General features: G+C 67.5%; 232 protein-coding genes, 6 tRNA genes and 1 riboswitch (2 of these 239 running past the window's edge). Of the genes, 136 read left to right on the plus strand and 102 right to left on the minus strand.

Annotated elements, in window-relative coordinates; translation table 11 throughout:
• From argS to GEMRO_RS29910, 11 genes are all read left to right on the plus strand, one after another.
• Positions 1-18: the 3' end of an arginine--tRNA ligase gene (gene argS / locus GEMRO_RS0115245; protein ID WP_027134689.1), read on the plus strand. It extends 1731 nt beyond the left edge of the window; 18 of the gene's 1749 nt are visible here — the last part of the coding sequence; the start codon falls outside the window, past its left edge; it ends in the stop codon at positions 16-18.
• Between the two features lie 46 nt (positions 19-64).
• On the plus strand, positions 65-1252 hold the full coding sequence (locus GEMRO_RS0115250) for an SPOR domain-containing protein (protein WP_027134690.1): 1188 nt from the start codon (positions 65-67) through the stop codon (positions 1250-1252).
• Positions 1252-2262: a beta-N-acetylhexosaminidase gene (gene nagZ, locus GEMRO_RS0115255; RefSeq protein ID WP_027134691.1), complete on the plus strand. Its 1011-nt coding sequence runs from the start codon at positions 1252-1254 to the stop codon at positions 2260-2262. Before GEMRO_RS0115250 ends, nagZ begins: the two co-directional genes overlap by 1 nt.
• 10 nt (positions 2263-2272) lie before the next feature.
• Positions 2273-2974 carry a site-2 protease family protein gene (locus GEMRO_RS0115260; protein WP_027134692.1) on the plus strand — a complete coding sequence of 234 codons (702 nt, stop codon included), beginning with the start codon at positions 2273-2275 and terminating at the stop codon, positions 2972-2974.
• Positions 2971-3705 carry a segregation and condensation protein A gene (locus GEMRO_RS0115265; RefSeq protein WP_027134693.1) on the plus strand — a complete coding sequence of 245 codons (735 nt, stop codon included), beginning with the start codon at positions 2971-2973 and terminating at the stop codon, positions 3703-3705. Before GEMRO_RS0115260 ends, GEMRO_RS0115265 begins: the two co-directional genes overlap by 4 nt.
• Complete coding sequence (gene scpB / locus GEMRO_RS29900) at positions 3702-4298, plus strand: SMC-Scp complex subunit ScpB (protein WP_051329107.1); 597 nt, start codon at positions 3702-3704, stop codon at positions 4296-4298. Before GEMRO_RS0115265 ends, scpB begins: the two co-directional genes overlap by 4 nt.
• Positions 4299-4411: 113 nt before the next feature.
• The gene (tatB, locus tag GEMRO_RS29905) at positions 4412-4915 is read left to right on the plus strand and encodes a Sec-independent protein translocase protein TatB (protein ID WP_035485396.1); all 504 of its coding nucleotides are present in this window, start codon (positions 4412-4414) and stop codon (positions 4913-4915) included.
• The gene (gene tatC, locus GEMRO_RS0115280) at positions 4916-5758 is read left to right on the plus strand and encodes a twin-arginine translocase subunit TatC (RefSeq protein ID WP_027134694.1); all 843 of its coding nucleotides are present in this window, start codon (positions 4916-4918) and stop codon (positions 5756-5758) included.
• A gap of 147 nt (positions 5759-5905) precedes the next feature.
• Positions 5906-7177, plus strand: a complete 1272-nt coding sequence (gene serS, locus GEMRO_RS0115285) for a serine--tRNA ligase (protein ID WP_027134695.1) — start codon at positions 5906-5908, stop codon at positions 7175-7177.
• A 22-nt stretch (positions 7178-7199) separates the two neighbouring features.
• Positions 7200-7946: a 5'/3'-nucleotidase SurE gene (surE, locus tag GEMRO_RS0115290; protein WP_051329108.1), complete on the plus strand. Its 747-nt coding sequence runs from the start codon at positions 7200-7202 to the stop codon at positions 7944-7946.
• Positions 7947-8008: 62 nt separating this feature from the next.
• A complete protein-coding gene (locus GEMRO_RS29910; protein ID WP_051329109.1) occupies positions 8009-8950 on the plus strand; it encodes a M23 family metallopeptidase in 942 nt (313 codons plus the stop codon).
• Between the two features lie 39 nt (positions 8951-8989).
• On the opposite strand, the gene GEMRO_RS0115300 is transcribed toward GEMRO_RS29910, so the two are convergent.
• The 3 genes from GEMRO_RS0115300 to GEMRO_RS0115310 are packed head-to-tail and all read right to left on the minus strand — an operon-like array spanning position 8990 to position 11258.
• Entirely contained in the window at positions 8990-9751 is a 762-nt protein-coding gene (locus GEMRO_RS0115300) for an ABC transporter permease (protein WP_027134697.1), read from the minus strand.
• The gene (locus GEMRO_RS0115305) at positions 9748-10683 is read right to left on the minus strand and encodes an ABC transporter ATP-binding protein (protein WP_027134698.1); all 936 of its coding nucleotides are present in this window, start codon (positions 10681-10683) and stop codon (positions 9748-9750) included. Before GEMRO_RS0115305 ends, GEMRO_RS0115300 begins: the two co-directional genes overlap by 4 nt.
• Positions 10680-11258 (minus strand): NADPH-dependent FMN reductase, encoded by a 579-nt coding sequence (locus GEMRO_RS0115310; protein ID WP_027134699.1) that lies wholly within the window; start codon positions 11256-11258, stop codon positions 10680-10682. The genes GEMRO_RS0115305 and GEMRO_RS0115310 overlap by 4 nt, the downstream gene beginning before the upstream one ends.
• 79 nt (positions 11259-11337) lie before the next feature.
• On the opposite strand from GEMRO_RS0115310, the gene soxR reads away from it, so the two are divergent.
• Together soxR and GEMRO_RS0115320 are read left to right on the plus strand one after the other, a co-directional pair.
• Positions 11338-11799, plus strand: coding sequence for a redox-sensitive transcriptional activator SoxR (gene soxR / locus GEMRO_RS0115315; RefSeq protein ID WP_027134700.1), 462 nt, complete (start codon positions 11338-11340; stop codon positions 11797-11799).
• Positions 11800-11930: 131 nt separating this feature from the next.
• Positions 11931-12497 carry an HD domain-containing protein gene (locus GEMRO_RS0115320; RefSeq protein WP_027134701.1) on the plus strand — a complete coding sequence of 189 codons (567 nt, stop codon included), beginning with the start codon at positions 11931-11933 and terminating at the stop codon, positions 12495-12497.
• On the opposite strand, the gene GEMRO_RS0115325 is transcribed toward GEMRO_RS0115320, so the two are convergent.
• Positions 12494-13345, minus strand: a complete 852-nt coding sequence (locus GEMRO_RS0115325; protein ID WP_027134702.1) for an ATP-binding protein — start codon at positions 13343-13345, stop codon at positions 12494-12496. The genes GEMRO_RS0115320 and GEMRO_RS0115325 overlap by 4 nt on opposite strands.
• Positions 13346-13473: 128 nt before the next feature.
• Between GEMRO_RS0115325 and yajC the strand changes: the two genes are divergently transcribed.
• Genes yajC through GEMRO_RS0115350 form a run of 5 tightly spaced genes read left to right on the plus strand, consistent with a single transcriptional unit; the run spans position 13474 to position 18078 of the window.
• Positions 13474-13872 (plus strand): preprotein translocase subunit YajC, encoded by a 399-nt coding sequence (gene yajC, locus GEMRO_RS0115330; RefSeq protein WP_027134703.1) that lies wholly within the window; start codon positions 13474-13476, stop codon positions 13870-13872.
• A gap of 13 nt (positions 13873-13885) precedes the next feature.
• Entirely contained in the window at positions 13886-15520 is a 1635-nt protein-coding gene (secD, locus tag GEMRO_RS0115335) for a protein translocase subunit SecD (RefSeq protein WP_027134704.1), read from the plus strand.
• A gap of 31 nt (positions 15521-15551) precedes the next feature.
• A complete protein-coding gene (secF, locus tag GEMRO_RS29915; protein WP_035485398.1) occupies positions 15552-16499 on the plus strand; it encodes a protein translocase subunit SecF in 948 nt (315 codons plus the stop codon).
• Between the two features lie 10 nt (positions 16500-16509).
• A complete protein-coding gene (locus GEMRO_RS0115345) occupies positions 16510-16890 on the plus strand; it encodes an Mth938-like domain-containing protein (RefSeq protein WP_027134705.1) in 381 nt (126 codons plus the stop codon).
• Positions 16891-16896: 6 nt separating this feature from the next.
• Positions 16897-18078, plus strand: coding sequence for an aminotransferase class V-fold PLP-dependent enzyme (locus GEMRO_RS0115350; RefSeq protein ID WP_035485401.1), 1182 nt, complete (start codon positions 16897-16899; stop codon positions 18076-18078).
• A gap of 21 nt (positions 18079-18099) precedes the next feature.
• On the opposite strand, the gene GEMRO_RS0115355 is transcribed toward GEMRO_RS0115350, so the two are convergent.
• Positions 18100-18705, minus strand: coding sequence for a superoxide dismutase (locus tag GEMRO_RS0115355; RefSeq protein ID WP_027134707.1), 606 nt, complete (start codon positions 18703-18705; stop codon positions 18100-18102).
• 164 nt (positions 18706-18869) lie between these two features.
• On the opposite strand from GEMRO_RS0115355, the gene GEMRO_RS29920 reads away from it, so the two are divergent.
• A complete protein-coding gene (locus GEMRO_RS29920; RefSeq protein WP_051329110.1) occupies positions 18870-19679 on the plus strand; it encodes a phytoene/squalene synthase family protein in 810 nt (269 codons plus the stop codon).
• Here GEMRO_RS29920 and GEMRO_RS0115365 read toward each other — a convergent pair whose 3' ends face one another.
• Complete coding sequence (locus GEMRO_RS0115365) at positions 19680-20138, minus strand: CreA family protein (RefSeq protein ID WP_240476697.1); 459 nt, start codon at positions 20136-20138, stop codon at positions 19680-19682. It lies immediately after the preceding gene.
• An 87-nt stretch (positions 20139-20225) separates the two neighbouring features.
• Between GEMRO_RS0115365 and argE the strand changes: the two genes are divergently transcribed.
• Positions 20226-21413, plus strand: a complete 1188-nt coding sequence (gene argE, locus GEMRO_RS0115370; protein ID WP_027134709.1) for an acetylornithine deacetylase — start codon at positions 20226-20228, stop codon at positions 21411-21413.
• Between the two features lie 69 nt (positions 21414-21482).
• Here the strand turns inward: argE and minE are convergent, their stop codons facing one another.
• From minE to GEMRO_RS0115400, 6 genes are all read right to left on the minus strand, one after another.
• Positions 21483-21773: a cell division topological specificity factor MinE gene (gene minE, locus GEMRO_RS0115375; protein WP_027134710.1), complete on the minus strand. Its 291-nt coding sequence runs from the start codon at positions 21771-21773 to the stop codon at positions 21483-21485.
• Positions 21770-22585 (minus strand): septum site-determining protein MinD, encoded by an 816-nt coding sequence (minD, locus tag GEMRO_RS0115380; RefSeq protein ID WP_027134711.1) that lies wholly within the window; start codon positions 22583-22585, stop codon positions 21770-21772. The genes minE and minD overlap by 4 nt, the downstream gene beginning before the upstream one ends.
• A gap of 57 nt (positions 22586-22642) precedes the next feature.
• Positions 22643-23362, minus strand: a complete 720-nt coding sequence (gene minC / locus GEMRO_RS0115385) for a septum site-determining protein MinC (RefSeq protein WP_027134712.1) — start codon at positions 23360-23362, stop codon at positions 22643-22645.
• Positions 23363-23480: 118 nt separating this feature from the next.
• On the minus strand, positions 23481-24815 hold the full coding sequence (trmFO, locus tag GEMRO_RS0115390; protein WP_205624983.1) for a methylenetetrahydrofolate--tRNA-(uracil(54)-C(5))-methyltransferase (FADH(2)-oxidizing) TrmFO: 1335 nt from the start codon (positions 24813-24815) through the stop codon (positions 23481-23483).
• Positions 24816-25137: 322 nt separating this feature from the next.
• Positions 25138-25554, minus strand: coding sequence for a cupin domain-containing protein (locus GEMRO_RS0115395; RefSeq protein ID WP_205624985.1), 417 nt, complete (start codon positions 25552-25554; stop codon positions 25138-25140).
• Entirely contained in the window at positions 25551-26462 is a 912-nt protein-coding gene (locus GEMRO_RS0115400) for a LysR substrate-binding domain-containing protein (RefSeq protein WP_027134715.1), read from the minus strand. The genes GEMRO_RS0115395 and GEMRO_RS0115400 overlap by 4 nt, the downstream gene beginning before the upstream one ends.
• Before the next feature lie 93 nt (positions 26463-26555).
• Between GEMRO_RS0115400 and GEMRO_RS0115405 the strand changes: the two genes are divergently transcribed.
• Positions 26556-27107, plus strand: coding sequence for a YbhB/YbcL family Raf kinase inhibitor-like protein (locus GEMRO_RS0115405; protein ID WP_027134716.1), 552 nt, complete (start codon positions 26556-26558; stop codon positions 27105-27107).
• Positions 27108-27111: 4 nt separating this feature from the next.
• The gene (locus tag GEMRO_RS0115410) at positions 27112-27861 is read left to right on the plus strand and encodes a class I SAM-dependent methyltransferase (protein WP_027134717.1); all 750 of its coding nucleotides are present in this window, start codon (positions 27112-27114) and stop codon (positions 27859-27861) included.
• 215 nt (positions 27862-28076) lie between these two features.
• Here GEMRO_RS0115410 and GEMRO_RS0115415 read toward each other — a convergent pair whose 3' ends face one another.
• A complete protein-coding gene (locus GEMRO_RS0115415) occupies positions 28077-28337 on the minus strand; it encodes an acylphosphatase (RefSeq protein WP_027134718.1) in 261 nt (86 codons plus the stop codon).
• A 361-nt stretch (positions 28338-28698) separates the two neighbouring features.
• Here GEMRO_RS0115415 and GEMRO_RS35675 point away from each other — a divergent pair, with 361 nt between their 5' ends.
• Positions 28699-29331 carry an RNA recognition motif domain-containing protein gene (locus GEMRO_RS35675; RefSeq protein ID WP_027134719.1) on the plus strand — a complete coding sequence of 211 codons (633 nt, stop codon included), beginning with the start codon at positions 28699-28701 and terminating at the stop codon, positions 29329-29331.
• 557 nt (positions 29332-29888) lie between these two features.
• Here the strand turns inward: GEMRO_RS35675 and GEMRO_RS0115425 are convergent.
• From GEMRO_RS0115425 to GEMRO_RS0115450, 6 genes are all read right to left on the minus strand, one after another.
• On the minus strand, positions 29889-30848 hold the full coding sequence (locus GEMRO_RS0115425) for a dipeptide ABC transporter ATP-binding protein (protein ID WP_027134720.1): 960 nt from the start codon (positions 30846-30848) through the stop codon (positions 29889-29891).
• Positions 30845-31813 (minus strand): ABC transporter ATP-binding protein, encoded by a 969-nt coding sequence (locus GEMRO_RS0115430; protein WP_027134721.1) that lies wholly within the window; start codon positions 31811-31813, stop codon positions 30845-30847. Before GEMRO_RS0115430 ends, GEMRO_RS0115425 begins: the two co-directional genes overlap by 4 nt.
• On the minus strand, positions 31810-32697 hold the full coding sequence (locus tag GEMRO_RS29925; protein ID WP_051329112.1) for an ABC transporter permease subunit: 888 nt from the start codon (positions 32695-32697) through the stop codon (positions 31810-31812). Before GEMRO_RS29925 ends, GEMRO_RS0115430 begins: the two co-directional genes overlap by 4 nt.
• Positions 32687-33697, minus strand: a complete 1011-nt coding sequence (locus GEMRO_RS0115440) for an ABC transporter permease subunit (RefSeq protein WP_027134722.1) — start codon at positions 33695-33697, stop codon at positions 32687-32689. The genes GEMRO_RS29925 and GEMRO_RS0115440 overlap by 11 nt, the downstream gene beginning before the upstream one ends.
• A 58-nt stretch (positions 33698-33755) precedes the next feature.
• On the minus strand, positions 33756-35348 hold the full coding sequence (locus GEMRO_RS0115445; protein WP_027134723.1) for an ABC transporter substrate-binding protein: 1593 nt from the start codon (positions 35346-35348) through the stop codon (positions 33756-33758).
• A gap of 95 nt (positions 35349-35443) precedes the next feature.
• Positions 35444-37522, minus strand: coding sequence for a S9 family peptidase (locus GEMRO_RS0115450; RefSeq protein WP_205624986.1), 2079 nt, complete (start codon positions 37520-37522; stop codon positions 35444-35446).
• Between the two features lie 124 nt (positions 37523-37646).
• Between GEMRO_RS0115450 and GEMRO_RS0115455 the strand changes: the two genes are divergently transcribed.
• Entirely contained in the window at positions 37647-39323 is a 1677-nt protein-coding gene (locus tag GEMRO_RS0115455; protein WP_027134725.1) for a tetratricopeptide repeat protein, read from the plus strand.
• Between the two features lie 13 nt (positions 39324-39336).
• Here GEMRO_RS0115455 and GEMRO_RS0115460 read toward each other — a convergent pair whose 3' ends face one another.
• The 7 genes from GEMRO_RS0115460 to GEMRO_RS0115490 all read right to left on the minus strand — a co-directional run bounded on the left by GEMRO_RS0115460 (position 39337) and on the right by GEMRO_RS0115490 (position 45096).
• Complete coding sequence (locus GEMRO_RS0115460) at positions 39337-40086, minus strand: ABC transporter permease (RefSeq protein WP_027134726.1); 750 nt, start codon at positions 40084-40086, stop codon at positions 39337-39339.
• On the minus strand, positions 40083-40859 hold the full coding sequence (locus GEMRO_RS0115465; protein WP_027134727.1) for an ABC transporter ATP-binding protein: 777 nt from the start codon (positions 40857-40859) through the stop codon (positions 40083-40085). Before GEMRO_RS0115465 ends, GEMRO_RS0115460 begins: the two co-directional genes overlap by 4 nt.
• A 3-nt stretch (positions 40860-40862) precedes the next feature.
• Entirely contained in the window at positions 40863-41891 is a 1029-nt protein-coding gene (locus tag GEMRO_RS0115470) for an ABC transporter substrate-binding protein (protein WP_035485406.1), read from the minus strand.
• Positions 41888-42337 (minus strand): VOC family protein, encoded by a 450-nt coding sequence (locus tag GEMRO_RS0115475; RefSeq protein WP_027134729.1) that lies wholly within the window; start codon positions 42335-42337, stop codon positions 41888-41890. Before GEMRO_RS0115475 ends, GEMRO_RS0115470 begins: the two co-directional genes overlap by 4 nt.
• A 98-nt stretch (positions 42338-42435) precedes the next feature.
• Positions 42436-43305 carry a helix-turn-helix transcriptional regulator gene (locus tag GEMRO_RS0115480; RefSeq protein ID WP_027134730.1) on the minus strand — a complete coding sequence of 290 codons (870 nt, stop codon included), beginning with the start codon at positions 43303-43305 and terminating at the stop codon, positions 42436-42438.
• 417 nt (positions 43306-43722) lie between these two features.
• A complete protein-coding gene (locus GEMRO_RS0115485; RefSeq protein WP_027134731.1) occupies positions 43723-44049 on the minus strand; it encodes an NIPSNAP family protein in 327 nt (108 codons plus the stop codon).
• A gap of 87 nt (positions 44050-44136) precedes the next feature.
• The gene (locus tag GEMRO_RS0115490; protein ID WP_027134732.1) at positions 44137-45096 is read right to left on the minus strand and encodes an alpha/beta hydrolase; all 960 of its coding nucleotides are present in this window, start codon (positions 45094-45096) and stop codon (positions 44137-44139) included.
• 139 nt (positions 45097-45235) lie between these two features.
• Positions 45236-45433: riboswitch (cobalamin riboswitch) on the plus strand.
• Between the two features lie 34 nt (positions 45434-45467).
• Here GEMRO_RS0115490 and GEMRO_RS0115495 point away from each other — a divergent pair.
• From GEMRO_RS0115495 to GEMRO_RS29930, 3 genes are all read left to right on the plus strand, one after another.
• Entirely contained in the window at positions 45468-46091 is a 624-nt protein-coding gene (locus tag GEMRO_RS0115495) for a HupE/UreJ family protein (protein ID WP_035485411.1), read from the plus strand.
• Positions 46092-46460: 369 nt separating this feature from the next.
• Positions 46461-47918 (plus strand): FAD-binding oxidoreductase, encoded by a 1458-nt coding sequence (locus tag GEMRO_RS0115500; RefSeq protein WP_051329113.1) that lies wholly within the window; start codon positions 46461-46463, stop codon positions 47916-47918.
• A gap of 114 nt (positions 47919-48032) precedes the next feature.
• Positions 48033-49550 (plus strand): Ppx/GppA family phosphatase, encoded by a 1518-nt coding sequence (locus GEMRO_RS29930; RefSeq protein ID WP_169728396.1) that lies wholly within the window; start codon positions 48033-48035, stop codon positions 49548-49550.
• A 120-nt stretch (positions 49551-49670) separates the two neighbouring features.
• Here GEMRO_RS29930 and GEMRO_RS0115510 read toward each other — a convergent pair.
• Positions 49671-49746, minus strand: a tRNA-Thr gene (locus tag GEMRO_RS0115510).
• Positions 49747-50120: 374 nt separating this feature from the next.
• On the opposite strand from GEMRO_RS0115510, the gene dcd reads away from it, so the two are divergent.
• From dcd to GEMRO_RS32770, 11 genes are all read left to right on the plus strand, one after another.
• Positions 50121-50687 (plus strand): dCTP deaminase, encoded by a 567-nt coding sequence (gene dcd, locus GEMRO_RS0115515; RefSeq protein WP_027134735.1) that lies wholly within the window; start codon positions 50121-50123, stop codon positions 50685-50687.
• Positions 50687-51952, plus strand: coding sequence for a UDP-N-acetylglucosamine 1-carboxyvinyltransferase (gene murA, locus GEMRO_RS0115520; protein ID WP_027134736.1), 1266 nt, complete (start codon positions 50687-50689; stop codon positions 51950-51952). Before dcd ends, murA begins: the two co-directional genes overlap by 1 nt.
• Positions 51953-51966: 14 nt before the next feature.
• Positions 51967-52419 carry a DUF2948 family protein gene (locus GEMRO_RS29935; protein ID WP_051329115.1) on the plus strand — a complete coding sequence of 151 codons (453 nt, stop codon included), beginning with the start codon at positions 51967-51969 and terminating at the stop codon, positions 52417-52419.
• A 51-nt stretch (positions 52420-52470) separates the two neighbouring features.
• Positions 52471-53760 (plus strand): histidinol dehydrogenase, encoded by a 1290-nt coding sequence (hisD, locus tag GEMRO_RS0115530; RefSeq protein WP_027134737.1) that lies wholly within the window; start codon positions 52471-52473, stop codon positions 53758-53760.
• Complete coding sequence (locus GEMRO_RS0115535) at positions 53757-54242, plus strand: UPF0262 family protein (protein ID WP_027134738.1); 486 nt, start codon at positions 53757-53759, stop codon at positions 54240-54242. Before hisD ends, GEMRO_RS0115535 begins: the two co-directional genes overlap by 4 nt.
• Positions 54242-54703, plus strand: coding sequence for an arsenate-mycothiol transferase ArsC (locus GEMRO_RS0115540; protein ID WP_035485414.1), 462 nt, complete (start codon positions 54242-54244; stop codon positions 54701-54703). Before GEMRO_RS0115535 ends, GEMRO_RS0115540 begins: the two co-directional genes overlap by 1 nt.
• Positions 54704-54884: 181 nt before the next feature.
• Positions 54885-55103, plus strand: a complete 219-nt coding sequence (gene infA, locus GEMRO_RS0115545; RefSeq protein WP_027134740.1) for a translation initiation factor IF-1 — start codon at positions 54885-54887, stop codon at positions 55101-55103.
• Positions 55103-55702, plus strand: coding sequence for a Maf family nucleotide pyrophosphatase (locus GEMRO_RS0115550; protein ID WP_157505800.1), 600 nt, complete (start codon positions 55103-55105; stop codon positions 55700-55702). The genes infA and GEMRO_RS0115550 overlap by 1 nt, the downstream gene beginning before the upstream one ends.
• A complete protein-coding gene (locus GEMRO_RS0115555) occupies positions 55699-57072 on the plus strand; it encodes a ribonuclease E/G (RefSeq protein ID WP_027134742.1) in 1374 nt (457 codons plus the stop codon). Before GEMRO_RS0115550 ends, GEMRO_RS0115555 begins: the two co-directional genes overlap by 4 nt.
• Positions 57069-57275, plus strand: coding sequence for a DNA gyrase inhibitor YacG (locus tag GEMRO_RS0115560; protein ID WP_027134743.1), 207 nt, complete (start codon positions 57069-57071; stop codon positions 57273-57275). The genes GEMRO_RS0115555 and GEMRO_RS0115560 overlap by 4 nt, the downstream gene beginning before the upstream one ends.
• 117 nt (positions 57276-57392) lie before the next feature.
• Positions 57393-58526 (plus strand): sensor histidine kinase, encoded by a 1134-nt coding sequence (locus GEMRO_RS32770; RefSeq protein WP_051329116.1) that lies wholly within the window; start codon positions 57393-57395, stop codon positions 58524-58526.
• Positions 58527-58545: 19 nt separating this feature from the next.
• Here the strand turns inward: GEMRO_RS32770 and GEMRO_RS0115570 are convergent, their stop codons facing one another.
• The 8 genes from GEMRO_RS0115570 to rpsF all read right to left on the minus strand — a co-directional run bounded on the left by GEMRO_RS0115570 (position 58546) and on the right by rpsF (position 63691).
• Entirely contained in the window at positions 58546-59151 is a 606-nt protein-coding gene (locus GEMRO_RS0115570; protein WP_027134744.1) for a hypothetical protein, read from the minus strand.
• Positions 59152-59184: 33 nt separating this feature from the next.
• A complete protein-coding gene (locus GEMRO_RS0115575) occupies positions 59185-59673 on the minus strand; it encodes a hypothetical protein (protein WP_157505603.1) in 489 nt (162 codons plus the stop codon).
• Positions 59674-59730: 57 nt separating this feature from the next.
• Positions 59731-60177 carry an acyl-CoA thioesterase gene (locus GEMRO_RS0115580; protein WP_027134746.1) on the minus strand — a complete coding sequence of 149 codons (447 nt, stop codon included), beginning with the start codon at positions 60175-60177 and terminating at the stop codon, positions 59731-59733.
• Positions 60174-61553 (minus strand): leucyl aminopeptidase family protein, encoded by a 1380-nt coding sequence (locus GEMRO_RS0115585; RefSeq protein ID WP_027134747.1) that lies wholly within the window; start codon positions 61551-61553, stop codon positions 60174-60176. Before GEMRO_RS0115585 ends, GEMRO_RS0115580 begins: the two co-directional genes overlap by 4 nt.
• Before the next feature lie 30 nt (positions 61554-61583).
• On the minus strand, positions 61584-62204 hold the full coding sequence (gene phaR / locus GEMRO_RS0115590; RefSeq protein WP_027134748.1) for a polyhydroxyalkanoate synthesis repressor PhaR: 621 nt from the start codon (positions 62202-62204) through the stop codon (positions 61584-61586).
• Positions 62205-62368: 164 nt separating this feature from the next.
• Positions 62369-62929, minus strand: coding sequence for a 50S ribosomal protein L9 (rplI, locus tag GEMRO_RS0115595; RefSeq protein ID WP_027134749.1), 561 nt, complete (start codon positions 62927-62929; stop codon positions 62369-62371).
• A gap of 13 nt (positions 62930-62942) precedes the next feature.
• Positions 62943-63224 carry a 30S ribosomal protein S18 gene (gene rpsR, locus GEMRO_RS0115600; protein ID WP_157505604.1) on the minus strand — a complete coding sequence of 94 codons (282 nt, stop codon included), beginning with the start codon at positions 63222-63224 and terminating at the stop codon, positions 62943-62945.
• Positions 63221-63691, minus strand: a complete 471-nt coding sequence (rpsF, locus tag GEMRO_RS0115605) for a 30S ribosomal protein S6 (RefSeq protein ID WP_027134751.1) — start codon at positions 63689-63691, stop codon at positions 63221-63223. The genes rpsR and rpsF overlap by 4 nt, the downstream gene beginning before the upstream one ends.
• 311 nt (positions 63692-64002) lie before the next feature.
• Between rpsF and fabD the strand changes: the two genes are divergently transcribed.
• From fabD to mltG, 5 genes are all read left to right on the plus strand, one after another.
• Positions 64003-64950 (plus strand): ACP S-malonyltransferase, encoded by a 948-nt coding sequence (gene fabD, locus GEMRO_RS0115610; RefSeq protein WP_027134752.1) that lies wholly within the window; start codon positions 64003-64005, stop codon positions 64948-64950.
• A gap of 11 nt (positions 64951-64961) precedes the next feature.
• A complete protein-coding gene (fabG, locus tag GEMRO_RS0115615) occupies positions 64962-65696 on the plus strand; it encodes a 3-oxoacyl-[acyl-carrier-protein] reductase (RefSeq protein WP_027134753.1) in 735 nt (244 codons plus the stop codon).
• Positions 65697-65891: 195 nt separating this feature from the next.
• Positions 65892-66125 carry an acyl carrier protein gene (locus GEMRO_RS0115620; RefSeq protein ID WP_027134754.1) on the plus strand — a complete coding sequence of 78 codons (234 nt, stop codon included), beginning with the start codon at positions 65892-65894 and terminating at the stop codon, positions 66123-66125.
• A gap of 48 nt (positions 66126-66173) precedes the next feature.
• On the plus strand, positions 66174-67436 hold the full coding sequence (gene fabF, locus GEMRO_RS0115625) for a beta-ketoacyl-ACP synthase II (RefSeq protein ID WP_027134755.1): 1263 nt from the start codon (positions 66174-66176) through the stop codon (positions 67434-67436).
• 10 nt (positions 67437-67446) lie between these two features.
• A complete protein-coding gene (gene mltG, locus GEMRO_RS0115630) occupies positions 67447-68439 on the plus strand; it encodes an endolytic transglycosylase MltG (RefSeq protein WP_051329629.1) in 993 nt (330 codons plus the stop codon).
• 1 nt (position 68440) lies between these two features.
• Here mltG and GEMRO_RS0115635 read toward each other — a convergent pair whose 3' ends face one another.
• Positions 68441-69172: an SDR family NAD(P)-dependent oxidoreductase gene (locus tag GEMRO_RS0115635; protein ID WP_027134757.1), complete on the minus strand. Its 732-nt coding sequence runs from the start codon at positions 69170-69172 to the stop codon at positions 68441-68443.
• A 73-nt stretch (positions 69173-69245) separates the two neighbouring features.
• Between GEMRO_RS0115635 and gmk the strand changes: the two genes are divergently transcribed.
• Complete coding sequence (gene gmk, locus GEMRO_RS0115640) at positions 69246-69905, plus strand: guanylate kinase (RefSeq protein ID WP_027134758.1); 660 nt, start codon at positions 69246-69248, stop codon at positions 69903-69905.
• On the opposite strand, the gene rsmA is transcribed toward gmk, so the two are convergent.
• From rsmA to lptF, 5 genes are read right to left on the minus strand one after another with little or no spacing between them, the layout of a single operon-like run.
• Positions 69902-70726 (minus strand): 16S rRNA (adenine(1518)-N(6)/adenine(1519)-N(6))-dimethyltransferase RsmA, encoded by an 825-nt coding sequence (rsmA, locus tag GEMRO_RS0115645; RefSeq protein WP_027134759.1) that lies wholly within the window; start codon positions 70724-70726, stop codon positions 69902-69904. The two genes, gmk and rsmA, sit on opposite strands and share 4 nt — an antisense overlap.
• A complete protein-coding gene (locus GEMRO_RS0115650) occupies positions 70723-72102 on the minus strand; it encodes a peptidylprolyl isomerase (protein WP_027134760.1) in 1380 nt (459 codons plus the stop codon). Before GEMRO_RS0115650 ends, rsmA begins: the two co-directional genes overlap by 4 nt.
• Before the next feature lie 36 nt (positions 72103-72138).
• Positions 72139-74331, minus strand: coding sequence for an LPS-assembly protein LptD (locus tag GEMRO_RS29945; protein ID WP_169728397.1), 2193 nt, complete (start codon positions 74329-74331; stop codon positions 72139-72141).
• Positions 74332-74338: 7 nt separating this feature from the next.
• A complete protein-coding gene (gene lptG, locus GEMRO_RS0115660) occupies positions 74339-75493 on the minus strand; it encodes an LPS export ABC transporter permease LptG (protein WP_027134761.1) in 1155 nt (384 codons plus the stop codon).
• Positions 75480-76625, minus strand: coding sequence for an LPS export ABC transporter permease LptF (gene lptF / locus GEMRO_RS29950; RefSeq protein ID WP_051329118.1), 1146 nt, complete (start codon positions 76623-76625; stop codon positions 75480-75482). Before lptF ends, lptG begins: the two co-directional genes overlap by 14 nt.
• Positions 76626-76719: 94 nt before the next feature.
• Between lptF and GEMRO_RS0115670 the strand changes: the two genes are divergently transcribed.
• From GEMRO_RS0115670 to ndk, 3 genes are all read left to right on the plus strand, one after another.
• On the plus strand, positions 76720-78216 hold the full coding sequence (locus GEMRO_RS0115670; protein ID WP_027134762.1) for a leucyl aminopeptidase: 1497 nt from the start codon (positions 76720-76722) through the stop codon (positions 78214-78216).
• 5 nt (positions 78217-78221) lie between these two features.
• Positions 78222-78671 (plus strand): DNA polymerase III subunit chi, encoded by a 450-nt coding sequence (locus tag GEMRO_RS0115675; protein WP_407645433.1) that lies wholly within the window; start codon positions 78222-78224, stop codon positions 78669-78671.
• A 75-nt stretch (positions 78672-78746) separates the two neighbouring features.
• Positions 78747-79169: a nucleoside-diphosphate kinase gene (ndk, locus tag GEMRO_RS0115680; protein ID WP_027134764.1), complete on the plus strand. Its 423-nt coding sequence runs from the start codon at positions 78747-78749 to the stop codon at positions 79167-79169.
• Positions 79170-79191: 22 nt separating this feature from the next.
• Here ndk and GEMRO_RS0115685 read toward each other — a convergent pair whose 3' ends face one another.
• Complete coding sequence (locus tag GEMRO_RS0115685; RefSeq protein WP_027134765.1) at positions 79192-80409, minus strand: MFS transporter; 1218 nt, start codon at positions 80407-80409, stop codon at positions 79192-79194.
• Positions 80410-80563: 154 nt separating this feature from the next.
• Positions 80564-81541 (minus strand): TerC family protein, encoded by a 978-nt coding sequence (locus tag GEMRO_RS0115690; protein ID WP_027134766.1) that lies wholly within the window; start codon positions 81539-81541, stop codon positions 80564-80566.
• A gap of 216 nt (positions 81542-81757) precedes the next feature.
• Here GEMRO_RS0115690 and GEMRO_RS29955 point away from each other — a divergent pair, with 216 nt between their 5' ends.
• The gene (locus GEMRO_RS29955) at positions 81758-82387 is read left to right on the plus strand and encodes a class I SAM-dependent methyltransferase (protein ID WP_051329119.1); all 630 of its coding nucleotides are present in this window, start codon (positions 81758-81760) and stop codon (positions 82385-82387) included.
• Here GEMRO_RS29955 and GEMRO_RS0115700 read toward each other — a convergent pair.
• From GEMRO_RS0115700 to rlmB, 8 genes are all read right to left on the minus strand, one after another.
• Positions 82380-82877, minus strand: a complete 498-nt coding sequence (locus GEMRO_RS0115700; protein ID WP_027134767.1) for a universal stress protein — start codon at positions 82875-82877, stop codon at positions 82380-82382. The genes GEMRO_RS29955 and GEMRO_RS0115700 overlap by 8 nt on opposite strands.
• 5 nt (positions 82878-82882) lie before the next feature.
• Positions 82883-83632, minus strand: coding sequence for a TIGR02186 family protein (locus GEMRO_RS0115705; RefSeq protein ID WP_027134768.1), 750 nt, complete (start codon positions 83630-83632; stop codon positions 82883-82885).
• Positions 83629-83970: an ArsR/SmtB family transcription factor gene (locus tag GEMRO_RS0115710; RefSeq protein WP_027134769.1), complete on the minus strand. Its 342-nt coding sequence runs from the start codon at positions 83968-83970 to the stop codon at positions 83629-83631. Before GEMRO_RS0115710 ends, GEMRO_RS0115705 begins: the two co-directional genes overlap by 4 nt.
• A 100-nt stretch (positions 83971-84070) precedes the next feature.
• Positions 84071-85027 (minus strand): YeeE/YedE thiosulfate transporter family protein, encoded by a 957-nt coding sequence (locus GEMRO_RS0115715; RefSeq protein ID WP_027134770.1) that lies wholly within the window; start codon positions 85025-85027, stop codon positions 84071-84073.
• Between the two features lie 17 nt (positions 85028-85044).
• Complete coding sequence (locus tag GEMRO_RS29960) at positions 85045-85524, minus strand: bactofilin family protein (protein WP_051329120.1); 480 nt, start codon at positions 85522-85524, stop codon at positions 85045-85047.
• Positions 85505-86710, minus strand: a complete 1206-nt coding sequence (locus GEMRO_RS35325; RefSeq protein WP_051329121.1) for a M23 family metallopeptidase — start codon at positions 86708-86710, stop codon at positions 85505-85507. The genes GEMRO_RS29960 and GEMRO_RS35325 overlap by 20 nt, the downstream gene beginning before the upstream one ends.
• A gap of 294 nt (positions 86711-87004) precedes the next feature.
• Positions 87005-87080: transfer RNA gene (locus GEMRO_RS0115735), tRNA-Thr, on the minus strand.
• Between the two features lie 21 nt (positions 87081-87101).
• Entirely contained in the window at positions 87102-87842 is a 741-nt protein-coding gene (gene rlmB / locus GEMRO_RS29970) for a 23S rRNA (guanosine(2251)-2'-O)-methyltransferase RlmB (RefSeq protein ID WP_035485419.1), read from the minus strand.
• A gap of 92 nt (positions 87843-87934) precedes the next feature.
• Here rlmB and GEMRO_RS0115745 point away from each other — a divergent pair.
• The 51 genes from GEMRO_RS0115745 to GEMRO_RS0115995 all read left to right on the plus strand — a co-directional run bounded on the left by GEMRO_RS0115745 (position 87935) and on the right by GEMRO_RS0115995 (position 129185).
• Positions 87935-88020 (plus strand) — tRNA-Tyr (locus GEMRO_RS0115745).
• A gap of 32 nt (positions 88021-88052) precedes the next feature.
• Positions 88053-88126: transfer RNA gene (locus tag GEMRO_RS0115750), tRNA-Gly, on the plus strand.
• 53 nt (positions 88127-88179) lie between these two features.
• Positions 88180-89370 (plus strand): elongation factor Tu, encoded by a 1191-nt coding sequence (gene tuf / locus GEMRO_RS0115755; protein ID WP_027134771.1) that lies wholly within the window; start codon positions 88180-88182, stop codon positions 89368-89370.
• A 203-nt stretch (positions 89371-89573) separates the two neighbouring features.
• Positions 89574-89649, plus strand: a tRNA-Trp gene (locus GEMRO_RS0115760).
• A gap of 82 nt (positions 89650-89731) precedes the next feature.
• On the plus strand, positions 89732-89881 hold the full coding sequence (gene secE / locus GEMRO_RS0115765) for a preprotein translocase subunit SecE (protein WP_407645386.1): 150 nt from the start codon (positions 89732-89734) through the stop codon (positions 89879-89881).
• A complete protein-coding gene (nusG, locus tag GEMRO_RS0115770; protein WP_027134773.1) occupies positions 89881-90411 on the plus strand; it encodes a transcription termination/antitermination protein NusG in 531 nt (176 codons plus the stop codon). Before secE ends, nusG begins: the two co-directional genes overlap by 1 nt.
• Positions 90412-90491: 80 nt before the next feature.
• Entirely contained in the window at positions 90492-90923 is a 432-nt protein-coding gene (gene rplK / locus GEMRO_RS0115775) for a 50S ribosomal protein L11 (protein ID WP_027134774.1), read from the plus strand.
• A gap of 3 nt (positions 90924-90926) precedes the next feature.
• Complete coding sequence (gene rplA, locus GEMRO_RS0115780) at positions 90927-91619, plus strand: 50S ribosomal protein L1 (protein WP_027134775.1); 693 nt, start codon at positions 90927-90929, stop codon at positions 91617-91619.
• Between the two features lie 206 nt (positions 91620-91825).
• Positions 91826-92335 (plus strand): 50S ribosomal protein L10, encoded by a 510-nt coding sequence (gene rplJ, locus GEMRO_RS0115785; protein ID WP_027134776.1) that lies wholly within the window; start codon positions 91826-91828, stop codon positions 92333-92335.
• Positions 92336-92426: 91 nt separating this feature from the next.
• The gene (rplL, locus tag GEMRO_RS0115790; RefSeq protein WP_027134777.1) at positions 92427-92807 is read left to right on the plus strand and encodes a 50S ribosomal protein L7/L12; all 381 of its coding nucleotides are present in this window, start codon (positions 92427-92429) and stop codon (positions 92805-92807) included.
• A gap of 173 nt (positions 92808-92980) precedes the next feature.
• Positions 92981-97072 carry a DNA-directed RNA polymerase subunit beta gene (gene rpoB / locus GEMRO_RS0115795; RefSeq protein ID WP_027134778.1) on the plus strand — a complete coding sequence of 1364 codons (4092 nt, stop codon included), beginning with the start codon at positions 92981-92983 and terminating at the stop codon, positions 97070-97072.
• Between the two features lie 78 nt (positions 97073-97150).
• Positions 97151-101338, plus strand: coding sequence for a DNA-directed RNA polymerase subunit beta' (gene rpoC / locus GEMRO_RS0115800; RefSeq protein WP_027134779.1), 4188 nt, complete (start codon positions 97151-97153; stop codon positions 101336-101338).
• A 238-nt stretch (positions 101339-101576) separates the two neighbouring features.
• The gene (gene rpsL, locus GEMRO_RS0115805) at positions 101577-101948 is read left to right on the plus strand and encodes a 30S ribosomal protein S12 (RefSeq protein WP_027134780.1); all 372 of its coding nucleotides are present in this window, start codon (positions 101577-101579) and stop codon (positions 101946-101948) included.
• Between the two features lie 23 nt (positions 101949-101971).
• Positions 101972-102439, plus strand: coding sequence for a 30S ribosomal protein S7 (gene rpsG / locus GEMRO_RS0115810; RefSeq protein ID WP_027134781.1), 468 nt, complete (start codon positions 101972-101974; stop codon positions 102437-102439).
• A gap of 27 nt (positions 102440-102466) precedes the next feature.
• The gene (fusA, locus tag GEMRO_RS0115815; protein WP_027134782.1) at positions 102467-104542 is read left to right on the plus strand and encodes an elongation factor G; all 2076 of its coding nucleotides are present in this window, start codon (positions 102467-102469) and stop codon (positions 104540-104542) included.
• A gap of 38 nt (positions 104543-104580) precedes the next feature.
• A complete protein-coding gene (gene tuf / locus GEMRO_RS0115820; RefSeq protein ID WP_027134771.1) occupies positions 104581-105771 on the plus strand; it encodes an elongation factor Tu in 1191 nt (396 codons plus the stop codon).
• 30 nt (positions 105772-105801) lie between these two features.
• On the plus strand, positions 105802-106110 hold the full coding sequence (rpsJ, locus tag GEMRO_RS0115825; protein ID WP_027134783.1) for a 30S ribosomal protein S10: 309 nt from the start codon (positions 105802-105804) through the stop codon (positions 106108-106110).
• Positions 106111-106122: 12 nt separating this feature from the next.
• The gene (gene rplC / locus GEMRO_RS0115830; protein WP_027134784.1) at positions 106123-106809 is read left to right on the plus strand and encodes a 50S ribosomal protein L3; all 687 of its coding nucleotides are present in this window, start codon (positions 106123-106125) and stop codon (positions 106807-106809) included.
• Positions 106809-107429 (plus strand): 50S ribosomal protein L4, encoded by a 621-nt coding sequence (rplD, locus tag GEMRO_RS0115835; protein ID WP_027134785.1) that lies wholly within the window; start codon positions 106809-106811, stop codon positions 107427-107429. The genes rplC and rplD overlap by 1 nt, the downstream gene beginning before the upstream one ends.
• A complete protein-coding gene (locus GEMRO_RS0115840; protein ID WP_027134786.1) occupies positions 107426-107719 on the plus strand; it encodes a 50S ribosomal protein L23 in 294 nt (97 codons plus the stop codon). The genes rplD and GEMRO_RS0115840 overlap by 4 nt, the downstream gene beginning before the upstream one ends.
• A 4-nt stretch (positions 107720-107723) precedes the next feature.
• Positions 107724-108566: a 50S ribosomal protein L2 gene (gene rplB, locus GEMRO_RS0115845; protein ID WP_027134787.1), complete on the plus strand. Its 843-nt coding sequence runs from the start codon at positions 107724-107726 to the stop codon at positions 108564-108566.
• A 3-nt stretch (positions 108567-108569) separates the two neighbouring features.
• A complete protein-coding gene (rpsS, locus tag GEMRO_RS0115850; RefSeq protein ID WP_027134788.1) occupies positions 108570-108848 on the plus strand; it encodes a 30S ribosomal protein S19 in 279 nt (92 codons plus the stop codon).
• A gap of 1 nt (position 108849) precedes the next feature.
• Positions 108850-109233: a 50S ribosomal protein L22 gene (gene rplV, locus GEMRO_RS0115855; RefSeq protein ID WP_035485424.1), complete on the plus strand. Its 384-nt coding sequence runs from the start codon at positions 108850-108852 to the stop codon at positions 109231-109233.
• Positions 109233-109913, plus strand: coding sequence for a 30S ribosomal protein S3 (gene rpsC, locus GEMRO_RS0115860; protein ID WP_027134790.1), 681 nt, complete (start codon positions 109233-109235; stop codon positions 109911-109913). The genes rplV and rpsC overlap by 1 nt, the downstream gene beginning before the upstream one ends.
• 9 nt (positions 109914-109922) lie before the next feature.
• Positions 109923-110333 carry a 50S ribosomal protein L16 gene (gene rplP, locus GEMRO_RS0115865; protein WP_027134791.1) on the plus strand — a complete coding sequence of 137 codons (411 nt, stop codon included), beginning with the start codon at positions 109923-109925 and terminating at the stop codon, positions 110331-110333.
• Between the two features lie 5 nt (positions 110334-110338).
• Positions 110339-110545: a 50S ribosomal protein L29 gene (gene rpmC / locus GEMRO_RS0115870; protein ID WP_027134792.1), complete on the plus strand. Its 207-nt coding sequence runs from the start codon at positions 110339-110341 to the stop codon at positions 110543-110545.
• A gap of 11 nt (positions 110546-110556) precedes the next feature.
• Positions 110557-110814, plus strand: a complete 258-nt coding sequence (rpsQ, locus tag GEMRO_RS0115875) for a 30S ribosomal protein S17 (RefSeq protein ID WP_027134793.1) — start codon at positions 110557-110559, stop codon at positions 110812-110814.
• Between the two features lie 11 nt (positions 110815-110825).
• Positions 110826-111194 carry a 50S ribosomal protein L14 gene (gene rplN, locus GEMRO_RS0115880; RefSeq protein WP_027134794.1) on the plus strand — a complete coding sequence of 123 codons (369 nt, stop codon included), beginning with the start codon at positions 110826-110828 and terminating at the stop codon, positions 111192-111194.
• Positions 111194-111511 carry a 50S ribosomal protein L24 gene (gene rplX / locus GEMRO_RS0115885; RefSeq protein WP_027134795.1) on the plus strand — a complete coding sequence of 106 codons (318 nt, stop codon included), beginning with the start codon at positions 111194-111196 and terminating at the stop codon, positions 111509-111511. Before rplN ends, rplX begins: the two co-directional genes overlap by 1 nt.
• A gap of 7 nt (positions 111512-111518) precedes the next feature.
• A complete protein-coding gene (rplE, locus tag GEMRO_RS0115890; RefSeq protein ID WP_027134796.1) occupies positions 111519-112058 on the plus strand; it encodes a 50S ribosomal protein L5 in 540 nt (179 codons plus the stop codon).
• A gap of 19 nt (positions 112059-112077) precedes the next feature.
• Positions 112078-112383 carry a 30S ribosomal protein S14 gene (rpsN, locus tag GEMRO_RS0115895; RefSeq protein WP_027134797.1) on the plus strand — a complete coding sequence of 102 codons (306 nt, stop codon included), beginning with the start codon at positions 112078-112080 and terminating at the stop codon, positions 112381-112383.
• Positions 112384-112395: 12 nt separating this feature from the next.
• Positions 112396-112794 (plus strand): 30S ribosomal protein S8, encoded by a 399-nt coding sequence (rpsH, locus tag GEMRO_RS0115900; protein WP_027134798.1) that lies wholly within the window; start codon positions 112396-112398, stop codon positions 112792-112794.
• Positions 112795-112796: 2 nt separating this feature from the next.
• A complete protein-coding gene (gene rplF / locus GEMRO_RS0115905; protein ID WP_027134799.1) occupies positions 112797-113330 on the plus strand; it encodes a 50S ribosomal protein L6 in 534 nt (177 codons plus the stop codon).
• 2 nt (positions 113331-113332) lie between these two features.
• Positions 113333-113695 carry a 50S ribosomal protein L18 gene (gene rplR / locus GEMRO_RS0115910; protein ID WP_035485428.1) on the plus strand — a complete coding sequence of 121 codons (363 nt, stop codon included), beginning with the start codon at positions 113333-113335 and terminating at the stop codon, positions 113693-113695.
• Positions 113696-113715: 20 nt separating this feature from the next.
• A complete protein-coding gene (rpsE, locus tag GEMRO_RS0115915; RefSeq protein ID WP_027134801.1) occupies positions 113716-114273 on the plus strand; it encodes a 30S ribosomal protein S5 in 558 nt (185 codons plus the stop codon).
• A 5-nt stretch (positions 114274-114278) separates the two neighbouring features.
• The gene (rpmD, locus tag GEMRO_RS0115920; RefSeq protein WP_027134802.1) at positions 114279-114482 is read left to right on the plus strand and encodes a 50S ribosomal protein L30; all 204 of its coding nucleotides are present in this window, start codon (positions 114279-114281) and stop codon (positions 114480-114482) included.
• A gap of 5 nt (positions 114483-114487) precedes the next feature.
• Positions 114488-114970 (plus strand): 50S ribosomal protein L15, encoded by a 483-nt coding sequence (rplO, locus tag GEMRO_RS0115925; protein ID WP_027134803.1) that lies wholly within the window; start codon positions 114488-114490, stop codon positions 114968-114970.
• Positions 114971-114979: 9 nt separating this feature from the next.
• A complete protein-coding gene (gene secY / locus GEMRO_RS0115930; protein ID WP_027134804.1) occupies positions 114980-116332 on the plus strand; it encodes a preprotein translocase subunit SecY in 1353 nt (450 codons plus the stop codon).
• Positions 116332-117054: an adenylate kinase gene (locus GEMRO_RS29975; RefSeq protein ID WP_084507030.1), complete on the plus strand. Its 723-nt coding sequence runs from the start codon at positions 116332-116334 to the stop codon at positions 117052-117054. Before secY ends, GEMRO_RS29975 begins: the two co-directional genes overlap by 1 nt.
• Before the next feature lie 92 nt (positions 117055-117146).
• Complete coding sequence (gene rpsM, locus GEMRO_RS0115940; RefSeq protein WP_027134805.1) at positions 117147-117527, plus strand: 30S ribosomal protein S13; 381 nt, start codon at positions 117147-117149, stop codon at positions 117525-117527.
• 2 nt (positions 117528-117529) lie between these two features.
• Positions 117530-117928, plus strand: a complete 399-nt coding sequence (gene rpsK / locus GEMRO_RS0115945; RefSeq protein WP_027134806.1) for a 30S ribosomal protein S11 — start codon at positions 117530-117532, stop codon at positions 117926-117928.
• Between the two features lie 90 nt (positions 117929-118018).
• Positions 118019-119035, plus strand: a complete 1017-nt coding sequence (locus GEMRO_RS0115950) for a DNA-directed RNA polymerase subunit alpha (protein ID WP_027134807.1) — start codon at positions 118019-118021, stop codon at positions 119033-119035.
• A gap of 75 nt (positions 119036-119110) precedes the next feature.
• Positions 119111-119545, plus strand: a complete 435-nt coding sequence (gene rplQ, locus GEMRO_RS0115955) for a 50S ribosomal protein L17 (protein ID WP_027134808.1) — start codon at positions 119111-119113, stop codon at positions 119543-119545.
• Between the two features lie 111 nt (positions 119546-119656).
• Positions 119657-121072: a Do family serine endopeptidase gene (locus GEMRO_RS0115960; protein WP_027134809.1), complete on the plus strand. Its 1416-nt coding sequence runs from the start codon at positions 119657-119659 to the stop codon at positions 121070-121072.
• Positions 121072-122406 carry a replication-associated recombination protein A gene (locus GEMRO_RS29980; protein ID WP_051329123.1) on the plus strand — a complete coding sequence of 445 codons (1335 nt, stop codon included), beginning with the start codon at positions 121072-121074 and terminating at the stop codon, positions 122404-122406. Before GEMRO_RS0115960 ends, GEMRO_RS29980 begins: the two co-directional genes overlap by 1 nt.
• Positions 122403-123404 (plus strand): RluA family pseudouridine synthase, encoded by a 1002-nt coding sequence (locus tag GEMRO_RS34270; protein WP_051329124.1) that lies wholly within the window; start codon positions 122403-122405, stop codon positions 123402-123404. Before GEMRO_RS29980 ends, GEMRO_RS34270 begins: the two co-directional genes overlap by 4 nt.
• Complete coding sequence (locus tag GEMRO_RS34275) at positions 123401-124057, plus strand: HAD-IA family hydrolase (RefSeq protein WP_035487361.1); 657 nt, start codon at positions 123401-123403, stop codon at positions 124055-124057. Before GEMRO_RS34270 ends, GEMRO_RS34275 begins: the two co-directional genes overlap by 4 nt.
• A complete protein-coding gene (locus GEMRO_RS0115980; RefSeq protein WP_027134810.1) occupies positions 124054-124761 on the plus strand; it encodes an ATP12 family chaperone protein in 708 nt (235 codons plus the stop codon). Before GEMRO_RS34275 ends, GEMRO_RS0115980 begins: the two co-directional genes overlap by 4 nt.
• Positions 124762-124850: 89 nt before the next feature.
• Positions 124851-126383 (plus strand): acyl-CoA carboxylase subunit beta, encoded by a 1533-nt coding sequence (locus tag GEMRO_RS0115985; RefSeq protein ID WP_027134811.1) that lies wholly within the window; start codon positions 124851-124853, stop codon positions 126381-126383.
• 23 nt (positions 126384-126406) lie between these two features.
• On the plus strand, positions 126407-128401 hold the full coding sequence (locus tag GEMRO_RS0115990; RefSeq protein ID WP_027134812.1) for an acetyl-CoA carboxylase biotin carboxylase subunit: 1995 nt from the start codon (positions 126407-126409) through the stop codon (positions 128399-128401).
• Between the two features lie 121 nt (positions 128402-128522).
• Positions 128523-129185: a fumarylacetoacetate hydrolase family protein gene (locus GEMRO_RS0115995; protein ID WP_027134813.1), complete on the plus strand. Its 663-nt coding sequence runs from the start codon at positions 128523-128525 to the stop codon at positions 129183-129185.
• A 173-nt stretch (positions 129186-129358) separates the two neighbouring features.
• On the opposite strand, the gene GEMRO_RS35990 is transcribed toward GEMRO_RS0115995, so the two are convergent.
• Complete coding sequence (locus GEMRO_RS35990) at positions 129359-129601, minus strand: DUF1127 domain-containing protein (protein WP_035485434.1); 243 nt, start codon at positions 129599-129601, stop codon at positions 129359-129361.
• Between the two features lie 266 nt (positions 129602-129867).
• On the opposite strand from GEMRO_RS35990, the gene GEMRO_RS0116005 reads away from it, so the two are divergent.
• The gene (locus tag GEMRO_RS0116005) at positions 129868-130761 is read left to right on the plus strand and encodes an alpha/beta fold hydrolase (RefSeq protein WP_027134814.1); all 894 of its coding nucleotides are present in this window, start codon (positions 129868-129870) and stop codon (positions 130759-130761) included.
• 22 nt (positions 130762-130783) lie between these two features.
• Here the strand turns inward: GEMRO_RS0116005 and GEMRO_RS30000 are convergent, their stop codons facing one another.
• The 3 genes from GEMRO_RS30000 to mobB form a co-directional block, all read right to left on the minus strand.
• Complete coding sequence (locus GEMRO_RS30000) at positions 130784-131668, minus strand: VOC family protein (RefSeq protein ID WP_051329125.1); 885 nt, start codon at positions 131666-131668, stop codon at positions 130784-130786.
• 80 nt (positions 131669-131748) lie between these two features.
• Complete coding sequence (locus GEMRO_RS30005; RefSeq protein WP_035485437.1) at positions 131749-133014, minus strand: molybdopterin molybdotransferase MoeA; 1266 nt, start codon at positions 133012-133014, stop codon at positions 131749-131751.
• Complete coding sequence (gene mobB / locus GEMRO_RS0116020) at positions 133011-133520, minus strand: molybdopterin-guanine dinucleotide biosynthesis protein B (RefSeq protein WP_322100043.1); 510 nt, start codon at positions 133518-133520, stop codon at positions 133011-133013. Before mobB ends, GEMRO_RS30005 begins: the two co-directional genes overlap by 4 nt.
• A gap of 66 nt (positions 133521-133586) precedes the next feature.
• Here mobB and GEMRO_RS30010 point away from each other — a divergent pair, with 66 nt between their 5' ends.
• On the plus strand, positions 133587-133835 hold the full coding sequence (locus tag GEMRO_RS30010; protein WP_035485440.1) for a sulfurtransferase TusA family protein: 249 nt from the start codon (positions 133587-133589) through the stop codon (positions 133833-133835).
• 8 nt (positions 133836-133843) lie between these two features.
• On the opposite strand, the gene GEMRO_RS0116030 is transcribed toward GEMRO_RS30010, so the two are convergent.
• Positions 133844-134806 carry a GlxA family transcriptional regulator gene (locus GEMRO_RS0116030; protein WP_027134817.1) on the minus strand — a complete coding sequence of 321 codons (963 nt, stop codon included), beginning with the start codon at positions 134804-134806 and terminating at the stop codon, positions 133844-133846.
• Positions 134807-134895: 89 nt separating this feature from the next.
• Between GEMRO_RS0116030 and GEMRO_RS30015 the strand changes: the two genes are divergently transcribed.
• The 5 genes from GEMRO_RS30015 to GEMRO_RS0116055 are packed head-to-tail and all read left to right on the plus strand — an operon-like array spanning position 134896 to position 141248.
• Positions 134896-135777 carry a BKACE family enzyme gene (locus tag GEMRO_RS30015; RefSeq protein ID WP_051329126.1) on the plus strand — a complete coding sequence of 294 codons (882 nt, stop codon included), beginning with the start codon at positions 134896-134898 and terminating at the stop codon, positions 135775-135777.
• A gap of 15 nt (positions 135778-135792) precedes the next feature.
• Positions 135793-137277 carry a 3-hydroxyacyl-CoA dehydrogenase NAD-binding domain-containing protein gene (locus GEMRO_RS0116040; RefSeq protein WP_027136404.1) on the plus strand — a complete coding sequence of 495 codons (1485 nt, stop codon included), beginning with the start codon at positions 135793-135795 and terminating at the stop codon, positions 137275-137277.
• Positions 137278-137281: 4 nt separating this feature from the next.
• A complete protein-coding gene (locus GEMRO_RS0116045; RefSeq protein ID WP_027134818.1) occupies positions 137282-138442 on the plus strand; it encodes an acyl-CoA dehydrogenase family protein in 1161 nt (386 codons plus the stop codon).
• Positions 138439-140469 carry an acetate--CoA ligase family protein gene (locus tag GEMRO_RS0116050; protein WP_027134819.1) on the plus strand — a complete coding sequence of 677 codons (2031 nt, stop codon included), beginning with the start codon at positions 138439-138441 and terminating at the stop codon, positions 140467-140469. The genes GEMRO_RS0116045 and GEMRO_RS0116050 overlap by 4 nt, the downstream gene beginning before the upstream one ends.
• Positions 140466-141248 (plus strand): enoyl-CoA hydratase-related protein, encoded by a 783-nt coding sequence (locus tag GEMRO_RS0116055; RefSeq protein WP_027134820.1) that lies wholly within the window; start codon positions 140466-140468, stop codon positions 141246-141248. The genes GEMRO_RS0116050 and GEMRO_RS0116055 overlap by 4 nt, the downstream gene beginning before the upstream one ends.
• A 63-nt stretch (positions 141249-141311) precedes the next feature.
• Here the strand turns inward: GEMRO_RS0116055 and GEMRO_RS30020 are convergent, their stop codons facing one another.
• The 12 genes from GEMRO_RS30020 to GEMRO_RS0116120 form a co-directional block, all read right to left on the minus strand.
• A complete protein-coding gene (locus GEMRO_RS30020) occupies positions 141312-142676 on the minus strand; it encodes a hypothetical protein (RefSeq protein WP_157505605.1) in 1365 nt (454 codons plus the stop codon).
• Positions 142677-143162: 486 nt separating this feature from the next.
• The gene (locus GEMRO_RS0116070) at positions 143163-145301 is read right to left on the minus strand and encodes a hypothetical protein (RefSeq protein WP_035485446.1); all 2139 of its coding nucleotides are present in this window, start codon (positions 145299-145301) and stop codon (positions 143163-143165) included.
• A gap of 554 nt (positions 145302-145855) precedes the next feature.
• Positions 145856-146728 carry a KPN_02809 family neutral zinc metallopeptidase gene (gene ypfJ, locus GEMRO_RS0116075; RefSeq protein WP_027134822.1) on the minus strand — a complete coding sequence of 291 codons (873 nt, stop codon included), beginning with the start codon at positions 146726-146728 and terminating at the stop codon, positions 145856-145858.
• A gap of 30 nt (positions 146729-146758) precedes the next feature.
• Positions 146759-147571 (minus strand): ABC transporter permease, encoded by an 813-nt coding sequence (locus GEMRO_RS0116080; RefSeq protein ID WP_027134823.1) that lies wholly within the window; start codon positions 147569-147571, stop codon positions 146759-146761.
• Positions 147568-148419, minus strand: a complete 852-nt coding sequence (locus GEMRO_RS0116085) for an ABC transporter permease (protein WP_027134824.1) — start codon at positions 148417-148419, stop codon at positions 147568-147570. The genes GEMRO_RS0116080 and GEMRO_RS0116085 overlap by 4 nt, the downstream gene beginning before the upstream one ends.
• 4 nt (positions 148420-148423) lie before the next feature.
• Positions 148424-149557 (minus strand): ABC transporter substrate-binding protein, encoded by a 1134-nt coding sequence (locus GEMRO_RS0116090; protein WP_027134825.1) that lies wholly within the window; start codon positions 149555-149557, stop codon positions 148424-148426.
• Between the two features lie 19 nt (positions 149558-149576).
• Positions 149577-150653 carry an ABC transporter ATP-binding protein gene (locus GEMRO_RS0116095; protein ID WP_205624990.1) on the minus strand — a complete coding sequence of 359 codons (1077 nt, stop codon included), beginning with the start codon at positions 150651-150653 and terminating at the stop codon, positions 149577-149579.
• A 170-nt stretch (positions 150654-150823) separates the two neighbouring features.
• On the minus strand, positions 150824-151252 hold the full coding sequence (locus GEMRO_RS0116100; RefSeq protein ID WP_027134827.1) for a YeeE/YedE family protein: 429 nt from the start codon (positions 151250-151252) through the stop codon (positions 150824-150826).
• Positions 151249-151665, minus strand: coding sequence for a YeeE/YedE family protein (locus GEMRO_RS0116105; protein ID WP_027134828.1), 417 nt, complete (start codon positions 151663-151665; stop codon positions 151249-151251). The genes GEMRO_RS0116100 and GEMRO_RS0116105 overlap by 4 nt, the downstream gene beginning before the upstream one ends.
• On the minus strand, positions 151662-152003 hold the full coding sequence (gene bigR, locus GEMRO_RS0116110) for a sulfite-sensing transcriptional repressor BigR (RefSeq protein WP_027134829.1): 342 nt from the start codon (positions 152001-152003) through the stop codon (positions 151662-151664). Before bigR ends, GEMRO_RS0116105 begins: the two co-directional genes overlap by 4 nt.
• Positions 152004-152007: 4 nt before the next feature.
• On the minus strand, positions 152008-152895 hold the full coding sequence (locus GEMRO_RS0116115; RefSeq protein WP_027134830.1) for an MBL fold metallo-hydrolase: 888 nt from the start codon (positions 152893-152895) through the stop codon (positions 152008-152010).
• A gap of 282 nt (positions 152896-153177) precedes the next feature.
• Positions 153178-153597, minus strand: coding sequence for a hypothetical protein (locus tag GEMRO_RS0116120; RefSeq protein ID WP_027134831.1), 420 nt, complete (start codon positions 153595-153597; stop codon positions 153178-153180).
• An 810-nt stretch (positions 153598-154407) separates the two neighbouring features.
• On the opposite strand from GEMRO_RS0116120, the gene GEMRO_RS34925 reads away from it, so the two are divergent.
• Positions 154408-154590, plus strand: a complete 183-nt coding sequence (locus GEMRO_RS34925; RefSeq protein WP_027134832.1) for a hypothetical protein — start codon at positions 154408-154410, stop codon at positions 154588-154590.
• Positions 154591-154664: 74 nt separating this feature from the next.
• On the opposite strand, the gene urtE is transcribed toward GEMRO_RS34925, so the two are convergent.
• The 5 genes from urtE to urtA all read right to left on the minus strand — a co-directional run bounded on the left by urtE (position 154665) and on the right by urtA (position 160218).
• A complete protein-coding gene (urtE, locus tag GEMRO_RS0116135) occupies positions 154665-155354 on the minus strand; it encodes an urea ABC transporter ATP-binding subunit UrtE (protein ID WP_027134833.1) in 690 nt (229 codons plus the stop codon).
• Positions 155354-156118: an urea ABC transporter ATP-binding protein UrtD gene (urtD, locus tag GEMRO_RS0116140; protein WP_035485447.1), complete on the minus strand. Its 765-nt coding sequence runs from the start codon at positions 156116-156118 to the stop codon at positions 155354-155356. Before urtD ends, urtE begins: the two co-directional genes overlap by 1 nt.
• Positions 156105-157253 (minus strand): urea ABC transporter permease subunit UrtC, encoded by a 1149-nt coding sequence (urtC, locus tag GEMRO_RS0116145; RefSeq protein WP_084507034.1) that lies wholly within the window; start codon positions 157251-157253, stop codon positions 156105-156107. The genes urtD and urtC overlap by 14 nt, the downstream gene beginning before the upstream one ends.
• Positions 157250-158845, minus strand: a complete 1596-nt coding sequence (urtB, locus tag GEMRO_RS0116150) for an urea ABC transporter permease subunit UrtB (RefSeq protein WP_027134836.1) — start codon at positions 158843-158845, stop codon at positions 157250-157252. The genes urtC and urtB overlap by 4 nt, the downstream gene beginning before the upstream one ends.
• A gap of 89 nt (positions 158846-158934) precedes the next feature.
• Positions 158935-160218, minus strand: a complete 1284-nt coding sequence (urtA, locus tag GEMRO_RS0116155) for an urea ABC transporter substrate-binding protein (protein WP_051329129.1) — start codon at positions 160216-160218, stop codon at positions 158935-158937.
• A gap of 178 nt (positions 160219-160396) precedes the next feature.
• Here urtA and GEMRO_RS30025 point away from each other — a divergent pair, with 178 nt between their 5' ends.
• The 12 genes from GEMRO_RS30025 to ccmI all read left to right on the plus strand — a co-directional run bounded on the left by GEMRO_RS30025 (position 160397) and on the right by ccmI (position 170818).
• Positions 160397-161203: an urease accessory protein UreD gene (locus GEMRO_RS30025; protein ID WP_205624992.1), complete on the plus strand. Its 807-nt coding sequence runs from the start codon at positions 160397-160399 to the stop codon at positions 161201-161203.
• A gap of 110 nt (positions 161204-161313) precedes the next feature.
• Positions 161314-161616 (plus strand): urease subunit gamma, encoded by a 303-nt coding sequence (locus GEMRO_RS0116165; protein WP_027134838.1) that lies wholly within the window; start codon positions 161314-161316, stop codon positions 161614-161616.
• 82 nt (positions 161617-161698) lie between these two features.
• A complete protein-coding gene (locus GEMRO_RS0116170) occupies positions 161699-162007 on the plus strand; it encodes an urease subunit beta (protein WP_027134839.1) in 309 nt (102 codons plus the stop codon).
• A gap of 3 nt (positions 162008-162010) precedes the next feature.
• The gene (ureC, locus tag GEMRO_RS0116175) at positions 162011-163723 is read left to right on the plus strand and encodes an urease subunit alpha (protein WP_027134840.1); all 1713 of its coding nucleotides are present in this window, start codon (positions 162011-162013) and stop codon (positions 163721-163723) included.
• Positions 163724-163766: 43 nt separating this feature from the next.
• Entirely contained in the window at positions 163767-164216 is a 450-nt protein-coding gene (locus GEMRO_RS0116180; protein WP_027134841.1) for an urease accessory protein UreE, read from the plus strand.
• On the plus strand, positions 164203-164916 hold the full coding sequence (locus GEMRO_RS0116185; protein WP_240476700.1) for an urease accessory protein UreF: 714 nt from the start codon (positions 164203-164205) through the stop codon (positions 164914-164916). The genes GEMRO_RS0116180 and GEMRO_RS0116185 overlap by 14 nt, the downstream gene beginning before the upstream one ends.
• The gene (ureG, locus tag GEMRO_RS30030) at positions 164913-165599 is read left to right on the plus strand and encodes an urease accessory protein UreG (protein WP_084507037.1); all 687 of its coding nucleotides are present in this window, start codon (positions 164913-164915) and stop codon (positions 165597-165599) included. The genes GEMRO_RS0116185 and ureG overlap by 4 nt, the downstream gene beginning before the upstream one ends.
• A gap of 249 nt (positions 165600-165848) precedes the next feature.
• Positions 165849-166304 carry a cytochrome c maturation protein CcmE gene (gene ccmE / locus GEMRO_RS0116195; protein ID WP_035485449.1) on the plus strand — a complete coding sequence of 152 codons (456 nt, stop codon included), beginning with the start codon at positions 165849-165851 and terminating at the stop codon, positions 166302-166304.
• Positions 166301-168289 (plus strand): heme lyase CcmF/NrfE family subunit, encoded by a 1989-nt coding sequence (locus tag GEMRO_RS0116200; RefSeq protein WP_027134844.1) that lies wholly within the window; start codon positions 166301-166303, stop codon positions 168287-168289. The genes ccmE and GEMRO_RS0116200 overlap by 4 nt, the downstream gene beginning before the upstream one ends.
• Before the next feature lie 137 nt (positions 168290-168426).
• Entirely contained in the window at positions 168427-168888 is a 462-nt protein-coding gene (locus GEMRO_RS0116205) for a DsbE family thiol:disulfide interchange protein (protein WP_084507805.1), read from the plus strand.
• Positions 168885-169406: a cytochrome c-type biogenesis protein gene (locus tag GEMRO_RS30035; protein ID WP_051329131.1), complete on the plus strand. Its 522-nt coding sequence runs from the start codon at positions 168885-168887 to the stop codon at positions 169404-169406. The genes GEMRO_RS0116205 and GEMRO_RS30035 overlap by 4 nt, the downstream gene beginning before the upstream one ends.
• The gene (gene ccmI, locus GEMRO_RS30040; RefSeq protein ID WP_051329132.1) at positions 169403-170818 is read left to right on the plus strand and encodes a c-type cytochrome biogenesis protein CcmI; all 1416 of its coding nucleotides are present in this window, start codon (positions 169403-169405) and stop codon (positions 170816-170818) included. Before GEMRO_RS30035 ends, ccmI begins: the two co-directional genes overlap by 4 nt.
• Positions 170819-172070: 1252 nt before the next feature.
• Here the strand turns inward: ccmI and GEMRO_RS0116220 are convergent.
• The 5 genes from GEMRO_RS0116220 to GEMRO_RS0116240 form a co-directional block, all read right to left on the minus strand.
• On the minus strand, positions 172071-172490 hold the full coding sequence (locus tag GEMRO_RS0116220; protein ID WP_157505606.1) for a hypothetical protein: 420 nt from the start codon (positions 172488-172490) through the stop codon (positions 172071-172073).
• A gap of 169 nt (positions 172491-172659) precedes the next feature.
• On the minus strand, positions 172660-173193 hold the full coding sequence (gene moaB, locus GEMRO_RS0116225) for a molybdenum cofactor biosynthesis protein B (protein WP_027134847.1): 534 nt from the start codon (positions 173191-173193) through the stop codon (positions 172660-172662).
• A 7-nt stretch (positions 173194-173200) separates the two neighbouring features.
• Entirely contained in the window at positions 173201-175012 is a 1812-nt protein-coding gene (locus tag GEMRO_RS0116230) for a lytic transglycosylase domain-containing protein (RefSeq protein WP_169728399.1), read from the minus strand.
• 131 nt (positions 175013-175143) lie between these two features.
• Positions 175144-176106 carry a uracil-DNA glycosylase gene (locus GEMRO_RS30045; RefSeq protein WP_157505608.1) on the minus strand — a complete coding sequence of 321 codons (963 nt, stop codon included), beginning with the start codon at positions 176104-176106 and terminating at the stop codon, positions 175144-175146.
• Positions 176107-176277: 171 nt separating this feature from the next.
• On the minus strand, positions 176278-176481 hold the full coding sequence (locus tag GEMRO_RS0116240) for a hypothetical protein (RefSeq protein ID WP_035485451.1): 204 nt from the start codon (positions 176479-176481) through the stop codon (positions 176278-176280).
• Between the two features lie 261 nt (positions 176482-176742).
• Here GEMRO_RS0116240 and GEMRO_RS0116245 point away from each other — a divergent pair, with 261 nt between their 5' ends.
• From GEMRO_RS0116245 to GEMRO_RS34280, 10 genes are all read left to right on the plus strand, one after another.
• On the plus strand, positions 176743-178488 hold the full coding sequence (locus tag GEMRO_RS0116245; protein ID WP_027134850.1) for a tetratricopeptide repeat protein: 1746 nt from the start codon (positions 176743-176745) through the stop codon (positions 178486-178488).
• Positions 178489-178498: 10 nt separating this feature from the next.
• Complete coding sequence (locus GEMRO_RS0116250; RefSeq protein ID WP_027134851.1) at positions 178499-179395, plus strand: 4-(cytidine 5'-diphospho)-2-C-methyl-D-erythritol kinase; 897 nt, start codon at positions 178499-178501, stop codon at positions 179393-179395.
• 100 nt (positions 179396-179495) lie between these two features.
• Positions 179496-179570 (plus strand) — tRNA-Gln (locus GEMRO_RS0116255).
• 129 nt (positions 179571-179699) lie between these two features.
• Positions 179700-180107 (plus strand): Hsp20/alpha crystallin family protein, encoded by a 408-nt coding sequence (locus tag GEMRO_RS0116260; RefSeq protein ID WP_027134852.1) that lies wholly within the window; start codon positions 179700-179702, stop codon positions 180105-180107.
• Positions 180108-180121: 14 nt separating this feature from the next.
• Entirely contained in the window at positions 180122-182557 is a 2436-nt protein-coding gene (gene lon, locus GEMRO_RS0116265; RefSeq protein ID WP_027134853.1) for an endopeptidase La, read from the plus strand.
• Positions 182558-182736: 179 nt separating this feature from the next.
• On the plus strand, positions 182737-183810 hold the full coding sequence (gmd, locus tag GEMRO_RS0116270; RefSeq protein WP_205624996.1) for a GDP-mannose 4,6-dehydratase: 1074 nt from the start codon (positions 182737-182739) through the stop codon (positions 183808-183810).
• Complete coding sequence (gene fcl / locus GEMRO_RS0116275) at positions 183803-184753, plus strand: GDP-L-fucose synthase (protein ID WP_027134855.1); 951 nt, start codon at positions 183803-183805, stop codon at positions 184751-184753. Before gmd ends, fcl begins: the two co-directional genes overlap by 8 nt.
• A 544-nt stretch (positions 184754-185297) precedes the next feature.
• Positions 185298-186962 (plus strand): hypothetical protein, encoded by a 1665-nt coding sequence (locus tag GEMRO_RS0116285; RefSeq protein ID WP_027134857.1) that lies wholly within the window; start codon positions 185298-185300, stop codon positions 186960-186962.
• 18 nt (positions 186963-186980) lie between these two features.
• Positions 186981-187856 carry a calcium-binding protein gene (locus GEMRO_RS30050; RefSeq protein ID WP_051329134.1) on the plus strand — a complete coding sequence of 292 codons (876 nt, stop codon included), beginning with the start codon at positions 186981-186983 and terminating at the stop codon, positions 187854-187856.
• A gap of 168 nt (positions 187857-188024) precedes the next feature.
• Positions 188025-192023 (plus strand): beta strand repeat-containing protein, encoded by a 3999-nt coding sequence (locus GEMRO_RS34280; RefSeq protein WP_157505609.1) that lies wholly within the window; start codon positions 188025-188027, stop codon positions 192021-192023.
• A gap of 11 nt (positions 192024-192034) precedes the next feature.
• On the opposite strand, the gene GEMRO_RS0116310 is transcribed toward GEMRO_RS34280, so the two are convergent.
• Positions 192035-193285 (minus strand): hypothetical protein, encoded by a 1251-nt coding sequence (locus tag GEMRO_RS0116310; protein WP_157505610.1) that lies wholly within the window; start codon positions 193283-193285, stop codon positions 192035-192037.
• A gap of 122 nt (positions 193286-193407) precedes the next feature.
• On the opposite strand from GEMRO_RS0116310, the gene GEMRO_RS0116315 reads away from it, so the two are divergent.
• Positions 193408-193845, plus strand: a complete 438-nt coding sequence (locus tag GEMRO_RS0116315; protein ID WP_027134860.1) for a hypothetical protein — start codon at positions 193408-193410, stop codon at positions 193843-193845.
• Between the two features lie 18 nt (positions 193846-193863).
• Here the strand turns inward: GEMRO_RS0116315 and GEMRO_RS0116320 are convergent, their stop codons facing one another.
• A complete protein-coding gene (locus tag GEMRO_RS0116320; protein WP_027134861.1) occupies positions 193864-194715 on the minus strand; it encodes a transposase in 852 nt (283 codons plus the stop codon).
• 124 nt (positions 194716-194839) lie between these two features.
• Here GEMRO_RS0116320 and GEMRO_RS0116330 point away from each other — a divergent pair, with 124 nt between their 5' ends.
• A complete protein-coding gene (locus GEMRO_RS0116330) occupies positions 194840-195172 on the plus strand; it encodes a nucleotidyltransferase domain-containing protein (protein ID WP_035485455.1) in 333 nt (110 codons plus the stop codon).
• Positions 195159-195587 carry a HEPN domain-containing protein gene (locus GEMRO_RS30060; RefSeq protein ID WP_051329136.1) on the plus strand — a complete coding sequence of 143 codons (429 nt, stop codon included), beginning with the start codon at positions 195159-195161 and terminating at the stop codon, positions 195585-195587. Before GEMRO_RS0116330 ends, GEMRO_RS30060 begins: the two co-directional genes overlap by 14 nt.
• Before the next feature lie 261 nt (positions 195588-195848).
• Here GEMRO_RS30060 and GEMRO_RS33585 read toward each other — a convergent pair whose 3' ends face one another.
• From GEMRO_RS33585 to GEMRO_RS0116405, 18 genes are all read right to left on the minus strand, one after another.
• On the minus strand, positions 195849-196994 hold the full coding sequence (locus GEMRO_RS33585; protein WP_169728400.1) for a glycosyltransferase family 4 protein: 1146 nt from the start codon (positions 196992-196994) through the stop codon (positions 195849-195851).
• 307 nt (positions 196995-197301) lie between these two features.
• Complete coding sequence (locus GEMRO_RS33590) at positions 197302-198300, minus strand: alginate lyase family protein (protein WP_240476810.1); 999 nt, start codon at positions 198298-198300, stop codon at positions 197302-197304.
• Positions 198301-198428: 128 nt separating this feature from the next.
• Entirely contained in the window at positions 198429-199442 is a 1014-nt protein-coding gene (gene murB / locus GEMRO_RS33595; protein ID WP_084507044.1) for a UDP-N-acetylmuramate dehydrogenase, read from the minus strand.
• On the minus strand, positions 199439-200752 hold the full coding sequence (locus GEMRO_RS30070) for a UDP-N-acetylglucosamine 1-carboxyvinyltransferase (RefSeq protein WP_035487386.1): 1314 nt from the start codon (positions 200750-200752) through the stop codon (positions 199439-199441). Before GEMRO_RS30070 ends, murB begins: the two co-directional genes overlap by 4 nt.
• Before the next feature lie 218 nt (positions 200753-200970).
• Positions 200971-202251, minus strand: a complete 1281-nt coding sequence (locus GEMRO_RS33600) for an oligosaccharide flippase family protein (RefSeq protein ID WP_084507045.1) — start codon at positions 202249-202251, stop codon at positions 200971-200973.
• Positions 202252-202367: 116 nt separating this feature from the next.
• Positions 202368-203621, minus strand: a complete 1254-nt coding sequence (locus tag GEMRO_RS35995) for an O-antigen ligase family protein (protein ID WP_084507047.1) — start codon at positions 203619-203621, stop codon at positions 202368-202370.
• A 5-nt stretch (positions 203622-203626) separates the two neighbouring features.
• Positions 203627-204619, minus strand: a complete 993-nt coding sequence (locus tag GEMRO_RS33610; protein WP_157505611.1) for a glycosyltransferase — start codon at positions 204617-204619, stop codon at positions 203627-203629.
• Between the two features lie 227 nt (positions 204620-204846).
• A complete protein-coding gene (locus GEMRO_RS30075) occupies positions 204847-206313 on the minus strand; it encodes an undecaprenyl-phosphate glucose phosphotransferase (protein ID WP_169728403.1) in 1467 nt (488 codons plus the stop codon).
• Between the two features lie 350 nt (positions 206314-206663).
• Positions 206664-207506 (minus strand): alpha/beta fold hydrolase, encoded by an 843-nt coding sequence (locus tag GEMRO_RS30080; protein WP_051329138.1) that lies wholly within the window; start codon positions 207504-207506, stop codon positions 206664-206666.
• Complete coding sequence (locus tag GEMRO_RS0116365) at positions 207503-208324, minus strand: sugar phosphate isomerase/epimerase family protein (RefSeq protein WP_027134864.1); 822 nt, start codon at positions 208322-208324, stop codon at positions 207503-207505. The genes GEMRO_RS30080 and GEMRO_RS0116365 overlap by 4 nt, the downstream gene beginning before the upstream one ends.
• Positions 208325-208338: 14 nt before the next feature.
• Entirely contained in the window at positions 208339-209415 is a 1077-nt protein-coding gene (locus GEMRO_RS0116370) for a Gfo/Idh/MocA family protein (RefSeq protein ID WP_027134865.1), read from the minus strand.
• A gap of 16 nt (positions 209416-209431) precedes the next feature.
• Positions 209432-210568, minus strand: coding sequence for an ABC transporter ATP-binding protein (locus GEMRO_RS0116375; RefSeq protein WP_027134866.1), 1137 nt, complete (start codon positions 210566-210568; stop codon positions 209432-209434).
• Positions 210569-210626: 58 nt separating this feature from the next.
• Positions 210627-211517 (minus strand): carbohydrate ABC transporter permease, encoded by an 891-nt coding sequence (locus GEMRO_RS0116380; protein ID WP_051329139.1) that lies wholly within the window; start codon positions 211515-211517, stop codon positions 210627-210629.
• Positions 211501-212400 carry a carbohydrate ABC transporter permease gene (locus GEMRO_RS30085; protein WP_035485458.1) on the minus strand — a complete coding sequence of 300 codons (900 nt, stop codon included), beginning with the start codon at positions 212398-212400 and terminating at the stop codon, positions 211501-211503. Before GEMRO_RS30085 ends, GEMRO_RS0116380 begins: the two co-directional genes overlap by 17 nt.
• 71 nt (positions 212401-212471) lie before the next feature.
• The gene (locus GEMRO_RS0116390; RefSeq protein ID WP_157505805.1) at positions 212472-213674 is read right to left on the minus strand and encodes an ABC transporter substrate-binding protein; all 1203 of its coding nucleotides are present in this window, start codon (positions 213672-213674) and stop codon (positions 212472-212474) included.
• Between the two features lie 199 nt (positions 213675-213873).
• Positions 213874-215073 carry an ROK family transcriptional regulator gene (locus tag GEMRO_RS30090; protein WP_051329140.1) on the minus strand — a complete coding sequence of 400 codons (1200 nt, stop codon included), beginning with the start codon at positions 215071-215073 and terminating at the stop codon, positions 213874-213876.
• Positions 215070-216032 (minus strand): ROK family protein, encoded by a 963-nt coding sequence (locus GEMRO_RS0116400; protein ID WP_027134869.1) that lies wholly within the window; start codon positions 216030-216032, stop codon positions 215070-215072. Before GEMRO_RS0116400 ends, GEMRO_RS30090 begins: the two co-directional genes overlap by 4 nt.
• An 8-nt stretch (positions 216033-216040) precedes the next feature.
• On the minus strand, positions 216041-216748 hold the full coding sequence (locus GEMRO_RS0116405; RefSeq protein WP_027134870.1) for a ribulose-phosphate 3-epimerase: 708 nt from the start codon (positions 216746-216748) through the stop codon (positions 216041-216043).
• 187 nt (positions 216749-216935) lie between these two features.
• On the opposite strand from GEMRO_RS0116405, the gene GEMRO_RS0116410 reads away from it, so the two are divergent.
• A complete protein-coding gene (locus GEMRO_RS0116410) occupies positions 216936-218099 on the plus strand; it encodes a dihydrodipicolinate synthase family protein (protein WP_027134871.1) in 1164 nt (387 codons plus the stop codon).
• 26 nt (positions 218100-218125) lie between these two features.
• On the opposite strand, the gene GEMRO_RS0116415 is transcribed toward GEMRO_RS0116410, so the two are convergent.
• Positions 218126-218953, minus strand: a complete 828-nt coding sequence (locus GEMRO_RS0116415; RefSeq protein WP_027134872.1) for a class I SAM-dependent methyltransferase — start codon at positions 218951-218953, stop codon at positions 218126-218128.
• A 186-nt stretch (positions 218954-219139) separates the two neighbouring features.
• Between GEMRO_RS0116415 and GEMRO_RS34285 the strand changes: the two genes are divergently transcribed.
• Positions 219140-219364 (plus strand): hypothetical protein, encoded by a 225-nt coding sequence (locus GEMRO_RS34285; RefSeq protein WP_157505612.1) that lies wholly within the window; start codon positions 219140-219142, stop codon positions 219362-219364.
• Here GEMRO_RS34285 and GEMRO_RS34290 read toward each other — a convergent pair.
• Positions 219354-219707, minus strand: coding sequence for a hypothetical protein (locus tag GEMRO_RS34290; RefSeq protein WP_027134873.1), 354 nt, complete (start codon positions 219705-219707; stop codon positions 219354-219356). The two genes, GEMRO_RS34285 and GEMRO_RS34290, sit on opposite strands and share 11 nt — an antisense overlap.
• Positions 219708-220401: 694 nt before the next feature.
• Positions 220402-220701 (minus strand): hypothetical protein, encoded by a 300-nt coding sequence (locus GEMRO_RS34295; protein WP_157505613.1) that lies wholly within the window; start codon positions 220699-220701, stop codon positions 220402-220404.
• 96 nt (positions 220702-220797) lie between these two features.
• Here GEMRO_RS34295 and GEMRO_RS0116435 point away from each other — a divergent pair, with 96 nt between their 5' ends.
• Entirely contained in the window at positions 220798-221214 is a 417-nt protein-coding gene (locus GEMRO_RS0116435) for a DUF2946 family protein (RefSeq protein ID WP_027134875.1), read from the plus strand.
• Positions 221215-221299: 85 nt separating this feature from the next.
• On the plus strand, positions 221300-222724 hold the full coding sequence (locus GEMRO_RS0116440) for a PepSY-associated TM helix domain-containing protein (RefSeq protein ID WP_027134876.1): 1425 nt from the start codon (positions 221300-221302) through the stop codon (positions 222722-222724).
• Positions 222725-222731: 7 nt separating this feature from the next.
• Here GEMRO_RS0116440 and GEMRO_RS0116445 read toward each other — a convergent pair whose 3' ends face one another.
• On the minus strand, positions 222732-222881 hold the 3' portion of the coding sequence (locus tag GEMRO_RS0116445; RefSeq protein WP_027134877.1) for an ArsR/SmtB family transcription factor. 168 nt of this gene lie beyond the right edge of the window; 150 of the gene's 318 nt are visible here — the last part of the coding sequence; its start codon lies beyond the right edge, outside the window — the gene reads right to left on this strand; the stop codon is at positions 222732-222734.

The raw sequence follows: 222881 nt of genomic DNA on the forward strand, positions 1-222881 counted from the left end.
GTGGACGAGCTGCGCTGAATCGATTTTCCGCTGCCGGTTCTGGTCTTCAGAAAGCATGGGTCCAATGTCCGACAATTCGTTCGATGCCGCGCAGAGAGCCCTGAGGAACCGGGCGGTGGTCGATCTGGAGGAGCCGCTGCCCGACGAGCAGCCGACCCGCTGGTGGCTGCGCGTCGTCGTGCTGCTGGTGTTCTTCGTGTTCGGCGCGATCGTCTGGCTGTCCTGGCAGGACAATGCCGGCGACGGGACCCCGGTGATGGTTCAGGCTCCCGAGGAGCCGATCAAGGAGAAGCCGGTCGACGAGGGCGGGCTGACGCCGCGCAACGCCGGCAGCGAGATCGCCAGCGTGCTGGGGGAGAACCCGGACGACGCCGGGGAGCCGCCGGCGGTGGGCCCGGTGCCGAGCAGCCAGCCGCCGGCCCAGGTCGCCGAGGAGGTCGAGGAGGTCATCCCGCCGGCCGACAGCGCCGCCGGCTTCGGCGAGACCGAGGTCGAGAGCGCTGATGCGGACGGTTTCACCGAGCCCAGCGCCACCGCCATGGATCCCGCTGCCGGCGAGGAAGCCGGCGCGCGTCCGTCCATGGGCGAGATCATGGCGGAGACCATGGACGACGCGGCCCCGGGCCAGGACGGCGTCGTGGTCGACACCCGGCCGACGGTCCGCCCGCCGTCGAGCCCGCAGCCCGACGCGCTGGCGTCCGCAACCCCGGCCGTGCCGCCGTTGAGCGAGACGCCGCCCGCCGCGCCCCAGGCGCCGGCCGCACCGGCGACCGCTCCGTCCGCGCAGGCGCCCATGCCGGTGGTGCCGCCGGCGGTGGAGAGCGGGCCGGTGGTGCTCAAGCGCACCATGCCGGCACAGATCATCGCCGTGGATCCGCCCCAGCCCGCGGCGGCACCGGAGCCGGCGGCGGCGCCGGAACCCGCGGCCGCGCCGGTGACGACGCCGACCCCGCCCACGCCGCCCGCCGCGCCGGTGGCGAGCGAGCCGCCGGCGGCCGAGCCCGCCAACTCGATCCGCATCCAGGTCGCCTCCTTGCGCGACGAGGCCGGCGCGAACACCGCCTGGGAGCGGGTGGCAAGCCGGAACCCCGAGGTCTTCCAGGGCCGCCGCCGGGTCATCACCCAGGCGGAGGTCAAGGGCACCACCTACTATCGTGCGCAGCTGGCGGGCTTCGCGTCCCAGGCGGAAGCCAGGGCGGCCTGCGAGGCGGTCAAGGCCAACGGCAGCGATTGCCTGGTCGTAGGCCGCTGATGCTCGCGGGCGTCCTGGGGATCGATGGGACCGAGCTCACGGACGAGGAGCGGGACTTCCTGCGCGAGACGCCGCCGGCCGGCGTGATCCTGTTCGCCCGCAACATCGCCGACCGGGACCAGTTGCGCCGGCTGACCGATGCGATCCGCACGGCCGCCAGTCCCGCCCGGCCCCTGGTGTTCATCGATCAGGAAGGCGGCCGGGTGATGCGGCTGCGCCCGCCGGTCTGGCGCAGCCTGCCGGCCATGGCCCGGATCGGCGAGCTGTGTCTCGGCAACCCGGGCGCGGCCGACCTGGCGGCCGAGGCGGTCGGCCGGCTGATCGGGGCGGATCTGGCCGAAGCGGGCATCGACGTTGCCTGCGCCCCGGTGCTGGACGTGGCCGCGCCGGGCCTGACCGAGGCCATCGGCAGCCGGGCGTTCTCGGGCGATCCCGAGGTGGTGAGCCGGCTCGGGCGCAAGGTGGCCGATGGCCTGCTCGCCGCCGGGATCCTGCCGGTGATCAAGCATCTGCCGGGCCATGGCCGGGCGCTGGTCGACAGCCACATGGGGCTGCCCGTGGTGGAGGCCGGCCGGGACGACTTGGCCGCCCGGGACTTCCGGCCGTTCCAGGCCCTGGCCGACCTGCCGATCGGCATGACCGCCCACATCCTGTTCCGGGCCATCGACCCCGACCGGCCGGCCACCCTGTCGGCGAGGGTCATCGAGGACGTGATCCGGGGCGAGATCGGCTTTGCCGGGCTGCTGCTCTCCGACGATCTCGGGATGGGGGCGCTGTCCGGCGGCCTTGCCGGCCGGGCCTCCGATTGCCTGGCCGCCGGCTGCGACCTGGCGCTCGCCTGCAGCGGCCGGATCGAGGACGCCCGCGTCCTCGCCCAGACCCTGCCGGAACTGGCCGGCGAGCCGCTGCGCCGCTACGAGCAGGCGCTGGCGTTCAGACCGGCCGCTCCGGCCGCCGTCGATGTCGCCGCCGACGAGCATCATCTACGCGCGACGCATCTCGTCGCCTGAAGGAGCGATCTTGAGCGATCTGGCCGCGCAGGCACATGTCCTGTCGATCTACCTGATCCCGCTGGTGCTGGCGATCACCCTGCATGAAGCCGCCCACGGTCTGGTCGCCGACAAGCTGGGCGATCCCACCGCCCGCCAGCTGGGCCGGGTCAGCCTGAACCCGCTGGTGCATGTCGACCCGGTCGGCACCTTCGTCCTGCCGGGCATCCTGCTGCTCACCGGCAGCCCGTTCCTGTTCGGCTGGGCGAAGCCCGTGCCGGTGCGCTTCGGCTACCTGCGCCACCCAAGGCGCGACATGGCGCTGGTGGCGCTGGCGGGTCCGGGCGTCAACATCGCCATGGCGTTCGCCGCAGCCCTGGTGCTGCACCTGACCCTGGGCCTGGACAGCCGGGTCGGCGAGTGGGTCAGCCAGAACCTGACCGCCTTCGTCAACGTCAACGTGGTCCTGGCGGTGTTCAACATGCTGCCGCTCCTGCCCATGGATGGCGGCCGGGTCCTCAACTCGCTCCTGCCGCCGGCACTTGCCTGGAAGCATGCCAAGACCGAGCGCTACGGCCTGCTGATCCTGCTGGGCATCCTGTTCCTCGGGCCGCTGCTCGGCTCGATCTGGGGTATGCAGATCAACCTGATCGAGCCGATCCTGATGCCGCCGGTCGAGTTCGTGTTCCGCTGGGTCTACATCCTGACCGGCTGGGGCGACCCGTTGTCGTGAGCGAGGCGGCGGACGACCAGGGCTTCACTGTCGAGCTCGGCGGCTTCCAGGGACCGCTCGACCTGCTGCTCGACATGGCGCGCCGGCAGAAGGTCGACCTTCGCGCGCTGAACCTGGTGGCGCTGGTCGACCAGTTCGTCGCCTACCTGCAGGCCGCGCGGCGCCGGGAGCTGACCGTCGCCGCCGACTACCTGGTGATGGCGGCCTGGCTGCTCTGGCTGAAGTCGCGGCTGCTCCTGCCCAAGGAGGAGCCGGACGAGGAGGCGGAGGAGGCGGTCGACGACCTGGAGGCGCGGCTGCGCCGCCTGGACGCCATCAAGGCGTTCGCCCGCGAGCTCGAGACCATGCCGCGCCTGGGCTTCGAGCGGCTGGCCCGGGGCGTGGCGGAGAGCTTCGCGCTGGAGACCCGCTACCTGCCGACCGCCAGCCTGGGCGACCTGGTGGCGGCCCATGCCGGGCTGAAGCGGCGGCACCAGGCGGTGATCCTGCGCTTCCCGCCGCCGCCCACCTGGTCGATCGACCAGGCGATGGCGCGGTTCGAGGCGCTGGTCAGCGGGACGTCTTGGCTGGAACTGGAGAGCCTGCTGCCGCCGGACCTGGCCGACGGGTTCGGGCGGCGCACGGCGCTGGCGTCCGGGCTGGTCGCCGGCCTGGAGCTGGCGCGGCAGGGCCGGATCGAGCTGGTCCAGGACCGGGCGTTCGGCCCGATCCTGGTGAGGGGGGCTGGATGAGCCGGGAACTGGGGCTGAAGATCGTCGAGGCGGTGCTGTTCTCGCGGGCGGAGCCGGTGGACGAGGCGGTGCTGCAGGCGCACCTGCCCGAGGACGTCCATGTCGGCGACCTCCTGCCCGAGCTGATGCTGGCCTATAGCGGCCGGGGCATCCGGCTGGAGCGGATCGGCCGGGGCTGGGCGCTGCGCACCGACCCCGAGATCGCGCCCTATCTCGCCCGGATCGAGGAAAAGCGGCGCAAGCCGTCCAAGGCGGTCATGGAGACGTTGGCGGTGATCGCCTGGAAGCAGCCGGTCACCCGCGCCGAGATCGAGCAGGTCCGCGGCGTCGGCCTGGCGCAGGGGACGCTGGAGCAGCTCCTGGACGCGGGCTGGGTGGCGCCGGCAGGGCGGCGCGAGGTGCCGGGGCGGCCGATGACCTGGGCGACCACTCAAGCATTCCTGGACGCGTTCGGCATCTCCAGCCTGGACGACCTGCCCCGGCCGGACGACCTGGACGCCCCGGACCTGGTGGTGCTGGCGCAGCGCACCGGCGAGGAGCCGCCGGTGGAGGTGCCCGCCGGCGGGTTCCCGAACCATGTCGCCGGCTCGTGAGCGGGCAGGGCGCGTGACGCCGCTGGACCGCTCCCCGCGCTTCGTCTATCGGTGCGTGCATCGAGGGGTGACCGGATTAGCGGTCGCCCGAAGACGGCAGGCGTGACCTCATCGTGTTCGATCTGGCCTGGTCCGAAATGGCCATCATTATGGTGGTGGTTCTGGTGGTGGTCGGTCCCAAGGACCTGCCGCGCCTAGCCCGTACCCTCGGCCAATGGGTCGCCAAGGGCCGCTCGATGGCGCGCGAGTTCCAGCGCCACATCGACGACATGGCCCGCGAGGCGGACCTGCAGGACCTGAAGGACAGCGTCCAGAAGATCAGCCCGGCCGGCGTCCGCGACCATATCACCAAGACGATCGATCCGGACGGCACGCTGGGCAAGTCCCTGGACCACCGGGAGATCGCCAAGTCCCTGGAGCCGGCCCCGGCCAAGCCCGCCGCGGCGCCCGCCCCGGCAGCTGCGGAGACGGCCGCGGCACCCGCCGTTCCGGCCGCCGAGGGACCGGCACCTGCTCCGGTCGCAAGCCAGGCCGCTGCCGCGCCGTCCGCAACGACGGGGCCGTCCCCGGCCGAGTCTGCCCCGAAGCCCACGCCCGCACCCGCCGAGAAAGCCTGAATGGCGCTGATCAAGGATATCGACGACCGAGAGATGCCGCTGCTCGACCATCTGCTCGAGCTGCGCAATCGGCTGATGTGGTCGCTCGGCGCGTTGTTCATCGGTTTCCTGATCTGCTACGCGTTCTCCGAGCAGATCTACCAGTTCCTGGTCGAGCCGCTGCAGATCGCCTACGGCAACCAGACCGGCCGGCGGATGATCTATACCGGCCTCACCGAAGCCTTCTTCACCTACCTGAAGGTGGCGATGTGGGGCGGGATGATGCTGGGCTTCCCGATCATCGCCACCCAGATCTGGATGTTCATCGCGCCCGGGCTCTACAAGCAGGAGAAGCAGGCATTCCTGCCGTTCCTGCTGGCCACGCCGGTCCTGTTCTTCCTGGGCGCGGCGCTCTGCTACTATCTCGTGTTCCCGCTGGCCTTCCATTTCTTCCTGAGCTTCGAGACCAGCGGCGCCGACGGCACCATGCCGATCGAGCTGGAAGCCCGGGTCGGGGAATATCTCGACCTGGTCATGAAAATGGTGTTCGCGTTCGGGCTGTCTTTCCAGCTCCCGGTGGCGCTGACCCTGCTGGGCCGGGTCGGCATCATCGGCTCGGCCGGGCTGATCCGGAACCGGCGCTACGCGATCGTCGGCGTGTTCGTGCTGGCGGCGATCGTGACCCCGCCGGACGTGATCAGCCAGATCAGCCTCGCCGTGCCGATCCTGCTGCTCTACGAGCTGTCGATCATCGCGGTGAAGATGGTCGAGAAGAAGCGGCGCGCCACCGAGGCGGCCGAGGAAGCCGAGGCTGCGGCTGCTGCTCGCGACAGCGACGACGACACGCCCACCACCACGGGCTGACGCGCGGAGCCTGCTCCGCGTGCCCCGGAGGACACCTGCCGGAAACAACCGGCGGTCCTTCGGGGGGCGCCCTGCGCGATCCGGTCTTCCCTGCGCCGCCGCTGATGCATAAGAGACCCACTTAGCATCTGACGGGGGCGGGAAACCTTGTTCGACCTGAAGTGGTTGCGGGACAACGCGGACGCGTTCGACGACAGTCTGCGCAAGCGTGGCGCGGCGCCGGCGGCGTCGGGCCTCCTGGCGCTGGACGCCGAGCGGCGCCGGATCGAGACGGAGCTCCAGGAGTTCCAGTCCAGCCGCAACCGCCTGTCCCGCGAGTTCGGCCAGGCCAAGGCCAAGGGCCAGCCGTTCGACCAGCTGCAGGCCGAGCTTGCGGAGCTGAAGGACAAGGTCCGGGCCGGGGAGGAGCGCCTGGCCGTGGTCCAGGCGGAACTGGACGCCAGCCTCGGCAGCTACCCGAACATCCTGCAGGCGGACGTGCCCGAGGGGCCGGACGAGAGCGCCAATGTCGAGCTGCGCCGGGTGGGCACGCCCAGGACGTTCGACTTCACCCCGGTGCCGCACGACGAGGTCGGCGCCCGGCTGGGCATGGATTTCGCCACGGCGGCGAAGATCTCCGGCGCCCGCTTCGTGCTGCTGCGCGGGCAGATGGCCAGGCTGGAGCGGGCGATCGCCGCGTTCATGCTCGACCTGCAGACCGTCGAGCACAGCTATGCGGAGATGGCTCCGCCCTTGCTCGTGAACGACAAGGCGCTGTTCGGCACCAACCAGCTGCCGAAATTCGCCGAGGACCTGTTCCACACCACCACCGGCTATGCGCTGATCCCGACCGCCGAAGTGCCGCTGACCAACACGGTGGCCGGCGAGATCCTGGACGGGCGCGACCTGCCGCTGCGGATGACCGCGCACACCCCCTGCTTCCGCTCCGAGGCCGGTTCGGCCGGACGCGATACCAAGGGCATGATCCGCCAGCACCAGTTCAACAAGGTCGAACTGGTGTCGGTGACCACGCCGGAGCAGTCGGAGGCCGAGCATCTGCGCATGACCGCCTGCGCCGAGGAGGTGCTCAAGCGTCTGGGGCTGCCCTACCGGGTCATGCTGCTGTGTTCGGGCGATACCGGGTTCGGGGCCACCAAGACCTACGACATCGAGGTCTGGCTGCCGGGGCAGGGGCTTTATCGCGAGATCAGCTCCTGCTCGAACTGCCAGGACTTCCAGGCCCGGCGCATGAACGCGCGCTACCGGCCGGCACCCGGCGAGAAGCCGCGCTTCGTGCATACGCTGAACGGCAGCGGGCTGGCGGTTGGTCGCACGCTCGTCGCCATTCTGGAGAATGGTCAGGAGGCCGACGGTTCGGTAACCCTGCCGGCGGCGCTGCGCCCCTATTTCGGCCAGGACCGCCTCCTGCCCGTCGCCTGAAGGATCTGCTCCCTTGCGTATCATGGTCACCAACGACGACGGCTATGCGGCCGCCGGCATCGGCATCCTCACGAAGATCGCCCAGCAGATTTCCGACGATGTCTGGGTGGTGGCCCCGGAGAGCAACCAGTCCGGGGTCGGCCACGGCCTGACCATCCGCCGGCCGCTGCGCGCCCGCCGGCTCGGCGAGAAGGCATTCGCGGTCGATGGCACCCCCACCGACTGCGTGATGCTGGGCCTGCAGAGGCTGATCGAGGACAAGCCGGTCGACCTGGTGCTGTCCGGGATCAACCATGGCAGCAACCTGGCCGACGACATCACCTATTCGGGCACGGTCGCGGCGGCCATGGAAGCGACTCTGTGCAAGGTGAAGGCGATCGCCTTCTCGGCGCTGAGCGGCCGGGACCGGGAGGTGCGCTGGGAGGTGGCCGAGCATTTTGCGCCCTCGCTGATCAACAAGCTCCTCCAGGCCGGCTGGCCCAAGGAGGTGCTGATCAACGTCAACTTCCCGGACCTGCCGGTCCAGGAGATCGCCGGGATCAAGGTGGCCGGGCAGGGCACCCGCAAGATCGGCGACGCGATCATCGAGCGCATCGATCCGCGCGGCGAGACCTATTACTGGATCGGCGAGACCCATGCCGAGCAGGAGGCGGGCGAGGGCACCGACCTGGAGGCCACCAACAACGGCTTCATCTCGGTGACCCCCGTCCACCTGGACATGACGCATCCCGGCAGCATGGCGGCGCTGCGTTCTGTCGTGGAAAGTTAAATCCTCCTGTCCAGTTCATCCCCAGCTTGTACCGTGTCGTTGGCGTGACGTATCGAAACGCCATGGTACGTCGCGTCGCCCTGCCCCTGCTGGTCATTGCCGCCGGTCTGGCCGGCTGCTCGGAACTGCGCCCGGTCGAGCAGGGCGTGGGGCAGAGCTGGGTGACCGCCAAGCGGGCCGCCTATACCGGGCCGGCCAGGCTGCACAAGGTCGTCCGGGGCGACACCGCCTCGGGCATCGCCGATCGATACGGAGTTTCGCTGCAGTCGTTCGTGGTCGCGAACAACCTGAGCAAGCCCTACATCGTGAAGCTCGGCAGCAACGTGCGCATCCCGCCCAAGCGCGGCGAGAGCGCGCCCAGGGCCGTGCCGGCGCAGGCGCCGCGTCCGGTCGAGCGAGAGGCGCCGGCGCAGCCGTCGCCCATGGCGCCCCAGCCAGCGCCCAGCGACATCCAGGTGGCGACCCTGGCGCCGTTGCCGTCGGTGCGCGAGGCGCCGGTGCCGGCCCCCGCGCCTGAGCCTGCGGCGGCGCCGGTGCAGGCGGTGCCGGATCCGGGCGCCCAGGCCCGGGCCTCGGCCAAGACCCCGCCGCCCTTGTCGGGGGACGGCTTCCTCTGGCCGGCCTCGGGCTCGGTGGTCAGCGGGTTCGGCAAGAAGATCGACGGCAGCGAGAACGACGGCATCAACATCGCCGCGGCCCCGGGCACCCCGGTCCTGGCCGCCGAGAACGGCGTCGTCTCCTATGCCAGCGACGAGATCGTCGGCTGGGGCAAGATGGTGCTGATCCGCCATGCCGACGGCTTCACCACCGGCTATGCCCATCTGGAAACCATCCTGACCGCAGTCGGCGACGACGTGGCCCGCGGCCAGGTGATCGGCCGGGTCGGCCAGACCGGCTATGTCGAGACGCCGCAGCTCCATTTCGAGCTGCGCTCGGGCAAGCGCGCGCTCAACCCGAGCAAGCACCTGATCCGCGACAAGGACCTGGAGGTCGCCAGCCGCTGACGGCGGCACCTCCAGGAAAGCCCCCGTCCGGTTCCTGGCTCAGGTCTTGATCCGGTAGCCGGTCCGGAAGATCACGGCGATCGCTCCCAGGCACAGCAGCATGAACATCAGCGTCATGCCGAGGCTGATCCCGACATCGACATCGGCGATCCCGTAGAAGCTCCAGCGAAAGCCGCTGACCAGATAGACCACCGGGTTGAACAGGGTGATGTTCTGCCAGAGCGGCGGCAGCATGGAGATCGAGTAGAAGCTGCCGCCCAGGAAGGCCAGCGGCGTCACGATCATGACCGGGACGATCTGCAGCTTTTCGAAGCCGTTCGCCCAGATGCCGATGATGAAGCCGAACAGACTGAACGTCACCGCGGTGAGGACCAGGAAGGCCGCCATCCAGACCGGGTGCATGATCGAGTAGTCGACGAACAGCCGGGCGGTGAGCAGGATGATGCTGCCGAGGATGATCGACTTGGTGGCGGCCGCGCCGACATAGCCGATCACGATCTCGACCGCCGAGATCGGCGCCGAGAGGATCTCGTAGATCGTCCCGGTGTAGCGCGGCATGTAGATGCCGAAGGAGGCGTTCGACAGGCTCTCGGTCAGGATCGAGAGCATGACCAGGCCCGGCACGATGAACGCGCCGTAGCTGACCCCCTCGATCTGCTCCATGCGCGAGCCGATCGCCGATCCGAACACGATGAAGTAGAGCGAGGTGGAGATCACCGGCGCGGCGATGCTCTGCAGGAGCGTTCGGCCGGTGCGGGCCATCTCGAACAGGTAGATGGCCCGGATCGCGTACAGGTTCATCGGCGTCCCCCCACCAGGCTGACGAAGATCTCTTCCAGCGAGCTCTGGCTGGTCTGCAGGTCCCGGAAGTCGATGCCGCTGGCTTCCAGCCGGCGCAGGAGCTGCGGGATGCTGCGCTGGTCGTCATGGCTGTCGAAGCGGTAGACGATCTGGCTGCCGTCGTCGGAAAGCTCCAGGTCGTAGCCGTCCAGCCCGCCGGGCAGGGTCTCGACCGGGTGCTGCAGCAGAAGCGTCAGCTGGCGCTGGCCGAGCTTGTTCATCAGGGCCTGCTTGTCCTCGACCAGCACGATCTCGCCCTTGTCGATCACCCCGATCCGGTCGGCCATCTCCTCGGCCTCCTCGATATAGTGGGTGGTCAGGATGATGGTGACGCCGCTGCGGCGCAGTTCGCGGACCATCGCCCACATGTCGCGGCGTAGCTCGACGTCGACGCCGGCGGTGGGCTCGTCCAGGAACAGGATCTGCGGCTCGTGGGAGAGCGCCTTGGCGATCATCACCCGCCGCTTCATGCCGCCGGACAGCGCCAGGATCTTGCTGTCGCGCTTCTCCCACAAGGAGAGGTCGCGCAGCACCTTTTCCAGATGCGCCGGGTTCGGCGGCTTGCCGAACAGGCCGCGGCTGAACTTCATGGTCGCCCAGACGCTCTCGAACGCGTCGGTGGTCAGTTCCTGCGGCACCAGCCCGACCTTGGCCCGGGCGGCGCGGAACTCGGTCCGGATGTCGTGGCCGTCGGCCATGACCGTGCCGGCGGAAGCGTTCACGATCCCGCAGATGATGCTGATCAGCGTGGTCTTGCCGGCACCGTTCGGTCCCAGCAGAGCGAAGATCTCGCCGCGGCGGATCTCCAGGTCGATGTTCTTCAGCGCCTGAAAGCCCGAGGCGTAGGTCTTGGCCACGCCGCGCACCGATATGATCGAATCCGTCGGAATCATCCGACCACCTCTCCATAAGGACGTCGGCGACGCGCCCCGCGCAGGGCCTCGGCCCACCAGCGCAGCTGGGCCAGCATCGCGTTCATCGGCTTTTCTGAAATCTCCGGGTCGCGCAGCCCGCCCGCCGGCTCGAAGCGCTCCCATGCGTTCGCGAAGCTCACGCTGTTGCGGATCGTGACGGCATGAACCTCCGCGAATACCTGACGCAACTGCTCGACCGCGCGCAGCCCGCCGCTGATCCCGCCATAGGACACGAACGCGACCGGCTTCGCCTGCCAGGGCTCGTACACCGAATCGATCAGGAACTTCAGGGGGGCTGGATAGCCATGATTATACTCCGGCGTGATGACCACGAAGCCGTCGGCCTGTCGCAGGCGCTGGCGCAGCGCCACGAGGCCTGGATGCCGGTCGGGCCCGTGCCGGGTGGGCAGGTCGAAGGCCAGCGGGTCGATCGTTTCGCCGGCAAGGCCGGACCGGCGGCGGATCTCCGCCAGCGCCCAGGCCGCGACCTTGTCGCAGAGCCTGCCCTCGCGGGTGCTGCCCAGGATCACGGCCAGCCGGATCTCGTCGTTCATGGGGATTGCTCCTCCAGCTTGTGGACGGGGAGCCAGATCCGTAAAACCTCAACAATGGTTGAGGTCAAGGATGATGGCGATGGGCGGGCGGAGCAGGCCGGGTCTGCGGCGCGAGCTGAGCGTGGGCGAGGTGGCGGAGCGCAGCGGCGTCGCGGTCTCGACGCTGCATTTCTACGAAAGCAGGGGCCTGATCCGCAGCCACCGTAGTGCCGGCAATCAGCGGCGCTATCCGCGCGAGGTGCTGCGGCGCGTGGCGGTGATCAAGGTCGCCCAGCGCACCGGGATCCCGCTCGCCGCGATCGGGGCGGCGCTGGCGACCCTTCCGGAAGGGCGCACGCCCGGGGTGGAGGACTGGCGGGCTTTGTCGGCGGCCTGGCGCGAGGAGCTGGATGCCCGGATCGACCGGCTGGTCCGGCTGCGCGACCAGCTCGACGGCTGCATCGGCTGCGGCTGCCTGTCGCTCGCTTCCTGTCCCTTGCGCAATCCGGGCGACGAGCTGGGCGGGCAGGGGGCAGGCCCGCGCCTGATCGACCCCGATTGAGGCTGCCTGGGCGTGCCGGGACATGAACCCAACCGCACCCTCCGCTACGCCTGCAGACGGCAGATTGCGCCCCCGTTGCGGCCCTGATCGGCGAACATCCCATCAGGAACCCAGCATCAGCGAAGGCCCGCATGATCCCGACCGACCGGTTCGACGACGCCCTGGTCTATGCCAGCCGCCTGCACCGGAACCAGCGCCGCAAGGGCACGGGTATTCCTTATGTCGCTCATCTCCTGGCAGTCGCGGCCCTGGTGATCGAGCATGGCGGCGACGAGGACCAGGCGATCGCGGCCCTTCTGCACGACGCTGCCGAGGACCAGGGGGGTGCGGCGACCCTGGCGGAGATCGAGGCGCGGTTCGGCCCGGCCGTGGCGGGAATCGTCGCGGACTGCACCGATTCCTGGTGCGAGCCCAAGCCGCCATGGCGGGCACGCAAGCAGGCCTATCTGGAGAAGCTGGCGGCCAAGCCGGAAGCGTCGCAGCTGGTCTCGCTCGCGGACAAGACCCACAACGCCCGGGCGATCCTGGCCGATCGCCGGCAGGTCGGGGAAGCGATCTGGGACCGCTTCACCGGCGGGCGCGACGGGACGTTGTGGTACTACCGGTCTCTTGCCCACTGCTTCGGCACAGTGTTGCCGGGCCCGCTCACCGATGAACTCCAGCGCACGGTGGCTGCCCTGGCGTCCGAACCCGGCTAGAGCCCTTCGAGCGACACGCCGGAACGACCGGCCAGGTCCTGGACGAACTGCATGGCGACGCGGCCGGACCGCGAGCCGCGCGTGGTTGCCCACTCGATCGCCTGGCGGCGCAGCTCCTCCGGCTCGATCCTGATGCCCAGGCGCTGCACGTAGCCCTGGACCATGGTCAGGTAGACGTCCTGCGAGCAGGGATGGAAGCCCAGCCACAGGCCGAACCGGTCGGACAGCGACACCTTCTCCTCGACCGCCTCGCTCGGGATCAGGGCAGTCTGTCGCTCGTTCTCGATCATCTGCCGCGACATCAGGTGCCGGCGGTTGGAGGTCGCATAGAACAGGACGTTGTCGGGCCGCCCCTCCAGCCCCCCTTCCAGCACCGCCTTCAGCGACTTGTAGCTGGTCTCGCCCTGGTCGAACGACAGGTCGTCGCAGAAGATCAGCGCCCGGCGGCCGCTGTCGCGCAGGATCGCCAGGAGCCGGGGCAGGGTCTCGATCTCCTCGCGATGGATCTCGACCAGGAGCAGGCAGCCAGGGTCGTCCCGGTTGATCGCCGCGTGCATCGCCTTGACCAGCGAGCTCTTGCCCATGCCGCGCGCACCCCAGAGCAGGGCGTTGTTGGCAGGCATGCCCCTGGCGAAGCGGGTGGTGTTGTCCAGGAGGATGTCGCGTACCCGGTCGATGCCCTGCAGCAGTTCCAGGTCGACCCGCGCCACCCTGGGCACCGGCCGCAGGGTCGAGTTTTCCCAGACGAACGCGTCATGGGCGGACAGGTCGGGCGTGGGCGGGGGAGGCGGGGCCAGCCGCTCCAGCGCGGCGGCGATGCGGGCCAGGACGTTCGGATCGGCTTCCATGATCGCGGATCATTCATGCGTGAGACGTTGGGCGTTCGGCATAGCGGGCGGCCCTGTCGATTGCCAACCGCCGGCGTTGAACCTATGGTCCGCCGCGATTCAAAACCGACCGTAGCTCCGAGGCGTGGATGTTCGTTAAAGAAGCTCTGGCGCAAGCCGCCGGGGCGCCTGCCGCCGGTGGCGCCTTCGACATCGTGTCGCTGCTGCCGCTCGTTCTGATCTTCGTGGTCTTCTACTTCCTGCTGATCCGTCCGCAGCAGAAGAAGATGAAGGACCATCGCGAGATGATCGCGTCGCTCAAGCGGGGCGACAAGGTGATCACCGGGGGCGGGATCATCGGCACCATCGTCAAGAGCGACGAGGGCAAGCCGATCATGACCGTCGAGATCGCGCCGAACGTGCGGGTCGAGGTCGCCCGGTCGACCATCACCGACAAGTATGTCGACACGCCGCCGCCGCCTGCCAACCAGGACAAGGCCGCGCCGGCCAGTGGCGGCATGTTCGGCAAGCTGCTCGGCAAGAAGTGAGACGGACCGGTCGGTGCTGAACCAGTCGCCCTGGAAGGTCACGCTCGTCCTGCTCGTCTGCCTCGCAGGGCTGATCTTCGCGTTCCCCAACCTGTTCAGCCGTGACACGGTGGAGCAGTGGCCGGGCTTCCTGCCCAAGTCCCAGATCAACCTGGGTCTCGACCTCCAAGGCGGCGCCTACCTGCTGCTCGAGGTCGATTCCGAGGCGGTGGTCCAGGAACGGATGGAGGAGCTGACCAACGAGGTGCGCGTCGCCCTGCGCGGCGCCGGCATCGGCTACCAGGGGCTGGGCGTGGTCCGCGACGCGGTCACCTTCCGCCTGACCGATCCCTCGCAGCGTGACGCCGCCATGGAGGCGCTGGCGCCGCTGAACGGGCCTGCCGGCAGCGGCACGAGCGGCTCGATGTTCGCGCCGGGCACGCTCGGCGGCATGGAGCTCGACATCCAGGGCCAGCCCGACGGCCGGATCTCCCTGGCCCTGAGCGAGGCCGGCAGCTCCTCGCGCATCACCGCCGCGATCACCCAGTCGCTGGAGATCGTGCGCCGGCGCATCGACGAGCTCGGCACCCGCGAGGCCTCGGTGCAGCGCCAGGGCGAGAACCGGATCGTCGTGCAGGTCCCGGGCGAGAGCAGCCCGGAATCGATCAAGCGCCTGCTCGGCCAGACCGCCAAGCTGACCTTCCACTTCCTCGACCTCGACACCCCGGTGAGCGAGGCCCGCGCCGGCCGCCTGCCGCCCGGAACCATGCTGCTCGGCAGCGACGAACTCGGCTCGGACGGGCAGCCGATCCAGTACGTGGTCCGCCGCCAGGTGGTGGTGGGCGGCGAGAGCCTGGTCGATGCCCAGCCGACCCTGCAGGACAACCAGGCAGTGGTGAGCTTCCGCTTCGACAGCGCCGGCGGCCGCAAGTTCGGTCAGGCCACCCAGCAGAATGTCGGCCAGCTGCTCGCGATCGTGCTCGACAACAAGGTGATCTCCGCACCGCGGGTGAACGAGCCGATCCTGGGCGGGTCGGGGATCATCAGCGGCAACTTCACCTTCCAGAGCGCCACCGAGCTGGCGGTGCTGCTGCGCGCCGGCGCCCTGCCGGCGCCGCTCGACGTGATCGAGGAACGCTCGGTCGGGCCGGAACTGGGTGCGGATTCGATCCGCTCCGGCGTGCTCGCCTGCATCGTCGCGGGCATCGCCGTGTTCACGTTCATGCTGGTCTATTACGGGCCGGTGTTCGGGCTGATCGCCAACCTGGCCCTGGTGGTGAACCTGATCCTGGTGCTGGCGATCATGAGCTTCCTGGGCGCCACCCTGACCCTGCCCGGCATCGCCGGCATCGTGCTGGTGATCGGCGCCGCCGTGGACAGCAACGTGCTGATCTACGAGCGCATCCACGAGGAGGTGAAGAACGGCCGTTCGCCGATCGCCTCCCTCGACGTGGGCTTCAACGAGGCGATGCGCACGATCGTGGACAGCAACCTGACCTCGCTGATCGCCGGCATCGCCCTGTTCATCTTCGGCACCGGACCGGTGAAGGGCTTCGCGGTGACCCACTCGATCGGCATCGTGACGACCATGTTCACCGCGGTGACCTTCACCCGCATGATCGTCGCCTACTGGTATAAATGGCGCCGGCCCAAGGTCATTCCGCTATGATCGCGCCGACCTCCGCAAAGGGCGCCCGTTGATGGCCTACCGTCTCCGCCTGGTCCCCGAGGGCCTTAACGTCCCGTTCTTCCGCTACCGCTGGCCGTTCTTCATCTGGTCGGCGGTGGTCCTGGTCGCCACCATTTTGCTGGTGGCGATCAACGGGCTGAACTTCGGCATCGACTTCAAGGGCGGCACCGTCATCGAGGTGGAGATGCCGGCGCCGGCCGATCTCGGCCGGATGCGCAGCACCATCGACCAACTCGGGCTCGGCGCCAGCGAGCTGCAGACCGCCGGCAGCAACCGCGACGTCCTGATCCGCCTGGAGGCCTCGGAGGACCAGGACGAGCAGCGCGCCCGGATCGCGCAGGTGAAGGATGCGCTGAACGCCGAGTTCGGCGAGGGCATCGTCTACAAGCGCCAGGAATTCGTCGGGCCGAAGGTCAGCGGCGAATTGCTGATGAACGGCGTCTGGGCGGTGCTGATCTCGGTGGTGGGCGTGCTGGCCTATCTCTGGTTCCGCTTCGAGTGGCAGTACGGCATCGGCGCCCTGGCGGCGCTGATCCACGACGTCTCGGCGGGGATCGGGATCTATGCCATCACCGGCATGGAGTTCAACCTGACCTCGATCGCGGCCCTGTTGATGATCGTCGGCTACTCGCTGAACGACACCGTGGTGATCTACGACCGGATCCGCGAGAACCTCCGGCGCTACAAGGCGATGCCGATCGAGCAGCTCTTGGACCGCTCGGTCAACGAGACCATGGCGCGGACCCTGGCGACCGCGCTCACCACGCTGCTGGCGCTGATCTCGCTGTTCCTGCTGGGCGGCCCCGTCATCCGCGACTTCACGGTGATCATGATCGTGGGCGTGGTGGTTGGCGTCTACTCGACGATCTACATCGCCTCGCCGGTGCTCTACTACCTCAACCTGCGCTCGACGGGATCGGCGCCGTCCAAATCGGTGCCGGTGCACGCCAAGGGCTGAAAGGCCGACCATGGAAGTGACGCCCCTGCTGCCGGAGGGCCGGCAGGTCGTCCAGTCCTACCGGGATGACGGCTTCACCATCGCCGGCGAGCGCCACCAGGGCTCAGTCCTGGTGCTGCCCGACCGGACCATCGCCTGGCCGGTCACCCGCTTCGACGAGGTGACGGAGGAGGCGCTGGAGCCGCTCCTGAGCGCTCCCCAGCCGCCCGAGGTGCTGGTGCTGGGAAGCGGCAGCGGCTTTCGCATGATCGACCCGCGCCTGCGCCAGCGCCTGCGCGCCCGGGGCGTCGTGGTCGAGTGCATGGCAACCCCGGCGGCCTGCCGGACCTTCAACGTGCTGCTGGTGGAGGACCGCAAGGTCGCCGCCGCGCTGATCACGATCGGAAGCTGAGCGACCATGGCGCTGGATCTGGAGCGGGTCCGGGCCGACACCCCCGGGGTGCAGCGCCGGGCGTTCATGCACAATGCCGGATCTGCCCTGATGCCGGCGCCGGTGGTGCGGGACATGAAGAACCACCTGGACCTGGAAGCCGAGATCGGGGGCTATGCGGCGGCGGCAGCGCGTGCGCAGGAGCTGGAGGACGTCTATCTCAAGGTTGCCCGCCTCCTGAACGCCTCCGCCGACGAGATCGCGCTGACCGAGAACGCGACCGTCGCCTGGCAGATGGCGTTCTATGCGCTGCAGTTCGGCCCGGGCGACCGGATCCTGACGGCGCAGGCCGAGTATGCCGCCAACTATGTCGCCTTCCTGCAGGTGGCGCGGCGGACGGGTGCGGTCATCGACGTGGTCCCGAGCGACGGGGAAGGGATGCTGGACGTCGCCGCCCTGGAACGGATGATCGACCACCGGGTCAAGCTGATCGCCGTCACCTGGGTGCCCACCAATGGCGGCTTGACCAATCCGGCCGCCGAGATCGGGCAAGTCGCGCGTGCCCACGGCATCCCCTACCTCCTCGATGCCTGCCAGGCGGTCGGGCAGATGGAGGTCGACGTCCAGGCGCTGGGCTGCGACATGCTGTCGGCCACCGGACGCAAGTTCCTGCGCGGTCCGCGCGGCACCGGGTTCCTTTATGTTCGGCGGGAGCTGATGCGGCGGCTGGAGCCGCCGATGATCGACCACTTTGCGGCGCCCTGGGTAGCCATGGACCGCTACCAGCTGCGCGAGGACGCGCGGCGCTTCGAGACCTGGGAGAACAATTACGCCGCCAGGCTTGGCCTGGGAGCTGCCGTGGACTATGCGCTGGAGATCGGGATGGGCCCGATCCGGGAGCGTTGCCTGCATCTGGCGGGGCGGCTTCGGGCGGGCCTGCACAGCCTGGGGTCAGCCCGGGTTCATGATCTGGGCAGGTCGCCCAGCGCAATCGTCAGCTTTACGATCGATGGTGTGCCGGCGGCCGAGGTGGTGGCCGCCGCGGGCAGGGCGTCGATCACGATCGGCGTCTCCGACCCGGCCAGCACCAGGCTCGATGCCGAAGCGCGCTCGCTGCCGCCGGTCGTGCGAGCCTCGCCGCACTACTACAACAGCGAGGACGAGATCGACCAGCTGCTGGACCTCTGCACGAACCTGCCGGCGGCCTGACCGCCGGCAGGATCAACAGGGTCAGCTGGTGGCCTTGTTCAGTTCGGCCTCGACGGCTTCCCAGTCCACCAGGTGGTTCAGGAAGGCCGACAGGTAGTCCGGGCGACGGTTGCGGTAGTCGAGGTAGTAGGCGTGCTCCCACACGTCCACGCCCAGCAGCGGGGTGGCGCCGTCGACCAGCGGGTTGGAGCCGTTCGCCGTCTTGGACACCTTCAGCTTGTCGCCGGCCAGCGACAGCCACGCCCAGCCGGAGCCGAACTGGGTGACGCCGGCCTGCTTGAACTGCTCGGTGAAGGTCTCATAGCTGCCGAAGTCGTGCTCGATCCGCTTGAGCAGCTCGCCGCCCGGCTTGCCGCCGCCGCCCTTCTTCATGGTCCGCCAGAACAGGTTGTGGTTCCAGTGCTGGCCGGCGTTGTTGAAGATGCCGGCCTTGGCCGGGTCCTTGGATGAGGCGAGCACGATCTCCTCGAGCGACTTGTTCTCGAGGTCGGTGCCGGCGACGAGGTTGTTGAGGTTGGTGACGTAGGTCTGGTGGTGCTTGCCGTGGTGCAGCTGCAGCGTCTCTTCGCCCATGTACGGAGCGAGGGCGTCGTGCGCGTAGGGCAGCTCAGGTAGGGTAAAAGCCATCAGAATTTCCCTCGACGTGGAGGCGTGGCTGAGCACGCCCGTCTAGCCCCCGCTACATAAGGGGCGACGCTCACTGTGGAAAGATGCCGTGGCCCTTGCGGGTTCCAAGTTCTGAGGTCAGTTCCAGGGCGACGGCCGCTCCGGCCGCCGGTCCGGAGACGATCTTGAACCTAGGCCTCGACCCCTCGCTGACCCACGAACTCCATCGCGACGACCCGGACCGCTTCTGGTGCCTGGTGCCGGTTCCACCCGCGGCCCGGCCGCCGGTGGCGGCGCTCCTGGCGTTCAACCAGGAGCTGGGGCGGGTCGCCGAGCAGGTGACCCAGCCCATGGCCGGCTTCATCCGCCTGCAATGGTGGCGGGAGGCGATCGAGGAGGCCCGTGCCGGCCGTGCCAGGCGCCAGCCGGTCGCCCAGGCCCTGCCGCTGATCCAGGCGGCGGGGCTGCCCGACGAGCGGCTGGAAGGCCTGGTCGATGCCCGCGAGCGCGAACTCGACGAGGCTCCAATCACCGATCTGGAGGAGCTGAAGGCCCATGTCCGGGCCACTGCCGGCGCCCTGCAGGCGGGGGTGGCCACCCTTACCGGCGGCGAGGCCGAACGGGCGCGGCGGATCGGAACCGCTTACGGGCTGGTCGGGATCCTGCGGGCGACCGGCCATCTGGCCGCCGGCGGGCGCTGCCTGCTGCCGGCCGACCTGCTGGAGAGCCATGGCGTCAGCCGCAGCGCGGTGCTGGCCGGCGAGACGGGGGAAGGGCTGCGGGCGGTGGCACGGCAGGTGGCCCAGGCGGCGGAAGCGGAAATGCGCGGACTGCGGCCAAGGCGCGGCGAGGCGGCCACCCCGCTCCTGCTGATCACCCGGCACCAGCTGCGCGCCCTTGGGGCCGCCGAATATGATCCGTTCGCCGCGGCCTCCATCGGGCGGCCGCGCCATCTCGCCCTGCGCCTGCTCCTGCTTCAGGGCCTGGGATGGTGATCAGGGCTTGCGGCGCACTTCCTGGTTGAAGGTCGACACGGTGCTGATCGCGATCTTGGCCGACCCGTCGGTGACCTGCTTGGTGTAGACCACGTAGACCAGGGTCTTGTTGGCATCGTCCCAGATCCGCCGGACAGCCAGCGACTTGAAGACGAGGCTCTTGCCCTCGCTGAAGATCTCCTCGCCTTCCTCGTCGGTCTCGATGTCGCCGATCACCAGCGGCCCGGTCTGCCGGCAGGCGATCGAGGCGTTGGACGGGTCCTCGAACCAGTTGCCCTTGGTCACCCGGTCGATCAGGCTGCGCGAGAAATGCGCCACGTGGCAGGTCACGCCCTCCACCTCGGGATCGGGGAAGGCCTCGATGACGACGCCGTTGCCGGTCCAGTCGTTGCTGAAGGAACCGACCTCCTCGGCAAGCGCTGGCGTGCCCAGCAGCGTGAGGGCCAGGGCAGCCGGCATCCAAGATCTCATTTCTGCTCCGACATGACAGGCGGGTGGGACGGTCTCTATATCCGAGAACGAACAGCACGCGGGGAGGGGAGTTCCATGACCGGCAGATGGCCTTCGGCCGAGGAGTGGCTGGCGCGGCTGGTGGGGTTCCCCACGATCGCCGGGGGCTCCAACCTGGATCTGGTCGAGCATGTCCGCGACGCCCTCGACCAGATCGGGATCCCTGCCTCGCTCGGCTACGACCCGACCGGAACCAAGGCCGACCTGCTGTTCACCATCGGCCGGCAGGACGAACCGGGCGTGCTGCTCTCGGCTCATTCCGACGTGGTGCCGGTGGCAGGGCAGGCCTGGACCAGCGACCCGTTCACCCTGGCCTGCCGGGAGGACCGGCTGGTCGGGCGGGGAGCCTGCGACATGAAGGGCTTCATCGCCTGCGTCCTGGCTTCGGTGCCCATGATGCAGTCGGCGGCCCTGCACTGGCCGATCCATGTCGGCATCTCCTATGACGAGGAACTGGGCTGCAAGGGCGCGCCGGCGCTGCTGGAGCGGATCCGCGCCGAACTGCACCACCTGCCGGCCGGCTGCGTGGTCGGGGAGCCCACCGGGATGCGGCTCGTCGACGCCCACAAGGGCAAGGGCGGCTGGCGCTGCACGATCACCGGCCGGTCCGGCCACTCGGCGCTGACCCACCAGGGCGTCAACGCAGTGATCGCCGCCGCGGAACTGATCCAGCACATCCAGGGGATGCACCAGGGCTTCCGGCGCAACGGCCCGTTCGTGGACGGGTTCGAGCCGGACCATACCACCGCCTCGGTCGGCCGGATCGAGGGAGGCGGCCAGCTCAACATCATTCCGGAGGGCTGCGAGTTCGCGTTCGAGTTCCGCACGGTGCCGGGCGAGCGGCCGGAGCAATGGCTCGCCCGGGTCATCGAGCATGCCGAGCGCCAGATGCTGCCGGGCATGCGGGCGATCGCGGCGGAAGCGGACATCACCTTCTCGGAGCTGATCTCCTACCCCGGCCTGGCCCCGGCCCCCGGCAGTCCCTTCCGGCGCATGGTCGAGGACCTGGCCGAGCCGGGCGCCGCCGGGAAGGTCGCCTATGGCACCGATGGCGGCGTGATCGCCAGCGCCGGCATCCCCACGCTGGTCTGCGGCCCGGGCCAGATGAGCGTCGCGCACAAGCCCGACGAATATGTCAGCAAAGGCCAGCTCGACCGCTGCCTGCGCTTCCTGGAGGGACTGGCCAGCGCCAGCACACGCCAGGAGCCGCTCCTGGCGGACTGACGTGCAAGGAGAACGGTGCGGCCGCGGTGGCCCGCCGGCCGTGCCCGGGGGATCCGGAGACCGGCCGGTTCAGGCCGGGCTCAGGCTCGCGGTCTTGGGGGGCTGGCCGCCCTGGGGAAGCTCCACTTCCAGCTCCAGCACGGAAACGCCCTGCTGACGCTGCATGTGGACCTTCACCTGGTCCTTGTCGATCGCGATGTATTTCCGGATCACCTCAAGGATTTCCTGCTTCATCATCGGCAGGAAATCCGGCGCGCCGGTATTGACCCGCTCGTGGGCGAGCAGGATCTTCAGCCTGTCCTTGGCCTCGACAGCCGTATTCTTCGGCGGCCGGCCGAAGATCCGGTCGAGCAGATTCATGCCGACCTCCTGAACAGACGCTCGAAGAAGCTCTTCTTCTCGGGCTGCAGGAAGCGCAGCTCCGCCTCCTCACCCATCAGCCTCGATACCGCATCCTTGTAGGCCTCGGAAGCCTTGGACTTCTCGTCCAGGATCACCGGCATGCCGACATTGCTGGCGGAGAGCACCGACGGGCACTGCGGGATGACGCCCAGCACCGGGATCGCCAGGATCTCGATGATGTCGTCCATCTTCAGCATCTCGCCCTTGACCACGCGCTCCGGGTCGTAGCGGGTGACCAGCAGGTGCTGCTTGACCGGGTCCAGGCCGAGCTCGGCGCGCCGGCTCTTCGAGTTCAGGATGCCCAGGATCCGGTCGCTGTCGCGGACCGAGCTGACTTCCGGGTTGGTGACGATGATCGCCTCGTCGGCGAAGTAGAGCGCCATCATGGCGCCCCGCTCGATGCCGGCCGGGCTGTCGCAGATGATGTAGTCGAACTCGCCCTTGAGCTCGTCCAGGACCTTCTGGACGCCCTCCTGCTTCAGGGCCTCCTTGTCCTTGGTCTGCGAGGTCGGCAGGATGCTGAGATTCTCGACCCGCTTGTCCTTGATGAGGGCCTGGTTGAGGCGCACGCCATCGTTGATGACGTTGATGAAGTCGAACACGACCCGGCGCTCGCAACCCATGATCAGATCGAGATTGCGCAGGCCCACGTCGAAATCGATCACGACGGTCTTCATGCCGCGCATGGCGAGACCGGTCGCGATCGCGGCGGCCGACGTGGTCTTACCGACCCCGCCTTTGCCCGAGGTGACGACGATGACCTTGGACAAGGTGACCCTCCCTGGAGGCACGATCGAAAATGTTGCAGTCGAACGGAAAGTCGAAGGTCAGGGCAGGGGAGCCACGACCAGCTTCTCGCCGTCGCACGCCACCTTGGCGCGCTTTTTCAGAAGACGCTCGTCGAATTCTTCGTTGACCATGTGGATGCCGGCAATCGAAAGCAGCTCCGCATCCAGCTGGTCACAGAAGATCATGGCATTCTCGTCGCCGTCGATTCCGGCGAACGCCCGGCCGCGCAGCGAGCCGTAGACATGGATGTGGCCGCCGGCGATCAGCTCGGCGCCGTGGCCGACCTGCCCCACCACGATGATGTCGCCATCCGGCGCATAGATCTGCTGGCCGCCGCGCACCGGCTCCCGGATCAGGAGCGCCGGGGAAGCGGCCCGGTGGGCCGGGCCGGAGGGGAGCACCGCTTCCGGCGCCGCTTCCTTGGGCTTGGTCGGTTCCGCGTTGCGGCCTTCGGGCAGGATCGCCAGGCCGGCCTGCACCGCCGCCTCGTTCCACTCCGCGGAGCCGTTCTGCAGGCCCACCGGGATGATCCGGTGCTCGCGCAGCTTGGCCACGAAGGCGACGAAGTCGATCGGAGCCAGGCTGGCCACCGGCGAGGCGTCGAGCACGATCGGCGCGTTCCGGAAGAAGTCCGGGCTGTGCGCGATCTTGTCGAGGAACTTGCCGAAGAACTCCGGGTCGTGCGGCTCGACGAGCCGCAACGACAGGAGCGTCTGCAAGCTGCCGCGGATCTGGAACGGCTGGGTGCGCGACGACATCAGGCTATCGGTTCGAATTTCGCGACATGGGACGGGATCGCGGCGGGGGCGAGCCGCCCTACCGCGCATGAGCGGCAACGTACCCGCTTTTCGACGCGGCACAAGCGCTGCGCGTTCCTCACCTAGCGGTTGGGTTCCACGCATCCAAAGCGGCCAAGGCCCGCATCGCCAGGGCGGCCTTGCGGCCGTCCTTGCGGACCTTCTCCCCGAGCGGGGGGAACAGGCCGAAATTGACGTTCATCGGCTGATACGTTTCGGCCACACCCCCGCCGGTCACGTGGGCGAGCAGGGCCCCGTGCGCGGTTTCGGCGGGCAGGGGCGGGGGGCTCACGCCACGCATCTCCGCGCCGGCGTAGAAGCCTGCCAGCCAGCCGATCGAGGCGCTTTCCACATAGCCCTCGCAGCCGGTGATCTGCCCGGCGAAGCGGACATGCGGCGCCGCCTTCAGCCGGAGCTGCGGGTCGAGCAGCTTCGGGCCGTTGATGAAGGTGTTGCGGTGCAGGCCGCCCAGCCGGGCGAACTCGGCCTTCTGCAGGCCCGGGATCATCCGGAACACCCGGACCTGCTCGCCATGGCGCAGCTTGGTCTGGAAGCCGACCATGTTGAACAGCGTGCCCAGCGCGTTGTCCTGGCGAAGCTGGACGACCGCGGCCGGGCGCCGGCCGGTGCGCGGGTCGGTCAGGCCCACCGGCTTCATCGGCCCGAACGACAGGGTCCTGCGGCCCCGCTCGGCCATCACCTCGATCGGCAGGCAGCCCTCGAAATAGGGCGTCGAGGTCTCCCAGTCGCGAAAGTCGACCTTCTCGGCGGCCAGCAGCGCATCGATGAATGCGTCGTACTGCTCCTGGTCCAGCGGGCAGTTGATGTAGTCGGCGCCGGTGCCGCCGGGCCCGGGCTTGTCGTAGCGCGACTGGAACCAGGCGATGTCGAAGTCGATGGAATCCTTGTGCACGATCGGGGCGATCGCGTCGAAGAACGCCAGCTGGTCCTCTCCGGTGTGCCGGCGGATGTCCAGGGCCAGGGCGGTCGAGGTCAGCGGCCCGGTGGCGACGATCACCAGGCCGGCTTCCGGCCCGGGCAGGGCGGTCACCTCCTCGCGGCGGATCTCGATCAGCGGCTCGGCCTCGACCCGCGCGGTCACCGCCGCGGCGAAGGCATCCCGGTCGACCGCCAGCGCGCCGCCGGCCGGCAGCTTGTTGCGGTCGCCCTCGCTCATCACCAGGGAGCCCAGCCGGCGCATCTCCTCGTGCAGGAGGCCGACCGCGTTGCCCATGGGATCGTCGGAGCGGAACGAATTGGAGCAGACCAGCTCGGCCAGCCGGTCGCTCTTGTGCGCGGCGGTCGCCTGGACCGGACGCATCTCATGGAGCACCACCGGCACGCCCTGGCGGGCGAGCTGGAAGGCTGCCTCCGAGCCCGCGAGCCCACCACCGATCACCTGCACTGGCTGCAACGTCTCATCCTCGCAAAGTCGCCGCAGCGTTTAGCGCCTGCGGGCGCCGGGGGCAAACGACGGCGACCGGACCAGGGTCAAGGAGCAACCCCGGACTCCTGGCAGGCATTCGTGCCGGCAGCCGTCTCGCGCGATGAGACCGAACCACTGGTCGCTAGCCGCCGCTGCCCGACCTGCCGGAGGATGGCCTTTGAGCTGGCCGCCAGCCGGATAACCATCGCTCGTACCGGGCGAACCGTGAGCCGGATGTCGGCGACGGGCTGCGCATACTCCAGGTGGGGGCGGGATCCCGGGGCCGGAGCCGCGGTCTCCCCCAGCTCGGTCAGGTAGCGGCCGGCGCGCCCGGCGACGGCGTCCAGCGGTCGGGCACCGGCTCCGCCTCGTCCATGCTGGGCCAGGGCGGCATCGTGACGATCACGATGTCGAGTGGGACGGTCCCGGTGTTGCGGAACTGGAAATGGACGTGCAGCGGAATGGTCACCGCCGTGCCGGCGACCAGCGGGTCGATCTTCTCCTCGCCGTCCATCCTGCGCCAGATCTCGCCGACCCCGTCCAGCACGTACCAGAGCTCCTCGACGGTCTTGTGCCGGACCGCCTTGGTGGTCGTCCCGACCGGGACCCGGCAATGCACCATGCTGCCGCCCCGAAGCTGCGGCAGGAAGCGGATCTCCGATCCGTCCGGGGCCAGCGTGTCCGGCGCCGCCGCGATCATTGAGGTGGCGAGGGGGGATCCGCTCATGCGCCTGCTCCTGTTCCATCACGCCCGCCGAGGATGGCCTTCTCGGCGGCGATCTCCTCTTCCAGCCAGTCGCGGAAGGCCGCGAGCGGCCGGGCCTGGCCTCGCCGCTGCGGCCAGACCAGCCAGTAGGCGGCCGGCAGCGGCACGACCGGCCCGAACGGAATGACGAGGTGGCCCTGGCGGATCTCGTCCGCGACCAGCCAGGGGTCGATCACCATGGCGCCCAGCCGGCCGATCGCGGCCTGGACGACCTGGGCGCGGGTCTCGAACACCGGACCATGGCTGGTGTCGATGCCGGCGACCCCGGCCTGTTCCAGCCATGCCGCCCAGTCCCCGCGCCGCGCCCGGGCATGCAGAAGGCGCAGCCTGCCGAGATCGGCCGGCACGTGCAGCCCGGTCTCGGCGATGAGCTGGGGGCTGGCCACCGGGACGAGGCTGTCGTCGTAGAGCTTCTTCACCTCGACATTGGCCCAGTCGCCCTGGCCGTAGCGGATCGCGCAGTCGAAGGATTCGCGCTCGAAATCGACGTTGCGGGTCGAGGTGGCGACCAGGAGCTCGATGTCGGGATGACGCGCCTGGAAGCGGACGAGGCGCGGGATCAGCCAGGCGCTGGCGAAGGTCGACAGCGTGCTGATCCGCAGCTCGATCCGCCGCCGGCTGAAATCCGCCAGGGCCTGGTCGATCCGGGCAAAGGCCGGCACCACCGCATCCGCCAGGCGCCGGCCATCCTCGGTGAGGACGAGTCCGCGGCCGACCCGGTCGAACAGCGGCACGCCCAGCCGCCCCTCCAGGTCGCGCAGCAGGTGCGACAGGGCCGAGCCGGTCACCCCCAGCTCGGTGGCCGCCTGGGCGACGCTGCCGTGCCGGACGATCGCGGCGAAGGCCTGGACGGCTTTCAGCGAAATCATCGGGGCGATCCGGGAATCATGAAGTCATCTCAGCAGTAAGGCCTCATGATCCCCTGTAGAACTGCTCCAGACAAGCAGTTTCGGAGCAGGCCAATGACCCTGTCACGCTCCCTTTTTGCCGCTGCCCTGCTGGTGGCGGGGGTTCTTCCCGCGCAGGCCTTCGAGCTGCGCGGCGTTGGCATGGCGGGGGAAGGACAGCTGCCGGAAACCGCGGTCTTGGACGGATTCGGTTGCACCGGCCCCAACCACTCGCCGGCCCTGGAATGGACGGCACCCCCGCCCGGCACCCGCAGCCTGGCCCTGACCATGTACGACCTGGATGCCCCCACCGGCTCCGGCTTCTGGCACTGGATCGTCCTGGGCCTGCCCCCGCAGGCACGCGGATTGGCCGAGGATGCCGGCAACCCTGCGGCGCCCTCGCTGCCCGAGGGGGCGGTGATGGCGCGCACCGATTATGGAAACCGGGGCTTTGGCGGGGTCTGCCCTCCAGCAGGCGCCGCGCCCCACCGCTACCTCCTCTCGCTGCACGCCCTGGACGTGGCGGACCTGGGCGCGCCCCTGGATGTATCGGGAGCGGTAGCCGGATTCTTCATCAACGCGCACACGCTCGCGGTCGCCCGCACGACCGTGTCCTTCGGCAGGTGACCTCATGACCAGTCAGTCCTGGAATCCGGAACTCTACCAGCATCATGCCGGCTTCGTCGCGCGGCTCGGGGGGGCGGTCCTCGACCTGCTGGGGCCGGTCGCCGGCCAGGAGGTCCTGGACCTCGGATGCGGGGACGGCGTGCTGACCGAGCGGCTGCAGTCGATGGGCGCCCGGGTGCTGGGGGTGGACGGATCGCCCGCCATGGTGGCGGCGACCCGGGCGCGCGGCATTCCGGCGGAGGTGGCCGACGGCCATGCGCTGCCCTACGCAGACCGGTTCGACGCGGTGTTCAGCAACGCCGCCCTGCACTGGATGACCCGCCCGGACGAGGTGCTCGGCTCCGTCCATCGCGCGCTCCGTCCGGGTGGCCGGTTCGTGGCCGAGATGGGTGGGCATGGCAATGTCGCGGCCGAGGTCGTGGCGCTGCATGTGGCGGCGGCGGAGTTCGGCCTGGAGCCTGGGCAGATCCATCCCTGGTACTTCCCGAGCCCGGCCGAGCAGGCGGGCCGCCTGCAACGCGTAGGCTTCACGGTGCAGCAGATGAAGCTGATCCCGCGGCCGACCCCGCTGCCGACCGGCATGCTCGGCTGGCTGCACACCTTCGCCGGGCCGTATCTCCGGCACCTGTCGCAGGATCAGGCCCTGCCCTTCCTGCGCCGGGTCGAGGCCCTGCTGGCGCCGGCCCTGCGCGACGGGCAGGGGAACTGGAGCGCGGACTATGTCCGGCTGCGCTTCGTGGCGCTCAAGGGGTAGGCCGCCGAGGAAGGCGCAGGAGCCATTCCGGTGGCCAGGCTTCCATGCGATTACTGCCGGAGGAACTCGCAGATCGTCGGCACCGGCTGGCTTGTCGGTCTGCATCCCTTCGGGCACCGGCCTCGTTATTGGACCATCAGGACAGATACCAAGGTCAGCCGGCCGGCGCTGAAGATGTCCCAGACACCGGATCCGGCTGACGTCGATCGACTACCTCAATCGGTTCTATGCCGCTGAAAGCCCGACAGATTCTCCAGACCAGCCGGAGTGATCTCCACCCCTTCGACCCTCGCCAGGGGCGGGCCCTGCCGGCACTGCCCGGCCAGGCGCTCCAGCGCCGCTGCAGGGCCCTGGACGTGAGCCTCGACCGAACCGTCCCGCCGGTTGCGGACCCAGCCGGTCAGCTTCAGGAATTGCGCCGCCTGGACCAGCCAGTCCCGGTAACCAACTCCCTGGACGCGACCGGTGATCCGCAGGCGCGAAGCCGTGACCTCGACAGGCTCTGTTCCTGCGGTGACATGGGGATCGGCGGCATCATCTTGCGGTCTGGACACCGAAAACTCCGTGGCGCATCACGTGGCGTTCGTGTATAGGGACAAGCGGAATGTGTCGCTACGCGAGAAGACGCCCTGTTCGTGACAGTCGGTTCATCTTTGGCTCTCTCATCGTTCTGCAGCGGTAAGGCGGTCGCGCCTCGCTTCTCCAGGCGTGTCGGGGCGGTCGGAGCAGGGCCCGTTGCATCAGACGGGTCACGCGATCTGCCTCAGACGACGCGCGCATCCCTTTCGCTCTTGACCGTACTCCCCACCCGCTTCCGCGGTTTTGCCGGACTCGCCGATGACTCGTAAGCTCTTCGTAGCCAATTTTCCCTATTCGACCACGCCTGAGGAACTCGAACAGCTCTTCGCCCCGCACGGCCCCGTCGTGGCCGTGAAGATCGCCACCGACCGCGAGACGGGTCGGAGCCGTGGTTTCGGCTTCATCGAGATGGAGACCGAAGAGGCTTGCGAGAACGCGATCCGTAAGATGGACGGCTTCCAGATGGCCGGTCGTGCCCTCGCGGTGCGCCAGGCCGAGGATCGTCGTCCCGCCGGTGGCCCCGGTGGTGACCGCGGTCCGCGTGGCGGCGGCTTCGGTGGCCCGCGCGGCGGCGGTGGCGGCTTCGGCGGCGACCGTGGCGGCTTCGGCGGCGACCGCGGCGGCTTCGGCGGCCCGCGTGGCGGCGGCGGTGGCGGCTTCGGCGGCCCCCGTGGCGGCTTCGGTGCCGAGCGTAGCGGTGGCGGCGGCTTCGGCGGCGACCGTGGCGGCTTCGCCGATCGTGCCCCGACCGGCGGTTTCGCTGACCGCGCGCCGGGCGGCTTCGACGACCGCGGCGGATTCGGCGAGCGTCCGTCCCGTGCCCCGGGCGGTGGTGCGCCGCGCGGCCGTGGCCGTGGCGACCGTGGTGGCTTCGACGACAACTGGAACTGACCCCGGACGGGTTCAGTCGACCAGCAGGAAGGGGAGGGCTCGCGCCCTCCCTTTTTTGTTGGTGAGCCGATGCACTGATGTGGTGCGCCGGGACGGACACATGGGCGCTGCTCCGCCTCGGAGATCAGCGCTTCCTGTCGACGAAACGCCGCATGTGGCGGGCGACCGTCCAGAGTTGCCTGCGTTACTCTGTCGAGGACGCCTGCGAGCGTGTGTCCACCGGCGCTCAAGCTGGAAGACGGCCACGCATGTGATAGCCGTGACCGTTGCATAGGAACTTGCCGGCCTGGCCAGATCGAGGACGCGCTCGCACGCAGCAGGGAGCCACCGACGAGGCAGGTCAGGCTTTTCCTTGGCCGCTGCTCTTGCAAGCCATCCAGGGTACTGCCCTGCCCAGCCTGTCGCCTTGGCTCGAAAGCCAACGGCGGCGAACTTGGTCACGTGACAACACTGCGCGCTGCCGGGACGTGAGCAGTACCCAGAGCAGGGCCTTTGCTCGCATCCCTGCTCGACAAAGACGGTCCTGGCGATGCGCCAGGACCCGGTACAAGCCTCGCTCAGTCGCGGCCTTCCTCCACGGCGTGGCAGGCCACCAGCTGGCGGTCGGCCGGGAGCAGCTTCGGAACCTCGATCCGGCAGCGCTCGTTGGCGAGCGGGCAGCGCGGATGGAAGGTGCAGCCGGGTGGCGGTGCCAGAGGCGAGGGCAGTTCGCCGGTAACCTTGAGGCGCTCGCGCTTGCGCCGCGGATCGGCGACCGGCGTCGCGCCCAGGAGGGCGCGGGTATAGGGGTGGCGCGGGCGGGCGAAGATGGCTTCCTTCGGCCCCTTCTCCACGGCCTTGCCCAGATACATCACCATCACGTCCTGGGCGATGTGGCGCACCACCGAGAGGTCGTGGCTGATGAACAGGTAGGCCAGCTGGAACTCGTCCTGCAGGTCCATCAGCAGGTTCAGGACCTGCGCCTGAATCGACAGGTCGAGCGCTGAGACCGGCTCGTCCAGGACCATGATCTCCGGGTTGAGCATGAGCGCCCGGGCGATCGCGATGCGCTGCCGCTGGCCGCCGGAGAACATGTGCGGATAGCGGGCCGCCTGCTCCCGGCGCAGCCCGACCTTCTCCATCATCGCCAGGACCCGCTCGCGCCGCTCGCCGCTGTTCGTGCCGCCGGCGATCACCAGGGGCTCCGCCAGCGCATCCTCGATCTTGCGGCGCGGATTGAGGGAGCCGTAGGGATTCTGGAACACGATCTGCACCTTGCGGCGCAGTTCCGGCGTGACCTTGTCGGCGGGCTGGCCGTCCAGGCGCAGCTCGCCCGAACTCGGTGCCTCGATCAGGGTCACGATCCGGCCGAGCGTGGACTTGCCGCAGCCGGATTCGCCGACCACGGCCAGCGTCCGCCCGCGGTCCAGGGCGAAGCTCACCCCGTCCAGGGCCTTCACGGTGGCCGAGCCCGCAAACAGCCCGCGGCGCACGGTGTAGTGGCGCGTGAGGTCGGCCGCCTCGATCACGCGGCTCATCGCTCGCCACCCAGTGGATAGTGGCACAATGCCTGGCCGAACTGCGGCCCGGCCGGCACCGGCTCGACCTTGACGCAGCGCTCGTCGGCATAAGGGCAGCGCGGGTGGAACAGGCAGCCGGACGGCTTGTCGAACTGGCCGGGCACCACGCCCGGGATGGAGGCGAGGCGCGTGCCCTCCGCCGCGCGCTCCGGCAGCGCCGCCAGGAGGGCCGCGGTGTAGGGGTGGTGCGGGTGGTCGAACAGGCCGAGCACGTCCTGGCGCTCCACCTGCCGGCCGGCATACTGCACCACCACCCGCTGCGCAGTCTCGGCGACCACGCCCATGGCATGGGTGATCAGCACCAGCGCCATGCCGCGCTTTTCCTGGAGGTCGACCAGGAGGTCCAGGATCTGCGCCTGGATGGTCACGTCCAGCGCGGTTGTCGGTTCGTCGGCGATCAGGAGGCGCGGGTCGCAGGCGATCGCCATGGCGATCATCACGCGCTGGCTCATGCCGCCGGAGAGCTGGTGCGGGAACGAGGACAGGCGCTGCGCCGGGGAGGGGATACCCACCAGGGTCAGCAGCTCCACCGCCCGGTCGCGGGCCTGCCGGCGGTTCAGCCCCAGGTGCTGCCGGATGGATTCCTCGATCTGGAAGCCCACGGTGAAGCAGGGGTTCAGGGAGGTCATCGGCTCCTGGAAGATCATCGCCATGTCGGCGCCGGTGAGCGCACGGCGCTCGGCGCCGGACAGGCTGGCGAGGTCGCGGCCGTCGAAGGTGAGCCGGTCGGCGGTGATCCGGGCGGTGGGCGGCAGCAGCCCCATCACCGCCAGCATGGACACCGACTTGCCCGAGCCGCTCTCGCCCACCACGGCGACGATCTCGCCCTTGTCGACCGACAGGTCGACACCTTCCACGGCAGTGAACCAACCCGCGGCGGTCGCGAAGCGGACGGTCAGGTTGCGGATCTCAAGGAGGCTCATGAACGCTTCAGTTTCGGGTCGAGAACGTCGCGCAGGCCGTCGCCCATCAGGTTGATGGCCAGCACGGACACGAGGATGGCGAGGCCGGGAAAGGTGACCACCCACCAGGCGCGCAGGATGAACTCGCGCGCGTCGGCGAGCATGGTGCCCCATTCCGGCGTGGGCGGCTGCGCGCCCATACCGAGGAAGCCCAGGGCCGCCATGTCCAGGATCGCGGTGGAGAAGCCGAGCGTCGCCTGGACGATCAGGGGCGGCGCGCAGTTCGGAAGCACCGTCACGAACATCATGCGCGGCAGGGACGCCCCGGCCACCCGCGATGCGGTGACGTAGTCCTTCTGCAACTCGCTCAAGGCCGAGCCGCGGGTGAGGCGGGCATAGTGCGGCATGTAGACCAGGGCCACCGCGAACATCGCGTTGAACAGGCCAGGTCCCAGGATCGCCACCACCACCAGGGCAAGCAGCAGGGACGGGATTGCCAGCAGCACATCCAGGACGCGCATGATCAGCGTTTCGACGGCGCCGCGGGCGAACGCTGCGGCCAGGCCCAGGACAACGCCCCCGCTGATCGAGATGACGATCACCACAAGGCCCACGAACAGGGACCAGCGGCCGCCATAGATGATCCGGGAGAGCAGGTCGCGGCCGACCGCGTCGGTGCCGAGGATGTGCGCCAGCGAGCCGCCGGCCTGCCAGACGGGCGGCACCAGCACGGCGTCGCGGTCCTGCGCGTCGGGCGTGTAGGGCGCGATCACCGGCGCCAGGGCGGCGATCACCACGAAGGTGACGAACACGATCAGGCCGGCAAGCGCGCCCTTGTTCTGCCGGAAATAGTGCCAGCCCTCGACGAAAGGGTGCGGCGGGCGGGCGGCGATCTCAGCGGCCATGGCGGATCCTCGGGTCGATCAGGCCGTAGGTCAGGTCGACCAGCAGGTTCACGATCATCACCACGCTGGCGATCAGCAGCAGGCCGCCCTGCACCGCCGGATAGTCGCGGCGGAAGATCGAATCGATCAGCCACTTGCCCACGCCCGGCCAGGAAAAGATGGTCTCGGTCAGGATGGCGCCGGCGAGCAGCACACCGGTCTGCAGGCCGATCGTGGTGATCACCGGGATCAGCGCGTTGCGGAAGGCGTGCAGGCCGATGATCCGCCAGGTCGGCAGGCCCTTGGCCCGGGCAGTGCGGACATAATCCTCGCTCAGGACCTCCAGCATGGCCGAGCGCGTCTGCCGAGCGATCACGGCGAGCGGGATGGTGCCGAGCACGATCGCAGGCAGCACCAGGTGCGAGAAGGCCGAGGCGAAGGCGCCGTCCTGGCCGGACAGCAGCGAATCGATCAGCATGAAGCCGGTCACCGGTTCGAAGAAGTACAGCAGGTCAATGCGGCCCGACACCGGCGTCCATTGCAGGATGCCGGAGAACAGGATGATCAGCAGCAGGCCCCACCAGAAGATCGGCATCGAGTAGCCGGTCAGCGTGACTGCCATGACGCCGTGGTCGAGGAAGGTGCCGCGCCGGGTGGCGGCGAGGATGCCGGCGGGCAGGCCGAGCAGCACCGCGAAGATCATCGCGCAGATCGACAGCTCCAGCGTCGCCGGGAACAGCGTCAGGAACTCGTCGAGCACGGGCGCGCGGGTGACGATGGAGTTGCCGAGGTCGCCCTGCAGCACGTCGCCCAGGAAGGCGAAGTACTGCCGCCACCAGGGCTGGTCGAAGCCGAAGCGCTGCATCAGCTCGGCATGCCGCTCGGGGCTGGTGCCGCGCTCGCCGGCCATCAGCTCGACCGGGTCGCCGGGCAGCAGGCGGATGAACAGGAAGGCGACCAGCGCCACGCCCAGAAAGGTCGGGATCAGGACCGCGATGCGGGACAGGAAGAATCGGACCAAGGTTCTCTCGATGAAAAGCGGGGGCGGGCTGGCCCGCCCCCGTCGATGACGCGGAGGATCACTCCTCGATGTCGACCTCGTAGAACTGATGGCCACCGAAGGGGTCGATCTTGAAGCCCTTCACGTTCTGGCGCATCGGCTTGAACACCACCGAGTGGGCGATGGTCGCCCAGGGGTTCTGGTCCTTGAAGATGACCTGCGCCTCCTCGTAGAGCTCGGTGCGCTGCTCCTGGTCGGTGACGCGCTTGGCCTCGGTGACCAGCTTGTCGTAGGGCTCGTAACACCAGCGCGCCCGGTTGGCGCTGCCGACCGCGTCGCAGCCGAGCAGGGTGTGCAGGAAGTTGTCCGGGTCGCCGTTGTCGCCGGTCCAGCCCAGCAGCAGGGTCTGGTGCTCGCCGGCAGACGAGCGCTTCAGGTACTCGCCCCACTCGAAGCTGACGATCTCGGCCTTCACCCCGATCTTGTCCCAGTCGGCCTGGATCATCTCGGCCATGCGCCGGGCGTTCGGGTTGTAGGGACGCTGCACCGGCATCGCCCAGATGTCGGTCGTGAAGCCGCCCTCATGGCCGGCCTCCGCCAGCAGCTGCTTGGCGCCCTCGACGTCGTAAGGAACGTCCTCGACATTGTCGTTGTAGGACCAGATGGTCGGCGGGATCGGGTTCTTCGCCTTGGTGCCGGCGCCCTGATAGACCGCGTCGATGATGGCGTCCTTGTCGATCGCCATGGTGAGCGCGCGGCGCACCTTCGGGTCGGTGAACGGCTCCTTCTCGGTGTTGTAGCCGAGATAGCCGATGTTGAGACCTTCCTGGGACATCAGGTTGATGTCCGGGTCCGACTTCATCGCCTCGAGGTCGGCCGGGTTCGGATAGGTCATCAGGTGGCATTCGCCGGCCTTCAGCTTCTGGTAGCGCACCGAAGCGTCCGGCGTGATGGCGAAGATCAGGTTGTCGATGTTCGCCTTGCCTTCCCAGTAGTCCGGATGGGCCTGGTAGCGGATCACCGCGTCCTTCTGGTAGGCGACGAGCTGGAACGGCCCGGTGCCGACCGGGTCGGTGTCGACCTTCTCCGGCGTGCCCGCCTCCATCATCTGGTCGGCATACTCGGCCGAGAGCACCGACGCGAAGTCCATGGCCAGGTCGGCCAGGAACGGCGCTTCCGGCTGCTTCAGCGTGAACTTCACCGTGAGGTCGTCGACCTTCTCGACCTTGGTGATCAGGTCCGGCAGGCCCATCGAGTCGAAGTACTCGTAGCTGGCCCCGCTCACCTGATGGTACGGGTGGTTCTTGTCGAGCTGCCGCATGAACGTGAACACCACGTCGTCGGCGTTGAAGTCACGCGACGGGGTGAACCCGTCGGTGGTGTGCCACTTCACGTTCGGCCGGAGGTGGAAGGTGTACTCGGTGCCGTCCTCGGAGATGTCCCAGGACTCGGCGAGGCCGGCCTCGATGTTGGTGGTGCCGTAGGTGAACTCGACCAGCCGGTTGAAGATCGTTTCCGACGTGGCATCGAACGTGGTGCCTGCGGTGTAGAATTGGGGATTGAAGCCTTCCGGGCTGCCTTCGGAGCAGAACACGAAGGTCTTCGCCTCGGCCGCGCCGCTCCCCGCAGCCAGTCCGACCGCAGCCGCGGTCGCCATCAGGATTTTTCGCATCTTCTCTTTTCCGCCTGCACGAATGGACGGCGGCGCCCCGCGGATGCCGGACGCCGCTCACCTGGATTTGAGGAAGGCACTCCGGATGTTGCGAGTCAATCGGCTCCTTGGAGCCGGTCCAGAATGAAGGCCGCCACCAGAGCCCGCTCGTCGAGCGCGTCGTAGCGCCCGGACTTGCCGAAATGGCCGGCCCCCATGTTGATCTTGAACAAGAGCGGGGCGTCGTCATTCCGCGTGGCGCGGATCCGGGCCACCCACTTGGCCGGCTCCCAGTAGCCGACCCGCGGGTCGGTCAGCCCGGCGGTGATCAGCATGGGCGGCCAGGCCTGCGGGCGGACATTGTCGTAGGGGCTGTAGGCCAGGATGGTGCGGAAGGCCGCCTCGTCGGTAAGCGGGTTGCCCCATTCCGGCCATTCGATCGGGGTGAGGGGCAGGCTCGGATCGGACATGGTGTTCAGTACGTCCACGAACGGCACGTCGGCCACCGCCGCCGCCCAAAGGTCCGGCCGCATGGTCACCACGGCGCCGACCAGCAGGCCGCCGGCAGAGCCGCCCTGCAGGGCGATCCGGCCGCTGGAGGTCCAGCCGCCCGCGATCAGCGCCTCGGCCGCGGCCACCGTATCGGTGAAGCTGTTGGCCTTGTGCTGGAGCTTGCCGCCGAAATACCAGGGCCGACCCAGATCGTCGCCGCCCCGGACATGGGCGATCGCCACCGCGATGCCGCGCTCCAGGTAGGTCAGGCGCTGCAGCCCGAACGAAGGGGATATGCCCATGCCGTAGGCCCCATAGGCGCTCAGCAGCACCCGGCCGCTGCCATCCTTAGGAAAATCGGCCGGGTAGACGATGCTGACCGGCACTTCCACGCCATCGGCCGCTGGCGCCAGCAGCCGCTCGGTACGCCAGGCCTCCCGCCGGTAGCCGGACGGGATCTTCTGGACCTTGCGGGTTTCCAGCCGCCCGTCGGACAGGTGATAGTCGAACACGCTGGGCGGGGTGACCATCGAGGAGAACGACACCCGCAGCCGGTCGGTCCGGAACATCGGGTTGTCGCCGAGATTAGGATCCCCGACATCTTCGGGAAATTCGATCTGCCGCTCTTTGCCGTTGTTGAAGGCCAGCACCAGCCGGTCCAGCCCGTCCAGCCGCTCGCTGCGGACCAGGAACCCGTCGAAGCAGTCGACCCCCAGCAGGTAGAGCTCGTCGGAGCCGGCCTGGACCTCCTGCCAGCTGGCCGGATGCGGGTCGGACAGCGGCGCCTTGCACAGGCGGAAATTGACATGGGTGTCGTCGGTGCGGATCCACAAGGTGCCGTGCGACTCGTCCACCTCGTACCAGCGGCCTTCCTTGCGCGGGTCGACCAGGCGAAGCTCGCCTTCCAGCGAGGGATCGAGCAGGTGGATCTCGCTGGTGACGTGGGTGGCGGCGGTGATGGTCACCAGCGCCCGGGAGCGGGTCTTGCCGATCGAGACGAAATAGGCGGAATCGGCCTCCTCGTAGACGACCGCATCCGGCCCCTCCGTGCCGATCCGGTGGCGGCGCACCCGGAAGGGCCGCAGCGACGGGTCGAGCTCCACGTAGAGGAAGGACCCGGCATCGGCCGCCCAGACCACGCCGCCCGAGCTGTTGGTGGCAAGGCTGCGGGTAGTGGTGCCGGTGGCGGTGTCGATCAGTTGGATCGCACAGCGTTCCGAGCCGTCCTCGTCGGTGGCATAGGCAACCAGCCGGTGGTCGGGTGCGGGCATCGGGCCGGTGGTGCGGAAGAACTCCAGCCCCTCGGCCAGGGCCGGCTCGTCCAGGATCACGACAGCCTCGGATGCCTCCTCGGCGCGGCGGTACCAGGTCCGGTACTGCGCGCCCTCGCGAAACGCCCAATGGTACCAGAACCCGTCGCGGCGCACCGGGACCGATGCGTCGTCGGGCGCGATCCTGGCCTTCATCTCCGCCTTGATCTGCACGGCAAGCGGCCGGAGGTGGGCGGTGGCCGCTTCCAGGTAGGCGTTCTCCGCCTGGAGATGGGCCAGGATCTCGGGGTCCGTGACCTCGGGAAAGCCCGGATCGCGCATCCAGGCATACGGATCGTCCCAGCGGATGCCGAAGCGCTCGTGGACGAGGTCGACCGTCCGCGCAACAGGCGGTCTGGCGGCGGCGGAGGTCGGGGCGTGCAGCGTGCTCATGGCGGCTGATCTAGCCAAACCGTGGCCGCGCGTCGCGGATGAACTCGCGGGCCGGCTCCGCTATGAATCGGGCCACGCGGGGTGCCACACCCCTTGGTCGAGATTTCCTGACGGGAAGCGGAGCATGAAGCCTTCAGGTCTGGTGGTCTCCCGCGCGCTGCTCTTGGGCGTGCTGCTGGGCACGGCCGCCGCGTGCGCTCCGACCTGGACCCCGGAGAGCGGCACGGCCGCCACCTCCTTCAACGTGCCGCCGGCCGCCCAGCGTGCCTTCGAGCGGGCAAGGCTGTCGGAGAAGTCTGGGGACCGGTACGGCGCCGAGTTGAACTATGACGAGGCGGCCCGGAGCGGCCACCCGATGATCCTGTTGTTCGAGGCGCGCTACTATCTGCGCGGCCCGGACAACCGCAATCCGGCCAAGGCCAAGGCGGCGCTGGAACAGGCGGTCCTGGTGCCCTCCGAATGGCAGGGCGATGCCCAGTTCCTGCTCGGCAAGATGCTGGTGCGCGGCGACGACGGCGTGCCGACCGAACCGGAGCGCGGCGAGGAACTACTCCAGGCGGCAGCCGACGCCGGCGTAGCGCCGGCCGCGGCGGAACTGGCGCGCACGCTGGAACGCCGGGGCAGCAACGATTCCGCCCGGATCGACGCCTTGTGGGCGGCGGCGGCCGAGGCGGGCGACGAGCAGGCGGTGGTACGCACCGCGGAGCGCCAGATCGCGGCCGGCAAGACCCGGGCCGAGATCCCCGACGTGGTCAGCCGGGCGATGGCGTCCCTGAATGCCCGGGCCGAGGCGGGCGACGTCAACGCGATGCGCTCCTTGTCGAAGATCTACGCTCAAGGCACCCTGGCGCCACAGGACAAGGCGCTGTCGATCCTCTGGCTGGAGCGGGCGGTCGAGGCCGGCGACGCGGGGGCGGCGACCGCCCTGGCCCGGGCGATGCGCGGCACCGGGCGGATCGAGGAGCGGGTCGATCTGCTGACCGCGGCCGCCGAGGCCGGGGACGCGGTGGCTGCCGGACGCCTGGCCAAGATCTACCTGGAAGGCGACGGCGTCCCCGCCAACGCCCGCGAGGCGGAACGGTGGGCGGCTCCGGCGATCGAGGGCGGCGACACGGTGACCATGGCCCGGTTCGGGCGCGCCTATGTCGAGGGGCGCGGCCTGGACCAGGACGTGCCGCGCGGCCTGCAGATGCTGGAGGAAGCGCAGGCGCAGGGCGACACGCTCGCCTCGGCCTATCTGGCCCGCATCTACCTGCGGGCCGAGGACGTGCCGCCGGACCCGAAGAAGGCGACGCGCTATGCCGAGGAAGCGGTCGCGGCGGACTATGTCTTCATCAAGACAGCCTATGGACGGGCCCTGCTCGACGGCAAGAACGTCCCGCAGGATCGCGCGCGCGCCATCACGCTGCTGCGGGAGGCCGCCGAGGCCGGCGACGGGCTGGCGAACGCCGAACTTGGAGCGGCCTATCTGGAGGGCAAGGGCGTGCCGAAGGACGTCAATGCCGCCGTCCCGCTGCTCGAGGCGGGGGCTGCTGCGGGCAACGCCAGCGCCATGAATGCGCTGGCGCGGGTGCTGCTCGACGGCGAGTCGCCCTACCATGACGAGGCGGCGGGCATCACGCTGCTGCGTCAGGCGGCCGAGGCCGGCCATTCCAGCGCCATGCTGGCGCTGGGCCGGGCCTACATGGATGGCCAGGGGGTCGCCAAGGACCCGGCCCAGGCGCGGGCCTGGCTCGAAAAGGCCAAGGCGGCCGGACGCGGCGATGCCGATCGGCTGATCGCCCAGCTGCCCGCGAGCTGAGGCCGGACCGCCTTCATCCGGCGCGCCGGCGCATGACCAGGCGCTCGACGAGGGCGACGATGCCGAAGAACGCCAGGCCCAGGAAGGACGAGGTGAACACGGCGGCGTAGAGCCGGTCGGTCTGGTAGTTGAAGGTCGACTGGATGATCAGGGCGCCCAGCCCCTGGTTGGCACCGATCCATTCGCCGACGATCGCGCCGATCACGCAGGTGGTCGACGCGATCTTCAGGGAGGTGAACAGCAGAGGCAGCGAGCGGGGCACCCGCAGCCGCCAGAAGGTCTCGGAAGGGCTGGCGGAGAGGATGCGGAACAGCTCGAACTCGCTGCGGGTCGGCATCTCCAGGCCGCGGATCATGTTCACCAGGGTTGGAAAGAAGCAGACCACCGCGGCGATCACGATCTTGGGCAGCATGCCCAGGCCGAAGATCAGGACGATGATCGGGGCGAGCGCCAGGATCGGGATGGTGTTGAAGAACAGCACCACCGGGAAATAGGCGGCCCGGATCGCCCGGCTGTAGACGAACACCACCGCGAGCAGGATCGCCACCAGGTTGCCGATGGCGAAGCCGGCCAGGCTCTCGATCGCCGTGGGCACGGCGTTGGCCGCCAAGAGGCCGGCATCGGCGCCCAGCTTGACCAGGACCTTGGCCGGGGTCGGCACGATGAAGGGCGGCACGCCCAGGAGCGGGATCAGGAACTGCCAGACCAGCAGGATCGAGGCGGCGCCCAGGAGCGGCAGGGCAAGGGAGGCGGAGCGGTTCATGCGGCGTCGGCCAGGACCGCGCGAAGATGGGCCATGACCTCGACCAGGGCCGGTGCTTCCCGCGGCAGGCGCCCTTCCGGTCCCTTGAGCGGCCGCAGGTCGACGATCTCGCGGATCCGGCCAGGATGGGCGGCCAGCACCATCACGCGCTGTCCCAGGTAGGCCGCTTCCATCACGCTGTGGGTGACGAACAGGATGGTCACCCCGGTGCGTCGCCAGATCGCTGCCAGCTCGTCGTTCAGCCGGTCGCGGGTGATCTCGTCCAGCGCGCCGAAGGGTTCGTCCATCAGCAGGATGCGCGGGTTGCAGATCAGGGCACGGGCGATGGCGACCCGCTGGCGCTGCCCGCCGGACAGCTCGCGGGGCAGGCGCTCCGCCTGCTGCTCCAGGCCGACCAGCGCCAGGAGTTCGTCCACTGTGGCGGCACCCCGAGGATCGCCGGCCGGGCCGATCCGCAGCGGCAGCTCGATGTTCTGCCGCACCGTCCGCCAGGGCAGGAGGGTCGCGTCCTGGAAGACGAACGCCACCTCGCGGCGGCGGCGCGCGGCTTCCGGGCTGCCGCCCAGGACCGAGATCGTGCCGTCCAGCGGCGGCAGGAGATCGGCCACCACCCGCAGCAGCGTGGACTTGCCGCAGCCCGAAGGCCCCAGGATCGCCAGGAACTCGCCGGAGGGAACGGCGAGATCCACCTGGTCCAGCACCCGGACCGGCCCCTCGTCGCCAGGGTAGCCCAGCGCCAGGCCGCCCGCCTCGATGGCGTTGCCGTCTGCCAAGGGTCAGCCGATGTTCGGGCGGGCGTCGGCGGTGGCCTCCAGGATCGCCGTCGAGACCGAATCCTCCATGCTGGGCGGGTTGCCCTGGAACTGGCCGATCGCGTCGTAGATCGAGATCTGCTCCTGGATCGAGGCGGGATCGAACCAGCCCCAGCCGTTCTCCCTGGTCGTGGAATCGAAGCTCAGCGCCATGATCCGCTCCATCGTGGCGTGCTCGGTCTCGCGGTCGAGCTGCGGGTAGGCGTCGACCATGATGTCCACCGCCTCGGCCTGATGGGCGTGGCTCCAGCCCCAGCCCCGGGCGGCTGCCCGAATGAACCGGGCGAGGATGTCGGCATGCTCGGCCAGCGCGTCGTCGGTGGCGAAGTAGACGTTGGCGTAGGACGGCATCCCGGCGTCCTGCATCGTCAGGTCGATGCGGTCCGGGCCGATGATCGACAGGGCCTGGGTGTTGGTGATCCAGCCGGTCACCGCATCGACCTCGCCCGCAACCAGGGGTGTCATGTCGAAGCCGATATTGGTGATCTGCAGCGAGGACGGGTCGATCCCGTGCTTCGCCAGGATCGCGTCCAGGACGAAACGGGCGGTCGGCTGGATGCCGATGCGCTTGCCAACCATGTCCTGCACGGTGCGGATCGGTGCTGCCGGCAGCGAGTAGAAGGCGAACGGCGCCTGGCGGAAGCCGCAGGCGATGATCCGTACCGGCACCCCGGAGGAACGCGCCAGCAGGAGCTGGGCGCTGTCGGAGAACTGGCCCAGCGCGGCCTGGCCGGTGAGCACCGGCGGCACGGTCGCCGAGTTCGGGCCGCCGGGAGAGAACGACACCTCCAGGCCCTCGGCCTCGTAGAAGCCCTTCTGGAGCGCCACGATGTCGCCGACCTGGCCGTTGCTCATCAGCCAGTCATACTGCACCACGACCTGGGCCGTGTCGGCCTTGCCGCTGCGCGGCAGGAACAGGGCGGTGCCGCCCGAGACGGCAGCCAGGGCAAAGCCGGCCGACGTCAGGGCCGCGCGGCGCGATAGCTCGATCATCGTGACTGCTCCACCTTGTCCAGGTCGCCGACGGGACCGCCCTCCAGCCAGGCATAGAGTTCCCACAGATTGTCGTCGGGATCCGCGAAATAGCAGCAGCGGGCGTTCCAGGCATGGTCGGCGGGCGGGCCGACGAACCGGACGCCGGCCTGGCCGAGCTCGGCATGCAGCCGGTCGACCTCGGCCGGGGAGGGCAGTTCGACCGCGACGCAGGCCTTGTGGATGCCGGGCGGCGCCGGCGTGGGCGAAACCCCGGTATGGGCCGCCATGTGGCCGATCTCCCAGAGCGCCAGCGTGATGCCGGCACCCTTGAAGTCGGCAAAGCTCTCGGCGCGGCGACGCAGAACGAAACCCAGCCGGCCGACATAGAAGTCGATCGACCGCTCCACGTCGGCGACCAGCATGCAGATGTCGGTGATCTTGCAGTTCTGCGCGAAGCCGGTCACGGAAGCCTACCTGCGAGGATGAAACGACCGCCGGAGCTTGAGGCCAGATGGCCTGCGCAGGATTGCGGATGCTTGCCCGGCCTATCGAATTCTTGCGGTCACCGCACAGCGCGGAAGCGTCCGGGCGTCATGCCGGTCGCGCGGCGAAAAGCGGAAGAGAAGTGAGCCTGATCGGCAAAGCCGGTGGCCTGGGCGATCTCCGCCAGGCCCAGGCCGCCCTTGCGGATCAGCTCCTTGGCGCGCTCGATGCGGCGCTCGACCACGAAGCGGTGGGGAGGACAGCCGGTCGCCGCCTTGAAGGCGCGGGAGAAATGGAATGGGCTGAGCCCGGCGATGGCAGCCAGCTCGTTCAGGGTGAGCGGATGCTGGTCCATCTGCTCCTCGACATGGGCGAGCACAGCGCGGACCTGGCGTGAGGAGAGGCCGGGAGAGCCGGCTCCGCTGGTCCGGGCGGGACGCTCGGCCATGCGCAGGACGCACAGGACCAGCGACAGGCCGAGCTGCTCGGCCAGCATCGGTTCGGGCGCGACGTCTGGCGCGGTCAGACTGGCAAGCGCCTCGACCACCCGCAGCGTGGTTGCATCCGGCGCTGCCAGGAAGCCATGATCGGCCAGGCTGGATGGGCGCTGCGTCTGTTCCTGGATCGTCCGGTAGAGACCCGGCTCCTGGAAGATCGACACATAGTCGGCATCGTCGCCATCCACCCAGAGCATCGTGCCGGCCGGCTCGAACCCAAGCGTCTGGCAGGGCCTCGCGATGCGGGCGGTCGGCCCAAGGTCGCCGAAGCGGTGGGCGTAGCGGCGATGGGTGGTCCGGTTGAGCGTGATGCGGTGGCGGGAGCTGCGGGCCCGCAGCTCGCCGGCGTCGCTCCGATAGGTTTCGATGGTCAGCTCGGGAAAGGAGCAGGTCCGATAGCCGTGCAGCGCCGGCCGCTGCATGATGAACTTGCTGGTCGTCGCCGTATGCATGACGCCCCTCGTCCCGGGTGTTCCGTCATGAAACGGCAACGGCGCCCGGTGGTAAAGCGGCGGGGAGCGGCGACGCTCAGGCCATTACGGTCGGGCGCTGTCCATCGCCTCGGACATGTTGCGCGGGATGCCCCGGCCGGCCCGGACGGGGATCCGGCCAAGTTGCGACGTCGGGAACGTCCTGAGCGGTCCAGCGGGTCGGCAGCATGTCGACATGGGCGTGGACGAGCAGGTCTCGCTTGGCGAGCGGCAGTTCACGCGGCCGCCCCCGAAGCCATCCCGTCATCCATCGCCACATGACCGCATCCCCAGGCTATCGGCCGCGCGCCGCCATCGGCGCCTGGGCACAGTCCTGAACGGTGAGGTCCCGGCACGTCAACCTGCACGACTGCCGCGCCGGGGCCTGGGAAGGCCCGGTTACTTCACCGAGGAGAACGAAGTCGGCACCAGTATCTGATTGGACACACGTTCGAGGATCGGAGCGTCCTTCTCGCTTTCGGCCCGCTTCGCCAGCCATTCCGGATCGGCCATGAACGCGTTCCACTTCTGCTCCCGCTCGGCGAGCGATTCCCACTCCAGCAGATAGTAGAGGGCCTGGTTGGACTCGCCGACGGCGACCGTCCAAAAGCCGGCCTGACGGATGCCAAAGCGCTTCCAGATCTCCAGGGTGGTGTTCTCGAAGCGCTTGAGCAGGGCCGGCAGCCTGCCGGGCAGGCAATGGTAGACGCGCAACTCGTGGATCATCTCGTGTTCCTCCCGCGGGCCGCCCGGCCCGGCATGATCTTCCGGGCGAAGCCGTGACACGGCGGGCTGCATCAAGGCAAGCCGCCCTCATTCGGTCATGGGCTGCCAGTGCGCGTCGATGAACTTCAGCGCGTCGACGATGCTGGTCGACCAGACCGACCAGGCATGGTCGCCGTCGGTGATCCGCAGCTGCATGTCCTCCAGGCCGTCGGCCCGCCCGGTCTCGAACAAAGCGAGGGCGCCCCGCCAGAGGTCGAACCGGTCGTCGTCGCCGCAGGTCAGGTAGATCGCCGGAAGGCCGGCCTTCGTCTCCAGCTGCCGTTCCAGAAGCGTGAAGACATTCATGCGGTTGAACCGCCTTGGATCGAACGGCACCCCGAACGCGCCACCGAAATGGCTGGCCACCGAGGGAAGGACCCGGCCCGCGGTGACGGTTTCCGGATCGATGCGGTGGAAATAGGCAGTCTTCTGGATGATGTCGATTCCCTCGACCGTTGCGTTGAAATCCTCCGGAGGAATGTTCTGCCAGATCGCTCCCGACAGGCTGGCAGCGGCGACGTATTGTTCCGGATGCTCCAGCGCCAGGCGGAGCGCGCCATAGCCGCCCATCGACAGGCCGGCGATCGCCCGGCCGCCACGGTCGCTGCGCACCGGGTACGCGGCTTCGACGGCCAGCCGCAGGTCGTGGGCGATCGCGGTGGCGAAGTCGCCAGGGCCAGCGACATCGGCCGAATCGACATACCAGCTGTTGCCGCCCCCCGGCATCACCACCAGCGCCGGCTCGATGCTGCCGGTACTGGTGAGCTGGTCCAGGGTGGCCTGGATGTCGCCGAGATCCGCCCAGGAACGCTCGCTGCCGTCATGGCCGTGCAGCAGATAGAGGACCGGCCATCCCTCCTCTGGAGGCTGGCCGTCCGGCGTGTAGATGATGGCTGGGATCTGTTCCCCCAGCGCCGTGCTCGCGAAGGACCGGGGTGCGAGCTCTCCGGCCTGAGCCAGGTCGGCCAGCAGGCAGAGCGTGGCCGCCGCCGTCGCCGATCGCATCACCGTCCCAGCCATTCCCCGAACCGCCCTTCCTGCTCCGGGCAGCCAGCGCCGCCTGCCGCTGCCGGACATGCATCTGCACGATCCCCTCCGCATTTCTACGCGGGCCATGGATCGAGGTTGTAGTACTTCTTGGGCAAGTTAAGATCGAGCCGTCGACGGTTCCCGTTCAGGGACGCAAAAGGGAAAGCGGTGCGGGTCCGACCCAAAGCCGCTGCTGCCCCCGCAACTGTCAGCGGTGAGTCCGTTCCCACCATGCCACTGGAAGCATGTCTTCCGGGAAGGCCGGGCCGGATCGTCCTCCGCGAGCCAGGAGACCTGCCATCGACGATCGTTACGCCATGCCCTCGGGTGGAGGGCGGAAGGAATCCGCAATGTCACGATTGGCTCTCCGGCTTGCCGCAGCAGGTACGCTTTTCCTCCTGGCCGCGCGCTCGGCGCAGGCTCACCACGCGATGGACGGCGAACTGCCGGCCAGCCTCGGCCAGGGCCTTCTGTCGGGTCTCGCCCACCCCGTGATCGGCCTGGACCACCTTGCCTTCATCGTCGCGGCGGGTCTGATCGCCGGAGCCGCCGGGGTCGGCCTAGCCATGCCCCTGGTGTTCGTCGTTGCATCCATGCTGGGCGTGTTCCTGCACCTGCTGGCGCTCGACCTGCCTGCGGCTGAACTCGTCATCGCCGCGAGCGTGCTCGCCGCTGGCGTCCTGCTGGCGTGGGGGCGGGCAACCGGTGGGCGCGGCCTCTGGCTCGCCCTGTTCGTGATCGCCGGCTTGTTCCACGGCTATGCCTATGGCGAGTCGATCGTCGGCGCCGAGGCCACCCCGCTCCTGTCCTATCTTGCCGGGCTGTTCGTGGTGCAGGCCGCCATTGGCCTGGGCGCGGCCGCCCTTGCATCCAACCGCTCCTGGACCACCGTCAGCCTGGCTCCGCGGCTGGCCGGCGCCGTCGTGATGGGGATCGGCGTGAGCGCGCTCGCGGGTCAGCTCATCCCAGGCTGACGGAACGCCATTGCCCGAGCCGGTCGGGGAGTGGGCATCCTCCGGCCGGCTGCCATGCCGTGGTCCTCTTCGCCTTGATGGCAAGTGGGCTGAGCTTGAGCCAACGGCCCCCCGGCCCGGCCAGTCCCATTCAGATCAAGGTCATGACCCTCAGGGCGGGTGACAACGTGCAGGCTGGCGTCCTGGTCTGGGTCGATCGAGCCCAGCTCGCCCCTTTCGCCCGGCTTGGCGATCAGCCATCCGTGGCACCGCATGCCCGATATGGATCCTGAACTTGAGACGTACGGCTTGGGGAGAGCGGGGTACGCATGGCATAATGCGCGGTCGATATGCCGAACGACGCACGGAACCATCCGAGGAGTGCGTTCCATGGATCACGCAGCGAGCGACCTGACCGTCCGGAGCCTGGCCGGGGAGGGCGTGCCTCTGGGGGCCGCCCTCCTTGATGAACTGCAAAGCCGGCTCCATGGCAGTCTGTCACTCCCGGGAACTCCCGGCTTCGACGAGGCGCGGCAGGTCTGGAACGCGATGATCGACCGCCGGCCCGCGCTGATCGTCCGCTGCGCCGATGCGGCCGACGTCGCCGCCGCCGTCGCCTTCGCCGGACGCCACCAGCTCCTGCTCTCGGTGCGGGGTGGTGGGCACAACATCGCCGGCAGTGCGGTCTGCGACGGTGGGATGATGATCGACCTGAGCCTGATGCGTACGGTCGAGGTCGATGCCGCGAACCGCGTGGCGCGGGTCCAGCCGGGCGCGACGCTGGCCGAGTTCGACCGGGAGGCGCAGGCGTCCGGCCTCGCGACGCCGCTCGGGATCAACTCGACCACCGGGGTTGCCGGCCTGACACTGGGCGGCGGCTTCGGCTGGCTCACCCGGACGCTCGGGATGACCGTCGACAACCTGATCGGCGCCGATCTCGTCACCGCGGCGGGCGAGACCGTCCGCGCCAGCGCACGGGAGAACCCGGATCTGTTCTGGGCGATCCGCGGCGGGAGCGGCAATTTCGGGATCGTGACCTCGTTCGAGTTCCAGCTGCATCCGGTCGGGCCGGAGGTGTTCGCCGGCCTGATCGTCCATCCGTTCGAGCACGCCCGCGCGTTGCTGCGCCGCTACCGCCTGTTCGCACAACAGAGCCCGGACGAACTGGCCTGCTGGGTGGTGCTGCGCAAGGCGCCGCCGCTGCCGTTCCTTTCCCCGGAAATCCACGGCAAGGAGGTCGTGGTGTTCGCGCTGTGCCACTCGGGCGACGCGGCGGCAGCCGCCCAGGCCACCGAGCCTCTGCTGGCGTTTGGCGAGCCGGCCGGCAGCCATGTCGGCCAGATGCCCTATGTGGCCTGGCAGGCGGCTTTCGACCCGCTGCTGACGGCAGGAATGCGCAACTACTGGAAGTCGCACAACTTTGCCGATCTGTCGGACGAGGTCATCGACCTGCTGGTGGACCATGCCGGGCAGCTGCCGACGGCGCATTGCGAGATCATCGTCGCCCAGCTGGGCGGCGCAGCGTCGAGGGTGGCGGCGACGGAGATGGCCTATCCCCACCGGGACGTCCGCTACGTCCTGAACGTCCACACCCGCTGGGAGGATCCCGCCGACGACCAGGCCTGCGTCGGCTGGGCGCGCCGGTTCTTCGACGCCACTGCCCCCCACGCCACCGGCGGTGTCTACGTCAACTTCATTACCGAGGACGAGGAGCGGGTCGCAGCCGCCTATGGCGGCAACTATGAACGCCTGATGGCAGCCAAGCGTCGCTACGACCCGGGCAACCTGTTCCGCATGAACCAGAACATCCCGCCAGGGCGGGATGCGGTGGGGCAGGCTGCCGAATAGCGCCACGTGGGATCTCCGCATGGCCTGGCCGGCGTGCTACCTGGGGCGACAGCAACAGGGAGCATCCGGCCGGCCGGCAACGTGGCCGACGCCACGGGTTAGCGGGGAGACATCGTGCAACGTCCTCTGGATCTCCACCCCGAGCGGGCGCTGCGGCGCGACAGCGACCTCTATGCGATCGTCGACATCGGTTCGAACTCGGTGCGGCTGGTGGTCTACGACGAGCTGGGACGCGCGCCCTTGCCGCGCTTCAACGAGAAGTCCCTGTGCCGGCTGGGCTCCGGCCTGGATGCGACCGGGGAGCTGGCGCCGGAGGGCTTCCGGCGCACGGTCGAGGCCACTCGACGGTTCCGCGCCATTGCCGATGCCATGGGCGTGGTCCGGATCGACGTCCTCGCGACCGAGGCGGTGCGACGGGCCTCCAACGGCCCGGCCCTGGTCGACGCGATCAAGGAAGAGGCGCAGTTCGAGGTCCGGATCCTGAGCGGGGCCGAGGAAGCCCATTACGCGGCGCTCGGCGTGATCTCCGGGTTCTACCGGCCGACCGGCCTGGTCGGCGACATGGGCGGCGGCAGCCTGGAGGTCGCCGAGGTCCTGGATGACCGGGTCGGCGAGCGCATGGTGAGCCTGCCGCTGGGCGCGCTGCCGGTGCAGGAGATGCTGGCCGAGGTCGGCACCGGCGCCAAGGACCGCATCGACGCCTTGCTGAAGGAGAAGCTGGTGCCGGCGATGGTCGACCCGGTGCTTTATGCGGTGGGCGGCGGCTGGCGCGCCCTGGCCCGTGTCCACATGATGTCCGTCGAGGCGCCGATCCACGTGGCGCACGGCTATGCCGTCGATGCCGACGAGTTGCGCAAGTTCGCCAAGAAACTGTGGCGGCTGGCGCCTGCCAAGATCGCGGAACTGCCGGGAGTGCCGGCCCGGCGGGTGCCGACCATCGCGGCGGCGGCGCTGGTGATGGACCGCCTGCTCAAGCGCCTGGCGCCCGAGCGGGTGGTGTTCTCCGCCTTGGGCGTCCGGGAAGGCTGGCTGTTCGAGCAGCTGGACAAGAAGCAGCGCTATCTCGACCCTCTGCTGGAAGGAGCACAGGCCTTCGGCCTGCCGCAGGCAAGGGTGCCGGAGTTCGGTCCGGCACTCGCCCGCTGGACCACGACCCTCTTTCCCGGCGAGACGCCTGCCGACAAGCGCCTGCGGGTTGCCGCCTGCGCGCTGTCGGACATCGGCTGGCGCGACCATTCCGACTTTAGGGCAGTCGACAGCTTTCACCGGGTCGTGCAGTTCCCCTTCATCGGCCTGGACCATGCCGAGCGAGTATTTCTCGCCGCCGCGGTCCATGCCCGCTACGCCGGCAGCATGGACGATCCGCGCCTAGCGCCGGCGATCGGCCTGCTGTCCGCCAATGCTCGGCGCCGTGCGCTGATCCTGGGAAGGACGATGCTTCTGGCGCATCGCCTTTCCGGCTGCGTGCCCGAGATCCTGGAGCAGGCGAGGCTGCATATCGATGCGGACCAGCTGCGCCTGGAGGTCGGCGCCCACGCGCGCGGGCCAGACAGCGAGGTGGTGGGCGACCGCCTGAAGCTGCTGGCGCAGGCGATCGGAATCCGCCGCTTCGAGGTGGTCGAGGGCGAGTGATCCGAGGAGGCGGGGAAGCTGCCGCACGGCCGTTCCGCCGCCTTTGGACAAGCAGGATCGTCCGGCCGTCAACGCGATGCCGTCCAACCGGACCAGAAGAGTCGGGGGAGGAGAGGAGAATGGTGCTGTCGACTGGAATCGAACCAGCGACCTCGTCCTTACCAAGGACGCGCTCTACCGACTGAGCTACGACAGCGTACCGGCGTGCGTTTCGGGGTGGCCCCCTTGCTGCGCCGGCCGCTTGATGCCACGGGTGTCGCCGCGTTTCAAGAGGGGCAAGCGCAATGGGTGAACAGAAGGATCGCGGAGAGGCCGCTCGTGCGGAGCGGGCCAGGAAGGTCGCGGCGGTGATGCGGGAGAACCTGAAGAAGCGGAAGGCCCAGGAACGTGCCCGCCAGGGTGGAGATGCCGCATCGTCCGCAGAGGTCCCGCCGCCCGCGGACACCGGGTCGCCGAGCGAGCCGGTTGACCGGATTCGCACCTAAGGTAGAAGCGCCGGCTATGTCCGATCGCGACGACAGAGCCGGCACCCGCCGGTTGCCCACGCCCTATTTCCTGGACGATGCCGACATGTCGATCATGCCCGACCATTGGATCCGGCAGCAATGCCAGGAACACGGCATGATCGAGCCGTTCGTGGAACGGCAGACCCGAGAGGAGGGCAAGGAGAAGCTGATCTCCTACGGCCTGTCCTCCTACGGCTACGACGCCAGGCTGGCGCGCGAGTTCCGGATCTTCACCAATGTCGACAATGCCCTGGTCGATCCGAAGGACTTCTCCGCGCAGAGCTTCGTCGAGCGGGACGGACCCAGCTGCGTGGTGCCGCCGAACAGCTTCGCGCTGGCGCGCACCGTCGAGTATTTCCGGATCCCCCGCGACGTGCTGGTGATCTGCCTGGGCAAGAGCACCTATGCCCGCTGCGGGATCATCGTGAACGTCACGCCGCTCGAGCCGGAATGGGAGGGGCATGTCACGCTGGAGATCTCCAACACCACGCCCCTGCCGGCACGGGTCTATGCCGACGAGGGCATCTGCCAGTTCCTGTTCCTAAAGGGGACCAGCGCGCCGGAGATCAGCTACCGGGACCGGGCCGGCAAATATATGGGGCAGCGGGGCGTGACCCTGCCGAAGATGTGATGGACCGGATCATTATCGAGGGCGGGATACCGCTCCAGGGGCGCATCCAGGTCAGCGGCGCCAAGAACGCGGCGCTGCCGCTGATGGCGGCGACGCTCCTGACCGACCAGCCGGTCGAACTCTCCAACGTGCCGGACGTGGCCGACGTCAACACCATGCAGCGGCTCCTGCAGCGCCTGGGCACGGCGTCGACCATGCAGGCCGGGGCGCCGGGCACGCTGCGGCTGCAGACCTCGTCGCTGATGTCGACCACCGCGCCCTACGACCTGGTCCGCAAGATGCGCGCCTCGGTCCTGGTGCTGGGCCCGATGCTGGCGCGGCAGGGCGAGGCGATCGTCTCCCTGCCGGGCGGCTGCGCCATCGGTACCCGGCCGATCGACCTGCACCTGATGGGCCTGGAGCGCATGGGGGCGGTGATCGAGCTGGAGCAGGGCTATGTGAAGGCGACGGCCCCCAAGGGCCTGAAGGGCGCCGAGATCAAGCTGCCGCAGCCTTCGGTGGGCGCCACCGAGAACATCCTGATGGCCGCCTGCCTGGCCGATGGCGATACGACCATCCTCGACGCCGCCCAGGAGCCGGAGATCGTCGACCTCGCGGCCCTGCTGAACGCCATGGGCGCCGAGATCGACGGCGCCGGGACGGCCATCCTCCGGATCCGCGGCAGGACCAGCCTGAGTGGGGCGTCGCACCGGATCATCGCCGACCGGATCGAGGCCGGCACCTATGCGATGGCGGCCGGGATCACCTCGGGCCAACTGGTGCTGCAGGATGTGCGTGCCCTGCATCTGGGCGTGGCGGCCGAGCGGCTGGAGGAAGCCGGCCTCCTGCTGGAGGACACGGCGGACGGGCTGTCGGTGCGGACCGCGAATGGCGGGCTGAAGGGTGTCGACGTGATGACCCGGCCGTTCCCGGGCTTCGCCACCGACCTGCAGGCGCAGTTCATGGCGCTGATGTGCCTGGCCAGCGGCGCCTCGATGATCACCGAGACGATCTTCGAGAACCGCTTCATGCACGTGCCGGAGCTGGCGCGGATGGGCGCACGGATCACCGTGCATGGCGGCTCCGCCCTGGTGCGCGGCCAGGCCCGGCTGACCGGCGCCCCGGTCATGGCGACCGATTTGCGGGCGTCGGTGTCGCTGGTTCTGGCCGGTCTGGCGGCGCAGGGGCCTACAACTGTCAATCGCGTGTACCATCTGGATAGAGGATACGAGCGGCTGGAAGAGAAGCTGCGTGGCGTGGGCGCCCGGATCGAACGGTCCGGCTGACGAAGGAGACGACCTTGGCGGAGAAACGCGTGCGCCTGCAGGCTACGGATGTCGAGGACCTGGCGGTGATCGCGGCTTTCCTCCAGGACGCCCGTACCTGCGTCGCGGAGATGGCCTATGATCCGGAGGCCAAGCGCTTCATGGCCGCGTTCATCCGCTACCGGCGCGAATGCTATCATGATGCCACCCGCTGCGAGGACCTGACGGAATGCTCGTCGGCCCTGGTGATCGACGATGTCACCAAGGTGCGGTACCGGGGGATCGATCAGACGGCGCGGCTGGCGGAACTGAACCTCCTGACGATCGCGACCGAGCCGACGCCGGGGACCGACCTCTTTATCGACCTGGTGTTCGCCGGGCAGGGGACGATCCGGCTGCAGACTCCGGCGACCCGCGCCAAGCTCGACGATTTCACCGATCCGGTTCCGTGCCAGATCAGTCCGTGCGATCATTTCACCTCGGCATAGCCGCCAATCCCGTTCTCCGGCGGGGCGTCGCGGCTGATACGGAGAACGGGTTTGCGGTTCCTCGACGCGCGCGCAGCATCATTCGACCAGGAATTCGCGGCCCTGGCGGCCGGGCGTCGCGATGACGAAACCGATGTCGGCGCCGCTGTCCGGGCGATCATCCAGCAGGTCTGCCGTGACGGCGAGGCGGCGCTCGTCGAGCTGACCGCGCGTTTCGACCGGTTCGACCCGGCCAAAACCGGCCTCAGGATCGGCGCCGACGAGATCGAGGCGGCCTGGGCTGCCTGTCCCGCGGAGCAACTGCGGGCCCTGGAACTGGCGGCGGAGCGGATCGAGGCGTTTCATCGCCGGCAGATGCCCGAGCCGCTCGCCTGGACCGACCAGGCCGGGATCCGGCTCGGGCAGCGCTGGAGCCCGATCGATGCGGTCGGCCTGTATGTCCCTGGCGGCACCGCCGCCTATCCGTCCTCAGTGCTGATGAACGCGATCCCGGCGCGGGTGGCGGGATGCCGTCGCCTGGTGGTGGCGGCGCCGACGCCGGCCGGGCGGAGCAATCCCCTGGTGCTGGCCGCCTGCCGGCTGGCCGGGGTCGACGAGGTCTACCGGATCGGCGGCGCCCAGGCGATCGCGGCCCTGGCCTACGGCACCGCCTCGATCCGGCCGGTCGACAAGATCACCGGGCCCGGCAACGCCTATGTGGCAGAAGCGAAGCGGCAGGTGTTCGGCGTGGTCGGCATCGACATGATCGCCGGGCCGAGCGAGGTCGTCGTGGTGGCCGACCGGACGGCACGGGCCGACCTGGTCGCAGCCGACCTGATCGCCCAGGCGGAGCATGACGTCCTCGCCCAGAGCATCCTGATCACCGATGATCCGCAGCTGGCCGGGGATGTCCCGCACGAGGTGGAGCGGCAGCTGGCCCGGGCGCCGCGGCAGGCCATCGCGCGGGAAAGCCTGGACCGGCTGGGGGTCGTGATCCTGGTGGAGACGCTGGACATGGCGCCGCCGCTGGTGGACCGCCTGGCGCCCGAGCATCTGGAGCTGATGGTCCAGGATCCCGAGGCGCTGGCCGCGACCATCCGCCATGCCGGTGCGATCTTCCTGGGCAGCTGGACCCCGGAAGTGGTGGGCGATTATGTCGGCGGCCCGAACCACGTGCTGCCGACCTCGCGCAGCGCCCGGTTCTCCTCGGGCCTCTCGGTCTATGACTTCATGAAGCGCACGACCCTGCTGGGATGCGATGAAGCCGGCTTCCGGCAGGTTGCGACGGCAGCCAGGGTCCTGGCCGAGGCCGAGGGGCTGGATGGGCACGCCCAGGCGATCCGGCTCCGGGGGACGAGGTGAACAGGCGGTCCGACGGCCCTGACCGGATCGTCGCGATCGAACTCGACCAGGGCAGCGTCGTGCGCTGGACGCCCGAGGTGCAGCATGAGCGGAGCGTCGCGATCTTCGACCTGCTCGAGGACAATCGCTTCCGTCTGAAGGATGGCTTCGACGGGCCGTACAAGGTCGCGCTGTCGCTGCGGGACAATAATCTCGTGCTGGACGTGTCCCATGCGGAGAACGCCGAGCAGCGCGAGCTGATCCTGGCGGTGCGGCCGCTGCGCCGGGTCATCAAGGACTATTTCATCATCTGCGACAGCTACTTCCAGGCCATCCGGGGGGCCCCGCCCTCCAAGATCGAATCGATCGACATGGCCAGGCGTGGCTTGCACAACGAGGGAGCCGAGCTGCTTCGGGAAGCGCTGGTGGAGAAGGTCGACGTCGATGCGCAGACGGCGCGGCGGCTGTTCACGCTGGTCTGCGTGCTTTCGCTGCGGCGCTGATGGGCGGACCTGCGCAGGCGGCCGAACTGCCGGGCAGTGTTCTGTTCGCCTGCACCCACAACGCGCTGCGCTCGCCGATGGCCGAAGGCATACTCAAGTACCTAATGGGCCGCCGGATCTACATCGACAGCTGCGGGGTGCGGCCGGACGATCTGGACCCGTTCGCCGTCGCCGTGATGGACGAGATCGGCATCGACATCACCAGGCACAGGCCGAAGAGCTTCGCCGATCTGGAGGACGGCTTCTTCGACCTGGTCATTTCCCTGTCGCCCGAGGCCCAGCACAGCGCCGTGGAGCTCACCCGGACCTCGAACGTCGACATCGAGTTCTGGCACATGCCCGATCCCTCGATCATCGAGGCCAACCGGGAGACCAAGCTCGACGCCTATCGCGACCTGCGCGACGAGCTGATGCGGCGGATCCGCAGGCGGTTTCCGGGCGAAGGCGCGCCGCAGCTATGATGGAACATCCGGTCGGAGGGGATGCGGAACGTCCTGCTCGATGCTTGACCCGTGGAAAAGCAGCGCGCAGAAGCCTTGGCACCATGGCGGTTCGGCAAGAATGCGCCATATATCGGCTTGGACGATGACCTACTGGGTCGTGCCGCGAACCAATGGGTCGCGGACAACCAACGGAGTTTCGATGGCGAAGGAAGATCTGATCGAGTTCGGCGGCGTGATCGCCGAAGTGCTGCCCAACGCGATGTTCCGGGTCAAGCTCGAGAACGATCACGAAGTGCTGGCGCATACCTCGGGTCGGATGCGCAAGAACCGCATCCGCGTGCTCACCGGTGACAAGGTGACCGTGGAGATGACCCCTTACGATCTCAGCCGCGGACGCATCACCTACCGCTTCAAGTGATCGCTTCTCCTGCGGTGGAGAATCCGCTGGTCCTGGCGTCGGCCTCGCCGCGTCGCCTGGACCTCTTGCGGCGCTGCGGCATCGAGCCCGCCCGTGTGATCGAGACCGACGTGGACGAGACCGTCCAGGCGCGGGAACTGCCGCGGGCCTATGCCCGACGGGTCGCTCGGGCCAAAGCGGAGGCGGGTGCGGCGCATCCCGATGCCTCGGCGGCCTATGTCCTGGCCGCGGACACGGTTGTGTCCTGCGGACGACGCATTCTGCCCAAGGCCCTGGACGAACCGACGGCTGCCGATTGCCTGGACCTGCTCTCGGGCCGGCGCCATCGCGTGCTGACGGCTGTCGTGATCGCGACTCCCGATCGCCGCTTCGCCGAGCGGCTGGTCGAGACCTCCGTGCGCTTCAAGCGCCTGGCGGAGCATGAGCGGGCCACCTATCTCGCCTCGGGTGAGTGGCATGGCAAGGCCGGCGGCTACGCGATCCAGGGAGCCGCCGAGGCATTCATCCCGGCGATCCAGGGAAGCTTTTCCAACGTGGTGGGCCTGCCATTGTGCGAGACGCTGATGCTGCTCGAAGGCCTGGGCTGGAGACAGACGTGACCCATGGGCTGGTGATCGAGGATACCGGCTTCGGCTTGCGCGCGGCGCGGCTGGAGGATGGCGAACTGGTCGAGGTCGTGGACCTGGACCACGATCAGGCGCGGGTGACGGACCGGCTGTTCGCGGCACGGGTCGTCCGGGTCGAACCCAAGATGGGGGCAGCCTTTCTCGACATCGGCTTGGAGCAGAACGCGTTCCTGAACGTGAAGGACGCGCGTCACCTGCCGGGCGCTGACCCGCGGATGCCGATCGAGCGGATCGTGGCCGAGGGCCAGCGGATCGTGGTGATGGGCCTGCGCGAGGCTGTCGACGAGAAGGGGCCGCGGGTCACCTGCGACATCCGCCTGATCGGGCTGCACCTGGTGCTGCGGCCGTCTTCGGAGGCGGCCGAGGTCTCGGGCAATCTGAGCAAGCGCCAGCAGTTCGAGCTCAAGGAGCGGGCCCGGGATCTGTTTCCCAAAGGCGGCGTGCTGCTGCGCCGCGGCGCCCAGGAGCAGCCGGATGCGGTGCTGCTGGCCGAGCAGGAGGAACTGCGCAACCGCTGGCACGGCTATCTCGACCTCGCCAAGAAGAAGGCGGGGCCCCTGGATGCGGACGATACCGTCGAACGGCTCCTGCGCACCCTGCTGGGCCATCCCGTCGATGTCATCACCGTCGACGACGCGGCGCTGGCGGCACGGATCAAGGCCTTCCGCGACAGCCACATGGCGAGCGGCGGACCGCTGGTGGAACTGGTGCGGGGAGATGCCTTCGAGGTCACCGGGGTGGCCGAGCGGATCGACGCGGCGCTGCAGAGCGAGGTCCGGCTGGAGGATGGCGGGCGCCTCTGGATCGAGCGGACCAGGGCGCTGACCGCCATCGACGTCGATGGCGGCGGGCTGCCCTCCCTGCGGGTCAATGTCGCTGCGGCGCGCGAGATCGCCCGCCAGCTGCGGCTGCGCAATATTGGCGGCATCATCGTGGTCGATTTCGTCGACATGGTGACCAAGAACGAACGCTTCCGGGTGATCGAGGTCCTCAAGAAGGCGCTGGGGGCCGATCCGGTGCCCGGCCATGTTCATGATGTCTCGCCCCAGGGCCTGGTCGAGATCGGGCGGCCCCGCCGCGGCATCTCCCTGGCCGAACTGATGCAGCGGGCGTGCCCGACCTGCCAGGGCGAGGGGACCGCCCCTTCGCTTCGGGCCAGGACCGAGCGGCTGGTCAAGGATCTGCGGCGGAGCAGCCCGATGCCGGCGACGGTGACGACCGCCAAGGACCTTGCCCGCTTCCTTTCCAGCGGAGCGGGCGCGGCGGCCCTGGCGTCCACCGGCTTCAACGGCCGGGTCACGGCGGATGGAGAACTTCGCTCGGGAATGTACCGGCTGCCATGACCACCGAACCTGCCACCGGGCCACGTTGTCCGATCTGCGGCAAGCCACGGGTCCAGGAGTTCCGGCCGTTCTGCTCGCGCGGCTGCCGCGACCGCGACTTCCTGGCCTGGGCGGACGGCCGCTATGCCATCCCGGCGGTGGAGGTCGATGACGACCCCGAGAATGCGGAGCAGAACCGCGCGCAGCCGCCGCGCGACGAATGAGCCTGGCTGCGGCATCGACGAGCGCTTCCGGGTCCGCGAGAATATGCCCGTGCCCTTCCTGGCTGCCGGTGGGCCGCGATCCGTGGCTCCCCGCATCCGGACAGCGAGAAGACTTCAATGAGTGATCCTGAATCGACGGCCGACGAGGTTCACCGGCTGGAGGCGCTGCGGGCCTTGCGGATCCTCGACACCGCTCCGGAAGCTGCCTTCGACGATCTCACGCGGGTCGCGTCGCGCATCTGCGGCATGCCGATCGCCCTGGTGACGCTGGTGGACGAACGCCGGCAGTGGTTCAAGTCCGAGATCGGACTCGGCATGTCGGAGACGGGGCTGGACAGGTCGGTATGCGTGCACGCGATCCGCGAGCCCGACATCCTGGTCGTTCCGGACCTAACGGCCGATCCCCGCTTCCGTGACAACCCGCTGGTGACCGGCATGCCGCACCTGCGGTTCTATGCCGGAGTTCCGCTGCGGACCGGGACGGGCCTCACCCTCGGCACGCTGTGCGTTCTCGATACACGACCGAACAGCCTGGACGAGCACCAGCTCGACACGCTGCGGGTCCTGGGCCGTCAGGTCATGAACCTCCTGGATCTGCGCCGGGCCAATGCCGCCCTCGACCAGGCCGTGGCGGAGCGTGACCAGGCCGACAAGGACAACACGGCCCTGCTCCATGAACTGCAGCACCGGTTCAAGAACAGCCTGCAGACCATCGACAGCCTGATCAGCCTGCAGAGCCGGCGGGAGGCCACGCCTGAGGGCAGGAACGCGATCACCCGGATGCGCGACCGCCTGCGGCCGCTCTACCTGATCCAGGACCGGCAGCAGCCGGTGAGGATGGGCTCGGTGGACGTGCGCGCCTACCTCCACGACATCGTACGCTGCGTGGGAGACCTCCATCGCAGCAGGGGGGTGCAGGCGGACGTCGTCGAGCACCTGGTCGATCTTGAAGTGCCCAGGGAGAAGGCCCTTCCGCTCGGGCTGGTGGTGAGCGAGTTTGTCGACAACAGCTTCCGCCATGCCATTCCTTCTGGCGGAAAGAAGGTGGCAATCGAGCTTGAGCGCCACGATGCCGGCAAGGTGCGCCTGACGCTTGCTGATGATGGACCAGGGTTCGCTAGCGCCCCGCAACTGCCCAACACCGGACTTGGCCTGCAGTTGATCACTGCGCTGAGCGGGCAGATTGGTGCAGCACCGGTCTGGGACAATGAGAACGGCGCGAAGCTGATCTTGGAGTTTGCCGTGGTCTGATCGCTGACCCCCGGCAGGCTCAGTTCAGCCTGGCCGGATCAAACCCGTTCGCCAGGGCCTGGAGTTGCCGGAAGCGCCGGTCGTTCATGCTCCAGGCGCGCAGAGCGTAGCGGTCGGTACCGGTGTCGACCAGGCGCACCTGCATGTCCAGGCCGAGGCCGCTGGTATCCCAGTGGCAGACCAAGTCCGACTGACTGGAGCCGAGTTCCGGCTCGCCGCAGCCGCTGAGCGGCAGGTCGCCCAGCGAGCTGATCATCGCCCCAGTATCCTCCAGGCTCTGCGCGAGCCCATCGTTCTGCACGGGCAGGTCGGGATCGTCGGCAAGGCCGCTGAAGAAGCTGCCGAGACCGCTGAGATCGACCGTCACCTGCTGCCGAAGCCAGGCTGGGACATCGTCGATCTGCTCATCCTTGCCGAGCTTGCGGATCGTCAGGCCGGTGAACGCGCTGAACAGCGACCCTTCCGGCGAGATCGTCGCCGAAGGGGGCGTGAACGCATCGCCCGGCTTCTCGGTGCATGTCAGCCCGAGTTCCGGCGGAAGCGGGATCGCCGGGCAGATCGCTGCCTGGGCTGGCAGGGGCGCCAGGGCGACGGCGAGGAGGACCAAGGCCAGGGAACGTTTCATCGGCTCTGCTCTCCCATGGCGTGGAACGTCCGTTCAGTCCGGGATCAGCGAGCCCAGCATCTGGCGCAGGTGGGTCCGGCCGTGCTGCGAGACCCGGAAGCGACCGCGCGCGACCAGGAAGACCCGCTTGGCCACCAGTGACTGGCGAACGCACTGCGACGGGTTGCCGAGCTTGATGCCCTGTTCCAGCAAACGCTTGTTGGCCTCGGCGGTTGCAAAGGTATCGTCGGCCGACGTGGCCTGGGCGAAGTAGCCGGCGGCCAGCATGGTGTCGACCTCGGTGGCGGTGCTGGGCAGGCGCTGGATGAACGAGCCGAACTCGCCGAGCGGCTCCGCGTCCTGATGGTCCCGGTCGCGCGGGACCGGATCGGCTGCTGCCATGGCAACGGCCGGACCGTCCGCCAGGCGCTCCAGCAGGGCTTCGATCCGCTCGGCATACTCGCGCACGAAGGCCTCGCTGCCGGCGACCTCGAATTCGCGCTGGACGAGATTGACCCTGAGCTTCGTTTGGATCGTGTCCACCCCGTACTCCGCAGCATGGAACGGCCCGGTTCGCATGGATCGCGAGCCGCGTAAAGTTCAGATGGAGCGGGGGGCCAGGCGCCGCATGGCTTCGCGCAACCTCTCCGGGATCGCGGTAGGGCGCTGGTCGGAGCGGCCGACGAACACATGGACAAAGAAGCCGTCCGCGCTCGCCTGCTGCTCGCCCTTGCGGAAGATCGCGCATTCCCAGCGCACGGAGCTGTTGCCGAGATGTCCGACCCGCACCCCCACCTCCAGTGCATCGGGAAACCCGACGCCCTCGTGGTAGCGGCAGCCGCTCTCGACCACGAAGTCCATGACCGGGCCATGCATCGGGTCGAGGCCGCCTTCCTCCATCATCAGCGTGTTCACCGCCAGATCGAACCACTCGTAGTAGAGAGCATTGTTGGCGTGGCCGTACATGTCGTTGTCGGTCCAGCGGGTCTGCACCGGGAAGAACCGCCGATAGTCGCCGCGGCCGGGCCGCTCCGCTCGCTTGCTCATGCCGGATAACGCTGCTCGAGCGCGGTATAGAGGGCCCGCAGCCCGGTGGCCTCGCCGCCCTTGGGACGGCCCGGCCGGCTTTCCGGGTTCCACGCGAACAGGTCCAGATGGGCGTAAGGCCGGGTGTTGGTCACGAAGGCCTGCAGGAACAGCGCCGCGGTGATGGCCCCGCCGAACGGGCTCTGCCCAGCATTGTTCAGGTCGGCGACTCCGCTCTCGATCATGCGCTTGTAGGGGGCGTGCAGCGGCAGGCGCCACATCGGCTCGCCGGCATCCAGGCCACCCTGGAGCAGCGCGCTCGACAGGTGCTCGTCGTCGGTGAACATGGCAGGCAGGTCCGGGCCGACCGCGACGCGGGCGGCACCGGTGAGCGTCGCCGCGTCCAGCAGGAAGTCCGGGGTCTCCTCGTCGGCCAGCGCCAGCGCATCGGCCAGGATCAGCCGGCCCTCGGCGTCGGTGTTGCCGATCTCGACGGTCAGGCCCTTACGGGAGCGCAGCACGTCGCCCGGCCGAAACGCGCTCCCGGCGATGCTGTTCTCCACCGCCGGCACGATCAGGCGCAGCCGCACCGGCATGCCTGCGTCCATGATGGCGTCGGCCAGCGCCGTAAGGATCGCGGCGCCGCCCATGTCCTTCTTCATGAGCAGCATGTTGGAGGACGGCTTGATGTCGAGCCCGCCGGTGTCGAAGCAGACGCCCTTGCCGACCAGCGTCACCTTGGGATGCGCAGGATCTCCCCAGGTGATGTCGGCCAAGCCCGGGGCACGCTCGGCGGCGCGGCCGACGGCATGGACCATGGGAAATCCCTGGTTCAGCAGGTCGTCGCCATGGATCATCCGGACCGCGGCGCCATGCCTGGCACCGGTCGCGGCGACGACGTCCAGCAGGTCGCCTGGACCGAGGTCGTTGGCCGGCAGGTTCACGAGGTCGCGCGCCTGCCAGACCGCGGCCGCCAGCCTGGTCCCGCGTGCCGCCGCGGCCGCATCATCGATCACCAGCCGTGGCAGCCGGGTATCGGCCTTCTTGTAGCGGTCGAACCGGTAGGCCGCGAGCGCCCAGCCGAGCGCTGCCCGATCGATGGGCAAAAGGGCGTGCGGATCGTCCAGGCGCCAGTCGGAGGCAGGCAGGGCGGCCGCGGCCTGGGCTGCGTCCAGAGCATCCCCCGGCTCGGAGACGATCAGGACCGCCGCATCGAGTTCGCCCTGCTCGCCCGGGACGAGCAGGACGGCGCCGGGCTTCGGCTTGAAGCCGATGGCATCGGCCCAGGCCGCGAGGCCGGGGCTCAGTTCATGCTGCCGGGCAGGCCACGTGCTGGCGGTGACGACGACAAGGCGCCGGGCGACCGTCCCGGCCGGGGCGAAGCAGGCGAGGTTCATCGGAAACCCTTGCAAGGGGAGACGGTGCGGTCAGCCGCGCTTCTTGCCGATCTCTTCGATCTGGCGCTGCATGGCAGCCAGCTGGCTCTTCAGCTCGCTGACGTCGTCCCGCGGCGGGCTGCCCGCAGCATGCTCGACGGACTGGTCGCGGCTGGCGGCGGCTGCCGCCGCGGCGGCGAACGGGTTGAACATGCGGGCGGCGTTCTCGAACAGCGCCATGTTCTGCTTGGTCATGTCGTCGAAGCGCTCGGCCGGAAAGAACGGGCCGAACGCGCCCTGCAGATAGGACCGCATCTGGTCCTGCTGGCGGGTGAAGCTCTCCATGCTCATCTCGAGATAGCGGGGGAGCACCTGCTGCAGGCTGTCGTCGTAATAGCTGATGAGCTGGCGGAGAAAGCCGATCGGCAGAAGGTTGCGGCCCTTGCCGTCCTCTTCCAGGATGATCTGGGTCAGCACGGAGCGGGTGATGTCCTCGCCGCTCTTGGCGTCATAGACCAGGAAGTTCTCGCCTTCGCGCACCATGCGGCTGAGCTCGTCCAGCGTCACATAGCTCGAGGTCGCAGTGTTGTAGAGCCGCCTGTTGGCGTACTTCTTGACGATCGCGACCTTGTCGCTGCGCTTTTCCGTCTCTTCAGCCGAACGTGTGCTCATCTGGCGCTCCCCGAACGGGCTTCGCCCGCCATGACGAAAAACGAAAAGGGGCCCCGGAGGGGCCCCTGATCTTGTGTGTTTGCCGGCCCAACCGGGCCAGTTGTGCACACGCACACATGCTTTGCAACGACGTTGCGCAGTGCAGCGAACGCTGGCCCGAAGGCTCAGCGGATCGCCATGATCTGCGCTTCGAGATCGTCGTCGTCCTCGGCCTCGGCGGCTTCCGCCTCCTCGTCCTCGGCAGCCGGAGCGGCCTTGCCGGCCTGGATCTCGGCTTCCTCGACCGTGCGGGCGACGTTGACCGTCACCGTGACCTCGACCTCGGGATGCAGGGCCACGATGACCTCATGCAGGCCGGACGTCTTGATCGGCTGCTCCAGACGGATCTGGTGGTAGTCGATCGAGACGCCGTCCTCGGTCAGCGCCGCGGCGATGTCGCGGGCCGAGACCGAACCGAACAGGTTGCCGGCCTCGCCGGCCTGGCGGATCTGCATGACCGAGCGGCCCTCGACCGTCTCGGCCAGCTTCTGCGCCTCGGCCTTGAGCTCGAGGTTGCGGGCCTCGAGCTGGACGCGACGCTTCTCGAAGTCGGCCAGGGCCGCCTTGCTCGCGTTCAGCGCCTTGCCCTGCGGGATCAGGTAATTGCGGCCGTAGCCGCTACGGACCTTCACCACCTCGCCCATCTGGCCGAGCTTGTGGACGCGCTCCAGGAGAATGACTTCCATGGTGTCGCTCCTCTCAGCCGGCCACGTAGGGCAGCAGAGCCAGCTCACGGGCGCGCTTGATCGCCTGGGCCAGCGCACGCTGCTCCTTGGCGGTCACGGCCGTGATGCGGCGCGGGACGATCTTGCCGCGCTCGCTGATGAAGCGCTGCAAGAGCTTGATGTCCTTGTAGTTGATCGCCGGCGCATCGGCATGGGCGAACGGGCTCGCCTTCTTGCGCCGGAAGAACGGCCTGCGGATGGTGATCGCAGGCGGCTCGGCAGGACGGCGGCGTTCGCCGGCATCATTGTCCATCATGCCACTTCCTCCTCACGGCGTTCACGGCGCGGCTCGTCGCGGTCGCCGCCCCGGGGGCCGCGGTCGTCGCGGTCGCCGCGCGGGCCACGATCGTCGCGCTCGCGCCGGTAGCCGTCGTCACGACGGCCGCGATCCTCGCGGCTGCTCTTGGCGATCATGACCTGGGACGGATTGGGATCCAGCTCCTCGACGCGGACCGTCAGGTAGCGCAGGACGTCCTCGTGGATGCGCTCCTGGCGCTCCAGCTCGTCCACCGTCGCTGCCGGCGATTCCATGTTGAAGTGCAGGTAGTGGCCCTTCCGGTTCTTCTTGATCCGGTAGGTGAGATTGCGCAGTCCCCAGTATTCGACCTTGCTGACCGTGCCACCGTTGTCGGTGATGATCTGCGAGATGCTCTCGGAGAGCGTCTGCGCCTGCTGGGCCGAAAGATCGGGACGCGCAATCAAGGTGTGCTCGTAAAAGGGCATGACGCTCCTTTTGGCCTTCCTCGATATGGACAACGCAGAACCTCCGGCGCCGACCATCGGCGGGAGTTGTGATCTGCGCAGCACGCGACCCTCGGGTCCGGGACACCCGGACCACGAAGCGGGCGGACCATAGCAGCGAAGTCCGGGCATGCAAGCGCAACCATGCTCCGGACCGGATGCGGCCCCCGAAAGGACCTGCCGGAGCGGTCGGAGCATCATCGGATCGGCCATGCCGGGGGATCTGGCGCTTGACATCATCCCCAGGCTCGCATCCTCCACAGCCCCTACGGGCAAGCCATGAGGAATGAAGAATGTCGGTGGTCGCGGTGTTTCCGGGGCAGGGGTCGCAGGCGGTCGGAATGGGCGCCGGGCTGGCGCAGGCATCGGCAGCGGCGCGCGCCGTGTTCGCCGAGGTCGACGAGGCGCTGGGGGAGAGCCTCTCCAAGCTGATCTTTGAAGGGCCTGCGGAGACGCTGACGCTCACCGCCAACGCGCAGCCGGCGCTGATGGCGACGTCGCTCGCGGCGGTGCGCGCGCTGGAAGAGCGATTGGGCGGCAGGCTTGCCGACAGGATAGCGTTCGCGGCCGGGCACTCCCTGGGCGAGTACTCGGCGCTGGCCGCGACCGGGTCGATCGGCATCATGGATGCGGCGCGTATCCTGCGGCTGCGCGGGCAGGCGATGCAGGACGCGGTGCCGGCCGGCGAGGGCGCGATGGCGGCCGTGCTGGGGTTGGATCCGGACGCGGCGGCGGCGGTGGCCGTCGAGGCCGCGGCCGAGGGCGGCGTGTGCGAGCTCGCCAACGACAATGCCGAGGGCCAGGCCGTCCTGTCGGGGAGCAAGGACGCGGTCGAGCGCGCCATGGCGATCGCCAAGGCCAAGGGTGCCAAGCGGGTCCTGCTCCTGCAGGTGAGCGCCCCGTTCCACTGCGCGTTGATGGCCCCCGCCGCCGAGCATCTCGGCAAGGCGTTCATCGACACGCGGTTCCTGGCGCCGGCCGTGCCGCTGATCGCGAACGTCACCGCACAGCCGGTCTCCGATCCGGACCTGCTACCGGATCTGCTGGTCCGCCAGGCCACCAGCCGGGTGCGCTGGCGCGAAAGCATGGCGACCATGGCGCGCGAGGGAGCGACCACGGTCCTGGAACTCGGTGCCGGCAAGGTGCTGACCGGCCTGGCCAAGCGCGGGGTGCCGGGTGCCACCCTACTGAACGTGGCCGAACCGGCCGATCTCGATGCGGCGGCGGCCGCGCTGTCCTGAGGAGTATGCAGATGTTCGATCTTTCGGGCCGGCGCGCCCTGGTGACCGGCGCCACGGGCGGCATCGGCGAGGCGATCGCCCGGGCGCTGCACGCCCAGGGGGCGTCGCTGGTGGTCACCGGCCGCCGCGGCGAGGTGCTGGACAAGCTGGCCGCCGATCTGGGCGAGCGGGTGACCTGCGTGGTCGCCGACCTGGGCGAGGCTGGCGCCACCGACGCGCTGATGAAGGCGGCCGAGGCGGACGGCGCGGTCGACATCCTGGTCAACAATGCCGGCATCACCCGCGACACGCTGGCGATGCGCATGAAGGACGATGACTGGTCGTCGGTCCTGGAGACCAATCTTTCGGCGGTGTTCCGGCTGTCGCGCGCCGGGATCAAGGGCATGATGAAGCGGCGCCATGGGCGGATCATCAACATCGGCTCGATCGTCGGCACCACCGGCAATCCCGGCCAGGCCAATTATGCGGCGGCGAAGGCCGGCCTGGTCGGCATGACCAAGGCGCTGGCCGCGGAACTGGGCAGCCGCGGGATCACGGTGAACTGCGTGGCGCCTGGCTTCATCGACACGGCCATGACCCAGAAGCTGGACGAGAAGCAGAAGGAGGCGCTGCTCGGCAACATTCCCTCCGGCCGCCTGGGCGTCGGCGCCGATATCGCGGCGGCCGTGGTGTATCTCGCCAGCGACGAGGCGGCCTATGTGACGGGGCAGACGCTGCACGTGAACGGCGGGATGGCGATGATCTGAGCAACTGTGCTCTTGCCACCACCAAAGTCCGGTACGATCTCGCACCAGAGCGGGATCGTCGACCGGCCGAACGCTGGTCAACGATCAAGCCTTCGTGTAGGAAGCCCGCCACGCCCGGGGGTAGGTCGGTAGTGTCGCATGCAGCGTGCGCCGGTTTCGGGTGTTCCATCAGTCCAGGGTCGAGGACAGTTTCCGATGAGCGATATCGCTGAGCGCGTTAAGAAGATCGTCGTCGAGCATCTCGGTGTCGACGAAGCGAAGGTGCAGGAGAATGCGAGCTTCGTGGACGATCTGGGCGCCGACAGCCTCGATACCGTCGAGCTGGTGATGGCCTTCGAGGAGGAGTTCGGGGTCGAGATCCCGGATGACGCCGCGGAGAAGATCCTCACCGTCAAGGACGCCATTGATTTCATCAAGGCCAACAGCTGAGCCTGTGCAGGCCCAAGCTTCTATCTCGGTAACGTTGGAACGGTCGTCATGAGGCGAGTTGTCGTAACCGGCTTGGGGATGGTCACCCCGCTGGGTACGGGTGTCGAGACCACCTGGAACAGACTCGTCGCCGGGGAATCCGGGCTTCGTCGGATCGATCGCTTCGACGTATCCGATCTTCCGGCGAAGGTCGCGGGCCTGGTTCCGCCGGACGGCGAGCCGGGCGGCTTCCGGGCGACCGACTTCATCGAGGCCAAGGAACTTCGGCGGAACGATCACTTCATCGTCCTGGGGATGGCTGCTGCTGCCGAGGCGATCCTCGACAGCGGGTTTCCGCGCGAGACCGACGAGCAGAAGAACCGGGCCGGCGTCCTGATCGGCTCGGGCATCGGGGGGCTGAACGCCATCGCCGAGAGCGCCCTGATCCTGGAGAAGCAGGGTCCGCGGCGCATCAGCCCGTTCTTCATCCCGAGCGCCCTGATCAACCTTGCCGGCGGCCAGGTCTCGATCAAGTTCGGGCTGCGCGGGCCCAACCATTCGGTGGTCACCGCCTGCTCGACCGGCGCCCATGCCATCGGTGATGCGTCCCGGTTCATCCGGGCCGGCGATGCCGACGTCATGGTGGCCGGTGGAACCGAGGCGGCGGTCAGCCGGCTGGGGATCGCCGGGTTCGCGGCGGCGCGCGCCCTCTCGACTGCCTACAACGACTCGCCGGAGAAGGCCTCGCGTCCATGGGACAAGGGGCGCGACGGGTTCGTGATGGCCGAAGGGGCGGGCGTGGTCGTGCTCGAGGAATACGAGCATGCGAAGGCGCGCGGCGCCAAGATCTATGCCGAGATCAAGGGCTATGGCCTGTCCGGTGACGCCTACCATGTGACGGCGCCGATGCCGGATGGTGACGGCGGCTTCCGGTCGATGTCGGCGGCCCTGCGCAATGCCGGCCTCACGCCGGACGACATCGACTACGTGAACGCGCACGGCACCAGCACCCCACTGGGCGACGAGATCGAGCTCGGCGCGGTCAAGCGCCTGTTCGGCGACGCGGCCGGTAGGATCTCGATGTCGTCGACCAAGTCGGCGGTCGGTCACCTGCTGGGTGCGGCGGGGTCGGTCGAGGCGATCTTCTCGATCCTGGCGCTTCGCCACGGCATCGCCCCGCCGACGCTCAACCTGGAGAACCCGGAGGAAGCCGCCCAGGGCGTCGACCTGGTGCCGCTGAAGGCCCGGGAGAGGCGCATCCGCAACGCGCTTTCCAACAGCTTCGGGTTTGGCGGCACCAACGCCTCGCTGATCATCGGCACGCCGGACTGACGTGGCGATCTTGAGCCGAGGACGTGTCGTCCTGCTGAGCTTGGGACTGGCCCTGGCCACTATCCTGGTGGTCGGGGCCTTTCTCGTTCATCGGCACCTCGAGACCTGGCTGGTCACGCCCGGTCCCCTGGCCCAGGATACCGAGCTGGTGATCCCTCGCGGCGCGGGACTGGCCGGTATCGCGGGCCGCCTGCAGGACGCGGGCGTGATCGACGATGCCCTGCGCCTTCGCGTGGCGACCCGCTTGTCGGGGCAGGACCGTGTCCTGCAGGCCGGCGAGTACCGGTTCCCGGCGCAGGTGACCCCGGCGGCGGCGCTGGCGATGATCGAGGCGGGCGACCGGATCCTCCACCGGATCACCGTGCCCGAGGGCCACACCATCCGCGAGGTGTGGGCGCTGCTCGAGCAGGACAACCGGCTGGACGGCGACATGCCGCCGATGCCGCCGGAGGGCGGCGTCCTGCCGGAAACCTATTTCTTCGAGCGGGGCGAGCAGCGCGCGGCGGTGGCGAAGCGGATGGAAGCCGCCATGCGGCAGGCACTGGAGGAGATCTGGGCCGAGCGCCAGGAGGACCTGCCCTTCGACACGCTGGAAGAGGCGGTGACGCTGGCATCGATCGTGGAGAAGGAGACCGCGGTCGCGTCGGAGTATACGACGGTGGCCGGGGTCTATGTGAACCGGCTGCGCCTGGGCATGCCGCTGCAGGCCGACCCGACGGTGATCTATGCGCTCACCAAGGGCCAGTCGGAACTCGGGCGGGCGCTGACCCGCAAGGACCTGCAGGTCGACGACGACTACAACACCTACCAGCGCAAGGGTCTGCCGCCCGGGCCGATCGCACTGCCCGGCCGGGGTGCGCTGGAGGCGGCGGTCCGCCCGGCGGAAACGGACTACATTTACTTTGTGGCCGACGGCAGCGGCGGCCATGCGTTCGCCCGCACCCTGACGGAGCACAACGCCAACGTGCGCAACTGGCGGCGAGTGCAGCGGGCGGCGGACTAGCTCACTCCTTGGGCGTCTGCCGCATCAGGATCGCATTGCGCAGCGCCGCCGGCAGGCTGCCGGTCAGCCGTGCCAGCAAGTAGGTCGGCAGCGGGAACGCGATCCGCGCCCGCCTCGCCTCCAGCCCGGCATCGATGATCCGGGCGGCCCGCTCCGCATCCATCAGGAACGGCATCTTGAATCGGTTCACCCGGGTGAGCGGCGTGTCCACGAAGCCTGGGCAGACGACGCTCAGGGCAACTCCATCCAAAGCCAGCCGGGGCCGCAGGCCCTCGCCGTAGCGGCGCACCGCCACCTTGCTGGCCGCATAGGCTGGCCCGGTGGGCGAGGCCATGAACGAGGCCAGCGACGACACCAGCACCACATGGCCTTTCCGGCGGGCCCGCATGCGCGGCAGCAGCGGCTCGACCGTCGCGATCTTGCCGACGGCGTTCACCGCCATGATGTCGGAGGCCCGCACGCCCGGATTGCCGGCGATGCCGGCATTCGCCACCACCATGTCCACGGCCAGCCAGTCGTCCCGCTCCTCGACCCAGCGGCGGACCGCCTCCGTGTCGCGGATGTCCAGCTGGATGAGGTCGACCTCGGCACCCTTGGCGCGCGCCTGCCCGGCGACCTGGGAAAGCCGATCCTGGTCACGCCCCTGCAGGGAGAGAAGCGTGCCGGGACGTGCCCATCTCGACACGAGGGCGCTACCGATGCCGCTGGAGGCGCCGGTGATCAGGCGATGCATGGTCGCTTTTCCTTGGATGAGCCCGGACCTGCCGGTAGACCTCGCGGCGCTGAACTACCGAAGAGCAAGCTTCATGACCACGACTGCCGCACCCGTGATCCGTCGTCGCGGCGTCATGCTGGTCGTTTCCTCCCCATCGGGTGCCGGCAAGACCACCCTGACTCGCACCTTGCTGGAGCGCGACCCCGACGTCTCCCTGTCGATCTCGGTGACGACCCGCCCGGCCCGTCCCGGCGAGATCGACGGGGTGCACTATCATTTCGTGAGCAAGGAGCAGTTCCAGAAGATGGCGGAGCAGGGTGAACTGCTCGAGCACGCTCATGTCTACGGCTACAGCTACGGGACGCCCCGTCCGGCCGTGGAGGCCGCGCTGGCATCCGGCAAGGACGTCCTGTTCGACATCGACTGGCAGGGCGCCCAGCAGCTGCGGCTGGCCGCCGAGCAGGACCTGGTCGGCATCTTCATCCTACCACCGACCATGGAGGAGCTGGAGCGGCGGCTGCGCTCGCGGGCGCAGGACCCCGAGGAGGTGGTGCGGCACCGCCTGGCGCAGGTCACCAACGACGTCACCCACTGGGCCGAATACGACTACGTGCTGGTGAACCACGACCTGGAGACCAGCATGCGGGCGCTGACCGGGATCCTGATCGCCGAGCGGCTCAAGCGCCGGCGCAACCTGGGCCTGGCCGAGTTCGTGGAGCGCTTCCGCCACCACCCGGACGACCTGGCCTAGGCGCCGTCCAGAGCGTTCGAGATCCGGGCGAAGTCGGCAAGGCCGAGGGTCTCGGCCCGCCGGGTCGGGTCGATGCCGATGCCGTCCAGCAGCGCCACCGGATCCGGTGTGATCGGCTTCAGGCTCTGGCGCAGCATCTTGCGCCGCTGGCCGAACGCTGCCGCCAGGACCGTGGACAGGCGCCGCTCGCTGCACGGGTGCTCCGGCGCGCTGCGCGGCGTCAGGCGGACCACGGCCGATTCCACTTCAGGCGGCGGACTGAACGCGCCCTTCGGCAGCTTGAACAGATACTCGACCCGGCAACTCCACTGGGTCATCGCCGCCAGCCGGCCCCAGCCGTCGCTTCCGGGCGGGGCTGCCAGCCGTTCCGCGACCTCCTTCTGGAACATCAGGACCAGCCGGTCGAACCGGTGGCGCTGCGCCAGGAGGTGGAAGAGCAGCGGCGTGGAAATGTTGTAGGGCAGGTTGGCGATCACGCTGATCGGGCCGTCGGTCTCCAGGGACGCGGCATCGAAGCCGAGCGCATCGCCCGGCACCACCGTCAGCCGGCCCTCCGCCGCCTCCACCAGCGGCGCCAGCGCCTCGATCCAGCGCGGGTCGCGCTCCACCGCGTACAGATGCGCGGCACCGGCCTGCAGGATCGCCCCGGTCAGCCCGCCGGGACCCGGCCCGATCTCCAGGACCGTTCGGCCGTCCAGCCCGCCGGCTGACGCGACGATCCGGTCCAGGATCGACGGATCCAGGAGGAAATGCTGCCCCAGGCGCTTGTCGGCCCGGTGGCCGGACCGCCGGAGGATCTCGGCCGGACCGGGAAGCTTCATACCCGCAGGTCGATATAGGCTTCCCGGCGCAGGTCACGCAGGTAGCGTTCGGCCAGACGGTCGAGCTGCTGCGCCTCCAGGCGGCTCTGGACCGCGTCCCGCTCCATCGAGGGCAAAGGCGGCGGCGGTGGGGTTGGCTGGGTCTGGCGCGGCGGCTCCGCGGCACGGGCAGGCCGGCCGCCGACCCGCTGGCACACCATGATCAGCTGGATGCCGGCAGGACCCGTCAGGGGCGGGCTCAGCCGGTTGTCGGGCAGGTTGGTGACCAGCTGGCGCAGCACTTCGGGCAGGTCCGCGACGTCCAGCCAGCCGAGATCCCCGCCGAAATCGCCGCCCGACCTGGCCGCCTCGCGCTGCAGCGCGTCGCAGGAGCCGAAGCGACCGCGATAGTCCTCGGCCTGGGCCAGCAGCTCCTGCCTCTCGGCCTCGGAGGTGCCCTCCGGGACCGGGATGACGAACTGGGCAAGGCGTACCTGCTTGGGCGGCACGGCCGGCTGGGCGGGGGCGGGAGGCGGGGGCGGCGGCGGCGCTTCGACCTCGGCGTTCTCGCCGGCGGCGCGGCGGGCGCGCAGCATGAACAGCTGCCAGCCGGCATTGGTGCGCACCGGCCCGGCCATCTGGCCGACATCCGTGGTCGCCAGCACGGTACGGGTCTCCTCGGGCAGGGACGAAGGCTGGACCCAGCCCAGATCCCCGCCGAGCTGGGCGCTGGACGATCCGGAGAATTCCCGCGCCAGGGCAGGGAAGGATGCGCCCCGGCGGATCGCCTGGGCCAGTTCCTCGGCGTCCTGGCTCACCTGGTCGTCCTGCTCAGGGGTCGATACCGGCAGGGTGATCTCGGCCAGGAGCCATTGCGGCTCGGTGCGGGCGCGCTCGGCCTCGCGGATCGCGAGGTCGACCTGGTCCGGGCCCACCCGGATGCGGGGGCGGAGCTGGCGGTTGACCACCTTGGCCCACATGATCTGGATCTCGACCTGGCGCTTGAGCGCCAGGAGGTCGGATCCCTGCTGGCGCAGGAACTCGTCGAGCTGATCCATGCTCATGCTGTTGCGCTCGGCAATGTTGCCCAGCGTCTGCTGCACCTCCTCCACCGAAGCAGTCAGGCCCAGCCGCTGCGCCTCCATACGCTGCAGGATCTCGTCGATATAGAGGCGAAGCACCTGCGGCGTGAGCCGGGCGCGGTTGTCCTGAGTGTTGGGGAGGCCGGACGACGCCAGAGCCAGGGAGACCCGGTCCTCCAGGTCGCCCGTGGAAATCACCTGGTCCTCGACCACCGCCACGATCCGGCCGGCGGCGGCCGCATGTTCCGGCGCCGCGACCACCGAGAACGCGAGGGTGAGGGAGAGGAGGGCAGCGCGGGTGTAGTTTGCGATCATGCCGTTTCGGTCACCGCCGGTTGCTCGGTTGCGGCATCAACTGCTGCCGGAACCACTCAGGCTGGTCCGGCCACCAATCTCGCCGAGATTCTTCAGCGTCACGCGGAAAAGCAGCGTCGTCGCTGGCCCGGCGTCGCGGTCCTCCGTGTAGTCCCGTTCGAGCCCGGCGACCAGTACGAGGCAGGGATGGTTGTAGACCATGCCGAACGCGTACGTCACCGGCTCGTCGGCGACCAGGTCCTGGCGGACACCGGCGGTGATCGACAGGCTGTCGGTGACTCCGGCGCGGACCGTGGCGGTCAGTTCCTTGCGCTCCTGGACGTCGTCCAGGTCCGGGTCGTCGGCGAGGCTCAGATAGCCCAGCCCGAAGCCGAAGCGCTGCCAGCCGAACGAGGCGAGCAGGTCGTTCTTGGTGATCTCCTCCAGCTCATCGTCGATCCGGAAGCGGTAGGACAGGTCCAGCCATTGCGCCGGGTGCATCTCGATCCGGCCGACATAGTCGGAGAAATTGCTGTCCAGGCCGCTGCCCGGCTGGAAGGTGTCGTCGTCCTTCAGCCGCCAGGACTGGCCGACCATGCCGGAGATCCGGAACGTGTCCGGCGAGAACGAGCCGAACCGGACCCCGTAGGCGCCGCGGGGACCGCCCTCGACCCGGTCCAGCCCCGGGAAGCGGTTGGCCTGGAAGATGTTGGTGTCGTCGAAGTCGAGCGACTGGCTGTCCTCGTTGGGGATATCGTCGGGATTGCCGCCATAGGGCGACAGATGCCCCACCAGCACCGGCTCGATCAGGTGCTGCCAGCCGCCCTCGGTCATCTTGACCAGGGGCAGGCTCCACTCGGCCGACGCCAGCGGGTAGAGGCGGCCGGTGGCGTTGCTGCCGCCGTCGGGCCCGAACGTCTCGGGATCGCCGTCGGTCTGGTAGCCGTCGGCCCGCATCGACAGGGAGAAGCGCAGCACGTCGCCGTAGCGGCCGACCATCGGCCGGCTCCAGCCGACCGTGCTGGACAGGCGCCGCGTGTCCAGGCCGTCGCTGCGGGTCAGCGCCAGCATCGAGGCATCGACGTTGTAGAAGCCGCCGAACGAGCTGTTGGTCGGCGTGCGCCAGCGGACCGAGCCGCGCGGCAGGACGAACGGGGTTTCGCCGGGGTCGTCGGATTGCCGCAGGCCCTGGAAGTAGAAGGCGTCGAGGACGCCGTAATTGGTGCCCCAGGCCCGGTCGACCCAGGGGCGGTTCACCAGCAGGTTCTCGTCGTCGATATCGTAGCGGCGCAGATAGGTATCGTCGGAAGAAAGGAAGGCGTCGAAGCCGCCGCCATAGCCCTGGTCGAACACATAGCGGCCAGTTCCCTTGAAATGCCCGCGGAAGTCCTTCTCCGTCTTGGTGCCGTTGCTGCCGGCATAGCGATCCGCGTAGGTGGCGCTGCCCTGGAGCTCGGTCGGGCCGAACCGGTCGGCGCGCCGGTACTCGCCGAACAGGGCCACGCCCTGCTCGGCAGTGAACAGCGGCGCCAGGGTGACGTCCTCGTTGGGCGAGAGCACGTAGTAGTACGGGACCTGGATGAATGCGCCCAGCGCCGTGCGCGAACCGAACTTCGGGCGCAGGAAGCCGGACTTTCGCTTCACCGACGGATCGGGGTGACTGAACTTCGGCATGTACATGACCGGGATGCCGAACAGGTCGAAGGTCGCATCCTCGTAGACCACCTCCTTGGCGGTCTGATCATGGGTCACCTTGCGGCTCTTGATCTGCCAGAGCGGCGAGCTTTCCGGGTCCTCGCACAAGGGGCAGGGGCTGTAGACGGCGCGGTCGAGGACGGTCTGGTTGCCGCTCGAGCGCAGGGCGCGGCGCGCCGCCAGGCGGCTGTCGTCGGCGAGCAGCACGCCGACATCCTCGATGAAACCGGCGCGCAGGCTGTCGGAGAGCTCGACCTTGTCGCCGAACAGGGTCTCGCCGTCCTCGCCGACGATGACGACGTTGCCCTCCGCGATGACGATGTTGGTGTCGCGGTTCCAGGTGATCTTCTGGGCCAGCAGGGTGCGGCCCTCGCGGGTCAGCTCGACGTCCCCCTCGGCGATGATGAGGTTCTCCCGCTGCTGGTAGTCCAGCCGGTCGGCGGTCAGCAGGACCTCGGGCTCCGGCTCCCCTTCCTGGGCCAGGGCGGGCATGGCGAGCGGGCAGAGAATGGTCGCGGCGAGCACCATTCGCCGAAGACAACGGGCAAGACTCATTCGACGCTCAACCGTCCTCGGTGTGGAACAGGAGGGCAAGTCCCAGGAGGATCGCCACGACCGCCGGTGTCCAAGCGGCCAATTCCGCTGGTAGCCGACCGGACAGCCCCACCGCCAGCACGACATTGGCGAACACGAAGAAAACGAAGCCGGACGCGATGCCCATCCCGACGAACACCAGCGTGCCGCCGCGCCGGCCGAAGCGCAGCGAGAACACCGTGCCGATCAGCAGCATCGCCGCGAACATCAGCGGCGTGGCCAGGAGGTTCTGGTAGTGGACGACATGGCCACGGGTCGGCAGGCCGATCGAGCGCAGCGTGGCGATGTAGTCCGGCAGGGCCCAGAACGAGATGGTCTCGGGCAGAGCCAGGCCGCGATGGATTCGCTCAGGTGACAGGTTTGTCGGGATCCGCAGGACCTCATCCCGCCTCATCTGGCCCGACGGCTCGGCGGTGGCGGCATCCCTCAGGAGCCAGTAGCCCTTGGTCAGCTCGGCGCCCGGGGCGTCGATGCGGCCGGCATAGCCCCCGTTGGCGTCCAGCAGAAAGATCGTCACCTCGGAAAGGCCCATGGCCTGCTCGTCGGCGACCCCGCGCGCATGCACCACGATCGGAAGGTCGTTCCAGTTCTGGCGCAGCCACAGGCCGCCGCTGGCGACGTCCATCCGGTCGAGATCCCCGTCCTCCAGCATGTCGACCCGGGCCTCGTAGCGTGCGTACAGCGCGGCATTGACCGGGTTCAGCACGGTGACGGCGACGGTGCCCAGCACCAGGGCGATGCCCCAGACCGGCAGCAGGAGCTGCCAGATCGAGATGCCCGCCGCGCGCGCCGCCACCAGCTCGTTCGAGCGCGACAGCCGCCGGAAGGTCAGCATCGCCGCGAACAGCATGGTGAAGGGCAGAAGCTGCAGGGCCGTGGACGGCGCGTGCAGGAGCGCGAGCTCCACGACATCGCCCAGACCGCCGCTCTCCCGGGTGCCGGAGCGCCGCAGCTGCTCGATCGCATCGAACATCACGACCAGGAGAACCAGGCCGAGCGTGACCGCCAGGACCGACTGGATCAGGGCGCGGGCCTGGTAGCGCGCAAAGGTCCAGGAGAAGCCCCAGCGACGGCGGTCCCGCTGGCCCGCCCTGGGGCTGCCCGCAAACTCAAGCTCCCGCACGTGCCACTCCCTGAGGTCCGCCAGGCAGGCTAGGCCTGCGACTGCGGCGCCGGCCGATCTGGCCGGTCAGCACCAGGATGGCAAGGACGGCGGGCACGATCTGCGCCAGATAGAAGAGCGGCAGAAAGGTGAGCGAGTTGATCGTGAAGCTGGTGGCCGCGAGCTGGACGAGTTGCTGGACGGTGGCGAGGGCGACCGCCAGGGCGATGCGCTTGCCGTGGCCACGCCGGTCCAGGTCCGCCGGCAGAAGGACGGCCAGCGCGATCAGCACGAGGACGATCGGCGCCAGGGGCGTGGTGAGCCGGTCATGGGCCGCCGAGATCAGGCGGGTGCGGTTCTTCTGGTCGTCGACATCATCGGCTGGCCAGAGCAGCTCGCTGAGGTAGCGCTCCTTGGGCTTGCGCCAGCGATAGGAGTCCTCGTCGTCGCTGAGCGTGGTCAGGTCGACGGTGTAGGCGTCGAAATGCAAGGCCGATACCCGCCCGTCCGGCGCGCGCTCCTGGCGGGTGCCCCGCTCCAGCACGAGGCGCGGCTCGTCGCCGACCGTGACCAGCACCCCCCGCTCGGCCGTGATGGTCGAGGCGGCATCCGGGTTGCGCGCGTCATCGACCAGCAGGCCGCTCAGCGATCCGTCGGGCTGGCGCTGCTCCACGTAGACGGTGACCCCTGGGGCCGGTGCATTGAACACGCCTTCCTGGAGCAGCACGAAGGTGTAGCTGTTGCGGATCTCGTGCTCGAGATCCTTGAACGCCCGCGCTCCCGCCGGCATCAGCACCATCGAGATCAGGTAGCAGACCAGGGTCACGATTGCGGCCAGGTAGAGCGCCGGCTTGGCCAGATCCAGATCGGAGCGGCCGGAAGCCTTCAGCGCGATCAGCTCGCTGTCGTTCCACAGCCGGGCATAGGTGAAGATCGTCGCCACCAGCAGGGCCAGCGGCAGGACCACCAGCAGCAGCGACGGGAACAGCAGCGCCGTCAGCCACAGGAAGGTGGTGGCAGGCAGGCCCTTGTTGACGATCAGGTCGAACAGCCGCAACGATTGCGACAGCCATACCGCTCCTGCCACGGCGATGACGGCCACCATGGTTGGCACGGCGAGTTGGGAGAGCAGGTAGCGCACATAGACAGGCATGGCGGCATCTTAGACGCCCACCTCGTCGCCGGTCGATGGTGCTCCCACATGAGCATGGGCTGGTGCTCTCTGTTTGATGCGAGGACTTCGATCGATGGACGTGACCCTGGAGCGATCCGAGCTACCTGCCGCCGGACGGGTGGTGGTGCCGGTGGGCGTGAGCGGCGCGCTCGGGAAAATGGCCCAGGCGCTGGACACCCATTCCGGCGGCCTGATCCGCCGGGTGATCGACGATGCCGGACGGCGCTGGAAGCATGGCGCCATCCTGGAACTGCCTTTTCCGGCGGGCACCGGCCTCGACCGAGTCTGGCTGCTGGGGATGGGCAAGGACGATCTGGACCGGCTGGAGATCGAGCAGCTGGGCGGCAGCCTGTGGGCGGCGCTGGCCCGGCTGGAGGGCGGAAGCGTTACGCTGGCGTCGCCGGAGGGCATCGAGCTGCCGGTGCCGGCCGACCAGGCGCAACTCGCGCTGGTGACCGGGTTGCGGCTGCGGTCCTGGCGCTTCGACAAGTACAAGAAGACCGACGAGGACGACCAGGCGGCTGGACCAAGCCGTCTCGCCGTCGCGGTCCTGGACGAGGTTTCGGCCCGCAAGGACCTGGCCGAGGCCGAGGCCGTGCTTGCCGGGGTGAACCACACGCGGGCGCTGGTCACCGAACCCGCCAATGTCCTTTATCCGGAAAGCTTTGCCGACGAGGCGCTCAAGCTCCGCTCGCTGGGTCTCGAGGTCGAGGTGCTGGACGAGAACGCCATGCGCGAACTCGGCATGGGCGCCATCCTGGGGGTGGCCCAGGGCAGCCGGCGGGCGCCGCGCCTGGTGGTGCTGCGCTGGAACGGCGGTGGCGGAGAGGACAGTCCGATCGCCTTTGTCGGCAAGGGCGTGTGCTTTGATACCGGCGGCATCTCGATCAAGCCGGCCGGCGGCATGGAGGACATGAAGTTCGACATGGGCGGTGCCGGCGCCGTGTTCGGGGCCATGGAGGCGCTGGCCCGGCGCAAGGCAAAGGTCGACGTGGTCGGCGTGCTGGGCCTGGTGGAGAACATGCCGGACGGCAACGCGCAGCGGCCGGGCGACGTGGTGCGGGCAATGTCCGGCACCACGATCGAGGTGATCAACACCGACGCCGAGGGCCGGCTCGTGCTGGCCGACGCGATCTGGTACACGCAGGACCGCTTCAAGCCCAAGCTGATCGTCGACCTCGCGACCCTGACCGGGGCCGTGATCGTGGCGCTCGGCCATGAGCATGCCGGGCTGTTCAGCAACGACGAGGAACTGGCGGCCAGGCTGACCCGGGCTGGCGAGCAGGTGGGCGAGACGCTGTGGCGGCTGCCGCTCGGCAAGGCCTACGCCAAGCACATCAAGTCGGAGATCGCCGACATCAAGAACACCGGCCGGGCCCGGCAGGCGGGCAGCACGGCAGGGGCGGTATTCATCGAGCAGTTCGTGGCCGGGGTGCCGTGGGCGCATCTGGACGTGGCCGGTACGGTCTGGAGCAGCCGCGACCTGCCGCTGTCGGGCAAGGGCGCCACGGGTTTCGGCGTGCGCCTGCTCGACGCGCTGGCCCGCTCCTATGAGGACGAAGCGCACTGAGCGAGATCGGCTTCTACCATCTGACCCGCTCCAGCCTGGAGGACGCGCTGCCGCGTCTCCTGGGCAAGGTGGTCCAGTCCCGGATGCGCGTCGTGCTGCGCGCCGCCTCGCGCGAGCGGGTCGACGCGCTGGACCGGCATCTGTGGGTCTACGAAGCAGATTCCTGGCTGCCGCACGGCACCCGCGCCGACGGCAACCCGGCGATGCAGCCGATCTGGCTGACCGAGCAGGTCGAGAACCCCAACGAGGCGACGCTGCTCGTGTTGGTCGACCGCGCTTGCGACGACGACCTGGCGAGCTTTGCCCGGGTGCTCGACCTGTTCGACGGCGGCGATCCCGAGGCGGTGGAAGCGGCGCGGGAGCGCTGGCGCGCCCGGCGCGCGGCCGGGCACAAGCTGGTCTACTGGCGGCAGGACGAGCGGGGAGGCTGGGAGAAGGCCCGCGAGGAGGGTTGAGCCGGAGTGGCCAGGGAGCGGCCGTGCTGCTAAAGGCGCGGCCCGAACCCATCTCCGTATCGGATGAGATTTCCCATGGCTCTCGAGCGCACCTTCTCCATCATCAAGCCCGACGCCACCCGCCGCAACCTGACCGGCGCCATCAACGCCGTCATCGAGAAGGGCGGCCTGCGCATCGTCGCCCAGAAGCGCATCCAGCTCTCCAAGGCGCAGGCCGAGGCGTTCTATGGCGTCCACAAGGAGCGCCCCTTCTTCAACTCGCTGGTCGAGTTCATGACCAGCGGCCCGGTCGTGGTGCAGGTCCTGGAAGGCGAGAATGCGGTCGCCCGCTACCGCGAGGTGATGGGCGCCACCAACCCGGCCAATGCCGAGGAAGGCACCATCCGCAAGCTGTTCGCCGAATCGATCGAGGCGAATTCGGCCCATGGCTCCGACAGCCAGGAGAATGCCGCGATCGAGATCGCGTTCTTCTTCGCCGGCATTGAGATCGTCGGCTGATTTTCCAGAAGGGCGTCGCCGCTCAGGCGGCGCCCGACCTGCTGGCGGATCCCACCATGCGGGCCGCCCCGATGGACAGGATGGTCGCCAGCGCTGCCACGAGCAGCACCGTCTGGGGCTGGCCGCGATCGAGCAGGAAGCCGACAAAGGTCGGCGCGAAGGTCGCCCCCAGATCCAGGCCAGAATAAGCGAAGCCGAACACCCGGCCGGCCGAGCCCGGCGGGGCCGCGGCCCGCACCATCAGGTCGCGCGACGGCATGGTCGCGCCGGCAAGACCGCCGGCCAGGGCGATCAGCGCCAGCAGGCCGGGCTCGTTCAGCGGCAGGACCGCTACCCCCAGGATGCACAGCGCGCTGGCACCCAGGCCGCCGGCCAGAAGCCAGCCATGCTGCCCGGAGCGGTCGGCCAGCATTCCGCCGACGCCCGTGCCGATGGCGCTGCCGACGATGAAGGCGGTCACCGTGGTGGTGCCCACCAGGAGCGGCGTCCCATGGAGCTGCACCAAGATCGACGGGAGAAAGCTCTGCAGCGTGATCTGCGAGACCGACTGCAGGGCGAAGAACAGGAAGCAGCCGAGGATCGCCACGCCGAACAGGGTGCGCAGCAGGCCGGGCGCGCCGGTCTCCCGCGTCTCGTGCGCCATGTCGCGGGTGGTGGGGATGGTGATGTCGGGACGGGACCACACCAGGGCCACGGTGATGAGCAGACCCGGAAGCGTGGCGGCGATCACCGCGGCCCGCCAGCCGAACGTGGCGGCGATCGCGGTGACGAACACCGGTGCCGCGGCCCAGCCGAGCGCCCCGCCGATCGTGTGAACGGAAAAGGCCCGTCCCATCCGGTGCGGACTGATCCGCCGGCCCAAAATGGCATAGTCGGCGGGATGGAACACGCTGTTGCCGATGCCGGCAAGCGCCGCCAGCGGCAGCATGAGCGCCCAGTCCTGCACGAAGCCGACCAGACCGGTGGCGATGGCCAGCAGCACCAGCCCCGCGATCAGGATCCGGTGCGCGCCGAACCGGTCGACCAGGAAGCCGGCCGGGGCCTGGCTGAGCCCGGAGGCGGCGAAGAACACCGAGCTCAGCAGGCCAAGCTCGGCCCAGGACACGCCGAGGTCGTCCTTGAGGATCGGGAACAGCGGCGGGAGGATCAGGTGGTAGAAGTGCGAACCGAAATGCGCGACGCCGATCAGCCCGATCACTTTCAGATCGGACGGCGTTTTCGCGACCATCGCCGAAGCCATTGCCGTCATCACCGCTGGGACCCGGCTGGACCGCCCGCTTCCGGCCGCTCGGGTTCGTTCGTGTAAAACAGACGCGGACGAGGGGCGGCCCACGCGGCCACCCCTCGCTCGAACGTCTTCCTTTAGATGGTCGGCGACGGTGCCGGAAGTGCGGTCAGACCGCGCCCTCCCGGCGGGTGCGCAGGAACGAGTAGACCACGCCGCTCACCAGGATCGCGAAGGTGATGCCCAGCGAGATCGCCGGATCCATCTTGCCCCAGATCTGGGTATAAAAGATCTTGCCGCCGATGAAGATGAGCACCAGGGCCAGGGCGTACTTGAGATAATGAAAGCGATGGATCATCGCGGCCAAGGCAAAATAAAGAGAGCGAAGGCCCAGAACAGCAAAGATGTTGCTGGTGTAGACGATGAAGGGGTCCTTGGTGATCGCGAAGATGGCTGGCACCGAATCCACCGCGAATACCAGATCGACGAACTCGACCAGCACCAGCGCCATGAACAGCGGCGTGGCGTAGCGGACCATCTTGCCGGTCACCGGGTGGGGAGCGTGGATGAAGAAGTGGTTGCCGTCGACACGGTCGGTGACGCGGAACAGCCGCCGGGTGATCTTCAGCACGGGGTTGCTGGCGATGTCCGGCTCGCTGTCGACGGTCATCAGGAGCTTCACGCCGGTGAACAGCAGGAAAGCGCCGAACAGATACATCACCCAGTCGAACTCGTGGACCAGCGCGGCGCCCAGGAAGATCATCGTGCCGCGCATGACGATCACGCCGATGATGCCCCAGAACAGTACCCGGTGCTGGTAGATCCGCGGGACGTGGAAATAGGTGAAGATCAGGGAGATGACGAAGACGTTGTCGAGGGAGAGGCTCCACTCGATCAGGTAGCCCGTGTAGAACTCCGCCGCAGCATTGCCGCCCATCTGCCAGAGAACATAGAGGCCGAACAGGCCGGCCAGACCCATATAGCCCAGGGAGAGCAGCATCGACTCGCGCACGCCGATCTCGCGCTGCTTGCGGTGCAGAACGCCCAGGTCGAGCACGAGGATGGTGAGGACAATGCCCAGGAAGAGCAGCCACATCCAGGCAGGCTTGCCCATGACCGGAGCGAAAAGAAAAGAGGCGATATCCATGATGGTGTCCGTCTCAAGCGGCAGACTGCATGCCAATCTGCCAACGAGGCAGTCCGACATCGCAGCCGATTGACGGCTACCAGAGGGGCCCGGACCCAATGTCGCGTGACTTGGGGCACAGGTCGGCGATCTTCAAGGCCTGGGCTGCAACGAATGCTGGACGGTGCGGCGGGCTTTGTGCGTGGCTGCGGTCTATCGGGACGGGGAGGCGACGGCTTGGCGTCCAGCCTGCATTTCTGGAACCGGTCGATCCTGCCGCCGGTGATGGACCGGGTGATGGCGCGCGGGATGTTCGCCCGGCTGCGCAGCGAGGCGACCGCTCCCGCCCATGGCAAGGTGCTGGAGGTCGGGATCGGCTCCGGCCTCAACCTGGGCTACTATCCACGGTCGCTGGAGAGCGTGGTGGGGGTCGACCCGTCGATGCCGCTGCTGCAGCGTGCCCATCGTCGGGCGGCCTGGATGGCGTTCCCCGTCCACCTGCGCCAGGGAACCGCCGAGAGGCTGCCCATCACCGACCAGTCGATCGACGTGGCGGTCTCGACCTGGACCTTGTGCTCGGTGGAGGATCCGGCCCAGGCGCTCGCGGAGATTCGCCGGGTCCTGAAGCCCGGCGGGCTGTTCTGCTTTTGCGAGCATGCGCTCTGCCCGGACCACCGGACCGCCGCCTGGCAGCGCAGGCTGACCCCGATCTGGCGGCGGGTAGCCGGCGGCTGCCACCTGGACCGGCCGCATGACCGGCTGATCGAAGGCGCCGGCTTCCGGATCGAGCGGATCCGCCATGGCCGCCTCCTGCCGGGGCCGGCGCTGCTGGGCTGGCACCAGCTGGGGCTGGCGACGGTCAGGTGACCGCGTCGATCTCCTCGGGCGTGAGCTCGCCCGGCACCAGGGTCAGCGGAATCCGGACGTTCTTGCCCAGGTTCGACATCAGGTGGGTGACGAGCGGGCCGGGTGAGCTGCCCCTGGCGGTGCCCAATACCAGCAGCGAGATGCCGCTCTCCTCCTGCAGGAGCTGGACCAGCTCCTCGCGGCGGTCGCCCTCGCGCAGGTGCAGCGTCGGCATCTTCCCCGTCATGCGATAGGCCTCGTCGGCCAGGCGGTGCAGGAGCGCCTCGGCATCGCGGCGCTCGTTGTCCTCGATCACCTGGCCCACCCCCAGCCAGTTGCCGAGGTCGGCAGGCTCGATGACCGCGAGCAGGGCGACACGGCCGCCGGAATGCTGGGCACGCCGGCAGGCGAAGCGCAGCGCGTTCTTCATCTCCTCGCTCTCGTCGGCGACCACGAGGAAGACACGCTCCTGGATGGGCGCCGGAGCGGGTGCGGGAGCTTCTTCGGCCATCTCGGTCAACTCCTTCGGAACGCGATGTTGGCCAGCCATCCGGCAGTGATGGCCAGCAGGAGGGCGCCAAGGCCGTACAGGGCGCCCTGCCGCAGCGCGAAGTCGGTCAGGTCGGCCTCCAGGCCGACCTTGGAAACGGTCAGGATGCTGGCCTGGGCTTCCACCACCTGATTGGCGACCACCCGCAGGACCTGGACCTGGTAGGGTCCGGACGGGACGTTGGCGGGAAAGGAGACGGTGGTGCGGAACAGCCGGTCGCCCAGCATCGAGATCTGCCCGACGGCGCGGGGGTAGAGGCCCAGGCGCTGCTGCAGCCCGATCAGCGCCTCGCGGAATTTTGCGATCTGCTTCTGGTCGAACTTGGCGACCGGCTGCAGGCGCAAGGCCTCCACGCCCAGCTCATGCCGCGAGCGCAATGCCGGAGTGGTGATCGGCCCGAGCGGCCGGGTGGAGGCCACGGCATAGAAGCTCGGCACGCCGGTGAAGGTCATCTCGTCGCCGGGCAGCCAGACGCCCGTGGTGCGCTCGCGGGCCCGCACGGTGCGGAGGGTGCGGGGCCCGGTCACCACCACCACCACGTCGCCGCCAGTCTCCTCCAGCGCGCCGAACAGGAGCACGTCGCTGCCGGTGAAGGCGGTGGTGATCGCGATCAGGTGATGAGACAGGTCGGCCACAAGGCCGGCCGCGCGGCTGGCGAAGGCGCCGCCGGCCAGCAGCCCGAGCGCCAGGACCAGAGCCCACCACCGTTTCCTCACGTGACCACTCCATCCTCGCCGGCCAGATGCGCAGCGGCCTGCGGCCTGCCGCCGAACAGCCGGTCCAGGGTGGCGATCATCTCCCGGGCTTCGCCGGAGGCCAGGGAGTACCAGACGGTCTGGGCATCCCGGCGCGTCCGGACCAGGTCCTCGCGGCGCAGCCTAGCCAGATGCTGCGAGATCGCCGACTGGCTGAGGCCGGTCTGCCTGGCCAGTTCGCCCACCGACTGCTCGGCGCCGGCGATCCGGCAAAGGATGGCGAGCCGGTGCTCGTTGGCCATCACCCTGAGCAGCCGCGTCGCGCGCTCCGCCCGCTCGGCCACCAGCACCGTCTGCATCGCCTGCCCCTCACGTCGTCCAGCTTGGTCGGGACCTGTTGTGTTTTCCGGCTGGAGCGGGTCCCGTCTGGAAATACTGCGCCGCCGGTGGGGTATCGGTCTATCGGCTGAACAAGCCGCGTCCCTCCAGGACGCGCAGTGTCTGCCGACAGCCGGCCGCCATGGCGAGAGTGCCGACAATCGCGACCGGTAGCAACGCAGCGAATCCGCTCACCGCCATTCCGAAGCTGCAGATGCCGATGAGGCCACCGCCTGCGCCCATCAGGAGGGCGCCCAGGACATGCCGCTTCAGGTCGGCGCCGTCGACGAAGCCCTCGAAGCGGTGGCTGCGTCGGACCAGGCCCATCAGGGCGGCGCCGCCGATCGTGCCGGCGGCAAACAGCGCGCCGGCCCAGCCGCTTTCGCCTGCGGCCAAGGCGGCCAGCAGGTCGGCGTTCGGCAGCACGAAGGAGGGCATGACCGGCCAGGGCCGGGTCTGGACCAGGACGTGCCAGAGCGGCACCAGCGCACCCAGGGCAGCACCGGTCACGATGTCGGTCCTGGCCCGGATGCGCTGCTTGGCTGGGACCAGGATCCAGGCAGCGGCAGCGGCGGCGATCAGCAGGCCGGCCGGCGCCAGCAGGTCCGGCGGCAGCGCCACCGTGCTCGACCAGCTCCGCAGCCAGGCCGCTGGCCCGGCCAGGATACCGGCGGTGGTGACGAGGGTGGCCAGGCTGGTCACCACCAGGGTCAGGCCGGCCTTCAGGCTGCCCTGGCCGGCGCGGACCAGGTTGCGGGTGATGCAGCCGCCGGAAAGGGTCATGCCGGCGCCGAAGGCGAGCGGCCCCAGGACCGCTGCCAGCCAGGGCAGGGTCACCGTTCCGTCGCCGAACACCGGCAGGCCCGCCAGCGCCAGGAACGAGGTGCCGGCCATCGCCGTGGCCGTGGCCGCCACCAGGCCGCGCAGGCGGCGGGTGCTCTGGAACAGGAAATAGTCCGAGAGCGCCCCCATCGTGCAGAAATGGCGGTGGGCAGCGATGGCCCCGAACGCCAGGCCTAGGGCCAGGACGGCCAGCATCACAGGAAGGTCGTTGCTCAGTTCTGGTGCTCGTGGGATGCGAACGGGTCGGTCACCGCCTCGGATCCGGCCAGCCGGCGGATGGCGCCTTCCAGATAGGCGCCCTCGTCGATCTGCAGGACATCGTGGTGGATGTCGGCGAACACCCGGCAGCCGCGGATCAGGTGGACGCGTCGCGCATGCACCGAGCCGCGCACCAGCCCGTGCAGGATGACCTCGTCGGCCTCGATCCGGCCGTTGATCTCGCCGTCCCGGCCGAGCGTCACCATGCGTGCCTCGACGCCGCCCTGGATCCGCCCGTCGATAAGCAGGTGGCCGTCGGCGGTGACGTCGCCGGTGATCATCAGGTCCGGGCCGAGAATGGTCGGCGCGCCCCGGCGGTCGCCGGTCAGGGCGGGCAGGCCGGAACGCGAGGCGGTCGGGACCAGGGCAGTGCCGGTTGCCGCGGCCTCCCGGGCCTGAGCCTCCTTTGCCTTCTTATTCCTGCGAAAGAACATGGGCCAAGCGCACGCGCGCCTCCAGAAAGTCGGCTGGATCGACGGCCTTTCCGTCGACCCGGATCTCGTAATGCAGGTGCCGGCCGGTGCTGCGGCCGGTGGTGCCGATTTGGCCCACCTCCGTGCCCTGCGCCACCTGCTGGCCGACCTTTACATCGATCGAGGCCAGATGGGCATAGCGTGTCGTGAGGCCGAAACCATGGTCGATCTCAACCAGGTTGCCATACGCGCCGCGGCGGCCGGCGCTCACCACGATGCCGGGCGCGGTGGCGAAAGCCTGACCGGAACTGCCCGGGGTGAAGTCCAGACCCGTATGCATGGCCCGGCGGCCGGTGAACGGATCGCGGCGGATGCCGAAGCCGCTGCGGGTCTCTGCGTCCGGCGCCGGGATGCCGAGCGGCAGGGCGACCAGGAGCCGGCGCATGGTGTCGACCGCGCGGAAGCTGGCGTCCAGTTCATGCGGGAGCGGCACCAGCGTGCTGCGGCCGGCATGCTCGTCGCCCGGCGCGAGCGGCACGAACGGGCCGCCTTCGCCTTCCATCTCGGCGCTCGCCAGCTTGACCAGAGGATCGACCCGGACCCCGGAGGTCTTCAGCACGCCCTTCAGCGCGCCGTAGTGATGGGCGGCCCAGGCCTGGAAGCTCTCCTTGGTGGCCTCCAGCTCCTTGCTCAGGTCGTCCAGCTTCGCTTCCAGGGAAGCGGCCTTGGCGGAGAGCGCCGTGGATTCCATCTCCGCGCTCGCCCGGTCGGCCAGGGCCCGGTCGAGCGCCGCGGTGAGCTTGGTCACCTTGGCGGGACCGGCGAGAACCGCGGCGGCGACCGGGGCTTGGGCTGCCTGGTCGGCCACCAGACGGTCCATCACCACCATGGCCTCGAGCCGGCGGCGGTCGGCACCGGCCAGCTGCCCGCGCACGGTGGTGAGCTCGGCGGTGGCGCTGCCGTGGAGGTCCATCAGGCGCTGGATGGTCGTGCGCTGGGCGAGGCTGGTCTGGTTCAGCTCGGCGAACGCCACCTCGAGTTGCCGGGTGCGCTGCTGGTCGTGGCGGAGGTCGCGGTTCTCGTCGGCCAGGCGGTCGATGATGGCGTCCCGGGCCGCCAGTTCCGACCGGAGCTGGATGCCCCACCAGCTCGCCCCGGTCAGGGCCAGGGTCGCGCCCACCAGCAGGCCGACCGACAGCGGCCGCAACCTGCCGCTACTTCTCGAAGGCCTGCCGTCGGCCGCGTGCGTATCCTCTGGACGCATCGCGCCGCTCCATCACATCGGCCACTCGCCGAGGCGCCATGACATGCGCCCCGCCCGCCGGGGCCAGACCAAAGTCGCCCGCAGACGAGACGAACGCCGCGAACATGGGTGAGAAAAAAATCGACTTCAACCCTGGAGGTTCCGCCGCCAGCAGCGGCGGCGCCCAAGGAGTCCAGCGGGCCTGCCGGCCCCCGGTCCAGGCCACTCGGCGGGTGATCCGGTGCGCGGGGGAGGGGATGGTGCCGGCGACAGGATTCGAACCCGTGACCTCCCGCTTACAAGGCGGATGCTCTACCAACTGAGCTACGCCGGCCCGCGCGACTTTCTAGCAGCCCTAGCCGCCCTGGGTAAGCGTCCACAACGCGATTCCGGCGGCGACCGAGACGTTCAGGCTCTCGATCCGCGCATCGATCGGCAACGCCGCCAGCCGGTCGCAGCGTTCGCGCACCAGGCGGCGCATGCCTTCGCCCTCGCTGCCGAGCACCAGGACCCACGGCTCCGGGGGCGGGTCCGAAGCCAGGCTGGTCTTGGCCTCGCCGTCCAGGCCGACCACGGTGAAGCCGCGCTCCTTCAGGTCGACCAGGCAGCGGGCGAGGTTCACGACCTCGGCGACCGGCACGATGTCCAGCCCGCCGGCGGCGGCCCGGGCACAGACGCCGTCCAGCGGCGCCGCGTGCCGCTCCGGCAGCACGACCATGTCGACCCCGAACGCCGCGGCGGAGCGCAGGATCGCTCCCAGATTGCGCGGGTCGGTGACCTGATCGACCGCCACGATCCGGCGTGCCTGGGGATGCCGGTCCAGGAAGCCCGCGGGATCGACCGGCTCCAGCATCTCGACCTCGGCGACCAGACCCTGATGGACGGCGCCGCGCCCGAGCAGGAGCTCGAAGCACCTATCGTCGGTCCGGCGCATCTCCAGGCCGGCATGCGCCGGGGGCAGGGTGAGGGTCCTGGCGGTCCCGTCGCTGACATGCAGGCGGCGCACGCGCCGGTTCGGGTTGGCCAGGGCGGCAAGAACGGCGTGCCGGCCAAACAGCAGAATGGTCGGGCTTTTCGCCGTAGGACGTCTTTTCAACGGATTCTCGTGATTTTCTTGGTGCAGTCGATTGACAAGGCGTCGCCTGGAAGTCTACCACCCGGCCGCTCTCGCTGAACGGCAGGGCTACCGGAGGGGTGGCCGAGTGGTCAATGGCAGCAGACTGTAAATCTGCCGGCGTAAGCCTACGTTGGTTCAAATCCAACCCCCTCCACCACCCTGCCTGGCAGAGAGAAGCGCCTTCGTGCCGCGGGCGTAGCTCAATGGTAGAGCCCCAGCCTTCCAAGCTGGTTGTGCGGGTTCGATCCCCGTCGCCCGCTCCACGCAGGAGCCTGTCGACACCGAACCCCAAAAAAAGCTCCGGACTGTTCCCGCCATGGCCAAAGAGACGTTCAAGCGGACGAAGCCGCACGCGAACATTGGTACGGTTGGTCACGTGGATCACGGCAAGACCACGCTGACGGCTGCGATCACGAAGATCCTGGCGGAGGCTGGCGGTGCGTCGTTCACGGCGTACGACCAGATCGACAAGGCGCCGGAGGAGAAGGCGCGCGGGATCACGATCAACACGGCGCATGTGGAGTACGAGACGGAGAAGCGGCACTACGCGCACGTCGACTGCCCTGGGCATGCCGACTACGTGAAGAACATGATCACCGGTGCGGCGCAGATGGACGGCGCGATCCTGGTGGTGTCGGCGGCGGACGGCCCGATGCCGCAGACGCGCGAGCACATCCTGTTGGCGCGCCAGGTGGGCGTTCCGGCGCTGGTGGTGTTCCTGAACAAGGTCGACATGGTCGACGACCCGGAGCTGCTCGAGCTGGTGGAGCTCGAGGTGCGTGAGCTTTTGTCGAAGTACAACTTCCCGGGCGACGACATCCCGATCATCAAGGGTTCGGCGCTGGCGGCGCTGGAAGGCAAGGACGACGCGATCGGCCGCGAGCAGATCCTGGCGCTGATGAAGGCGGTGGACGAGTACATTCCGCAGCCGGAGCGGGCGGTGGACAAGCCGTTCCTGATGCCGATCGAGGACGTGTTCTCGATCTCGGGCCGCGGCACGGTGGTGACCGGGCGCGTGGAGCGCGGGGTGGTGAAGGTCGGCGAGGAAGTCGAGATCGTGGGCATCAAGCCGACGACCAAGACGACCTGCACCGGCGTGGAGATGTTCCGCAAGCTGCTGGACCGTGGCGAGGCTGGCGACAATGTCGGCGTGCTGCTGCGCGGCACCAAGCGGGACGACGTGGAGCGCGGCCAGGTGCTGTGCAAGCCGGGCTCGATCACGCCGCACACCAAGTTCACCGCCGAGACCTATGTGCTGACCAAGGAAGAGGGCGGCCGGCACACGCCGTTCTTCGGCAACTACCGCCCGCAGTTCTACTTCCGGACCACGGACGTGACCGGGTCGGTGGAACTGCCGGCGGGCACCGAGATGGTGATGCCGGGCGACAACGTGACGATGGTGGTGACGCTGATCGCGCCCATCGCCATGGAGCAGGGCCTGCGCTTCGCGATCCGCGAGGGCGGCCGCACCGTCGGCGCCGGCGTCGTCGCCGAAGTCATTCAGTAAGCTCTCGGCAAAGGGCTCCGGGGCCGCGCGCGGCCCCGGCAGCGACGGAAAATCGACGAAGTCGTGATGATGTGCGTTCCGCCGCTTGCGGTGCGTGCGGGTTGCCGCTAGAAGCCACCCCCACGCAGGCTGGGAACGGCGGGCGTACCCTTCGCTGCGATCCTGCCGCCTTCGCGTGGCCGGGATGCGGCGAGAGGTGATGCAGGAGCGTAGCTCAATTGGTAGAGCACCGGTCTCCAAAACCGGGGGTTGGGGGTTCGAGCCCCTCCGCTCCTGCCAGCACCTTTGAGAATCGAACGGGATCCGACGACGGATGGTGAGAGTATCGCCCGCGCAATTCCTGCGGGAAGTGCGCCAGGAGATGTCCAGGGTCACCTGGCCGTCGCGCAAGGAGACCCTCTATACGACCGCGAGCGTGCTTGCGATGTCGGCTGCCGCCGCGATCTTCTTCTTCCTCGTCGATCAGATCATCTCGTACGCGATCCGTCTGATCCTCGGCCTGGGGGTCTGATGTCGAAGAAATGGTACATCATCCACGTCTACTCGGGCTTCGAGAAGAAGGTCCGTGAGGCGATCCTGGAGCAGGGTGGCCAGAAGGGGCTGAGCGAGGCCTTTGAAGAGATCCTCGTCCCGATGGAAGAGGTGATCGAGGTCAAGCGCGGCAAGAAGGTCCCGTCGGAGCGCAAGTTCTTCCCGGGCTACGTGCTCGTGAAGATGGACCTCAACGACGAGACCTGGTCGCTGGTGCGCAACATCCCGAAGGTGACCGGCTTCCTGGGCGGCGGCGGCAAGCCGCAGGCGATCCCGGAAGCCGAGGCCCTGCGGATCCACCAGCAGATCCAGGAAGGCACCGAGCACCCCAAGTCCACGGTGTCGTTCGAGATCGGCGAGCAGATTCGCGTGGCGGACGGACCGTTCGCCTCGTTCAACGGAACGGTCGAGGAGGTCGACGAGACGAAGCAGCGTCTCAAGGTCTCCGTTTCGATCTTCGGCCGGGCTACCCCGGTCGATCTGGAGTTCGGGCAGGTCGAGAAGGTCTGACCTGCGTCGGACGTGCGGGAGCCCGGGGCTGGTGAGCCTGGGCGTCGGTACCGCTAAGCTTCTGAGACAGGAGTGAAAGGTTGGCGAAGAAAATCACCGGGTACATCAAGCTGCAGGTACCCGCAGGCAAAGCGAACCCGAGCCCGCCGATCGGCCCGGCTCTGGGTCAGCGCGGCCTGAACATCATGGACTTCTGCAAGAAGTTCAATGCAGAGACGCAGAATGTCGAGGTCGGCACCCCGCTCCCGGTGATCATCACCGCGTACGGCGATCGCACCTTCACGTTCATCATCAAGACTCCCCCTGTGTCCTTCTTCCTGAAGCGGGCGGCGAACATCACCTCGGCGAGCAAGACGCCGGGCCGTGGTTCGACGGCCGGTTCGGTGACCGTGGCCCAGTGCCGCGAGATCGCCGAGAAGAAGATGAAGGACCTCAACGCCCACGACCTCGACGCCGCGACCAAGATGATCGTCGGCTCCGCGCGGTCCATGGGCCTAGCGGTGGCGGAGTAAGACATGGCGAAGGGCAAGCGCCTCAAGAAGGCTGCCGGCAGCGTCGACGCCACCAAGCTGTACGGCCTCAACGAGGCGGTCGACCTGGTGAAGAGCAACGCGACGGCGAAGTTCGACGAGACCGTCGAGATCTCGATGAACCTCGGCGTTGATCCGCGCCATGCCGACCAGATGGTCCGCGGCACGGTCAACCTGCCGCACGGCACCGGCAAGACGCTGCGCGTCGCGGTGTTCGCCAAGGGCGACAAGGCCGAGGAGGCCACGGCCGCCGGCGCCGACATCGTCGGTGCCGACGACCTCGCCGAGGCGATCCAGGGCGGCCAGATCGACTTCGACCGCTGCATCGCGACCCCGGACATGATGGGCATCGTCGGCCGGCTGGGCCGGGTGCTCGGTCCCCGTGGCCTGATGCCGAACCCCAAGCTCGGCACGGTCACGCCCAACGTGACCCAGGCGGTCAAGGACGCCAAGGGCGGCCAGGTGCAGTTCCGGGTCGAGAAGGCCGGCATCATCCACGCGGGCGTGGGCAAGGCCAGCTTTGCCGTCGAGCAGCTGGTCGACAATGTCCGGGCGATCGTGGATGCGGTCAGCAAGGCGCGGCCGAGCGGAGCGAAGGGGACCTACCTCAAGCGCGCGCATCTGAGCTCCACGCAGGGGCCGGGCGTGAAGCTCGAGGTCGGCGGAATCCTCGAATAACGGTCCTGCCGGGCCGACATGGCCTCTTGCAATCTGGCGACGGCGGCTTATGTTGCCGCGTCTTGCAAGACGCACTGTCTGGCTCGTCAGCGCCGTCGTCGGAATGACGGTGCCGTTTGGCGTGCGATTGCGTCACGCCTTTGAGACAACGGGCCCGGTCTTGATGACCTGAGGGGTCGTCCAGACCAAGTGCATCGGAGGCTCTGGTGCTTCGAGCTGAGAAAGCGCAGGTCATTTCAGACCTGAACGCTGTATTCAATGAGACCGGTGTGGTCGTGGTCACGCAGTATCGTGGCCTGACCGTGCCGGAAGTCACCCAGCTGCGGTCGCAGATGCGGCAGCAGGGTGCGTCCTTCAAGGTGACCAAGAACCGGCTGACGGTCCGCGCCCTTGCGGAAACCGGCTTCTCGGGCCTGGTCCCGCTCTTCAAGGGTCCCACCGCGATCGCGTATTCGCGTGATCCGGTGACGGCTGCCAAGGTGGCGGTCGAGTACGCCAAGAAGAACGAGAAGCTTCAGATCGTAGGCGGCGGCCTGTCCGGATCGATTCTTTCGGCCGATCAGGTCAAGGCGCTGGCCGAGCTGCCGTCCCTGGACGACCTCCGGGCGAAGCTCATCGCGATCATCAATACCCCGGCGTCCCGTCTCGTCGGTGTGTTGCAGGCGCCGGGCGGCCAGCTCGCCCGTCTGCTTCGGGCAAAGAGCGATCAGGGCTGACCGCTCGAAGCGATCCAAGGTCCTGGCGGACCTGCAATGAACATTGTGGCCTCGGATGGCCACGCGTGAGTGTAGTGGAGTGGATGTCGTTATGGCGAACCTGCATCAGATCGTCGAAGACCTGTCGAGCCTGACCGTTATCGAGGCTGCCGAGCTGGCGAAGCTCCTCGAGGAGAAGTGGGGCGTCTCGGCCGCTGCGCCGGTCGCCGCCGTCGCCGCGGGTGGCGGTGCTGCCGCTGCCGCTGCCCCGGCCGAGGAGCAGACCGAGTTCGACGTGATCCTGGCCAGCGCTGGCGCCCAGAAGATCAACGTGATCAAAGAGGTCCGTGCGATCACCAATCTGGGCCTCAAGGAGGCCAAGGACCTGGTCGAGGCTGCCCCGAAGGCGGTCAAGGAAGCCGTCTCCAAGGAAGACGCTGCCAAGATCAAGGCTCAGCTCGAGGCCGCCGGCGCCACCGTGGAGATCAAGTAATCTCCAGTCGCGACGCGACTTCTTTTTCGGCTCCGGAGCCGTCGGTGTGCGCACCGGCGGCTTTCGGCGCTGCCGGCATCGCCACGCGAGTGGCAATTTCCGGTTGAGTTCCTATATGCTGGGAGGCCGCCCGCCCCCCGGCCTGTTCCAGCTTCGATCAGCGAAGGCCCGTCATGCCCCAGACGTTCACTGCTCGCAGACGGATCCGCAAGAGCTTCGGTCGCATTCCTGAAATCGCCGTGATGCCGAACCTCATCGAGGTTCAGCGTCAGTCCTACGAGGCGTTTCTTCAGCGCGACGTTCGCCAGGCGGACCGGGTCCTGCACGGACTCGAGGAAGTGTTCCGGTCGGTGTTCCCGATCAAGGACTTCGCCGATCGTGCGGCATTGGACTTCGTCAAGTACGAGCTGGAAGAGCCGAAGTACGACGTCGACGAATGCCATCAGCGCGGCATCACCTATGCCGCGCCGCTGCGTGTCACCCTGCGCCTGATCGTGTGGGACGTGGACGAGGAGACCGGCTCCCGTTCCGTCCGCGACATCAAGGAGCAGGACGTCTACATGGGCGACATGCCGCTCATGACCGAAAACGGCACCTTCGTCGTCAACGGCACCGAGCGCGTGATCGTCTCGCAGATGCACCGCAGCCCGGGCGTCTTCTTCGATCATGACCGCGGCAAGACCCACAGCTCGGGCAAGTACCTCTACTCGGCGCGGGTGATCCCGTACCGCGGCTCCTGGCTAGACTTCGAGTTCGACAGCAAGGACCTCCTGCACGTCCGCATCGACCGGCGCCGCAAGCTGCCGGTGACGGCGCTGCTGCTGGCGCTGGGCCTGGACCAGGAGCAGATCCTTTCGCATTTCTACAACGAGCTGCCCTACTACCGGTCGGGCAAGGGCTGGCGGACCGCGTTCAACGGTCAGCGGATGACCGGCCAGAAGCTGACCACCGACCTGGTGGACGCCAGCACCGGCGAGACCGTCGCGGAAGCTGGCACCAAGCTGACCCCGCGCCTGATCCGCAAGCTGGGCGAGCAGGGCCTGACCGAGGTGTTCGTCTCGGCCGAGGACCTGGTCGGCAAGTTCGTCGCCCGCGACGTGATCGACGAGAGCAACGGCCTGGTCTTCGTGGAGGCCGGCGAGGAACTGACGGCGCTCGCCATCGAGAAGCTGCTTTCGGGCGGCATCGAGGAGCTGCCGATCCTCGACATCGACCACATGACGGTTGGCCCGTACCTGCGCAACACGCTGGCGCTGGACCGCTCGCAGAACCGCGACGACGCGCTGCTCGAGATCTACCGGGTCCTGCGCCCGGGCGAGCCGCCGACGCTGGAGACCGCCGAAGCGCTGTTCAACGGCCTGTTCTTCGACAACGAGCGCTATGATCTTTCCGCGGTTGGCCGCGTGAAGATGAACATGCGTCTCGGCATGGAGACCGAGGACACGCTGCGCGTGCTCCGCCAGGAAGACATCCTGGCCGTGGTCAAGATGCTGATTGAGATCAAGGACGGTCGCGGCGAGATCGACGACATCGACCATCTGGGCAACCGCCGGGTGCGCTCGGTCGGCGAGCTGATGGAGAACCAGTTCCGCATCGGTCTGCTCCGCATGGAGCGCGCAGTGCGTGAGCGGATGTCGTCGGTCGAGATCGACGCGGCGATGCCGCACGACCTGATCAACGCGAAGCCGGTGGCGGCCGCGGTGCGCGAGTTCTTCGGCTCGTCGCAGCTCTCGCAGTTCATGGACCAGACCAACCCGCTGTCGGAGATCACCCACAAGCGGCGTCTCTCGGCGCTTGGGCCGGGCGGTCTTACCCGCGAGCGGGCCGGGTTCGAGGTGCGCGACGTGCATCCGACCCATTACGGCCGGATCTGCCCGATCGAGACGCCGGAAGGTCCGAACATCGGCCTGATCAACAGCCTGGCCACCTATGCCCGGATCAACAAGTACGGCTTCATCGAGAGCCCGTACCGCCGGGTCGAGGACGGCCGCATCGTCGGCGACGTGCTCTATCTCTCCGCCATGGAGGAGGGGCGCTATACGATCGCGCAGGCGAACTCCAAGCTGAACGACGAGGGCCGGCTGGACGGCGAGTTCATCGCCTGCCGGCAGAACGGCGAGTTCGTGCTGGCGAAGCCCGAGAACGTCGAGATGATCGATGTCTCGCCCAAGCAGCTCGTTTCGGTGGCCGCGGCGCTGATCCCGTTCCTGGAGAACGACGACGCCAACCGCGCGCTGATGGGCTCGAACATGCAGCGCCAGGCGGTGCCGCTGGTCCGCGCCGCGGCTCCCTATGTCGGCACCGGCATGGAAGAGATCGCGGCCCGTGATTCGGGTGCTGCGATCGTCGCCAAGCGCGGCGGCGTGGTCGACCAGGTCGACGGCTCGCGCATCGTCATCCGGGTGACCGACGAGAACGCCCGCGGCGAGGGCGTGGTCGACATCTACCGGCTGAAGAAGTTCCAGCGCTCCAACCAGAACACCTGCATCAACCAGCGTCCGCTGGTGAAGGTGGGCGACACGGTGCGCGCGAACGACATCGTGGCCGACGGTCCGTCGACCCAGCTGGGCGAGCTGGCGCTGGGCTTCAACGCGCTGGTCGCGTTCATGCCCTGGAACGGCTACAACTTCGAAGACTCGATCCTGATCTCCGAGCGGATCGTGCGCGACGACATCTTCACCTCGATCCATATCGAGGAATTCGAGGTGATGGCGCGCGACACCAAGCTCGGGCCGGAAGCGATCACCCGCGACATCCCGAACGTCAGCGAGGAGGCCCTGCGCAACCTCGACGAGGCGGGCATCGTCTATATCGGCGCCGAGGTGAAGGCCGCGGACATCCTGGTGGGCAAGGTCACGCCGAAGGGCGAGACCCCGATGACCCCCGAAGAGAAGCTGCTGCGCGCGATCTTCGGCGAGAAGGCCCATGACGTCCGCGACACCTCCCTGAAGGTGCCGCCGGGTGTGCAGGGTACCGTGGTCGAGGTCCGGGTGTTCAACCGCCGGGGCGTGGAGAAGGACGAGCGCGCGATCGCGATCGAGCGCTCCGAGATCGAGCGTCTGGCCAAGGACCGCGACGACGAGCGCGCGATCCTGGAGCGCAACGTCTACAGCCGGCTGCGCGAGCTGCTGGAAGGGCAGGTCGCCACGGCGGCGCCCAAGGGTGCGCCCACCGGTCGTCCGATCGATGCCGCCGCCCTCGACCGGCCCAAGCGGCAGTGGTGGGACTTCGGCGTCGACGATGCCGCGCACATGGCCGAGATCCAGGCGCTCAAGCGCCAGCTCGACGACGGCGTGAAGACGCTGGTCGACCGGTTCGAGAGCAAGGTCGAGAAGCTGCAGCGCGGCGACGAGATGCCTCCGGGCGTGCTCAAGATGGTCAAGGTGTTCGTTGCGGTGAAGCGCAAGCTGCAGCCGGGCGACAAGATGGCCGGCCGCCACGGCAACAAGGGCGTCATCTCCAAGATCGCTCCGGTCGAGGACATGCCGCACCTGGAGGACGGCACGCCGGTCGACCTGGTGCTGAACCCGCTGGGCGTGCCGTCGCGCATGAATGTCGGGCAGATCCTGGAGACCCATCTGGGCTGGGCCTGCGCGAACCTCGGCAAGCAGATCGGCCAGATGGTCGACCGCTACAACGAGGAGCAGGGCCGCGAGCGGCTGGTGGAGCGGCTGAGCAAGGTCTACGGCAAGGCGACCCGGGAAGAGCTCGAGCAGTATTCCGACCAGGAGCTGCAGGAGCTGGGCGAGAACCTGCGCGAGGGTGTGCCGATCGCCACGCCGGTGTTCGACGGGGCGCACGAGGCCGACATCGTGCAGATGCTGGAGGACGCCGGGTGTCATTCCTCGGGCCAGTCGCAGCTCTATGACGGTCGGACGGGCGAGCCGTTCGATCGCCAAGTGACGGTGGGCTACATCTACATGCTGAAGCTCGGCCACCTGGTGGACGACAAGATCCACGCGCGTTCGGTCGGCCCGTACTCGCTGGTCACCCAGCAGCCGCTGGGCGGGAAGGCCCAGTTCGGCGGTCAGCGCTTCGGCGAGATGGAGTGCTGGGCCCTGCAGGCCTACGGCGCCTCCTACACCCTGCAGGAGATGCTGACGGTCAAGTCGGACGACGTCTCCGGTCGTACGAAAATCTACGAGGCCATCGTGCGGGGCGAGGACACGTTTGAAGCCGGTATCCCGGAGAGCTTCAACGTGCTCGTCAAGGAACTGCAGGCGCTGGCGCTGAACGTCCAGCTGCAGTCCACCAACGACGATTGAGCTTCGGTTCCGGGCGGATGACATGGCTCATCCGTCCCGGTTTTCTTTCCTGATGCGGATGAGCGAGAGACGGTCCAGATGAACGATCTCATGTACCTCTTTGGTCAGCCGGCGGCCGGCCAGAAGTTCGACGAGATTCGGATCTCCATCGCCAGCCCCGACCAGATTCGGGAATGGTCCTACGGCGAAGTGCGCAAGCCGGAAACCATCAACTACCGGACCTTCAAGCCGGAGCGGGATGGTCTTTTCTGCGCCAAGATCTTCGGCCCGATCAAGGACTACGAGTGCTTGTGCGGCAAGTACAAGCGCATGAAGTACAAGGGCATCGTCTGCGAGAAGTGCGGCGTCGAGGTCATCCAGTCGAAGGTCCGCCGCGAGCGGATGGGCCATATCGAGCTGGCGGCCCCGGTCGCGCACATCTGGTTCCTGAAGTCGGTGCCCTCCCGGATCGGCATCCTGCTCGACATGACCCTGCGCGAGCTGGAGCGCGTGCTGTATTTCGAGCAGTTCGTGGTGGTGGAGCCGGGCCTGACCCCGCTGAAGCTGCATGAGCTGCTGACCGAGGACCAGGTCCTGCGCCATCGCGACGAGTTCGGCGAGGACAGCTTCACGGTCGGCATCGGCGCCGAGGCCGTGCGCGACATGCTCAAGCGCATCGACCTGCCCGAGGAGCGCGACAAGCTGCGCGCCGATCTGGCGGAGACCAGCTCCGAGGCCAAGCGCAAGAAGCTGGTCAAGCGCCTGAAGATGGTCGAGGTCTTCCTGGAATCGGGCAACAAGCCCGAGTGGATGGTGATGGAGGTGGTCCCGGTGATCCCGCCGGAACTGCGTCCGCTCGTGCCGCTCGACGGCGGCCGGTTCGCGACCTCTGACCTGAACGACCTCTACCGCCGCGTCATCAACCGCAACAACCGCCTCAAGCGCCTGATCGAGCTGCGCGCGCCCGACATCATCGTGCGCAACGAGAAGCGCATGCTGCAGGAGGCGGTCGACGCCCTGTTCGACAACGGTCGCCGCGGCCGCGTCATCACCGGCGCCAACAAGCGTCCGCTGAAGTCGTTGTCCGACATGCTCAAGGGCAAGCAGGGCCGCTTCCGCCAGAACCTGCTGGGCAAGCGCGTCGACTATTCCGGCCGCTCGGTGATCGTGGTGGGCCCGGAGCTCAAGCTCCACCAGTGCGGCCTGCCGAAGAAGATGGCGCTCGAGCTGTTCAAGCCGTTCGTCTACGCCAAGCTCGAGCTGTTCGGCATGGCGCAGACGATCAAGGCCGCCAAGAGGATGGTCGAGAAGGAGCGGCCCGAGGTCTGGGACATCCTGGAGCAGGTGATCCGCGAGCACCCGGTGATGCTGAACCGGGCGCCGACGCTGCACCGCCTGGGCATCCAGGCGTTCGAGCCGGTGCTGATCGAGGGCAAGGCCATCCAGCTGCACCCGCTGGTCTGCACCGCCTTCAACGCGGACTTCGACGGCGACCAGATGGCGGTGCACGTGCCGCTGTCGCTGGAAGCCCAGCTGGAAGCCCGCGTGCTCATGATGTCGACCAACAACATCCTGAGCCCGGCCAACGGCAAGCCGATCATCGTGCCGACCCAGGACATCGTTCTGGGCCTGTACTACCTCTCGCTGGAGATCCCGAACGAGAAGGGCGAAGGCATGGCCTTCTCCAACCTCGCCGAGATCCAGCACGCCCTGTCGGCTCGCGCCGTCAGCATGCACGCCAAGATCAAGGCGCGCATCGAGGTTGCGCAGCCCGATGGGACGATCGAATCGAAGGTGGTCGACACCACGCCCGGCCGCATGCTGCTCTACGATGTCCTGCCGCAGAACCCCAAGGTCAGCTTCGAGCGTCTGTTCAACCGGACCCTGACCAAGAAGGAGGTCAGCCAGGTCATCGACGAGGTCTATCGTCATTGCGGACAGAAGGAGACCGTGATCTTCGCCGACCGGATGATGGGGCTGGGCTTCACCAACGCCGCCCGCGCCGGCATCTCGTTCGGCAAGGACGACATGGTCATCCCGGACAGCAAGCACCGGCTGATCACCCAGACCCAGGAGCTGGTGAAGCAGTACGAGCAGCAGTATGCCGACGGCCTGATCACCAAGGGTGAGAAGTACAACAAGGTCGTCGACGCCTGGCAGCAGTGCTCGGACAAGGTGTCCGACGAGATGATGAAGGCGATCCGGGCGGTCCACTCCATCCCGGACGAGAACGGCAAGTACAAGCAGCCGAACTCGATCTTCATGATGGCGGATTCGGGTGCTCGTGGCTCGGCGGCGCAGATCAAGCAGCTTGCCGGCATGCGCGGCCTGATGGCCAAGCCGTCGGGCGAAATCATCGAGAACCCGATCATCTCGAACTTCAAGGAAGGCCTCTCGGTGCTGGAGTACTTCAACTCCACGCACGGCGCCCGCAAGGGCCTGGCCGACACCGCCTTGAAGACGGCGAACTCGGGTTACCTGACCCGGCGCCTAGTCGACGTGGCGCAGGACTGCATCATCGTCGAGGAGGATTGCGGCACCGAGCGGTTCATCACCCTCAGCGCCTCGATCAATGCCGGCCAGGTCGCCGACGACCTGGGCGAGCGCATCCTTGGCCGTACCGCGGCCGAGGACGTGATCGACCCCAAGACCGGCGAGAAGTTGATCGCGCGCAACACGTTGTTCGAGGAGCCGGAAGTCCGGATCGTCGACGCCAGCGGCGTGTCGGCGGTGCGGGTGCGCTCGGTGCTTACCTGCGACAGCTTCGGCGGCGTCTGCGGCAAGTGCTACGGCCGCGACCTGGCCCGGGGCACGACGGTCAACATCGGCGAGGCGGTGGGCGTCATCGCGGCGCAGTCGATCGGCGAGCCCGGCACCCAGCTGACCATGCGCACCTTCCACATCGGTGGTGCGGCGCAGGGCCAAGCGGAGCAGAGCGCCATCGAATCGGCGGTGGCAGGCTCGGTGAAGATCACCAACCCGCGCTTGGTGCGCGACACCAAGGGCCGCCAGGTCGTGCTGGGCCGCAACTCCGAGCTGGTCATCTATGACGAGGTCGGCCGCGAGCGGGTCCGCCATCGCCTGGCCAACGGCACCCGCCTGCTGGTGGAGCCCGACGCCAAGGTCGAGAAGGAGCAGCGCTTGGCCGAGTGGGATCCGCACACCGTCCCGGTGGTGTCGGAAGCCGCCGGCAAGGTGACGTTCTACGACATGATCGAGGGCATCACCTACCGCGACGTCATCGACGAGACGACCGGCAAGTCGAGCAAGGAGATCGTCGACTACCGGCAGTCCGCCCGCTCCGCCAACCTGCGTCCGTCGATCATCCTGGAGGATGAGGCCGGCAAGCCGATCACGCTGCCGTCGGGCAACGAAGCGCGCTACATCATGCCGCTCGGCGGCATCCTGTCGGTCGAGCTCGGCGACATGGTGCACCCGGGCGACGTGCTGGCACGTCTGCCGAAGGAAGCGTCCAAGACCCGCGACATCACCGGCGGTCTGCCGCGGGTGGCGGAGCTGTTCGAGGCGCGGCGTCCCAAGGACCCGGCGATCATCGCCGAGCTGGAAGGGCGCGTGGAGTTCGGCAAGGACTACAAGAACAAGCGGCGCCTGCGCCTCGTCCCGGTCGATCCCGACCAGGAAGCGGTGGAGTACCTGATCCCGAAGGGGCGTCAGGTCAGCGTGCAGGAAGGCGACATCACCAAGCCGGGCGACCCGATCGTCGACGGCAACCCGGTGCCGCACGACATCCTGCGGGTCCTGGGCGTGGAGGCGCTGGCCCAGTTCCTGGTCGCGGAGATCCAGGACGTCTACAAACTGCAGGGCGTGAAGATCAACGACAAGCATGTCGAGGTGATCGTCCGGCAGATGCTGCAGAAGGTCGAGATCGCCGATCCGGGCGACACGACCTTCCTGGTGGGCGAACAGGTCGACAAGATCGAGTTCGACCAGGTCAACGCGCGGATGCTGGCCGAGGACAAGCGCCCGGCCGTCTACCGTGCGGTGCTTCAGGGCATCACCAAGGCCAGCCTGCAGACGCAGTCCTTCGTGTCCGCGGCCTCCTTCCAGGAGACCACCCGCGTGCTCACCGAGGCTGCGTTCGCCGGCAAGACCGACGGGCTGAACGGCCTGAAGGAAAATGTCATCGTCGGCCGGCTGATCCCGGCCGGTACCGGTGGCGTCCTGCCGCGCCTGCGCAAGGAGCTGTCCTCGGACAGCCGCTTCGCGCCGCCGCGTGAACTGGACAGCGAACGCGGTTTCGCCATGGGCGAGATCGGCGCCGCATGAGTGGCCTGCGCCCGCCGGGAGCCTCCTGGCGGGCGCAGGGACTTGACGGCAGGGCAGCTGGCGGATAGAAGCCGCGCACCTTTTCATTCTCGAGCCTGGTGGTGGCCATGACTGGCCAGACGCAGGGTCGGTTGTTCGGGTGCATTCCTGCTGGTTCCCTGAGGCGGCTCGGCATATGTCGGGCGGCCGAACTTGCTTCGTGGAACGCGCACTTCGGACAGGGCGAGACAAAGACGAGATGCCGACGATCAACCAGTTGGTCCGCACGGGCCGGACGAGCAAGCCGAAGCGCAACAAGGTGCCTGCCCTCGAGGGCTGCCCCCAGAAGCGCGGCGTCTGCACCCGTGTCTACACGACCACGCCGAAGAAGCCGAACTCCGCTCTTCGTAAGGTCTGCCGCGTGCGCCTCACCAACGGCTTCGAGGTGACGAGCTACATCCCGGGTGAGGGGCACAACCTCCAGGAACATTCGGTCGTGCTGATCCGCGGCGGCCGCGTGAAGGACTTGCCTGGCGTGCGCTACCACACGCTCCGCGGCGTCCTCGACGCCCAGGGCGTCAAGAACCGCAAGCAGGGCCGTTCGAAGTACGGCGTCAAGCGTCCCAAGTGATCGGCCGAAAGGGTTTCTGAGAAATGCGTCGTCGTGCTGCAGAGCGCCGTGAGGTCCTCCCCGATCCGAAGTTCGGGGATGTGATCCTGGCCAAGTTCATCAACTCCGTGATGCTGGACGGCAAGAAGTCCGTCGCCGAGGCGTCGGTCTATGCCGCGCTGGACAAGCTCCAGGCTCGCGGTGGTGGTGACCCGATCGAGATGTTCCACGAGGCGCTCGCCAACGTGGCCCCGGCTCTCGAGGTGCGCTCGCGGCGCGTCGGCGGCGCCACCTACCAGGTGCCGGTCGAGGTCCGCGACGTCCGCCGGCAGGCGCTGGCGATCCGCTGGATCATCGGCACCGCCCAGAAGCGTTCCGAGAAGACGATGACCGATCGTCTCGCGGCGGAGCTGCTCGACGCCGCCCAGAACCGCGGGGCGGCCGTGAAGAAGCGCGAGGACACGCTCCGCATGGCGGAAGCCAATCGCGCCTTCTCGCACTACCGCTGGTAATCGGCCCGGAACGGTTCGGATAGGATCATGGCTCGCACCATTCCGCTCGATCGATATCGTAATATCGGCATCATGGCTCACATCGATGCCGGTAAGACGACGACCACCGAGCGCGTGCTCTTCTACACTGGAAAGTCCTACAAGATCGGCGAAGTGCACGAAGGCACGGCGACGATGGACTGGATGGAGCAGGAGCAAGAGCGCGGCATCACCATCACCTCGGCGGCGACCACCTGCTATTGGCGGGATCATCGCATCAACATCATCGACACGCCCGGCCACGTCGACTTCACCATCGAGGTGGAGCGCAGCCTGCGCGTGCTCGACGGTGCGGTCGCGGTGTTCGACTCGGTCGCCGGTGTCGAGCCGCAGTCCGAGACCGTCTGGCGGCAGGCCGACAAGTACCGCGTGCCGCGGATCTGCTTCGTCAACAAGATGGACCGGATCGGCGCCGACTTCTATCGCTGCGTCAACGAGATCCGGGAGCGTCTCGGCGCCAAGCCGGTCGTCCTGAACCTGCCGATCGGGTCCGAGTCCGAGTATATCGGCAACGTCGACCTGGTCCGCATGAAGGCGGTCGTGTGGCGCGACGAGACCATGGGCGCCGAGTACGCGCTGGAAGAGATCCCGGCCTCCATGAAGGAGAAGGCCGCGGAGTATCGCCAGATGCTGGTCGAGGCGGCGGTCGAGAACGACGACGCGGCGCTCGAGGCCTATTTCAGTGGCGAGGAGCCGGACGAGGCGACCCTGCTGCGCTGCCTGCGCAAGGGCGCCACGGGCTTCCAGTTCGTCCCGGTGCTGTGCGGTTCGGCCTTCAAGAACAAGGGCGTGCAGACGCTCCTGGACGCGGTGGTCGACTTCCTGCCGTCGCCGCTCGACGTGCCGGAGATCGTCGGCATCGATCCGAAGACCGAGACCGAGAGCAGCCGCCGGATCGACGACGAGGCGCCGTTCGCGGCCCTGGCGTTCAAGATCATGACCGACCCGTTCGTCGGCACGCTGACCTTCGTGCGCATCTACTCCGGTCGGCTGGAAAGCGGATCCTACCTCCAGAACACGGTGAAGAATGCGCGCGAGCGCATCGGCCGCATCCTGCTGATGCACGCCAACAGCCGTGAGGAGCTCAAGGAGGCCCGCACCGGCGACATCGTGGCGCTGGTCGGCCTGAAGGGCACCACGACGGGCGACACCCTGTCGGATCCGGACAAGGCGATCATCCTGGAGCGGATGGAGTTCCCGGAGCCGGTGATCGAGGTCGCCGTCGAGCCGAAGTCGAAGGCCGACCAGGAGAAGATGGGCCTGGCGCTGAACAAGCTGGCGCAGGAGGATCCGTCCTTCCGCGTGTCGACCGACCAGGAATCCGGCCAGACCCTGATCAAGGGCATGGGCGAGCTCCACCTGGAGATCCTGGTCGACCGCATGCGCCGCGAGTTCAAGGTCGAGGCCAACGTGGGCGCCCCGCAGGTGGCCTATCGCGAGACCCTGACCAAGCCCGCCAACGTGGACTACACCCACAAGAAGCAGACCGGTGGTACCGGTCAGTTCGCGCGGGTGAAGCTGGTGATCACGCCGAACGAGAAGGGCAAGGGCTTCGAGTTCGAGAGCAAGATCGTCGGCGGCGCGGTGCCGAAGGAATATCTCCCGGGCGTCCAGAAGGGCCTCGAGAGCTGCATGAGCAACGGCGTGATCGCCGGCTTCCCGATGACCGACGTCAAGGTGGAGCTGGTCGACGGCGCCTACCACGAGGTCGACTCGTCGGCGCTGGCCTTCGAGATCGCGTCCCGGGCGGCCTTCAAGGAAGGCGCCGCCAAGGCCGGTCCGCAGCTGCTCGAGCCGATCATGCGCGTCGAGGCGGTGACGCCCGACGAGTATATGGGTGACATCATCGGCGACCTGAACAGCCGCCGTGGTCAGATCACCGGCATGGAGCCGCGCGGCAACGCGCAGGTCATCAAGGCGATGGTGCCTTTGGCCTCCATGTTCGGTTACGTGAACTCGCTGCGCTCCCTCTCGCAGGGCCGGGCGCAGTTCACGATGCACTTCGACCATTACGCGCAGGTGCCGCAGATGGTCGCTGACGAAATCCGCGCCAAGTACGCCTGAGACGTCTCAGGTTAGAGGACTGACGAGGGGCACAGACGATGGCCAAAGAGACGTTCAAGCGGACGAAGCCGCACGCGAACATTGGTACGGTTGGTCACGTGGATCACGGCAAGACCACGCTGACGGCTGCGATCACGAAGATCCTGGCGGAGGCTGGCGGTGCGTCGTTCACGGCGTACGACCAGATCGACAAGGCGCCGGAGGAGAAGGCGCGCGGGATCACGATCAACACGGCGCATGTGGAGTACGAGACGGAGAAGCGGCACTACGCGCACGTCGACTGCCCTGGGCATGCCGACTACGTGAAGAACATGATCACCGGTGCGGCGCAGATGGACGGCGCGATCCTGGTGGTGTCGGCGGCGGACGGCCCGATGCCGCAGACGCGCGAGCACATCCTGTTGGCGCGCCAGGTGGGCGTTCCGGCGCTGGTGGTGTTCCTGAACAAGGTCGACATGGTCGACGACCCGGAGCTGCTCGAGCTGGTGGAGCTCGAGGTGCGTGAGCTTTTGTCGAAGTACAACTTCCCGGGCGACGACATCCCGATCATCAAGGGTTCGGCGCTGGCGGCGCTGGAAGGCAAGGACGACGCGATCGGCCGCGAGCAGATCCTGGCGCTGATGAAGGCGGTGGACGAGTACATTCCGCAGCCGGAGCGGGCGGTGGACAAGCCGTTCCTGATGCCGATCGAGGACGTGTTCTCGATCTCGGGCCGCGGCACGGTGGTGACCGGGCGCGTGGAGCGCGGGGTGGTGAAGGTCGGCGAGGAAGTCGAGATCGTGGGCATCAAGCCGACGACCAAGACGACCTGCACCGGCGTGGAGATGTTCCGCAAGCTGCTGGACCGTGGCGAGGCTGGCGACAATGTCGGCGTGCTGCTGCGCGGCACCAAGCGGGACGACGTGGAGCGCGGCCAGGTGCTGTGCAAGCCGGGCTCGATCACGCCGCACACCAAGTTCACCGCCGAGACCTATGTGCTGACCAAGGAAGAGGGCGGCCGGCACACGCCGTTCTTCGGCAACTACCGCCCGCAGTTCTACTTCCGGACCACGGACGTGACCGGGTCGGTGGAACTGCCGGCGGGCACCGAGATGGTGATGCCGGGCGACAACGTGACGATGGTGGTGACGCTGATCGCGCCCATCGCCATGGAGCAGGGCCTGCGCTTCGCGATCCGCGAGGGCGGCCGCACCGTCGGCGCCGGCGTCGTCGCCGAAGTCATTCAGTAATCCTGACGAATACGCGGGGATCGTCCGACCATGGACGCGCAGAATATCAGAATTCGGCTCAAGGCTTTCGATCACCGCGTGCTCGATCAGTCGGTGAGGGAAATCGTCGGCACGGCGAAGCGGACCGGGGCGCGCGTGCGCGGCCCGATCCCTCTGCCCAATCGTATCGAGAAGTTCACGGTGCTCCGCTCGCCGCACGTCGATAAGAAGAGCCGTGAGCAGTTCGAAATCCGGACGCACAAGCGCCTTCTCGACATCGTCGACCCCACTCCGCAGACCGTGGACGCGCTGATGAAGCTCGACCTGGCGTCGGGTGTGGACGTCGAGATCAAGCTCTGAGGGCCTGAAGAAATGCGTACGGGGCTGTTGGCCCAGAAAATGGGTATGACGCGGTTGTTCGGCATCGACGGAAGTCACGTGCCGGTCACCGTTCTCAAGGTCGAGGACTGCGAGGTTGTCGCGGTCCGCACCGGCGACAAGGACGGCTACACCGCCGTCCAGCTCGGTGTAGGTCCGAAAAGTGCCAAGAATGTGACCAAGCCGATGCGCGGCCACTTCGCCAAGGCGAAGGTCGAGCCGAAGGCCTATGTCGCGGAGTTCCGGGTCGCCGACGATGCGGTGCTGGACGTGGGTGCGCGCCTGACGGTGGAGCACTTCGTCGAGGGCCAGTTCGTCGACGTCACCGGCATCTCGATCGGCCGCGGTTTCGCGGGCGTCATGAAGCGCCACAATTTCGGCGGCCTGCGGGCGTCGCACGGCGTGTCGGTTTCGCACCGCTCGCACGGCTCGACCGGTAACCGCCAGGATCCGGGCCGCACGTTCCCGGGCAAGAAGATGGCCGGCCACATGGGCGCCAAGCAGCGCACCGTGCTGAACCTGGAAGTGTTCGGCGTGGACGAGGAGCGCGGCCTGTTACTGGTCAAGGGCGCCGTCCCGGGTTCCGAAGGGTCCTGGGTCCGGGTTCGCGATGCGGTGAAGAAGGCCTTGCCGAAGGATGCGCCGTATCCGGCCGGTGTTCTCGCTGCGGGAGCCGAGTGATGCAGATCGCCGTCAAGACGCTGGATGCCGAGGATGCCGGCACCATCGACCTGATCGATTCGGTGTTCGGCCTGGAGCCGCGCGCCGACATCCTGCAGCGCGTGGTGCTCTGGCAGCTGGCCAAGCGCCGTGCGGGCACCCACAAGGTGAAGAGCCGCGGCGAAGTCGCCGGCTCCACCGCCAAGATCTACAAGCAGAAGGGCACCGGCCGCGCCCGCCACGGCAACAAGCGCGCGCCGATCTTCCGCACCGGTGGCCGGGCCCACGGCCCGACGCCGCGCGACCACGCGATCGACCTTCCCAAGAAGGTCCGCGCGCTGGGTCTGCGGATGGCTCTTTCGGACAAGGCCAAGAACGGCAAGCTCGTCGTCGTCGACAAGCTGGAGCTGGACCAGCCGCGCACCAAGGAGCTGATCGCTCGCCTGGGCAAGCTCGGCCTGGACAAGGTGCTGTTCGTCGGCCCCGCCGAGCTGCAGCTCAACTTCGCGCTGGCCTCGCGCAACCTGACCCACGTGGACGTGCTCCCGTCGGTCGGCGCGAACGTCTATGACATCCTGCGCAGCGACCAGCTGGTGATCAGCAAGGCCGCGGCTCAGGAACTTCAGGAGCGCCTGGCATGAACCAGGAGCGGATGTACGATATCATCCTCGCCCCGGTGGTGACCGAGAAGTCGACCCGGATCTCCGAGCTGAACCAGGTCACCTTCAAGGTGCGCGGCGATGCCGCGAAGCCCGAGATCAAGCAGGCCGTCGAGGCGCTGTTCAACGTCAAGGTCACCGCGGTCAACACCATGGTGACCAAGGGCAAGACCAAGCGCTTCAAGGGCAAGGCCTATCAGCGTTCGGACGTCAAGAAGGCGATCGTGACGCTCGAGGCGGGCCAGACCATCGACGTGACGACGGGGATCTGAGGCGATGGCGCTGAAGAACTACAACCCGACCACGCCTTCGCAGCGCGAGCTGGTGCTGGTCGACAAGTCGGAGCTCTGGAAGGGCAGCCCGGTCAAGACGCTGACCGAGGGTCTCTCCAAGTCCGGCGGCCGCAACCATTACGGCCGGATCACCACCCGCCACGTGGGTGGTGGCCACAAGCGCTCCTACCGGCTGATCGACTTCAAGCGTCGCAAGTGGGACGTGGTCGGCACGATCGAGCGGATGGAGTACGATCCGAACCGGACCGCGTTCATCGCGCTGGTGCGCTATGACGACGGCGAGCAGGCCTACATCCTGGCGCCGCAGCGGCTCAAGGTCGGCGACAAGGTGGTCGCGGGCGAGCGGGTCGACGTGAAGCCGGGCAATGCCGCCCCGCTGAAGGCGATCCCGGTCGGCACCATCGTGCACAACCTGGAGCTGAAGGCTGGCAAGGGCGGCCAGGTCGCCCGTTCGGCGGGCGCGTTCGCCCAGCTGATCGGCCGCGACGGCGACTACTGCCAGATCCGCCTGAACTCCGGCGAGATCCGCCGCATCCGGCAGGATTGCATGGCCACCATCGGTGCCGTGTCCAATCCCGACCACCAGAACGAGAATCTGGGCAAGGCCGGCCGCAAGCGCTGGAAGGGCGTCCGCCCGACCGTGCGTGGTGTCGCGATGAACCCGGTCGATCATCCGCTCGGCGGTGGTGAGGGCCGCACCTCGGGTGGCCGTCATCCGGTCAGCCCGTGGGGCCAGCCCACCAAGGGTTACCGGACCCGCCGCAACAAGCGTACCACCAACATGATCGTGCGGTCGCGGCACGTTGCCAAGAAGCGTGGAGGTTAAGGCGTGGCCCGTTCAGTCTGGAAGGGTCCGTTCGTCGACGGCTATCTGTTCAAGAAAGCCGATGCCGCACGGCGTTCGGGCCGCAACGAGATCATCAAGATCTGGTCGCGTCGCTCGACCATCATGCCCGAGTTCATCGGCCTGACCTTCGCCGTCCACAACGGCAAGAAGCATCTGCCGGTCTACGTGACGGACAACATGGTCGGTCACAAGTTCGGCGAGTTCGCGCCGACCCGGACCTTCACGGGTCACGGTGCCGACAAGAAGGCGAAGAGGGGCTGAGATGAGCAAGCCCAAGTCAGAGCGTAAGGTGACCGCCAACGAGGCGTTCGCCGAAGACACGCTGGTTCGCTCCAGCCCGCAGAAGCTGGGCCTGGTGGCCGAGCTGATCCGCGGCATGTCGGCCGGTCGGGCGGTCACCGCCCTGGAGTTCTCGCGCAAGCGGGTCGCCCTCGAGGTGCAGAAAACCTTGAAGTCGGCTATTGCGAATGCCGAGAACAATCACAACCTGGACGTTGACCGGTTGGTGGTCGCCGAGGCTTACGTGGGCAAGCGCTTCGTGATGAAGCGCCTGCATCCGCGTGCGCGCGGCCGTGCCGCCCGGGTGGAAAAGTTCTACAGCCGCCTGCGCATCGTCGTCCGTGAGCAGAGCGAGGGAAGGGCCTGATGGGTCACAAGGTAAATCCCGTCGGGCTGCGGGTCGGCATCAATCGTACCTGGGATTCGCGCTGGTTCGCGGAAAACAACTACGCGAAGATGCTGAAGGAAGATCTCCAGATCCGCGAGTTCCTGGAGAAGCGCCTCTCGAACGCCGGCGTCTCGCGCGTGGTGATCGAGCGCCCGGCCAAGAAGGCCCGGGTGATGATCTACACCGCCCGTCCGGGCGTGGTGATCGGCAAGAAGGGCGAGGCGATCGAGGTGCTGCGGCGGGAAGTCGCCCAGCGCTGCTCGGCCGACGTGCACCTCAACATCGTCGAGGTCCGCAAGCCGGAGCTGGACGCCAAGCTGATCGCCGAGAGCATCGCGCAGCAGCTGGTGCGCCGCGTCACCTTCCGCCGCGCGATGAAGCGTGCGGTGCAGGCGGCGATGCGCCTGGGCGCGCTGGGCATCCGGGTGCATTGCTCGGGCCGCCTGGGCGGCGCCGAGATCGCCCGGTCGGAATGGTATCGCGAGGGCCGGGTGCCGCTGCACACGCTGCGCGCCAGCATCGATTTCGCCAAGGCCACCGCGCATACGCCGTACGGTACGAACGGGATCAAGGTGTGGGTGTTCCGTGGCGAGATCATGGAGCACGACCCCTCCGCGTACGATCGGCGCATGACCGAAGCCGCGCCGGCACGGGGTTGATATTGAACAATGTTGCAGCCTAAGAGAACCAAGTACCGCAAGGCGTTCAAGGGCCGTATCCACGGCCTGGCCAAGGGCGGAGCGGAGCTCAACTTCGGCGCGTTCGGCCTGAAGGCGGTCGAGCCGGCGCGGATCACCGCCCGGCAGATCGAATCGGCCCGCCGCGCCATCACCCGTCACCTCAAGCGTGCCGGCCGCGTGTGGATCCGGATCTTCCCGGATGTGCCGGTCACCTCCAAGCCTGCCGAAGTCCGCATGGGCTCGGGCAAGGGGTCGGTGGATCGCTGGGTGGCCCGGGTGAAGCCTGGCCGGATCATGTTCGAGATCGACGGTGTCGCCCCTGAGCTGGCCGAAGCCGCGATCGCCCTGGGTGCTGCGAAGCTGCCGATCAAGGCCCGCTTCGTGCAGCGGGAGCTCTGAGAGCGATGAACGCTTCGGAAATTCGTAATGAAGGCCGCAAGGCTCTGATCGACCGGCTGCTGGGCCTGAAGAAGGAGCAGTTCAACCTGCGCTTTCAGAAGGCGACCGGGCAGCTGGAAGGGACGGCCCGGATTCGCGAGGTCCGCAAGGACATTGCGCGGGTCAAGACGGTTCTGCGCGAGCAGGCCGTCTCGGCTAAGACCGGCGCCTGAGGAGATAAGCGATGCCGCGTCGCGTACTGCATGGGCAGGTGGTCAGTGACGTCGCCGACAAGACCGTCGTGGTCAAGGTCGAGCGGCAGGTGATGCACCCGCTCTATAAAAAGTACATCAAGAGCACCAAGAAATACATGGCTCACGACGAGTCGAACCGATTCAAGATCGGCGATACTGTCATGATCCGTGAGTGCCGGCCCCTTTCGGCGCGCAAGCGTTGGGAAGTGCTGGTCGAGGACGCAGCGGCTCCGGCTGCAGAGGCGTGAGGATCTAAATCATGATCATGCCCGAGACCGATCTCGATGTTGCCGACAACTCGGGAGCGCGTCGGGTCCAGTGCATTCGTGTACTGGGTGGCTCGCATCGTAGGTGGGGTTCTGTTGGCGACGTCATCGTCGTCGCCATCAAGGACGCCATACCGCGCGGCAAGGTAAAGAAGGGCGACGTGGCCATGGCCGTTGTCGTCCGGACGGCAAAGGAAGTGTCGCGGCCCGACGGGTCGGCGATCCGTTTCGACCGCAACGCGGCCGTCCTCATCAACAAGCAGGGTGAGCCGATCGGCACCCGCATCTTCGGGCCTGTGACCCGCGAGCTGCGTGCCCGTAAGTTCATGAAGATCATCTCCCTCGCGCCCGAGGTGTTGTGATGGCAGCCAAGGTCAAGAAGGGCGACAAGGTCGTCGTTCTCACTGGTCGCGACAAGGGCCGCCAGGGCGAGATCCTGAAGGTGGACCCGAAGGAAGGCCGCGTGGTCGTCCAGGGCGTGGCGGTGGTGAAACGCCACACCAAGTCGACCGGCATGCGCGAGAGCGGCATTGTCGAGAAGGAAGCTTCGATCGACGCGAGCAATGTCGCGCTGGTCGATCCGTCCGACGGCAAGGCCACCCGCGTCGGGTTCAAGTTCCTCGAAGACGGCCGCAAGGTCCGCTTTTCCAAGCGGACCGGCGAGCTGCTCGACCGGTGAGGCGGTGATGGCACGTCTGAAGACACAGTACGAGAACACCGTCCGGGCCGCTCTCGTCGAACAGTTCGGCTACAAGAACCCGATGCAGGTTCCGAAGCTGGACAAGATCGTCATCAACATGGCGGTCGGCAAGGCTACGCAGGACACCAAGAAGCTCACCAACGCGGTGGCGCAGCTGACCAAGATCGCCGGCCAGAAGCCGGTGATGACCAAGGCGCGCAAGTCGGTGGCGAACTTCAAGCTGCGCGAGGGCATGAACATCGGCTGCAAGGTGACCTTGCGGCGCGAGCGCATGTACGAATTCCTCGATCGCCTGATCAACATCGCGATGCCGCGGATCCGCGACTTCCGTGGTGTGTCGCCGAAGAGCTTCGACGGCCGGGGCAACTATGCCATGGGCCTGAAGGAGCAGATCATCTTCCCGGAGATCTCGTTCGACGAAGTCGACGAGAACCGCGGCATGGATATCATCTTCTGCACCACCGCGAAGACGAACGAGGAGGCCAAGGCGCTCCTCGCGGCATTCAGCATGCCCTTCACGAAGTGATCTGAACAAGGATATCGTCGTGGCGAAGAAGAGTTCAGTTGAGAAGAACAACCAGCGTCGCGAGCTGGTGGCGAAGCAGGCCGCCAAGCGCGCTGAGTTGAAGGCGATCATCAAGCAGAAGGACATCGACGACGGCGACCGGTTCGAAGCCGTGCTGAAGCTGGCCGAACTGCCGCGGAACGGATCCAAGGTCCGTGTTCGCAACCGTTGCGAGATGACCGGCAGGCCGCGTGCCTTTTACCGGAAGCTCGGTCTTTCTCGTATCGCATTGCGGGACTTGGCATCCACGGGGCAGATCCCCGGGATGGTCAAGTCGAGCTGGTAAGGGGTCCGCGGAATGGCGATGTCCGATCCGCTCGGTGACTTGTTGACGCGCATCCGCAACGGCCAGCTGGCCGCCAAGGGTGCCGTCCTCGCGCCGAAGTCGACGATGCACGTGCGCGTGCTCGAGGTCCTGAAGCGCGAAGGCTATATTCGCGGCTTCGGTGAGGTAGAGCAGGCGCCTGGAAAGCGCTCGATCAGCGTCGAGCTGAAGTACCACAACGGCGAGCCGGTCATCCGCGAGCTGAAGCGGGTGAGCAAGCCCGGTCGCCGCGTCTATGCCGGCGTGCGCGATCTGCCGACCATTTATAATGGCCTGGGCATCGCGATCGTCTCGACGCCCCGGGGTGTGATGTCCGACGCGGAAGCTCGGGCGGCGCATGTCGGCGGCGAGATCTTGTGCCTGGTGTTCTGACCATGTCCCGTATCGGCAAGCACCCGGTCTCCGTACCGGCTGGCACCACCGTGACGGTGGAAGGCCAGACCATCAAGGCCAAGGGCAAGCTCGGCGAGCTGTCGGCGGTCCTGCACGACGCGGTTTCCGCGACCTACGAGAACGGCGCGATCACCGTGCTCCCGCGCGAGATGGACCGCCAGGGCCGCTCGCTATGGGGCACCTCCCGCTCGGTCGTCGCGAACCTGGTCAAGGGCGTGTCGGAAGGGTTCACGGAGAAGCTGGAGATCAGCGGCGTGGGTTACCGCGCGGCGCTGGACGGCTCGATCCTGAACCTGCAGCTCGGCTACAGCCACGACATCAAGTACGCGGTGCCGAAGGAGATCAAGGTCGTGGTCGACACCCCGACCTCGATCCAGATCAGCGGCGCCGACAAGCAGAAGGTCGGGCAGCTCGCTTCCGAGATCCGCGCGTTCCGCCTGCCGGAGCCCTACAAGGGCAAGGGCGTGAAGTACGCCGGCGAGACGATCCGTCGCAAAGAAGGCAAGAAGAAGTAACCATGGTGAAGGTGGACGAGCGCTTCGAGCGTCGCCGGCGTCGGGTTCGCTTCGCGATCCGGCAGCGGGCTTCCGGCCGTGCCCGGCTGTCGGTGTTCCGGTCGAGCTGCCACATCTACGCCCAGGTCATCGACGACCTGAGGGGCGTGACGGTGGCGGCAGCCTCGACGATCGAGCCGACGTTGCGCGGCGAGCTGAAGACCGGTGCGGACAGCGAGGCGGCCAAGCGGGTCGGCTTGCTGCTCGCCGAGCGCGCCAAGGCGGCCGGTATCGATACGGTAGTGTTCGATCGTGGTGGTTATCAGTACCACGGTCGTGTGAAGGCTCTGGCCGACGGCGCCCGCGAGGGCGGCCTGTCGTTCTGATCCATCGCGGGAGGACGGAAATGGCGCGTCAGCGCGGTGATGATCGCAACGACAGGGATCGCGGCGAGTCCGAGTTCATGGACCGGCTCGTCAGCATCAATCGTGTGGCGAAGGTGGTGAAGGGTGGCCGTCGTTTCGGCTTCTCGGCGCTGGTGGTCGTGGGCGACGGCAAGGGCCGGGTCGGCTATGGCAGCGGCAAGGCACGCGAAGTGCCGGAAGCGGTGCGCAAGGCGACCGAGGCTGCGAAGAAGGGGCTGATCCGGGTGCCGTTGCGCCAGGGTCGTACGCTGCATCATGACACGATCGGCCACTTCGGTGCCGGCCGGGTCCTGCTGCGCTCGGCTCCTCCTGGTACCGGCGTGATCGCCGGCGGCCCGATGCGCATGGTGTTCGAGGCTCTGGGCATTGGCGACGTGGTCGCCAAGTCGCTCGGCACCTCAAACCCGCACAACATGGTCAAGGCCACGTTTGCGGCGCTGACCACGGTGGCGAGCCCGCGGGCGGTCGCGGCCAAGCGCGGCAAGAAGGTCTCCGACCTGATCGGCCGCCGCGAGGCGATCGAGCCGAAGGCGGAGTGACGACCATGGGCACGATCAAGGTCACCCAGGTGAAGAGCCCGATCGGGCGACGCAAGGACCAGCGCGAGACGCTGGTCGGCCTGGGTCTGAACAAGTTGCACCGTACCCGCGTCCTGGCCGATAACCCGGCCACGCGCGGTCGGGTCGAGAAGGTCAAGCACCTGGTGGTGTTCGAGACTCTCGACGGTGCCGAGACGGCCAAGGGCTGAGAGTCATGAAGCTGAACGAACTCCGGGACAATCCCGGGGCGCGCGGGCCGCGCAAGCGGCTCGGGCGTGGTATGGGGTCGGGCCTCGGCAAGACCTCGGGTAAGGGTCACAAGGGTGCGAAGGCTCGCGCCGGCGGTGGCAAGCCTGCCTATTTCGAGGGTGGCCAGATGCCGCTGTATCGGCGTCTGCCGAAGCGCGGCTTCAACAACATCTTCCGCGCCGACTATGTCGTGGTGAACCTGGATTCGCTGCAGAAGGCGGTGGACGCCGGCCGCATTGACACGGCGCAGCCGGTCGACGCCGCGGCGCTGGTCGCTGCCGGCCTGGTCGGCAACCCGCGCGACGGCATCCGCCTGCTCGGTCGCGGCAGCCTGCAGGCTGCCCTGACGATCGAGGTTGTCGGCGCCTCCGCCTCGGCCGTCGAGGCGGTCGAGAAGGCGGGCGGCAAGGTGAACGTGATCGGCGGCCCCGTCGCCGCGTCCGAGTAAGGAAGAACCATGGCCTCGGTCGCCGAGCAGCTTGCGGCGAACGTCAATTTCGGTGCTTTCGCCAAGGCGACCGAGCTCAAAAAGCGCCTGTGGTTCACCCTGGGTGCGCTGATCGTGTACCGGCTCGGCACCTACGTGCCGCTGCCGGGCATCGATCACGCCGCCATGGCGCAGATCTTCCAGAGCCAGGCCGGCGGCATCGTCGGCATGTTCAACGTGTTCGCGGGCGGCGCGCTCGAGCGCATGTCGATCTTCGCGCTCGGCATCCTGCCCTACATCTCCGCCTCGATCATCCTGCAGCTGATGACCGCGGTGTCGCCGACCATGGAGGCCCTCAAGAAGGAGGGCGAGAGCGGTCGCAAGAAGATCAACCAGTACACCCGCTACCTGACGGTGGTGCTCTGCTCGTTCCAGGCCTACGGGCTTGCGATCGGCCTGGAAGGCACCTCCAGCGGGTTCGGCAGCGCGGTCATCGACCCCGGCTGGTTCTTCCGCCTCTCCACGGTGATCACCATCGTGGGCGGCACGATGTTCCTGATGTGGCTGGGCGAGCAGATCACCGCGCGCGGGATCGGCAATGGCATCTCGCTGATCATCTTCGTCGGCATCGTGGCCTCGCTGCCGGCAGCCCTCGCCAGCACGCTCGAGCTCGGGCGGACCGGGGCGATCTCGGCTGGGTTCATCATCCTGCTGATCGTGCTGATGCTGGCGGTGATCACGGCGATCGTGTTCATGGAGCGCGCCCAGCGCCGGGTGCTGGTCCAGTACCCCAAGCGCCAGCAGGGTAACCGGGTGTTCGGCGGCGAGAGCTCGCATCTTCCGCTCAAGGTCAACACCTCGGGCGTGATCCCGGCGATCTTCGCGAGCTCGCTCCTGTTGCTCCCGGCGACGTTCAGCAGCTTCATCGACGCGAACACCAGCCATCCGTGGCTGATCGAGCTGAACGCGATGATGGGACGCGGCCATCCGGTCCACATCTTCCTGTATGTCGCGCTGATCGTGTTCTTCGCGTTCTTCTACACGTCGATCGTCTTCAACCCGAAGGAGACGGCGGAGAACCTGCGCAAGCAGGGCGGGTTCATCCCGGGCGTGCGCCCGGGCGAGCGGACCGCGGCCTACCTCGAATACGTGCTCACGCGGCTGACCGTGGTGGGTGCGGCGTACCTGGCGGCGGTCTGCGTGCTGCCCGAGATCCTGATCTCGCAATACGCCGTGCCGTTCTATTTTGGCGGGACCAGCCTGCTGATCGTGGTGTCGGTGACGATGGACACGGTCGGACAGATCCAGTCGCACCTGATCGCCCATCAGTATGAAGGGCTGATCAAGAAGGCACGGTTGCGCGGTCCGGTCGGGAGACGTTGATGCGGGTTATTCTTCTCGGTCCCCCCGGTGCCGGCAAGGGAACTCAGGCGGCGTGGATCCGGGACCGGTTCAGCATCCCGCAGCTCTCCACGGGCGACATGCTGCGCGCGGCGGTCGCCAACGGGACCGAGGTCGGCCGGCAGGCCAAGGCGATCATGGAGGCGGGCAAGCTCGTCTCCGACGACGTGATCAACGCCATCGTCGCGGAGCGGATCGACCAGCCCGACTGCGCCGGCGGCTTCATCCTGGACGGCTTCCCGCGGACCACCGACCAGGCCGAGGCGCTCGACCGCATGCTGGCGGAGCGCGATCTCCGCATTGATGCGGTGATCGAGTTCCAGGTGGACCAGGCCGCCCTGGTCGAACGGATTTCTGGCCGGTATGCCTGCGCGAATTGCGGGGCCGGCTATCACGACACGTTCAAGAAGCCCAAGGTGCCGGGCGTCTGCGACGTGTGCGGCAGCACGGAGTTCGTGCGCCGCAAGGACGACAATGCCGAGACGGTGGCGGCTCGGCTCGAGGCGTATGACGCGCAGACCGCGCCGCTCCTGCCGTACTACCGGCAGCGCGGCAATCTGCACACGGTCGACGGCATGGCGCCGATCGGTGAGGTGACGGCCGCGATTGCGGCGGTCCTGGAGCCGCTGGCGACGGAAACCGCGTCCGGACCCGCAGGCGGGTCTGCTGAAAAAGCAGGCTCGTCCGGAGCCGGTAACGCTTGACAGTCTTGTAACGGTTCTTATGATCCGCGCACTTTTGTCGCTACCGACCGGTGGCGATGCGATCGCGCGTTGCGTTTGAAGGGGAGCGATCGGTGGCTCGTATCGCAGGTGTGAACCTGCCCAGTGGCAAACAGGCCTGGGTTGCGCTGACTTATATCTTTGGGATCGGGCCGCACAGCTCCCGGTTGATTCTCGACGAAGTGCAGATCGACCATAGCCGGCGGATCAACGATCTGAGCGACGCGGAGCTCGTGAAGATCCGTGAGGCGATCGATCGCCAGTTCAAGGTCGAGGGTGATCTTCGTCGCGATGTCGCGATGAACATCAAGCGGCTGATGGACCTGGGCTGCTATCGCGGCCTGCGCCATCGCCGTGGCCTGCCGGTGCACGGCCAGCGGACGCACACCAACGCCCGCACCCGCAAGGGCCCGGCCCGGGCCATCGCCGGCAAGAAGAAAGCGACGAAGAAGTAATCATGGCTACTGGCAAGGACGCCGGCTCGCGCATCAAGCGCCGCGAGCGGAAGAACATCACGTCGGGCGTGGCGCATGTGAGCGCGACGTTCAACAACACGATGATCACCATCACCGATGCGCAGGGCAACGCGATTGCCTGGTCGTCGGCTGGTGCGCAGGGCTTCAAGGGCTCGCGCAAGTCCACCCCGTTCGCGGCGCAGGTCGCGGCGGAGCTGGCGGCGCGCAAGGCCATGGAGCACGGCATGAAGACCGTCGAGGTCCAGGTGCGTGGTCCGGGCTCCGGCCGCGAGTCGGCGCTGCGTGCGCTGCAGGCGGCTGGTCTGGTGGTCAGCACGATCCGCGACGTCACGCCGATCCCGCACAATGGCTGCCGCCCGCGCAAGCGTCGGCGCGTCTGACCTCATCTCTATCCGCTGGGACGGGTCTCGGTGTGCTTCGGCACCCGGGACCCGTTCTTTCGATCGATCGTCGTTCCTGAGAGGCATCCCGTGATCCAACGGAACTGGCATGAGCTGATCAAGCCCCAGAAGCTCGACATTCAGGTCGGCCGGCGCCCGGATCGTGAAGCCACGGTGGTCGTGGAGCCGCTCGAGCGCGGTTTCGGCATCACCATCGGCAACGCGCTGCGTCGTGTCCTCCTGTCGTCGCTCCAGGGCGCCGCGATCACCTCGGTCCAGATCGACGGTGTGCTGCACGAGTTCGCCGCCATTCCCGGCGTCCGCGAGGACGTCACCGACATCGTCCTGAACCTGAAGACCATCGGGATCCGCGGCCATGGCGAGACGCCGAAGCGCTGCTACCTGAAGGTCGAGGGTCCGGCGGTGGTCACCGCCGGCATGATCGAGACGCCCCATGACGTCGAGATCATGGACCCGGACCATGTGATCTGCCACGTCGACCAGGGCGGCAAGTTCTCGGTCGAGCTCACCGTGCAGACCGGCAAGGGCTACGTGGCGGCGCATCTGAACAAGGCCGAGGACGCGCCGATCGGCCTGATCGCCATCGACGCGATCTACAGCCCGGTGCGCAAGGTCGCCTACAAGGTCGACAACAGCCGTGTCGGCCAGCAGACCGACTACGACCGTCTGACCCTGCAGCTGGAGACCGACGGCTCGGTCAGCCCGGAGGATGCGCTGGCGCTGGCCGCGCGGATCCTCCAGGATCAGCTGCAGCTGTTCATCAACTTCGAGGAGCCGCAGGCCCACGGGGCGGGCGAGGTCAAGCGCGACCTGCCGTTCAACCCGAACCTGCTGCGCAAGGTCGACGAGCTGGAGCTTTCGGTCCGCTCGGCGAACTGCCTGAAGAACGACAACATCGTGTATATCGGCGATCTGGTCCAGAAGACCGAGGCCGAGATGCTGCGTACGCCGAACTTCGGTCGCAAGTCCCTGAACGAGATCAAGGAAGTGCTGGCCCAGATGGGTCTGCACCTGGGCATGGAAGTGCCCGGCTGGCCGCCGGAAAACATCGAAGAACTGGCCCGCAAGGTCGAGGAACCGTTCTGAGGTTCTTTCGGACCTCGGTGCTGAATGTAGCTTAGGCGCGGCCCCTTGGCCGCTGGTTGAAGTCGGAAGGTCATCATGCGTCATCGTGTACGCGGTCGGGCGTTCAGCCGCGACAGCTCCCACCGGCAGGCGATGTTCGCCAACCTGGTGAGCGCCCTGGTCAAGCACGAGCAGATCGTGACGACCCTGCCGAAGGCCAAGGAGCTGCGGCCGATCGTCGAGAAGATGGTCACGCTCGCCCGCAAGGGCGATCTGGCCGCCCGTCGTCTGCTGATCGCGCGCACGCGCAGCGAGGCGGCGGCGAAGAAGCTCGTCGAGGTGCTGGGCCCGCGCTACAGCAACCGTCCGGGCGGCTATGTCCGGATCCTCAAGGCTGGCTTTCGCTACGGCGACAACGCGCCGGTGGCGGTGATCGAGTTCGTCGACCGCGACATCGACGCCAAGGGCAAGGACAGCGGTCCGGTCCAGGTGCGCGAGGACGAGAACGAGGCGGTCGCCGCGGCGGCCTGATCCGGCGGAGCCTTTTGGCTTCTCGATCGCCGGTCGAACGACCATATCGAAGAGGGCCGGGCGGCGACGTCCGGCCCTTCGTCGTTTCCAGCCCACCAACGGAGCTCGCGGATGCGCAGCCTCGTCGCCTTGCCGTCGGTGATCGGCCTCGTCCTGCTGCTCCTCTGGGCGCCGCTTCAGGCACAGGAACGCCAGGTTCCGGCCTCCCAGGCGCAGGTCCGGCTGAGCTTCGCGCCGGTGGTCCGGGCGGTGGTGCCGGCAGTGGTCAACATCCAGACTTCGCGCGACGTGGCAGGCGCCAACCGGCCGTTCCTGAACGATCCGCTGCTGGAGTTCTTTTTCGGCCAGAACCGCGGGCGCGCTCCGGCCGAACGGCGGGTCGAGAACTCCCTGGGCTCCGGCGTGATCCTGCGCGGCGACGGGGTGGTGGTGACCAACAACCACGTGATCGAGGGCGCCGACCAGATCACAGTCATCCTGTCCGACCGGCGGTCGTTCCAGGCGGAACTCCTGTCGCGCGACGAGCGTGCCGACTTGGCCTTCCTCAAGATCGATCCGGGCAACGAGACCCTGCCGACCCTGCAACTCGCCAGCTCGGATGCGCTGGAAGTGGGTGATCTGGTCCTGGCGGTCGGCAATCCGTTCGGGATTGGCCAGACGGTCACGTCCGGAATCGTGTCGGCCACCAACCGGTCTGCGGAAGGGCTGGAGCGCGACGTGTCGTTCATCCAGACCGATGCGGCGATCAATCCGGGCAACTCCGGAGGGGCGCTGGTCGACCTGGACGGCCAGCTGGTCGGCATCAACACCGCGATCTTCTCGCGCTCGGGCGGGTCGATCGGGATCGGGTTCGCCATTCCGGCCGACCTGGTGCGGGTGCGGCTGCAGGGCGCGGTGTCCGGCAACCAGGAAATCTCGCGCCCCTGGCTCGGCGCCGACCTGCAGAGCGTCGATGTCGGGATCGCCGAGAGCCTGGGCATGCAAAGCCCGCGCGGCGTGCTGGTCGGCCGGATCTGGCCGGACAGTGCTGCCGCCGAGGCGCGCCTCCTGACCGGCGACGTGATCCTGTCGGTGGATGGCGCGCCGGTGGATGACCCGGCGAGCTTCGGCTACCGGATGGCGCTGCGCCCCCTGGGCACGCCCGCCAGCCTCGTGGTGCTGCGTCGCGAGGAGCAGATCCATCTGGACGTGCCCCGCGCGGCGGCACCGGAGCGCCCCGCACCGGATCTCACCACCTTCGGGCCGGAGGATGCCTTGGGCGGCGCCACGGTCGCCAACATGTCCCCCGGCTTCAACGAGCGGCACGGGCTGGACCCGTTCGACACGGGCGTGGTGGTGGTCGAGGTCCGGCGCCGCTCCAGGGCCGCCTACATGAACCTGGAGGTGGGCGACGTGATCGTGGGGATCGATGGCAGGGAGGTGCGCAGCGTGGACGAACTCGAGGAGGCCCTGCCCAGGCGCGGCCGCCCGTTCGGGCTGGCGGTCAAGAGCGGTGGGCGCCTCTACCAGTTCCGGGTGACCGGCTGATGGACCTGTTCGGTGAGACGCCTCCGGCCACGGGTAAGCGCCGGCGGCGCGAGGAGGCCGACCGGCCGCTGGCCGATCGCCTGCGGCCGGCGCGGGTCGAGGAGATGGTCGGGCAGGAGCATCTGTTCGCCGCGGAGGCGCCGCTCGCCCGGATGCTGGCGAAGGGGCGGCTGCAGTCGATGATCCTGTGGGGGCCACCCGGCTGCGGCAAGACCACGCTCGCCCGGATCCTGGCCGATGCGACGGGCGAGCCGCTGCTGGAGCTTTCCGCGGTGATGTCGGGCGTAGCCGACCTGCGCAAGAGCTTCGAGGATGCCCGCAAGCTGCGCGGCTCCGGACGCCATCCGCTGCTCTTCATCGACGAGATCCACCGCTACAACCGCGCCCAGCAGGACGGCCTGCTCCACGAGGTCGAGGACGGCACCGTCACCCTGGTGGGCGCCACCACCGAGAACCCCTCCTTTGCCCTGGTTCCCGCCCTCCTGTCGCGCTGCCAGGTCCTGGTGCTGCATCGCCTGGACGCACCGGCCCTGAATGGCCTGATCAGCCGGGCCGAGGCGGCGCTGGGACGCCGCCTGCCGCTCAGCGCGCCGGCCCGGGCGCGCCTGGCCGAGATGGCGGATGGCGATGGCCGCTACCTCCTCAACCTGGTCGAAGCCCTGGCGGACCTGCCGCCCGAGCCTGATCTCGATCCCGAAGCGCTCGGCCGCACGCTGCAGCGGCGGATGCCGCTCTACGACCGGGCCCAGGAGAGCCACTACAACCTGATCAGCGCCCTGCACAAATCGGTGCGCGGCTCGGATCCGGATGCGGCGCTCTACTGGTTCTGCCGGATGCTCGAGGGAGGGGAGGACCCGCGCTTCCTGGCGCGCCGGATCGTGAGGATGGCGGTCGAGGATATCGGGCTGGCTGATCCTCGTGCGGTCGAGCAGGCGCTGGCGGCCGCCACCACCTTTGAGCGCCTGGGCAGCCCGGAAGGCGAACTGGCCCTGGCGCAGGCGGTCGTGTATCTGGCGGCGGCGCCGAAGTCGAACGCGGTCTACCTGGCCTATAAGGCGGCCCGCGCGGCAGCCAAGGAAACCGGCTCGCTGATGCCGCCCGCCACCATTCTCAATGCGCCCACCCGGCTCATGAAGGAACTGGGTTACGGGCGGGACTACGACTACGATCACGACGCCCCGGACCGCTTCTCCGGGCAGAACTATTTTCCCGACGGCATGTCGCGACCGTCGTTCTACCGGCCGACGGCCGAAGGGATCGAAGCGCGGATTGCCGAGCGCCTGGACCGGCTGGACCGGTTGCGCCTGGAACGTGAGAAGGATCGCCAGCCATGAGCGGCGTCGAGCAGAGGACCATCGCCCGGGCCGAGGCGGACTGGCGTTTCGATCGCTGGTGCAAGGTCCATTTCCCGGACCTGGGCTTCGGGCAGATGCAGAAGCTCCTGCGCACCGGCCAGTTCCGCCTGGACGGCAAGCGGATCGACGCTGCCGCCCGGCTGACGCCCGGGCAGGTGGTGCGCGTTCCTCCGCTTCCGCTGGCACCCGACGTGCCGCTCCTGCCGGTCAAGCCGGAGCAGCGCGTCTCCGAGCGCGACACCGCGATGCTGCGCAGTCTGGTGATCCACGAGGACGACGCGCTGATCGCCATCGCCAAGCCGGCAGGCTTGGCGGTGCAGGGCGGCACCGGCACCACCCGCCACGTCGACGGCCTGATGCAGGCGTTTGCCGACCGCCACGGCGACAAGCCGAAGCTGGTCCACCGTCTCGACCGCGACACGTCTGGGGTGCTGGTGCTGGCCAAAACCGCCGCTGCGGCCCGGTCGCTCACCTTCGCCTTCCAGCAGCACAAGGTGCGCAAGCTCTACTGGGCGGTGGTGATCGGCCGGCCCAAGCGCGACGAGGGCGTCATCGACCTGGCGCTCGAGAAGAGCGGCGGGGCAGGGCACGAGAAGATGACCGCCAGCGAAAGCGAGGAAGCCCGCTACGCGCGCACCGGCTTCCGGGTGGTCGATGCCAACGCCAAGGTCGCGGCCTGGCTGGGCCTCCTGCCACTCACCGGGCGCACCCACCAGCTGCGCGCGCACTGCGCGCTCTCGGGCTTCCCGATCCTGGGCGACGGCAAGTATGGCGGCAAGGCTGCCCATCCGACCGGGGCGCCGTCCGGGCTGGCGCTGCATGCGCGGGAGCTGGACCTGCCCCATCCCGACGGCGGCCGCCTGCGGCTGACCGCCGAGCCGGACAAGCCGATCCGCGCGGCGTTCGACTGGATGGGCCTGGGCCGGGAGCTGCCGCGCTTCGCCCGCCTCGACGACTGGCCGGAGGACCGCCGGTGAAGCTGGTCCTGTTCGACTGCGACGGGACGCTCGTCGACAGCGGCGCGCTGATCGTGGCGGCGGCCGAGGACGCGTTCACGGAGTTCGGCGAAGTACCACCCGACGAGATCACCCTGCGGGCCGCGATCGGGTTGTCGGTTGCGGAATGCATGGAGTTCTGGCGCCCGGCCATGTCGGACGCGGGCCGCGCCGAGATCGCCCGGGCGTTCGGCCAGCACTACTGGAAGTACCGCGCCAGCGGCGTGCATGCCGAGCCGCTGTTCCCAGGCATCCTCGATCTGCTCGACCGCCTGGCGGAAGAGCCGTCGACCCTCCTGGGAATCGTCACCGGGAACAGCCGGCGCGGCCTGGATTCGATCCTGGCCCATCACGAGCTGGCCGACCGCTTCGTGACCTTCCAGACCGCCTGCCGCCACCCATCCAAGCCGCATCCGGCCATGGTGCTGCAGGCGCTGGAGGAGACCGGGGTCCAGGCGTCCGACACCGTGGTGATCGGCGATACCGCCTTCGACGTGCTGATGGCCAAGGCGGCCGGCGCATTGCCGGTCGGCGTCGCCTGGGGCAACCACCCGGTGGCGCGGCTGGTGGAGGCCGGAGCCGCGCATGTGGTCCACGGCGCGGACGAGCTCCACCCGATCCTGGGACTTGCATGAAGCGCTTCTACAAGAACGTCACGACCGCAGCCGTCGACGGGAACTGGCAGGTCCTGCTCGACGGCAAGCCGATCCGGACCCCGATGCGGCGGGTCCTGCACGTGCCGACCCTGGCGCTCGCCCAGGCGATCGCGATCGAGTGGGACCTGCAGGGGGAGGAACTGCAGGTGCCAGCCATGCGGCTGACCAGGCTCGCCACCACCGTGGTCGACCTCCTGCCGGAACGCCAGGAGCCGGCGGTTCTCCAGGTGATGGACTATGTCGGCACCGACATGCTCTGCTACCGCGCCAGCAGCCCATCCGACCTGGTGCGGCGGCAGGACGAGGTCTGGCAGCCCTGGCTCGACTGGCTGGAGCGGGCGTTCGACGTCCGGCTGCCGGTGTTCCAGACCATGCTGCCCCAGGAGGTGGCGCCGCAGGCGCAGGAGCGGCTGGACCGGGTCGTGCGCGGCCTCGACCCCTGGCGGCTGGTGGCCCTGCATGCCGCGGTGACCGCCACGGGCTCCCTGGTCCTGGGCCTAGCGATGGTGGAAGCGGTGCTGCCGGCGGACGAGGCGTTCCTGGTGGCGGAACTGGATAGCCTCTACCAGGTCGAGCAGTGGGGCGAGGACCCGGAGGTCACCCGGCGCCATGTAGCCCTGCGCGCGGACCTCGAAGCCATTGGACAGTTCGTGACGGCTCTGGCACCGCCTGTGGGCATGTGAGCTACAAGACGCCTCGCCGCCGCCGATCGATCTGGGTAGTACCGACCCAGGCAGGCCGGAACGGGCGAGGCCGCTGGCAGGGGATGACGGTGCAGACGATCATCGAGCAGCTCGAGAGCAAGCGCGAGGCCGCGCGGCAGGGCGGTGGCGAGAAGCGGGTACGCAACCAGCACAAGCGCGGCAAGCTGACCGCGCGCGAGCGCATCGAGCTCCTGCTCGACCAGGGGTCGTTCGAAGAGACCGACATGTTCGTCGAGCACCGTTGCGTCGATTTCGGCATGGACGAGATGCGCATCCCGGGCGACGGGGTGGTGACCGGGCAGGGCACCATCAACGGCCGCCTGGTGTTCGTGTTCAGCCAGGATTTCACCGTGTTCGGCGGCGCCCTCTCCGAGGCGCATGCCGAGAAGATCTGCAAGATCATGGACCGTGCCGTGAAGGTCGGCGCCCCGGTGATCGGCATCAACGACAGCGGTGGTGCTCGGATCCAGGAAGGCGTGGCGTCGCTCGCCGGCTATGCCGACGTGTTCCAGAAGAACGTGCTGGCGTCCGGGGTCGTGCCGCAGATCTCGGTGATCATGGGCCCGTGCGCGGGTGGGGCGGTCTATTCCCCGGCGATGACCGACTTCATCTTCATGGTCCGCGACAGCTCCTACATGTTCGTGACCGGGCCGGACGTGGTGAAGACCGTTACCAACGAGGTGGTGACCGCCGAGGAGCTGGGCGGGGCCGGGACCCATACCGGGAAGTCGGGCGTGGCCGACCTGGCGTTCGACCATGACATCCAGGCGCTGCACGAGCTGCGCCGCTTCTTCGACTTCCTGCCGCTCAACAACCGCGAGAAGCCGCCCGAGCGGCCCTGCGACGATCCGATCGACCGGGACGATCCCTCGCTCGACACGCTGATCCCCGCCAATTCGAACCAGCCCTACGACATGATGGAGCTGATCGAGAAGATCGTCGACGAGGCGGACTTCTTCGAGCTGCAGAAGGACTACGCGAAGAACATCATCACCGGCTTCGCCCGGATCGAGGGGCGCACCGTCGGGATCGTCGCCAACCAGCCGATGGTGCTGGCCGGCTGCCTGGACATCGCGGCCTCCGTCAAGGCGGCTCGGTTCGTGCGCTTCTGCGACTGCTTCAATATCCCGCTGGTCACGCTGGTCGACGTGCCGGGCTTCCTGCCCGGCGTCGGACAGGAATATGGCGGGATCATCAAGCATGGCGCGAAGCTCCTGTTCGCGTTCGCCGAGGCCACGGTGCCCAAGGTCACCCTGATCACCCGCAAGGCCTATGGCGGGGCCTACGACGTGATGAGCTCCAAGCATCTGCGCGGCGACGTGAATTTCGCCTGGCCCACTGCCGAGATCGCGGTGATGGGCCCCAAGGGGGCAGTGGAGATCATCTTCCGCCAGGACGCCGGCAACGGCGAGGCGATCGAGGCGCGGACCGAGGAGTACCGGGAGCGCTTTGCCAACCCGTTCGTGGCGGCCAAGCGCGGCTTTGTCGACGACATCATCATGCCGCACGGGACGCGGCGGCGGATCGCCAAGTCGCTGCGTTGGCTGGACGGCAAGCAGCTCTCCAACCCGTGGAAGAAGCACGCCAACATTCCGCTCTGATCCTGCCGCGGGAAACAACCACGATGTTCAAGAAGATCCTGATCGCCAACCGCGGCGAGATCGCCTGCCGGGTGATCCGCACCTGCCGAAAGCTGGGGATCGCCACGGTCGCCGTGTATTCGGAAGCGGATGCCCAGGCGCTGCACGTCCGGATGGCCGACGAGGCGGTGCCGATCGGGCCGGCGGCCGCCCGCGACAGCTATCTGGTGATCGACAAGATCATCGCGGCCTGCCGGCAGACCGGCGCCGAGGCCGTCCATCCGGGCTACGGGTTTCTTTCGGAGAACGCCGCCTTCGCCACCGCGCTGGATGCCGCGGGGATCGTGTTCATCGGCCCGCCGATGAACGCCGTGCAGGCGATGGGCGACAAGATCGAGAGCAAGATCCTGGCGAGGAAGGCCGGCGTCTCGGTGGTGCCGGGCCATGTCGAGCCGGTTTCCGACCCGGAGGAGGCGCTGCGGATCGCCCGGAGCATCGGCTATCCGGTCATGGTCAAGGCGGCGGCGGGCGGCGGCGGCAAGGGCATGCGCATCGCCCATGACGACCCGTCGCTGACCGAGGGGCTGGAGCGGGCCCGCTCAGAGGCGCGCTCCTCGTTCGGCGACGACCGGGTCTTCCTGGAAAAATACATCGAGCAGCCCCGGCACATCGAGATCCAGGTGCTGGGCGATCGGCATGGCCATGTCATCCATCTGGGCGAGCGAGAATGCTCGATCCAGCGCCGCCACCAGAAGGTGATCGAGGAGGCGCCGTCGCCCTTCCTGGACGAGGCCACCCGGCAGGCGATGGGCGCCCAGGCGGTGGCCCTGGCCGAGGCGGTTGGCTACCACTCCGCCGGCACCGTCGAGTTCATCGTCGACGCCCAGCGCAACTTCTATTTTCTGGAAATGAACACCCGCCTGCAGGTCGAGCATCCGGTGACCGAACTCGTCACCGGGCAGGACCTGGTGGAGTGGATGATCCGGATCGCGGACGGCGAGCGGCTCACGCTGCGCCAGGAGGACGTGACGCTCTCCGGCTGGGCGATCGAGGCCCGTGTCTATGCGGAAGACCCGTCCCGCGGTTTCCTGCCCTCGACCGGCCGCCTGCGGCGCTACCAGGCGCCGGAGGGCAAGGGCATCCGCGTCGACACCGGCGTCGCCGAGGGCCTGGACGTCTCGATGTTCTACGATCCGATGATCGCCAAGCTCTGCGCCTATGCGCCCGACCGCACCATGGCGGCAGAGCGGCTGGCCGACGCCCTGGACGCCTATGTCATCCGCGGCCTGAGCCACAACATCGCCTTCCTGACCTCGCTGATCACCCATCCGCGCTTCCTGGAAGGGCGGCTCACCACCAACTTCATCGCCGAGGAGTATGGCGAGCGGTTCGAGGGCTGCGCGCTCGCTGCCGAGGCGAAGGAGGAACTCGCGGCGGTCGCCCTGGCGATGCGGGTGGTCGAGGCGGAGCGCGCCATGGCCGGCAGCGGCAAGATGCATGGCTGGATACCGCCGCACGTGGCGTCCTGGCTGGTGACGCTGGACGACGAGCCGTTCGACCTGACGATCGAGCCCGGCGCCGGCTCCAGCCCGGTGATCATGGTCGGCACCCGCCCGGTGCCGCTGCAGCTGGACTGGAAGCCGGGCCGCCTGCTGGCCCGGGTCGAGATCGGCGGTCGCGTTCGGCTGGTCCAGGTCGACCGGCGGGCGGAAGGCTACCTGCTGACCCACCGGGGCGCCCAGGTGACCGCGGTGATCCGCACCCGCAAGGCCGCGGAATACGCGGCGCGGATGCCCAAGAAGATCCCGCCGGACCTTTCCAGGTTTCTGGTGTCGCCCATGCCGGGCCTGATCGTGTCGGTGGCGGTGGAACTGGGGCAGGAGGTCAAGGCCGGCCAGGAACTGTGCGTGCTCGAAGCCATGAAGATGGAGAACGTGCTGCGCGCGGAGCGCGACGGGATCATCGAGACGCTCGATGCGAAGCCGGGCGACGCCGTGGCGGCCGACCAGGTGCTGATGACCTTCGGCAGCACCGGCTGAGGCCGCCTGCCGCCGGCTTGGTGCCAGCGGCAGGCGGCGCTAAGGATTGCATACATCCATCCGCCCCCGAGCCCGCCGCGAAGCGGCCCGGCCCGGGGCGGATGACCAGCGGGATCGTTCCATGAACAGCCTTCCTTTCGCCACGGGCGGCGCGCTCCAGGTGCGCCGGGTCTTCTGCGTCGGCCGCAACTATGCCGAGCACGCCAAGGAGATGGGCCACGACGAGCGCGAGCCGCCCTTCTTCTTCGCCAAGTCGGCAGAAGCCCTGGTCCTGGGCCCGGAGGTGCCCTACCCGCCGATGACCGGCGACCTGCACCACGAGGTCGAACTGGTCGTCGCGATCGGGCGTGACGGGGCCGGGATCTCGGTGGACGCGGCGCGCTCCCACATTGCCGGCTACGCGGTCGGGATCGACCTGACCCGCCGCGACCTGCAGGCGGTCGCCAAGAAGCAGGCACGGCCCTGGGCCATGGCCAAGTCCTGGATCGGCGCCGCGCCGATCGGGACGCTGCATGCCCCGGCGGAAGTCGGCCACCCCCGCGCCGGCCGGATCGTGCTGAAGGTCAATGGCGAGATCCGCCAGTCCGGAGATCTGGCCGAGATGATCTGGAGCGTGGACGAGATCGTGGCCGAATTGTCGCGCTACGACCGGCTGCTGGCGGGCGACCTGATCATGACCGGCACGCCGGCCGGGGTGGGGCCGCTGGCGATCGGCGACAAGGTCGAGGTGTCCATAGACGGGATCGGCGGTGCCGGCTTCGTGATTGGCCCCGTGGCTGGCTGACCTGCCCGACGCTCCAGGTCAGAATCGAGAAGGCCGAAGGGGCGACCCCTTCGGCCTTCGATCGTTCAGGGGGTCCGGGGCCTCCGCGGGAACTTCCACGCGAACAGGACCGTCCCATGCCTCCAGGGAGGCGGTCGGAAACTCGGCGGAGACCGGATGGTCTCCGCGTCCGGTCAACGGCCGGCAGCCGCCTTCGTCGCCACGCTTTCCAATTCGGAGCGCATGACCCCGATGTCGTGGAGCTCGCGGTCGGTGAGACGCGACAGCTCGTTCATGGTCTGACGATAGAGCCACCAGCGCTTGACGGTCTCCAGCAGACCCTCGCTCGCAGGCGCCTTGGAGGCGTTGCGCAGCTGCCAGGAGGCCACCGCAGTGGTCGCAAGCACGCTGTAAGGGTTGATGAATTCGATCGACATGGCGGTACACTACTTCATTGGTGCATCCGCGATCGCCGGCTCCCGGTGTCTGCATGATGCACTGCACAAGAGCGGATATGGGCAAGAAGCGGGCATTCAGGAACCACCGTTTGTGCAATGCAGCTTGGATGGTGCTGCATGCTGGGTGGAGATCCCGTCATGATCGCGCGACGTCGGCCCCAAGTGCCGGAGGGACTCGCCGCCCGGGCGCATCGCGACCATCTCCCCTGACAGCGTCCTAGGCGCACAGCGACGGGAGATCAGCGATGCTCGAGGGCTTCGAGAAATGGCGCGTCGCCGGCGGCGGCGCCGAGATCTTCGTGCGGATCGGCGGATCGGGTCCGCCGCTCCTCCTGCTGCACGGCTACCCCCAGACTCATGTGATGTGGCACCAGGTGGCACCCCATCTGGCCGAGCGCTTCACCGTGGTCTGTCCCGACCTGCGCGGCTACGGCGCCTCCAGCACCCCCATGGGCAGTTGGGACCATTCAACCTATTCCAAGCGGGCGATGGCGGCCGACATGGTGGCCGTGATGGCAGGCTTGGGATTCGATCGCTTCGCCGCGGCGGGGCACGACCGGGGCGGCAGAGTCCTGCACCGGATGTGCCTGGACCATCCCGCCGCCGTCACGGCGGCCACCGTCCTGGACATCGTGCCGACTCGCACCGTGTTCGAGGCGACCGATCAGGCTCTGGCAACAGGCTACTACCACTGGTTCTTCCTGATCCAGAAGGCGCCGCTGCCGGAGCGGATGATCGGGATCGACCCGGAATTCTGGGTGCGGAGCAAGCTGGAGCGCTGGTCGGGCAGCGGCCTCAAGGCGTTCGCTCCCGAGGCGGTCGCCGCCTATGTCGATGCGTTCCGTGAGCCGGGCGTCGTCCACGCGACCTGCGAGGACTACCGGGCCGGGGCGACGATCGACCTGGAGCACGACCGGGCCGACGAGAACGCCAGGATCGCCTGCCCGCTCCTGGTGCTCTGGGGCGAGCACGGACTGATGCACCGCCTGTTCGACGTGCCGGCGACCTGGACGCCCAAGGCGGCGGGGCCGGTGGAAAGCCAGGTGCTGCCATGCGGGCATTTCCTGCCCGAGGAGCAGCCAGGGCCGACCATCCATGCTCTGGATGAGTTCTTCGGGAAGCACGTCCCGGCAGGATGATGGCCATCCGGGCGATGCCGCCTCAGATGGTCCGCTCGCGCCCTGGCACCGTCTCCGCCACGAACTCGATGATGCATCCACCGGCCTCGGCCGGCCCGACCCAGATCGTGTCGTTGGGCGTGCGCTGATGGGGGACCTGGTTACGCACCAGGATGCTCTCGACCAGTCGCAGCTCGGCGACCCGGATGCCCAGGGCGGCGGGGAACGGTGCCTCGGCCACCCCGGCGCCCGGATAGCGCCGGACGACGCCGACGAGATCGGTGACGGTGAGGCGGCCGCCGCCGCCCAAGCGAAACGTGGAGCCCGCAGCCGGTCCCAGCAGCCGCGCGAAGCGCTCCCGGCTGCGGCCGACGTCCTGGACCGCCAGCACCACGAACGCCAGCGCCGTGGCGCCGTTGACATGGACCGGCCGGCTGGGATGCCAGACCACGTCGCGGGAGCGGTGCTCGATCAGGACCAGGTCGGCCTCGGGCCAAGCCCGGCCGTCAAGATGGGCCATGCGGAAGGCGGCAGGCTGGCTGCCCGAGCCGGCCGGCCACTCGCGCACCAGCGAGACCGGCGCCTCGATTCCGGGGACGTTCGGGCCGAGATCGGCGCGCAGGTCCGAAAGGTCGGGCGTGCCGAACGCCACCAGATGGATGCCCTCCCGCCGTTTCGCGCGGCGCGCCACGTCCTGGCCATACTCCGTGCCGCCGGTGGCAGCCATCAGCTCGAGATAGCCGTGGTCCAGCGTGATGCAGCGTCCGGCGGTGCCCCAGGCGACGATCCGGCCGCCCGGTTCGAGCTGGCCTTCGTGCGACAGTTGGGCCGACAGTCCGAACCCCATGCGCTCGAACGCCTGGGCGGTGCGATCCAGCCGGCGCACCAGGAGCGTGACGTGATCCAGCGCGAGCTCAGGACGGGGCATGGCCGAACGATCCCGGGATTGAGCCATACGCTGCAGTTGAGAAGCGATTCCACTCGCCGTCAACCTCTACCAAAGGTTGTTCAGCTCAATCCCAGTTCCTGCCAGGAGAGAAACGTCAGCGCGTCGCCCTGCGCGACCTGAGCACGATCGGCATCGAGTTCCGCGATTCCGTCAGCTTCCAGCAGGGTGCTGAGCATGCCTGAGCCCTGGCGGGTGACCGGCTGCAGCATCTCCGTTCCCTGGTCCCGAACGACCCGGCAGCGCAGCAACTCGGTGCGGCCCTGCTTCTTTTCCATGGCGAAGGCGGCAGGAAGGGACCGGCCGGGCGGCACATGCCAGGCAGCACCGGCCAAGGCGAGCAGGAGAGGGCGCACGAAGCGCAGGAAGCATGAGGCTGCCGCGACCGGGTTGCCAGGCAGGGCGACGCAGGCGGCATCGCCCACCGAACCCAGGGCCAAAGGACGGCCGGGCCGCATCGCGACCCGCCAGAAGTCGAGGCTGCCCCGCTCAGCCAGCAGCGAGGCGACATGATCCTCGTCGCCCCGCGAGGCACCGCCGCTGCCAAGGATAAGGTCGCATCCATCGCTCTTGTCGAGCGTCGCCCCGATCCGCCCGCGGTCGTCGCCGACGATGCCATGGTCGTGCACGTCGACCGGAAGCTGTGCCAGCAGGGCATGGAGCAGGGGGCGGTTCGTGTCGTAGACGCCCGCCTTGCGCCATGCGGCTCCGGGAGGCAACAGTTCGTCGCCGGTGGAGAACAGGGCCACGCGCGGGCGGCGATGGACGGTGATTTCTCCCAGGCCCAGCGCAGCCGCCACCGCGATCTCCCAGGGGCCGAGCCGGGCACCGCGTGCCAGCAGGTGCCGGCCGGTGGAAACATCCTCGCCGTGGATCCGCCGGTTCGCCCCCGCCTTGAGGCCTTCCGGGATGGAGACCTGTCCGCCGCTAAAGGAGCAGGCCTCGACCGCGGCCACGGTGTCGGTGCCGGCGGGCAGCGGCGCCCCGGTCAGGATCCGGACGGCATGGCCGGGCTTCACCTCGTCGGAAAAGGCATGGCCGGCGGCGCTGCGCCCGCTTAGCAGTTCGAGCGTCCCGCCGCCTTCCAGCCTGGCGCTCCAGGCGAAGGCGACCCCGTCGACCGCGGCGTTGTCGAAGGCCGGCACGTCCCGCGGGGCTGCGATGTCCTGGGCGAGGATGCGGCCCTGGGCCTGCTGCAGCGCCACCCGCTCGGTGCCCTGCACCGGCACCGCCCGCCGCTCGAAGCAGCGCAGGGCCTCGGCGTAGCCGATCGGAGAGGGGCCGCCGTCGGCGGTGCAACCGCCCTCGCAGGAATTGGCGCCGCTCATGCGACGCCTCGCAGCTCCAGTTCCCGCAGGACGATCGCCGCCGCGGTCTCGACATCGTCCAGGCCGAACACCGGGACTGGGCAACCGGGGATCGGCTCGTCGGAGGCGACCGCCACGATGCTTTGGTCCTCCAGTGCCAGGAGGGGTGTGCCACGCTCCTGGCGATGGACCTCGATCTTGGGATGCTGGTGCCGCTTGAAACCCTCCACGATCACGAGATCGACGGGCGCCAGCTTCGCCAGCAGCTCGTCCAGTTCCGGCTCCGGCTCGTCGCGCAACTCATGCACCAGCATCCAGCGTCGCGAGGTCGCCAGCATCACCTCGGTGGCGCCGGCCTCGCGGTGCCGGAAGCTGTCCTTGCCAGGCCGGTCGACGTCGCACTCGTGATGGGCATGCTTGATGGTCGATACCCGCAGGCCGGCGCCGATCAGCCGCTCGACCAGGTGGACCACCAGGGTGGTCTTGCCGTTGTTCTTCCAGCCGACGATCCCGAAGACACGCATCATCCGCCTCTGGCCCTTCTCCGGCTCCCGGCGTAGCACCGCTTCGCGGGAACGGCGAGGATCACGACGATGAGCGAGGCGGAGCGGCAGGCGGCGACCAGGCAGCTTGACGCGCGCCATCTGGCCTGCCCCCTGCCGGTGCTGCGCGCCCGCAAGCTCCTGCAGGGCATGGCGGCCGGTGCCCGGCTGGAAGTGCTGGCGACCGATCCGGCCGCACGGCGCGACTTCCCGGACTTCGCCGAGACCAGCGGCCATCTCCTGCTCGAAGCGAGCGAGCCGGAGCCTGGCCTGTTCCGCTTTCTCCTGGAGCGCTGCTGAAGCGCCGGTCAACGCCGACGCAAGGCGCTCGGCGGCGTGCCGAACTGGCGATGAAAGCTGCGGCTGAAATGCTCCAGGCTGGCAAAGCCGCAGTCCAGCGCCACGTCGCGGATCGAGCGGCTGGTGGCGGCGAGCTGGTCCCGGGCCTTCAGCAGCCGTAGCTGCAGGATGAACCGGTGGGGGCTGGTGCCGGTCTCGCGCCGGAACAGCGTGGTGAGCGCGCGCGGCGAGATGCCGGTGCGGCGGGCCAGGACCGCCAGCGACCAGCTCTCGGAAGGATCCAGCTCGATCGCCGCCAGCACCTCGCCCAGGCGGGCATGGCGCACGCCCAGCCGATTGGCCAGGGTCGGCCGTTGCGGCAGGTCGCCGGCGCGCCAGGTGGCCGCGACCAGCTGCTCGGTGATCGAGCGCACCAGGGTTTCGCCATGCCGGCGGCCGATCAGGTGCAGCATCATGTCGAACGGTGAGGTTCCGCCGGCACTGGTGAAGCGGTTGCGGTCGATCTCGTAGAGCCTCGGGCTGAGCTCGACCTTGGGGAAGGTCGCCGCGAAGGCCGGCGCCGCCTCCCAGTGCAGGGTGATCCGGTGGTGGTCGAGCAGGCCGGCCGCGGCCAGGGGCCAGGCGCCGGTGTCCAGGGCACCCATCGCGATCCCGAACCGCGCCAGCCGGCGGAGCAGCGCCACCGCCGGTCCGGCCGCATGACGCTCCGGCTCGAAGCTCGCCACCACCAGCAGGGAACGCATCTGCGACGAGGCCGAAAGCGGCTCGTCCGCCACCACCATCAGCCCGTTGCTCGCCCGGACCGGCAGGCCGTCCAGGCTGAAGATCCGCCAGCGATACAGCTCGCGGCCAGCCACCCGGTTCGCCACCCGCAAGGGCTCCAGCGCCGAGGTGAACGCCATCATCGAGAACCGGTCGAGCAGGAGGAAACCCACCGTATCCGGCGCCGTGACAAAGGTCGGGTCCAGCATGCCGGAAAGTTCAGGCAGATTGCCCGATTCGTCAAACCCATCCTTGATCCGCGTGGCAACGTCCGAGCGCGATCCACAGGAGGCGTGGCATGAACAGGGACGTGATCGTCAGTTGTGCGGTGACCGGTGCCGGGGACACGGTCGGCCGGCATCCGGCCATCCCCGTCACGCCGGAGGAGATCGCCCGGGCCTGCATCGAGGCGGCCGAGGCCGGCGCCGCGATCGCCCATGTCCATGTGCGCGATCCGCAGACCGGCAAGGCGGCCAGGGCCCCGCATCTCTACCGCGAGGTCGTCGAGCGGGTGCGGGCGTCCGGGACAGATGTCGTGCTGAACCTGACCGCCGGCATGGGTGGGGACTATGTGCCGGAGGCGGCGGAGCCCTGGCGGGGCGGCCCCGGCACCGACATGGCCTCGGTCGAGGACCGGCTCAGCCACGTGGTCGAACTTCGCCCGGAGATCTGCACCCTCGACTGCGGCTCGATGAACTATGCCGGCGCCGCCTATGTCAGCACCCCTGACCAGCTCCGCCAGATGGCGAAAATCATCAAGGAGGTGGGGGTACGCCCGGAGCTCGAGGTGTTCGAGCTGGGCCATGTCTGGATGGCCAACACCCTGATCGAGGAAGGCCTGGTCGACACGCCGGCAATGTTCCAGCTCTGCATGGGCATTCCCTTCGGGGCTCCCGCCGATATCCGCGCCATGACCGCGATGCGCGACCTCCTGCATCCGGGCTCCAGCTTTGCCGCATTCGGGATCGGCCGGATGCAGATGCCGATGGTGGCGCAGGCGATGCTCCTGGGCGGCAATGTCCGGGTCGGCCTGGAGGACAATCTCTGGCTGGACAAGGGCGTGCCTGCCTCCAACGGCAGCCTGGTCGCCCGGGCCTGCGAGGTCGTGCGGCTTCTGGGCGGACGGACGCTCACGCCTGGGGAGGCCCGCGACAAGCTGGGCCTGGCCCGGCAGCGCTGAGGCGGGAGACCAGACATGACCATCCGGACAGTCGGCCTTGTCGGTACCGGGGTGATCGGTGCGGGCTGGGCGGCGCGCTGCCTGTTCCGCGGCCTGGACGTGGTCGCCACCGACCCGTCGCCAGGCGCCGAGGACCTGCTGCGCGCCAGCGTCGACCTTGCCTGGCCGTCCATGGCCAAGCTGACCCAGGCGCCCTTGCCGTCGCCCGGCCGGCTGACCTTCGTGTCCAGCCTGGAGGAGGTCGCGGGCACCGCCGACCTGGTCCAGGAATCTGCCCCGGAGCGGCTGGAGCTGAAGAGAAGCCTGTTCCAGGCGATGGACCGGGTGGCCGGCCCCGAGGTGATCCTGGCCTCGTCCTCGTCGGGCCTCCTGCCGAGCGAGATCCAGGCAGGCCTGACCCGGCCTGGCCGGATGGTGATCGGCCACCCGTTCAACCCGGTCTATCTCCTGCCGCTCTGCGAGGTGCTGGGCGGGCAGGAGACCGACCCGGAAACGGTCGAGCGCGCGATGGCGTTCTACACCTCGATCGGCATGCACGCCCTGAAGGTGCGCAAGGAGGTCGAGGGCTATATCTCCGACCGGCTGCAGGAAGCGCTTTGGCGCGAGGCCCTGCACATGGTCAACGACGGCATCGCCAGCACCGACGAGATCGACGCCGCGATCGCCTACGGGCCGGGGCTGCGCTGGTCGTTCTGGGGGACCTGCCTGATCTTCCACCTGGCCGGCGGCGAAGGCGGCATGCGGGCGATGCTGGAGATGTTCGGGCCGGCCCTGGAATGGCCGTGGACCCGGCTCAAGGCTCCGGAACTCACCGGCGAGCTCATCGAGCGGATGGTCGAAGGCTGCGAGGCGCAGGCGGCCGGCCGCAGCATCCGCGAGCTGGCGCGCACCCGCGACGCCGCCCTGGTGGACGTGATCCGCGCCCTGCGCCCGCACGAGCTGGGCGCCGGCGCCACCCTGGCGGCCGACGAAGCGCGGCTCTATGGCCGGATCGACTACCCGCGCTGGAAACCGGACACCCCGGTCGACGCGCCGCTGCAGCTCTATCGGGGCGGCGTCAACCCCTCCTGGGTCGACTATAACGGCCACATGTCGGAAGGCTCCTATCTCTGGGCCTTCGGCGACGCGTCCGATGCCCTGTTCCGCTATGTCGGGATCGACGAGGCGTACCGGGCAGCCGGCCACAGCTTCTACACGGTCGAGAGCCACATCAATTACCTGCGGGAGGTCGGTTCCGGCGACCGGCTGCGCTACACGACCCAGCTCCTCGACCTCGACGAGAAGCGCCTGCACCTCTTCCACGAGATGTTCCACGACGGCACCGGCGAACTGGTCGCGACCACCGAGCAGATGCTGATGCATGTCGACAGCAGGGCGCAGCGCTCGGCGCCGATCCAGCCGGAGGTCCTGGCGGCGCTGACGGCGATCTTCGCCGTGCACAAGGACAGGCCGCGCCCGGATGGGGCAGGGCGGACAATCGGGATCCGGCGGAAGGGCTGAGGCAATGGATTTCGGCTTATCAGGCGAGCAGGACATGCTCGTCGCGACGACGCGCGCCTTCGTCGAGAGGGAACTCTACCCTTACGAGACAGAGGTCGAGCGGACCCGGCAGGTGCGTCCGGAGCTGGTGCGCCAGGTGATCGAGCGGGCGCTGGAGGCCGGGCTCTATGCCGCGAACCTGCCGGAGGAACTGGGCGGTGGCGGGCTGGACACGGTGTCGATGTGCCTGGTCGACCGCGAGCTTGGGCGCGCATCCTATGCGCTGCACTACCTGGTCGCGCGGCCGTCCGGCATCCTGCAGGCCTGCGTGGGTGAGCAGCGGCAGCGCTACCTGTTTCCGGCGATCCGGGGCGAGAAGATCGACTGCCTGGCGATGACCGAGCCGGAGGCGGGGTCGGACGTGCGCTCGATGCGGTGCACGGCCCGTCAGGACGGCGGCGACTGGGTGATCGACGGCGAGAAGCATTTCATCAGCCACGCCGACCTTGCCGACTTCGTGATCCTGTTCGCCGCCTCGGGCGAAGAGGAGACCGCGCGCGGCCGCAAGAAGCGCATCACTGCCTTCCTGATCGACAAGGGAACGCCGGGTTTCGAGGTCCTGCCGGGCTATGTCTCGGTCAGCCATCGCGGCTACCACAATTGCCGGCTCCGCTTCGAGAACTGCCGGGTCCCGGCCACCCAGATCCTGGGCGAGCCCCATCGCGGCTTCGAGGTGGCGAACGAGTGGCTGGGCGCCACCCGCCTGCAGGTCGCGGCGACCTGCCTCGGCCGCTCGCACCGGGCGCTGGAGCTGGCGACCGAATGGGCCGCCCAGCGCCGGCAGTTCGGTCAGCAGATCGGCAAGTTCCAGGGCGTGAGCTTCAAGCTCGCCGACATGAAGACCATGCTCCAGCAGGCCGAACTGCTCACCCTGTGGGCGGCCTGGCGGTTCGACCAGGGCGCCATGCGCGACGAGGACGCAGCGATGGCCAAGCTCGCCGCCAGCGAGGCGCTGGCGCGGATCGCCGACGAGGCCCTGCAGATCTTCGGCGGCATGGGCCTGATGGAGGACCTGCCGCTGGAGCGGATCTGGCGGGACGCGCGGGTCGAACGGATCTGGGAGGGAACGTCGGAGATCCAGCGGCACATCATCAGCCGCGCCATGCTCCGGCCGCTCGGCGCATGAGCCCGCTGAACCGCCTGCTGGCGCCCCGCTCGGTCGCGGTGATCGCCGGCCGCTATGCCGGCCCGGCGATCCGGCAGCTGCGCAGGATCGGATTCGCCGGAACCATCCACGTGGTGTCGGCGACCCGCTCCTCGATCGAGGACATCGCCACGCTGCCCACCGTCGCCGACCTGCCTCCGGACGTGGATGCGGCGTTCCTGGCGGTCCCGGCCGCCAGCTGCCCCGATCTGGTAGCGCTCCTGCGCGACCGGGGCTGCGGCGGGGTGGTCTGCTTCAGCTCCGGCTTCGCCGAAACCGGTGCCCGCGACCTGCAGGTCCGGCTGGCGGAGGCGGCAGGCGCCATGCCGCTGCTGGGCCCCAACTGTCACGGCCTGATCAGCGGGCTGGATCGTGTCGCGCTCTGGCCGGACGAGCACGGGGTGGCGCCGATCGAGCGTGGCGTGGCGATCCTCAGCCAGAGCGGCAACATCGCGATCAACTTCACCATGCAGCAGCGCTCGGTGCCGATCGGGCTGGTGGTGAGCCTGGGCAATCAGGCCATGCTCGATGCCGCGCCGTTCCTGCGCCACGCCGCTGCCGATCCCAGGATCACCGCGGTGGGGCTGCATCTGGAAGGCCTCACCGACCCGGCAGCCTTCGCGGAGGCTGCGCTGGCCGCCGAAGCTGCCGGAAAGCCGGTCGTGGTGCTGAAGACCGGCCGGTCCCCGGCCGGCGGCCGCGCCACCATCACCCATACCAGCACCCTGGCCGGCTCGGCCCGGGTCTACGACGCCTTCTTCGCCCGGCTCGGGATCGTGCAGGCGACCACGGTGGCCGGCTTCCTGGAAACCCTGAAGCTGCTGCACGTCCTGGGCCGTCGCCCGGGCCGCCGGATCTGCTCGGCTTCCTGCAGTGGCGGCGAGGCCGCCCTCCTTGCGGACCTGGCCGAACGGCACGGCCTGGAGATGCCGTCGCTGGAGCCCGAGCATGCCAGGGCGATCGAGGAGGCCCTGGATGGGCAGGTACGAGCAGATAACCCTCTCGATTACCAAACGTTCATATGGGGTTCCGGAAAGAGGCAGGAACAGCTCTTTTTCGCTTTGTTAGCGAAAGAATTCGATACATCGGTCCTGGTTCTTGACTATCCAACCCAAGAGGGAAGCGAGGTCTCGTCCTGGGACATTACATTGGAAGCGTGGATCTCGGCGGTGCACGCCACCGGCCGCGCCGCTGCCGTCGTAGCCTCGCTGCCGGAATGCCTGCCGTCGGACCGTCGCGACCGGCTGCTGGCGGCCGGGATCGTGCCCATGCAGGGCATGGGTGAATCGGTGGAAGCCATCGCCGCCGCGTCGGTTCCTCCCTCGAGCCAGCCCGGCCTCGTTCGCTGGCCGGACCTGCGGGGCGGCCCGGTGACCACGATGCGGGAAGGCGCGGCCAAGGCGATGCTCGCTCGCCATGGGATCCCGGTACCGCCCGGCCGCATCGTCGACCTGGACGATGCCGCTGCCGCTGCCGTCGAGCTGGGCCTGCCGGTGGTCGTGAAATGCGCCGATCCGTCGATCGCCCACAAGTCGGACGCCGGCGGCGTTGCGCTCGACCTGCGCACCGCCGCGCAGGTGTCGGCCGCGGCGGCGGGGATGAGCCATCTGGGCCCCCAGGTTCTGGTCGAGTCCATGGTCTCGGGCGTGGTGGCCGAGGTGATCGTGGGAATGGTCCGGGAACCGGGCTTCGGACCGGTCCTGGTGGTCGGTGCCGGCGGCGTTCTCGCCGAGTTCCTGGACGACAGCGCGACGCTCCTGTTCCCGTTCGACCGGGCTTCGGTGGAACAGGTACTGGCCGGGCTGCGCCTGTCCCGCCTGCTCGACGGCTATCGCGGGGGCCCGCCCGGCGACCGGGCTGCCCTGGTGGAGGCGATCCTTGGGATCGGGGAGTTTGTCCTCGCCCAGGCCGACCGGCTGGTGGAGATGGACCTCAACCCGCTGCTCGTGCTTGCCGAGGGGCAGGGCGTGGTCGTGGTCGATGCCTTGCTCAGAATGGTGGACCCATGAACGACCCTCTGATCGTCACCCGGAACGGCCCGGTCCTGACCGTCGCCATCAACCGGCCAAAAGCCAACGCCATCGACGCCGCGACCAGCCGCGCCATGGGCGAGATCATCGCCGGATTCCGGGACGATCCTTCGCTGCGGGTCGCGATCCTGACCGGCAGCGGCGAGCGCTTCTTCTGCGCCGGCTGGGACCTGCAGGCGGCGGCTGCGGGCGAGGCGCCGGACAGCGACTATGGTGTCGGCGGCTTTGGCGGGCTGGCCCGATTGCCCGGCCTGGCCAAGCCGGTGATCGCAGCGGTCAACGGCATGGCAGTGGGCGGCGGCTTCGAGCTGGCGCTTGCCTGTGACCTGGTGCTGGCGGTCGACACGGCGAAGTTCTGGCTGCCGGAACCGCGCGTCGGGATCGTGGCAGATGCCGCCAGCCTGCGCCTGCCCAAGCGGCTGCCGAGGGCGCGCGCCATGGAACTGCTGCTGACCGGCCGCAGGCTCGATGCCGCCGAAGCGGCGGCCTGGGGACTGGTGAACCAGGTGGTCGCCCAGGCCGATCTGATGGCGGCGGCGGAGGCCTTGGCGGCGGAGATCGTCGCCGGAGCGCCGCTGGCGATCGCCGCTGTGCTGGAGATCGCCCGCGCCACGGAAACCCTCAGCATCGAGCAGGGCCACGATCTGCTGGAGGGGGAGGGGCTTCCGGCCTACCAGACGATGTTGCGGTCGGACGATGCCCGGGAGGGTCCCAGGGCATTCGCGGAGAAGCGGACGCCGCGCTGGACCGGGCGCTGAACAAAAAGAAAGCCCCTTCCTTGGCAGGAAGGGGCTCTCGGTCAGGTCGCGACCGGTCTCAGGTCAGGCTTTGCAGCCGCTGAACTTGGCGGTGCCCTTGGCCTTGGCGAACTCCTTGGTCACCTGCCACCACGGCATGCCGCTGCGCCAGGTGTCCCAGCCGCGCTTGCCCTTCTTGGTGGTCATCGAGCCCCAGATCACCGTGCCGTCGGCCAGGCCGTGGACCGTCTCCAGCTGGGTCTTCCAGAAGCTGCCGGACATGTACTTCTGGCCGTCCGTGGAGTTCCAGTTGTGGATCTGCGGCCAGATGAAGGCGATCACCGGCTTGCCGTACTGGCGCGCCTCGGCGATGTTGCCCTTCGCGTACTTGATCCAGTCGCTCTTGTTGTCGAACATCGTGTAGAGCGACGGGAAGATCACGTCGACGTGCTTGACCAGCGGCGCCAGCTTATCGTTGGTCGCCTTCCAGGACTTCATCTTGCTGGAGCTGTTCTGGACCGGAGCGTACCAGTTCTTATCCGGAATCAGCAGGTAGTACCCGATCTTGGTCTTGCCGCCCTTGGCCCGGATCCCGTCGCGGATCGTCTTGGCCACGGTGATCAGCTTGTCCATCTCCTTGAACGTGTCCCAGTGTTCGATGTCGATGACAGCGTACTGGTACTTGTTCTTCAGGATCTTCGGGATGACGACGTTCTTGAGCTGCGAGATGTTGGGCTTGGACTTGGATCCGCTGCCGAACAGCTCGTTGTCGTAGAAGATCTTGATGCCGCTCAGGCCGCAGCCGGCGAAGCTGGGCATCTTGTAGTAGCGGAAGCCGTTGTAGATCGGCTTGCGCCCGCCGCTCGAGGTGGACCCGGAGCTGCTGGAGCCGGAGTTGGACCCGGAGGAACTGCTGCCCGAGGACGAGCTGCCGCCGTTGTACTTCGCATCCACCGCCGCGGCGTAGGCCGCAACCCACGCGTCGGTCAGGTTGTGCTTGTCGAGATAGTACTTGTACTGGGTCGCCTTGAAGGCGTCGGTCTTGGCCTTCTCGCGCATGACCGTCATGTTGTAGCGCCAGCCGCTGTTCGCGATCGGCACGTTGCCCAGGTTGACGCTGCTGCTGGAGCCGGAGCTCGACCCGGAGGAGCTGCTGCCCGAGGACGAGCTGCCGCCGTTGTACTTCGCATCCACCGCGGCGGCGTAGGCGACGACCCAGGCATCGGTCAGGTTGTGCTTGTCGAGATAGTATTTGTACTGCTTGGCCTTGAACGAGTCGGTCTTGGCCTTCTCGCGCATGACCGTCATGTTGTAGCGCCAGCCACTATTCGCGATCGGCACGTTACCCAGGTTGACGCCTGCCAGGGCGCTGGTGGGCACGCCGGTGATCGCGATCGTACAGGCGAAATACGCGGCAGCACAAAGTGCCGCTGCTCTCAGTCGTGTCATGATCCCCCCCAGGATCGAATATGTTCCGTTTCCGGACGTATTCCGCTCCGCAGGAGGAGGGACGCTGCATCATCACGCCTGAACGTGATGACCGACGTCTTCCATCACTCGTGGAGCTTGCACTGCCGGAAAACCACGATGGGGGATACACGATCATTCTGAATGGGGAAATGAGAGCTGGGACATTTCCTGGAGATGTAAATGAATCTTCACAACTGGCGAAGGAACTCATCCGAACTGGGCTAAAAATGAAATATGGTCCACTTCCCAGCGACGGACGGTGCCGGAAAGTGGTTCGATGACATCGTCTTCATGAAGGGTCCTGAGCTGGCTGAGAGGTCATCCAGGAGTGGATCGTCCTTGATGATCATCTTCCCATGACTGGTCGGTTTCATTGCTGATCCAGCCGCAGTCGATCTTGAGGACCCACAAAAAGGAAAGGCCCCCTCCGAGGAGGGGGCCCATGGTCATCACAAGAAGACCGGCTTAGTCGTCGCAGGTGCCGGTTTGCGGGACATCGGAGTACTGGGCGGCGAACTGCCGGGTGAAGCCCCACCACTCGCGGTCCTTGTTCCAGTTGTCCCAGCCCTTGGACTGGAAAGCGACGGAACCCCAGATCACAAGATCATCGCCCAGGTTGTTCATTTCCTTGAGCTGGATCTCCCAGAACTTGATCGGCAGGTAGGTCGTGCCGATCCCCGGGGTGGTGTCGTGGTACTGCGGCCAGAGGACCGGGATCACCTTCTTCCCGTAGGTGCGGGCCTGCTCGATGTTGGTACGGGCATAGAGCAGCCAGTCGTCACGGTTCTCGTGCGGGGTGTAGAGCGACGGGAACACCACGTCGACTTCGGCTGCCAGGCGTCGCATCGCATCGTTGTTCTGGAGCCACTTGGTCCAGCGTTCCGGAGCATAGCTCTTGGTGGTCGGCGCCAGGTAGTTCCGCTCCGGCACCAGCATATAGTAGCCGAACTTCATCTTGGTGTTGCCTGCCGCCCGGACGCCGTCGCGCAGGGTGCGGATCACCGTGATGAGCTTGTCCATCTCGGCGATCGGATCCCAGTGCTCGATGTCGATCATGACGTAGGTCACGTCGCGCTTGAGCAGGTCGGGGATCACCCTGGACTTCAGGCGGGCGATATCCGGCACGCTCTTCGACGAGCCGAACAACTCGTCGTCATAGAGGATCCGGATGTCCTCGCTCAGGCCGCAGTTGGCCAGGCTCGGCATGTTGTAGTAGCGAAAGCCGCGATAGATCGTGAAGTCGGTCTTCTTCGTAGCCACGATGTCCTTGCCGACATCGTCCGGATTGAATAGGGCCGCTACCGCCTCTGCGTAGGCGTCGACATAGGCGTCGGTCACCTTGTTCTTGTCGCGATAGTAGATGTACTGCTCGCGCTTGAACTCGCTGTACTCACCGAGCTTCTTTAGAACCGTCAGGTTGTAGCGCCAGCCGCTGTTCTTGACCTCGATCCCGTTGAGGATGGGATCCTGGACGAACGGCTTGTCGCCGCCCGTATCCACCGGAGGAGGTGGCGGGGGAGGCGGAGGAGGTGGTGGCGGCGGCGGGGGAGGCGGTGATGGAGGCGTGCTCGTCCCGTACTTCGCGGCGACCGCCGCGGCATACGCCACGACATAGGCGTCGGTGATGTTGTTCTTGTTGAGGTAGTAGGCGTACTGCTCGGCCTTGAAGGCGTCGGTCTTGGCCTGCTCGCGCATCACCGTCATGTTGTAGCGCCAGCCGCTGTCAGCGACCTCGATGCCTCTGAGGATCGGGTCCTGCACGAAGCCGCCGCCCGTATCCACCGGAGGAGGTGGCGGGGGAGGCGGAGGAGGTGGTGGCGGCGGCGGGGGAGGCGGTGATGGAGGCGTGCTCGTCCCGTATTTCGCGGCGACCGCCGCGGCATACGCCACGACATAGGCGTCGGTGATGTTGTTCTTGTTGAGGTAGTAGGCGTACTGCTCGGCCTTGAAGGCGTCGGTCTTGGCCTGCTCGCGCATGACCGTCATGTTGTAGCGCCAGCCGCTGTCAGCGACCTCGATGCCGTTGAGGATCGGGTCCTGCACGAAGCCGCCATTGCCGGAGGAGCCGCCGGAGCCGCTGTCCGTGCTGCCCCCGGTGGAGCCGCCGGTCGAGCCGCCCGTGCCGTATTTGGCAGCGAGTGCTGCAGCATAGGCGACGATGTAGGCGTCGGTCGTGTTCAGCTTGTTGAGGTAGTAGGCGTACTGCTCGGCCTTGAACGCGTCGGTCTTGGCCTGTTCGCGCATCACGGTCAGGTTGTAGCGCCAGCCGGTATCGACCACCTCGATACCGTTCAGGATCGGATCCTGCACAAAGCCGCCTGAGCCATTGGCCGGTGCCGACTGCGCCTCGTCGCCGCCGAACTTGGCATCGAGTGCCGCGGCATAAGCGACGATATACTCGTCGGTGACGTTCAGTTTCTTGAGGTAGTAGGCGTACTGCTCGGCCTTGAAGGTGTTGGTCTTCGCCTGCTCGCGCATCACCGTCATGTTGTAGCGCCAGCCGGTCTCCGCGATGACGACATCGCCCAGGTCGACCGCTGCAAAGGCTGCCGAAGGAGCAAGCGTGCTGAAGTACGACCCCGCAAGCAAAGCCGCGGCAGTCAATGCCACGCCTCTAGTACTGACCATGATCCCCCCACGAACACTACAGAATCGCGATCAGGCGGTGCAGGCGTCGGGGGGAGGCGACAATGTTCGTCATTGTCTGCCCGACATGCTGTTGCATGTCATATCCGGCGTCTGCCCAGCCAAGAGCTAGTAATCGCCCGATACACGACGCCATTCTGTGGGGGAATGTTCGGTTCCATCCGGAAATCGGATGTTACGCAGAGTTCATTTTTACGGAGATGCGGAACTCGCAAGTGAAAATCAGATTAAGGAATCGACATCATATTTGTGGTCGGGTTCCGGTTGAAAGCGCCTCAACCAGGAACCGTGTCTGGCATCCGGTGGTCGAATCCGGGCAGTCCGTGCCCGCGCCGCGCGTGCGGGAGGCACCGGAGGGGATCGTCCATTGACGATTTGTCATGCCCTTTTCCGGTATGAACCGTGATCTGTCGCCTGCACGACCGTTCACAAGACGGCGAACCAGACAGATTTCGGCTGCGATCCGCCTTGGAAGCGCCAGCGTCTCTAGAAGGGTGGAGCCTGGGTGGTTGTCAGCCTGCGAAGGTGTTGCAGCTCTCGACGTCACCCGAACGAAGGCCGCGGTTGAACCACTCGACCCGCTGCGCCGAACTGCCATGGGTGAAGCTCTCGGGGCTGGCACGGCGGCCGGCGGCCCGCATGATCCGGTCATCCCCGACCGAGGCGGCAGCCCCAAGCGCTTCCTCGACGTCGCCGGGCTCGATCACGCCCCTCGCCTGGTCGGCGCGGTTCGCCCAGACCCCGGCAAAGCAGTCCGCCTGCAGCTCGACCCGGACCGAAAGGGCATTGGCGGAAGCCCGGTCCATGCCGCGCTGTGCCTCGTGGACCTGGGGCAGGATCCCCAGCAGATTCTGCACGTGATGTCCGACCTCGTGGGCGATCACATAGGCCTGGGCGAAGTCGCCGGGCGCGCCGAACCGCTGGGCCAGTTCGTCGAAGAAGCCGAGATCCAGGTAAACCTGCTGGTCGCCCGGGCAGTAGAAGGGGCCGGTCGCCCCTTGGGCATAGCCGCAGGCGGAACTGGTGGCGTCGGTGAACAAGACCAGGCGCGGCTCCTGGTAGGCTTGGCCTTCCGCCTGGAAGATCGCCGACCAGATGTCCTCGGTGCTGCCCAGCACGACCCGGGTGAAGTCGGCCAACTCGTCCTCGGCAGCACTTCGCTGCCGAGGGGCTGCATCCTCGGTCTGGACCGTGCCACCGCCTCCGACGGTGCCCAGGATCATCGAGGGGTCGATGCCGAGCAGCCAGGACACCACCAGGATCCCGACCAGGCCCACGCCGCCGATGCCGCCCCCGATCCGCATGGCGCCGCCGCCCATCCGCAGGCCGCCGCCGCCGCGCCGGTCCACGACGTTCCCGCTGCGCCTACCGCTCCGCCATTCCATCGATCGAGCCTTCCTGCCGCTGCACCTTGATCACCCCGGACCTGCCCGGCGGCGCAGGAACAGCTGCGCCAGGATCATCAGCATCAACGAGATGCCCAGCACCAACGTTCCGATGGCGTTGATCTCGGGCGTGATTCCGCGCCGGATCGACCCGAACACGTACATCGGCAGGGTAGTGTCGGCGCCGGCTACGAAGAAGGCGATGATGAAGTCGTCGAAGCTGAAGGTGAACGTCAGGAGGAAGCCGGCCAGGATCGCCGGCGCCAGGAGCGGCAGGGTCACCTGCCGGAAGGTGGCGAGCGGGGAGGCGTAGAGGTCGTGGGACGCCTCGATCAGGGCTATGTCGATGCTGCCGAGCCTGGCGCGGAGGATCACCACCACCAGCGCCATGCCGAACAGCCCGTGCGCTGCGATCAGCGTGCCCCTGCCCAGCGCCAGCTGTGGGGCCGGGTCTACCGGCCACAGGCCCGCCAGGACAGGATTGGCCAGGTCGAACAGCTGGACCAGGGCGATGAGGGTCGCGATGCCGATCACGATCCCGGGCACGGTCAGGGCGGCATAGAGCAGCGCGTCCATCACGAGCCGCGGCATGCCCCGCAGCCGTTCCAGGCCCAGCGCCGCGGCGGTCCCGGCAATCGTGGCCAGGGCGGCGGAAGCGCCAGCCACGATCAGGCTGGTCCAGAGCGCGTCCAGGACGAACGGGTTGGCCAGGGCCCGGCCGTACCACTCGGTGGAGCAGCAGGCGAAGGTCAGGGCCGAGCGGGAGGTGGTGAAGCTGAACAGCACGATCTGGACGATCGGACCGTACAGGAACAGGAAGGCCAGGACGGCGTAGAGGTTCATTCGGATCGACCCGGGCCCGGGCGGCCGTCGCGCCGGATGCCCAGCCGCATCGCGATGCTCACCGAAACCAGCATCACGACCACCAGGGTCGTGGCGATCGCGGCGCCATAGGGCCAGTTGCGCGACTGCAGGAACAGGTCGACCAGGGCATTGCCCAGGAAGAACACCTTGCCGCCGCCCAGGAGCTGGGGGATCAGGAACTCGCCCATCAGCAGGATGAAGACCAGCACCGCGCCGGTGACCACGCCCGGGCGGGAAAGGGGCAGGGTGACCTGCAGGAAGGTCCGCCACGGCGGGGCGCCCAGGTCATGGGAGGCCTCCAGCAGGCGGCGGTCGAGCTTTTCCAGGGTGACGTAGATCGGGAACACCATCAGCGGCAGGTAGCCGTAGACGATCCCGACCGTCACCGCGAACGGCGTGTTGATCAGGCGCAGCTCGGGCAGGCCCAGCATTGCCAGCCAGGACGGAATGCCCTTGGAGCCCAACAGGAAAATCCAGGCATAGATGCGGATCAGCAGGCTGGTCCAGAACGGCACCAGCACCAGCACCAGGAGCAGCATCCGCCAGCGCGCCGGCGCCTTCAGGGCCAGCCAGTAGGCGAGGGGGTAGGCGGCCAGGAGGGTGATGGCTGTGCCGAGCGGGGCCAGGGTGAGGGTGTTGACGAAGGCTGCGCTGCGCGCGCCGAGATTGGCATACTGCTCCAGGGACAAGGCCGGGGCATAGCCGCCGGCGGCGCCGCGTTCGCCCAGCGAGAACACCAGCATCACCGCCAGCGGCAGGACCAGCAGGAACAGGAGCCAGGCCGCCGCCGGCGTCACCAGGAGGATCGCGCCGCGGCGGCCGCCCATCGGATCAGGCCGACTTGAACCGGGCCATGATCTCGGCACGGTTGGGATCGGTCAGGGTGGCGGCGGCGCCGAACTCCAGCGCGGACAGGAGGTCGGCGGCCGGGTAGAGCACCGGGTCCTCGACCATCTCCGTGGGCAGCAGCGCCTTCGCGCGGGCGTCGATCGGCGGGTAGCCATGCGCCTCGACCTCCATGGCGTTGACCTCGGGGATCTGCAGGAAGTCGATGAAGGCGTAGGCGGCGGCCTTGTTTGGCGCATCCTTGGGAATGGCGAAGAAGTCGCTCCAGATCTCCCCGCCCTCCTTGCCCAGCACGTAGGTCATTTCCGGCATGTCACGGCGCAGCTGCGTCGCGTCGCCGGTCCAGCACACCGACATCCAGGCATCCTCGGAGCGCATCGACGGCTGGTAGTCGGAACTGATCGCGAACAGATGCGGCTTGACCTGCAGGAGCAGCTTTTCCGCTTCCGCCAGCTCGGCCGGGTCGACCGAGTTGAAGCTGTAGCCGAAATATTTCAGGGCGTTGCCGATGGTGGTCAGCTGGTAGTCGTGCACCATCACCCGGCCGCTGGCCTCGTCCTGGGCGATGTCCCAGAACTCCTTCCAGGTCGTCAGCGGCTGGGTGAGCTTGGCGCTGTTGACCACGTAGCCGGTGGTCCCCCAGTTTTTCGGGACCGCATAGACAACGCCGTCCACGGTGCCCTGCTCGGTGAACTTCGCCTCGTTCTGCGAAGCGTCGTAGTTCGGCAGCTTGGCCAGATCGAGCGGCTCGATCAGCCCGAGCTCGACATAGGTGCTGATCGTGTAGTTGGTCGGGACCAGGACGTCCCAGCCGGTGCCGCCCGCCTGGAGCTTGGCCAGCATCTCCTCGTTGGAGCCGAAGGCATTGAGCTGGATGGCGACCCCGGTCTCCGAGGTGAAGCGGTCCAGGTTCTCCTGGTTGTGGTAGTTCGGCCAAGTCGCCAGGGCCAGGCGGTCGCCCAGGTCGGCGGCATGGGCCGGGCGCGGCCGCAGGCCCGGCATCGCGCCGGCCATCACCGCGGTGGCGGCGCCAAGGCCGGTGACGCCCAGGAAGTGGCGCCGCGACACCGAGCCCATCTGCCAGCGGCGCATCTCGTGCAGGAACGACTTCTTGTCCATCGACCTACTCCCCCCTTGATCAGCCGGGCGCAAGGATCAGCGCCGCCTGTTCATCCCAATGAAGCGATACCGCATCGCCCCTGGCGTAGCCGCCCTGTTCCGCCTCGACCGACTTGGGGACCAGGACGAGCAGATCGCCGAACATGCCGGCAACCACCAGGTACTCCGAGTGCTCGCCCAGGAAGATCCGGTTGGCGATCGTGCCGTCCAGGCCGTGGCCATGGCCGGCGCGCAGGCGGATGAGTTCGGGCCGCACGGCCAGGACGGCGTCCGCTCCGTCCGGCAGTGCCCGGTGCGGGCAGCGCCCGGCAAAGTGGAGCCCGGCCACTTCCACCGAGCCGCCGAAGTGGCGACCGCGCAGGAAGTTCGACTTGCCGACGAAATCCGCGACCCAGGCATCGGCCGGGGTGTCGTAGAGATCGGCCGGGCTGCCGGCCTGCACGATCCGGCCGGCGCGCATGATGCAGATCCGGTCCGACATCGACAGCGCCTCCTCCTGGTCGTGGGTGACCAGCACGAAGGTGATGCCGACCTCCCTCTGCAGGTTCTGCAGCTCGATCTGCATCTCGCGGCGCAGCTTGCGGTCCAGCGCGGCCAGGGGCTCGTCCAGGAGCAGGACGGTTGGCCGGTTGATCAGGGCGCGGGCCAGCGCCACGCGCTGCTGCTGCCCGCCGGAAAGCTCGTGCGGCCGGCGCCCGGCCAGCTGCGGCAGCCGCACCAGCTCCAGCATCCGGCCGACTTCCAGGGCGACGGCACGCCGGTCGGGCCTGGGGCGCCGCTGGCGCAGGCCATAGGCGACGTTGTCGAACACCGAGAGATGCGGGAACAGCGCGTAGGCCTGGAACACCATGTTGACCGGCCGCTGCCAGGCCGGCGTGCCGACCATGTTCCGCCCGGCGATCCTCACCTCGCCCCGGTCCGGCTGCTCGAACCCGGCGATCAGGCGCAATGACGTGGTCTTGCCGCAGCCGGACGGCCCCAGGAAGGTGAAGAACGAGCCTTCCGTCACCGCCAGGTCCATCTCGTCCACCGCCCGCACCTCGCCAAACGTCCGGCTGACCCGATCGAAGACGATGGCGGCAGTGTTGGTCGGCAAGCGGCCTCGCAGGTGGAGCAGAGATCTACACTGCCCTGAAGTGAGCGGGCGGGGCGGCCCGCGTCAAGCCGCCGCTGATCGGCGCGGTATCCTGGGCCGGCCGGGGCGCTGGCAGCGGAGGATCGTCGGGTTCGTTCGTGCAAACGGCCGCGGGGAAGAGCGGCGGCCGGTCAGGAACTCGAGCGGCGCGGCAGGCGGTCATGGGCCAGCATGCCGGCCAGCATGGCCAGCACGAACAGGACAGTCGGCGGCAGGCCCAGGGTGAGGGAGGTGAGCGCGGGGCCCGGGCAGAGGCCGGCCATGCCCCAGCCCACCCCGAAGATCGCCGCGCCCGTCACCAGCCGGCTGTCGATCCGGGTCTGGCGCGGCAGGTGGAAGTCGCGGTCGAAGGCCGGGCGGGTGAGCCTCCGGCGGATCCAGGTGCCGATCGAGGCGACCGCCACCGCACCCGCCAGGACGAAGGCGAGGCTTGGATCCCAGGCGCCGAAAACATCGAGGAAGCCCCGCACCCGCGCCGGGTCGAGCATCCCGGACAGGGCCAGGCCGAAGCCGAACATGCTGCCGGCCGCCAGGGCCGCGGCGATGCGCGCCAGACTCACGATCCGAAGCTCCGCATCAAGGACACCGTCAGGATGGCCGTCGCCAGGAACACCAGAACAGCCGCGATCGAGCGGGGCGACAGGCGGGCGAGGCCGGCCACGCCATGGCCGCTGGTGCAACCGGATCCGAGCCGGCTGCCGAACCCGACCAGGATCCCAGCCAGCGCCAGCACCGGCAGGCTGCCCTCGATCCGCACCAGCGGCCATGCGCCAAACGCCAGCAGGAAGCCGAGCGGACCGAGCAGGAGCCCGCCGACGAAGGCGAGATCCTCGGCCATCCGCCGGTCGGGCCGGCGCAGGAGGCCGGCGGCGATGCCGCTGATCCCGGCGATCCGGCCGTTCAGCAGCATCAGCATGGCGACCGCTACGCCGATCAGCATTCCGCCCAGCAGCGAGGGCAGGTAGCCACTCATCGGCCCGCCTCGTCGGTGCAGAAGATCGTGTAGAGGGCTTCCACCAGGGCGGCTGCCTTGCGCTCGGACAGGCGATAGAAGATCTGCTTGGACTCCCGCCTGGTCCTGACGATCTGGCTGTCGCGCAGCACGGTCAGTTGCTGCGACAGGGTCGGCTGGCGGATCTCCAGCCGCTCCTCGAGCTGGCCGACCGAGAACTCGCCTTCGGCCAGGGTGCAGACGATCATCAGCCGGTTCGGGTTGGCGAGGGTGCGCAGGAGGCCGGCCGCCTCCGTGGCGCGGTCGCGCATGGCGGCGGGCGACATGCGCCTGGCGAGCAGGTCGGGTGTCGCGGTCATCGGGTCATCCCCAGGCAGCGCCTTCCAGGGCGTCGAGCGGCATCTTCAGGTAGCGCCGGCCATTGCTTTCCGGCTCGGGCAGCCGCCCGGCGCGGATGTTCACCTGCAGGGCGTGCAGGATCAGCCGGGGCATCGGCAGGGTGCGGTCGCGGGCCTGGCGCAGGGCGACGAACTCGGCCTCGGACTTGCCGGCAAGATGGGCGTTTTCCCGCTTCTGGGCGCCGATCGAGCTTTCCCAGCAGGGCTGGCGCCCCTCCGGACGGTAGTCGTGCCCGGTGAACAGGCGGGTATGCTCCGGCAGGGCCAGGATCGCCTGGATCGACTGCCAGAGCTGGGTGGCGCTGCCGCCAGGGAAGTCGGTGCGGGCGGTGCCGCTGTCCGGCATGAACAGCGTGTCGTGGATGAAGGCGGCGTCGCCGACGACATAGGTGATCGACGCCAGCGTATGGCCCGGCGAGAACATCACCCGCGCCTCCAGGCCGCCGATCCGGAACCGGTCGCCGTCGGCGAACAGGCGGTCCCATTGCGAGCCGTCCGCCGGGAAGTCCGGCCAGTGGTAGATGTCCTTCCACAGGCGCTGCACCGCCACGACCTGCTCGCCGATGGCGGTCGGCGCCCCGGTCCGGTCCTTCAGGTAGCCGGCGGCGGAGAAGTGGTCGGCATGGGGGTGGGTGTCCAGGATCCAGGCGACCGTCCATCCCCGCTCCGCGACATAGGCCAGGAGCCGATCGGCATTGCCGGTGCCGGTGGCGCCGGACTTTTCCTCGAAGTCGAGCACCGGGTCGATGATCGCGCAGGCACGGGCCTCCGGATCGCCGACCACGTATTGGACGCTGCCGGTCCTGGGATCAAAGAAGCCTTGCACGTCCGGACGGCGGGTCGAACTGGCCATGACGGTCTCTTCCCATGTGCTTCGCCTGGATATCATATATTTAAGTATAATATATAATGTCAAGAGGACGGCGCGGCGAACGGTCCAGAGAAGAGCGTCCCGGCAGCACAGCAGGGGGAGCCGGCATCAAGGATCGCCTTTGCGCACGATCCAGGCCGCCGGGCGCCTGATCAGGCTGGCGCAGAAACGACTGGCGCCCGTCGCGGCCAGCGAGAGGGACGAGCCGATGCTGGCACCGACCGTGCCGACCGCCTCCTGGTTGTTGCCCTCCGGCGGATCCGCCTACTTGCGGACGACGAGATGGCCGACGAGCGTGACGATCAGGGAGACGTGCTTGGTCGGGTCCGGCGCGAAGATCCGGGCGGTGGGCTGGGCGCCCTGATCGAAGTGGATCGTCACCGGCGCCGCCAGATAACCCAGGTCGGGATGGGATTTCGGGACGAAGTAGGTGACGCCGTTGTTCTCCAGGACGATTTGGTCGGCGACATCGCCCAGCTGCGCGGAAACGCTGGTGACGACCAGCCGCCTCTGGGCCGGCACCGGCGGAAAGTTCAGGATGCATTGCCGGTTCTGGCAGGTGGCGGAATCGCCGATGCTCGCCGTGGCCTGGTAAGGCTCCAGTGCTCCAGCCGGCCCGGCGAGCCCGCAGAACGGCATGGCGAACAAAGCCAGGATGAAGACGCGCACCGCACGAATGTTCATCACAACCATCCTTGATCAAGTATGCGCCGCGCATCTCCGCGGACATCGCGGTGACGGCGATGGCAGGCTGGCATCTTACCATGACTGGCACCGTGGCAGCAAAGCCCGAGTATTGGTTGCCATGGTATCTAGTAGCCGAACGAGTACGGAATGCTGCCGCCGGCGGCCTGACAGGTCGCCATGCTTGCGGTTCCCGCCGGTACATCCTGGTCAGCACCTTCTCCTCCGATGATGAACCGCGACCGGTCTCGCCCAGATGGAAGCTGTGCCTCCAGCTAACTTCCGCTAGCCCACCCTGCGACGTCCGATGGTCGGGCGAGAAACGGGAACATCTGAAGCGCAATCAATCGCACTTTGGTAGAATAGTTGCTGATCTATCGTTGCGTAGGCCGTCGGACAAAATTAAAAAGGTGCGATGACAATGTGTCGATCGTACGTTAGATCGCGGATCATTAGTGATGGTAGTAGTTTTACTTGTCGGTGTAAATGCCGATTGCGCCGTTGTGCATCATGGCGATCAAGAGACATGGAAGGATCATGCCATGCGTCCCGTACCACATGGCACACTCATCGCGCACCTGGCCGGTGCGTCAGCAAATGGGAGGGGGAAGGCGATACCGAGAGCGATGTCGCCGTCCTGCACTCCATAGCAACAAGTTCCGGTTCAAGGACGGGCCGATCCCCAAGTCCCACTTCGCCCGGCTGTACGACGATGCCTGGCAGAAGTCGCGCAAGCGGATCTTCGCCGGTTTCGGGCCAGCAAACCCCTCCGGCGCCGGCTCGGGCGAATATCATGGGAGCCGCACGAGGGTGGGCGACTTCCTGGACGATCACCACCGGGTGAAGGCAGGTCCCAACAGCAGGATCTGCAAAGGCGACAATGGCGACCCCGCCTTCCTCCAGGCCGCGCCGCGCACCTCCCGGTCGTGGTCGGCCTTGCCGCCTGCCCACGACAACAAGTTCGACAAGAACTTCCAGATCTGCTTTGACTGACACTGGCCGATCCTGCCGGGGCATCCCCCGCCGGATGCCGGTCGACGGTGGGCAGGGCTCGACAACAGGTGGTTCTAGACCGCCACCAGCCGGCGGACCTCGTCCGGGTCGATCTCGGCGGCGGCGCCTTCCAGGACGATGCGGCCCCGGTCCATCACCAGGATCCGGTCAGCATGCCGGAAGGCGAAATCCAGATATTGCTCGACCAGCAGGATCGCCATCCTGCCGGTCCTGGCCAGTGCGGAGACAACCTCGCCGATCTGGTCGACGATGTTCGGCTGGATGCCTTCGGTGGGCTCGTCCAGGAGCAGGACCGAGGGGTCCGTCACCAGCGCCCGGGCGATCGCCAGCTGTTGCTGCTGGCCGCCGGACAAGTCGCCGCCCTTGCGGTGCAGCATCTGGCGGAGCACCGGGAACAGCTCGTAGAGCTGCTCGTCGATCTGGCTGGCGCGCCTGGTGGCGAACCCGGTCTGCAGGTTCTCTTCCACGGTCAGGCGCGGGAACACCTCGCGGCCCTGCGGGACCAGGGCGACCCCGGCGCGGGCGCGGCCATGGGTCGGGAGCCGGGCCAGGTCCTGGCCGTCCAGGGTTACCGTGCCGGCCTTGATCGGCAGCTGGCCGGCAATCGCGCGGAGCAGCGAGGTCTTGCCGACGCCGTTGCGGCCGAGCAGGCAGGTGACCTCGCCTTTGGTCAGGGACAGCGACACGCCGCGCAGCGCGATCGAGGCGCCGTAGGCGAGATGGAGGTCGTCGACCGCAAGCATCAGGAGCGTCCCAGATAGACGTCGACCACGGTGGGATCGGCGCGGACCATGGCCACGCTGCCCTCGGCCAGGACCCGGCCCTCGTGCAGCACGGTGGTCTTGGCGCCCAGGCTCTCCACGAAATGCATGTCGTGCTCCACCACCACCACGGTGTGCTGGCCCTTGAGCCGCAGGATCAGCGCGGCCGTTTTCTCGGTGTCGGCATCGGTCATCCCCGCGACCGGCTCGTCCAGGAGGATCAGCTTGGGGTCCTGGATCAGCAGCATGCCGATCTCCAGCCACTGCTTCTCGCCGTGGCTGAGCGCGCCCGCGACGACGTCGCGCCGCTCGCCGAGCCCCGTGGTCTCCAGGATGGCGTCGATCCGCTCGCGGGTCTCCGCCTTGGTGCGCATGGCGAGGAGGGTGCCGAGCTTCTGGCCGCCCAGGCTCGCCAGTTCCAGGTTGTCCCGCACCGTCAGCGCCTCGAACACGGTAGGTTTTTGGAACTTGCGGCCGATGCCGAGCCTGGCGATCTCCTCCTCGGCCTTGCGGGTCAGGTCGACCGAACCCTCGTAGAGGGCGGTGCCGGCGGTCGGCCTGGTCTTGCCGGTGATCACGTCCATCATGGTGGTCTTGCCGGCGCCGTTCGGGCCGATGATGGTGCGCAGCTCGCCCTTGGCCAAATAGAGCGACAGGCTGTTCAGCGCCTTGAACCCGTCGAAGTCGACGGTGACGCCGTCCAGGTAGAGCAGGGTGTCGGCGGGCAGGACGTCAGGCGCCGGCATGTTCAGGCTCCAGCTTCTCGACGACGGGGGCGGGCCGGGCCCGGCGCAGGCGGAGATCGGCCAGGGTGCCGATCACGCCCTTGGGCAGGAACAGGGTGACCGCGACGAACAAAGCACCCAGGCCGAACAGCCAGAGTTCCGGAAACAGGCCGGTGAACCAGGACTTGGCGCCATTGACGATGAACGCGCCGAGCGGTGCGCCGATCAGGGTGCCGCGGCCGCCCACTGCCACCCAGATCGCGATCTCGATCGAGTTGGCCGGTGAGAACTCCGAGGGATTGATGATGCCGACCTGCGGCACGTAGAGGGCACCGGCCACGCCGGCCATCATCGCGGACAGGGTCCACACGAACAGCTTCGCCGCCAGCACCCGGTGCCCCAGGAAGCGGGCGCGGGACTCTGCGTCGCGGATCGCGATCAGGAGGCGGCCGAGCGGCGCATCGGCGATCCGGATCGACAGCCACAGGCCGGCTCCCAGGGCCAGCACGGAGGCGATGTAGAGGCCGATCCGGGTTTCCATCGCCTGCAGCGGGTAGCCCAGGATGTCCTTGAAGTCGGTCAGGCCGTTGTTGCCGCCAAAACCCATGTCGTTGCGGAAGAAGGCCAGCATCAGGGCGTAGGTCATCGCCTGGCTGATAATCGACAGGTAGACGCCGGTGATCCGCGAGCGGAAGGCGAACCAGCCGAACACGAAGGCCAGGATGCCCGGCGCCAGGGCGACCATGAGCAGGGCGAACGGGAACTGGTCGAAGCCCTGCCAGTACCAGGGAAGCTCCGGCCAGTTCAGGAACACCATGAAGTCCGGCAGGTCCGGGTTGCCGTACACCCCCCGGTCGCCGATCTGGCGCATCAGGTACATGCCCATGGCGTAGCCACCCAGCGCGAAGAACGCGCCGTGGCCCAGCGAGAGCACCCCGGCCAGGCCCCAGACCAGGTCCAGGGACAGGGCCAAGAGGGCGTAGCAGACATATTTGCCGATCAGCGGCACGGCGTGGTCCGGCAGGTGCAGGGCCGAGCCCGGCGGCACCCACAGGTTCAGCACCGGCACGATCAGCAGCAGGAGCGCCAGGACCGCGAACATGGCGATCCGCCCGGCAGGGCCCAGCAACGTGGTGCGGTCGTTCACGGCGCTCATGCCTCGGCACTCCGGCCCTTGAGGACGAACAGTCCCTTCGGCCGCTTCTGGATGAACAGGATCACGATCACCAGGAGCAGCACCTTGGCCAGCACCGCGCCGGCGAACGGCTCCATCAGCTTGTTCAGCACGCCCAGGGTGAGCGCCCCCACCACGGTGCCGGCGAGCTGGCCGACCCCGCCGAACACCACGACCATGAAGCTGTCGACGATGTAGAGCGTGCCGAGGTTCGGGCTGACGTTGCCGACCTGGGACAGCGCCACGCCGCCCATGCCGGCCACCGCGGAGCCGAGCGCGAAGGTCAGCGCGTCGACCCGGGCGGTGTCGATGCCCACCGCCGCGGCCATGCGCCGGTTCTGGGTGACCGCGCGCATCTCCAGGCCGAAGCGGGAGCGCTGCAGGACGAACCAGACGATCGCCAGCACGATCAGGCTGAACAGGATGATGACCAGCCGGTTGTAGGTGAGCGTCACCCCGGCGAACTGGAAGGCGCCGCTCATCCAGGACGGGTTGGCGACCTCCTGATTGGTCGGGCCGAACACCGAGCGGACCACCTGCTGCAGGATCAGGGACAGGCCCCAGGTGGCCAGCAGGGTCTCCAGCGGCCGGCCATACAGGAAGCGGATCACGCCGCGCTCGATCAGCATGCCAAACAGGCCGGCGACGATCGCGGCCGCCGGGATCGCGGCGATCAGGTACCAGTCGATCATCGAGGCGGGCAGGAAGCTGCGGAAGAGCTGCTGGACCACGAAGGTGGTGTAGGCGCCCAGCATCAGCATCTCGCCATGGGCCATGTTGATGACCCCTGCCACGCCGAAGGTCACGGCCAGGCCAACCGCCGCCAGCAACAGGATCGAGCCCAGCGAGACGCCCTGGTAGAGGTTCACCCCGATGTCGATCCAGAAGCGCTTGCGCTCGATGGCGGCCAGCGCCTCGTCGGCGGCCTGCTTCAGCTCGGGATCGGTCTCGGTGGCGGCATAGCCGGAAAGGAGCCCCTGCACCCGCGGGTCGAGCGCGCCGGACAGGGCCTGGATCGCCGCCAGCTTCTTGGCCGGATCGTCGCTGGACAAGGCCAGCATCGACACCCCGAAGCGCATGCGCTCGGCGACCGCCGCGTCCTCCTCCTTCGAAAGCGCCTCCTCAAGCCGGGCCAGCGCTTCCGGGGAGCGGTCGTTCGTCAGGGCGTCGACCGCCGTCAGGCGCTGGCCGGGGTCCGCGGAGGTGAGGCCGAACAGGCCGATGGCGCCGCGCAGCTGGCCACGCAGCCGGTTGTTCAGCCGGATCTTGGCGCCGTCGCTCGGCGCGGCCGGCAGCGCCTCGCCGGTCAGGGCGTCGGTGGCGGTGGGTCCGTCCACGATGACCAGGCGCCCGTCCGGGGTTTTTTCCAAAGCACCGTCGGCCAGCGCCTGCAGGATCACCAGCGCCTGCGGGTCGCCGGTCGCCGCCAGCGCGTCGATGGCGTCGGCGGTCTCGCTGAACTTTCTGGGAGAAAGTCCCGCCGACGCGTCGGACAGAGAGACGGCGAAGGCACCGCCCGTTCCCAGGGCCGACAGGAACAGGCAGATCAGCCACACACGCAGGAATTGCCGCATCTCTTGATTGTCCGAGCGTCGGCGGGACGGCCTGCGCGCTCTTCCAGGGGAGGTGTCCGGAAGCGCGCGCAGGTGTCCGGGTCCGTGGGTCAGTAGGTCGGGGTTTCGCAGCCGCCGCAGACCCAGGGATAGGTCCAGTCCGCCGTCAGCTTGGCGCTCTCGGGAATGTAGTCCGACCAGGCATCGCCCGGGACGAGATCATCGGTCTCCCAGACGGTCTCGAACTGGCCGTCCGGCTGGATCTCGCCGATCAGCACCGGCTTGGTGATGTGATGGTTCGGCAGCATCACCGACACGCCGCCGGTCAGGTTCGGCGCTTCCTGGCCGATGATCGCCTGGCGGACCGCGTCGACATCGGTGGTGCCGGCCTGCTCGACCGCCTGCACCCACATCTGGAAGCCGATGTAATGCGCTTCCATCGGGTCGTTGGTGACGCGATCGGGGCTGGTGAAGGCCTGCCACTTCTCGATGAACGCCTGGTTCTCAGGCGTGTCCACCGACATGAAGTAGTTCCAGGCCGCCAGGTGCCCGACCAGCCCGCTGGTGTCGATGCCGGACAGTTCCTCCTCGCCGACCGAGAAGGCGACCACCGGCAGGTTCTCCGCCTTGATGCCCTGGTTGCCCAGTTCCTTGTAGAACGGGACGTTGGCGTCGCCGTTGATGGTGGAGACCACCGCGGTCTGCTTGCCCTCGTTGGCGAACGCCTTCACGTTCGTCACGATGGTCTGCCAGTCGCTGTGACCGAACGGGGTGTACTCCTCCATGATGTCCTCGTCGGGGATGCCCTTCGAGTTCAGGAAGGCGCGCAGGATCTTGTTGGTGGTGCGCGGGTAGACATAGTCGGTGCCGAGCAGCACGAAGCGGGTGGCGCCGCCGCCATCCTCGCTCATCAGGTACTCGACCGCCGGGATCGCCTGCTGGTTCGGGGCAGCGCCGGTATAGAAGACGTTCTTGGAGCTTTCCTCGCCCTCGTACTGGACCGGGTAGAACAGGAGGCCGTTCAGCTCCTCGAATACCGGCAGCACCGACTTGCGGCTGACCGAGGTCCAGCAGCCGAACACCGCGGCGACCTTCTCGGCCGCGATCAGGTCGCGGGCCTTTTCCGCGAACAGCGGCCAGTCGGAGGCGGGATCGACCACCACCGCTTCCAGCTTCTTGCCGAGCAGGCCGCCCTTCTCGTTCTGCTCCTCGATCAGCATCAGCATGACGTCCTTCAGCGTGGTTTCGCTGATCGCCATGGTGCCGGACAGGGAGTGCAGGACGCCTACCTTGATCGTTTCTTCCTGGGCCAAGGCCGGCAGTCCGGCCGCGACCGTCAGCGCGGTCCCGGCGAACAGACCCAGAAGATGCCGCTTGCTGCAGCTCCAGTTCATCTGGTTGATCCCTCGAAAATTCGTTCCGTCGGCCGCAGCCGGCCGCCCCGCATCAGGAGCAGCAAGATGGATGCCACGATTGCGTAACGGCCATGAAACGGGCAGCGCCGCCGATTTGCCGGGCACGGCTCAAGCACCGGTTCCTGGCGTGATGAAAAAAGAGGCAGCCGGCGCATCCTTGCGCACAGGCTTGCTGCAGCTTGGCTGGCAGGGGGGCACGCAGCGGCGCCTTTCGGTGCTGCGCCAGCAGGCGCCGCTGCGTGCGCTGTTCCCCCTGGAGCCGGACGGCGCCGATGCGGTGGTGGTGAACACCGGCGGCGGGGTGCTGGGCGGCGACCGGCTGGATGTGGAGATCGGGCTGGGCGAGGGGACCCGGGCGGTGGTCACCAGCCAGGCCGCGGAGAAGGTCTACCGTTCCGCCGGCGACGTTGCCGAAATCCGGACGCGCCTGCGTCTGGCCGAAGGCGCCACGCTCACCTGGCTGCCGCAGGAAACCATCCTGTTCGACGCCTGCCGGCTCTCGCGCCGCCTGGAGATCGACCTCCATCCGGACGCGCGCCTGCTGGCGGCGGAGATGCTGGTGTTCGGTCGGCTCGCCCGCGGCGAACAGCTGCGGGACGGCTCGCTGCGGGAGGCCTGGGATGTCCGCATCGGCGGCCGGCTCGCCTGGGCGGAGCGCTTCGGCCTGGAGCCGCCAAATGGCCCGCTCCTGGACGAGGAGCCGCTTGGCGGCGGCATGCGGGCGATGGCGACCGTGCTGTTCGCGGCCAGGGAAGCGCCCACCGCCTTGCAGACGGCCCGGGATGCCCTGGACCTGGTCGGCGGGGCACGCGGAGGGGTGACAGTGGTCAACGGAATGCTGGTGGGCAGGATCCTGGCAGCCGATCCCAGGATGGTCCGGCAGTCCCTGGCGCGGACGGTGGCGGCCTGGCGGGGCGGCTTGCTGGGGGAATCTCCGAGCGTCCCGCGCCTTTGGACGATATGATCTGATCCGGGAGGCAAGTGGCCCAGGCTTCCAAGGTCTGGCACAGCCGTTGCTTGCGGGTTCTACAGGCCGGTAAGGTTTCAGGCCGGCTTTCAGGAGGGTGAACTGCCTTGGAACTTTCTCCGCGCGAGAAGGACAAGCTGCTGGTGGCGGTGGCGGCGATGGTCGCGCGCCGACGGCTCGAGCGCGGCGTCAAGCTGAACTATCCCGAAGCCGTGGCGCTGATCACCGACCATGTCCTGGAGGGTGCCCGCGACGGCCGCTCCGTGGCCGACCTGATGGCCGATGGCGCCACCGTGCTGCGCCGGGAGCAAGTCATGGATGGCATTCCCGAGATGATCCACGAGGTCCAGGTCGAGGCGACCTTCCCCGACGGGACCAAGCTGGTCACCGTACACCAGCCGATCCGGTGATGGCGGGCCCGCGCCGCAGCGCGCGTCCAGCCCTGTCCGAGCGGATCGGCCCCGACCAAGAGCTGCGCCACTGGGAGGCTGCATGATACCCGGCGAATACATCGTCGCCCCGGGCGAGATCGAGCTGAACAAAGGCGCGGCGACCGTGACGGTCGAGGTCGCCAACACCGGCGACCGTCCGATCCAGGTGGGCTCCCACTATCATTTCTACGAAACGAACCCGGGCCTGGCCTTCGAGCGCGCGCTGGCCAGGGGCATGCGCCTGAACATCCCCGCCGGCACGGCGGTGCGTTTCGAGCCCGGCCAGAGCCGCTCGGTGACGCTGGTCCCGCTTCGCGGCGAGCGGATCGTGCTGGGCTTTCGCGGCGAGATCATGGGCAAGGTGGCCTGAACCATGTCGTATCGCATCGACCGCCGCACCTATGCCGGCATGTACGGCCCCACCGTGGGCGACAAGGTCCGCCTGGCCGACACCGAACTCTTCATCGAGGTGGAGAAGGATCTCACCACCTATGGCGAAGAAGTTAAGTTCGGCGGCGGCAAGGTGATCCGCGACGGCATGGGCCAGTCGCAGGCGACCCGCGCCGAGGGGGCGGTCGACACCGTCATCACCAATGCGCTGATCGTCGACTGGACCGGGATCATCAAGGCCGATATCGGCCTGCGCGACGGCCGCATCCACGCGATCGGCAAGGCCGGCAACCCGGACACCCAGCCGGGCGTCGACATCGTGGTCGGGCCCGGCACCGAGGTGATCGCCGGCGAGAACAAGATCGTCACCGCCGGCGGCATCGACGTCCACATCCACTGGATCTGCCCGCAGCAGATCGACGACGCCCTTTATTCCGGCCTCACCACCATGATGGGCGGCGGCACCGGCCCGGCCGCCGGCACCAGCGCCACCACCTGCACGCCGGGACCCTGGCACATCGCGCGCATGCTCCAGGCGATGGATGCCTTCCCGATGAACATGGGCCTGTTCGGCAAGGGCAACGCGTCGCGCCCGGACGCCCTGCGCGAGCAGGTGCTGGCGGGTGCCTGCGGGCTGAAGCTGCACGAGGACTGGGGCACCACGCCGGCCGCCATCGATTGCTGCCTGTCCGTCGCCGACGAGATGGACGTCCAGGTCCTGATCCACACCGACACGCTCAACGAGAGCGGCTTCGTCGAGGACACGGTCGCCGCCTTCAAGGGCCGCACCATCCACACCTTCCATACCGAGGGTGCGGGCGGTGGCCATGCCCCGGACATCATGAAGGTGGCGAGCCTTCCCAACGTCATCCCGAGCTCGACCAACCCGACGCGGCCCTACACGGTGAACACGCTGGACGAGCATCTCGACATGCTCATGGTCTGCCACCACCTGGACAAGCGCATTCCCGAGGACGTGGCGTTCGCCGAAAGCCGGATCCGCAAGGAAACCATTGCTGCGGAGGACATCCTCCACGACCTGGGCGCGCTCTCGATCATCTCCTCGGACAGCCAGGCCATGGGCCGGGTCGGCGAGGTGATCACCCGCACCTGGCAGACCGCGCACAAGATGAAGGTCCAGCGCGGCCGGCTGGCTGGGGAAACCGGCGACAACGACAACCTGCGCGTGCGCCGCTACATCGCCAAGTACACGATCAACCCGGCCATCGCGCAGGGGATCTCCCGGCATGTGGGCTCGGTCGAGGTCGGCAAGCTCGCCGACCTGGTGATCTGGAAGCCCGGCTTCTTCGGCGTGAAGCCGGACGTGGTGCTGAAATGCGGCACGATCGCGGCGGCGATGATGGGCGATCCCAACGCCTCGATCCCGACCCCGCAGCCCAGCCACACGCGGCCGATGTTCGGCGCGTTCGGCCGCTCCCTCACCGAGAGCGCCGTCATGTTCGTGTCGAAGGCGGCGATGGAGGACGGCCTTCCGGACCGGCTGGGCGTCGCCAAGACCTATCTGCCGGTGGAGGACACGCGCGGCGGCATCGGCAAGGCGGCGATGAAGCTGAACGATGCCACTCCGGTGATCGAGGTCGACCCGGAGACCTACCAGGTCCACGCCGACGGCGAGCTTCTCACATGCCAGCCGATGGCCGTCCTGCCGATGGCGCAGCGCTACTTCCTGTACTGACCCGGTTCCCACCCAGCATTTACCCAGCACAGGAGAGGTTGTCTTGGCACGTCGGCTCGTGGAGCACGCGCCCTCTGGCGAATGGCCGAGGGATGACGAGGTCGGCACGCTCACGCTGCCCTATGACGACCGCCACCGCCGCCGGGTGCGGCTGACCACCGACCAGGGCGACGAGGTCCTGCTCGACCTGCCGCGCGCGGTGGCGCTGGAGGAGGACGACGGCCTGATGTGCGAGCTGGGCGGCTGGTTTCGGGTGATCGCCGCCGCCGAGCCGGTCCTGGAGGTGGAAGGAAAGGACGCCACCCATCTGGCCCGGCTGGCCTGGCACCTGGGCAACCGCCACACCCCCACGGAGATCCGGCCGAACGTGCTGCGGGTACGGCAGGATCACGTGCTGGAAGCCATGCTGAACGGCCTGGGCGGTGCCACGCGCCGTCTGGTCGTGCCGTTCTCGCCGGAACGTGGCGCCTATCACGGCCATGACCATGGCTGATCCCGGCATTTTGCCGGGCCTGGACGAGCGGGCGTTCCTGCGGCTGCTCGCCTGGTCGTCCCCGGCCTTCCCGATCGGCGCGTTCGCGTTCAGCCATGGCCTGGAGACTGCGGTGGAGGAGGGCAGCGTGCGCGATGCCCAGACCTTGCGGCGCTATGTCGGCGCGGTCTGCCGGCACGGCTCGGGCTTCGCCGATGCGGTCCTGCTGGCAAGGGCGCACGACGCCGCCGGCTCGTCCGGGCTCGACGACCTCGTCCTGTTCGGCAACGCCCTGCGCGGGACGGCGGAACTGGCGCTGGAGGCCGGGATGCAGGGCGGGGCGGCGCTGCGGACGCTGCGGCAGGCCTGGCCCCACCCGCATCTGGATCGCCTGGACGCGCTGGTGCGCGAAATGGATGTCGAGCCGGTGCTGCCGGTCGTGAGCGGCGTGGCGGCCGCGGCCCATGGCATCCCGGCCGCCGGCGCCTGCCTCGCCCATCTCGCCGCCTTCGCCTGGAACCTGGTCTCGGCCGGTGTCCGGCTGGTGCCGCTCGGCCAGACCGATGGCCAGCGGGTCACCGCCCTGCTGGAGGAGGACCTGCCGGGCATCGTGGCGCTGGCGCTGGCTACCCCGATCGACGACCTGTTCGTCAGCGCCCCCATGGTCGATCTTCTCTCGATCTCCCACGAAACCCAGTACACGAGGTTATTCCGTTCATGAGCGGCCACGGTCCACTTCGCGTCGGCATCGGCGGCCCGGTCGGCTCCGGCAAGACCGCGCTCACGGAGCAGCTCTGCAAGCTCCTGCGCGACCACTATGCCATCGCCGCGATCACCAACGACATCTACACCAAGGAGGACGCCGAGATCCTGACCCGGTCCGGGGCGCTTGCCGCCGACCGGATCATGGGTGTGGAGACCGGCGGCTGCCCGCACACCGCCATCCGGGAGGACGCCTCGATCAACCTGCGGGCCGTCGACCTGATGTGCCAGCGCTTCCCGGACCTGGAGGTCCTGTTCATCGAGAGCGGCGGGGACAACCTTGCCGCGACTTTCAGCCCGGAACTGGCGGACATCGCCATCTACGTGATCGACGTGGCGGCCGGCGAGAAGATCCCGCGCAAGGGCGGCCCCGGCATTACCCGCTCCGACCTCCTGGTGATCAACAAAATCGATCTGGCGCCCCTGGTCGGGGCGTCGCTGGCGGTCATGAACCGGGATGCTGCGAAGATGCGCGGAAAGCGACCGTTCGTGTTCACCCAGATCAAGGACAGCGCAGGCGTCGAGGAGGTCGCGGCGATGCTTCTGGCGCTGGGCGGGCTGCCCTGGCGCCTGGCGGAGGCGCCGATCGGCATCGAGGCGCGCAACCGGCTGGCCCTGGAGGCCGAGGCCTCGCCCGCCTGACCCGGCGGGACCAGTTGTCGAGAAAGAACGCGGCCGTTCACTCCTCGTTCATTGATCCGTGCGATGCTCTCGAGGGTCGATCGCCTTGACGAGAGCCGCGGTTGCGCCGACCCTGCGTACCATATTCGCCCCATGGACGCGGCCCCGTGTCGCAGAACGGCGTGCGCGGTATTTGGATTGGCGGCGCTGTGGCTACTTGCGCAGCGGAGGCTGACCCGGGTCGGCAGAGAGTGGATTTCAAAGCGGTTCATGCGTCTTAGAAAGAAGCAGCGTCTCTACGTGGTCCTGGGAAGCCTCGTTCTGCTCGGCGGGGCGGCTGCCCTGGTGCTGACCGCGCTCGACCAGAATGTCGCGTTCTTCGTCACTCCCAGCCAGATTGCGGCGAACGAGGTGCCCAGCGCCCGCAACTTCCGGATCGGCGGCCTGGTGGTGGCCGGCAGCGTCGAGCGCGGCGACGATGGCAGCGTCCGCTTCCGGCTGACCGACACCAAGAACGAGGTGGCGGTCCAGTATGCCGGCGTGCTGCCGGACCTGTTCCGCGAGGGGCAGGGGATCGTGGCGCAGGGCGAGCTCGAGCCGGGCGGCCTGTTCCGCGCCCGCGAGGTCCTGGCCAAGCACGACGAGAACTACATGCCCAAGGAAGTGGTCGACTCGCTGAAGGCCAGCGGCGTGTGGCAGCACGAGGGGGAGGCGCCCGGCTCATGATCCCGGAACTCGGCCATCTGGCGCTGGTCCTCGCTCTCGTTCTGGCCTGCGTCCAGGGGACGCTACCGCTCCTGGCCGCGCACCGGGGTGACGCTGTCGGCATGCGCCTCGCGGTGAGCAGCGCCATCGGCCAGTTCGTGATGGTTTCCCTGGCCTTCGGGGCGCTGACCTGGGCCTATGTCGTCTCCGACTTCTCGGTGGTCAATGTCGCGGCGAACAGCCACTCCACCAAGCCGCTGATCTACAAGATCAGCGGCGTCTGGGGCAATCACGAGGGCTCGCTGCTGCTCTGGGTCTGGATCCTGGCGATCTTCGGCGCGATGGTGGCAGGCCTTGGCGGCAACCTGCCGCTGCCGTTCAAGGCGCGGGTGCTGGCCGTCCAGGGCATGATCGGCGCCGGCTTCCTGGCGTTCGTGCTGTTCACGTCCAATCCGTTCCTGCGGCTGGATCCGGCCCCGCTCGACGGCAACGGTCTCAATCCGATCCTGCAGGATCCCGGCCTCGCGATGCATCCGCCGATGCTCTACCTGGGCTATGTCGGCCTCTCCACCGCGTTCAGCTTCGCGATGGCGGCGCTGATCGAGGGGCGGGTCGATGCCGCCTGGGCGCGCTGGCTGCGCCCTTGGGTCCTGGCCGCCTGGGCCGCGCTGACCTTCGGCATCGCGCTCGGCTCCTGGTGGGCCTACTACACGCTCGGCTGGGGCGGCTGGTGGTTCTGGGACCCGGTGGAGAACGCCTCCTTCATGCCCTGGCTGGCCGCGACCGCGCTGCTGCATTCGGCGATCGTGGTGGAGAAGCGCGACACGCTGAAGGCATGGACCATCCTCCTGGCGATCCTGTCCTTCGCCCTGTCCCTGCTCGGGACCTTCCTGGTGCGCTCCGGGGTGCTGACCTCGGTGCACGCCTTCGCCTCCGACCCCACGCGCGGGATCTTCATCCTCGCCCTGCTGCTGGCCGCGATCGGCGGCGCCTTCTCCATGTTCGCCTGGCGGGCGCCGGTCCTTCGGGCGAGCGGCAGCTTCGCGCCGATCAGCCGCGAGAGCGGCCTGCTCCTGAACAACGTCCTGCTCGCGACCGGGACCGGGACGGTGCTGCTCGGCACGCTCTATCCCCTGATCCTGGACACGGTCGGGGGGCCGAAGATCTCGGTGGGCCCGCCCTATTTCGACGCGACCTTCGTGCCGCTGATGGTGCCGCTCCTGCTGGCCGCCCCGGTGGGCACCCTGCTCGCCTGGAAGCGGGGCGATCTTCCTGGCGTGCTGCAGCGCCTGGGCGTGGCGTTCCTGGCCGTGCTGGTGGCCGTGGGCGTCTGGCTGCTCGCGCAGGGCATGCAGCATCTGGCGGCGGGGCTTGGGCTCGGGCTGGCGGTCTGGCTGGTCATGGGCTCCCTGGTCGATCTGGCCGAGCGGATCGCCCTGTTCCGAGCACCTCTGGCCCAGTCCTGGCGCCGCCTGCGCGGCCTGCCCCGCTCGGCGCTGGGCGTGGTCGTGGCCCATGCCGGGGTGGGCCTGCTGGTGCTGGGGATCACCGGGGCTACCGCCCTGCGCGAGGAGCGCATCGCGGCGCTGGCGATGGGCGAGACGGTGGGGCTGGCAGGGGCGGAAGTGCGGCTGGTCGAGGTGCACGAGGAGCCCGGGCCCAACTATGTCGCGACCATCGGCACCTTCCGCACCGAGAAGGCCGGCCGGGTGCTGCACGACATCCGCTCGGAGAAGCGGTTCTACCCGGTGGAAGGCTCCCCCACCACCAAGCCCGGGATCGTCACCTCGGCGCTCGGCGACTACTACTACGTGCTGGGCGACCAGGCCGGCGACGGCCGGTGGACGGTCCGCCTCTACCATGAGCCGCTGGTTGTCTGGATCTGGTGGGGAGCCGGCGTGATCGGCCTGGGTGGCCTCATCAGCCTCTCCGACCGCAGGCTGCGGGTCGGCGCCCCGGCTCCGGCCAGGCGGCGGAACATGATCAGCAAGGGTGCGACGGCTTGAGCATCGACAACAAGGCGCAACGGGATGGCGCGTCCGACGCTTTGGGAAAGCCGGCTCAGAGACTGCCGCGCCGGGGGCTGCTTGCGTTCATCCCGCTCGTCCTGGTCCTGCTGCTGGGCGGCGTGTTCTGGCTGAACATGGGCAAGGACCCGGCGGAACTTCCCTCGGCGCTGGTCGGCAAGCCGGTCCCGACCTTCACCCTGCCGCCGCTGCCCGGGCGTTCCGACGGACTGAGCGATGCCGACCTGCGGACGGGCGAACCGAAGCTGGTCAATGTCTTCGCCTCCTGGTGTGTGCCCTGCCAGATCGAGCACCCGGTGCTGATGCGGCTGAAGGAGGAAGGCATCCCGATCGAGGCGATCAACTACAAGGACGATCCGGCCAAGGCGGAAGCCTTCCTGGCGAGGCTGGGCGATCCTTATGCCGGCATCGGCGCCGATCGCGACGGGCGGGTTGCCATCGAGTGGGGTGTCTACGGCGTGCCGGAGACGTTCGTGATCGATGGCGAGGGGACCATCCTGCTGCGGTTTCCGGGGCCGCTGACGCCGGAGATCTACGAGGACCGGATCCGGCCGGCGCTGGACAAGGCGGCGGGATGACCGGGGCGCTCCGCACCCTTCTGCTCGCCATCCTGGTGGCCCTGGCGAGCCTCGGCCTGCCGGGGCCGGCGCCCGCCGCCATATCGCCGGCCGAGCAGCTCGCCGATCCGGCCCAGGAGGCGCGTGCGCGGGCACTCGGGCAGGAACTGCGCTGCCTCGTCTGCCAGAACCAGTCGATCGATGACAGCGACGCCGACCTGGCCAAGGACCTGCGGCGGGTGGTGCGGGAGCGGATCGAGGCGGGCGACAGCGACCGGGAGATCCTGGACTATCTCACCGACCGCTACGGCGAGTTCGTGCTGCTGCGTCCGCCGGTGAGCCGCGCCACCTGGGTGCTCTGGTTCGGCCCGCTGGTGCTCCTGGTCGTGGCAGTGCTGACCGCCCTGGTGTGGCGCCGCCGCCAGGTCGCGACGGCGGAGCTTGGCTGGACCGAAAGCGAGCAGATCCGGCTCGATCAGGCTCTGTCCGAGATGGAAGGCGAGGTCACGCCACGCACCGAGCCGCGCGCCCGGTCATGATGGAACCGCTGTTCGTCCTGCTGGCGCTGGCGATCCTGGCCGTGGTCGCACTCTGCGTGCTCTGGCCGCTGCGCGGCGATGCCGTTCCGGCGGACCGCCGGCAGCACGATCTTCTGGTCTATCGGGACCAGCTGGCCGAGGTGGATCGCGACCAGGCGCGCGGCCTGATCGCGGCCGACCAGGCCGAGGCGGCCCGGGTCGAGATCCGCCGGCGCATCCTGCGCGCCGGCACACCCGCCGCACCGGCCTCGCCATCGCCTGGCCACCGGCCGCACCGGCCGGGAAAGGGGGCGAGGCTGATCGTCGGCGGACTGGCGGCGGCGGTCCCGGCGTTCGCCCTCCTGACCTACCTGTCGCTCGGCCGGCCGGACCTGCCATCCCTGCCGTTCGCGGCGCGGCCGGAGGCTCCGGTAGCCGACCGGCTGCCCGCCCTGCGCGAGGAGGCGGCCGCTCTGTCCGCCCGGCTGGAAAAGGCGCCCCAGGATGTCGGGGGATGGCTGCAGCTGGCCCGGCTGCAGGCCGAGCTCGGCGAGATGGATCAGGCGGTCCGGACGGTGCGCCGGGCCCGGCAGCAGGCGCCTGGCGACGATCAGGTCGTCGTGGAACTGGCCAACCTGCTGACCTCCGCTGCCGGCGGCATGGTGACGCCGGAGGCGCGGGAGCTGTTCGAGCAGTCGCTGGCTGCGGCAGGCAGCGAGGATGCAGCCGATCCCCGGACCGTCTACTTCCTGGGCGTCGCCGACGCGCAGGAAGGCGACCTGCCGGCGGCGATCGAGCGCTGGAAGAGGCTGCTGGCCCGGGCACCCGCCGAGGCACCCTGGCGTGAACAGCTGGCCGAATCCATCCAGGTCGCGGCCCGGGAGGCCGGGATGGATGTCGGGGATCTGGGAGGCGGGCAGGCGACCGGTCCAGCCATGCCCAGTTCCGAGGACGTCGCCGCCATGGCCGCGCTCACGCCCGAGGAGCGTGCCGACCGGATCAGGTCGATGGTCGAGGGGCTCGATGCCCGGCTCCAGGAGGAACCGGACGACGTGGATGGCTGGCTGCGCCTGGGGCGGGCGCGGGCGGTGCTGGGCGAGCAGGAGGAAGCCGTGGCGGCCTATGAGAAGGCAGCGGCGCTCAGGCCGGATGATCCGGCCATCCTGGCCGCCCTCGGCACGGTGCTGATCACCCGTACCCACGAGCCCACCGGGCTTCCACTGGTGGACGCGCGCGCCAAGGCGGTGTTCGAGCGCCTGGACAGGCTGGCACCCACCGACCCGCAGCCAGCCTGGTTCCTGGGTCTGGCGGCGGCCCAGGCCGGCGACCGGGCGGCTGCCCGCGCCCATTGGCTGGAACTCCTGGACCGCCTGCCGGCGGACCATCCCGATCGCCCTGCCATCGAGCAGCTCGTCGCCGAACTGAAGCCATGAGCGGGACCTGGCGGCGTGACAATGACTCCACCGGCGGGGGGACTGGCTGTCATTGCCCGGGAGGTAGTTCCTGACGAGGCAGCTGATGGGTGGATTTTCACCGAAGGCGGAGTGGGGCCTGCGGCAGTTGTCGTGGCAGGGCCAGGGCGCCCTGGCGGCGCGGTGGTCGTCGGACGATGGGAAGGGCCGGGCGTAGGCCATGCACGAAGGCTGGACGGGACAAAGCGCCCGGCTTGGTCATCGGTAAGGGGACGTGCAGGGACGGGAGCGGACGTGGCGCCGGCCGGCGGCCGTGATGGCGGCCCTGAAGCCGTGGGCGCGGCAGGTTTTGCCGCCTTTGCCGTCTCCTGACGGCGGTCCTTGCAGGAAGCGGATCGATCGCCTGCTGGCGATCGATGGTCGGTCCTGACACGCTCCGTCGCGATGCTGTGGACGGTGACCCAAATGAGAGCGCGGGAAAGGAAGGCGAAGGCACTCTGCTTGCCTTCGCCGGGTAGCCGTTCCCTACAGGCGGGGCGCCAGGCGTCATCGACGGCAACAGGGAGGTGATTCCCAATCAAGGCCACGGTTGCGCCCCATGCCGACATGGTGGCCCGTCAGGCGGTGCCCCATGCCTGCGCTGCGGCCGAGCTTCCTGATGTCGAGATGGCTCAGCCCGCCCGGCCTCGCGCGCCCGCAGCGGAGGATCACCCGGGGTGCATCCAAGGCCGCCAGCCACCCAAGGCCGTGGCGGCGCCGCACGACGCCGACCGTCGAGAGGGCGCGCCCCAGGCGGCGTGCCATGGCCGGACCCGTCCGCCGTTCGCGCCGCAGCGCCTCACCCTCCTCGACCTGGCCCCCGCTCCCCTTGCCGACGGTGCGTTCCAAGACACCAAAGCGCGGCCGCGACCGCAAAAAGCCGCCCAGCCCTCCGCCAAGCGCCCCACGAGCAGCCTTCGACGATGCGGCGTCGTGCGCGCCTTTGGATGAACGTCCATCCGCAGATCCCGGTCGGGGAGTGCAGCTAAGGTGTTTCGACATCATATTTTGCAACATAATTTCCGGAAATTTTGACAGTCCATTCGCGCCCGGGATGGATTCGCTGCGATGGCAACCTGGAGCAGGACTCGGGTGGGGACTCGGCCGAAGGGCACTCCCATCCACCAGGGAGTTTCATGCTGACGTTGCCGGCGTTTCGGAAGACCAGCGCATCCTCCGTCCGGTCAACCTTCAGATCCTCCTGGATCTGGCGGGGGCGTAGATAGACGTAGGCCTAATAACCGACCATGACCTTGAGCGATGCACTGGTGCTGCCCGCAGGAGCGGGAGCGCCGGGCAGGACATCGCCGACCATCGGCTGCATGGTGAGGCGATAGATCCGCTCGATCTCGTCGGAGCGCTTCATGACCACGAGCCGGACGGGTCGCCGCTGGCCAGGAGCTAGAATCAGGCGGTTGGGTGTCACCAGAAAGCCGAGTTCATCGGGAGAGGCCGAACGGGCCTCGATCGAGCCTTGCGCGCCGACCATGATCTCCTCGACCGCAATGTCGACATAAAGCGTCTCCGGCCCGTCGTTCGAGAGCGTCATGTCCCTGCGGTTCTGCCTGGGGTCGGCTAGGTTGATGATCAGGGTATCGACGACGAGCCCCGCCCTGGCTACCGATGCAGGAAGCAGGGGCGCTGCCAGCGCCACCAGCAGGCATGCGCATCTGGCGAGCGACTGGCTGCTCTTGAGGAGACTTGGGAGGGAATTCTTCGCTTTTGACGGGAGATGCATCGGCGCTTCGCAAGGGATGAGATCGTGCTCCCATATTGCGTGCGACCAACGCCAGATATTTTTCTATTTCCGGAAAAAATATAAGTCAGGCTTCCCGGAGCCGTGGAAGCAGCTCGGCGAAATTGCAGGGCCGGTGGCGGATGTCGAGCTGCCAGCGCAGGATCTCGTCCCAGCCGTCGCGACATGCACCGGGGGAGCCCGGCAGGCAGAACAGGTAGGTGCCGTTGGCCACGCCCGCGCAGGCGCGGCTCTGCAGGGCGGACGTGCCGATCTTTCCGAACGAGATCATCCGGAACATCTCGCCAAAACCGGGGATGTCCTTCTCGACCACGGCGGCGAGCGCTTCGGGCGTGACGTCGCGGCCGGTGACGCCGGTCCCGCCGGTGCTGATCACCACCTCGACCCCCGGATCGGCGATCCACGCACGCAGGCGCTGGGCAATGAGCAGGGCGTCGTCCCTGACCAGATCGCGATCGACCAGCTCGTGACCGGCCTCGCGCACCCTCTGCTCCAGCGTGTCGCCGGACCGGTCGCTCGCCCGGTCGCGGCTGTCCGACACGGTCAGCAGGGCGATCCGCAGCGCCATGAAGGGGGAAGTTTCGTCGATCCGGCCAGCCATGGCGTCCTCAGCTCTTCGTCGCGGTCTTTGGACGGACCGTGCTCTTGTCGCGATAGGTCGGCCAGCTGCCAAGCCGCAGTTCGTCCAGGGAGGTGGTCGGCTGGGCGAAGCGCTCCTGATAGGCCCAGTAGGCCGACAGCACCTTCTTGACGTAGTGCTGCGTCTCGCTGAGCGGGATGCTTTCCAGGAAGTACAAGGGATCGTCGAGCGCCGGATCGCGGTCCAGCCACTGGGCGACTCGGCCCGGGCCGGCATTGTAGGCGGCCGCCATCAGGATCAGGTTCGGACCGATCCGCTCCTGCTGCATCAGCAGCTTCAGATAGTCCTGGCCGAATTCCAGGTTGAGCAGCGGGTCATGGAGATCCTCCTCCGTGAAGGCGACGCCCTTGCGGCGCGCGATCGCCGCCGCCGTCTCGGGCATGAGCTGCATCAGCCCCCGCGCCCCGGCGGGGCTGGTGGCCAGCTGGTCGAAGCCGCTCTCCGCGCGGATGACCGCCAGGACGAAGGCACGGTCCAGCTTGAAGTGGCTGGCCTTCAGCTGCGGCACCGGATAGCGGGCGGAGGGCAGGCTGGCCGATGAGACGGAGAAGGCGGCCGCGGTCTCCAGAGGGAGCCCCCATGCCTCGGTGAGGTTCCAGATCGCCTCGGTCAGGGCCGGATCGTCCTGCCGCCGGGCGAGGGCGGCGATCTCCAGCTCGGCGAAGTCCTGCCGCCCGATCTGGCCCAGCGCCAGGGCCCGCCGGCCGGCGGCATATTTGAGCAGCGCCAGGGCGCTGCGATCGTTCAGGCCGACCTGCACCGTCGCCGCGGGGAGCGGACCACCCAGGACCGCCTGGGCCAGCCGGCCATAGAAATTGTCGCCGGTGGCGGCAGCCAGGCGCATGAAGCGCGCGACATATTGGGGCCGGTTGGCGGCGAGGCTGGCGCGCGCTGCCCAGAACGCGCCTTTCGCGGCGTCGGCCGGGACCGAGCCACGATGATTGGCGTACTCGGTGAAGAAGCGCTGGGCGCCCAGATAATCGGCGACCCGCCAGGCGGAGAGGCCGGCGGTCCAGGCCATCTCCGGCAGGATCGCAGCGGACCGGAACGCGGCGGGGCCGGTCAGGGCATAGGCGCGCCGAGCCTGCCCGTCCGCCAAAAGCCTGCGCCCCACCTGCCAGCGCGCGATGTCGAACTCGGCATCGTCCAGCAGCGGCAGGATCTCGGCCTGGCTCAGCGCCTGCTCGGCCTCATCGACCTTGCCATGGCGGATCAGGCTCGGGATGCCGCGGCGCCAGGCAGTCACCTGGCGCGCGACGGATTTCGGGCGCTCCAGCGGGCTGGTGTAGCTGGCGCCGTCCTCGACGACCTCGTAGGGCGTCTGCTTGTCCGAGGCTGGCGAGAGCGGCTTTGGGACCTTCACCCCGACCGGCTGGCGCTTCTTGGCCAGGGCATAGATCCGGTCGGCCCGCGGGTGGTCTCCGTAGAGAGCCAGCCAGCTCGCCAGTTCGCGATAGCTGGTCTTGTAGTCGGGGTGATCCAGATAGCGCTCGGCCAGGAGGTGGCCCACCAGGATCCGGTTGTCGACAAGGCGGATCAGGCGGTCGACCAGATCGTAGCGGTGCTCGGCCTGCAGGGTGAACAGGCGCTTGTAGAGGTCCGCATCACCGGTCGACAGGGGGCGCGGCAGCACGGTCCTGTTCGGGAGGTCAGGGATGAGACCCGGACTGAACCGGGCCACCCGGACATCACCCTGCTGCGCGGATTGGGTCGGCGTGGCTGCGACCACCGGGGCGGCGTTGTCGGCCAGCGCCACGGTCGAGCAGGAGATGCCGGCCATCAGGATCACAAGGAACCACGATCGCGCCGACCAAGCGCGACCGGGTGGTCGTTCAAGCGCCATGGGCTTCCCCCCGATGTCGTTGCGTCCGGCCCCGCGACCGGACGAGCTGTTCCACCCGTGCCAATGCCCTAGTTCGGCCTCCCCTGCGGATCCGGGATCCGCTCGATCTGGTCCAGACGCTGCTTCAATTGCAGGAGATCCCGCCAAACCAGCTTCTTCTGGGCCGGGTTCCGCAGCAGATAAGCGGGGTGGAAGGTGACGAGCGTGTCGACCGGCGAGGCCGACCATTCCGGCTGCCAGGTCCGCAGGGTGCCGCGCAACCGGGTCACCCCTTCTTCCAGGCCGAGCAGCGAACGCGCCGCGGTGCCGCCGACGAACAGCACGACCTTCGGCTGCACCAGCTGCAGGGCGCGCTCCAAAAAGGGCTGGCAGACCGCGATCTCCTGCGGCGAAGGGGTACGGTTGCCGGGCGGGCGCCAGAACAGGCAGTTGGTGATCCAGAAGCGGCTGCGATCAAGGCCGATCGTCTCCAGCATCCGGTCGAGAAGCCGACCCGACACGCCGACGAACGGCTTGCCCTTGCGATCCTCCTCAGCACCCGGCGCCTCGCCCACCAGCACCAGGGGGCTGTCCGGGTTGCCATCGGCAAAGCAGAGCCGCGTCGCGGTCTTTTTCAGCGCGCAGCCCTCGAAGATCATGAGCGCGGCTTCCAGCGCAGCCAGATCGGCGCACTCCATGGCCAGCCTGCGCGCGGCGGCGATGTCGCCGGTCTCGGTGCGGCGGGGGGGCGGGGCGATCTCAGGACCCCGATGGTCCGGGAACAGGGAGGCTGGAGCTGCCGGGATGGCCGGGTCCGGGGAATGGTCCGCCACGGACTGGAGCGCCGCAGCAGGAACGCTGGGCGCGAGATCGGGGTACGGTCGAGCGTTCGGTTCGGTCAGATCCGCAACCAGGTCGACCGCGCCCGCGTCACGCTGCCACGCAAGCCAGGCCCCGAGCTGGCGGATCTCGCCCTCGTGACGACGCAAAGGGTTTCCTTCCCCACCCGGCCCGTGGCCAGTTGGCTCACGAAACCGCTCGGCGCCGGACAATGAAAGCGCCGTTCAACTCCTTGGCAGAACGGGCAGCGGCCCCTTCTTCGAGGGCCAGAACCGCCCGTTCGCGCGATCTAGCGTGAAGCCGCCGCCTTCGGCGCCGGTCGAAACTCGTTGGTCAGCCAGCGCCAGCCGCCACTCGAAGGAGGGAGGCCGGCGCCGTGCCGTTCAGACGTCGCGGTACGCGATCGGGCGGCCCTCGCGGTCAGCCACCAGCTTGCCGCTCTCATCCTGCGCCGCTATGTAGCGACCATGGCCAACGGCAGTGCCGACATAGAGAGCAGGCTTGATCTTCTTGCCATCGATCATCTTGGCAGGCTGAGCGGCGCCACGCGCCGACGGGTCGTTCTTGCTCTTCGAGGTCTTCAACATGGTTCCGGATCCGATAGCGCGACGTCGGTACGACAATAGCCTGCCCAGCATCGGCAGGCCAGCTTGGGGTCTCTTGACCGGAACGTCCCGCCACGTCAAGCGTCCGACCTTCCTGATGGATGCGCAGGGCCGGCGGGTGGCCTTGCGCCGCTGCAGGATGTCGCCACCCGAGCGTGGTGCACGCACCTCACGGAGAAGCGGTTGAACGGGCTTCCGGCAACTTCCCGGGTGGGATCGGACCACAGCGAACGGGCCGGGCCCGTGACGCGCAGGCGGCATGGCCGTCGCCCGCGCCTTCCCATCGCGCTTGGCTTCCTGCTCCTGCTCACGACAGCCTGCGCGCCGTCCCTCCAGGCCAGCGACGGGCTCGGCGCCGATCAGTCCTTGGCCACCGGGCTGCCGCCTGCCGCCGAGCCGGTCACGCCCAGCCCCATCGCCGACTACCTGGTCGGCCAGTATGCCGTGGACACCGGCGACATCGTCCGCGCCGCCGAGGCACTGGGACGAGCGCAGGCGGCCGATCCGGACGATCTCGAGCTGCGCCGGCAGGTCTTCTTCCTCGATGTCGCCAGCGGCGACCGCCGCGGCGCGCTTGCCCAGGCCGCGTTCCTGGCGGACCTCGATCCTGGCGCCGACGAGCCCAGGCTGGCGCTGTTCATCCAGGCCCTCACCGACGGACGCCTGGACGTGGCCCGCGCGGACCTGGACGCGCTTTCGACCCGCGGGATCGGCGACCTGATCGCGCCGATCCTCCGGGCATGGCTGGCCGTGGCCGAGGGCGATCCACAGCGCGCGCTGGAGGTCCTGCCGCCGGTCGATCCGGCCGACCCGCTCTTTCCGGTGCTGATCTACCATCGTGCGGCGATCCAGGACCTGGCGGGCCAGCCAGGGGAGGCGCTCGCGTCCATCGCGCCCGTGGTGGAGCAGCAGCAGCCGGCCTCGGCCCGCGCGATGCTGCTTGCCACCCGCCTGATCCACGAGGTGGATGGCGCGGGCGCGGCCATCGCTTTTCTTGACGAGACCCTGGCGCTGCAGGAGCAGCCGGTCGTGCTGGAACGGGTCGCGGCGGACATGGAGGCGGGCCGCGCTCCCGATCCGGTCCTGGCCACGCCCGGGGAAGGGGTCGCGGACATTCTCCTGGCGATCGTCGAGGCCCTGCGCCAGCAGGGGGCCGTGGGCCGTGCGATCGTCTATGCGCGGCTCGCGACCTGGGCAGCACCTGTCGATGGCGAGTCGACCCTGGCCCTGGCCGGCCTGATGGTCGCCCAGGGCAATCCGACCCTGGCCATCCAGGTCCTGGACGGGCTGCCGGCCACGTCCTCCTGGAACTGGGAAGGGCGCCTGGCGACGGTGGACGCGCTGGTGGCCGCCAACCGGCAGGACGAGGCGGAGCAGGTGCTGGCCCAAATGGTCGACGAGCGGCCGGAGCGGATCGACGCCCTGGTCAAGCTCGGCGACCTCGCCCGCGCCGGCGAGAACTATGCCGATGCGGCAGGCTACTACAGTCAGGCGATCGGCCGGGTGGGCGTCCCGTCGCGGCGCCACTGGCGGCTGTTCTATGCCCGCGGCGTGGCCCGGGAGCGCATCGGGGACTGGGACAGCGCAGTGGACGACTTCCAGGAGGCGATGCGGCTGGAGCCCGATCAGCCCCTGGTTTTGAACTATCTGGGCTACTCCTGGGTGGACCGCGGCGAGAATCTCGCCACGGCGCTGGGCATGCTGCAGAAGGCCGTGGAGCTGCGGCCCCGGGACGGGTTCATCATCGACAGCCTGGGATGGGCCTATTTCAAGACCGGGCAGCTGGACGAGGCGGTCACCTGGCTGGAGCGGGCGGTCGAGGCCGAGCCGGGCGACCCGGTGATCAACGAGCATCTGGGCGACGTCCTCTGGCTGACGGGGCGGACCAGGGAGGCCCGCTTCCAGTGGCAGCGCGCCCTGTCCCTCTCGCCGGACGAGGAGCTGGCGCGGCTCCTGCGCGACAAGCTGGAAAATGGCCTGGAATCATGATGGCCACCCCATGACGGGCGATGCCTCCCGCTCCGAGCTGGCGCCGGCCAAGATCAATCTCGACCTCCTGGTCACCGCGCGGCGGCTGGACGGCTATCACGAGCTGGACAGCCTCGTGGTGTTCGCGCCGCTGGGCGACCTCGTGTCGTTCGCGCCGGCCGAGGGCAGCGGCTTCGGGCTGACGCTCGAGGCGGCCGGCCCGTTCGCTGGCCAGGTGCCGCTCGATCGCGACAACCTCGTGCTGAAGGCTGCCGACTTGTTCGCGGCCAGGACCGGTGCGGTGGTGGCCGGCCGGATCATGCTGGACAAGCGTCTTCCGGTGGGCGCCGGGCTGGGGGGCGGCAGCGCCGATGCGGCGGCGACCCTGCGCCTGCTCAACCGGGTGTGCGGCACCCGCCTGGGCAACGCGCGCCTGCGCGAACTGGGGGCGGAACTCGGCGCCGACGTGCCGGTCTGCGTCTATGGAAGGCCGGTGCGGATGCGCGGGATCGGCGAGCGGCTGGATCCCGTGCGCGGCCTGCCGACCCTGGGGCTGGTGCTGGTCAATCCGGGGGTCCATGTCGCCACGCCGGCCGTGTTCCGCGCCTTGGGCGGGCTTGGCGAGGAGCGTCATGGCGGGATCCACCCGCAGGGCGGCCCGCTCGTCCTGGCACAGTATCTGGCGGAGAGCCGCAACGACCTGGAGCCGCCCGCGATCGCGGTGGCGCCGGTGATCGCCAAGGTGCTGCAGAGCCTGCGGACGATCGAGGACTGCGCGCTGGCCCGCATGTCGGGAAGCGGCTCGACCTGTTTCGGCCTGTTCGCGGGGCCGGACCGGGCGGAGCGGGCGGCGGCGATCCTGCGGCAGGCGGTGCCGGCCTGGTGGGTCCAGGCGGTGACCATCGAGCCGGACCTTGTTGAGCCCTGAGCCGTCCCATGCTGTTCTGGATCCCCGTGCTGTTCTGCGCCCCCGTGCTTTTCTGGGCGTTGAGCCGGACGCCGGTTCGGCGTATGGCGTGTCGCGGTGTTGGGGCGTCGCCAAGCGGTAAGGCAGCGGATTTTGGATCCGCCATGCGAAGGTTCGAATCCTTCCGCCCCAGCCACCGGTCCCGCCAGCGGGATCCTTCAAGACCTGGCTTCCTCCTGCGGCTCCTGCTCGGCCTCTAGCCGCCGTTGCGACGGCTACCCACATGGGTGGCCTGATGGTGACGGCCGACCGCCGAGGACGAGGCATGACAAATTCGGATCCCAGGGCCTGGATGTGGTCCGACGCCGTGGAAATGCTGCTCCGCGCCGAGCGGATGCGCCGGCAGACCTTCCAGCCGACCGGCGGACGCTCGCATCAGCCGAGCTGGGAGCCGCCGGTCGACATGCTGGAGACCGACCACGAGCTCCTGGTGTTCGCGGCTCTGCCCGGGGTCGATCCCGACCGGATCAAGGTGTCGATCCAGAACGGCAGCCTGTTGATCTCGGGCGAGCGCGTACTGCCGCCCCAGCTGCGCACCGCGCTGATCCATCGGCTGGAACTGCCGCAGGGCCGGTTCGAGCGCCAGCTGGCGCTGCCGCCCGGCCGGTACGAAGTGCTGCACCCGTCGATCGTGAACGGCTGCCTCGCCATCGCCCTGCGCAAGCTCGCCTGACCGGGAATCCCATCATGTCCCGCTTTCCCCAAGTTCCCTTCGCCGCCGAGGCCGGCGGCGCTGCCGGCGCCGCCGACAACGATTCGGGGCCCGAGCTGGCGCCGGACGAGCTGCTGATCCTGCCGGTGCGCGGCTTCGTGCTGTTCCCGGGCGTGGTCATGCCGGTGGTGATCAACCGGCAGGGCTCGATCGCCGCGGCCCAGGCCGCCGTGCGCCAGGGCCGCCCGATCGGCATCCTGATGCAGCGCGACCCGGAAGAGGCCGAGGCCACGCCCAACAACCTGCACCGCATGGGCGTGGTGGCGAACATCCTGCGCTACGTCACCGCCCCGGACGGGGCCCACCACCTGATCTGCCAGGGCGAGCAGCGCTTCCAGGTCGAGGAGTTCGTGCGGCGCAAGCCGTTCCTGTCGGCCAGGGTGCGCCGGCTGGAGGAGCCCGGCAGCGATGCCCAGGACATCCAGGCGCGCTTCCTGCACCTGAAGGGCCAGGCCGTCGAGGCGCTGCAGCTCCTGCCGCAGAGCCCGCCGGAGCTGCTGGCCGCGGTCAACAACGCGCCCACCGCCAACGCGCTGACCGACATGGTGGCGGCCTATATCGACGCCACGCCGGACGAGAAGCAGGCCTTCCTGGAGACGCTCGACCTGCGGGCGCGGATGGACAAGGTGGCCCGGCTCCTGGCCCAGCGGATCGAGGTGCTGCGGCTTTCCCAGGAGATCGGCGAGCAGACCAAGGCGTCGCTTGGCGAGCGGCAGCGCGAGGTGCTGCTGCGCGAGCAGATGGCCGCGATCCAGAAGCAGCTGGGCGAGGGCGACGCCGGCAAGGCGCAGGAGATCCAGGAGCTCGGCGAGGCGATCGAGAAGGCCCGGATGCCCGAGGAGGTCGAGAAGGCCGCGCGCAAGGAGCTGCGCCGGCTGGAGCGGATGCCGGACGCCTCGGCCGAGTACGGCATGATCCGCACCTATCTGGACTGGCTGATCGAGCTGCCCTGGTCTTTGGGCGAGGAGCCGCCGATCGACATCGCCCAGGCAAGGGCGGTGCTGGACGCCGACCATTTCGGGCTGGACAAGATCAAGCAGCGGATCGTCGAGTACCTGGCGGTGCGCAAGCTGGCTCCGGAGGGCAAGGCGCCGATCCTGTGCTTCGCCGGTCCTCCCGGCGTCGGCAAGACCTCGCTCGGCCAGTCGATCGCCCGCGCCATGGGGCGCAAGTTCGTCCGGGTGTCGCTCGGCGGCGTGCATGACGAGGCGGAGATCCGCGGGCACCGGCGCACCTATGTGGGCGCCCTGCCGGGCAACATCGTCCAGGGCATCCGCAAGGCAGGCGCCCGCGACTGCGTGATGATGCTGGACGAGATCGACAAGATGGGCTCGGGCATCCAGGGCGACCCGTCGGCGGCGATGCTGGAGGTGCTGGACCCCGAGCAGAACAACACGTTCCGGGACAACTACCTGGGCGTCCCGTTCGACCTGTCGCGGGTGGTGTTCATCGCCACCGCGAACATGCTGGAAACGATCCCGGGGCCGCTGCGCGACCGGATGGAGATCATCAGCCTGGCCGGCTACACCGATGCCGAGAAGCTGCAGATCGCCCGGCGCTACCTGGTGGCGCGGCAGCTGGAGGCGAACGGGCTGAAGCCCGAGCAGGCGGAGGTCGACGACGCGGCGCTGGCCGAGATCATCCGCGGCTACACCCGCGAGGCGGGCGTGCGCGAGCTGGAGCGCGAGCTCGGCCGGGCCTTGCGTCATGTCGCGGTGGGGGTGGCCGAGGGCCGGGTCGAGCATGCCCGGATCGGGCCGGCCGACCTGCCGGAGATCCTGGGGGCTCCCCGGTTCGAGGACGAGGTGGCGATGCGCACCGCCGTGCCGGGCGTGGCGACCGGCCTCGCCTGGACGCCGGTGGGCGGCGACATCCTGTTCATCGAGGCGACCCGCACGCCGGGCAACGGCCGGCTGATCCTGACCGGGCAGCTGGGCGAGGTGATGCGCGAGAGCGTGCAGGCGGCGCTCAGCCTGGTGAAGAGCCGGGCGGCCGAACTCGGGGTCGAGGCAGGACTGTTCGAGAAGAATGACATCCATGTCCACGTCCCGGCGGGCGCGACGCCCAAGGACGGGCCGAGCGCCGGCGTGGCGATGTTCATCGCGCTGACCTCGATCCTGACCGGGCGGACCGCGCGCAGCGACACCGCGATGACCGGGGAGATCAGCCTGCGCGGCCTGGTGCTGCCGGTGGGCGGGATCAAGGAGAAGGTGGTGGCGGCGGCGCGCTCCGGGCTGAAGCGGGTGATGCTGCCGGCGCGCAACCGGCGCGACTTCGACGAGATCCCCGAGGATGCGCGCGCGCAGCTGGAGTTCGTCTGGCTGGAGCGGGTCGACGACGCGGTGGCGGCGGCCCTGGACGCTGCGCCGGTGCGGGAGAAGGAGGAGGAGGCGGCCGAAGCCGGGTTCTGAGGCCGGGCGAGGAGGGCGGGGCGCATCCGGGCGACACGCCCGGCCGTCCTGCCCCGGGCATCCCTTGTGGACGCCTGGGCGACAGGATATGCGCTGCCCGCCGGGTGGTGGGCTGGTATAGGGTCGGTGGCGGCCGCCCAGGCATATCCGGTTTCTTTCAACGACGGACGATGGACGACATGACCGAGCGTAACGGCAAAGTGGCCCTGATCACGGGGGCCACCGGCCAGGATGGCGCCTACCTGTCCCAGCTCTTGCTGGACAAGGGCTACATCGTCCACGGCATCAAGCGCCGCTCGTCCTCGTTCAACACCGGCCGGATCGAGCATCTCTACGAGGACCCGCACGTCGAGGATCCGCGCTTCATCCTGCACTATGGCGACATGACGGATTCCACCAACCTGATCCGCGTGGTGCAGGAGACCCAGCCGGACGAGATCTACAACCTAGCCGCCCAGTCGCACGTGCAGGTCAGCTTCGAGACCCCGGAATATACCGCCAATGCCGACGGGATCGGCACGCTGCGCCTGCTGGAAGCGATCCGGCTGCTGGGCCTGACCCAGAAGACCCGGTTCTACCAGGCCTCGACCTCGGAACTGTACGGCAAGGTCCAGGAGGTCCCGCAGAGCGAGACGACGCCGTTCTATCCGCGCAGTCCCTATGCCGCGGCCAAGCTGTACGCCTACTGGATCGTGGTGAACTACCGCGAGGCCTACGGGATGCACGCCTCCAACGGCATCCTGTTCAACCATGAGAGTCCGCTGCGCGGCGAGACCTTCGTCACCCGCAAGATCACCCGCGCGGTGGCCGCCATCCATCTGGGCCGGCAGAACAAGCTCTACCTCGGCAACATCGACGCCAAGCGCGACTGGGGCCATGCCCGGGAATATGTGCGCGGCATGTGGCTGATGCTGCAGCAGGACCAGGCGGACGACTATGTGCTGGCCACCGGCGAGACCCACACGGTGCGCTCGTTCGTGGAGAAGGCATTCGCCCATCTCGGCGTCACCCTGCAGTGGAAGGGCGAGGGGGTCGACGAGAAGGGGATCTGCGCCAAGAGCGGCAGGACTCTGGTCGAGATCGACCCGCGCTATTTCCGGCCGACCGAGGTCGACCTCCTGATCGGCAACCCGGAGAAGGCGCACCGCAAGCTCGGCTGGAAGCACGAGACCGACATGGACGCGCTGCTGGCCGAGATGGTCGACGAGGACCTGAAGGTGATGGCGTCGGCTCCGGTGATGCGGGATGCCTGACATCCTGTTCCCGCTCGCGGGCAAGCGGGTCTGGGTCGCCGGCCATCGCGGCATGGTCGGCTCGGCGATCGTGCGGCGGCTGGCGGCGGAGGACTGCGAGATCCTCACGGCCGGGCGCGACAGCGTTGACCTGAAGGACCAGGCGCAGACGCGCGCCTGGATGGTGGCGAACCGGCCGGACGCGGTGTTCCTGGCGGCCGCCAAGGTCGGCGGGATCCTGGCGAACGACACGTTCCCGGCCGACTACCTCTACGACAACCTGATGATCGAGGCGAACATCATCGAGGCGGCGCACCGGGCGGAGGTGCAGAAGCTCCTGTTCCTCGGCTCGTCCTGCATCTATCCGAAGATGGCGCCGCAGCCGATCGCCGAGGACAGCCTGCTGACCGGGCCGCTCGAGCCCACCAACGAATGGTACGCGATCGCCAAGATCGCCGGGATCAAGCTGGCGCAGGCCTATCGCAAGCAGCACGGCCGGGACTTCATCTCGGCGATGCCGACCAACCTGTACGGGCCTGGCGACAATTTCGACCTGACCTCCAGCCACGTGCTGCCGGCCTTCATCCGCAAGGCGCATGAGGCCAAGCAGCAGGGGCAGGACGAGATCGTCATGTGGGGCAGCGGCACGCCCAAGCGCGAGTTCCTGCATGCCGACGACTGCGCCGACGCGCTGGTCCACCTGATGAAGACCTATTCCGGCCACGAGCATGTCAATGTCGGCTCCGGCTCGGACGTGACCATCCGCGAGCTCCTGGAGCTGGTCTGCCAGGTGGTGGGCTATGAGGGCCGGATCGTCCAGGACCGGAGCAAGCCGGACGGCACGCCGCGCAAGCTGATGAGCGCCGACCGGCTGCGGGCGCTGGGCTGGCAGCCGCGGATCGGCCTGGAGGACGGCGTGCGCGCCACCTATCGCTGGTTCCAGGAGAACCAGGTCAGGGGCTGAGCGGCTCGCCTGCACGGGACCTGCCGAAGGCTGGAACATCGGCAGGTGCCTGGATCATGTCGGTCGAGCCGCTTTCGAGACCAAGGAGGCTGGTCGCCGACAGGGCCGGGTCATGGCCTGGCCCGATCCGGCCTGCGACCGATGGAGCAGCTTTTCAGCTACAGTATATGCATTTTTAGTATATTTCTCGCATTACTGATGGCTTCTCGGAAATTTTTATAGAATGACTCATGCTCATAAATCGCTTTCACCGGCGGGAATGAGCATAATCCACCATGTCATATCCAGTTCCGAATTCCAGAAGAGGCCAAGCGACCTTTCGTCGTCGCTCCATGTTGGCAATGGCCGGCGCCATGGCGCTGGCGACCGCACTCCCCGCGTCGGTGCGGGCTGCCCGGCCGCCGGTCGACCTGATCCCCGGGTATGACGACCCGCCGGTCAACGGCAACCTGCCGCCCTTGCCGCCGACCTGGACCAAGCGCGCGCCGCCCTGGCGGACGGGGCGGCGTCGGCGGCCTGGCCGGCCGCCTTCGGGAGGCCGGCCATGATCCTGCCCGAATACCGGGTGATCGGCTGCCCGATCTATGCCTCCACCCAGGCCAACATTCGCTGGCCGCGCGGCCACTACGTCTCCTTCCAGGCGCCGAAGGACGGCGTCATCTCCAGGTTCATGTGGCAGACCCAGGGTGCTCGGAAGAATTCCGACCCGACCGACGCGCATAGCGGCGGCAATTTCGGCTGCTACCGGATCAAGTTCTTTCGCTGCAACGACTGGAGCGCGCCCAAGGGCGTGCAGCTGGCGGCCGGCGAGGTGACGCCGGGCGAACTCGGCTACTATCCCGGCCGGCAGGTCGGCGGCTTCGATGGGTTGAATCCGGCCGCTTCGCGCACCGGTGTCGCCGACAGTCCGGAACTGGTGGGCGGCCTGCATGTCCATTCCTGGATGAACCGTGTCCAGCTCCTGGACGACGTGTATGTCTATTGCGGCACCGCCTTCGTCTATGTCGACGTGACCGCCAACGGGGCGCCCTGGCAGGTGACGGCCGGCGAGTGGATCATCGCGGAGATCGTCAACCTGGCGGCCTCGCCCACCGTCAATTTCTCGCTCGACAACAACGCCTTCTCGGCGGCGGCGGCCCATCCGGGCGAGCCCTTGTCCCTGTCGCCGCTCGACCGGCTCCTGGCGGTGCGCGAGTACCTGCCTTCCACCGAGCAGCCCAACACCAGCCTCAGCGCCGGCGGGGCGCGCGGCATGACGCCGTTCTTCATGCTGGGCTATGACGACGGGATCTGGCTGGGCCAGCCCTGGTACTATCGGGGCCGCTACACCGGCGGCCTGTCCAGCACCGGCCTGTTCGACCAGGATCCCGTCAATCCCGCAGCACCACTGCCGCCCACCGCGCAGCGCGGACCAGCACTGCTGGTGCATGGCCAGCAGCGTCTGCGCCAGGTTCTCACCCCGCCCGCGGATTTTGCCGGCGAGACGGTCGACGAGCTGTACCTGCATGCCTGGCGCTGGACGAGCCTGATCGGCTACCAGCAGGACAAGCGCCTGGGCGTGCGGATCCTGCGGGTCACCGGGGTGGCTGGCCGCAACCTCACCATGGGCCTGCGCCAGGTCTGGCCGCCGCCGGTCTCCTCGGGCGGCGACGTGTTCCGGGTGGGCGGTGCGGGCCCGTTCAAGGCGTTCCCGGCCGGCAGCTTCGCGGCGTTCGGCCGGGACGTGGTGCCGGGCAGAACGCTCACCATCACGCCGTCCAACCTGACCTCCTCCACCTCGCCGACCCTCACCCAGTTCGAGCAGGTGGTGCCGGTCATGCCGTATGGCCGGCTGGAGATCAGCCCGCCGCTGCCGGTCTCCAAGACCTACCGCTACATCATCGAGATCATGGCCGAGGACGGGGCGGCCTATGCGATGCAGCTGCAGAAGAACCCGGCGCGCTACCTCAACCTCTACCGCAAGAAGTCCGACGGCACGTTCGACACCAGCCAGGGGCGCGCCCTGATGCCGGACGGCAGCCGCCGCCCGGAGATCACGATGCCGCAGGTCTGGGCGTGCAACCCGAACGCGGTGCCCTCGGCCAGCGAGGACGACGCCCTCAATTCCGGGCGCTACTACAATGCCTGCGGCAAGCTCTATGCCACCAGCCAGCCCTGGAAAGAGATCAACGACCACATGCTGCCCGTCAGCCTGATGCCGACGGCATGACCCGAACGGAGACGCCTCATGGCAATCATTGAAGGCACGATCGGCGACGACCGGCTTGCCGGCACCGAAGAGGCGGACACCATCCTGGGCAGGGCCGGCAGCGACCTGGTCCAGGGCTGGGGAGGCGATGACACGCTGGGCCTGGGCGACGGGAACGACCGAGCCTTCGGCGGGTCCGGCAACGACACGCTGATGGGCGGCGAGGGCGACGACCAGCTGGATGGCGAGGACGGCGACGATTCGCTGAGCGGCGGTGCCGGCAACGACCTCCTGTCCGGCGGCGCCGGCGCCGACCGGCTGCAGGGCCATGCCGGTGACGACGACCTGCGCGGCGGCCTGGGCAACGATCACCTGAACGGCGGCGACGGCGACGACTATCTCGATGCCGGCGGCGGCAGCAACATCCTGTATGGCGGGACGGGCAACGACACCCTGTCGATCTACAGCGACGACCGTGTCTCGGCCGGCGAGGGCGACGACCTGGTGCAGGTCGGCGGCTACGACAGCCTGAACGCCCGGATCTCGCTGGGGGCGGGGGCCGACACCATCACCATGGAGTATTCCGGCGGTAGCCAGGAATTTGCCGGCGGCGGGCGGACAGAGGTCAGCGACTTCCGGCATGGCGAGGACCGGATCGGCGACCTGACCTTCATCCTCACCGACGACGGCGGCACCGAGCGGATCGGCTTCGACGCGCTGGACAGCAACGCGGACGGCAGCATCGATGGGCTGGATGCCGGGGTGACGGTCGAGGGTGGCGGGCTGACGATCGACCTGGCGCCGGCGCTGGTGGAGCTGGCGTCGGAGGGACGGCCAGGCTTCGAGGTGGCCGATCCAATGATCCTCCGGCTGGCGGGCATCACGGCGCTTTCGGGCGCCAACTTCGTGGGATGAGGGCCGGCCGGGTTCATGGGCTGGCGCGGGGAGGCCTGCGTCCCGGCCCATGAACGGGCAGGCGCGTTCAGGTCGGGCAAATTCGGCGAACCATCCCGGGCATGATGAGGCAGGGCAGCCGTCATCATCGCCGGGAGGGCGCCATAACCAATTCAGAAGGGCGAACCAATGGCGGAAATCCTGGGCACTGCCGGCGCGGATGTCATCATGCCGACGGCATCCGATCCTGCGCTCAGGACGACTGGCGGGGATGACGTTGTCCATGGACTGGGTGGCGACGACTTTGTCGATGGCGGCGATGGCGACGATGCTCTGGACGGCGGCGACGGTGATGATGTGCTGTATGGTGGGGCTGGGGACGACTCCGCGAGCTACGCCGAAGCAACAAGCGGGGTGACGGTCGACCTTGCGGTGCCGGCGGCGCAGGAGACGGGCGCTGCTGGGCGGGACAGGTTGGTCAGCGTCGAGGGGCTGATCGGGTCGAGCTATAACGACACGCTCGCCGGCGACGCCAGCCTGAACAGGTTGGTGGGCGGCGCTGGAGACGATGTGTTGAGCGGGAATGGCGGCAACGACGAGTTGGATGGAGGTCTTGGCACGGACACAGCCACCTATATGTCCGCTCCAACTGCAGTGATAGTTGATCTGAGATTGAATACTACCCAAGAGACTGGTGGTGCTGGGCGGAACAAGCTGACCAGCATTGAAGGGCTGATTGGCTCTGTTTACCATGACGTGCTCTATGGCGATGGTAAAAGTAATTCTCTGCAGGGTGATGCGGGCGATGACGTGCTCAGTGGCGGCGCCGGCAGAGATGTATTGGACGGTGGTGCTGGCAGCGACACGCTTGATGGAGGTAGTGGCTTTGATACCGCAACCTATGCGCTCGCTCCAGGCGCGGTGACGGTTGATCTGTCGCTGGCTGGTGTTCAGGCGACTGGTGGTGCGGGCGATGACACGCTGATCAGCATTGAACGGCTGATCGGCTCGGATTTCGCTGACGTACTGAAGGGTGACGCCGGAACCGAAGCGTTGCTCGGCGGCTCTGGCGACGATGTGCTGGAAGGTGGGGCTGGCGACGACGCGATGGACGGTGGTGCGGGTAGCGACATCGTCTCCTATGCGAGCGCGACCTCGGGTATAACAGTCGACCTGGCGTTGACCGGGATCGTGCAGAGGACCGGGGGCGCCGGCGAGGACCGGGTGTTCAGCATTGAAGGACTGGTCGGTTCGGACTTCGACGATACGCTCAAGGGTAGCAGCAGCGCCAATTCGCTCAGGGGCGGCGCTGGCGACGACGTGTTGGACGGTGGTGCCGGCAATGACGTGCTCGATGGTGGCGATGGCACCGACACGGCGAGCTATGCCGGGGCGATCTCCGGCGTGACGGTGGAACTGGGCCTGGCGACTGTGCAGGCGACCGGTGGGGCGGGCACCGACACGCTGTTGAACGTCGAGCGGCTGGTCGGCTCGGATTTCGCTGACGTGCTGAAGGGAAGCGTCGACAGTGATGTGCTGGTAGGCGGTGATGGTGATGATGTGCTGGAAGGTGGGGCCGGCAACGATACTATGGACGGTGGTGCGGGCAGCGACATCGTTTCCTATGCGAGTGCGACTTCGAGTGTCACAGTTGATCTGGCGTTGACCGGGATCGTGCAGAGGACCGGGGGCGCCGGCGAGGACCGGGTGTTCAGCATCGAAGGACTGGTCGGTTCGGACTTCGACGATACGCTCAAGGGTAGCAGCGGCACTGATTTGTTGAGCGGCAGCGCCGGAGGGGATCTTCTGCAGGGTGATGCGGGCGATGACGTGCTCAGTGGCGGCGCCGGCAGAGATGTATTGGACGGTGGTGCTGGCAGCGACACGCTTGATGGAGGTAGTGGCTTTGATACCGCAACCTATGCGCTCGCTCCAGGCGCGGTGACGGTTGATCTGTCGCTGGCTGGTGTTCAGGCGACTGGTGGTGCGGGCGATGACACGCTGATCAGCATTGAACGGCTGATCGGCTCGGATTTCGCTGACGTACTGAAGGGTGACGCCGGAACCGAAGCGTTGCTCGGCGGCTCTGGCGACGATGTGCTGGAAGGTGGGGCTGGCGACGACGCGATGGACGGTGGTGCGGGTAGCGACATCGTCTCCTATGCGAGCGCGACCTCGGGTATAACAGTCGACCTGGCGTTGACCGGGATCGTGCAGAGGACCGGGGGCGCCGGCGAGGACCGGGTGTTCAGCATTGAAGGACTGGTCGGTTCGGACTTCGACGATACGCTCAAGGGTAGCAGCAGCGCCAATTCGCTCAGGGGCGGCGCTGGCGACGACGTGTTGGACGGTGGTACCGGCAATGACGTGCTCGATGGTGGCGATGGCACCGACACGGCGAGCTATGCCGGGGCGATCTCCGGCGTGACGGTGGAACTGGGCCTGGCGACTGCGCAGGCGACCGGTGGGGCGGGCACCGACACGCTGTTGAACGTCGAGCGGCTGGTCGGCTCCGGCTTTGCCGACATGCTGACGGGTAGCGCTGGCGACGATCAGTTGCTGGGCGGGTCGGGCGACGACGTGCTGGATGGTGGCGCTGGAGCCGACTTTCTGAACGGTGGCGATGGCACCGACACGGCGAGCTATGCCGGGGCGATCTCCGGCGTGACGGTGGAACTGGGCCTGGCGACTGCGCAGGCGACCGGTGGGGCGGGCACCGACACGCTGTTGAACGTCGAGCGGCTGGTCGGCTCCGGCTTTGCCGACATGCTGACGGGTAGCGCTGGCGACGATGTGCTGCGCGGCGAGGCGGGTGACGACGTGCTGGACGGTGGTGCCGGCAACGATGTGCTGGACGGTGGCGATGGTATCGACACGGCGAGCTATGCCGGCGCGATCTCCGGCGTGACGGTGGAACTGGGCTTGGCGACTGCGCAGGCGACCGGTGGGGCGGGCACCGACACGCTGTTGAACGTCGAGCGGCTGGTCGGCTCCGGCTTTGCCGACATGCTGACGGGTAGCGCTGGCGACGATGTGCTGCGTGGCGAGGCGGGTGACGACGTGCTGGACGGTGGTGCCGGCAACGATGTGCTGGACGGTGGCGATGGCACCGACACGGCGAGCTATGCCGGGGCGATCTCCGGCGTGACGGTGGAACTGGGCCTGGCGACTGCGCAGGCGACCGGTGGGGCGGGCACCGACACGCTGTTGAACGTCGAGCGGCTGGTCGGCTCCGGCTTTGCCGACATGCTGACGGGTAGCGCTGGCGACGATCAGTTGCTGGGCGGGTCGGGCGACGACGTGCTGGATGGTGGCGCTGGAGCCGACTTTCTGAACGGGAGCCAGGATCGCGACCTGATCTGGGGCGACGGCGGCAATGACGCTTTGCATGGTGAGCAGGGTGAGGATGAACTCCACGGAGGCGCGGGGAACGACACACTTGATGGTGGTGAGGGTTCCGACCTGCTGATGGGCGATGCCGGTGATGATGTGCTGACGGGCGGCGCTGGCTCGGACACCCTTGAAGGCGGCGATGGTTACGACACCGCCGACTATTCCGGCGAGGGGGGCGGCATTCTGGCATGGCTGGTGAATGGTGCGGGAGGTGCTGCGGATGATACCCTGGCGACCATCGAGCGGGTGGTCGGCACCTCGGGCGACGACGAGTTCTATGCCTTCGACCTGTTCAACGAGTCCGGCCAGTACACCATCAGCACCGATGCGGTCGCCTTCGATGGGCAGGACGGCAACGACCAGCTTGTCGGCGGGAACGGCGATGACCACTTGTCCGGCGGCGAGGGGGACGACGTCATCCAGGGCGGGGCTGGCGATGATGACATCGAAACCGGCGCAGGCTTCGATATCCTCTTTGCCAACCTCGACGTCGCCAGCGGCGAGTTCATCGGCCAGGACATCATTCAGGACTTCGACCTGGCGAGCGACGGGCTGAGCCTCAGCGGCTTTACCCAGCAGGGCCTGCAGGTCTATGCCTCCGAAATGTTTGCGCGGCTCGACACCAACCAGGATCTGGTCGTGACCAGCGCCGATGACGCCGTCTCCCTCTCGACCGCAAACGAAGCCGATGCCCTCGTCATCGATGTCGGCCAGACGCTCGGCCATGGAAGCGGCCTGCACACGGTGACGCTGGTCGGCGTGCAGGCGCTCTTTTCCGACAACTTCTACGGCTGAAGGCAAGGCGGTCATCCGGCACGGGCAACGGACGGGGGAAGGTCGCGCAGCCAGGCGGGAGGACCCTTGCCGTCGACGCCAAAGCGCAGGAGGTAGGCTTCGGCCGCCTCGCGGTAAGGCAGGTCGAAGCGCCTGGCGATCTGGCTGCGCAGATGGGCCAGCTCCCGCAGGGCCTGGCCGGCGGGCGTGTCGGGCTCGGGTTCGTTCGTGTGATCGTTGGCGGCCGGCGGCGTAACGGCTCGCATCCTGTTGCTCATGGCCGCGCTCGAATGGCCCCCAGAACCCGGGGCGGCCCCTGGACCATGCTTGCCACCGGACCCGGAGCCGGCCGCATTTCCTGCCCGATCCGATTCGTCCGCTCCGTCACGCGAGTGTGCAGCATCGCGTGCTGGGCCGCTGGGAAGCTCGGGTTCGTTTGTGCGAACGGAGGCGGAGGAGAGGTCGGACCCAGATGGTGAAGGGCCGGGTTCGGTGCATGAATCCGGGCCAAGTGGCAACGGAAGGATCGGCTCGGGTTCGTTCGTGCAAAATGGCCCGGGTTCGTTCGGCTCATCCGAACTGTCGATCTCGGGTTCGCCCGGTACTTCAGGCGAGCGGCGGTTCTTGGGTTCGTTTGTGGAAACGGGATGGACCTGCTGCCCGGGTTCGTTCGGAGAAGCAGATCGCCGCGATCCGGCCTCGTCCGGCCGATCCGGCCCGCAGCCATTCTCGGGTTCGTTCGTGAAATTGAGTGGCGTGGCGGGATCGCCGTCGCTCGGGACAAACGGGTTCTCTGCCAGCGGGTCGGCCTTGCCGGAGCGGAGCTGGGTCAGGTTGCGGAGAGCTCGGGCGAACGCGTTGTTGGCTTCCGCCAGATAGCGCAGGGCGGTGGGCAGGGAGGCGCGCCGCTTGTCCTGGTCGTGGACGAGGGTCATCTGCAGCTGCAGATGCGGCTCGTCCGGCGCCCCTGGCGGGGTGGCGCACCAGAACGCCCGCTCCAGCTGCTCGGCGCGCTCGGCCCGCCAGAGGGCGGTGACCATCCGGGCGCACAGGGCGGCTTCCAGGGGCGAGGCGGGCTGGAAATGGTCGTGAATCGAATCCCGCAGCATCTCGTAGTGGGGCAGGTCTTCGTCGCCGATCACGCTGTGGATGGAGGAGCGCAGGCCGAAGGTGCGGGCATTGATTGCCGCGCGCGCCTTGCCCTCGGGCGTGACGGGGCCATGGCTGCGCCGCCCGTTCCGGCGGGACGCCTCGACCTGGGCAGGGGAAGGATCGCGGGGCATGGACGGCTCCATCGGCAAGAACGACTTCCTGCCCCAGCGATAACTAGGAAAATGGTCATTGACAATCGGATTGCGCGCATTAGGAACGTGTTCATCAACCGCAAGATGATGGAGACGATCCGATGCCATGCGATCTCGGCCGACTCACCACCGCGTTCGGCTCCCAGGGCGACGAGGGCTGGATGCTCTGGTCCTATGGCGACAACCGCCCGGTCGAGCAGATGCTGCAGCCGGGCTTCTTCAACCCGGCCTTCGGCCTGTTCACGGTGGGCGACCTCCTGCTGATGGGCAGCGTGCCGCGCAAGCCGGCCATGGCGCAGCTCTGCCGCTCCGATGGCGGCCGGATGCTGCTGGCGATGGTGGCCGGGATCGAGCGGGCACAGGTCCGCCTGCGCATCCTGATCGATCTCGGCGGGCCGAAGGATCCGGACCTGCCGCAGGCAGCCGCGCTCGGGCAGATGGTGCAGGGGCTGATGGGGCTAGGACTGGCGGGGGACACTCAGCTGGCGGAGGCTGGCGGGCACATCGCAGGGGGCCAGAAGCAGGGCAGGCGGTCGTGACGGCGGATCCCCTAAGCATCAGGTAGCTTTGGGCGTCTGGAGGGGAGGGCGGTTGACGATCCGGCTGACGCTGCTCTCGTGCAGGTCGAAGGCGGCGGCAACCCGGCGCATGGAAAAGGCGCCGGTGGCATAGGCGGCTCTGATGGCTTCATTGCGGGCACAGGGCAGGCGGGTGAAGCCGGACAGATCCGGCGCGAGGGGCCGGCGCTGGGTGAAAGGAATGGCGGGGTCGGTTGAGGCCGCACCGATCTCCTTTTGCATCGCCGCGATCCACTCGGGCTTTCCCAGCCAGATCTGCCCTACCAAATCCCGCCACACATAGGGACCGACCCGGCGGACGAAGGCGGCATAGAGCTTGGCCGCCTTGTCCGGCGCCGGATGGAAGCGTTGCAGCGTCTCGTCGATGACGAGCCAGTCCGGACGCTCTGCCCGTCCGGCCGTGACGCGGGCGGAACTCCAGGACCAGTCGAATGGCGTCCGCACCATCCGCGCGCCGACGGGATTTCGAACGACATAACGGACCAGCTCCAGAAAGTGCGATTCCTTTTCGACCAGGACCGCCTTGTAGCGGCCCTGCAGGACGTGGCCGACGCGGCGATGACGGCGGTTCCAGGCCTGGGTGTAGATGCCGTTCAGGTCGCGCATGCCGCGCGCCAAGTTCGGCTCCGGTGTCTCGACCAGCAAATGGTAGTGGTTGGTCATCAAGCACCACGCGTGCAGGCGCCAACCGCGGCGCACGACCGTCGCCGCCAGCGTCGCCACCCAGTGCTGCCGATCCTCGTCATCATGAACGATGGCGGCCCGCGCATTGCCGCGGGCGGTGACGTGGTAGAAGGCGCCGGGATACTCCAGGCGAAGCGGGCGGGCCATGGCCTGCGTCCTCCACGCAGATATGAACCATCCCTGCTACGTCGGCGGGATGCAGGAACGCAAGGCCTCCCCGTTCTGCGACGATGTGCTATGCAAATCCGAAACCTGATGAAGGCAGCTGGACATGGCCGGAACGCAAGACCTGCCCCCCGACCTGGAAGAGTTGATCGGCCGCGTGGTCGAGTATTTCGAGCCGCAGGCTGTGATCCTGTTCGGCAGCCATGGGCGGGGCGAGGCAGGACCGGACAGTGACATCGACCTCCTGGTGATCGTCGACGACGATGCGCCTGTGGAAAAGCGGCGGCTCTCGGCCGGACGGAAGGCTCGGCGAGGCTGGTACGGCATGGCGGACATCGTGCCGGTCACCCGAAGCCGATATGAGGAGGGGCGTCGCGTCATTGGCTCGCTCGCCGAGATCGCTTCGGCGGAAGGACGCAGGGTCTATGGCCGGGCCTGAACGGCGCTTGCAAGCTGAGGAAGGCCAGCGATGGCTGCAGCACGCGGAACGGGGCATCGCCGCGGCCGAGCGGGCAATTGCCATGCCGCCGGCGCTTCCCGACATCGCCGCCTATCATTGCCAGCAGGCCGTCGAGAAGCTGCTGAAGGGCCTACTGGTGGCCGGCGCGATCCGCCCGCGCAAGACCCACGACCTCGACTTTCTGGCGGACGAGGTCGGGTCTGTCTGGCCGGCACTGGCGCCTCTGGCTGAACCGCTGCGGCGCTGTACCACCTGGGGGTTTGCATACCGCTACCCACTGCCAGAGGAGGAGCCCGCGCCGACGGTTGCCGAGATCCGGGCGACACTTGCGCAGATTGAGGATTTGCGGCGAGCGGTGGTCGGCCTGGTCGAGGGGGCAAAAAAGAGCCGTTAGAACCCTCCCGAAGGTGGAAGGTGCTTGAACGAAAGACCTGACCCCGACTCCGCGGGTGCGTCACGCGCATTGCCGCGGGCGCAGATTGAGGATTTGCAGCGAGCGGTGGTCGGCCTGGTCGAGGGGCAAAAAAGAGCCGTTAGAACCCTCCCGAAGGTGGAAGGTGTTTGAACGCAAGACCTGACCCCAAGTCCTCTCGCGACGACCACGAAAATCGCTTCCCCGTCGCCCCCCGGGAACAGAACCTTAAACCGGCTTTAACTAACTTCGCTCCAACGCCATACCAGAGGAGCCCGCTTCAGTCATTCCGATTAGCGGATCAACGCTATTATAGATCGCGACGGTTTGTTTCGCAATCGAGCCCCATTCGTAATCTTTAAGCAGATATGTCCAATCTACATAGGGTGCTCCTTCTATATCATTAGCAAATACTTGCTTTAGACGGCGTGCGATCGCAGAAGGGGAACCAGTCTCTACATAACAGTGACTGGGCAACCCGACATTTCGATTAGCATCTATGTCACTCGCTACCACCGGCCGACAGTACGACATCGCTTCAAGCAACGCTATAGGAAGGCCTTCATGGCTCGAAGGAAGAACGAACACACCGGCGTGACTGAAAATCTCCGCCAGAGGCAGTCCATTTAAGAAGCCGGTCATTACCACACCTGGGGTTGCCATCGCAGCTTCTGATACTCTCTGGCTATAGGAACTCTTATGATCCGCTGCGCCAACCAAAACTAACCGCAAATCAGGTCTTCCAAGCTCTCTAAATGCATCAATTAAGTCCATATGACGTTTCTCAGGAACCAACCGGCTAACGTTCAGGATATACTTCCCAGGCTCTAATCCGAATTGGTCGAGCGCTCTAGAGGTTGGTACCCACCGACCTGATTCAACACCATTCGGGATATATGTGAAGGCTTTTTGATATTTGGTAGTGAGCTCAGCGGCCAATGAACGCGACACTGCAATACGGGCATTAGCGGTATAAGCTGCCGACATCTCACCAATTCGCAAGATGAACTTGGCCAAACGGCCCCATTTCTCACGCTTATAATCTTCGCCATGATGAGTTGCGACGACGCTCAAACCCAGGAGCTTCGCCAGAGGTGTAACAAGCGAAGGCCCGATGGCATGTATATGTAAGATGCGAGGTCGAATAACCGCAGCGTAAAGAACCGCGAGAATAGAATGAAACAGCGCCTCTGTACTCGGACCCTGGAAAGAAGGCAACGAAGTCACTTTAAATGAATTAGTCATTATCGGAAGATCAACCGAACTATAAGGCTTGCGCACCACAACATTTGTGTCAACTCCGAGCCTACTGATCTCCTGCGCCAAATTGCCTACATGAGCTTCGACACCACCCTGTCCACCACCGATACTTCTAAGGCCGATCATCATAACGTCGGGCCGTGTCCGCTGAAAAAGGGATTGTAGCGTCCTCCGCGTCCCCAAGCCTGATAAATTCCGCACCGTCGTGTTCCTTTCAGCCATCGAGGTAAGCCACACAGATGTTGCTCACGCGCCCCGAAAACTTCTATTCAACTTCCGTTCTTAAATAATACGCTAACGATCGAAAAACCTGCGTGCTCAATATTTCGAAGACATCACATGCGACGATGGTATCTGCTCCATTTTCAATTTGCCTAGATACCGAAAGGGTAGGGCAGAGAGAGCGCAATGACATACCCGCAATCAGATGATGCATCTATTGAGGACGGCATAACACAAACTGGAGATTACCTCCGAGATACCTAGAATGGGGCGGTACATCTTTGATGATATCTTGAATAATCTCCCACTCAGGTGAGCCAACGTCAAGAAAAGGAACCAGCACGTGCAGAGGAACAAGTCGCTTCGGAGGACTTTGCTCCACCTCTGCTGAGGAGGCGATTGGTCCGCCACTGAGATCTGCGATGGACTCGATGATCGCATTAGTTAAGCGACGTATAGCGGAGCTTTGCCAAGGAAGGACTGGATCTGGATGAAGGAGCATAAGACCTGCCAAAGCCTCAGCTGCGAATATATGATAATGAAGCGCAAGATGTCCTCTTTGCATCTCCAGAGCGAGAAGCCCATCAGAGCTTATATCAGAAAGACCTGCGTCACGAACCTCCCTCGCATAATCGACCAGGGCCTCATCCTCGATAACCAACCCTACTGCGAGTACGGCAATACCATTCCAAAAATAGTGATTGTTCCTGCCAGCGACCTCGACCCCACGGGCCTGGAATTCCATTAGAGCAGTTGCATTGCGTTGGAACCACTCTCGAATCTCGACTGACTCCTCTATTTCATCGATCTCAGGCTGAGCCTTCAAGTAGGCAATCGCAACCTGCAAAATGATCCAACTCCTATAAAACTGATCGGTAGGCGAGTCCGCGCCCTCGAGTGCGTGATTGCGTGCCGAGTGCACAATTGCACGTGCAAGGCACGCCGCTAGATGTGACTTCTCCTCACGCGGTGCAGCACGATAGTCGTCTGCGATCGAAATGATCTTACGTGCGGGCACATCGATCGCTTCTCGAAGTGGGCGTTGGCGGTCAACCTCGCGCGGATCATCGGTAGCATGAGTAGGATCCGAACGGTCAAACCGCGGCTGTAGATTCAGGTACTGTGGCATAGCTGCGACCTCGCCACACGTCACAGACGCCCCTGATATGCCCGCGCCCTTTGATTGAACCACGAAAACATCAAACACCAACACATTCAACACCAAGAGTCCGAACAAACTTATGATCAGAATATGTGAACGCCATTTGTATGCTGAGTTAGCCATACTCGAATAGCTCTCGATGCAAATAAATTACCATCTGTTCTTCTGACCGCCTCTCGCTAACGTAAAAGCTCAAAATGCTCATGCGCCGCGACATGGGCAGGAGCCACCACTCCATCAAATCGAACATGCTGAACCTCGCAATCCAGCCGAAATCCAGTCACGTCCTGTACCCTCTGCCGTATCAAGTAAACAAGCCGCAAAACATCGAAAGATGTCGCACCTCCGTTGTTGACAATAAAGTTGGCGTGCTGAGTTGAAATTTGCGCACCTCCCTCCCGAAGCCCTTTGAAACCAATGCGTTCAATGATAGCGCCTGGTGCTCCGACGGAGGAATACATCGTCGGGTCAGACAAGAAAGTTGATCCTCCATTCGGTAAATTCTTCGGGAAACGGGTCCTCCTACTCCTCAATATGTTAATCATATCGCGTCGAATGATACTTGGATCGGCCGGAGTGAGTTCGAGTTGAACCTCAACGACCGCAAGACGCTGAAACTGTAGCGATGACTTGCGATAAGAAAAATTACAGTCATCGCGGCTCAACGTCATATCTTCACCGTTGAAAGTTACGCACTGTACGCGCAGGACGTTGTTGCCAATTCCCAAGCGCTGGCTGCCTCCATTCATCAGTACTAGACCTCCTAAGGTCCCCGGGATGCCAACGGCGTGCTCAAGGCCAGAAAGCCCTTCCTGCGCTGACCGACGGGCAAGATAGGGCATCCAGACGCCCGCTTGGGCAACCATAGTGGACCCGGACGTGCGCACGGAAGACATCGATCGAGAGATTCTTAAGATAAGTCCGTTGAAGCCGCGCGTGTCGAACAGGACATTAGAACTATCACCCATAATGAAAACCGGTTCACTTCGCGACCGCATTAGGCGGAAGACGTTACTGATATCAGACGAGCTTGCCGCGTCTACGACACACCATGCATTACCTCCGATCTTCCACCGGGAGATCTGAGATAGGCTGACATTCTTGTGGATACGACCCTCAAGCGTTTCCTCAAGCGGAGCTATTACTTCCCTCAAGAAACTGTCGGTGATAGGGAACCATTGCTGGGAACTCACCGCGCGTTCTCGTTTTCGTTCTCGATATTGATGTCCGCGCCAAGCGCCTTGAGTTTCCGCTCCAAGTCATTATAGCCACGAAGCGCCATATGAACACCGTTAACAGTGGAAATACCGTCTGCGCACAGCGCTGCGATCACCGCCGCCATGCTCCCCCGCAAATCAGTAGAATTCGCCTCCCCGGGAACGAAACGAGCCGGGCCTTGAATTATGATCTTCCCAGGTGCAGCAGTTAAATTCTGATCACCGACTAGCTTTGCTAGCTCATCAACAAATGCAATTCGTTCAGGATATCGATAATCAAATACCCGGGATGTACCGGCACCCCGGAGAGCCAAGGCAACAAACAGTGGCTGCATATCTGAAATCACACCGGGATGGGCTCCGCACGCCAGTTCGAAAGGTTGGACTGCGCCTGAGCGGAGACAATCAGGCGTGACCTGAACAGCGCTAGAATTACGCAATAAATCGATACCGGCATGCTTCAGGTGGATCAGAGGCACCTCCATCGATTCGAAAGGCACATTTTCGATCGTCACTTCTCCTTGAGCAAGGACGGCATAGACTATCCAAGTAAGTGCCTCGATGCGGTCAGGCATAACGGCCATCCGGGAGCCGGATAGGCTTCGGGCTAGCCCGTGGACGACAACGTGGCTAGTGCCATAAACTTCAAGATCTGCTCCCATTTGTCGGAGAAACGAGATAAGATCTCTGACCTCCGGAGTAATATATGCGTTGTAAATTCTTGTCGTTCCTGAAGCAACGGCAGCGCATATCAGTGCGTTTTCGGTTCCCCCGACCGTAGAAATAGGAAAGTCAATCCGTCCGCCCACAAAGCGCTTTCCTCGTACTTCTATGAATGCCTCCTTCTCTTCCACTTCACATCCTAAGGAGCGCCAAACTAGCAAATGCAGATCGTAGCCACGTCCGCCACTAGTGCCCCCTCCAATAGGACAGCCACCTGGATACGGGATACGAGCGATACCAAAACGAGCGAGTTGCGCGGCAGCAAGGAGGTAGGTAGTGCGAATTGGTATGTCATACTCGGATCGATTCAACTCCTCCGCATTCATTGACGACGCGTCGATTCGAATACGCTCTCGATCGTTGTCAATGTCGATCTTTACGCCGATCGATCGGCAGAACCTGACCTTATGTCCAACATCGACGAGCCGGGTAGGAAACTCAGTGAATTCTGAAATTTCGTCCGAAAGCAATGCGGCAGCCAGCAAGCGCGTCGCCGAATTCTTCGCCCCACTTACTCTGACTCGTCCGACTGGACGCCTACCACCGCGGATGATTGCACGCATGCGGATCTCCAATTTGACAGATGGGAAGACGGTACTGAAGCAAACTAGCTAATTCAGTCAAAAGAACTCCTACCAACTTCCTTGGACATGCAAATACTCAACTAGGCCTGTCGTGACCGCACTAGCTGAATTTCCAAGCAAGCCTTGGAAGCTCCAAGATGGCTCTAGATGCATCAACGGCTGTGGAGCGCTCACCAACATCACCCAAGTATACCGCATCATACTCCCGCCCTCTTGAGGGTATCCCTAATGCGACGCGAAATGATGCAAATATCTTGTAAAGCACAGTGCAGTCCGGGTTTAAGGTATCCGCGAAAGAAGTATAAGTAAATGAGATAGCAAGCTAATTGACCGGCGACGAATCCCATCGCTGCTCCATTGGATTGCCAAAGCGGAATCGCAACGGCGCAAACCCCAAAGTTTATTACCAAGCCGACAAGAGCAATCGCGGAGGACGCGTTGGGTTTGCCGATCCCTGTCATTACGCCTGTTAGAACGCGGCATGCGGCGACGGGTCCAAGTCCTAGAGATACAATCTGGAGTGGCTCCACCGCACCAGCGAATGGAGCTCCTAGAACAACCTCAACGACAAGAGGAGCAAGAAAATAAACAGCAGCACCAAGGATTGAAAAGACAATGAGAAATAGAGACGACATACGTATACCAATTGCTGACGCCGCCCCTGCATCTTTTGATCGTGCTGCCTCCGCAAAAAGGACCAGCGCAACCGCAGTCGCAGTGTCGAGAAAAATTTCACTTACTCGCTGCGCTGCAAAGTACAATCCAGCTTGAGTTGCACCTTCTGCTCCCTGGAGGAAAAAAAGACCAATGCGACCTTGGAGCATTACGAGAAAGAGTGATGCTGCGAAAACAAACCCCGATCCGACGAGCCTGGGAAGTTGACTAATTGCTGGAAAAAAGTCCGCTTGGTTGCGATAGGCCATGATTGTCACATATGGTATAAATACTAGAAAGCCGACTCCGAATATCATGAGGGCTAGATCCAGCGTCAAATCTTGAACTAGAAGAAATGGCAGAACGAATACTAGATGTGCAAACCGTGGCCCTGATTCCGCAATCGAGAAATCTCGGATGTTTGATTGTCCGAGGAGGGCACCCTGAATGATCGTTAGGTGCATGAAAGAGGTAACAGCTATGATCACTGCCACCTGGCCGAGTGACGAGAGTCGGCCGATAGTTTCATCAAGCAACCAAAAGATTGCCACGCAGGTTGCGACAGATAGGGCGGGCCAAGCCAGCAGAGAGGCAGAGACTAGCGGCCCCGCGGCATAATCCTCGCGCGCAATCAATCTTGCGGTGGATTGCCTTATGCCCAGATTCCCGACTAGGCCCCCCAAGAACACAGCCGAGATGATAACACCATAATCGCCGAACCCGTGAGGTGACAGGATGCGAGCAAGGATCACGAAGGTAAATAACTGCAGGAACCTTGTTGCAGTTTTTGCAAGAAATATTGTCAAGGCACTGCGAGCGATCATCCACTATCTCATTGGTAGCAATTGGTACTTTCATGCTCCACTTCGGAGGGCAGCATCAGGCTAACTTGTCTATTCGAGTAATTCCTTAGTAGTGATAAGATCCTGGATGTGTCGAATTAGTTAGCGTGTAGCTGCAAAGGGTACTTTGCGATGACGGGGTTGCGCGGATATGAGCGCGTAAATGAAAGCTCTTGTGCGGCGAATACTAGGAGTATGGCCATAGCAGTTGACGCCTTTCCCCCTACGATGACACCCGTGATACCGCAGGCGATGATGTAAAGCAGAATTGGACCGCAGTATGTGTATGACTTGTATAGCGACCGAATGACTGAGTAGAATAGAAAGCAGGCCATGAGTAACGCAGCGACTGCTCCCGTCTCGAATAAGATATTTAGCAAATCATTATGAGCGTGAGGCGCCAGGTAATTTAAGAAGAAGTCGGATGTCAACTCGGTATAAAATGAGCCAAAGCCGTATCCAGTCCATGGCCGTTCAAGTGCCATATCCCATGTGTTCTGCCATATTGTTGTGCGGCCGGACAAAGTTTCGTTATTTACACCGTCGCGGCTATAGGCCTCAATAAGGTAGTTTTGTGCTAGTGCGAGTAGTACGATGATTAGGCAAGCGGCTGCCGCAACGATCGCCAGTGTGAAAAGCCGAAGACGTCTCGCGAAAACAAATAACACGGTTACTATCGCGAATGTAGTAAACGACCGGGTGAGCGTTGCAGCCAATGTCGTGGCGAGGAGCACAATAGACGGCCAGCTGGCGCAGTACGATCGGCGCGAACCAAGTCTTTGCCGATATATTATTGACACTACAATTGCGATTGACATCAGAAGCGCGAGCCTCTGGCAGTGAAGCATGATTCCGTTGAGCCGCCACTCTGGAGGCACTACGGCCCCAACTTCGGGAAGCAGGAGACCTACCGGCCACGATAAAGCCGCAACCCAAAGGGATACGATAATAAGTGCTTTCGCAGTACGATCGGGTGAAAGGTGGTGTAGGCTACAGGCCGCGACAGCCAGGAGGACGATAGGAATGGTATATGCGAGACTGAGTGGTCCGATGTACGACCATCCTGCGCTTGTGCAAATCAATGCAGCATACAGCATGAAGAAGAACATGGGTCGGCTAGCTAGGATCTTTATGGCTGAAGGCAAGCGAGATAGCCGCATGGCAACGACGGTACTAAAGCATATCGACGCGACGCCGGCATTGAGGCGGAAGGAGTCGCCGATTGTCAGAGGAATCGTTTCGAGAGAGACAGCGCCGACTATAAATAAATATATGCGCATCCCATCCCATTGGCGGGAGGGTTCAGGCACTGTAGGGCGGTATGGATATGTATTTGGTGCTAGAGTGGGCATTCTTCTCACATGTGGGTCGACTGACGGGACTTGGTGTAGTATTCAACTAATCTGCCGCGTATTCCAACGAGCAAACGATGATTGCTTAGATGTGATAGATATTTGTATGCAATCCGGGTATAGTGCGGAGAGAGATATTGGGATAGTTCACTAGCACCAGCGGAGTCCCCCCACGCGAGAAATCGCACTATTGAGGTACGTATCATCGCCTGTAAGTCAGGATCATTAGTAGGAACTAGTGCACCAACTCCAAGCTCTCTCAGTCGAGCGTCAACGTCACGGCGTTTTTCTTTAGGCATTACTGCCAAGCGCCTTGACAGGACTGTATACTGGGCTTGCTCGATCGCTTTACGGGCGGAGTACGTTACACCATCTCGTTGAATATATCGATGATAGAGGATCTCGGGTCTAGATGCGAGTAAACTAATCTGAGCTATTCTTAGCCAGAGGTCATAATCTTGACTATACTTAAATAACGGGTTATAGCCGCCCGCCTGATCATATACTGTACGACGAAATAGTACTTCTCCGTGGGTGAAGGGGTTCCTTTTCATGATGTCGGCGAACCCTAATGCAGAGTTGTGGCTGCTGTGAATCCGCCTGCCTTTGCTAGTTTCGTCGACGTTGACATAACTGGAGCCAACAAGACCGATCGTTGGTCCGCTTTGTATTAGTTCCATCTGCAACGAAATTCGGTCTGGCAATGAATAATCACCTGACCCTTGAACTGCAATGAACTCAGCGTCAGTAGTGCCGATCGCGTTAATGATTCCGTGGGTAAATCCAATATTGGCGTTGTGTATTATCGTCTTTACGGGTCTGATGGCTTTTCTTGCGTAGCTCCTAAGAATATCAGCGGTGTCGTCCTGTGATCGGTCGTCAAATACGATGATTTCCAAATTGTCATAGGTCTGGGCAGCCATAGAATCGAGAGTCCGCTGGATCAGATGCCCTCTATTGTAGTATCCAGTGATCATCGCGACTTTCGGATTTCTCACTCGGACGCTCCTGGGAATGTGGTCAAGCTCACGTAGGCACGTGGCGGGTTCATCTGCAGTATCAGTTCGACGTTCATTTTCGATGAGGCTGCTTGCTGTTAACAGCGGCTTGCTGGTCGGATTGCGATCAAATCTCAAGTGTAGTGTGAGAGCCTCTTGGACATTGTGCAGTACGTTGTAAAAGGATCAAATACTGTGCGGAGCATAACTCGTAATCGATGCAGATTTCAGTAGGCATTTGAGTCTCGTGCTAACAGGCCAGCTGTTTGGAACAGGATTTGCACGTCAAAGCTTACTGACCAGCGTTCAATATATTCAAGGTCTAGGCGAATTCGATGTTCCATCTGCCGCAGGTCACTGATCTCCCCCCGCGCCCCGTTGACCTGCGCCCAGCCGGTAATCCCCGGCTTGACCCGGTGGCGGGAGAGGTACTCGTCGATCAGGGCGCCGTAGTGGTCGTCGTGGGCGACGGCGTGGGGGCGGGGGCCGACCAAGCTCATGTCGCCCAAGACCACGTTGATGAGCTGGGGGAGCTCGTCGAGGGAGGTCTTGCGCAGGAAGGCGCCCAGCGGGGTGATGCGGGGGTCGTTGCGCGTGGTGTGGGCGACGAAGCCCTGGTCGGGACGGTCGCACAGGTCGGTGTACATCGAGCGGAACTTGAAGACCCGGAACTGCTCGCCGTGGAAGCCGACCCGGGCCTGGCGGAAGAAGACCGGGCCCTTGGAGGTCAGCTTGATGGCGGCGGCGATGGCGAGGAGGAGGGGGGAGATCCCGAGCAGCAGGAGGGTGCCCAGGATGCGGTCCTCCAGGGACTTCAGCAGGTACTTGCGCTCGTCCAGCGGGCGGTCGATCAGGCGCAGGGCCGGGCGGTCGGCGAACCAGGTGATGCCCTTGAGCGGCAGCGGGCTGGCGGCCTCGTCCATGCCGGGCAGGAAGCTGACGCTCACCGGGTGGCGGCGGAGCTTGCCCAGCAGGCTGGCGGCGCGGGCGGTGTCGGACCAGGGGAGGGCCAGGACCACATGCTCGACCCGCTTGTCCTGCAGGAAGCGGGTGAGCCAGGCGACCTGGCTGTCCGGCATCGGCCGGGCGGGGTCGACCTCCAGATAGCCCAGCGTCAGGATGTCCGGGTCCTCCTTACGCAGCCGCTCCAGGGTGGCGTGGCCATGGGCGCCGTGGCCGACCACCAGGACCCGGCGCAGAAGGAAGCCGGCATCGCGCAAGGCGGCGACGGCGCGGACCAGGCCCAGGCGCAGCAGGACCAGCAGGACGGCGGTGGAGAGATACCAGCCGAAGGTCCAAAGCCGCGACACGTCGGTGGAGGCCTTGGCCAGGAACAGGACCACCAGGCCCAGCACCATGGCTGCGGTCCAAAGGGTGATCACGTAGCGGATCTGCCGGCCGGTGCGGCGTAGCTGGGATTCGTCGTAGAGGCCGGCCAGGGAGAAGGCGTTGCTGGCGCAAAGCGCCACGCCCAGGAGCAGGAGGGTCTCGGTCGAGGCGAAGCCGAGCTTGCCCTCGCGCAGCAACGGCACCAGCAGGGCGCCCAGGAAGATCGCCAAAAAGTCGGCCAGGCGCAGGAAGTGGGTCAGCAGGGTGGGCGACAGGAGGCGGCGGCCGATCCGGCTGCGCAGCCTGGAGTCCTGCAAGACCCGGAAACCGGCAGGGGTGGTGGCATCCATCACTCGTTGCGCCATCGACGACCTCGGACGATTGAACGTCGTTGCGGGCTTCGGAGACGAGCTATCCGGCATGAACCGTGACAAGGTCACGGCTGCCATGCAGATTTGAGCTTCCGGAAACTTCCGAACAAATCTGCAATAATTTCGTCAGAGCTGTGGAACCAAACCGGAGCCTGCCCAGTTCTGGTTCCGAGCCACTGCACCGCAGTTTAGACATGTCCGGGGCACAAGCAATACCGCACCGCAGCAAAAAGCTGCGGTGGCAGTGTCGCACTGGATGTCCAGGAGTTCCGAGGAACAAGAACAGGCTTGTCCCAAGTGTTCGCCAATAGCGAGAAATTGCTACGGGCCCGGAAACCGGCGTATCAGCTGGGCGTAGAGGTCGCCGTTGCGGCCAGACGGTCGAGAAAGCCAGCCAGAGCTGCGCGGAATTCTCGCGTGTAGAGTGAACGGTCCGCCACTTTCGGGGTGATCTCGGTCAGGCGGGCCTTGGGGATCAGTTGCGCCAGGGCCACGGCGTGGCCGAACGGATGGACCTCGTCCCGGCCATGGCCGAGCACCAGGGTCGGCAGGCCGAGGGCGGCCAGGGCGGCGGCGGGGACGCCGGGGCCGTCGGCGGAGACCTGCCGCAGGAGGGCGGCGGTGACCGGCTGGGGTGCGCGGGCGAAGAAGCCCCGTAGCGAGGCGAGATTGTCCGGGGCGGCGGCCGCCAGATGCCGGGCGGTGTCGCTGGCCTCGAAGCGGCGCTGCGCCTCCTCGGCCGGGTGGCCTGTCAGCAGGCGGCCGACCAGGGCGTTAGGCTGCATGTTGGCTGGAGCAGAGTCGGTCACCCAGGCCGGGCGGGCCAGGACCAGGGCGCGCACCAGGTCCGGCCGGGTGGCCGCCAGGCGCAGGGCGATCGCGGCCCCCATGGAGATGCCGCCGACCACCACCGGGCCGCCGACCCGGCGCTCGATCATGGCGGCCAGGTCATCGGTGAAGGTGGCGATCGACAGGGCGTCCAGGGGACCTGGCTCGGAAGCGCCGTGGCCGCGGCATTCCAGGGTCAGCCGGCGCAGGCCGGGCGCGGCCGGGAAGATCTCGGCGACCTGCGGCTCGGCCCCGCACAGGCCATGCTGGAACACCACCGGCAGGCGCGGATCGCCCGGCTCGCCGTCGTCCCACAGGCTGAAGCGCAGGCCGGCATGGTGGAAGGGGCGGAAGGTCATGCCAGGCGGGCGCGCAGGAAGGCGGCCACGCCTGGGGCCTCATCAGCGGCAAGGCCATGGGTGACCAGGGGCCCGGTGAAGCCGATCCGGCGCAGGCCGGCCAGGTAATGGTCGTAGTCGAGCACGCCGGTGCCGGCGGTGGCGAAGCTGCCGTCGGGGGCGCGGTCCTTGGCGTGGGCCATGGCGATCCGGTCGCCCAGAAGGTCCAGGGCCTCGTCGACCAGGCGGTGCTGTTCCTGCAGGGTGGCGGTCTCGAACAGATTGGCCGGATCCAGCACGACCACGATCCGCTCCGAGTCCAGCTCATCGATCAGGCGCCGGGCCTTGGCGGCACTGTCGACCACGTTGGCGAGCTCCGGCTCCACCCCCAGGACCAGGTCGAACTCGCGGGCGACCGCCACCGCCTGGCTCATGCTGGCCAGAAGGTCGTCCCAGGCGGCCGGCAGGGCGTTGTCGGGATGGTGGCGCCACTGGTCGTCCGGGTCGCGGGTGCCTGTGCACAAGGTGAGCATCGGGATGGCCAGCTGGCAGGAAGCCTCGGCCAGGACGCGCAGCCTTGCCAGGCCGTCCCGGCGGACCCGGACGTCCGGGTGGATCATGTTGAAGGTCGCCGACATCGCGCACAGCTCGACGCCGGTGCGGTTCGACGCAGAGGCGATCGCGGCGATGGTGGCGTCGTCGATCCGGCCGGGCAGGGAGGGCAGGCCGCAGCAGGCCATGTTGAACTGGGTGGTCTCGAATCCTGCGGCCCTGACCTGGGCCAGGACCGCGAGCGGGTCGGCGCCGGGGAAGGTCTTGGCGAAGATGCCGAGGCGGATGGCGGACGTCGGCATCACAGGGGGCCCTCCACCTCGGCCAGGCGCACCGGCCGGCCGCTCTCGACGCTGCGGGCGATCGCGATCATGCCGCGCACCGAGGCCAGGCCGTCGACCACGTCGGCACCGGTCTGGGGGGCGCCGTTCAGGATCACGTCGGCGAAGCCCTCCAGCTGGCGGCGGTAGAAATGGCCGTCGGCGCCCAGCACGCGGCGGGTGGTGGCGTCCTTCTCGTGGAAGATCTCGACGTCCGAGGACTTGTAGTACCAGGGATTGAAGGTCTTGGCGAAGATCGAGCCGTGCTCGCCATAGATGGTGAAGCCTTCGTGCCAGTCGCCGCGGACCGCCACGGTGAGGTCGAGATGACCGAGCGTGCCGTTGGCGAAGGCCACGTCGACGAACCAGCAATAGGCGCCGAAGCGCTCGGACAGGCGGGCGCTGACTTCCGTGATCTCGCCGGCGAAGTAGCGCGCGGTATCCAGCAGGTGGCTGCCATGGGCCAGCATGAAGTAGCGGCGCTTGTCGGCCTTGGGGTCGCCCGAGGGCTTGCGGGCGTTCTGGCTCTTGACCATCAGCGGCTGGACCGCGTCGGTCATCGCGTAGCGGTGGGTGCTGTCGCAGTACCAGGCTTTCAGCGCCTGGAGCTCGCCCATCTCGGTGTCGATGAAGGCGCGGGCGGCCTGGAGGCCCGGGTCGAAACGTTTCATGTGGCCGACCTGCAGGGTCAGGCCGGTCTGCTTCACCAATGCTGCCAGTTGCTCGGTCTCCTCGACCGAGACGCCCAGCGGCTTCTCGCACAGGACATGCTTGCCGGCCTTGAGCGCCCGGATCGCAGCCGGGACGTGGAAGGCGTCGGAGGTGGCGATGATCACCGCCTCCAGCTCCGGGTCCTCCAGCATCCGGTCGTAGTCGGCGAAGGACTTTTTCGGTGCATGGGTCGCGGCCATCCGCTCGCGCAGATCGTCGGCGACGTCGCAGATAGCAAAGAGCTCGGCATTCCCGGCCTTGGTGCAGCTCTCGAAATGAGCGGCCTGGGCGATCGGGCCGCAGCCGAGCACGCCCACGCGCAGCAGGCGGTCCTGTTTGGTCGGCATGGTCACGGATATCCTGTCAGGCGGCCCGGGCGATCCCGGGCCGGGCGTAGATGGCGGCGCCGCTCTGGCGGTCGAACAGCACGGCCTTGGCGTAGTCGACGTCCAGGGTCAGGGTCTGGCCCTCCTGGACATGGGCGTCGGCCGGCAGGCGGCCCATCAGCTCGACCTCGCCCAAGCGGAGAGCCAGGAACATGTCGGGGCCGGTGGGCTCCAGGACGTCGACGGTGAAGGGAAGCGGCTGCACCTCGCGGGCGCGGCCCATGCCGGGCTCGGCGATCCATTCCGGGCGCAGGCCGAGCACGACCTTCTGGCCGGGCTTCAAGTCGTCGGGATCGGCGGTGGACGGGATCGGCAGGGTGCCGGCGTCGCCCGGAACGCCGTCCAGGCGCAGGGCCCTGGAGGGGCCGTTGGCGACGATCTCGGCGTCCAGCAGGTTCATGGCCGGCGAGCCCATGAAGGTCGCGACGAAGGCGTTGGCCGGGCGGTCGTAGATCTCGGCGGGCGTGCCGAACTGCTGGAGGATGCCGTCCTTCATCACCGCGATCCGGGTGGCCATGGTCATCGCCTCGATCTGGTCGTGGGTGACGTAGACGATGGTGGCGCCAAGCCTTGCGTGCAGCTTCTTGATCTCGGTGCGCATCTCCACGCGCAGCTTGGCATCGAGGTTGGAGAGCGGCTCGTCAAAGAGGAAGATCTTGGGCTCGCGCACCAGGGCCCGGCCCATGGCGACGCGCTGGCGCTGGCCGCCGGAAAGCTGCGAGGGGCGGCGGTCGAGCAAATGGTTGATCTTGAGCAGCTCGGCGACCGCGCCGATGCGCTTCTTGCGCTCCTCCTTGGGCATCCCGGCCATCTCCAGGGAGAAGCCGATGTTCTCGCCCACCGTCATCGACGGGTAGAGGGCGTAGGACTGGAACACCATGGCGATGTCCCGTTCCTTGGGCTCCAGGTCGTTGACCACCTTGCCGTCGATCTTGATGGCCCCGGACGTCGAGCTGTCCAGGCCGGCGATGACGTTGAGCAGGGTGGACTTGCCGCAGCCCGAGGGGCCGACCAGCACCAGGAAGTCGCCGTGGCCGATGCCGATATGGATGTCCTTGAGGACCTCGACGCTGCCGAAGCGCTTGCCGATATGCTCGATGTCCAGGCTTGCCACGTTCGTTGTTCCCTTGCCGTTCAAGCCGCTCGGGTGGTGGTTCGAGGATAAGACGGGCTCAGCCCTTGACCGCGCCGGCCATCAACCCGCGCAGGAAGAAGCGGCCCAGGAGCAGGTAGACCAGGATGGTGGGGGCGGCGGTGATCATGGCGCTGGCCATGTCGACATTGTAGAGCTTCACGCCGGTGGAGGTGTTGACCAGGTTGTTCAGCGCCACGGTGATCGGCTGGCTTTCGCCGGCGGCGAACGAGGCGCCGAACAGGAAGTCGTTCCAGATCCCGGTGAACTGCCAGATCACCGACACCACCACGATCGGCCAGGACACCGGCAGCAGCACCCGGAAGAAGATCTGCCAGAAGCCGGCGCCGTCCATGCGCGCGGCCTTCACCAGTTCGTCCGGCACCGCCACGTAGAAGTTGCGGAAGAACATGGTGGTGAAGCAGACGCCGTAGACCACGTGGACCAGGACCAAGCCCGCGGTGCTGCCGGCCAGCCCGATCTTGCCCAGCGTGAATGCCATCGGGATCAGCACGATCTGGAACGGGATGAAGCAGCCGAACATCATCGCGCCGAACAGGAAGTCGGCGCCGGGGAACCGCCACTTGGTCAGGACGTAGCCGTTCAAGGCACCCAGGCCCACCGAGATCAGCACCGCCGGGACGACCAGCTGGATCGAGTTGAAGAAGTAGCCCTTGAGGCCCGAGCAGTCGACGCTGATGCAGGCGCTGCCCCAGGCGGCGTTCCAGGCGTCCAGGGTCACGGTCGCCGGCGGTGCCAGGAGGTTGCCGGAGCGGATCTCGTCCATGGACTTCAGCGAGGTGAAGACCATCGAGACCAGCGGCATCAGGAACAGCGCGGCGGCCACGATCAGGGCGGTGTAGAGGGCGAAGCGGGCGACATCGACGCCGCTGCCGGAACGACGCAGGGTCGGCTCAGCCACGGCGCTCATTGCGCAGCTCCGAATAAAGGTAGGGGATGATGATCACCGCCAGCGCCACCAGCATGACCACGGCGCTGGCAGCGCCCAGGCCCATCTCGTTGCGGGTGAAGGTGGTGGTGTACATGAAGGTCGAGGGCAGCTCGGTGGCGTAGCCAGGCCCGCCCTTGGTCAGGGCGACCACGAGGTCGTAGGACTTGATCGCCAGATGGGCCTCGATCACGAAGGCGGTCAGGAACACCGGGCGCAAGGCCGGGATGATGATGCGGCTGTAGATCTTGAGGGTGGGCGCCCCGTCCATCCGGGCGGCACTCAGGATCTCCTGGTTGATCCCGCGCAGGCCCGCCAGGAACATCGCCATGACGAAGCCGGTGACCTGCCAGACCCCGGCGATCACCACCGTGTAGATCGCCATGTCGGGGTCGACCAGCCACTTGAAGCTGAAGCTTTCCCAGCCCCAGGACTGCACCATCCGCTCCAGGCCCAGGCCCGGGTTGAGCAGCCACTGCCAGATCACGCCGGTCACGATGAAGGACAGCGCCATCGGGTAGAGGAAGATCGTGCGGAACACCGCCTCGGCGCGGATCCGCCGGTCGATCAGGATCGCCAGCAGGAGGCCCAGCAGGGTCGCGCAGATGATGTAGAGGCTGGCGAAGATGAAGATGTTCTGGACCGCCACGGTCCAGCGCGGGTTGGAGAACAGCCGCTCGTACTGGTCAAAGCCGGTGAACACGAAGCGGGGGAACATCTTCGAGCCGGTGAAGGACAGGATCACCGAGAACAGCATGAAGCCGTACACGCCGACCAGCACCATCAGGACGCTGGGGGCGAGCACCGCCTCCGGAAGGAAGCTGCCGAGCGTCCGCTTGCCCGCGGGTTTTTCACTGTATGCCATCGGTGCCGGCCCGTGCCCGTTGCAGGAAAGGCGGCGGCCCGGGTGCTGCCACCCGGGCCGTCTCCACTAGATCACTGAGCGGCGGCGACCGCGTCGACCAGCGCCTGGGCGGCGTCGGCGGAGGACTGGTCGGAGTTGAAGTGGTTGGTCACCACGTCGAACATCGCGCCCTGCACCGCCGGGGGCTGAGCGTGGCCATGGGCCATCGAGCCCATCAGCGTGCCGGCCTCCTGGGCCGCCTTGATGTCGGCCATCGACTTCTGGCCGCAGGGGTCGAACTGGTCGCCGGGCACGTCGGTGCGCGCCGGGATCGAGCCCTTGGCCAGGTTGAAGGTCTCCTGGAACTCCGGCGACATGGCGGCGGAGGCCATGGCGAGCTGGGCCGGCTTGCGCTCCTCGCCGACATCGAACATCGCGAAGAAGTCGGTGTTGAACAGGAACGCGCCCTCGGTGCCAGGCGCCGTGGTGCACAGGATGTCGGTGCCGGGCTTCATGCCGGCCGCGATGATCTCGCCCTTGGCCCAGTCGCCCATGAGCTGCATGGCGGCGTCGCCCTTGAGCACCATGGCGGTGGCGAGGTTCCAGTCGCGCCCGGAGAAGTTCGGGTCGACGAAGCCGCGGATCTTGCGCATCTGGTCGAACACCTGGACCATGGTGTCCGAGCCCAGGGCTTCCGGATCGGCCTCGATGATGGCCTTCTGGTAGAACTCCGGCCCGCCGATACCCAGCACCACGTCGTCGAAGATGGTGGCGTCCTGCCAGTTCTGGCCGCCATGGGCCAGCGGCTGGATGCCCTTGTCCTGCAGGGTCTGCGCGACCTGGTTGAACTCCTCCCAGGTCTTGGGCGGGGTCAGGCCGTTCTCCTCGAAGATCTTGGCGTTCGACCACAGCCAGTTCGGGCGGTGGATGTTGACCGGGGCGGCGACCCAGTGGCCGTCATACTTGCCGAACTCCTGGATCGGCTCGGGCACCACCGCGTCCCAGCCCTCGGGCTCGGCCACCTCGGTCAGGTCGCCCAGATAGCCTTCCTCGGCCCAGGCCTTGAGCGACATGCCGAGCAGCTGCGCCGCGGTGGGCGGGTTGCCGGAGGTGACGCGGGCGCGAAGCGCGGTCATCGCCGCCTCGCCGGCACCGCCGGCGACCGGCATGTCGTTCCAGGCGATGCCCTGCTGCTCGAGATTCTCCTTGAGCACGTTGACGGCCGCGGCCTCGCCGCCGGACGTCCACCAGTGCAGGACCTCGACCGAGCCCTGGTCCTGGGCCTGGGCGGGCATGGCGGCGGCGGCCACGGCAAAGGCGGCGCCGCACACGGTGGTCAGCAATAGTCTCTTCACGTCGATCGTCTCCCCGGTCCCGATCTGTTGCTCCGGCAGGGCGCCCTCGCTGTTGCGCCATGGCGGCGATCGTGAACTTGGTTTGTTCACTGTCCAAACAAAACAGCCACGAACCCCGCGGCTCGTCAAGAGAAATGCCTCAACCGTTCCGCCAGCGGTCCCGCCAGCGGCTGATCAGGTCCAGAGATAGCATTTCCTGGTGGAGCAGGCACGCGGCACCGATCGCCGGGCCGTCCTTGGTGTGATGGGCCAGGGCGAGGGTGGGGACCTGGTAGTCCTCGAACACGTGGCGGCGCAGGGCGTCGTGGACCTCCGCCTCGACGAACGGGTAGAGCCGCGCCACCGAGCCGCCCAGCACCACATGGCCGGGATCCAGCACGTTGGCGACCGAGGCCAGGCCGCGGCCAAGCCAGTACGCGAAATGGCTGGCGGTCTCGCGGGCGGCCGCCTCCCCGGCGGCCAGGTCCTGGACCAGCGCGCCGATCGTGGCGCCGGCGCCGCCCTGCTCGTGCCAGTGCCGCAGCACCGCCTCCGCGCCGATCAGGTTCTCCCAGCGGCCGGGCGGGTCCAGGCGGTGGATGATGCCGGTCTCCGCCACCACCATGTGGCCGACCTCGCCGGAATAGCCGTGATGGCCGCGAAACAGCCGGCCCTGGGCCACGATGCCCGAGCCGATGCCGTAATCCATGAACAGGCAGAGCAGGTCCTGGGGCTCTGCGTTGCGCCGGGCATAGATCTCGGCGATGGCGAACGCGTTGGCGTCGTTCTCGGAGGTCACCGGCAGGTCGTCGCCGAACTCGGCACGGACCAGTTCGGCGATCGGCACGTTGCGCCAGCGCAGGAACGGCCCGGTCAGCAGGACGCCCCGATGGTCGTGCAGGCCCGGCACGGTCACGCACAGGCCGCGGATCCGGCCGGGATCCGGCAAATCGGCGATGACCTGGCGGACGAGATCGCAGGCCAGCCGCACCACCCCGTCCGGCCGGTTGCCCTCGACCTCGAAGGTGACCCGGCGGCGGGCAATCACCCGGGCCGCCAAGTCCAGCCCGACCACCACCACGTAGCCGACCCCGATCTCCGCCCCCAGGAAGAAGGCGCCTTCCGGGCGGATCGAGATGGCGATGCCGGGGCGGCCGGTGCGCACCACCTCGGCCCGTCCGGCGTCGGGGCGCTCGACCACCAGGCCATCGGCCAGGAGCTGGTTGATCAGGCTGCTGGCGGTGGAGCGGGTGAGGTCCAGCGCCCTTGCCAGGTCGGCGCGGCTCAAAGATTCCTGATGATAGAGCACCGAAAGCGCCCGCGCCTCGTTGAGCACGCGGACCGCCTGGGGCGTGGTCACGACACCGGCACCCGGGCGGACTGGAACGCCATCGCCGCCGCCCCGGCTAGGCCGACATTGCCGCCAAGCGCCGCCGCCACCACCGGAACCGAGCGGAACGGCGCCATCGCGCGCTCCGCGATCTCGGCGGCGATGCCCGGCGCCATCAGGTCGAGCGCCGTGCTCACCCCGCCGCCCAGGATCACCCGCTCGGGCGAGAACAGGTGGAGCAGGGACACGATGCCGATCCCCAGATAGCGGGCCTCGGCGGCGAGCAGCGCCACGCCCAGGGGATCGCCGGCACGCGCTGCCGTCACCACGTCCTCGGCGGTGACAGGCCGACCGGCGATCGCCTGCATCGAGGAGGGGGCGCCGGCGGCCAGTTGTTCGCGCACGATCCGGCCGAGCGCCGTGCCGGAGGCCAGGGCCTCCCAGCAGCCGCGGTTGCCGCAGCCGCAGCGCGGGCCGTCCGGCTCCAGGATCATGTGGCCGACATGGCCGGCCATGCCCATCCGGCCGTGCAGCAGCCGGCCGTCGAGGATCACCCCGCCGCCGATTCCGGTCGACACGGTGACATAGACCAGGCTGTCCACGCCCCGCCCGGCGCCAAAGCGCCACTCGCCCATCGCGGCGGAAGCAGCGTCGTTCTCCAGGGTGACCGGCAGGCCGGTGGCCCGGGCGACCAGGTCGCGCAGCGGGACGTTGTGCCAGCCCTGGAAGGTCGGCAGGGTGAACACGGTGCCGGTGAACGGGTCGAGCGGTCCCGGCGAGGCCAGGCCCACGCCCAGCACCTCCGGATCGTTCCCGGCGGCGCAGACCTCGGCCACCAGGGCGGCGATCTGCGCGACCACGCTTTCGGGGCCGCCACGAGCATCGGTGCGGGTCCGCCGGATCGGGCCCAGCTGTCCGTCCGGCCCGGCCAGTGCCGCGCGCAGCGAGGTCCCGCCCAGATCGACCGCAATGACCGCAGGCGCGGCCATGGCCGCTCTCAGAGCCCGCGCGACCAGGCCATCCGCGCGGCCAAGTCCGGCGCGCCGAAGGCCAGCGAGCCCATCACCACGGTGTCGGCGCCGGCCGCGCGCAGCTTGGGCACGGTATGCTCGCGGATGCCGCCATCGGCGGCGAGCAGGACCTGGCCGTGGCGGCCGGCCGCGCGCAGCATCCCGCCGGCCTTCTGCAGGCGGGCGCAGGCCTGCGGGTCCAGGTCCTGGCCCTTCACCCCGATCCGGGTGCCGAGCAGGGTGACCATGTCGACCTGGGCGAGAAACGGAGCGAGCTCGGCCAGGTCGGTCTCGACCCGCAGCACCACGCCGGCGCGCAGGCCCTTGGCCTTCAGGGCGGCGATCACGTCCAGCCCGGCTTGGCCGTTCTCGGCATGGACCGAGATCAGGTCGGCGCCGGCTTCGGCGAACTGGTCGGCCTGCGCCTGCAGGATCTCGTCCTGGACCATCAGATGGACGTGGAAGGGCGTGGCGGTGAGCTTGCGCAGCCGCGCCACCAGGTCCGGGAAGAACAGGAGGGCGGGCGCGAAATGGCCGTCGGCCACGTCGATATGATGGAGGTCGGCATGGCCCTCGGCGCGTGCCACGTCTGCGGCGAGGTTGGCGAGATCGGCCGACCAGAGGGAGAACTCCGCGAGAAGCCGGTCGTTCGGCAGGCTCGCGTAGCGTGCCGACCCGGTGCTGTTGCCTGCCATCTTCCAAGCCTCGATAGGATGCGCCGTCAGGGCGTCGTTCTTTTGTTCGGATACACTACAAACTCGGGCGGTGTCCAGTTGGATCGACCGGGTGCGGGCTTCTTCCCAGGGCAGGCCCTGCCTGCTTGACCCGTCCGCCGCATCGAAGTAACTCGATGGTTACTTGAAGAAGGGAAGGCCGCGCCCCATGCAGGAACTGATGCTCCCCACCACCGAAGGGCGGGTGGAACCGTTCATCCCCCGCGATGCCTGCCCCTATCCGTCGCAGGCGGCCGGGCCGTTCCCGCGCGTGGCCTACGCGGCGGCGCATGTGGTGGCGGATCCCCGCGCCGAGCTGGCGCCGTTCGAGCAGGCCGCCGTGGACTGGGACGCGACACTGGCCTTCCGCCGGCATCTGTGGGGGCTGGGCTTCAAGATCGCCGAGGCAATGGACACGTCGCAGCGCGGCATGGGCCTGGGCTGGCCCGATGCCGCCGAGCTGATCCGCCGCTCGGTGGCCGAGGCCAAGACGATCGAGGGCGCCGACCTCGCCTGCGGGGCCGGCACCGATCAGCTGGCGCCGACGCCGGGCGTGACCCTGGACCAGGTGCGCGCCGCCTATCTGGAGCAGCTGGGCGTGGTGGAGAACGCCGGCGGCCGCGCCATCCTGATGGCCAGCCGGGCGCTGGTGAAGGCGGCGTCGGGGCCGGAGGACTATCGTCGCCTCTATGGCGAGCTGATCAACCAGGCCAGCGACAAGGTCGTGCTGCACTGGCTGGGGCCGATGTTCGACCCGCAGCTGGAGGGCTACTGGGGCAGCCACGACCTGGACGCCGCCCAGGAGACCCTGCTGGCGCTGATCCGCGACCATGCCGGCCGGATCGACGGGGTGAAGATGTCGCTGCTCGACAAGGAGCGCGAGCTGCGCTTCCGGGCGGCCCTGCCGCCGGGCGTGAAATGCTTCACCGGCGACGACTTCAACTATGCCGAGCTGATCGAGGGCGACGGCGAGCGGCACAGCGACGCCCTGCTCGGCATCTTCGACCCGATCGCCCGGCCGGCCTCGGCGGCGCTGAGTGCGCTCAGCGAGGGACGCACCGACGACTACCGGGCGATCCTGGGCCCCACCGTGGCGCTGTCGCGCAAGATCTTCGAGGCGCCGACCCGCTTCTACAAGTCGGGGGTGGTGTTCCTGGCCTGGCTGGACGGGCACCAGGACCATTTCGCCATGGTCGGCGGGCAGCAGGCGGCGCGCTCGGCGCTGCACTATGCCGAGGTGTTCCGGCTGGCGTCGGAAGCCCAGGTGCTGGCCGATCCCGAGCGGGCCAGCCAGCGCATGCGCACGCTGATGGCGACGTTCGGGATCGGCTGACGCGCGCAGGCCGCCAGGGCGGTTGGTCAGGCGGGCCGCGCGATCATCTGCACCGGCGCGATGGTGCCCGCCTCCAGGGTCTTCATGACGTTGCCCAGGCGCTCCTGCGAGGCCGGGCCGATCAGCGTGTGCAGGCTGAGCGGCGGCGGCCCGTTCTTCGCCACGTTCGCCCGCATCTCCGCCCAGCGCTCCAGGGCGAAGGCGCGCCGGTCGAGTTCCTGCTCCACCGCGAAGCCGGCTTCTTCCAGCAGGGCCCGATAGGTCGCCGGCGGGACCACGAAGCTGGTGCCCTGATCGACCGCCCAGGGCATCGGGTAGGGCAGGGGCTCCTCGCCGGTCAGCATGACGTCGTAGACGCCGAACCGTCCGTCTCGCTTGAGCACCCGGCGGGCTTCCGCGAACAGCCGGTCCTTGGCGGCGATGTTCATGCCGACATGGATCAGCGTCACCGCGTCGAAGCTGTTGTCCTCGAAGGGCAGCGCCAGGGCGCTCGCCTGGCGGAACGCCGTCTTCCCGGCCAGGCCGCAGCGGCGGCTGAGCGAGGCCGCGACCTCGACATATTCCGGCGACAGGTCGATCCCGGTCGCGTGGCAGCCGAACTCGGCGGCGAAGCAGCGGGCCGGGCCGCCGATGCCGCAGCCCAGGTCCAGGACCTGCCGGCCGGGGGCGAGCTCCATGTCGCGGGCGAAGGCCAGCGTCGCCGGCCGCCAGCCCAGATGGAACTCGTCGGCGCCCGAAAGATCGGTGGGCGCCAGCCGGTCCACCGCCCGGCCCGAGGCGGCCAGGGCTTCCAGAATGGATTCTTCCAGCCGGCCATGCCGGTAGTGCCTGGCGACTTCGGTCTCGATATCCATGGACGCCTCCTGGGCCGTGTCGCCAAAGCTGGCGAGGTGCTGATCCGACCCTATCGGGACCGAGTGACGATACGTGCCCTGCTGACGGACGCAATGTGGAACCGGCTCAAGCCCCTGTTGTTGCCGCAAAAGCCCCGGGACTGGCCGGCCTTCGATTGACCGACGCAGGTTGTGGAGGCGGTTCTGTTGCTGCTGGTGCGTCTGCTCGGGAGCGCCGTCATCCGTGCTCATGCCTGTGCCGCAGCAGCTCCCGCCGGGCCTGCTGTAGCGGCCGTCAAGAAAACGACCAGCATGACAGGCAGAAAGATCTTCACGGTCTTGATCCTTGCTGTCAGAGAAAGCCGCTCCCCGCAAGCAGGCTGCAGGGAGCGCAAGTCAAATCCAGCAGGCATCAGCTTGATTAGCGATTGAGATTTCCGTTAAAATTGCCGTTATTATTCCCTATATTAGCATTTCCATTGATGTTGCCATTGTAACTACCTCGGTTGCCGTTCCCGTTTACGTTGCCATTATACGAACCGTAGTTCAGGTTGCCGTTGAAATTGCCGTTCTTGCTGCCGCGGTTCAAGTTGCCGTTGAAGTTGCCGTTGTTGCTGCCGTGGTTCAGGTTGCCGTTGAAGTTGCCGTTGTTGCTACCGATGTTGCCGTTGCCGTTGCCGTTGCCATTGCCGCCGGCCCAAGCAGAGTTCAGAGTAACAGCACCCACAAGACCGAGGATGGCAAGAGAGCAAAGGAGCTTTTTCAGGATCTTCATAGATCGCACTCCCTATACGACATTCGGAAATATTTCCGACGCAGAAATGGTACCAAATATTTATGGTTGTATAGAACAAGATTTTATACAACTATGAATAGTATGAAGTGAACATGCGCTTATCAAAAGCGCGAGGATTGCCGAACTGGTAACGCCACAACTTTAATTTTCAAAATTATCCATAGTAATTATTGTTTTATGATTTGATCTTTCAACGAAATACTCTAGACATTGTGATTCAAGTAATTTTAAGTAGATTTGATTTTCCAGAGCGTGGTAGGAACGCGCTAGTATGCGTCAGCAATAAAATGGTCGTATCTGCTTGTTGACTGTTGATGATCCGCTCGTCAGCCACATGATTTGCCTGGGCGTGATCTGGCTCATGGCTGCGCAGATCATCGCGCGCCCCCTCTGGATGGCCCCTCACGATCTTCGACGAGCTGAGGTGACTGGAAACCCAGGGAGAGGCTCGTTCCCACCCATGATGCATCAGCAGGCGGAAGAGCCGCCTTCCAAAGGGAGCGCCGCCACGCTTGGGCTCCCAGCGATAGAAGAACCACGATACGTGCCTCTCCCGACCGGCCGGTCATCGCTGATGGCTGGCCGCGTGCCGGGTCGTGTCGCCACAGCTGCGCAGCCAGATGATCAGCGAGGCGCTCTGGACGACGGCGAGGGGTGGGTGGACAGCTTGTCGTTACCTGCTTGCTGCGCGCCCAAACTGCTTGAGCTTGCCGACGAGGCGCTCGATCAGGTTGCGTTGCCGATGGGGCTGGCGGTCGGAGCCCGGATAGCGCAGCTGGCCGATCCGGTCCGGGATGATCGGGACGATGTGCTTGCGACGCAGTGTGTCGAGCAGCCAAGCCACTGAGCATGCCTTGTCCAGCGCTGACGGCCGCCGGCCTCCCGCGCCGGTCGGTGCGCAAGGCCGCCAGCCGTCCCACATCGCGGCCCAAGGCGGCCAGGGCTTCCAGGATGGCTTCTTCCAGCCGGCCATGCCGGGAGTGCCTGGCGACCGCGCTCTCGAGGTCCATGGATGCCTCCTGCAATTCCGCATCTAGCCGAAACGCCGAATTTTCGGCATCCGTCATGCATGCGCAGCCTGTGGAAATCCAACAGCCATGGTGGCCGGCGACGCCTGACGGCGTGGGCGGCGATGTGGCTGTTCGGGCTGCAGCTGCTGCTGGCCGCGGCGGTCGGTTCGACCATGCCGGCCAGCGCCACGGCCTCGGGCCTGTTCGTGCCGATCTGCGCGAACGGCGAACTCGGCTGGGTGGATCCGGCCGGCCTGCCGGGCCCGGGGAAGGACCACTCCAAGAAGACCCCGCAGGACTGCGCGCCATGCTGTCCGCACGGACAGGCCGCGTTCGTCCCGCCCTCCGCTCCCCGCCTCCTGAGCCGCCAGGGCTGCATCGTCGAGCGCGCCGTCCTGGCGAGGCAGGCGGTGCGGGCCGAGCGTTCCGCCGCCGCGCTGCCGCCTTCCCGCGCACCCCCTTCGTCGCAAGCCTGATTCGATCCAGCGCCGCACTCCTTTTCGGAGCGGATGCCGTTCCAGGAACTGCGGCTTCCCCGATCTTCACGCATGCGAGACGACGATGAGCGAGATTGCGCTCGGGCGCGAGGCTGCGGCCGTCCGGCTGCCGGCCCGCGAGGCCATCCACCGCGCCATGTGGCGCTGGCATTTCTATGCCGGCCTGCTGGTGCTTCCCTTCCTGATCCTGCTGGCGGTGACCGGCGGCCTCTATTTGTTCCACGACGAGATCGACGGCTGGGTCCACCGAGACCTGCTGAGCGTGGAGGCCCGCGCCACGCCGGCGCTGCAGCCGGAGGAGCTGACCGGCCTGGCGCTCCAGGCGGCAGCCGGGACCGTCACCAAGTACCTGCCGCCGGCGGGACCTGCCCGCTCGGCGGAAGTCGGGATGAAATCCCCGGAAGGAACCAAGTTCTCGGTGTTCCTGGACCCGTATGACGGCCAAGTGCTCGGCCGGATGGACGAGAAGTCGACCGTGATGGGCATCGTGCGCCGCCTGCACAGCCTGGCGCTGTTCGGCACCTGGCCGAGCTACGTGATCGAGATCGTCGCCGGCTGGACGGTGATCCTGGTGGCGACCGGGATCTATCTGTGGTGGCCGCGCCGCCGGCAGAAGGGCGCGGTGGTCAGCCTGCGCGGCACCAAGCGGCAGCGGGTGTTCTGGCGCGACCTGCACGCCGTCACCGGCCTGGTCGCCGGCGCCTTCATCGTCTTCCTGGCGGTGACCGGCCTGCCCTGGTCGTCCTATTGGGGAGGCAAGTCGCTGGCGCTGCTGGAAAGCGCCGGGCTGGGCTTCCCCACCGGCGTCTGGGGCAGCGCCCCGGTGTCCACGGTGCCGTTGCAGGCCGTGGTCGACGATGTCGGCTGGACCATGCAGCAGGCGCCGGTGCCGACCTCGCCCAGCGCCGACGGGCATCACCATGGCGCTCCGCCGGCGGCAACGAGTGTGCCGAATGCCGATCTGCCGCCGCCGATCGGGCTCGACCGGGCGGTGCGGATCTTCGACGGGCTGGGCCTGGCGCCCGGCTATGCCGTGGCGCTGCCCGGCGGCGCGGACGGGGTCTATACCGGCTCGGCCTACCCGGACGATTTGGACAGGCAGCGGGTGATCCATCTGGACCAGTACAGCGGCCGGCCGATCATCGACGTGGGCTTTGCCGATTACGGCCTGGGCGGCAAGGCGATCGAGTGGGGCATCAACGTCCACATGGGCCAGGAGTTCGGCCCGGCCAACAAGGTGGTCATGGCGCTGGTCTGCGTCGCGATCGTCCTGATGGCGGTCTCGTCCCTGGTGATGTGGTGGAAGCGCCGCCCGCAGGGCGGGATGGGCGTGCCGGCCTGGCCGCAGGACCGGCGGGCGGCGACAGGTGTCACCGCGCTCGTGCTGGGACTGGGGCTCCTGTTCCCGCTTACCGGCCTGTCGATCCTGGCCGTGCTGGCGCTCGATCTGCTGGGCGGCCTGGCCCTGCGGCGGCTCCGCCCGGCCTGAGCCGGACCTACGCCCGCGCTTCCGTCCTCTCCGCCAGCGACAGCACCTGGCGGAGCAGGCCCGGGAAGCGCTCGTCGAGTTCGGGCCGCAGGCTCACGAAGCAGCGGGTGCCGTCCGCCTTGCTGGCGAGGATGCCGGCCTCGCGCAGCACCTTCAT

It is taken from the genome of Geminicoccus roseus DSM 18922 (assembly GCF_000427665.1).
GTDB classification, from domain to species: Bacteria; Pseudomonadota; Alphaproteobacteria; order Geminicoccales; family Geminicoccaceae; genus Geminicoccus; species Geminicoccus roseus.

Bases quoted from the DNA above. Each gene is read 5' to 3' on its own strand.
- GEMRO_RS0115325 (WP_027134702.1), bottom strand. From the start codon at position 13,345: ATGGAAGCCGATCCGAACGTCCTGGCCCGCATCGCCGCCGCGCTGGAG.
- lptF (WP_051329118.1), bottom strand. From the start codon at position 76,625: ATGCCTGTCTATGTGCGCTACCTGCTCTCCCAACTCGCCGTGCCAACC.
- GEMRO_RS0115670 (WP_027134762.1), top strand. From the start codon at position 76,720: ATGGACGTGACCCTGGAGCGATCCGAGCTACCTGCCGCCGGACGGGTG.
- GEMRO_RS0115455 (WP_027134725.1), top strand. From the start codon at position 37,647: ATGAAGCCTTCAGGTCTGGTGGTCTCCCGCGCGCTGCTCTTGGGCGTG.
- GEMRO_RS0115305 (WP_027134698.1), bottom strand. From the start codon at position 10,683: ATGATTCCGACGGATTCGATCATATCGGTGCGCGGCGTGGCCAAGACC.
- GEMRO_RS0116440 (WP_027134876.1), top strand. From the start codon at position 221,300: ATGAGCGAGATTGCGCTCGGGCGCGAGGCTGCGGCCGTCCGGCTGCCG.
- urtE (WP_027134833.1), bottom strand. From the start codon at position 155,354: ATGCTTGCGGTCGACGACCTCCATCTCGCCTACGGCGCCTCGATCGCG.
- GEMRO_RS30075 (WP_169728403.1), bottom strand. From the start codon at position 206,313: ATGGCGCAACGAGTGATGGATGCCACCACCCCTGCCGGTTTCCGGGTC.
- GEMRO_RS0115540 (WP_035485414.1), top strand. From the start codon at position 54,242: ATGGGCGGACCTGCGCAGGCGGCCGAACTGCCGGGCAGTGTTCTGTTC.
- rplV (WP_035485424.1), top strand. From the start codon at position 108,850: ATGAGCAAGCCCAAGTCAGAGCGTAAGGTGACCGCCAACGAGGCGTTC.
- GEMRO_RS0116250 (WP_027134851.1), top strand. From the start codon at position 178,499: ATGACGGGCGATGCCTCCCGCTCCGAGCTGGCGCCGGCCAAGATCAAT.
- GEMRO_RS0115635 (WP_027134757.1), bottom strand. From the start codon at position 69,172: ATGCATCGCCTGATCACCGGCGCCTCCAGCGGCATCGGTAGCGCCCTC.
- GEMRO_RS0115400 (WP_027134715.1), bottom strand. From the start codon at position 26,462: ATGATTTCGCTGAAAGCCGTCCAGGCCTTCGCCGCGATCGTCCGGCAC.
- GEMRO_RS0116205 (WP_084507805.1), top strand. From the start codon at position 168,427: ATGGGCAAGGACCCGGCGGAACTTCCCTCGGCGCTGGTCGGCAAGCCG.
- GEMRO_RS0116120 (WP_027134831.1), bottom strand. From the start codon at position 153,597: ATGAACATTCGTGCGGTGCGCGTCTTCATCCTGGCTTTGTTCGCCATG.
- secE (WP_407645386.1), top strand. From the start codon at position 89,732: ATGTCCAGGGTCACCTGGCCGTCGCGCAAGGAGACCCTCTATACGACC.
- secY (WP_027134804.1), top strand. From the start codon at position 114,980: ATGGCCTCGGTCGCCGAGCAGCTTGCGGCGAACGTCAATTTCGGTGCT.
- GEMRO_RS35675 (WP_027134719.1), top strand. From the start codon at position 28,699: ATGACTCGTAAGCTCTTCGTAGCCAATTTTCCCTATTCGACCACGCCT.
- rpsK (WP_027134806.1), top strand. From the start codon at position 117,530: ATGGCTACTGGCAAGGACGCCGGCTCGCGCATCAAGCGCCGCGAGCGG.
- rpmD (WP_027134802.1), top strand. From the start codon at position 114,279: ATGGGCACGATCAAGGTCACCCAGGTGAAGAGCCCGATCGGGCGACGC.
- mobB (WP_322100043.1), bottom strand. From the start codon at position 133,520: ATGATGCGTGTCTTCGGGATCGTCGGCTGGAAGAACAACGGCAAGACC.
- GEMRO_RS0115715 (WP_027134770.1), bottom strand. From the start codon at position 85,027: ATGCTGGCCGTCCTGGCCCTAGGCCTGGCGTTCGGGGCCATCGCTGCC.
- GEMRO_RS35990 (WP_035485434.1), bottom strand. From the start codon at position 129,601: ATGTCGATCGAATTCATCAACCCTTACAGCGTGCTTGCGACCACTGCG.
- urtC (WP_084507034.1), bottom strand. From the start codon at position 157,253: ATGAGCGCCGTGAACGACCGCACCACGTTGCTGGGCCCTGCCGGGCGG.
- GEMRO_RS0116005 (WP_027134814.1), top strand. From the start codon at position 129,868: ATGCTCGAGGGCTTCGAGAAATGGCGCGTCGCCGGCGGCGGCGCCGAG.
- GEMRO_RS0115250 (WP_027134690.1), top strand. From the start codon at position 65: ATGTCCGACAATTCGTTCGATGCCGCGCAGAGAGCCCTGAGGAACCGG.
- GEMRO_RS0116285 (WP_027134857.1), top strand. From the start codon at position 185,298: ATGATCCTGCCCGAATACCGGGTGATCGGCTGCCCGATCTATGCCTCC.
- GEMRO_RS0115570 (WP_027134744.1), bottom strand. From the start codon at position 59,151: ATGAAACGTTCCCTGGCCTTGGTCCTCCTCGCCGTCGCCCTGGCGCCC.
- rplQ (WP_027134808.1), top strand. From the start codon at position 119,111: ATGCGTCATCGTGTACGCGGTCGGGCGTTCAGCCGCGACAGCTCCCAC.
- GEMRO_RS30035 (WP_051329131.1), top strand. From the start codon at position 168,885: ATGACCGGGGCGCTCCGCACCCTTCTGCTCGCCATCCTGGTGGCCCTG.
- GEMRO_RS0116090 (WP_027134825.1), bottom strand. From the start codon at position 149,557: ATGGACAAGAAGTCGTTCCTGCACGAGATGCGCCGCTGGCAGATGGGC.
- gmk (WP_027134758.1), top strand. From the start codon at position 69,246: ATGACCACGACTGCCGCACCCGTGATCCGTCGTCGCGGCGTCATGCTG.
- GEMRO_RS32770 (WP_051329116.1), top strand. From the start codon at position 57,393: ATGAGTGATCCTGAATCGACGGCCGACGAGGTTCACCGGCTGGAGGCG.
- GEMRO_RS0115355 (WP_027134707.1), bottom strand. From the start codon at position 18,705: ATGGCTTTTACCCTACCTGAGCTGCCCTACGCGCACGACGCCCTCGCT.
- GEMRO_RS0116435 (WP_027134875.1), top strand. From the start codon at position 220,798: ATGCGCAGCCTGTGGAAATCCAACAGCCATGGTGGCCGGCGACGCCTG.
- secF (WP_035485398.1), top strand. From the start codon at position 15,552: ATGGCCTACCGTCTCCGCCTGGTCCCCGAGGGCCTTAACGTCCCGTTC.
- phaR (WP_027134748.1), bottom strand. From the start codon at position 62,204: ATGAGCACACGTTCGGCTGAAGAGACGGAAAAGCGCAGCGACAAGGTC.
- GEMRO_RS0116400 (WP_027134869.1), bottom strand. From the start codon at position 216,032: ATGGCCGCGCCTGCGGTCATTGCGGTCGATCTGGGCGGGACCTCGCTG.
- GEMRO_RS0116055 (WP_027134820.1), top strand. From the start codon at position 140,466: ATGAACGACCCTCTGATCGTCACCCGGAACGGCCCGGTCCTGACCGTC.
- gmd (WP_205624996.1), top strand. From the start codon at position 182,737: ATGACCGAGCGTAACGGCAAAGTGGCCCTGATCACGGGGGCCACCGGC.
- GEMRO_RS33600 (WP_084507045.1), bottom strand. From the start codon at position 202,251: ATGATCGCTCGCAGTGCCTTGACAATATTTCTTGCAAAAACTGCAACA.
- rpsJ (WP_027134783.1), top strand. From the start codon at position 105,802: ATGGACGCGCAGAATATCAGAATTCGGCTCAAGGCTTTCGATCACCGC.
- GEMRO_RS0116310 (WP_157505610.1), bottom strand. From the start codon at position 193,285: ATGCCCCGCGATCCTTCCCCTGCCCAGGTCGAGGCGTCCCGCCGGAAC.
- GEMRO_RS0116320 (WP_027134861.1), bottom strand. From the start codon at position 194,715: ATGGCCCGCCCGCTTCGCCTGGAGTATCCCGGCGCCTTCTACCACGTC.
- GEMRO_RS0115480 (WP_027134730.1), bottom strand. From the start codon at position 43,305: ATGCATACGGCGACGACCAGCAAGTTCATCATGCAGCGGCCGGCGCTG.
- GEMRO_RS0115560 (WP_027134743.1), top strand. From the start codon at position 57,069: ATGACCACCGAACCTGCCACCGGGCCACGTTGTCCGATCTGCGGCAAG.
- rsmA (WP_027134759.1), bottom strand. From the start codon at position 70,726: ATGAAGCTTCCCGGTCCGGCCGAGATCCTCCGGCGGTCCGGCCACCGG.
- GEMRO_RS0116045 (WP_027134818.1), top strand. From the start codon at position 137,282: ATGGATTTCGGCTTATCAGGCGAGCAGGACATGCTCGTCGCGACGACG.
- moaB (WP_027134847.1), bottom strand. From the start codon at position 173,193: ATGGCTGGCCGGATCGACGAAACTTCCCCCTTCATGGCGCTGCGGATC.
- GEMRO_RS30020 (WP_157505605.1), bottom strand. From the start codon at position 142,676: ATGACACGACTGAGAGCAGCGGCACTTTGTGCTGCCGCGTATTTCGCC.
- GEMRO_RS0115495 (WP_035485411.1), top strand. From the start codon at position 45,468: ATGTCACGATTGGCTCTCCGGCTTGCCGCAGCAGGTACGCTTTTCCTC.
- lon (WP_027134853.1), top strand. From the start codon at position 180,122: ATGTCCCGCTTTCCCCAAGTTCCCTTCGCCGCCGAGGCCGGCGGCGCT.
- surE (WP_051329108.1), top strand. From the start codon at position 7,200: ATGGTCACCAACGACGACGGCTATGCGGCCGCCGGCATCGGCATCCTC.
- GEMRO_RS0115685 (WP_027134765.1), bottom strand. From the start codon at position 80,409: ATGGCTTCGGCGATGGTCGCGAAAACGCCGTCCGATCTGAAAGTGATC.
- GEMRO_RS0115345 (WP_027134705.1), top strand. From the start codon at position 16,510: ATGGAAGTGACGCCCCTGCTGCCGGAGGGCCGGCAGGTCGTCCAGTCC.
- GEMRO_RS30005 (WP_035485437.1), bottom strand. From the start codon at position 133,014: ATGAGCGGCGCCAATTCCTGCGAGGGCGGTTGCACCGCCGACGGCGGC.
- rpmC (WP_027134792.1), top strand. From the start codon at position 110,339: ATGAACGCTTCGGAAATTCGTAATGAAGGCCGCAAGGCTCTGATCGAC.
- GEMRO_RS0115990 (WP_027134812.1), top strand. From the start codon at position 126,407: ATGTTCAAGAAGATCCTGATCGCCAACCGCGGCGAGATCGCCTGCCGG.
- rplD (WP_027134785.1), top strand. From the start codon at position 106,809: ATGCAGATCGCCGTCAAGACGCTGGATGCCGAGGATGCCGGCACCATC.
- GEMRO_RS30000 (WP_051329125.1), bottom strand. From the start codon at position 131,668: ATGCCCCGTCCTGAGCTCGCGCTGGATCACGTCACGCTCCTGGTGCGC.
- GEMRO_RS34295 (WP_157505613.1), bottom strand. From the start codon at position 220,701: ATGGCCGGCTGGAAGAAGCCATCCTGGAAGCCCTGGCCGCCTTGGGCC.
- GEMRO_RS0115500 (WP_051329113.1), top strand. From the start codon at position 46,461: ATGGATCACGCAGCGAGCGACCTGACCGTCCGGAGCCTGGCCGGGGAG.
- GEMRO_RS0115460 (WP_027134726.1), bottom strand. From the start codon at position 40,086: ATGAACCGCTCCGCCTCCCTTGCCCTGCCGCTCCTGGGCGCCGCCTCG.
- GEMRO_RS34280 (WP_157505609.1), top strand. From the start codon at position 188,025: ATGGCGGAAATCCTGGGCACTGCCGGCGCGGATGTCATCATGCCGACG.
- GEMRO_RS0116315 (WP_027134860.1), top strand. From the start codon at position 193,408: ATGCCATGCGATCTCGGCCGACTCACCACCGCGTTCGGCTCCCAGGGC.
- ndk (WP_027134764.1), top strand. From the start codon at position 78,747: ATGGCTCTCGAGCGCACCTTCTCCATCATCAAGCCCGACGCCACCCGC.
- GEMRO_RS0115980 (WP_027134810.1), top strand. From the start codon at position 124,054: ATGAAGCGCTTCTACAAGAACGTCACGACCGCAGCCGTCGACGGGAAC.
- GEMRO_RS29925 (WP_051329112.1), bottom strand. From the start codon at position 32,697: ATGGCCGCTGAGATCGCCGCCCGCCCGCCGCACCCTTTCGTCGAGGGC.
- GEMRO_RS35995 (WP_084507047.1), bottom strand. From the start codon at position 203,621: ATGCCCACTCTAGCACCAAATACATATCCATACCGCCCTACAGTGCCT.
- GEMRO_RS0115405 (WP_027134716.1), top strand. From the start codon at position 26,556: ATGACCCTGTCACGCTCCCTTTTTGCCGCTGCCCTGCTGGTGGCGGGG.
- GEMRO_RS0115300 (WP_027134697.1), bottom strand. From the start codon at position 9,751: ATGAACCTGTACGCGATCCGGGCCATCTACCTGTTCGAGATGGCCCGC.
- GEMRO_RS0115840 (WP_027134786.1), top strand. From the start codon at position 107,426: ATGAACCAGGAGCGGATGTACGATATCATCCTCGCCCCGGTGGTGACC.
- GEMRO_RS30060 (WP_051329136.1), top strand. From the start codon at position 195,159: ATGGCCGGGCCTGAACGGCGCTTGCAAGCTGAGGAAGGCCAGCGATGG.
- GEMRO_RS0116370 (WP_027134865.1), bottom strand. From the start codon at position 209,415: ATGCCGACCAAACAGGACCGCCTGCTGCGCGTGGGCGTGCTCGGCTGC.
- rpsG (WP_027134781.1), top strand. From the start codon at position 101,972: ATGCGTCGTCGTGCTGCAGAGCGCCGTGAGGTCCTCCCCGATCCGAAG.
- infA (WP_027134740.1), top strand. From the start codon at position 54,885: ATGGCGAAGGAAGATCTGATCGAGTTCGGCGGCGTGATCGCCGAAGTG.
- GEMRO_RS0115710 (WP_027134769.1), bottom strand. From the start codon at position 83,970: ATGCAGACGGTGCTGGTGGCCGAGCGGGCGGAGCGCGCGACGCGGCTG.
- minE (WP_027134710.1), bottom strand. From the start codon at position 21,773: ATGAATCTGCTCGACCGGATCTTCGGCCGGCCGCCGAAGAATACGGCT.
- GEMRO_RS0116115 (WP_027134830.1), bottom strand. From the start codon at position 152,895: ATGGCCAGTTCGACCCGCCGTCCGGACGTGCAAGGCTTCTTTGATCCC.
- rpsL (WP_027134780.1), top strand. From the start codon at position 101,577: ATGCCGACGATCAACCAGTTGGTCCGCACGGGCCGGACGAGCAAGCCG.
- ureG (WP_084507037.1), top strand. From the start codon at position 164,913: ATGAGCGGCCACGGTCCACTTCGCGTCGGCATCGGCGGCCCGGTCGGC.
- GEMRO_RS0115310 (WP_027134699.1), bottom strand. From the start codon at position 11,258: ATGAACGACGAGATCCGGCTGGCCGTGATCCTGGGCAGCACCCGCGAG.
- rplO (WP_027134803.1), top strand. From the start codon at position 114,488: ATGAAGCTGAACGAACTCCGGGACAATCCCGGGGCGCGCGGGCCGCGC.
- GEMRO_RS0116050 (WP_027134819.1), top strand. From the start codon at position 138,439: ATGAGCCCGCTGAACCGCCTGCTGGCGCCCCGCTCGGTCGCGGTGATC.
- soxR (WP_027134700.1), top strand. From the start codon at position 11,338: ATGGGCGGGCGGAGCAGGCCGGGTCTGCGGCGCGAGCTGAGCGTGGGC.
- GEMRO_RS0115445 (WP_027134723.1), bottom strand. From the start codon at position 35,348: ATGCGAAAAATCCTGATGGCGACCGCGGCTGCGGTCGGACTGGCTGCG.
- GEMRO_RS29910 (WP_051329109.1), top strand. From the start codon at position 8,009: ATGGTACGTCGCGTCGCCCTGCCCCTGCTGGTCATTGCCGCCGGTCTG.
- yajC (WP_027134703.1), top strand. From the start codon at position 13,474: ATGTTCGTTAAAGAAGCTCTGGCGCAAGCCGCCGGGGCGCCTGCCGCC.
- GEMRO_RS29960 (WP_051329120.1), bottom strand. From the start codon at position 85,524: ATGTTCTTTCGCAGGAATAAGAAGGCAAAGGAGGCTCAGGCCCGGGAG.
- rpoC (WP_027134779.1), top strand. From the start codon at position 97,151: ATGAACGATCTCATGTACCTCTTTGGTCAGCCGGCGGCCGGCCAGAAG.
- GEMRO_RS0115620 (WP_027134754.1), top strand. From the start codon at position 65,892: ATGAGCGATATCGCTGAGCGCGTTAAGAAGATCGTCGTCGAGCATCTC.
- rplX (WP_027134795.1), top strand. From the start codon at position 111,194: ATGGCAGCCAAGGTCAAGAAGGGCGACAAGGTCGTCGTTCTCACTGGT.
- rplN (WP_027134794.1), top strand. From the start codon at position 110,826: ATGATCATGCCCGAGACCGATCTCGATGTTGCCGACAACTCGGGAGCG.
- GEMRO_RS30015 (WP_051329126.1), top strand. From the start codon at position 134,896: ATGAACAGGGACGTGATCGTCAGTTGTGCGGTGACCGGTGCCGGGGAC.
- GEMRO_RS0115650 (WP_027134760.1), bottom strand. From the start codon at position 72,102: ATGATCGCAAACTACACCCGCGCTGCCCTCCTCTCCCTCACCCTCGCG.
- rpsH (WP_027134798.1), top strand. From the start codon at position 112,396: ATGGCGATGTCCGATCCGCTCGGTGACTTGTTGACGCGCATCCGCAAC.
- GEMRO_RS30010 (WP_035485440.1), top strand. From the start codon at position 133,587: ATGAGCGAGGCGGAGCGGCAGGCGGCGACCAGGCAGCTTGACGCGCGC.
- scpB (WP_051329107.1), top strand. From the start codon at position 3,702: ATGAGCCGGGAACTGGGGCTGAAGATCGTCGAGGCGGTGCTGTTCTCG.
- bigR (WP_027134829.1), bottom strand. From the start codon at position 152,003: ATGACCGCGACACCCGACCTGCTCGCCAGGCGCATGTCGCCCGCCGCC.
- GEMRO_RS0116380 (WP_051329139.1), bottom strand. From the start codon at position 211,517: ATGAGCGCCGTGGCTGAGCCGACCCTGCGTCGTTCCGGCAGCGGCGTC.
- dcd (WP_027134735.1), top strand. From the start codon at position 50,121: ATGTCGATCATGCCCGACCATTGGATCCGGCAGCAATGCCAGGAACAC.
- rplI (WP_027134749.1), bottom strand. From the start codon at position 62,929: ATGGAAGTCATTCTCCTGGAGCGCGTCCACAAGCTCGGCCAGATGGGC.
- GEMRO_RS0115485 (WP_027134731.1), bottom strand. From the start codon at position 44,049: ATGATCCACGAGTTGCGCGTCTACCATTGCCTGCCCGGCAGGCTGCCG.
- GEMRO_RS0115470 (WP_035485406.1), bottom strand. From the start codon at position 41,891: ATGATCGAGCTATCGCGCCGCGCGGCCCTGACGTCGGCCGGCTTTGCC.
- fabF (WP_027134755.1), top strand. From the start codon at position 66,174: ATGAGGCGAGTTGTCGTAACCGGCTTGGGGATGGTCACCCCGCTGGGT.
- rplE (WP_027134796.1), top strand. From the start codon at position 111,519: ATGGCACGTCTGAAGACACAGTACGAGAACACCGTCCGGGCCGCTCTC.
- GEMRO_RS29945 (WP_169728397.1), bottom strand. From the start codon at position 74,331: ATGAGTCTTGCCCGTTGTCTTCGGCGAATGGTGCTCGCCGCGACCATT.
- GEMRO_RS0116105 (WP_027134828.1), bottom strand. From the start codon at position 151,665: ATGAGTGGCTACCTGCCCTCGCTGCTGGGCGGAATGCTGATCGGCGTA.
- argE (WP_027134709.1), top strand. From the start codon at position 20,226: ATGACCGGCAGATGGCCTTCGGCCGAGGAGTGGCTGGCGCGGCTGGTG.
- GEMRO_RS0115430 (WP_027134721.1), bottom strand. From the start codon at position 31,813: ATGAGCCTCCTTGAGATCCGCAACCTGACCGTCCGCTTCGCGACCGCC.
- GEMRO_RS0116330 (WP_035485455.1), top strand. From the start codon at position 194,840: ATGGCCGGAACGCAAGACCTGCCCCCCGACCTGGAAGAGTTGATCGGC.
- GEMRO_RS0116390 (WP_157505805.1), bottom strand. From the start codon at position 213,674: ATGCCCGCCCAGGCCCAGGACCAGGGCTCGGTCGAGGTCCTGCACTGG.
- fcl (WP_027134855.1), top strand. From the start codon at position 183,803: ATGCCTGACATCCTGTTCCCGCTCGCGGGCAAGCGGGTCTGGGTCGCC.
- GEMRO_RS0116085 (WP_027134824.1), bottom strand. From the start codon at position 148,419: ATGGGCGGCCGCCGCGGCGCGATCCTCCTGGTGACGCCGGCGGCGGCC.
- GEMRO_RS30085 (WP_035485458.1), bottom strand. From the start codon at position 212,400: ATGGCATACAGTGAAAAACCCGCGGGCAAGCGGACGCTCGGCAGCTTC.
- fabD (WP_027134752.1), top strand. From the start codon at position 64,003: ATGTCGGTGGTCGCGGTGTTTCCGGGGCAGGGGTCGCAGGCGGTCGGA.
- rplA (WP_027134775.1), top strand. From the start codon at position 90,927: ATGGCGAAGGGCAAGCGCCTCAAGAAGGCTGCCGGCAGCGTCGACGCC.
- GEMRO_RS29980 (WP_051329123.1), top strand. From the start codon at position 121,072: ATGGACCTGTTCGGTGAGACGCCTCCGGCCACGGGTAAGCGCCGGCGG.
- GEMRO_RS33585 (WP_169728400.1), bottom strand. From the start codon at position 196,994: ATGATGATCGGCCTTAGAAGTATCGGTGGTGGACAGGGTGGTGTCGAA.
- ypfJ (WP_027134822.1), bottom strand. From the start codon at position 146,728: ATGGAATGGCGGAGCGGTAGGCGCAGCGGGAACGTCGTGGACCGGCGC.
- ccmE (WP_035485449.1), top strand. From the start codon at position 165,849: ATGCGTCTTAGAAAGAAGCAGCGTCTCTACGTGGTCCTGGGAAGCCTC.
- GEMRO_RS0115995 (WP_027134813.1), top strand. From the start codon at position 128,523: ATGAACAGCCTTCCTTTCGCCACGGGCGGCGCGCTCCAGGTGCGCCGG.
- GEMRO_RS0116185 (WP_240476700.1), top strand. From the start codon at position 164,203: ATGACCATGGCTGATCCCGGCATTTTGCCGGGCCTGGACGAGCGGGCG.
- GEMRO_RS0115395 (WP_205624985.1), bottom strand. From the start codon at position 25,554: ATGAGCGGATCCCCCCTCGCCACCTCAATGATCGCGGCGGCGCCGGAC.
- rplR (WP_035485428.1), top strand. From the start codon at position 113,333: ATGGTGAAGGTGGACGAGCGCTTCGAGCGTCGCCGGCGTCGGGTTCGC.
- rpoB (WP_027134778.1), top strand. From the start codon at position 92,981: ATGCCCCAGACGTTCACTGCTCGCAGACGGATCCGCAAGAGCTTCGGT.
- GEMRO_RS0116415 (WP_027134872.1), bottom strand. From the start codon at position 218,953: ATGGATATCGAGACCGAAGTCGCCAGGCACTACCGGCATGGCCGGCTG.
- GEMRO_RS0115410 (WP_027134717.1), top strand. From the start codon at position 27,112: ATGACCAGTCAGTCCTGGAATCCGGAACTCTACCAGCATCATGCCGGC.
- ureC (WP_027134840.1), top strand. From the start codon at position 162,011: ATGTCGTATCGCATCGACCGCCGCACCTATGCCGGCATGTACGGCCCC.
- urtA (WP_051329129.1), bottom strand. From the start codon at position 160,218: ATGAACTGGAGCTGCAGCAAGCGGCATCTTCTGGGTCTGTTCGCCGGG.
- GEMRO_RS0115690 (WP_027134766.1), bottom strand. From the start codon at position 81,541: ATGGATATCGCCTCTTTTCTTTTCGCTCCGGTCATGGGCAAGCCTGCC.
- GEMRO_RS30050 (WP_051329134.1), top strand. From the start codon at position 186,981: ATGGCAATCATTGAAGGCACGATCGGCGACGACCGGCTTGCCGGCACC.
- GEMRO_RS0116170 (WP_027134839.1), top strand. From the start codon at position 161,699: ATGATACCCGGCGAATACATCGTCGCCCCGGGCGAGATCGAGCTGAAC.
- rpsR (WP_157505604.1), bottom strand. From the start codon at position 63,224: ATGATGGACAATGATGCCGGCGAACGCCGCCGTCCTGCCGAGCCGCCT.
- rplL (WP_027134777.1), top strand. From the start codon at position 92,427: ATGGCGAACCTGCATCAGATCGTCGAAGACCTGTCGAGCCTGACCGTT.
- urtD (WP_035485447.1), bottom strand. From the start codon at position 156,118: ATGCCGGCGCCTGACGTCCTGCCCGCCGACACCCTGCTCTACCTGGAC.
- GEMRO_RS0115580 (WP_027134746.1), bottom strand. From the start codon at position 60,177: ATGAGCAAGCGAGCGGAGCGGCCCGGCCGCGGCGACTATCGGCGGTTC.
- ccmI (WP_051329132.1), top strand. From the start codon at position 169,403: ATGATGGAACCGCTGTTCGTCCTGCTGGCGCTGGCGATCCTGGCCGTG.
- GEMRO_RS0116410 (WP_027134871.1), top strand. From the start codon at position 216,936: ATGCAGGAACTGATGCTCCCCACCACCGAAGGGCGGGTGGAACCGTTC.
- GEMRO_RS0115700 (WP_027134767.1), bottom strand. From the start codon at position 82,877: ATGGCCGAAGAAGCTCCCGCACCCGCTCCGGCGCCCATCCAGGAGCGT.
- fabG (WP_027134753.1), top strand. From the start codon at position 64,962: ATGTTCGATCTTTCGGGCCGGCGCGCCCTGGTGACCGGCGCCACGGGC.
- murA (WP_027134736.1), top strand. From the start codon at position 50,687: ATGGACCGGATCATTATCGAGGGCGGGATACCGCTCCAGGGGCGCATC.
- GEMRO_RS34290 (WP_027134873.1), bottom strand. From the start codon at position 219,707: ATGAAGATCCTGAAAAAGCTCCTTTGCTCTCTTGCCATCCTCGGTCTT.
- GEMRO_RS0116040 (WP_027136404.1), top strand. From the start codon at position 135,793: ATGACCATCCGGACAGTCGGCCTTGTCGGTACCGGGGTGATCGGTGCG.
- GEMRO_RS0116230 (WP_169728399.1), bottom strand. From the start codon at position 175,012: ATGGCCGGCATCTCCTGCTCGACCGTGGCGCTGGCCGACAACGCCGCC.
- tuf (WP_027134771.1), top strand. From the start codon at position 88,180: ATGGCCAAAGAGACGTTCAAGCGGACGAAGCCGCACGCGAACATTGGT.
- GEMRO_RS0116030 (WP_027134817.1), bottom strand. From the start codon at position 134,806: ATGCTGGACCCGACCTTTGTCACGGCGCCGGATACGGTGGGTTTCCTC.
- GEMRO_RS0116240 (WP_035485451.1), bottom strand. From the start codon at position 176,481: ATGTTGAAGACCTCGAAGAGCAAGAACGACCCGTCGGCGCGTGGCGCC.
- nagZ (WP_027134691.1), top strand. From the start codon at position 1,252: ATGCTCGCGGGCGTCCTGGGGATCGATGGGACCGAGCTCACGGACGAG.
- rpsE (WP_027134801.1), top strand. From the start codon at position 113,716: ATGGCGCGTCAGCGCGGTGATGATCGCAACGACAGGGATCGCGGCGAG.
- rplF (WP_027134799.1), top strand. From the start codon at position 112,797: ATGTCCCGTATCGGCAAGCACCCGGTCTCCGTACCGGCTGGCACCACC.
- GEMRO_RS0116080 (WP_027134823.1), bottom strand. From the start codon at position 147,571: ATGAACCTCTACGCCGTCCTGGCCTTCCTGTTCCTGTACGGTCCGATC.
- GEMRO_RS30070 (WP_035487386.1), bottom strand. From the start codon at position 200,752: ATGCGTGCAATCATCCGCGGTGGTAGGCGTCCAGTCGGACGAGTCAGA.
- fusA (WP_027134782.1), top strand. From the start codon at position 102,467: ATGGCTCGCACCATTCCGCTCGATCGATATCGTAATATCGGCATCATG.
- rpsF (WP_027134751.1), bottom strand. From the start codon at position 63,691: ATGCCCTTTTACGAGCACACCTTGATTGCGCGTCCCGATCTTTCGGCC.
- GEMRO_RS30080 (WP_051329138.1), bottom strand. From the start codon at position 207,506: ATGACCTTCCGCCCCTTCCACCATGCCGGCCTGCGCTTCAGCCTGTGG.
- GEMRO_RS29975 (WP_084507030.1), top strand. From the start codon at position 116,332: ATGCGGGTTATTCTTCTCGGTCCCCCCGGTGCCGGCAAGGGAACTCAG.
- rplC (WP_027134784.1), top strand. From the start codon at position 106,123: ATGCGTACGGGGCTGTTGGCCCAGAAAATGGGTATGACGCGGTTGTTC.
- tuf (WP_027134771.1), top strand. From the start codon at position 104,581: ATGGCCAAAGAGACGTTCAAGCGGACGAAGCCGCACGCGAACATTGGT.
- GEMRO_RS0115960 (WP_027134809.1), top strand. From the start codon at position 119,657: ATGCGCAGCCTCGTCGCCTTGCCGTCGGTGATCGGCCTCGTCCTGCTG.
- GEMRO_RS0115350 (WP_035485401.1), top strand. From the start codon at position 16,897: ATGGCGCTGGATCTGGAGCGGGTCCGGGCCGACACCCCCGGGGTGCAG.
- nusG (WP_027134773.1), top strand. From the start codon at position 89,881: ATGTCGAAGAAATGGTACATCATCCACGTCTACTCGGGCTTCGAGAAG.
- GEMRO_RS0116260 (WP_027134852.1), top strand. From the start codon at position 179,700: ATGACAAATTCGGATCCCAGGGCCTGGATGTGGTCCGACGCCGTGGAA.
- minC (WP_027134712.1), bottom strand. From the start codon at position 23,362: ATGTCGTCGCGCACCCAGCCGTTCCAGATCCGCGGCAGCTTGCAGACG.
- GEMRO_RS0115450 (WP_205624986.1), bottom strand. From the start codon at position 37,522: ATGAGCACGCTGCACGCCCCGACCTCCGCCGCCGCCAGACCGCCTGTT.
- GEMRO_RS0115425 (WP_027134720.1), bottom strand. From the start codon at position 30,848: ATGAGCCGCGTGATCGAGGCGGCCGACCTCACGCGCCACTACACCGTG.
- GEMRO_RS0116405 (WP_027134870.1), bottom strand. From the start codon at position 216,748: ATGGCAGGCAACAGCACCGGGTCGGCACGCTACGCGAGCCTGCCGAAC.
- rpsC (WP_027134790.1), top strand. From the start codon at position 109,233: ATGGGTCACAAGGTAAATCCCGTCGGGCTGCGGGTCGGCATCAATCGT.
- GEMRO_RS0116200 (WP_027134844.1), top strand. From the start codon at position 166,301: ATGATCCCGGAACTCGGCCATCTGGCGCTGGTCCTCGCTCTCGTTCTG.
- GEMRO_RS0115585 (WP_027134747.1), bottom strand. From the start codon at position 61,553: ATGAACCTCGCCTGCTTCGCCCCGGCCGGGACGGTCGCCCGGCGCCTT.
- GEMRO_RS0115365 (WP_240476697.1), bottom strand. From the start codon at position 20,138: ATGCCGGCTGCCCTGGCCCTCACGCTGCTGGGCACGCCAGCGCTTGCC.
- urtB (WP_027134836.1), bottom strand. From the start codon at position 158,845: ATGCGGCAATTCCTGCGTGTGTGGCTGATCTGCCTGTTCCTGTCGGCC.
- rplP (WP_027134791.1), top strand. From the start codon at position 109,923: ATGTTGCAGCCTAAGAGAACCAAGTACCGCAAGGCGTTCAAGGGCCGT.
- rplB (WP_027134787.1), top strand. From the start codon at position 107,724: ATGGCGCTGAAGAACTACAACCCGACCACGCCTTCGCAGCGCGAGCTG.
- rpsQ (WP_027134793.1), top strand. From the start codon at position 110,557: ATGCCGCGTCGCGTACTGCATGGGCAGGTGGTCAGTGACGTCGCCGAC.
- GEMRO_RS34270 (WP_051329124.1), top strand. From the start codon at position 122,403: ATGAGCGGCGTCGAGCAGAGGACCATCGCCCGGGCCGAGGCGGACTGG.
- GEMRO_RS0115320 (WP_027134701.1), top strand. From the start codon at position 11,931: ATGATCCCGACCGACCGGTTCGACGACGCCCTGGTCTATGCCAGCCGC.
- tatC (WP_027134694.1), top strand. From the start codon at position 4,916: ATGGCGCTGATCAAGGATATCGACGACCGAGAGATGCCGCTGCTCGAC.